Source organism: Nocardia sp. bgisy118, assembly GCF_057708605.1.
Genome location: NZ_JBYISM010000001.1, coordinates 1 through 230,686, shown reverse-complemented (window position 1 = coordinate 230,686; position 230,686 = coordinate 1). Strand labels below are relative to the sequence as shown.

The 230,686-nt window shown below is 69.1% G+C and carries 179 protein-coding genes and 4 pseudogenes (1 of these 183 cut by a window edge); 61 read left to right on the top strand and 122 right to left on the bottom strand.

Annotated elements, in window-relative coordinates; genetic code table 11:
- The 13 genes and pseudogenes from AC3EO7_RS00915 to pyrR all read right to left on the bottom strand — a co-directional run.
- On the bottom strand, nucleotides 1-2,439 hold the 5' portion of the coding sequence (locus tag AC3EO7_RS00915) for a primosomal protein N' (protein ID WP_435590187.1). 177 nt of this gene lie to the left of the window's left edge; the window shows 2,439 of its 2,616 coding nt (coding positions 1-2,439); its start codon is at nucleotides 2,437-2,439; its stop codon lies beyond the left edge, outside the window.
- Between the two features lie 66 nt (nucleotides 2,440-2,505).
- Nucleotides 2,506-3,717, bottom strand: a complete 1,212-nt coding sequence (gene metK, locus AC3EO7_RS00910) for a methionine adenosyltransferase (protein WP_431971671.1) — start codon at nucleotides 3,715-3,717, stop codon at nucleotides 2,506-2,508.
- Between the two features lie 278 nt (nucleotides 3,718-3,995).
- Nucleotides 3,996-5,225, bottom strand: coding sequence for a bifunctional phosphopantothenoylcysteine decarboxylase/phosphopantothenate--cysteine ligase CoaBC (gene coaBC / locus AC3EO7_RS00905; RefSeq protein ID WP_435590186.1), 1,230 nt, complete (start codon nucleotides 5,223-5,225; stop codon nucleotides 3,996-3,998).
- Nucleotides 5,226-5,299: 74 nt separating this feature from the next.
- Nucleotides 5,300-5,575, bottom strand: coding sequence for a DNA-directed RNA polymerase subunit omega (gene rpoZ, locus AC3EO7_RS00900; RefSeq protein ID WP_068066473.1), 276 nt, complete (start codon nucleotides 5,573-5,575; stop codon nucleotides 5,300-5,302).
- A gap of 104 nt (nucleotides 5,576-5,679) precedes the next feature.
- Nucleotides 5,680-6,261 carry a guanylate kinase gene (gmk, locus tag AC3EO7_RS00895; protein WP_435590185.1) on the bottom strand — a complete coding sequence of 194 codons (582 nt, stop codon included), beginning with the start codon at nucleotides 6,259-6,261 and terminating at the stop codon, nucleotides 5,680-5,682.
- An 8-nt stretch (nucleotides 6,262-6,269) separates the two neighbouring features.
- The gene (gene mihF, locus AC3EO7_RS00890; protein WP_040708330.1) at nucleotides 6,270-6,590 is read right to left on the bottom strand and encodes an integration host factor, actinobacterial type; all 321 of its coding nucleotides are present in this window, start codon (nucleotides 6,588-6,590) and stop codon (nucleotides 6,270-6,272) included.
- A 626-nt stretch (nucleotides 6,591-7,216) separates the two neighbouring features.
- Nucleotides 7,217-8,041, bottom strand: a complete 825-nt coding sequence (gene pyrF, locus AC3EO7_RS00885) for an orotidine-5'-phosphate decarboxylase (RefSeq protein WP_431971674.1) — start codon at nucleotides 8,039-8,041, stop codon at nucleotides 7,217-7,219.
- An 11-nt stretch (nucleotides 8,042-8,052) separates the two neighbouring features.
- Nucleotides 8,053-11,385: a carbamoyl-phosphate synthase large subunit gene (carB, locus tag AC3EO7_RS00880; RefSeq protein WP_435590184.1), complete on the bottom strand. Its 3,333-nt coding sequence runs from the start codon at nucleotides 11,383-11,385 to the stop codon at nucleotides 8,053-8,055.
- Entirely contained in the window at nucleotides 11,385-12,497 is a 1,113-nt protein-coding gene (carA, locus tag AC3EO7_RS00875) for a glutamine-hydrolyzing carbamoyl-phosphate synthase small subunit (RefSeq protein WP_431971676.1), read from the bottom strand. Before carA ends, carB begins: the two co-directional genes overlap by 1 nt.
- Nucleotides 12,494-12,991: a PH-like domain-containing protein gene (locus tag AC3EO7_RS00870; protein ID WP_431971677.1), complete on the bottom strand. Its 498-nt coding sequence runs from the start codon at nucleotides 12,989-12,991 to the stop codon at nucleotides 12,494-12,496. The genes carA and AC3EO7_RS00870 overlap by 4 nt, the downstream gene beginning before the upstream one ends.
- Before the next feature lie 104 nt (nucleotides 12,992-13,095).
- Nucleotides 13,096-14,379: pseudogene (locus AC3EO7_RS00865) on the bottom strand (dihydroorotase); the annotation flags it as partial.
- A 106-nt stretch (nucleotides 14,380-14,485) separates the two neighbouring features.
- Complete coding sequence (locus AC3EO7_RS00860) at nucleotides 14,486-15,445, bottom strand: aspartate carbamoyltransferase catalytic subunit (protein WP_431971678.1); 960 nt, start codon at nucleotides 15,443-15,445, stop codon at nucleotides 14,486-14,488.
- A 77-nt stretch (nucleotides 15,446-15,522) separates the two neighbouring features.
- Complete coding sequence (gene pyrR / locus AC3EO7_RS00855) at nucleotides 15,523-16,161, bottom strand: bifunctional pyr operon transcriptional regulator/uracil phosphoribosyltransferase PyrR (RefSeq protein WP_431971679.1); 639 nt, start codon at nucleotides 16,159-16,161, stop codon at nucleotides 15,523-15,525.
- Between the two features lie 320 nt (nucleotides 16,162-16,481).
- On the opposite strand from pyrR, the gene AC3EO7_RS00850 reads away from it, so the two are divergent.
- The gene (locus AC3EO7_RS00850; RefSeq protein ID WP_435590183.1) at nucleotides 16,482-16,949 is read left to right on the top strand and encodes an NUDIX hydrolase; all 468 of its coding nucleotides are present in this window, start codon (nucleotides 16,482-16,484) and stop codon (nucleotides 16,947-16,949) included.
- Between the two features lie 38 nt (nucleotides 16,950-16,987).
- Here AC3EO7_RS00850 and AC3EO7_RS00845 read toward each other — a convergent pair whose 3' ends face one another.
- On the bottom strand, nucleotides 16,988-17,122 hold the full coding sequence (locus AC3EO7_RS00845) for a hypothetical protein (RefSeq protein ID WP_431971681.1): 135 nt from the start codon (nucleotides 17,120-17,122) through the stop codon (nucleotides 16,988-16,990).
- A gap of 62 nt (nucleotides 17,123-17,184) precedes the next feature.
- Here AC3EO7_RS00845 and AC3EO7_RS00840 point away from each other — a divergent pair, with 62 nt between their 5' ends.
- Together AC3EO7_RS00840 and AC3EO7_RS00835 are read left to right on the top strand one after the other, a co-directional pair.
- Nucleotides 17,185-17,811, top strand: a complete 627-nt coding sequence (locus AC3EO7_RS00840; protein ID WP_435590182.1) for an alpha-ketoglutarate-dependent dioxygenase AlkB — start codon at nucleotides 17,185-17,187, stop codon at nucleotides 17,809-17,811.
- Nucleotides 17,812-17,977: 166 nt separating this feature from the next.
- The gene (locus tag AC3EO7_RS00835; RefSeq protein WP_431971683.1) at nucleotides 17,978-18,691 is read left to right on the top strand and encodes an HD domain-containing protein; all 714 of its coding nucleotides are present in this window, start codon (nucleotides 17,978-17,980) and stop codon (nucleotides 18,689-18,691) included.
- A 12-nt stretch (nucleotides 18,692-18,703) separates the two neighbouring features.
- Here AC3EO7_RS00835 and AC3EO7_RS00830 read toward each other — a convergent pair whose 3' ends face one another.
- Nucleotides 18,704-19,288: a TetR/AcrR family transcriptional regulator gene (locus tag AC3EO7_RS00830; RefSeq protein WP_431971684.1), complete on the bottom strand. Its 585-nt coding sequence runs from the start codon at nucleotides 19,286-19,288 to the stop codon at nucleotides 18,704-18,706.
- 93 nt (nucleotides 19,289-19,381) lie between these two features.
- On the opposite strand from AC3EO7_RS00830, the gene AC3EO7_RS00825 reads away from it, so the two are divergent.
- The 4 genes from AC3EO7_RS00825 (at nucleotide 19,382) to AC3EO7_RS00810 (ending at nucleotide 22,294) form a co-directional block, all read left to right on the top strand.
- Nucleotides 19,382-20,356 carry a quinone oxidoreductase family protein gene (locus AC3EO7_RS00825; protein WP_435590181.1) on the top strand — a complete coding sequence of 325 codons (975 nt, stop codon included), beginning with the start codon at nucleotides 19,382-19,384 and terminating at the stop codon, nucleotides 20,354-20,356.
- A gap of 136 nt (nucleotides 20,357-20,492) precedes the next feature.
- Entirely contained in the window at nucleotides 20,493-20,777 is a 285-nt protein-coding gene (locus tag AC3EO7_RS00820; RefSeq protein WP_431971686.1) for a hypothetical protein, read from the top strand.
- Nucleotides 20,774-21,082 (top strand): ribbon-helix-helix domain-containing protein, encoded by a 309-nt coding sequence (locus AC3EO7_RS00815; RefSeq protein ID WP_431971687.1) that lies wholly within the window; start codon nucleotides 20,774-20,776, stop codon nucleotides 21,080-21,082. The genes AC3EO7_RS00820 and AC3EO7_RS00815 overlap by 4 nt, the downstream gene beginning before the upstream one ends.
- Before the next feature lie 30 nt (nucleotides 21,083-21,112).
- Nucleotides 21,113-22,294 (top strand): serpin family protein, encoded by a 1,182-nt coding sequence (locus AC3EO7_RS00810; RefSeq protein ID WP_435590180.1) that lies wholly within the window; start codon nucleotides 21,113-21,115, stop codon nucleotides 22,292-22,294.
- A 3-nt stretch (nucleotides 22,295-22,297) separates the two neighbouring features.
- On the opposite strand, the gene AC3EO7_RS00805 is transcribed toward AC3EO7_RS00810, so the two are convergent.
- Both AC3EO7_RS00805 and AC3EO7_RS00800 read right to left on the bottom strand, forming a co-directional pair.
- Nucleotides 22,298-23,530: an FAD-dependent oxidoreductase gene (locus tag AC3EO7_RS00805; protein ID WP_431971689.1), complete on the bottom strand. Its 1,233-nt coding sequence runs from the start codon at nucleotides 23,528-23,530 to the stop codon at nucleotides 22,298-22,300.
- Nucleotides 23,531-23,627: 97 nt separating this feature from the next.
- A complete protein-coding gene (locus AC3EO7_RS00800; RefSeq protein ID WP_435590179.1) occupies nucleotides 23,628-29,357 on the bottom strand; it encodes a WD40 domain-containing protein in 5,730 nt (1,909 codons plus the stop codon).
- Nucleotides 29,358-29,496: 139 nt separating this feature from the next.
- Here AC3EO7_RS00800 and AC3EO7_RS00795 point away from each other — a divergent pair, with 139 nt between their 5' ends.
- A complete protein-coding gene (locus AC3EO7_RS00795; protein ID WP_435590178.1) occupies nucleotides 29,497-30,792 on the top strand; it encodes an ArsB/NhaD family transporter in 1,296 nt (431 codons plus the stop codon).
- Nucleotides 30,793-30,875: 83 nt separating this feature from the next.
- Here the strand turns inward: AC3EO7_RS00795 and AC3EO7_RS00790 are convergent, their stop codons facing one another.
- Nucleotides 30,876-31,403, bottom strand: coding sequence for an EF-hand domain-containing protein (locus AC3EO7_RS00790; RefSeq protein WP_431971692.1), 528 nt, complete (start codon nucleotides 31,401-31,403; stop codon nucleotides 30,876-30,878).
- A gap of 299 nt (nucleotides 31,404-31,702) precedes the next feature.
- Here AC3EO7_RS00790 and AC3EO7_RS00785 point away from each other — a divergent pair, with 299 nt between their 5' ends.
- Complete coding sequence (locus AC3EO7_RS00785; protein ID WP_431971693.1) at nucleotides 31,703-33,205, top strand: hypothetical protein; 1,503 nt, start codon at nucleotides 31,703-31,705, stop codon at nucleotides 33,203-33,205.
- 49 nt (nucleotides 33,206-33,254) lie between these two features.
- Here AC3EO7_RS00785 and AC3EO7_RS00780 read toward each other — a convergent pair whose 3' ends face one another.
- The 7 genes from AC3EO7_RS00780 to AC3EO7_RS00750 form a co-directional block, all read right to left on the bottom strand.
- A complete protein-coding gene (locus AC3EO7_RS00780) occupies nucleotides 33,255-34,130 on the bottom strand; it encodes an inositol monophosphatase family protein (protein ID WP_435590177.1) in 876 nt (291 codons plus the stop codon).
- On the bottom strand, nucleotides 34,109-34,795 hold the full coding sequence (locus tag AC3EO7_RS00775; protein ID WP_435590176.1) for a hypothetical protein: 687 nt from the start codon (nucleotides 34,793-34,795) through the stop codon (nucleotides 34,109-34,111). Before AC3EO7_RS00775 ends, AC3EO7_RS00780 begins: the two co-directional genes overlap by 22 nt.
- The gene (locus tag AC3EO7_RS00770) at nucleotides 34,795-35,685 is read right to left on the bottom strand and encodes a hypothetical protein (RefSeq protein WP_431971696.1); all 891 of its coding nucleotides are present in this window, start codon (nucleotides 35,683-35,685) and stop codon (nucleotides 34,795-34,797) included. The genes AC3EO7_RS00775 and AC3EO7_RS00770 overlap by 1 nt, the downstream gene beginning before the upstream one ends.
- 312 nt (nucleotides 35,686-35,997) lie before the next feature.
- The gene (locus AC3EO7_RS00765; protein ID WP_435590175.1) at nucleotides 35,998-36,261 is read right to left on the bottom strand and encodes a YciI family protein; all 264 of its coding nucleotides are present in this window, start codon (nucleotides 36,259-36,261) and stop codon (nucleotides 35,998-36,000) included.
- Nucleotides 36,258-36,767, bottom strand: coding sequence for a transcription antitermination factor NusB (nusB, locus tag AC3EO7_RS00760; RefSeq protein ID WP_431971698.1), 510 nt, complete (start codon nucleotides 36,765-36,767; stop codon nucleotides 36,258-36,260). The genes AC3EO7_RS00765 and nusB overlap by 4 nt, the downstream gene beginning before the upstream one ends.
- A gap of 99 nt (nucleotides 36,768-36,866) precedes the next feature.
- On the bottom strand, nucleotides 36,867-37,430 hold the full coding sequence (efp, locus tag AC3EO7_RS00755) for an elongation factor P (protein WP_431971699.1): 564 nt from the start codon (nucleotides 37,428-37,430) through the stop codon (nucleotides 36,867-36,869).
- A 34-nt stretch (nucleotides 37,431-37,464) separates the two neighbouring features.
- The gene (locus tag AC3EO7_RS00750) at nucleotides 37,465-38,592 is read right to left on the bottom strand and encodes a M24 family metallopeptidase (protein ID WP_431971700.1); all 1,128 of its coding nucleotides are present in this window, start codon (nucleotides 38,590-38,592) and stop codon (nucleotides 37,465-37,467) included.
- 298 nt (nucleotides 38,593-38,890) lie between these two features.
- On the opposite strand from AC3EO7_RS00750, the gene AC3EO7_RS00745 reads away from it, so the two are divergent.
- The 4 genes and pseudogenes from AC3EO7_RS00745 to aroB all read left to right on the top strand — a co-directional run bounded on the left by AC3EO7_RS00745 (nucleotide 38,891) and on the right by aroB (nucleotide 43,321).
- Nucleotides 38,891-39,343 (top strand): prepilin peptidase, encoded by a 453-nt coding sequence (locus AC3EO7_RS00745; RefSeq protein WP_435590174.1) that lies wholly within the window; start codon nucleotides 38,891-38,893, stop codon nucleotides 39,341-39,343.
- A 362-nt stretch (nucleotides 39,344-39,705) separates the two neighbouring features.
- A complete protein-coding gene (gene aroC / locus AC3EO7_RS00740) occupies nucleotides 39,706-40,923 on the top strand; it encodes a chorismate synthase (RefSeq protein WP_431971702.1) in 1,218 nt (405 codons plus the stop codon).
- Nucleotides 40,920-41,438 (top strand): annotated as a pseudogene (locus AC3EO7_RS00735) (shikimate kinase); the annotation flags it as partial. The gene aroC and the pseudogene AC3EO7_RS00735, both read left to right, overlap by 4 nt.
- 761 nt (nucleotides 41,439-42,199) lie before the next feature.
- Nucleotides 42,200-43,321: a 3-dehydroquinate synthase gene (gene aroB / locus AC3EO7_RS00730; protein ID WP_431971703.1), complete on the top strand. Its 1,122-nt coding sequence runs from the start codon at nucleotides 42,200-42,202 to the stop codon at nucleotides 43,319-43,321.
- Between the two features lie 72 nt (nucleotides 43,322-43,393).
- Here the strand turns inward: aroB and AC3EO7_RS00725 are convergent, their stop codons facing one another.
- From AC3EO7_RS00725 to alaS, 5 genes are all read right to left on the bottom strand, one after another.
- Complete coding sequence (locus AC3EO7_RS00725) at nucleotides 43,394-43,867, bottom strand: B-4DMT family transporter (protein ID WP_431971704.1); 474 nt, start codon at nucleotides 43,865-43,867, stop codon at nucleotides 43,394-43,396.
- 66 nt (nucleotides 43,868-43,933) lie between these two features.
- Nucleotides 43,934-44,743, bottom strand: coding sequence for a shikimate dehydrogenase (locus tag AC3EO7_RS00720; protein WP_435590315.1), 810 nt, complete (start codon nucleotides 44,741-44,743; stop codon nucleotides 43,934-43,936).
- 13 nt (nucleotides 44,744-44,756) lie between these two features.
- The gene (locus AC3EO7_RS00715; protein WP_435590173.1) at nucleotides 44,757-46,292 is read right to left on the bottom strand and encodes an endolytic transglycosylase MltG; all 1,536 of its coding nucleotides are present in this window, start codon (nucleotides 46,290-46,292) and stop codon (nucleotides 44,757-44,759) included.
- Nucleotides 46,289-46,861, bottom strand: a complete 573-nt coding sequence (gene ruvX / locus AC3EO7_RS00710; protein WP_431971706.1) for a Holliday junction resolvase RuvX — start codon at nucleotides 46,859-46,861, stop codon at nucleotides 46,289-46,291. The genes AC3EO7_RS00715 and ruvX overlap by 4 nt, the downstream gene beginning before the upstream one ends.
- Entirely contained in the window at nucleotides 46,861-49,527 is a 2,667-nt protein-coding gene (gene alaS / locus AC3EO7_RS00705) for an alanine--tRNA ligase (RefSeq protein ID WP_435590172.1), read from the bottom strand. The genes ruvX and alaS overlap by 1 nt, the downstream gene beginning before the upstream one ends.
- Before the next feature lie 126 nt (nucleotides 49,528-49,653).
- On the opposite strand from alaS, the gene AC3EO7_RS00700 reads away from it, so the two are divergent.
- Both AC3EO7_RS00700 and AC3EO7_RS00695 read left to right on the top strand, forming a co-directional pair.
- Nucleotides 49,654-50,373: a helix-turn-helix transcriptional regulator gene (locus AC3EO7_RS00700; RefSeq protein WP_431971708.1), complete on the top strand. Its 720-nt coding sequence runs from the start codon at nucleotides 49,654-49,656 to the stop codon at nucleotides 50,371-50,373.
- Between the two features lie 57 nt (nucleotides 50,374-50,430).
- Nucleotides 50,431-50,829, top strand: coding sequence for a hypothetical protein (locus AC3EO7_RS00695; protein ID WP_431971709.1), 399 nt, complete (start codon nucleotides 50,431-50,433; stop codon nucleotides 50,827-50,829).
- A gap of 13 nt (nucleotides 50,830-50,842) precedes the next feature.
- On the opposite strand, the gene AC3EO7_RS00690 is transcribed toward AC3EO7_RS00695, so the two are convergent.
- On the bottom strand, nucleotides 50,843-52,201 hold the full coding sequence (locus AC3EO7_RS00690) for a replication-associated recombination protein A (RefSeq protein WP_431971710.1): 1,359 nt from the start codon (nucleotides 52,199-52,201) through the stop codon (nucleotides 50,843-50,845).
- Between the two features lie 199 nt (nucleotides 52,202-52,400).
- On the opposite strand from AC3EO7_RS00690, the gene AC3EO7_RS00685 reads away from it, so the two are divergent.
- Nucleotides 52,401-54,059 carry an alkaline phosphatase D family protein gene (locus AC3EO7_RS00685; protein ID WP_435590171.1) on the top strand — a complete coding sequence of 553 codons (1,659 nt, stop codon included), beginning with the start codon at nucleotides 52,401-52,403 and terminating at the stop codon, nucleotides 54,057-54,059.
- Nucleotides 54,060-54,160: 101 nt separating this feature from the next.
- Here AC3EO7_RS00685 and AC3EO7_RS00680 read toward each other — a convergent pair whose 3' ends face one another.
- Nucleotides 54,161-55,330 carry a phosphotransferase family protein gene (locus AC3EO7_RS00680; RefSeq protein WP_431971712.1) on the bottom strand — a complete coding sequence of 390 codons (1,170 nt, stop codon included), beginning with the start codon at nucleotides 55,328-55,330 and terminating at the stop codon, nucleotides 54,161-54,163.
- Between the two features lie 193 nt (nucleotides 55,331-55,523).
- Between AC3EO7_RS00680 and AC3EO7_RS00675 the strand changes: the two genes are divergently transcribed.
- Nucleotides 55,524-56,558, top strand: a complete 1,035-nt coding sequence (locus AC3EO7_RS00675; RefSeq protein ID WP_435590170.1) for a hypothetical protein — start codon at nucleotides 55,524-55,526, stop codon at nucleotides 56,556-56,558.
- Nucleotides 56,559-56,657: 99 nt separating this feature from the next.
- Here the strand turns inward: AC3EO7_RS00675 and aspS are convergent, their stop codons facing one another.
- Nucleotides 56,658-58,442: an aspartate--tRNA ligase gene (aspS, locus tag AC3EO7_RS00670; RefSeq protein ID WP_431971714.1), complete on the bottom strand. Its 1,785-nt coding sequence runs from the start codon at nucleotides 58,440-58,442 to the stop codon at nucleotides 56,658-56,660.
- A gap of 162 nt (nucleotides 58,443-58,604) precedes the next feature.
- Between aspS and ypfJ the strand changes: the two genes are divergently transcribed.
- Nucleotides 58,605-59,531, top strand: a complete 927-nt coding sequence (gene ypfJ, locus AC3EO7_RS00665) for a KPN_02809 family neutral zinc metallopeptidase (protein WP_435590169.1) — start codon at nucleotides 58,605-58,607, stop codon at nucleotides 59,529-59,531.
- A 474-nt stretch (nucleotides 59,532-60,005) separates the two neighbouring features.
- Entirely contained in the window at nucleotides 60,006-60,773 is a 768-nt protein-coding gene (gene mddA, locus AC3EO7_RS00660; RefSeq protein ID WP_435590314.1) for a methanethiol S-methyltransferase, read from the top strand.
- 185 nt (nucleotides 60,774-60,958) lie between these two features.
- Here the strand turns inward: mddA and AC3EO7_RS00655 are convergent, their stop codons facing one another.
- Entirely contained in the window at nucleotides 60,959-61,387 is a 429-nt protein-coding gene (locus AC3EO7_RS00655) for a DUF4189 domain-containing protein (RefSeq protein WP_435590168.1), read from the bottom strand.
- 188 nt (nucleotides 61,388-61,575) lie between these two features.
- Here AC3EO7_RS00655 and AC3EO7_RS00650 point away from each other — a divergent pair, with 188 nt between their 5' ends.
- Nucleotides 61,576-62,190: a hypothetical protein gene (locus tag AC3EO7_RS00650; RefSeq protein WP_435590167.1), complete on the top strand. Its 615-nt coding sequence runs from the start codon at nucleotides 61,576-61,578 to the stop codon at nucleotides 62,188-62,190.
- 41 nt (nucleotides 62,191-62,231) lie between these two features.
- Here the strand turns inward: AC3EO7_RS00650 and AC3EO7_RS00645 are convergent, their stop codons facing one another.
- The 6 genes from AC3EO7_RS00645 to AC3EO7_RS00620 are packed head-to-tail and all read right to left on the bottom strand — an operon-like array spanning nucleotide 62,232 to nucleotide 69,879.
- Nucleotides 62,232-63,710 carry a flavin-containing monooxygenase gene (locus AC3EO7_RS00645; protein ID WP_435590166.1) on the bottom strand — a complete coding sequence of 493 codons (1,479 nt, stop codon included), beginning with the start codon at nucleotides 63,708-63,710 and terminating at the stop codon, nucleotides 62,232-62,234.
- Nucleotides 63,711-63,751: 41 nt separating this feature from the next.
- Nucleotides 63,752-65,158 (bottom strand): cytochrome P450, encoded by a 1,407-nt coding sequence (locus AC3EO7_RS00640; protein ID WP_435590165.1) that lies wholly within the window; start codon nucleotides 65,156-65,158, stop codon nucleotides 63,752-63,754.
- Between the two features lie 29 nt (nucleotides 65,159-65,187).
- On the bottom strand, nucleotides 65,188-66,216 hold the full coding sequence (locus AC3EO7_RS00635) for an NAD-dependent epimerase/dehydratase family protein (protein WP_431972113.1): 1,029 nt from the start codon (nucleotides 66,214-66,216) through the stop codon (nucleotides 65,188-65,190).
- Complete coding sequence (locus AC3EO7_RS00630; RefSeq protein WP_435590164.1) at nucleotides 66,213-67,931, bottom strand: fatty acid CoA ligase family protein; 1,719 nt, start codon at nucleotides 67,929-67,931, stop codon at nucleotides 66,213-66,215. The genes AC3EO7_RS00635 and AC3EO7_RS00630 overlap by 4 nt, the downstream gene beginning before the upstream one ends.
- Complete coding sequence (locus tag AC3EO7_RS00625; RefSeq protein ID WP_431972115.1) at nucleotides 67,928-68,836, bottom strand: hypothetical protein; 909 nt, start codon at nucleotides 68,834-68,836, stop codon at nucleotides 67,928-67,930. Before AC3EO7_RS00625 ends, AC3EO7_RS00630 begins: the two co-directional genes overlap by 4 nt.
- A gap of 5 nt (nucleotides 68,837-68,841) precedes the next feature.
- On the bottom strand, nucleotides 68,842-69,879 hold the full coding sequence (locus tag AC3EO7_RS00620) for a 3-oxoacyl-ACP synthase III family protein (RefSeq protein ID WP_435590163.1): 1,038 nt from the start codon (nucleotides 69,877-69,879) through the stop codon (nucleotides 68,842-68,844).
- 281 nt (nucleotides 69,880-70,160) lie between these two features.
- On the opposite strand from AC3EO7_RS00620, the gene AC3EO7_RS00615 reads away from it, so the two are divergent.
- From AC3EO7_RS00615 to AC3EO7_RS00600, 4 genes are read left to right on the top strand one after another with little or no spacing between them, the layout of a single operon-like run.
- Nucleotides 70,161-71,540: a cytochrome P450 gene (locus tag AC3EO7_RS00615; RefSeq protein WP_435590162.1), complete on the top strand. Its 1,380-nt coding sequence runs from the start codon at nucleotides 70,161-70,163 to the stop codon at nucleotides 71,538-71,540.
- 8 nt (nucleotides 71,541-71,548) lie between these two features.
- A complete protein-coding gene (locus tag AC3EO7_RS00610; protein ID WP_431972118.1) occupies nucleotides 71,549-72,937 on the top strand; it encodes a wax ester/triacylglycerol synthase family O-acyltransferase in 1,389 nt (462 codons plus the stop codon).
- A gap of 1 nt (nucleotide 72,938) precedes the next feature.
- Entirely contained in the window at nucleotides 72,939-74,864 is a 1,926-nt protein-coding gene (gene asnB / locus AC3EO7_RS00605) for an asparagine synthase (glutamine-hydrolyzing) (protein WP_435590161.1), read from the top strand.
- Entirely contained in the window at nucleotides 74,861-76,048 is a 1,188-nt protein-coding gene (locus AC3EO7_RS00600; protein ID WP_435590160.1) for a cytochrome P450, read from the top strand. The genes asnB and AC3EO7_RS00600 overlap by 4 nt, the downstream gene beginning before the upstream one ends.
- On the opposite strand, the gene AC3EO7_RS00595 is transcribed toward AC3EO7_RS00600, so the two are convergent.
- The gene (locus AC3EO7_RS00595; protein WP_435590159.1) at nucleotides 76,018-78,189 is read right to left on the bottom strand and encodes an MMPL family transporter; all 2,172 of its coding nucleotides are present in this window, start codon (nucleotides 78,187-78,189) and stop codon (nucleotides 76,018-76,020) included. The genes AC3EO7_RS00600 and AC3EO7_RS00595 overlap by 31 nt on opposite strands.
- A 505-nt stretch (nucleotides 78,190-78,694) precedes the next feature.
- Between AC3EO7_RS00595 and AC3EO7_RS00590 the strand changes: the two genes are divergently transcribed.
- The 3 genes from AC3EO7_RS00590 to AC3EO7_RS00580 all read left to right on the top strand — a co-directional run bounded on the left by AC3EO7_RS00590 (nucleotide 78,695) and on the right by AC3EO7_RS00580 (nucleotide 82,262).
- Complete coding sequence (locus AC3EO7_RS00590; protein ID WP_435590158.1) at nucleotides 78,695-80,734, top strand: CocE/NonD family hydrolase; 2,040 nt, start codon at nucleotides 78,695-78,697, stop codon at nucleotides 80,732-80,734.
- A 79-nt stretch (nucleotides 80,735-80,813) separates the two neighbouring features.
- A complete protein-coding gene (locus AC3EO7_RS00585) occupies nucleotides 80,814-81,458 on the top strand; it encodes a TetR/AcrR family transcriptional regulator (protein WP_435590157.1) in 645 nt (214 codons plus the stop codon).
- A gap of 132 nt (nucleotides 81,459-81,590) precedes the next feature.
- Nucleotides 81,591-82,262 (top strand): hypothetical protein, encoded by a 672-nt coding sequence (locus AC3EO7_RS00580; RefSeq protein ID WP_431972125.1) that lies wholly within the window; start codon nucleotides 81,591-81,593, stop codon nucleotides 82,260-82,262.
- Between the two features lie 261 nt (nucleotides 82,263-82,523).
- On the opposite strand, the gene AC3EO7_RS00575 is transcribed toward AC3EO7_RS00580, so the two are convergent.
- The 6 genes from AC3EO7_RS00575 to AC3EO7_RS00550 all read right to left on the bottom strand — a co-directional run bounded on the left by AC3EO7_RS00575 (nucleotide 82,524) and on the right by AC3EO7_RS00550 (nucleotide 87,162).
- Nucleotides 82,524-83,288, bottom strand: a complete 765-nt coding sequence (locus tag AC3EO7_RS00575) for an ESX secretion-associated protein EspG (protein WP_435590156.1) — start codon at nucleotides 83,286-83,288, stop codon at nucleotides 82,524-82,526.
- 257 nt (nucleotides 83,289-83,545) lie between these two features.
- Nucleotides 83,546-84,700 (bottom strand): WXG100 family type VII secretion target, encoded by a 1,155-nt coding sequence (locus AC3EO7_RS00570; protein ID WP_435590155.1) that lies wholly within the window; start codon nucleotides 84,698-84,700, stop codon nucleotides 83,546-83,548.
- On the bottom strand, nucleotides 84,697-85,170 hold the full coding sequence (locus tag AC3EO7_RS00565) for a hypothetical protein (RefSeq protein WP_435590154.1): 474 nt from the start codon (nucleotides 85,168-85,170) through the stop codon (nucleotides 84,697-84,699). The genes AC3EO7_RS00570 and AC3EO7_RS00565 overlap by 4 nt, the downstream gene beginning before the upstream one ends.
- Nucleotides 85,171-85,213: 43 nt before the next feature.
- Entirely contained in the window at nucleotides 85,214-85,792 is a 579-nt protein-coding gene (locus AC3EO7_RS00560; protein ID WP_488186250.1) for a DUF3558 domain-containing protein, read from the bottom strand.
- A gap of 280 nt (nucleotides 85,793-86,072) precedes the next feature.
- A complete protein-coding gene (locus AC3EO7_RS00555) occupies nucleotides 86,073-86,228 on the bottom strand; it encodes a DUF397 domain-containing protein (RefSeq protein ID WP_435590152.1) in 156 nt (51 codons plus the stop codon).
- Between the two features lie 52 nt (nucleotides 86,229-86,280).
- Entirely contained in the window at nucleotides 86,281-87,162 is an 882-nt protein-coding gene (locus AC3EO7_RS00550) for a helix-turn-helix domain-containing protein (RefSeq protein WP_435590151.1), read from the bottom strand.
- A gap of 243 nt (nucleotides 87,163-87,405) precedes the next feature.
- Between AC3EO7_RS00550 and AC3EO7_RS00545 the strand changes: the two genes are divergently transcribed.
- Both AC3EO7_RS00545 and AC3EO7_RS00540 read left to right on the top strand, forming a co-directional pair.
- Nucleotides 87,406-87,876, top strand: a complete 471-nt coding sequence (locus AC3EO7_RS00545) for a DNA-directed RNA polymerase subunit beta (protein ID WP_435590150.1) — start codon at nucleotides 87,406-87,408, stop codon at nucleotides 87,874-87,876.
- Entirely contained in the window at nucleotides 87,873-88,298 is a 426-nt protein-coding gene (locus AC3EO7_RS00540; RefSeq protein WP_435590149.1) for a DUF4254 domain-containing protein, read from the top strand. Before AC3EO7_RS00545 ends, AC3EO7_RS00540 begins: the two co-directional genes overlap by 4 nt.
- 312 nt (nucleotides 88,299-88,610) lie before the next feature.
- On the opposite strand, the gene AC3EO7_RS00535 is transcribed toward AC3EO7_RS00540, so the two are convergent.
- Together AC3EO7_RS00535 and AC3EO7_RS00530 are read right to left on the bottom strand one after the other, a co-directional pair.
- Nucleotides 88,611-90,251, bottom strand: coding sequence for a WXG100 family type VII secretion target (locus AC3EO7_RS00535; protein ID WP_435590148.1), 1,641 nt, complete (start codon nucleotides 90,249-90,251; stop codon nucleotides 88,611-88,613).
- Nucleotides 90,248-90,574: a type VII secretion target gene (locus tag AC3EO7_RS00530; protein ID WP_431972133.1), complete on the bottom strand. Its 327-nt coding sequence runs from the start codon at nucleotides 90,572-90,574 to the stop codon at nucleotides 90,248-90,250. The genes AC3EO7_RS00535 and AC3EO7_RS00530 overlap by 4 nt, the downstream gene beginning before the upstream one ends.
- Nucleotides 90,575-90,830: 256 nt before the next feature.
- On the opposite strand from AC3EO7_RS00530, the gene AC3EO7_RS00525 reads away from it, so the two are divergent.
- From AC3EO7_RS00525 to AC3EO7_RS00505, 5 genes are all read left to right on the top strand, one after another.
- Nucleotides 90,831-91,835, top strand: a complete 1,005-nt coding sequence (locus tag AC3EO7_RS00525; protein WP_431972134.1) for an NAD-dependent epimerase/dehydratase family protein — start codon at nucleotides 90,831-90,833, stop codon at nucleotides 91,833-91,835.
- Between the two features lie 31 nt (nucleotides 91,836-91,866).
- Nucleotides 91,867-92,889, top strand: a complete 1,023-nt coding sequence (locus AC3EO7_RS00520) for an Rv2578c family radical SAM protein (protein ID WP_435590147.1) — start codon at nucleotides 91,867-91,869, stop codon at nucleotides 92,887-92,889.
- A 127-nt stretch (nucleotides 92,890-93,016) separates the two neighbouring features.
- Nucleotides 93,017-94,981: a 2-oxoacid:acceptor oxidoreductase subunit alpha gene (locus AC3EO7_RS00515; protein ID WP_431972136.1), complete on the top strand. Its 1,965-nt coding sequence runs from the start codon at nucleotides 93,017-93,019 to the stop codon at nucleotides 94,979-94,981.
- Nucleotides 94,978-96,057, top strand: coding sequence for a 2-oxoacid:ferredoxin oxidoreductase subunit beta (locus AC3EO7_RS00510; RefSeq protein WP_431972137.1), 1,080 nt, complete (start codon nucleotides 94,978-94,980; stop codon nucleotides 96,055-96,057). Before AC3EO7_RS00515 ends, AC3EO7_RS00510 begins: the two co-directional genes overlap by 4 nt.
- A gap of 90 nt (nucleotides 96,058-96,147) precedes the next feature.
- Nucleotides 96,148-97,299, top strand: coding sequence for an FIST signal transduction protein (locus AC3EO7_RS00505; RefSeq protein ID WP_431972138.1), 1,152 nt, complete (start codon nucleotides 96,148-96,150; stop codon nucleotides 97,297-97,299).
- Between the two features lie 39 nt (nucleotides 97,300-97,338).
- Here the strand turns inward: AC3EO7_RS00505 and AC3EO7_RS00500 are convergent, their stop codons facing one another.
- The 3 genes from AC3EO7_RS00500 to hisS form a co-directional block, all read right to left on the bottom strand.
- The gene (locus AC3EO7_RS00500) at nucleotides 97,339-98,346 is read right to left on the bottom strand and encodes a malate dehydrogenase (RefSeq protein WP_431972139.1); all 1,008 of its coding nucleotides are present in this window, start codon (nucleotides 98,344-98,346) and stop codon (nucleotides 97,339-97,341) included.
- 162 nt (nucleotides 98,347-98,508) lie between these two features.
- A complete protein-coding gene (locus AC3EO7_RS00495) occupies nucleotides 98,509-99,156 on the bottom strand; it encodes a hypothetical protein (protein ID WP_435590146.1) in 648 nt (215 codons plus the stop codon).
- Nucleotides 99,157-99,278: 122 nt separating this feature from the next.
- Entirely contained in the window at nucleotides 99,279-100,559 is a 1,281-nt protein-coding gene (gene hisS, locus AC3EO7_RS00490; protein ID WP_431972141.1) for a histidine--tRNA ligase, read from the bottom strand.
- A gap of 139 nt (nucleotides 100,560-100,698) precedes the next feature.
- Here hisS and AC3EO7_RS00485 point away from each other — a divergent pair, with 139 nt between their 5' ends.
- Both AC3EO7_RS00485 and AC3EO7_RS00480 read left to right on the top strand, forming a co-directional pair.
- Nucleotides 100,699-101,565: a peptidylprolyl isomerase gene (locus tag AC3EO7_RS00485; protein ID WP_431972142.1), complete on the top strand. Its 867-nt coding sequence runs from the start codon at nucleotides 100,699-100,701 to the stop codon at nucleotides 101,563-101,565.
- A 411-nt stretch (nucleotides 101,566-101,976) separates the two neighbouring features.
- Entirely contained in the window at nucleotides 101,977-102,531 is a 555-nt protein-coding gene (locus AC3EO7_RS00480; protein ID WP_431972143.1) for a hypothetical protein, read from the top strand.
- 62 nt (nucleotides 102,532-102,593) lie between these two features.
- Here the strand turns inward: AC3EO7_RS00480 and AC3EO7_RS00475 are convergent, their stop codons facing one another.
- The 19 genes from AC3EO7_RS00475 to AC3EO7_RS00385 form a co-directional block, all read right to left on the bottom strand.
- Entirely contained in the window at nucleotides 102,594-102,977 is a 384-nt protein-coding gene (locus tag AC3EO7_RS00475; RefSeq protein WP_245668691.1) for a DUF4913 domain-containing protein, read from the bottom strand.
- A gap of 295 nt (nucleotides 102,978-103,272) precedes the next feature.
- Complete coding sequence (locus AC3EO7_RS00470) at nucleotides 103,273-105,114, bottom strand: type IV secretory system conjugative DNA transfer family protein (protein ID WP_431972144.1); 1,842 nt, start codon at nucleotides 105,112-105,114, stop codon at nucleotides 103,273-103,275.
- A gap of 40 nt (nucleotides 105,115-105,154) precedes the next feature.
- Entirely contained in the window at nucleotides 105,155-105,682 is a 528-nt protein-coding gene (locus AC3EO7_RS00465) for a hypothetical protein (RefSeq protein WP_435590145.1), read from the bottom strand.
- A gap of 101 nt (nucleotides 105,683-105,783) precedes the next feature.
- The gene (locus AC3EO7_RS00460) at nucleotides 105,784-107,454 is read right to left on the bottom strand and encodes a peptidoglycan DD-metalloendopeptidase family protein (protein ID WP_435590144.1); all 1,671 of its coding nucleotides are present in this window, start codon (nucleotides 107,452-107,454) and stop codon (nucleotides 105,784-105,786) included.
- 61 nt (nucleotides 107,455-107,515) lie between these two features.
- Nucleotides 107,516-107,785 (bottom strand): transposase, encoded by a 270-nt coding sequence (locus AC3EO7_RS00455; RefSeq protein WP_488186249.1) that lies wholly within the window; start codon nucleotides 107,783-107,785, stop codon nucleotides 107,516-107,518.
- A gap of 118 nt (nucleotides 107,786-107,903) precedes the next feature.
- Nucleotides 107,904-110,228, bottom strand: a complete 2,325-nt coding sequence (locus AC3EO7_RS00450; RefSeq protein ID WP_431972148.1) for a hypothetical protein — start codon at nucleotides 110,226-110,228, stop codon at nucleotides 107,904-107,906.
- 7 nt (nucleotides 110,229-110,235) lie between these two features.
- Nucleotides 110,236-111,726: an SCO6880 family protein gene (locus tag AC3EO7_RS00445; protein ID WP_431972149.1), complete on the bottom strand. Its 1,491-nt coding sequence runs from the start codon at nucleotides 111,724-111,726 to the stop codon at nucleotides 110,236-110,238.
- The gene (locus tag AC3EO7_RS00440) at nucleotides 111,723-113,204 is read right to left on the bottom strand and encodes a hypothetical protein (protein ID WP_431972150.1); all 1,482 of its coding nucleotides are present in this window, start codon (nucleotides 113,202-113,204) and stop codon (nucleotides 111,723-111,725) included. Before AC3EO7_RS00440 ends, AC3EO7_RS00445 begins: the two co-directional genes overlap by 4 nt.
- A complete protein-coding gene (locus AC3EO7_RS00435; protein WP_435590143.1) occupies nucleotides 113,198-114,049 on the bottom strand; it encodes a DUF8175 domain-containg protein in 852 nt (283 codons plus the stop codon). The genes AC3EO7_RS00440 and AC3EO7_RS00435 overlap by 7 nt, the downstream gene beginning before the upstream one ends.
- Nucleotides 114,043-114,855 (bottom strand): DUF8175 domain-containg protein, encoded by an 813-nt coding sequence (locus AC3EO7_RS00430; RefSeq protein ID WP_431972152.1) that lies wholly within the window; start codon nucleotides 114,853-114,855, stop codon nucleotides 114,043-114,045. Before AC3EO7_RS00430 ends, AC3EO7_RS00435 begins: the two co-directional genes overlap by 7 nt.
- A complete protein-coding gene (locus tag AC3EO7_RS00425) occupies nucleotides 114,852-115,514 on the bottom strand; it encodes a DUF8175 domain-containg protein (RefSeq protein WP_431972153.1) in 663 nt (220 codons plus the stop codon). Before AC3EO7_RS00425 ends, AC3EO7_RS00430 begins: the two co-directional genes overlap by 4 nt.
- A gap of 31 nt (nucleotides 115,515-115,545) precedes the next feature.
- Nucleotides 115,546-115,818 (bottom strand): hypothetical protein, encoded by a 273-nt coding sequence (locus tag AC3EO7_RS00420; protein ID WP_068067780.1) that lies wholly within the window; start codon nucleotides 115,816-115,818, stop codon nucleotides 115,546-115,548.
- Between the two features lie 7 nt (nucleotides 115,819-115,825).
- On the bottom strand, nucleotides 115,826-116,122 hold the full coding sequence (locus tag AC3EO7_RS00415; protein WP_431972154.1) for a hypothetical protein: 297 nt from the start codon (nucleotides 116,120-116,122) through the stop codon (nucleotides 115,826-115,828).
- Nucleotides 116,123-116,162: 40 nt separating this feature from the next.
- Nucleotides 116,163-116,807 (bottom strand): hypothetical protein, encoded by a 645-nt coding sequence (locus AC3EO7_RS00410; protein WP_435590142.1) that lies wholly within the window; start codon nucleotides 116,805-116,807, stop codon nucleotides 116,163-116,165.
- Nucleotides 116,804-117,685, bottom strand: a complete 882-nt coding sequence (locus AC3EO7_RS00405) for a MinD/ParA family ATP-binding protein (protein WP_435590141.1) — start codon at nucleotides 117,683-117,685, stop codon at nucleotides 116,804-116,806. Before AC3EO7_RS00405 ends, AC3EO7_RS00410 begins: the two co-directional genes overlap by 4 nt.
- A 16-nt stretch (nucleotides 117,686-117,701) precedes the next feature.
- Nucleotides 117,702-118,607 carry a DUF8176 domain-containing protein gene (locus AC3EO7_RS00400; protein ID WP_431972157.1) on the bottom strand — a complete coding sequence of 302 codons (906 nt, stop codon included), beginning with the start codon at nucleotides 118,605-118,607 and terminating at the stop codon, nucleotides 117,702-117,704.
- Nucleotides 118,608-118,684: 77 nt separating this feature from the next.
- Nucleotides 118,685-120,322, bottom strand: a complete 1,638-nt coding sequence (locus AC3EO7_RS00395) for a cutinase family protein (protein WP_435590140.1) — start codon at nucleotides 120,320-120,322, stop codon at nucleotides 118,685-118,687.
- Nucleotides 120,323-120,646: 324 nt separating this feature from the next.
- A complete protein-coding gene (locus AC3EO7_RS00390; RefSeq protein WP_431972159.1) occupies nucleotides 120,647-123,076 on the bottom strand; it encodes a RelA/SpoT family protein in 2,430 nt (809 codons plus the stop codon).
- A gap of 182 nt (nucleotides 123,077-123,258) precedes the next feature.
- Complete coding sequence (locus tag AC3EO7_RS00385) at nucleotides 123,259-124,347, bottom strand: alkaline phosphatase family protein (protein ID WP_435590139.1); 1,089 nt, start codon at nucleotides 124,345-124,347, stop codon at nucleotides 123,259-123,261.
- A 137-nt stretch (nucleotides 124,348-124,484) separates the two neighbouring features.
- Here AC3EO7_RS00385 and AC3EO7_RS00380 point away from each other — a divergent pair, with 137 nt between their 5' ends.
- Nucleotides 124,485-124,817: a YnfA family protein gene (locus tag AC3EO7_RS00380; protein WP_435590138.1), complete on the top strand. Its 333-nt coding sequence runs from the start codon at nucleotides 124,485-124,487 to the stop codon at nucleotides 124,815-124,817.
- A 144-nt stretch (nucleotides 124,818-124,961) separates the two neighbouring features.
- On the opposite strand, the gene AC3EO7_RS00375 is transcribed toward AC3EO7_RS00380, so the two are convergent.
- From AC3EO7_RS00375 to AC3EO7_RS00365, 3 genes are all read right to left on the bottom strand, one after another.
- The gene (locus AC3EO7_RS00375) at nucleotides 124,962-125,603 is read right to left on the bottom strand and encodes an NUDIX hydrolase (protein ID WP_431972162.1); all 642 of its coding nucleotides are present in this window, start codon (nucleotides 125,601-125,603) and stop codon (nucleotides 124,962-124,964) included.
- A 17-nt stretch (nucleotides 125,604-125,620) separates the two neighbouring features.
- The gene (locus tag AC3EO7_RS00370; RefSeq protein WP_431972163.1) at nucleotides 125,621-126,874 is read right to left on the bottom strand and encodes an adenylosuccinate synthetase; all 1,254 of its coding nucleotides are present in this window, start codon (nucleotides 126,872-126,874) and stop codon (nucleotides 125,621-125,623) included.
- A 91-nt stretch (nucleotides 126,875-126,965) separates the two neighbouring features.
- Nucleotides 126,966-127,916, bottom strand: a complete 951-nt coding sequence (locus AC3EO7_RS00365) for a hypothetical protein (protein WP_435590137.1) — start codon at nucleotides 127,914-127,916, stop codon at nucleotides 126,966-126,968.
- 386 nt (nucleotides 127,917-128,302) lie between these two features.
- Here AC3EO7_RS00365 and AC3EO7_RS00360 point away from each other — a divergent pair, with 386 nt between their 5' ends.
- The 4 genes from AC3EO7_RS00360 (at nucleotide 128,303) to AC3EO7_RS00345 (ending at nucleotide 132,753) form a co-directional block, all read left to right on the top strand.
- Nucleotides 128,303-129,685 (top strand): helix-turn-helix domain-containing protein, encoded by a 1,383-nt coding sequence (locus tag AC3EO7_RS00360; RefSeq protein WP_435590136.1) that lies wholly within the window; start codon nucleotides 128,303-128,305, stop codon nucleotides 129,683-129,685.
- 130 nt (nucleotides 129,686-129,815) lie between these two features.
- Nucleotides 129,816-130,646, top strand: a complete 831-nt coding sequence (locus AC3EO7_RS00355; RefSeq protein WP_435590135.1) for an isocitrate lyase/PEP mutase family protein — start codon at nucleotides 129,816-129,818, stop codon at nucleotides 130,644-130,646.
- Nucleotides 130,647-130,712: 66 nt separating this feature from the next.
- Nucleotides 130,713-132,083 carry an MFS transporter gene (locus AC3EO7_RS00350; protein ID WP_431972167.1) on the top strand — a complete coding sequence of 457 codons (1,371 nt, stop codon included), beginning with the start codon at nucleotides 130,713-130,715 and terminating at the stop codon, nucleotides 132,081-132,083.
- Nucleotides 132,084-132,303: 220 nt separating this feature from the next.
- Nucleotides 132,304-132,753, top strand: a complete 450-nt coding sequence (locus AC3EO7_RS00345) for a TIGR03667 family PPOX class F420-dependent oxidoreductase (RefSeq protein WP_431972168.1) — start codon at nucleotides 132,304-132,306, stop codon at nucleotides 132,751-132,753.
- 74 nt (nucleotides 132,754-132,827) lie between these two features.
- On the opposite strand, the gene AC3EO7_RS00340 is transcribed toward AC3EO7_RS00345, so the two are convergent.
- Entirely contained in the window at nucleotides 132,828-134,432 is a 1,605-nt protein-coding gene (locus tag AC3EO7_RS00340; RefSeq protein ID WP_431972169.1) for a peptide ABC transporter substrate-binding protein, read from the bottom strand.
- A gap of 202 nt (nucleotides 134,433-134,634) precedes the next feature.
- Here AC3EO7_RS00340 and AC3EO7_RS00335 point away from each other — a divergent pair, with 202 nt between their 5' ends.
- The 8 genes from AC3EO7_RS00335 (at nucleotide 134,635) to AC3EO7_RS00300 (ending at nucleotide 143,432) form a co-directional block, all read left to right on the top strand.
- A complete protein-coding gene (locus AC3EO7_RS00335; protein ID WP_431972170.1) occupies nucleotides 134,635-135,930 on the top strand; it encodes a lysine N(6)-hydroxylase/L-ornithine N(5)-oxygenase family protein in 1,296 nt (431 codons plus the stop codon).
- Nucleotides 135,927-136,343 carry a cupin domain-containing protein gene (locus AC3EO7_RS00330; protein WP_431972171.1) on the top strand — a complete coding sequence of 139 codons (417 nt, stop codon included), beginning with the start codon at nucleotides 135,927-135,929 and terminating at the stop codon, nucleotides 136,341-136,343. The genes AC3EO7_RS00335 and AC3EO7_RS00330 overlap by 4 nt, the downstream gene beginning before the upstream one ends.
- Nucleotides 136,340-137,884: a class I tRNA ligase family protein gene (locus AC3EO7_RS00325; protein ID WP_431972172.1), complete on the top strand. Its 1,545-nt coding sequence runs from the start codon at nucleotides 136,340-136,342 to the stop codon at nucleotides 137,882-137,884. The genes AC3EO7_RS00330 and AC3EO7_RS00325 overlap by 4 nt, the downstream gene beginning before the upstream one ends.
- Before the next feature lies 1 nt (nucleotide 137,885).
- Nucleotides 137,886-138,929 carry an NAD(P)/FAD-dependent oxidoreductase gene (locus AC3EO7_RS00320; protein WP_431972173.1) on the top strand — a complete coding sequence of 348 codons (1,044 nt, stop codon included), beginning with the start codon at nucleotides 137,886-137,888 and terminating at the stop codon, nucleotides 138,927-138,929.
- A gap of 16 nt (nucleotides 138,930-138,945) precedes the next feature.
- Complete coding sequence (locus AC3EO7_RS00315) at nucleotides 138,946-140,244, top strand: ATP-grasp domain-containing protein (protein ID WP_431972174.1); 1,299 nt, start codon at nucleotides 138,946-138,948, stop codon at nucleotides 140,242-140,244.
- Complete coding sequence (locus AC3EO7_RS00310) at nucleotides 140,241-140,564, top strand: avidin-fold protein (protein ID WP_431972175.1); 324 nt, start codon at nucleotides 140,241-140,243, stop codon at nucleotides 140,562-140,564. Before AC3EO7_RS00315 ends, AC3EO7_RS00310 begins: the two co-directional genes overlap by 4 nt.
- 313 nt (nucleotides 140,565-140,877) lie before the next feature.
- Nucleotides 140,878-142,257, top strand: coding sequence for an FAD-binding oxidoreductase (locus tag AC3EO7_RS00305; RefSeq protein ID WP_431970984.1), 1,380 nt, complete (start codon nucleotides 140,878-140,880; stop codon nucleotides 142,255-142,257).
- A complete protein-coding gene (locus tag AC3EO7_RS00300; RefSeq protein ID WP_431970983.1) occupies nucleotides 142,254-143,432 on the top strand; it encodes an acyl-CoA dehydrogenase family protein in 1,179 nt (392 codons plus the stop codon). Before AC3EO7_RS00305 ends, AC3EO7_RS00300 begins: the two co-directional genes overlap by 4 nt.
- Nucleotides 143,433-143,457: 25 nt before the next feature.
- On the opposite strand, the gene AC3EO7_RS00295 is transcribed toward AC3EO7_RS00300, so the two are convergent.
- The 4 genes from AC3EO7_RS00295 to AC3EO7_RS00280 all read right to left on the bottom strand — a co-directional run bounded on the left by AC3EO7_RS00295 (nucleotide 143,458) and on the right by AC3EO7_RS00280 (nucleotide 147,021).
- Nucleotides 143,458-144,249, bottom strand: coding sequence for a class I SAM-dependent methyltransferase (locus AC3EO7_RS00295; RefSeq protein WP_435590134.1), 792 nt, complete (start codon nucleotides 144,247-144,249; stop codon nucleotides 143,458-143,460).
- Nucleotides 144,250-144,357: 108 nt separating this feature from the next.
- Nucleotides 144,358-144,576: an excalibur calcium-binding domain-containing protein gene (locus tag AC3EO7_RS00290; RefSeq protein ID WP_431970981.1), complete on the bottom strand. Its 219-nt coding sequence runs from the start codon at nucleotides 144,574-144,576 to the stop codon at nucleotides 144,358-144,360.
- 123 nt (nucleotides 144,577-144,699) lie between these two features.
- Nucleotides 144,700-146,319 carry an ABC-F family ATP-binding cassette domain-containing protein gene (locus tag AC3EO7_RS00285; protein ID WP_431970980.1) on the bottom strand — a complete coding sequence of 540 codons (1,620 nt, stop codon included), beginning with the start codon at nucleotides 146,317-146,319 and terminating at the stop codon, nucleotides 144,700-144,702.
- Between the two features lie 201 nt (nucleotides 146,320-146,520).
- A complete protein-coding gene (locus AC3EO7_RS00280; protein ID WP_431970979.1) occupies nucleotides 146,521-147,021 on the bottom strand; it encodes a winged helix-turn-helix transcriptional regulator in 501 nt (166 codons plus the stop codon).
- A gap of 81 nt (nucleotides 147,022-147,102) precedes the next feature.
- Between AC3EO7_RS00280 and AC3EO7_RS00275 the strand changes: the two genes are divergently transcribed.
- Entirely contained in the window at nucleotides 147,103-147,543 is a 441-nt protein-coding gene (locus AC3EO7_RS00275) for a nuclear transport factor 2 family protein (RefSeq protein WP_435590133.1), read from the top strand.
- A 170-nt stretch (nucleotides 147,544-147,713) separates the two neighbouring features.
- Here the strand turns inward: AC3EO7_RS00275 and AC3EO7_RS00270 are convergent, their stop codons facing one another.
- The 7 genes from AC3EO7_RS00270 to AC3EO7_RS00240 form a co-directional block, all read right to left on the bottom strand.
- Complete coding sequence (locus AC3EO7_RS00270) at nucleotides 147,714-149,678, bottom strand: CocE/NonD family hydrolase (protein WP_435590312.1); 1,965 nt, start codon at nucleotides 149,676-149,678, stop codon at nucleotides 147,714-147,716.
- Between the two features lie 233 nt (nucleotides 149,679-149,911).
- Nucleotides 149,912-150,484 carry an adenine phosphoribosyltransferase gene (locus tag AC3EO7_RS00265; RefSeq protein ID WP_431970977.1) on the bottom strand — a complete coding sequence of 191 codons (573 nt, stop codon included), beginning with the start codon at nucleotides 150,482-150,484 and terminating at the stop codon, nucleotides 149,912-149,914.
- A 37-nt stretch (nucleotides 150,485-150,521) separates the two neighbouring features.
- Entirely contained in the window at nucleotides 150,522-152,210 is a 1,689-nt protein-coding gene (locus AC3EO7_RS00260) for an ABC transporter substrate-binding protein (protein WP_435590132.1), read from the bottom strand.
- Nucleotides 152,211-152,269: 59 nt separating this feature from the next.
- On the bottom strand, nucleotides 152,270-153,502 hold the full coding sequence (secF, locus tag AC3EO7_RS00255; protein ID WP_431970975.1) for a protein translocase subunit SecF: 1,233 nt from the start codon (nucleotides 153,500-153,502) through the stop codon (nucleotides 152,270-152,272).
- Nucleotides 153,499-155,220 carry a protein translocase subunit SecD gene (secD, locus tag AC3EO7_RS00250; RefSeq protein WP_431970974.1) on the bottom strand — a complete coding sequence of 574 codons (1,722 nt, stop codon included), beginning with the start codon at nucleotides 155,218-155,220 and terminating at the stop codon, nucleotides 153,499-153,501. The genes secF and secD overlap by 4 nt, the downstream gene beginning before the upstream one ends.
- A gap of 103 nt (nucleotides 155,221-155,323) precedes the next feature.
- Nucleotides 155,324-155,674, bottom strand: coding sequence for a preprotein translocase subunit YajC (gene yajC / locus AC3EO7_RS00245; RefSeq protein ID WP_431970973.1), 351 nt, complete (start codon nucleotides 155,672-155,674; stop codon nucleotides 155,324-155,326).
- A 241-nt stretch (nucleotides 155,675-155,915) separates the two neighbouring features.
- Nucleotides 155,916-157,406 (bottom strand): flavin-containing monooxygenase, encoded by a 1,491-nt coding sequence (locus AC3EO7_RS00240; RefSeq protein ID WP_431970972.1) that lies wholly within the window; start codon nucleotides 157,404-157,406, stop codon nucleotides 155,916-155,918.
- A 77-nt stretch (nucleotides 157,407-157,483) separates the two neighbouring features.
- Here AC3EO7_RS00240 and AC3EO7_RS00235 point away from each other — a divergent pair, with 77 nt between their 5' ends.
- Nucleotides 157,484-158,134, top strand: a complete 651-nt coding sequence (locus tag AC3EO7_RS00235) for a TetR/AcrR family transcriptional regulator (RefSeq protein ID WP_431970971.1) — start codon at nucleotides 157,484-157,486, stop codon at nucleotides 158,132-158,134.
- Nucleotides 158,135-158,303: 169 nt separating this feature from the next.
- Nucleotides 158,304-158,870: a DivIVA domain-containing protein gene (locus AC3EO7_RS00230; protein ID WP_431970970.1), complete on the top strand. Its 567-nt coding sequence runs from the start codon at nucleotides 158,304-158,306 to the stop codon at nucleotides 158,868-158,870.
- Nucleotides 158,871-158,888: 18 nt separating this feature from the next.
- Here AC3EO7_RS00230 and AC3EO7_RS00225 read toward each other — a convergent pair whose 3' ends face one another.
- The 5 genes from AC3EO7_RS00225 to AC3EO7_RS00205 form a co-directional block, all read right to left on the bottom strand.
- A complete protein-coding gene (locus AC3EO7_RS00225; RefSeq protein ID WP_431970969.1) occupies nucleotides 158,889-159,404 on the bottom strand; it encodes a GtrA family protein in 516 nt (171 codons plus the stop codon).
- A gap of 94 nt (nucleotides 159,405-159,498) precedes the next feature.
- On the bottom strand, nucleotides 159,499-160,584 hold the full coding sequence (gene ruvB, locus AC3EO7_RS00220) for a Holliday junction branch migration DNA helicase RuvB (protein WP_435590131.1): 1,086 nt from the start codon (nucleotides 160,582-160,584) through the stop codon (nucleotides 159,499-159,501).
- A 6-nt stretch (nucleotides 160,585-160,590) separates the two neighbouring features.
- Complete coding sequence (gene ruvA / locus AC3EO7_RS00215) at nucleotides 160,591-161,196, bottom strand: Holliday junction branch migration protein RuvA (protein WP_431970967.1); 606 nt, start codon at nucleotides 161,194-161,196, stop codon at nucleotides 160,591-160,593.
- Nucleotides 161,193-161,762, bottom strand: a complete 570-nt coding sequence (ruvC, locus tag AC3EO7_RS00210; protein WP_431970993.1) for a crossover junction endodeoxyribonuclease RuvC — start codon at nucleotides 161,760-161,762, stop codon at nucleotides 161,193-161,195. The genes ruvA and ruvC overlap by 4 nt, the downstream gene beginning before the upstream one ends.
- Before the next feature lie 278 nt (nucleotides 161,763-162,040).
- A complete protein-coding gene (locus AC3EO7_RS00205; RefSeq protein WP_435590130.1) occupies nucleotides 162,041-162,547 on the bottom strand; it encodes an O-acetyl-ADP-ribose deacetylase in 507 nt (168 codons plus the stop codon).
- 74 nt (nucleotides 162,548-162,621) lie between these two features.
- Between AC3EO7_RS00205 and AC3EO7_RS00200 the strand changes: the two genes are divergently transcribed.
- Complete coding sequence (locus AC3EO7_RS00200) at nucleotides 162,622-162,828, top strand: DUF5988 family protein (RefSeq protein WP_068066866.1); 207 nt, start codon at nucleotides 162,622-162,624, stop codon at nucleotides 162,826-162,828.
- Nucleotides 162,829-163,052: 224 nt separating this feature from the next.
- Here AC3EO7_RS00200 and AC3EO7_RS00195 read toward each other — a convergent pair whose 3' ends face one another.
- The 4 genes from AC3EO7_RS00195 to AC3EO7_RS00180 all read right to left on the bottom strand — a co-directional run bounded on the left by AC3EO7_RS00195 (nucleotide 163,053) and on the right by AC3EO7_RS00180 (nucleotide 166,438).
- Nucleotides 163,053-163,805, bottom strand: a complete 753-nt coding sequence (locus AC3EO7_RS00195; protein WP_431970965.1) for a YebC/PmpR family DNA-binding transcriptional regulator — start codon at nucleotides 163,803-163,805, stop codon at nucleotides 163,053-163,055.
- A 130-nt stretch (nucleotides 163,806-163,935) separates the two neighbouring features.
- A complete protein-coding gene (locus AC3EO7_RS00190) occupies nucleotides 163,936-164,769 on the bottom strand; it encodes a C1 family peptidase (protein ID WP_431970964.1) in 834 nt (277 codons plus the stop codon).
- 140 nt (nucleotides 164,770-164,909) lie between these two features.
- Nucleotides 164,910-165,560 carry a pyridoxal 5'-phosphate synthase glutaminase subunit PdxT gene (gene pdxT / locus AC3EO7_RS00185; RefSeq protein ID WP_431970963.1) on the bottom strand — a complete coding sequence of 217 codons (651 nt, stop codon included), beginning with the start codon at nucleotides 165,558-165,560 and terminating at the stop codon, nucleotides 164,910-164,912.
- A gap of 59 nt (nucleotides 165,561-165,619) precedes the next feature.
- The gene (locus AC3EO7_RS00180) at nucleotides 165,620-166,438 is read right to left on the bottom strand and encodes an acyl-CoA thioesterase (protein ID WP_431970962.1); all 819 of its coding nucleotides are present in this window, start codon (nucleotides 166,436-166,438) and stop codon (nucleotides 165,620-165,622) included.
- Between the two features lie 229 nt (nucleotides 166,439-166,667).
- Between AC3EO7_RS00180 and AC3EO7_RS00175 the strand changes: the two genes are divergently transcribed.
- Nucleotides 166,668-167,279, top strand: coding sequence for a nucleoside/nucleotide kinase family protein (locus tag AC3EO7_RS00175; protein WP_431970961.1), 612 nt, complete (start codon nucleotides 166,668-166,670; stop codon nucleotides 167,277-167,279).
- 246 nt (nucleotides 167,280-167,525) lie between these two features.
- Here AC3EO7_RS00175 and AC3EO7_RS00170 read toward each other — a convergent pair whose 3' ends face one another.
- The 18 genes from AC3EO7_RS00170 to AC3EO7_RS00085 all read right to left on the bottom strand — a co-directional run bounded on the left by AC3EO7_RS00170 (nucleotide 167,526) and on the right by AC3EO7_RS00085 (nucleotide 214,158).
- Nucleotides 167,526-168,023 carry a WKL family lipoprotein gene (locus tag AC3EO7_RS00170; protein ID WP_431970960.1) on the bottom strand — a complete coding sequence of 166 codons (498 nt, stop codon included), beginning with the start codon at nucleotides 168,021-168,023 and terminating at the stop codon, nucleotides 167,526-167,528.
- 280 nt (nucleotides 168,024-168,303) lie between these two features.
- Complete coding sequence (gene pdxS / locus AC3EO7_RS00165; protein ID WP_431970959.1) at nucleotides 168,304-169,224, bottom strand: pyridoxal 5'-phosphate synthase lyase subunit PdxS; 921 nt, start codon at nucleotides 169,222-169,224, stop codon at nucleotides 168,304-168,306.
- Between the two features lie 458 nt (nucleotides 169,225-169,682).
- Nucleotides 169,683-170,726: an NUDIX hydrolase gene (locus AC3EO7_RS00160; RefSeq protein WP_431970992.1), complete on the bottom strand. Its 1,044-nt coding sequence runs from the start codon at nucleotides 170,724-170,726 to the stop codon at nucleotides 169,683-169,685.
- On the bottom strand, nucleotides 170,726-171,850 hold the full coding sequence (locus AC3EO7_RS00155) for a glycosyltransferase family 4 protein (RefSeq protein WP_431970958.1): 1,125 nt from the start codon (nucleotides 171,848-171,850) through the stop codon (nucleotides 170,726-170,728). Before AC3EO7_RS00155 ends, AC3EO7_RS00160 begins: the two co-directional genes overlap by 1 nt.
- Complete coding sequence (locus AC3EO7_RS00150) at nucleotides 171,847-172,806, bottom strand: phosphatidylinositol mannoside acyltransferase (RefSeq protein ID WP_435590129.1); 960 nt, start codon at nucleotides 172,804-172,806, stop codon at nucleotides 171,847-171,849. Before AC3EO7_RS00150 ends, AC3EO7_RS00155 begins: the two co-directional genes overlap by 4 nt.
- A gap of 70 nt (nucleotides 172,807-172,876) precedes the next feature.
- On the bottom strand, nucleotides 172,877-173,539 hold the full coding sequence (gene pgsA / locus AC3EO7_RS00145; RefSeq protein WP_431970956.1) for a phosphatidylinositol phosphate synthase: 663 nt from the start codon (nucleotides 173,537-173,539) through the stop codon (nucleotides 172,877-172,879).
- A 53-nt stretch (nucleotides 173,540-173,592) separates the two neighbouring features.
- The gene (locus AC3EO7_RS00140; protein WP_431970955.1) at nucleotides 173,593-174,174 is read right to left on the bottom strand and encodes an ATP adenylyltransferase; all 582 of its coding nucleotides are present in this window, start codon (nucleotides 174,172-174,174) and stop codon (nucleotides 173,593-173,595) included.
- Nucleotides 174,171-176,231 carry a threonine--tRNA ligase gene (thrS, locus tag AC3EO7_RS00135; RefSeq protein ID WP_435590128.1) on the bottom strand — a complete coding sequence of 687 codons (2,061 nt, stop codon included), beginning with the start codon at nucleotides 176,229-176,231 and terminating at the stop codon, nucleotides 174,171-174,173. Before thrS ends, AC3EO7_RS00140 begins: the two co-directional genes overlap by 4 nt.
- Before the next feature lie 314 nt (nucleotides 176,232-176,545).
- The gene (locus AC3EO7_RS00130; RefSeq protein ID WP_435590127.1) at nucleotides 176,546-177,163 is read right to left on the bottom strand and encodes a (2Fe-2S)-binding protein; all 618 of its coding nucleotides are present in this window, start codon (nucleotides 177,161-177,163) and stop codon (nucleotides 176,546-176,548) included.
- The gene (locus AC3EO7_RS00125; protein ID WP_431970952.1) at nucleotides 177,160-177,591 is read right to left on the bottom strand and encodes a TIGR02611 family protein; all 432 of its coding nucleotides are present in this window, start codon (nucleotides 177,589-177,591) and stop codon (nucleotides 177,160-177,162) included. The genes AC3EO7_RS00130 and AC3EO7_RS00125 overlap by 4 nt, the downstream gene beginning before the upstream one ends.
- A gap of 112 nt (nucleotides 177,592-177,703) precedes the next feature.
- On the bottom strand, nucleotides 177,704-179,938 hold the full coding sequence (locus AC3EO7_RS00120) for a SulP family inorganic anion transporter (protein WP_435590126.1): 2,235 nt from the start codon (nucleotides 179,936-179,938) through the stop codon (nucleotides 177,704-177,706).
- Nucleotides 179,939-180,225: 287 nt separating this feature from the next.
- Entirely contained in the window at nucleotides 180,226-182,433 is a 2,208-nt protein-coding gene (locus AC3EO7_RS00115; protein ID WP_435590125.1) for a SulP family inorganic anion transporter, read from the bottom strand.
- A 490-nt stretch (nucleotides 182,434-182,923) separates the two neighbouring features.
- A complete protein-coding gene (locus tag AC3EO7_RS00110; protein ID WP_431970949.1) occupies nucleotides 182,924-184,396 on the bottom strand; it encodes a glyceraldehyde-3-phosphate dehydrogenase in 1,473 nt (490 codons plus the stop codon).
- A gap of 405 nt (nucleotides 184,397-184,801) precedes the next feature.
- Nucleotides 184,802-209,269, bottom strand: a complete 24,468-nt coding sequence (locus AC3EO7_RS00105) for a non-ribosomal peptide synthetase (protein WP_435590124.1) — start codon at nucleotides 209,267-209,269, stop codon at nucleotides 184,802-184,804.
- 810 nt (nucleotides 209,270-210,079) lie between these two features.
- The gene (locus tag AC3EO7_RS00100; RefSeq protein ID WP_435590123.1) at nucleotides 210,080-210,817 is read right to left on the bottom strand and encodes an IPT/TIG domain-containing protein; all 738 of its coding nucleotides are present in this window, start codon (nucleotides 210,815-210,817) and stop codon (nucleotides 210,080-210,082) included.
- Between the two features lie 630 nt (nucleotides 210,818-211,447).
- Complete coding sequence (istB, locus tag AC3EO7_RS00095; RefSeq protein WP_488186253.1) at nucleotides 211,448-212,209, bottom strand: IS21-like element helper ATPase IstB; 762 nt, start codon at nucleotides 212,207-212,209, stop codon at nucleotides 211,448-211,450.
- Between the two features lie 358 nt (nucleotides 212,210-212,567).
- A complete protein-coding gene (locus AC3EO7_RS00090; protein WP_431970946.1) occupies nucleotides 212,568-212,921 on the bottom strand; it encodes a hypothetical protein in 354 nt (117 codons plus the stop codon).
- Nucleotides 212,914-214,158, bottom strand: a complete 1,245-nt coding sequence (locus AC3EO7_RS00085; RefSeq protein ID WP_431970945.1) for a saccharopine dehydrogenase family protein — start codon at nucleotides 214,156-214,158, stop codon at nucleotides 212,914-212,916. Before AC3EO7_RS00085 ends, AC3EO7_RS00090 begins: the two co-directional genes overlap by 8 nt.
- 52 nt (nucleotides 214,159-214,210) lie before the next feature.
- On the opposite strand from AC3EO7_RS00085, the gene AC3EO7_RS00080 reads away from it, so the two are divergent.
- Nucleotides 214,211-214,756: a hypothetical protein gene (locus tag AC3EO7_RS00080; protein WP_435590121.1), complete on the top strand. Its 546-nt coding sequence runs from the start codon at nucleotides 214,211-214,213 to the stop codon at nucleotides 214,754-214,756.
- On the opposite strand, the gene AC3EO7_RS00075 is transcribed toward AC3EO7_RS00080, so the two are convergent.
- Complete coding sequence (locus tag AC3EO7_RS00075; RefSeq protein ID WP_435590120.1) at nucleotides 214,701-215,597, bottom strand: PaaX family transcriptional regulator C-terminal domain-containing protein; 897 nt, start codon at nucleotides 215,595-215,597, stop codon at nucleotides 214,701-214,703. The two genes, AC3EO7_RS00080 and AC3EO7_RS00075, sit on opposite strands and share 56 nt — an antisense overlap.
- Before the next feature lie 114 nt (nucleotides 215,598-215,711).
- On the opposite strand from AC3EO7_RS00075, the pseudogene AC3EO7_RS00070 reads away from it, so the two are divergent.
- Nucleotides 215,712-216,670: pseudogene (locus AC3EO7_RS00070) on the top strand (alpha/beta hydrolase family protein); the annotation flags it as partial.
- 708 nt (nucleotides 216,671-217,378) lie between these two features.
- Here AC3EO7_RS00070 and AC3EO7_RS00065 read toward each other — a convergent pair.
- The 7 genes from AC3EO7_RS00065 to AC3EO7_RS00035 all read right to left on the bottom strand — a co-directional run bounded on the left by AC3EO7_RS00065 (nucleotide 217,379) and on the right by AC3EO7_RS00035 (nucleotide 225,987).
- Entirely contained in the window at nucleotides 217,379-218,581 is a 1,203-nt protein-coding gene (locus tag AC3EO7_RS00065) for a hypothetical protein (RefSeq protein WP_435590321.1), read from the bottom strand.
- Nucleotides 218,582-218,952: 371 nt separating this feature from the next.
- A complete protein-coding gene (locus AC3EO7_RS00060; RefSeq protein WP_435590119.1) occupies nucleotides 218,953-219,294 on the bottom strand; it encodes a hypothetical protein in 342 nt (113 codons plus the stop codon).
- 491 nt (nucleotides 219,295-219,785) lie between these two features.
- Nucleotides 219,786-220,487: a DUF8020 domain-containing protein gene (locus AC3EO7_RS00055; RefSeq protein WP_435590118.1), complete on the bottom strand. Its 702-nt coding sequence runs from the start codon at nucleotides 220,485-220,487 to the stop codon at nucleotides 219,786-219,788.
- A gap of 73 nt (nucleotides 220,488-220,560) precedes the next feature.
- Nucleotides 220,561-221,271: a DUF8020 domain-containing protein gene (locus AC3EO7_RS00050; protein WP_435590117.1), complete on the bottom strand. Its 711-nt coding sequence runs from the start codon at nucleotides 221,269-221,271 to the stop codon at nucleotides 220,561-220,563.
- Between the two features lie 528 nt (nucleotides 221,272-221,799).
- Nucleotides 221,800-223,326, bottom strand: coding sequence for an NHL repeat-containing protein (locus AC3EO7_RS00045; RefSeq protein ID WP_435590116.1), 1,527 nt, complete (start codon nucleotides 223,324-223,326; stop codon nucleotides 221,800-221,802).
- 912 nt (nucleotides 223,327-224,238) lie between these two features.
- Nucleotides 224,239-224,775: a TetR/AcrR family transcriptional regulator gene (locus tag AC3EO7_RS00040; protein ID WP_435590115.1), complete on the bottom strand. Its 537-nt coding sequence runs from the start codon at nucleotides 224,773-224,775 to the stop codon at nucleotides 224,239-224,241.
- A gap of 549 nt (nucleotides 224,776-225,324) precedes the next feature.
- Nucleotides 225,325-225,987, bottom strand: a complete 663-nt coding sequence (locus tag AC3EO7_RS00035) for a TetR/AcrR family transcriptional regulator (protein ID WP_435590114.1) — start codon at nucleotides 225,985-225,987, stop codon at nucleotides 225,325-225,327.
- A gap of 95 nt (nucleotides 225,988-226,082) precedes the next feature.
- Between AC3EO7_RS00035 and AC3EO7_RS00030 the strand changes: the two genes are divergently transcribed.
- Nucleotides 226,083-227,350, top strand: a protein-coding gene (locus tag AC3EO7_RS00030) for an IS3 family transposase (protein ID WP_435590113.1) whose coding sequence is annotated in 2 segments (ribosomal slippage) — nucleotides 226,083-226,356 and nucleotides 226,356-227,350 — 1,269 coding nt in all. Because the reading frame shifts where the segments join, the coding sequence is not laid out codon by codon here.
- 53 nt (nucleotides 227,351-227,403) lie between these two features.
- Here the strand turns inward: AC3EO7_RS00030 and AC3EO7_RS00025 are convergent.
- Nucleotides 227,404-228,078 carry a histidine phosphatase family protein gene (locus AC3EO7_RS00025; protein ID WP_435590112.1) on the bottom strand — a complete coding sequence of 225 codons (675 nt, stop codon included), beginning with the start codon at nucleotides 228,076-228,078 and terminating at the stop codon, nucleotides 227,404-227,406.
- Between the two features lie 292 nt (nucleotides 228,079-228,370).
- Here AC3EO7_RS00025 and AC3EO7_RS00020 point away from each other — a divergent pair.
- From AC3EO7_RS00020 to AC3EO7_RS00005, 4 genes and pseudogenes are all read left to right on the top strand, one after another.
- Nucleotides 228,371-228,505: pseudogene (locus AC3EO7_RS00020) on the top strand (DNA-processing protein DprA); the annotation flags it as partial.
- Complete coding sequence (locus AC3EO7_RS00015) at nucleotides 228,483-228,674, top strand: hypothetical protein (RefSeq protein WP_435590111.1); 192 nt, start codon at nucleotides 228,483-228,485, stop codon at nucleotides 228,672-228,674. The pseudogene AC3EO7_RS00020 and the gene AC3EO7_RS00015, both read left to right, overlap by 23 nt.
- A 78-nt stretch (nucleotides 228,675-228,752) precedes the next feature.
- A complete protein-coding gene (locus AC3EO7_RS00010) occupies nucleotides 228,753-228,911 on the top strand; it encodes a hypothetical protein (RefSeq protein WP_435590110.1) in 159 nt (52 codons plus the stop codon).
- A 452-nt stretch (nucleotides 228,912-229,363) separates the two neighbouring features.
- Nucleotides 229,364-230,539, top strand: a complete 1,176-nt coding sequence (locus AC3EO7_RS00005) for a DUF4192 domain-containing protein (protein ID WP_435590109.1) — start codon at nucleotides 229,364-229,366, stop codon at nucleotides 230,537-230,539.
- Nucleotides 230,540-230,686: the final 147 nt, after the last annotated feature.

The window sequence follows — 230,686 nt, the reverse complement described above, 5'->3', positions numbered from 1 at the left end:
GATGGCGGGCAGCGGGACCGGACCGAGCACTTCCACGTCGGCGGGGAGGTCGGCGGCGGAGAGCAGTTCGTCGATGGCATCGGAGGCGCCGTCCACCGCGGCGAGGCGGACCGCGGGCGGGAAACCGACCTCGGCGCGGGCGTCGACTTCGGCGCGGGCGTGGCCGAGCGGGTCCCAGCGCACCAGCGCCTGCACCGTCGGCAGGGACGGTTCGGCCATCACCACGACCTGCCCGTGCGGGCGCACCAACGCGGCGGCCGACATCCAGCGCCGTAGCGCGTCCTCGGCGGCGCGCAGATCGGCGCGACTCAGCAGCGCCCAGCCGTCCAGCAGCAGGGCGACGCCGTATCCGCCGCGCACCACCGGTTCCGCGCCGACGGTGGAGACGATCACCTGCGGTCCCGGTTCGACGGTGTCCAGCACCGCGCCGCCGCCGGAACCGCGGATCGGCACCCCGGGGAAGGCGCGGCCCAGTTCCTCGGCGGTGCGGACGGCGCCGATCACCACGGCACGAAGGGCGCGAGAGGCGCAGGCCGGGCAGCGGAAGGCGGTCTCGGTGATTCCGCACCAGCGACAGCTCGGGCTGTGGGCTTCGTCGCGGCCGCGGGTGTTCTCCGGGAGCGCGAGCGGGCCGTTGCAATGCCTGCACCGCGCGGGCGTGCGGCACTTCGCGCAGGCCAGCGCGGGGACATAGCCGCGGCGCGGCACCTGCACCAGCACCGCGGCGCCCTCCTTCAGCGCCGCGCGCGCGGCCGCGAACGCGACGCCGGGGATGCGGACGGCCCGCGCCACCGGATCGCGCTCCATCGCCAGATCGCTGTCGCCGGGAGCGCTGATCCGCGGCGCGGCCTTGCGCAGTACCGAGCGATCGGCGACGAGGTCGTGCGCCCACCCGGAATCGACCACCGCCTGGATCTCGGCGGTGCGGGCGAAACCGGCCGCGACGAACGCCGCCCCGGTCTCGTGCACCCGCAACATCGAGATCTCCCTGGCATGCGGGTAAGGGGCGCGGGGTTCGGCGTAGGTGTCGTCGCCGTCGTCCCAGATCGCGACGAGACCCAGATCCGCGGCGGGCGCGAACACGGCGCTGCGCGTGCCGACCACGATCCGCGCGCTCCCCCGCAACACCGCGAGCCAGCGCCGGTACCGCGCGGCGGGCCCCAGCCCTGATGTCAATCCGACGGCCGAATCCCCCACCAGCCGAACGCATTCCGCCAGCACTTGAGCCAGATCTCGCTGGTCGGGCACCATCAGGATCGCGCTGCGCCCCGCCGCGACCACGGTCGCGGCCAGCTCGGCGAGCCGCCGCGCCCAGTCTTCCCCCGGCATCGCCTGCCACGCGGCCCGCACGCCTTTGCCTTGGCCCAGCGCCGCGAGGAACGCGCCACCGTGGACGTAACGCTCCCAGGGCGCGGTGTCGAAGGACTGTTCCGAGCGCCCCGCCGCCTCGGATGTCTTCTCGGGCAGAGCATTCGGGACGGAGTCGCCACCCTCGGTAGCCAGGCTCGCGGCGGCGACGTCCTCGGTCGCACCAACCTTCGCGGCGGCGACGTCCTCGGCCGCACCAACCTTCGCGGCGGCGACGTCCTCGGCCGCACCAACCTTCGCGGCGCCGTACTCGGCCGTGCCTTTCATCGCGGCACGGACCGCAGCCACGCCGACTACACCGGCATCCCTCGGTGTCAGGTCGCCGTCCAAGAGTTCGGTCGACATCAGCGCCGGTTCGGTCGATGCGCTGCGCTCGCTACCGATCCCGGGCGCAACGCCGGGGGGTGTCCGAGACTCGTTCTCGCCGAGGGCATCCGGCAGCTCTCCCGCGGCGGCACCGGGTGCGGTCACCTGCTCCGAGTCGGTGGTATCAACGACCGCGTCCGGATGGTAGATCGAATCGTCTGGTACAGATCCGTTTTCGGCGATGCGTACCGGTGTGCCGTCCGCATCGAATCCAGGCATGTTCTGCCGCACGGGTTTTGGATCGGAGGCGGGAGCCGCGGGCGAATCGTTCGTCGCCTCGGCTGTGGACGACTCGTCCGGTGAGGGATCGGCGGCAGCCGTCTTCTTGGTCCCCCCATTCTCCGTCCGCGCATGCCGCGGAGGGATGGCCAGGCGCAGGACGTCAGCGCGGGTGCCCGCGTAGCGGGCGGCGATGGCGGTCGCCAGGTGCAGGATCTCGGGGGTGAGGACGCGTTCCGCGGAGACGACGCGCTCGAGTTTGACGAGTTTGCCGCCGTGCTCGCTGTGGGTGAGGCGAGCGAGGAGGTAGCCGTCGACGAGACGGCCCGCGAAGCGCACGCGCACCCGCACGCCGGGCTGGGCGATCTCGTCGAGTTCGGGGGGCACCAGGTAGTCGAAATCGCGGTCCAGGTGCGCGGGCGTCAACAGCGGAAGCACCCGCGCGATAGGTCGCGCGGGTGCTTCCGCTGTTGTCGACGGTCCCACGGACACATCATCCGCGGGGAGGGCGGATGCGTCCGCCGGGGGTCGGTTCACTCCAGCCCGGTCGGCCTACAGACCGGCGGCCGCGCGCAGCTTGTCCGCGCGGTCGGTGTGCTCCCAGGGCAGGTCGACGTCGGTGCGGCCGAAGTGACCGTAGGCCGCAGTCGGCGCGTAGATCGGGCGCAGCAGGTCCAGGTCGCGGATGATGGCGCCGGGGCGCAGGTCGAACACCTCGGTGATGGCGCTCGAGATGCGCTGCGGGTCGACCTTCTCGGTGCCGAAGGTCTCGACGAACAGACCGACCGGCGCCGCCTTACCGATGGCGTAGGCGACCTGCACCTCGACCCGGTCAGCGAGGCCCGCGGCCACCACATTCTTGGCGACCCAGCGCATGGCGTACGCGGCCGAGCGGTCGACCTTCGACGGGTCCTTGCCGGAGAACGCGCCGCCGCCGTGCCGCGCCATGCCGCCGTAGGTGTCGACGATGATCTTGCGGCCGGTCAGGCCCGCGTCGCCCATCGGGCCGCCGAGCACGAACTTGCCGGTCGGGTTGACCAGCAGCCGGACGTCGGCGATGTCCAGGGTGGGCAGGTTCAGGTCGGCGAGCACCGAGTCGAGGACCTTCTCGCGGATATCGGGCGCGAGCAGGTTGTCCAGGTCGATGTCGGCGGCGTGCTGGGTCGAGATGACCACGGTGTCGAGCCGGACCGGCCGGTGGCCGTCGTATTCGATGGTGACCTGGGTCTTGCCGTCGGGACGCAGGTAGGGCAGCACGCCCGTCTTGCGGACCTCGGTCAGGCGGCGCGAGAGCCGGTGCGCGAGCGCGATCGGCAGCGGCATCAGCTCGGGGGTGTCGGTGTTGGCGTAGCCGAACATCAGGCCCTGGTCGCCCGCGCCCTGCTTGGCGATCTCGTCGTCTTCACCGCCGATACGCGCCTCGTGCGAGGTGTCGACGCCCTGCGCGATGTCCGGCGACTGGGCGCCGATGGCGATGTTGACGCCGCACGAGTTGCCGTCGAAACCCTTTGCGGACGAGTCGTATCCGATCTCGAGGACCTTCTCGCGGACGATGCGCGGGATATCGGCGTAGGCGGAGGTGGTGACCTCACCCGCGACGTGCACCTGACCGGTGGTGACGAGCGTCTCCACGGCGACCCGGCTGCGCGGGTCTTCCGCCAGCAACGCGTCGAGGATGGAATCGCTGATGGCGTCACAGATCTTGTCCGGATGACCCTCGGTCACGGACTCACTGGTGAATAGGCGGCTGCCAGACGTGCGCACAGTTGTTCCCTCTCCCTCAACGGGTTTCTCGTATCGGATGGCCACAGCGACAGTAATGCGATACCGCCGCCGCGCAACCCTTCATCTCAGACTATTCCAAACCTCGACGCGCCGAATCCGCCGCTTATCGCCGTCTCAGACTATCCGGAACCGCGGCGGACGCGGCACACATTCGCGCACCGCGCCGACCGCCGAGGTCCGATCCGATCGATCGGCGCGGCAACGTAATTCGATCGCGTCCAACTTACCTGGTGTGCAACAGCGGACCCAGCGCGTCCTTACCTGGTGTGCAACAGCGGACCCAGCGCGTCCAGCACCCGGCTGGCGAGCAGCGCCTTCGACCCGTGGTCGAGGGCCTGTTCGGTGCCGTCGGCGCCGAGCAGCCAGCCGTCGTTGGTGTCGACCTCGAAGGCCTTGCCCTCGCCGACCGCGTTGACCACGAGCAGGTCGCACCCCTTGCGGGCCAGCTTGGCGCGCGCGTGGGTGAGCACGTCACCGTGTTCGTCGCCGGTCTCGGCCGCGAAACCGACGATGGCGGTATCCGGCAGCTGACCGTCGCGCCGCGACTGCACCAGCCCGGCGAGGATGTCGTCGGTCTTGGTCAACGGGATGACGTCCGGTTCGCCCGCGCCCTTCTTGATCTTGGCCGCGGCCACGTTGGTCGGCCGGAAATCGGCCACCGCCGCCGCCATGATCACCGCGTCCGCGCCGACCGCGTGCTTCTCCACGGCGGTCTTGAGCTGTTCGGCGGTGGTGATGTGCAGCAGGTCGACGGCCGCGGGCGCGGCCATCTCGATCGTGTTGCCCGCGATGAGCGTGACGTGCGCGCCGCGCTGCGCGGCGACCCTGGCCAGCGCGTAGCCCTGCTTGCCCGAGCTGCGGTTGCCGAGGAAACGCACCGGATCCAGCGGTTCCCTGGTTCCGCCCGCGGTGATCACCACGCGGCGGCCGACCAGATCGCGCGGGATGGCGTCGGCGCGCTCCAGGAGCAGCGAGGCCAGCCCGAAGATCTCCTCGGGCTCGGGCAGCCTGCCCGGACCGGTGTCGGTGCCGGTGAGGCGGCCCGACGCGGGCTCCATGACCGTCGCGCCGTGCCTGCGCAGCGTCTCCACATTGGCCACGGTGGCCGGATGCTCCCACATCTCGGTGTGCATCGCGGGCGCGAAGAGCACCGGACATCGCGCCGTCAGCAGCGTGGCGGTGAGCAGATCGTCGGCGCGGCCGTGCGCGGCGCGCGCGATCAGGTCGGCGGTGGCGGGGGCGATGACCACGAGTTCGGCCTCCTGCCCCAGCCGAACGTGCGGGACCTCGGGCACGTCCGTGAACACGTCGGTGTGCACCGGGTTCCCGGACAGGGCCTCGAAGGTCGCCTTGCCGACGAATTGCAGCGCCGACTCGGTGGGGATCACCCTGACCTCGTGCCCGGTCTCGGTGAAACGCCGGACGAGCGCGCAGGCCTTGTAGGCGGCGATGCCTCCGCTGACACCGACGACGATGCGTGTGGTCACTGCGCCTCCGTGGGCTCGTCCCCGGCGACGCGGGGGGTTCGATACTGCGGCATCACGCGCGGACGCGGGAGGGGTTACTCGCCCTCGGAGTGCTCGAGCAGGTCGGAGTGGATCTCGCGCATGGCCACCGACAGCGGCTTCTCCTGCAGGCCCGGCTCCACCAGCGGTCCGACGTACTCGAGGATGCCGTCGCCGAGCTGGTTGTAGTAGTCGTTGATCTGGCGGGCCCGCTTGGCGGCGTAGATGACCAGCGCGTACTTGGACGACGTGCGCTCGAGCAGTTCGTCGATCGGCGGGTTGGTCAGGCCGATCGGGGTGTCGTACGCGGGCGCGGTCTTGGTGTCGCTCACTGGTGAGGCTCCTGCGGGTTGTCGTGGGAAAAATCAGCGGGTAATCGAGCGTGCCATGTCAGCGCCCTTGCCCCGGCCGAGGCCGGGACACGGGTGTTCGGCAACTACCTCGAATTTGTGCTAACGAACAACGATACCAACTGCTCACAGGCGCTGGTCACCTCGTCGTTCACGATGACGATGTCGAACTCGTCACAGGCCGCCAATTCGGTCCTCGCGGTCTGCAGCCTGCGCTCGATCACTTCCGGCGATTCGGTGCCGCGCGAGGTGAGCCGGGAGACCAGTTCGTCCCAGCTCGGCGGGGCGAGGAAGACCAGAAGAGCGTCCGGCATCGCACGGCGCACCGAGCGCGCGCCTTCGAGATCCACCTCGACGAGCACGGGTATGCCCGCCTCGAGCGCTTCGCGCACCGGCCCGGCCGGGGTACCCGACCGCTGCAGGCCGCCGTGGATGTCCGCCCATTCCAGGAGTTCGCCCGCCTCGATCATGGCGTCGAACTGCTCACGGGAGACGAACTGGTAGTCGAGGCCGTCGACCTCCCCGGGCCGCGGGGCCCGGGTCGTCGCCGACACACTGAAGACCAGTTCGGGCAGGCGTTCCCGCACGCACCGCACGACCGTGGACTTGCCTACGGCCGAGGGGCCGACCAGTACTACCAGCCGACCCTTCCGCGTGTGTTCGACCACCCTCGTCGTCAGGCGTCGAAGTCGAAGCGGGCGAGCAGCGCCTTGCGCTGCCGATCGCCGAGTCCGCGCAGACGGCGGGTGGGGGCGATCTCCAGCTCGGTCATGATCTCTGCCGCCTTGACCTTGCCGACCTTGGGCAGGGCCTCCAGCAGCGCCGACACCTTCATCTTGCCGAGGATCTCGTCGGTCTCGGCATCCTTGAGGACGCTCTTCAGGTCGGTGCCGCCACGCTTCAAGCGCTCCTTGAGCTCCGCCCGAGCGCGGCGAGCGGCAGCCGCCTTCTCCAAAGCAGCGGCGCGCTGCTCGTCAGTCAGCTGGGGAAGGGCCACGGTTCCTCCGTCTCATCGTTCATTGCTTGATCTACCGCCGGTAACCCGCGCGGTCTCAGCGACCGTACCCACGACGTCCGCCGATTGCGAACCCACCCCCCAGGTCAGCGCATGATTCTGCATGCCCTAGGGGCGAGCCGCACCGGATGCGCGTCGCGCTCCGGGCGCTGCGGTGATCGTACCGCCGAATCCCGGAAACGCCCTGCTACCAGCGTTTTTTCGAAGCATTCCAGAGTTAGCGGAGCGGTTGCGGTGACACGTCACAAGGTGTCAGCAACTGTGCAGGCTTCCGACCAGGAAGTTTCTGGAAATTTCCCGCGTGTCGCGCTGTTCGTCCGCGTGTCGGATCGAACATTTGTCTCATCGGATGGGATCGATCGCACCCGCGGACGACGAAAAGCCCCGGCGCATGGCGTCCGGGGCCGGCGATGAGAGCAGGCGGGCACGGCGTGCCGCTGAATCGCCGCCTGCGCGATTCACCACACGCCACCCAGGTTTCCCCGCGCGGAACACGTGTAAACCCCGCAGAATGGCGGCCAGACACCGCAAAGCGGCCCGCGGGTTCGGTCGGTACCGAGCCCGCGGGCCGCGAACGTGATCGATCGAAGAATCCGCCGTCGCGGGATTCAGCGCCCCAGGAAGGCGAAATCCTCCTGAAGTGCGGCGACCCTGGCACGCAGTGCCGACACCGAGGGACCTTCGCGCAACACCTCGCGTGACACATTCGGCACCACCGCGCCGAGCATCGACTCGGGCACCAGATCGCGCACCGACTCGGGGCCACCGCCCTGTGCTCCGACGCCCGGCATCAGGATCGGGCCGTTCAGCGCGGACAGGTCGGGCGCCTCGGTGAGGGTGGCGCCCACGACGACGCCGATCGACCCGAAGCCTGCGCCCGCGTTGCGCGCGGCGGCCTCGTCCACCATCGTCTGCGCGATGCTGCGCCCGTCCCCGGCGCGCGCCAGCTGCACCTGCGCCCCTTCGGGATTCGAGGTGGCGGCGAGCACGAAGACGCCGCGGTGGTTGGCCTCGGCCAGCGACAACGCGGGCGCGAGCGAACCGAAACCCAGGTACGGCGAGACGGTTACCGCGTCCGAACCGAGCGGCCCGTCGCCGAGCCAGGTACGGGCGTAGGCGTCCATGGTGGAGCCGATGTCGCCGCGTTTGGCGTCGGCGAGCACCAGCGTCCCCGACGCGCGCAGCACCTCGACGGTCCTTTCCAGCACCGCGATCCCGGCCGAACCGTGGGCCTCGAAGAACGCCACCTGCGGTTTGACGAGCGCGACGGTGCCGTCGAACGCCTCCACGCAGATCTCGGCGAACTTCTCCAGGCCCTCGGCACTCTCGGGCAGGCCCCAGGCCGACAGCAGCTGCGGGTGCGGATCGATGCCGACGCACAGCGGGCCGAAGTGATGCATCGCGTGCCGCAGCCGCGCACCGAACGTTTTCATCGACCGCCGCCTCAGCCGCGCAGCGACGAGTGCAGTTCCTGGAGGGACCGCACGCCGATGCCGCCGTTGATGCAGGCCTCGATGCCCTGCACGGCCGCGGCCGCGCCCTGCACCGTGGTGATGCACGGAATGTTCACACCCACCGCGGCGGTGCGGATCTCGTAGCCGTCCACGCGCGGGCCCGAGTTGCCGTAGGGGGTGTTGAACACCATGTCGACTTCGCCGTCGCGGATCTGCTCCACGATGGTCGGCTCGTCGGCCGGGCCCTCCTCGGAGTGCTTGCGCACCTGCTCGCACGGAATACCGTTGCGGCGCAACATTTCCGCGGTGCCCTCGGTGGCCAGGATGCGGAAGCCCAGATCGTGCAGCCGCTTCACCGGGAACACCATGGCCCGCTTGTCGCGGTTGGCGATCGAGACGAAGACCGTGCCCTCGGTGGGCAGCGAGCCGTAGGCCGCGGACTGGCTCTTGGCGAAGGCGGTGCCGAAATCGGCGTCGATGCCCATCACCTCGCCGGTCGACTTCATCTCCGGGGAGAGCAGCGAATCCACACCGCTGCCGTCGGCGCGACGGAACCGGTGGAACGGCAGCACCGCTTCCTTCACCGCGACCGGGGCGTCCAGTGCGACATGGCCGCCGTCGCCCTCGCTGGGCAGCATGCCCTCCTTGCGGAGCTCGGCGATGGTGGCGCCCAGCATGACTCGCGCGCAGGCCTTGGCCAGCGGCACCGCGGTGGCCTTGGAGACGAACGGAACCGTGCGGCTGGCCCTCGGGTTGGCCTCGAGCACGTAGAGCACGTCGTCCTTGAGCGCGTACTGCACGTTGAGCAGGCCCTTGACGCCGATGCCCTTGGCCAGCGCGATCGTCGAGCGGCGCACCGCCTCGATGTCGCTGCGGCCCAAGGTGATCGGGGGCAGCGCGCAAGCCGAGTCGCCGGAGTGGATGCCCGCTTCCTCGATGTGCTCCATCACGCCGCCGAGGTAGACCTCCTCGCCGTCGCAGAGCGCGTCGACGTCGATCTCGATGGCGTCCTCGAGGAAACGGTCGACCAGCACCGGGTGCTCGGGGTTCAGTTCGGTGGCGCGGGAGATGTAGCCCTCGAGGGACTTCTCGTCGTAGACGATCTCCATGCCGCGCCCGCCGAGCACGTAGGACGGGCGAACCAGCACCGGGTAGCCGATGCCCGCGGCGATCTTCTTGGCCTGCTCGACCGTGGTGGCGGTGCCGTACTTCGGCGCGGGCAGCCCGGCCGCGACCAGCACTTCACCGAACTCGCCGCGATCCTCGGCCAGGTCGATGGCCGCCGCGCTGGTGCCGACCACCGGGACACCGGCGTCGGTGAGCCGCTGCGCCAGACTCAGCGGGGTCTGTCCGCCCAGCTGCACGATGACGCCCGCGACCGTGCCGGACTCGCTTTCGGCGTGGTAGACCTCGAGCACGTCCTCGAAGGTGAGCGGCTCGAAGTAGAGCCGGTCGGCGGTGTCGTAGTCGGTGGAGACGGTCTCCGGGTTGCAGTTGACCATCACCGTCTCGTAGCCGGCCTGCGACAGCGTCTGCGCCGCGTGCACGCACGAGTAGTCGAACTCGATGCCCTGGCCGATGCGGTTCGGGCCGGAGCCGAGGATGATCACCTTCTCGCGCTCGCGCTGCGGCGCCACCTCGGACTCCGCGGCGGGATCGAGCTCGTAGGCCGAGTAGTGGTACGGGGTCTTGGCCTCGAACTCGGCGGCGCAGGTGTCGACGGTCTTGAACACCGGGCGCACGCCGAGCCGGTGGCGCAGCGCGCGCACGCCGGTCTCGCCCGCCAGCTCCGGCCGCAGCGCGGCGAGCTGACAGTCGGACAGGCCGTAGTGCTTGGCGCGGCGCAGCAGCGGCTCGTCCAGCACGGGGGCGTCGATGATCTCCTGGCGCAGCTCGACCAGACCGGCGACCTCGGCGACGAACCACGGGTCGATACCGGAGGCCGCGGCCACGTCCTCGATGCTCGCGCCGTAGCGCAGCGCCCGCTCGACCTGGTAGATGCGGCCCTCGATAGGCGTGCGCAGGTCGTCCAGGATCTTGTCGACAGCGGCCTGCACGTCATCGCCTGACGGGGCCCACGGGCCGTCGTCCAGGGTCCAGAAGCCGGTGGCCTTGGTCTCCAGCGAGCGCAGCACCTTGCCGAGCGCCTCGGAGAAGTTGCGGCCCAGCGACATCGCCTCGCCCACCGACTTCATGGTGGTGGTCAGCGTCGGGTCGGCGCCGGGGAACTTCTCGAACGCGAACCGCGGCGCCTTGACGACGACATAGTCCAGGGTCGGCTCGAAGCAGGCCGGGGTTTCCTTGGTGATGTCGTTGACGATCTCGTCCAGCGTGTAACCGATGGCCAGCTTGGCGGCGATCTTGGCGATCGGGAAGCCGGTGGCCTTGGAAGCCAGCGCCGAGGAGCGCGAGACGCGCGGGTTCATCTCGATGACGATCAGACGGCCGTCGCGCGGGTTCACCGCGAACTGGATGTTGCAACCGCCGGTATCGACGCCGACCTCGCGCAAGATGGCGATGCCCAGGTCGCGCAGCTTCTGGTACTCGCGATCGGTGAGCGTCATGGCCGGTGCGACGGTCATCGAGTCGCCGGTGTGCACGCCCATCGGGTCCACGTTCTCGATCGAACAGACCACCACGACGTTGTCGCGGCCGTCGCGCATGAGCTCGAGCTCGTATTCCTTCCAGCCGAGGATGGACTCCTCGATCAGGACGTTGGCGGTCGGCGACGCGGCCAGACCGCCGCCCGCGATGCGGTCGAGGTCCTGGTCGTTGTAGGCCATGCCGGAGCCGAGGCCGCCCATAGTGAACGAGGGCCGCACGACGACGGGGAAGCCCAGCTCGGCGACCGTCTCGCGCACCTCGTCCATGGTGAAGCAGACCCGCGACCGTGCGCTCTCGCCGCCGACCTTGGCGACGATGTCCTTGAACTTCTGCCGGTCCTCGCCGCGCTGGATGGCCTCGAAGTCGGCTCCGATCAGCTCGACGTTGTACTTCTCCAGCACGCCGCGCTCGTGCAGCGCGACGGCGGTGTTCAGCGCGGTCTGCCCGCCGAGGGTGGCGAGGATGGCGTCGGGACGCTCCTTCGCGATGACCTTCTCGACGAACTCCGGCGTGATCGGCTCGACGTAGGTCGAGTCGGCGAACTCGGGGTCGGTCATGATCGTCGCCGGGTTGGAGTTCACCAGCGATACGCGCAGGCCCTCGGACCTGAGCACCCGGCACGCCTGGGTGCCGGAATAGTCGAACTCACAGGCCTGGCCGATGACGATCGGGCCCGAGCCGATCACCAGGATGTGGTGGAGATCCTCGCGGCGAGGCATCAGGCTCCTTCCATGAGACCGGCGAAACGGTCGAACAGATATGCGGCGTCGTGGGGACCGGCGGCGGCCTCCGGGTGGTACTGCACGGAGAACGCGCGGCCGTCGAGCAGGCGCACGCCCTCGACGGTGCCGTCGTTCGCGCAGACGTGGCTGACCTCGGCGCGGCCGAACGGGGTGTCGAACTGCTCGCCCTGCTCGCCCTCCAGGGCGAAGCCGTGGTTCTGCGCGGTGATCGAGATCCGCCCGGTCTCGTGCTCGACGACCGGGACGTTGATGCCGCGGTGGCCGAACTTCATCTTGTAGGTCTTGCGGCCGAGCGCCCGGCCCAGGATCTGGTTGCCGAAGCAGATGCCGAACAGCGGCAGCCCTTGCTCCAGCACGCCCTGGGTGATCGCGACCGCGCCGTCCTGGGTGGCCGGGTCGCCCGGGCCGTTGGACAGGAAGACGCCGTCGGGCTTCAGCTCGCGGATCTGGTCCAGGGTGACGGTCGAGGGCACCACGTGCACGCGCATGCCGCGCTGGGCGAACATGCGCGGGGTGTTGGTCTTGATGCCCAGGTCGACGGCGACGACGGTGAAGCGGCGCTCGCCGGTCGGCTCGATGGTGTAGACCGAGTCGGTGCTGACCTCACCGGCCAGGTCCGCGCCGAGCATGGACGGCTGGCCGTTGACCCTGGCCAGCAGCGCGTCGGCGTCGGCGAGGGCGGGACCGGAGAAGATGCCCGCCTTCATCGAGCCGCGGGTGCGCAGGTGGCGCACCAGCGCGCGGGTGTCGACGCCCGCGATGCCGACGATGTCCTGGCGCTGCATCGCGTCGGGCAGCGTGGTGGTCGCGCGCCAATTCGACGCCCGCCGCGCGGGGTCACGCACCACGTAGCCGGCCACCCAGATCTTCGAGGACTCGTCGTCCTCGTCGTTCCATCCGGTGTTGCCGATCTGCGGTGCCGCCGCCACCACGATCTGGCGGTGGTAGCTGGGGTCGGTCAGGGTCTCCTGATACCCGGTCATCGCGGTGCAGAACACCGCCTCGCCGAGCGTCTCGCCCATGGCGCCGTAGGCGGTGCCGCGGAACACCCGGCCGTCCTCGAGCACCAGCGCAGCCGCTTCGTTCACGTTCTGTCATCTCCCGTCATCGTCGTGGCCCACGCCGGGTACACCGTCTTGTCGTCACCTCGGAAACCGGTGTCTATCTCGGTTCCGGTCGGCAGCTTCCAGCGAATTACCAGCACACCATCTTCCGTCATCACTTTGCCCGCGTGTCCGCGCTCGGTGCGCACCGCCGTGATGGATTCCTGCGGAATCCAGATCACCGTCGCGCCGTCACGCTCGAGCAGAATTCCCCCTTCGAACCGCGTGAGCTCCGCCGTAGCGCGGAAGCCCAGATCACCCACCGCGATCCGGTCCTGCCAGCTGGGCGCGATGGTGCTGCCGAGATACATCCCGGTGGTCGGTTCCAGCACCTGCGCGCCGAGTTCGGCGGGCACCGGCGGCAGTTCGCCGATCCGCTCCCGCTGACGTGCCTCGCGATTGGTCCAGCCTCGATACATCAGCCAGAGAGCGAGGACGAACAGCGCGAACAGCCCGACCACCCACAGCGTTCTTTCCACTACGGACCTCCTGTATCGGATCGGCGGCGCTCCCGGTGCCCTGCGTGGTCACGCTCCGCTACCGCCTCCGGGCCCGTCGCTCGCGCCGCGGAACCCAAGCCGACCGCCTTACCCTCCCGGGCGGTCACCCGGCCGCGCAGCACCGTCGCCGTCACTTTGGCCGGGAAGGTCATCGCCTCGAACGGCGTGTTGTTCGAGATGCTGGCCAGCTCGGCGGCGCGCACCGTCCAGGTGGCGTCCGGGTCGACCAGGGTGAGGTTCGCGGGCTCGCCCACCTCGAGGGGGCGGCCGTGGTCGTCGAGTCCGACGATCTGCGCGGGACGCTCGCTCATCACGCGGGCCACGCCGCGCCAGTCCAGCAGCCCCGGTCGCACCATCGTCTGCACGATGATCGACAGCGCGGTCTCCAGCCCGAGCATGCCCGGACGTGCTACGGCGAATTCGCAGCATTTGTCCTGTTCGGCGTGCGGGGCGTGGTCGGTGGCCACGCAGTCGATGATGCCCTCGGCCAGCGCCCGGCGCAGCGCCGCGGCGTCGGAGGCCTCGCGTAGCGGCGGGTTGACCTTGTTGACCGCGTCGTAGGTCTCCAGCCGCGAGTCGTCGAGCAGCAGGTGGTGCGGCGTCACCTCGGCGGTGATCGAAATGCCCTGGGACTTGGCCCATTTCACCAGTTCCACGGTGCCCGCGGTGGAGGCGTGGCAGATGTGCACGCGCGCGGCCGCGTCCCTGGCGAGCAGCGCGTCGCGGGCCACGATCGACTCCTCGGCGGCGCGCGGCCAACCTGCCAGGCCGAGCCTGGCGGCGGTCGGGCCTTCGTGCGCGACCGCGCCCTTGGTGAGCCGCGGCTCCTCCGCGTGCTGGGCGATGAGCACGCCGAGGGAGTTCGAGTACTCCAGCGCACGGCGCATGATCAGCGGGTCGTAGACGCAGTGGCCGTCGTCGGAGAACATGCGCACCGCGCCGACTCCGGCGGCCATGGTGCCCATCTCGGCGAGCTGCTTGCCCTCCAAGCCGACCGTCACCGCGCCCACCGGGAACACGTCGACGAGGCCGACCTCCTGACCGCGCCGCCAGACGTGATCGGTGACGACCACCGAGTCGGCGACCGGGTTGGTGTTGGCCATGGCGAACACGGCGGTGTAGCCGCCCAGCGCGGCGGCGGCGGAGCCGGTCTCGATGGTCTCGGTGTCCTCGCGGCCCGGTTCGCGCAGGTGGGTGTGCAGATCGACGAAGCCGGGCAACAAGATCTGGCCCTGCGCGTCGATGATCTCGGCGTCCACGATGCCGAGATCGGTGCCGATCTGCCGGATCTCGCCGTCGGCGACGAACACGTCGACCGGCTCGCCCTCGCCGTAGATCAAGGCCCCCTTGATCAACAGCCCACTCATGCTGTCTCCTTTCGGCCCGAGCGGGGGCTCTCCGTGGTTACGCGAGCTGCCTCCTCCGAGCCCTGACCGCTCATGCCGGGCGTCACCTTCCGCTCGTCGTTGCCGTTCATGCCACCGCCTCCTGCGCGCCGACCAGCAGGCGGAACAGCACCGCCATCCGCAGGTGCACGCCGTTGGTGACCTGCTGCAGGATCGCAGCCTTCGGCGAGTCCGCCACGGCGGAGGCGATTTCCATGCCGCGCAGCATCGGGCCGGGGTGCATGACCACCGCGTGCTCCGCGAGCAGCGCGAGCCTGCGCTCGGACAGCCCGTAGCGCACCGAGTACTCGCGCGCCGACGGGAAGAAACCGCCGTTCATGCGCTCGGCCTGCACGCGGAGCATGAGGACCGCGTCGGCGCCGGGCAGTTCGGCGTCCAGGTGGTGCGCGACCCTGGCGGGCCAGGCTTCGACGCCGATCGGCAGCAGCGTACGCGGCGCGACCAGCACCACCTCGGCGCCGAGGGTGTGCAGCAGGAAGACGTTCGAGCGCGCCACCCGGCTGTGCAGGATGTCGCCGACGATCACGACCCGCTTGCCCTCGATGTCGCCGAGCCGCTGACGCAGCGTCAGCGCGTCGAGCAGTGCCTGGGTCGGGTGTTCATGCATGCCGTCGCCCGCGTTGATGATCGCCGGACCGGAGGCCCGGCCCTCGGCGCGCGCCCATCCGTCCATCCAGTGCGCGATCTGGTGCGCGGCGCCGGAGGCGGGGTGGCGCACGATCAGCGCGTCCGCGCCCGCGGCGTGCAGGGTCAGCGCGGTGTCCCGCAGCGATTCGCCCTTGGACACCGACGAGCTGCTCGCGCTGACGTTGATCACGTCGGCGCTCATCCACTTCCCGGCGACCTCGAAGGACACCCGGGTGCGGGTGGAGTTCTCGTAGAACACGGTCATGACGGTGCGGCCGCGCAGGGTCGGCAGCTTGTGCACTTCGCGGCCGAGCAGCGCCTGCTCGAAGCGCTCGGCCTCGTCGAGCAGCTCGGTCGCGGCGGCGCGGTCCAGATCTGTGACGCTCAGCAGATGTCTCACGCCTCGGCCTCCTGGGTCATGCGGGACACCCGCACCCGGTCGGCTCCGATGAGCAGGGCTGCGCAAATGTGGCTCATCTACGCCTCCTCCTGGTGCAAATAAACCCCGTCTCGGCCGTCGTGTTCGGTCAGCAGCACGGAGATGTCCTCCGACCGCGAGGTGGGCACGTTCTTGCCGACGAAGTCGGCGCGGATCGGTAGTTCACGGTGGCCGCGGTCGATCAGCACGGCCAGCTGCACGGCGCGCGGCCTGCCGAGGTCGCGCAGCCCGTCCAGGGCCGAGCGCACGGTGCGGCCGGAGAACAGCACGTCGTCGACGAGCACCACGAGCGCGTCCTCGATGCCGCCGTCGGGCACCGACGTGCGCTCCAGCGGGCGGTGCGGACGGCTGCGCAGGTCGTCGCGGTAGAGGGTGATGTCGAGCGAGCCGAGGGCCGGGCGGACGCCGGAGAATTCCTCGATCTTGTCGGTCAGCCGCGCGGCCAGGGTGGTGCCGCGAGTCGGGATGCCGATCAGCACCACGCGCGGCGACACGGCCTCGTCGGAATCCAGCGCGGTCTTCTCGATGATCTGGTGCGCGATGCGCGCGATGGTCCGGCCGACGTCGGAAGCCGACAACAGCTCCCGCCCCGCCGACACCCATTCGGGTGTGTGCCGCTGAGAGTGCGTCGTCTCGGCAGCGCCGGACTTGGCGGCCCGATCTCCGGGCACGGCCATGCCGACCTCCTTCCCCGCCTCACCGGACGGTCCGTTAAAGGATGTCTTTACGGCTAGCAGCGTAACAGCGCCTCCGACCGGGCTTTCACCAGGCATATCGGCCTGTGAGCTGCCCCACGAACCGGCTGTGAGCGGTGCCACCTGCCGCGGGTTGTGAGGCGACGGCGTGCGTTCATGTCGCGCCCGCCGAAGGGTGCTTGCCGTTTCGGAGTACTGCGGACGCCGGTTGTTTCGTCGGTCGAAGACGGGAAGTGAACGGCGGCAATAAGAGATCGCGGGTGTCGCCGAGGCGGGATAGGGTCCGGCGGGAGGTTGCGGGGATGAGTTTCAGGCTGGCGGCGTATGCCGTATGCGTCGAGGACGGGCGGGTGTTGCTCGCCCATCACGTCGCACCGAGCGGCGAAACCACCTGGACTCTTCCAGGCGGTGGAGTCGAGCACGCGGAGGATCCATTCGACACGGTGATCCGTGAGCTCGCCGAGGAGACCGGCTGCCACGAGGTCGTCGAACGCCTGCTCGGCGTGGACTCGCGGGTGATCCCCGCGGCCGCCGCGCGCGCCGGAGCCGAGCACCAGAACGTCGGTGTCTTCTACGGCGTCCGGATCACCGGCGGCAGGCTCCGGCCGGAACCCAACGGAGCGACCGCCGAGTCGGTCTGGACTCCGATCCCCGACGTCGCCCGCCTACGCCGGTCATCACTGGTCGACATCGGCCTCGCGCTGGCTCGATCCCTTCCGGCGACCGGCCACGTCGCTCCCGTCCCGGTCAGCGGCTTGATCCAGCACTGACGCGCCACCTGTGGTCCACGGTCGCCGCGGGGCGAGCGCTACCGGCGAATCGCCGTGACGATCCCGGTGGTCGGGTCGCCTGTATCGGCGGGGCGGCCCAGCGCGGCGGTGGCGATCTGGAGATCGACGACGCGGAGTCGCGCGCCCGCCGCGACGGCGATCGCGCGGGACATCCTCGGCCGCATGTGAGCGCGGGTATGTGCACATATGTTCGAATGGAGGTAGGGTCGGGCGGGTGACGGCATGGCTGCAGGGTTCGCTGTTCGACGGGTTCGGGGACGCGCGCCTCGGCTCGCTCGACGGCACGCAGCGCACGGCACTGTCCGACGGCGCGTGGGTCGACGTGCGCCCCGGATGGCTCAGCGGAGCCGACGCGCTGTTCGACCGGCTGGCGCGGGAGGTCCCGTGGCAAGCCGAGCGCAGGCCGATGTACGACCGGGTGGTCGACGTCCCCCGGCTCCTGCATTTCTATGACGAACAGGCGGATCTGCCGGACCCGATCCTCGGCGAGGCGCGCGACGCGCTCGGCCGCTACTACGCCGCCGAACTCGGCGAACCGTTCCGCACGGCGGGCCTGTGTTACTACCGCGACGGGCGCGACAGCGTGGCCTGGCACGGTGACACCTTGGGTCGCGGGGCGACGCACGACACCATGGTCGCGATCCTGTCCCTCGGCGCACCGCGCGCCCTGCTGTTGCGGCCGCGCCGGGGCGGCGCGAGCATCCGCTACCAGGTGGGACACGGCGATCTGCTCGTGATGGGCGGCTCCTGCCAGCGCACCTGGGAGCACGCGGTGCCCAAGACGCGCAAACCGGTCGGCCCTCGGATCAGCATTCAGTTCCGTCCGCGCGACGTGCGCTGAGCCCAGCCCTGCCGCACCTCGCGGAATCCGAACCGAAAATGGTTGGCGGCGAAGCGCATTCGCCGCCAGCCGAGTACATCCACGCGCGAGAATCACTCCGGTCCATCAGGTGAACAAAGTGTCGCAGGGCACTGCGCGCGGCCGGTCGGCCCGATAGATTGGCGGTATGAGCAATCCTGGGGCGGGAGTCTTGGCCGTGATGCCGCTGCACACGATCAGCGAGGTCTATGGCGAGGCGGGACTGCGCGAACGACTGCTGCTCGAGATCGCGGAACTGCCGGACGAGGATCGCCTCACCGAGGCGCTCGACCTGGCCTCCGAGTTGCACCGCGACGATCGCTACGGCCGCGAACCCTATCTGAATCACCTACTGCGCGTGGCGATCCGGATCGTCAGCCACTACGAGGTGCGCGACGCCGACGTGGTGGCGGCGGGATTGCTGCACGATTCCGTGGAAGACCACCCGGCCGAGCTGGCGGGAACGCGCGCGGGCTCCCCTACCGACGCCGCGCTCACCGAACTGTCCGAGCGCTTCGGCGGCCGGGTCGCCGAGCTCGTCGCCGCCGTCACCGTCCCCGAGCCCGACCCCGAGCGCGACAGCCACGAGCAGTACCGCGATCACGTCGCGTCGACCCTGGATCGCGCACCGTGGGCGCGCGTCGTCAAGCTCTCCGATTTCACCGACAACGGCGTGGGCATCCTCTACGCCGACGGGCCGATCATGCGCAAGCTGGCCGTGAAGTACCGCCCGCTCACCGACGTCTACCGCGATCTGGTGAGCAGGCCGGACACACCCCTGGCCGACCACGTCAAGCAGCACATCCTCGGCCAGCTCGATCGCGCCGACGAACGCTTCGAAGCCATCCTCGCGCGCGACTGACCGGCCGGCGTCTCAAGCGGACTCGGGGGCGCGCAGCACCGACGCCACGAGTTCGCGCATCGCGGCGCGCAAGCGATCCGCCTCCCCCGCGCGCACCATCCCGGAAGCGAGCTCACCACCCAACGGCGCGAGCAGCAGTGCGCCGACCGCTTCGGCGTCCAGATCCGGGCGCGCCTCGCCGAGCATCGCTGTGATGTGCGCGGCCCAGAACGCGTGGAACTCCTCGCGCCTCGGGTGCGGCGGCACCGCGTTGTAGGCCACGACGAGTTCGACGTTGTCGATCACGAGGTCGGTCATCGCCGCGAAGTAGGCCGACAGGCGTTCGGCGGCGGGTGCGCCGGGCCCGAGCGGCGGCGGGCCGCTGGAGACGGCCTCCATCAGGGCCACCGCGGGTTCGGCGACCAACTCGTGCAGCAGGCCCGCCCTGCTGCCGAAGCGGTGGAAGATGGTGCCTTTGCCCACCCCCGCCATGGCCGCGACCCGGTCCATGGTGACGCCCTCGGCCCCGCGCTCGGCGAGCAGCGTCCTGGTCGCGTCCAGGATCGCGCGCCGGTTGCGGGCGGCGTCGGCCCGTTCTCGGGTCCGCCCCTCGGACATGTCATCCGCCTTCGTCGTTGACAAACTTGACCAACGGTCCATATCGTCGTGCGAGAAATATCTGGACCGTCAGTCAACTTATGGGAGTTCTCGATGCGAGCAATCGTAATGACAGGGGTGGGCGGGCCCGAGGTGCTGGTTCCGCGCGAAGTGCCACAGCCGCGGCCAGGCGCGGGCGAGCTGGTCGTCCGGGCGGAGGCGATCCCGGTGCTGTACCCGGAAGTCGCGATCCGCGCGGGCAGTTTCCCGACGCCCGCCGAGCCGCCGCTGGTGTTCGGCTTCCAGGCCGCCGGTGTCGTCACCGAGACCGGGGCGGGCGTCGATCCCGGCCTGATCGGGCGTCGAGTGGTGGTGGCCACCAACGGTTCCGGCGCCTATGCCGACTTCGTCGTCGCGGCTGCCGCGCAGGCGACGCCCATCCCGGACGGCATGGACGCCGCCGTCGCCGCCGCGGTGCTGATGGGCGGTTCGGTCGCCACCGCCCTGATCGACACGGCCGCGCCCACCGCGGGCGAGACCGTGCTGATCGAAGCGGCCGCGACCGGCGTCGGCGCGTACCTCACCCAGTACGCGGTCCGCCGGGGTGCGCGCGTCATCGCGACGGCGGGCGGACCCGACAAGGCCGCGCGAGCGCGTGAACTCGGGGCCGCCGACGTCGTCGACCACAACGATCCGGAGTGGACCGACCGCCTCCGCAGCGTGCTCGGCGGCACGACACTGGACGTCGTGTTCGACGCGATCGGCGGACCGGCGACACCGGCGTTGCTCGACCTCATGACGCCGTTGCGCGGGCGCATGCTCGGCTACGGCTTCCTCTCCGGCGGTCCCGCGCCGATCACCGCGATCGACCTCGTCACCCGCGGGCTGACCTTGATCGGTTGCGCGGGCCCCGCATGGCTCGGCAAGGTGGCGGGCTACCGCGCGGCGGTCCTCGCCGAGGTCGGAGCCGGAACGCTCCAGCCGCTCCTCGACGCGACGCTGCCCCTCGACCAAGCGGCCCGCGCCCACGAACTGCTCGAACAGCGCGCCGCGTTCGGCACGATCATCCTGCGCCCGGACCAGGCCTAGCGACCGACCGTGCCCGCGCGCCGAGAAGCGCGCAGGCACGATCATCCGGCCGTCCCCCGCCCTTCGACGCAGCTGGGCACCTGAGTATCCGAAGTCAGGTACCACGCGGGTGGTACCCGGCCGGTACGATCGGGATGTGGCCTACGAATGGTGGTACGGCATCTCGACGGTTCTGGCCCTGGCCGGGATCGAGCGCCACGAGGTGATCGAGGTGCTCTATGCCGACCGTCGGTGGCCGCGCCGTGGCGTCGACCCGGTGACCGGGGTTACGGCGCTGACGATCTGGGGTCGCACCGATGACGGGCGACCGTTGATCGTCACCCTGCGAATGCTGGACGGCTCCGATCATCAGGTCGTGGCAGCCCAGCCGATGACGACGGATCAACTCCAGGAATTCAGCACGTGGGAGAAGATGCGATGAGCAACACCGAATGGCCCGACACTCCCGAGGAGGTGGCCGCTCTCGCCGCCCGTCTGGAATACAGCGACGAACCGGTCGAGCTGCCCCCGACCCCCGGCCCCGAAGGCATCATGGTGTCGCGGTCGCTGAAGATGCCGATCGAGCTGGACGCGCGGATCAAGACCGCGGCCGCCGATCGCGGTATCACCCAGTCCATGCTGATGCGCCAGCTGCTCGAGACCGGGCTCGCCGCGATCGAGCACGACCACCCGATCTCGCTGACCGATGCCATCCGCGCGCTCTCCGGTCTGGCCAAGCCCGCCTGACCCCCTGCCTGTCGCGACTATCGTGACGGCGTGGGGAGCACAGTGGACACACGGGTAGCCGCCGTCAACGACCTGACCGCGCGGTGGGTCGCCGCGGCGGGAGAGGACGATTTCGTCGTCTCGGGCGCCGGGCTCTGGCCGCTGCTCGCCCTGCTCGCCGGGGCCGCGTCGGGACCCGCCCGCACCGAGCTGGAAGCCGCCATCGGGCTGCCCGCCGAGGCGGCGCACGATGCCGCGCTGGAGCTGACGCGGATCATGACCGAGTCCGATGACGTGTCCGCGGTGCTCGGCGCGTGGTTCGCCGAGACGCTTCCGCTGCGCCGCGAGTGGACCGACACCATGCCGCCGGACACCATCGGGCGGCTGACCGGGCAGGACGCGCTCGACGCCTGGGCCGCGCGCGGGACCGGCGGGTTGATCGAACGGTTCCCGCTGTGCCTCACACCCGACACTCTCGTGGTCTTGGCGACCGCGCTGGTCGCCAAGACCCAATGGCGCGAGTCGTTCGACGAGACCGTGCTGTGCCCCGAATCCGGGCCGTGGCGCGGGATCAGGAGTCGCGGCCTCGCGCGATCCACCGGCGACCTCACCGCGGTCGCCCTCCTGGACGGCCAGGACCCGGTGACGCGCGTGGTGGTCACCGGGACCGCCGACCTGGACGTGCACCTGCTGCTCGGCTCGTCCGCACCGGACGCCGTGCTCGCCACCGGCCTCGCGGCCCTCACCGGACCGACGCCCGGCCACGCCGAGCTGTCGCCGGGAACCCCCGGACCCGGGCTGCGGGTCTCGCACTATCGTTCGCCGCTGCCCGGCGACCGGCTCGATATCCGGATGCCGCCCTTCGAGATCCGCTCCTCGCACGATCTGTGCGCCACACCCGAACTGTTCGGCCTGTCCGCTGCCATGACGACCGACCACGGCCACTTTCCGGCGATCTCGCCGCAGGAACTCGCGATCGCCCAGGGCGCGCAGGACGTGCTGGCGCGCTTCACCCGCGACGGTTTCGAAGCCGCGGCCGTCACCGCCGTGGCCGCCAGGGCGGTGAGCATGCCGCTGCCGGGCGACCATCTCGTCACCCGCGTCGACGTCGTCTTCGATCGGCCGTTCGGCTTCCTCGCCGTGCATCGCGAAACCGGGCTCGCCGTGGTCGCGGGCTGGGTCTCGCGGCTACCGAGGCACCCTGACGACGGGGCGGAGCCCTTGTTCGTCTAGTCCTCAGTGCGCCCGGCGTGCGAAATCCGGTGCGTGCTCGGGCAATATCCCGCGGGCGATCAGCAAGGCCGGAACGCCGCGCAACACCGGGACGCGCCGCAGGATCCGCAGCGGCAACGGCGCGTTGCCCGCGCGCGAGAGGTCCACTCGACCCGACAGGGCGGGCCCGATGGCCCAGGTGTGCAGCGACCGCTGCATGCCCTGCGTGACGACGGTCGGCAACCAGCGGCGGCGCTGCACCCTGGCCAGCTCCCGGACCCGCACCCGTCCGGAAAGGAGGGGCGCGGCAAGGATTCTCGCCGCCGCGACCGCGTCCTGTACCGCGAGGTTGATGCCGACGCCGCCCGCCGGGGACATGGCGTGCGCGGCGTCGCCGAGGCACAGCAGGCCGTCGATGTACCAGCGTTCCAGGCGGTCGAGCTGGACGTTGAGGAGCTTGACCTCGTCCCAGCTGTGCAGCGCGTCGACTCGGTCGGTCAGCCACGGTACGGCCTCGGCCATTTCGCGCAGAATCGCCCCGACGGGCCCGCGCCGCGCCTCTGCGTCGCTGCCTTTGGCGATGAGGGTGGCGCACTGCCAGTAGTCGCCACGATCGAGCATGACGGCGGCGCGGCGCGGGGTGACGAGCGGAATCGCGCCCGCGGGATCGATCCCGGTGCGCGGCAGGCGAAACCACCACACGTCCATCGGCGTGGGCCAGCGGCGTGGACGCAGCCCGGCGGCGGCCCTGAGCACCGAATCGCGTCCATCGCAGGCCACCGTGAGCACGGCCTCGATCGAACCGGTGCCGCCCTCGGTAGTCCGGTACCGCACACCCGTGACCCGGCCGTCGGCGTGGATCAGGCCGGTGGCCTCGGTGTTCCTCCGCAGCCGGAAGCCGGGTTCGCGATCGGCGGCGCGGGCGAGCAGGTCGAGCAGATCCCACTGCGGCACCATGGCGATGTATTTGTGTTTGCCGGGCAGGGTGTTCAGCGTCGCCAGGGTCTGCAACGAGCCGCCGACCGGCAGCTGCACCGATTCCAGCCGCCGCGCGGGCAGTTTCGCGAACTCCTCGCCGAGGCCGAGTTCGTCGAGCAGGTCGAGGGTGGTGGGGTGCACGGTGTCACCGCGGAAGTCGCGCAGGAAGTCGCCGTGTTTCTCCAGCACGGTGACCTCGACGCCGGCGCGGGCGAGCAGCAGGCCGAGCACCATGCCCGCGGGCCCGCCACCGACCACCAAACAGGTCGTTCGTTCCATCGACGATCTCCCCTCGCACGGCGATCAACCTCTCGGGCGAGTCCGATGGTATGTCGTGCGCGCGGTCTCTCGGCGCAGGACGACGAAGTACGACCCCCTACAGCGGCGCGTCCACCGGAACCTGCTCGACCTCCGGCAGGTAGGAGTCCAGCTCGCCGGACTCGAAGCGGGTCATGCCGATGACGTGCCAGAACTGTCCGGCGATATCGCCCTCGAACTTGTAGCGCCCGTCGGGGGTGAGCGCGGCCCAGCCCTCGGGCAGGCCGAGCAGCACCGCGCGCACGGCGGGCGCGACGTCGCGGCCGTTCGGGAGGGTCCACAGGATCGCGCTGCCGTCGTCTCCGCCGCTGGCCAGCCGCCTGCCCGCCGGGTCGAAAGCCAGCGACCAGACTCGCCGCTTGTGGCCCTCCATGGTGTGCAGATGTCGTCCGGTCGCCATGTCCCACAGGCGAATCACCAGGTCGTCGCCCGCCGTGGCCAGCGTGCCGGTGTGCGGGTCGATGGCCGAGGTCCACAGCCTGCCGGTGTGCCTGGTCAGCTCGTGCAGGCAGTCCCCCGACTCGACGTCCCAGATGCGCGCCGTGGCGTCCCACGACGCGCTGGCGAGCCGGTCGCCGTGGAAGGCCACCGAGTAGACCCGGTCGCCGTGGCCGCGCAGCGCCCGCAGGAATCGCCCGGACGACACCTCCCAGAGCCGCACCACCGAATCGTCGCAGCCGGTGGCCATCAGGGTGCCATCGGCGTTGAACGCGATGGAGCGCACCCGGCCGCGGTGTTCGGCGCAGACGGCGTGCAGCGCGCCGGTGGAGCGGACCCAGACGATCACGGTGTCGTCGTCGTTGGCGGTGGCGAGGAAATCGCCGGTCGGGTCGAAGGCGATCGTCCAGATCGGCGCCGACTCCACGGTGATGTGTCGTTCGAAGCCGTCGGCGTCGAGATTGAACAGGCTCAGCCGCCCGTCGTTGCCGACGGTGGCGAGCTGGCGTGGCTGCGCCGAGCTGAACACCGCCGCTTCGAAGGTGAGCAACCGGTCGTCGCTGCCGATCAGACGGCGAATCAGCCTGCCCGACACCGGATCCCACAGTCGCACCACGCCGTCGTTGCCGCAGGCGGCGAGCAGGTCGCCGCCGCAGTTGAAACTCACCGAGGTGACCTGGCGGCCGTGCCCGGTGAGAATGTGGCGGCACACGCCGGTCGCCGGATCCCAGAGCCGGGTGGTGAACTGGTCGTCGGTGATGGCCAGCTGGGCGCCGTCGGGCCGGAACGCGAAGGGCCAGATCGACCCGGTGTGCGCGGTGAGCCGGTGCCGCAGCTGCGCCGATTCGCTCTCGCGCAGGCAGACCAGTCCCGCGCTGTCCCCGGAGGCGAGCACCGCGCCGCTCGGATCGAAGGCCAGCCAGTAGATGGCGGCGGTGTGTTCGGTGGGCGCGTGCCGCGCCGCGCCCGTTTTGACGTCCCAGGTGCGCAGTCCGCCATCGGTGTCTCCGCTGGCAAGCAGCGGGAGGGTGGGATGGAAGGCCAGGGTGTAGACGCGCCCGGTGTGCCCGGCCAGTGTGCGGACCGGACGGCGGGTGGCCGGGTCCCACAGCGTCAGCGCGCCGTCCACGCCGCCGACCGCGAGCACCGAACCGGACGGATCGAACGCGATGCGGAACACCGAGCCGCCCGCCCCCGCGAATTCGCCCTGCTGGCTCCCGGTTTCGATATCCCAGAGCCGGACGACGCCGTCACGGTACGCCGCGGCCAGCATCGTGCCGTGCATGGCCAGGCTGTAGATCAGCTCCCGCCCGCCCGACGCGGGCACGCATTCGTGGCGCAACTCGCCGCCGGGCAGCGACCACAGTCGCAGCACGCCCTCGGCGTCGCCGGTCACCAGCAGATCACCCGCCGGGCTCAGCAGCACCGGCCACGGCCAGTTCTGGTGGCCGGGCAGAATACGGCGCAGTTCGCCGGTCATCGCGTCCCAGATGCCGACGGTGCGGTCGTGCGAGCCGGTGATGAGCACCGAGTCGGTGAACGCCACCGCGAAGGTGCGCGCGCGATGGGTCTGCAACGTGCGCAGCGGGCGGCCGGTCTCGGTGTCGCAGATCAGGACACCGCCGTCGTCGCTGCCGATCGCCAGGGTGCCGCCGTCCGGGCTGTAGGCGACCGGCTGCGGCAGCCTGCCGTGCCTGGCGTGGAAACCGTGCCGGACGCCGATGGCCGCCGGGGCGAATTCGGTCTGCGCGGCGGTACCCGGCACCCACGCGGCGCCGCGCATATCGGTGCCGATCGGTGCGCCGATCACGTCCAGCAGCGCGGCCCTCGGCCAGCGGCTGCCCGTTCCCCGCGCGCCGGTCAGGTCGGTGCGGGCCAGCCGCGCCCTGGTCAGGTCGGCGTCGGTCAGATCGGCCCCGACCAGCACGGCCTCGTCGAGCCGGGCGCCGACCAGCCGCGCGCCGCGCAACACCGCCTGCGTGAGATTCGCGCCTACCAGCCGCGCGCCGGTCAGGTCGGCGCCGCTGAGGTCCACCCCTTGCAGGTCGCGGTAGGACAGGTCCTCGCCCGCCAGCGCCGCGCCGCGCAGGTCGGCGGTCGGCGCGGTGCGCAGCCGGGTGGTCACCCGCAACGCGTTGGTGCGCGAGTTGTCGTCGCAGGCGGAGTCGGCCAGCACCGCCTCGGCCCAGCCGCGCAATGCCTGGGTGTCGGCCAGATCGCACAGGAAGTCGATGGACAGCTGTGACAGCTGCGCCTGACCGAGCTGCGACGGCGTGGCCGCCCCGGTCGCGAACTGCTCGGCGACGTGGTTCGCCACGAGCCATTCGGTCACCGAGGCGTGGATGAAGCCGAAGAGGTTGTCCTCGGTGCGCACCAGCAGACTGCCCGAGCCGATGGCGTGCGTCGACTGCTGCACCGACATCCGGTGCGGGCCGCTCAGCTCGACGAGATCCCTTGCCACCTCGGTCAACTCGGCCAACCGCAGGTACGGCTCGCCCTTGTCCCAGATGCGCAGCGCGAACGCGGTGACCGCCAGCCACAGCTCGTCCAGGCGCAGGCCAGGCGGCGATCCCGCGACGGTCGCGGTGCGGTCGACCTCGTACGTCAGCCACGAGTCCAGGATCTCCCGGTACAGCCCGGCCGGACCGACCGCCTGCTTCGCGCCCGCGGCGGCGCGCAGGCGGCGCTCGTCCAGATCGGCGATGAAGCTGAGCATGCGCGGATTCTGCGCCAGGCCGAGCAGGTCTTCGATGCCGGTGATCAAGCGCATCCTGGCGTCGGCGCGGCGCGCGTCGCCGCCGTACCGGTTGACGAGGAAGGCGCGGATCTGCGCGGGAGCGAAGTCCTCGATGCTCACGATGCGCCGGTCGTGGAGCAGACCCACCCGCTCGCCGAGGGCGGTCAGCACTTGGGCGCGCGACTCGAAATGCTGGGTGCGGCTGGCCACGATGATCTTCGCCTTGCCGACCGCCGCTTGCAGCAGCGTCTCCAGGTGGTCGGCGGCGAATTCGTAGCTGATACGGGTGACGAGCTCGTCGAAGCCGTCGAACAGCAGCACCACCCGGCCCTCGCGCAACATGTACCGCAGCGCCTTCAAATCGATGCGGTCCTCGCCGTGGTTCGCCAGGTGGGCCGCGACCAGCCCGTCCACCGAATGGGTTTTGTCGAGGGTGCGCAGTTCGATGAGGATCGGCACCAGCGCGGGCTTGGTCTCGGTGATGCGGCGGGCCAGCTCCCGCAGCGCGAAGGTCTTGCCGCGCCCGAAATCGCCGAGCAGCAGCACGAATCGGCCGTGGTCGGCGCTGACCATACCGAGCAGTTCGCCGACCAGGTCGTCGCGGATCAGCTGATCGCCGTGCTCTAGCACCCGAAAGCGTTGCGGCACGTACAGTTCCGGCGGATACCTGCGGTCCGAACGCAGCCCGGCGGCCTGCGCGGCGAGATAGCCGTCCAGGTCGAGCAGGCCCTGGAACTCGGTGAAACTGCGCACCCGCAGGCCGTGGCTCGCGGCTTCCTCACGCAGCGACCGCGGCGGCGGCGCCCCGCGGTAGACCAGCTCCGAACCGTATTCCGGGTCGTGGCCGAGGAAGTCCTCGATCACCTGCCTGGTCATATCGCCCACGTGCACGCCGACCCGCCACTGCGCCACCACCTCGTCGCGCTGGTGGGTGATGAACAGGTGCGGCGGGTCCACCTCGACACGGCGGATCCGCGCGCCCGGGTACCGCGTGTCGCACACTTCGGCGACGCGGTCGAGCAGCCTGCGGTGCGGGTCGACGATCGCGGGCGCGTCGGCGGCGGGCGCCAGCGCCTCCGGTTCCTCGGCGGCCAGTTCCGCCACCGCGGCCGTGGTCAGCGCAGCGGTGGAGTGAATCCACGTGTGTTCCAGCCGCGCTCCCGGCTCGCCGGGCGTCGCGTCCTGAGCGCTGTAGCGCGCCAGACCCTGGGCGGTGATGTGCACGATCTCGTCGCGGCCCGGCGCGGCGGCGGGCAGTACCGGCAGCACGCCGCCGAGCCGATCCAGGTGCCGTCCGCCGGGTCCCGGTCCGTGCAGCACCAGGTGCAACCGACCGCCGAGCAGCCGGGACAGCGTCTCGGCGTCGCGCAGCAGCGCCGGGTCGTGCGCGGCCGCCGCGGAGCCGGGCACCGGATCGTGCCGCAGCACGCCGACGCGCAGCCAGCCGAGTTCCTCGAAGGCGCGTAGTCGTTCGGCGAACCAGGCGGCCTGGGGTTCGCCGATGCTGCCGTAGTCGTCCTCGGCGCGGTGGGTCGCGGCCATCGTCGAGTTCAGACCCGCGATCACCACCCGCAGTTCGGGGATCGGGAACAGGGTCCACGGCTGCCCGACGTCGAACACCAGGTGGTCCAGCCCCTGGTACAGCTCGCCGAACAGGCGCGCGAACTGCTCGAGCTTGGGGAAGTACGGCGGCTGCGGGGTTCGTTCGCGCGCTTCGCAATTCAGGAAGTAGGCGTGACAGGCCACCTTCGACACGTCGTGGTTGCCCGGCACGACGATCAGGCGGTCGGGTTCCAGGCCGAGCAGCACCCGCAGCCCCGTGAGGAACGACAGCGCCTCGTCCACTTCTCGCGGCCGCCCGGATTCGGTCAGATCGCCGCTCACCACGATCAGGTCCGGTCGGGGCGCGCCGCGGTCGACGAGGTGCGTGACGTTCGCCCAGATCCTGGACTGGAGTTCGCGCGCGGTGGCCGGTTCGTCGCGTCCGAACAGCCCGCGTCCGAAGCGCGGCCCCGCCACGTGCAGCACGCTCACGCCCTCGCGGTGCTCTTCCCGCGCACCGCCGGGAAAGGGCGGGGCCGCGACGGGCGTCCGGCGGCCGAGCGCGGATTCCACCGTGCCGTCCTGCTCCTCGCCGGCGAGCGACGGCAGCGCCGCGTGACCGTCGTGCGGGAAGCCGGGCTCGATCCGCGGCTTGGCCCGGCCCGCGAGCATTTCCGCCACCCGGTCGAGCAGCGTCCGCCGCGCCTCCTCGGCCGTCGTGACGTTCAGCAGGTCCAGGTAGGTGAGGGTCGCGAGCAGTCCCTCCAGCGCGCAGTCGGCGATGCGCACCGGCAGCAGCTTGCCGGGATCGGTGCGGAAGGCGGCCTGCCACTCCATGGTTCCGTAGCGCGAATTCAGGTAGTTGTCCGAGAGCACGGCGATGACCACCGTCGACTCGCGCACCCCGCGATCCATGAAGTCGATGAAGTTGGTTCCCGGTACGAAATCCCATGCCTGGATCAGGGTTCGATACCCGGCGGCCTCCAACTGCCAGGCCAGCCAGGTCGCCCACCGCCCGTCCGCCGGGGAGTAGCTGATGAAGAAGTCCCGCGCCCGCCCCTGCTCTGTCACGCCCCCAGTATGCCAAGCCGCTCCCCGCACGGGGTGCCGAAAACAACTGGCACGGTATGTATCACGTCGTGAGCGGCGGGGCCTCGGTCGGGGCGGAGCACGGCGCGGATGCGGGTGCCGCGGCGCGCCGGATGCCATGATGAGTTACGTGCCCGATCACGTCGACTCCGCGCCGTGCCCTACGTCGTCGCCCGATGTGGCGGCGGCGGACCGCCCGCGCAAGGGGCTCGGCGTCCGATCCGCGCTTCGAAGCCTCAGCGTCCTGGATTGGGTGCGGCTCGGTCTGCTGGCGGCGGGGCTGCTGTGCGTGCTCACCGGCCTGCTGCCGGGCGACGAGGCGGCCGAGAACATGCGCCGCATCGGTCCGCTGCTCCTCTTCCTCGGCAGCGTCATCGTGCTGGCCGAATTGACGAGGCAGGCGAAGGTTTTCGATGTCATCGCGCACCGCGTGGCGATCCTCGGGGGTGGGAACTACGCGGCGCTGTTCGCGTTGTGCGTGCTGTTCGCCTCGGCGACGACCATCCTGCTCAATCTGGACACCACCGCGGTGCTGCTGACACCGGTCGTGCTGGCGCTGGCCGGGCCTGCCCGCATCCCGCCGCTGCCGCTGGCGATGACCACGTTGTGGCTGGCCAACACCGCGAGCCTGCTGCTTCCGGTGTCGAACCTGACCAATCTGCTGGCCGCCGACCGGGTGGCGCTGCACGCCACCGAGTTCGCGGCGAGAATGTGGGCGCCGCAGCTCGTTTCGATCGCCGCCACCATGCTGTGCCTGTGGATCTGGTTCTGGCGGCGCGACCGCCGCGGCAGCGACCGCTACATTCCGCCGGAACCGGTCCGCCCGCGCGACGCGAAGGAACGCACGCTGCTGTACGCGACGGCGGGGGCGTGCCTGCTGTTCATCGTCGCCATACCGATCCTCGGCGAGAGCATCGAGATCGCGGCGGTGCTCGCCGCGGCGATCGCGGTCGTCGCCTTCGCGCTGTTCGACCGGTCGGCGCTGCGCTTCTCGCTGATTCCGTGGCGGCTGCTGGTCTTCGTGGTGGGACTCTTCCTGGTGGTGCCGACGCTGAGCCGCCTCGGCCTCTCCGACGTGATGCACACGCTGATCGGCGACGACGTGGGCGCTGCAGGCGCCTTCCGCGCCGCGGCCGCGGGCGCGGCGCTGTCCAATGTCGCGAACAATCTGCCCGCCTACACCGCGGGCGAGGCGGTGGTGCCGCCGGAGAACGGCGATCAACTGCTCGCCCTGCTGATCGGCACCAACGTCGGCCCGGTCGTCACGCCGTGGGCGTCGCTGGCGACGCTGCTCTGCCTCGAGTTCTGCCGCACGCACGGCGTGCGCGTCCCGATGAAGCGATTCGTCCTGACCGGGCTAGGACTCGCGCTGCTCGCCACTACGAGCGCGGTCGCCGCGCTGCTCGTCACCGGTTGAGCGGCAGCACACAGCAGTCGGACCAAGTGCTCCCAGCGCATGGTGCGCCGCTCGAAGCACTTGGTCCGAGACGAGACAGACGATCAGACGCCCAGCAGCGGAGCGTCGAGCTTACCCTCGGCGTACGCCCTTACCGCAGCGCACAATTCGTCGATCGAGAGGTACCCGTCGCCGTCCACGTCGATCTGGTGGAAGGCGTCCATGGCATCCGCGTCGCCACCGATCGCCTGCAACCACCTGGCGAACTCCGGCGGGCTGATCTGCCCGTCGCCGTCGGCGTCGCAGAGCTGAACCATCGCCATGATGTGGGGTCGTACCGTAGCGGCCCATTCCGCGGCGCCGCCGCCGATGATCCCCGCCCCGATACTTTCGAACTGTTCGCGCGACATCGATTCGGTCGAGCCGGCCTTTTTCGAGAGGTAGTTCCAGAGGTCGTTGTATCCATTCATGACGGCGCGGCCTCGGGGTGAGTTTTCGGATTCCCCGAACGCCGCGAGGATCCGGCGTCCCTCGGATTCGAAGTCTTCACGCTCGAGTCGGCCGTTGCCGTCGCGGTCCCAAAGGTCGAACCTGGCCGAAAGTCGTTCCTGAACGGGTTGTGCTGTCGTCATGTCACCACTCCCATATGTCAGGTGTCGCGAGTCGCTTGTGCGGTCGCTGACGAAGATCGATTGAACCCTCGGGGTGTTGCTTGGTCAAGGGAAAGACCATGGATGCGCCGGGCGCGGCCGACCCGGCTCGTGACGGCGAGTTATCCCGAAAGTGCCTGCTCAGGTGCATACACTGGCGCCGGCATTGCCCAGCTGGTCCGCCGGCATCGTTGTCCGGCAACGCGGCGACGACAAGCTCGTTTCACGCGCCGAGCGCCCAGGAGAGCCGAAGCGAAATCCCCTACCGAAGGGACTGGCCCATGCAAGAGGTAATGGCCCTGCGTGACAGCCGGCAGGCCAGGATCCGGAAGCACGAGTTCTTCGAGTGGCTGCACAGCGATTCCGTGGCGATCGAGGACCGGCTGAAATTTGCGCCGATGGCGGCATTTTTCGTGATGCAATTCCGGGATATGAACCGGTGGGTGTTGCGCTTCCCGACGGTGCGCGACGAATTCGAATGGGTCATCAATCTCGGAACCCAGGAGGACGAGCGGCACTCCCGAATGTTCCTCGAGGACTGGCGCGAACTGAAACTCGACGAGCATCTGCGCTGGACCGCGAGCGACGCACTGTGGTGGCTGTTCCTCTCCCCCGATCAGGAAGTCTTCCGACGCAGTGGGGTCGAGTTCGTGTCTCTCGCGGTCGAAGACGGCGACGATGCGTTGATTCGGTTCGGGCACTCCGAGGCCGGTGAGGCGACCGGACACGTCATGCTCGGCAACACCGCCACGATCGCCGCGATGCTCGCCGACAAAACCGGTCTGAACTACCGCTACTTCGGTCCCTACCACCTCGGCCTGGAGTCCGGGCATGTCGCCAACACCGAAGGCGTGTTCGAAGGAGCCGTGCTCGATCCGGACCGGCGCGGGCAGGCAAAAGACCTCTGCAACCGCATGTTCGACATTTTCGAGCGCATCTTCGACGGATTCCTGTACTACGGCCGCACCTATGTCGACACTCGAACGGTCCCGCGTCGCACTCGGGAGAGGACCCGCGCGCAGGCCGAGTGGACCGCACCGCCGCTGACGATCACCGCGGGCAACCGACGAGAGGCCGAGGTCGCTCGCCTGCTGTCGCAGCGCAAGGCGCAGGTCGCCGCCCATCCCTTCTACAGCTGGCTGCGCGAGGACAACGGCCTGTCGCCTGCGCAGAAACTCAGGCGCTTCATTCCGATGTGGGTGATGGACATCCTAGGCTACCGCGACTTGAACCGATACGCCATGTCGTACGCGGACCCACAGAACGCGGCGCAGGAGGCTGTGAACGCCTGGGCCATGCGGCTATCCGCACACAGTGACCTGTTCCTGTCCGACTGGGACGCACTGGATCTCGATACGCTGCTGGGGCATACCGCCAGTGACACGCTGGAGTTCCTCTTCCTCGACCAGGACATGGACCTGCACCGGGAGAACATGATCGAGTTCGTCAAGCTCGCCCAGCGCTATCGTGACCCGGCGGTTCGCTGGTGGATGATGGCCGCGCTGGAATCGACCGGCGAGCAGTTCTTCCTGCACACCCGGCACCTGGCCGCCACCGTCGAGAAGGAAACGGGACTGCGTCTCGATTACCTCAGCGGCCGACACGATGCGCCGGACGTCGGCGCCAACACCGGCGGTGACGTGGACGGCGTTCCGCCCGCACGGCTTTCCGCCGAGGGACTACGCATCGCCCTCGAGGTGGTGGACCACGTGTTCGATTCGATGGAGGCGCAGCTCTGGCGGTCGCTGGCGGTGGCACGCGCCAACAAATTCGACGTCGCGTGAGCTCGTGGCGGGACTCGGCCGTCAGCTCCGGCTAGGGCCGGGTCCCGGCCTAGCCGCCGAGACCGGTCACGGTGACGTCGGCCGCCGACTTCACCAGAAGCGTCAGGTCGGAGAGCACGTCCGGCCGCGCGGCGAGGAAACTGACCTCCTGGCCGGACGGATCGATCCGGTCGTCGAGCGGCTCGCCGTCGAAGCCCGTGACGGCGATGCCGGATTCCCGCGCGATGAGACTGCCCGCGGGCAGATCGACCACACCGGCGCGATAGCCGACGAAACCGTCGATATCGCCGCGGCTCAACATGATCCAGCACAGCAGCGGCGACCACAGCTGGATGAGCCGCCGTGCACCGGATTCCAGGGTGAGGCGCAGCGCGCGAGCCGTCGGGTCGGTGCGGGCGACCGGATAACCCTGGAGCCAGGCCAAGGTCGGCCCGGCGGTCGGCGGGGGTGTCTGCCGCTGGTGCAGCGGACCCTTCGGACCGGTGGCGCCGTACCCGCGCCTGGCCGACCAGGTGCGCCCGGTGGTCGGCTCGTGCACGACGCCGAACACCGGAACACCGTAGTGACACAGGGCGATTCCGATGGAGTACACCGGCAGGCCGACGGCGATGTTGTTGGTGCCGTCGAGCGGGTCGACCACCCAGCACCACGCCTCGTCCGCGCCGTCCAGCAGGCCGGACTCCTCGGCCAGGATGCGGTGGTCGGGGAACGCGGCGCGCAGCCGGTCCACGATGACGGCCTCCGACCGCAGGTCGAGGACGGTGACCAGGTCGCCGGAGCCGCCTTTGGGGCGCACGTCCAGCGCGCCGCCCAATCCGGCCCGGATCGCGCGCCCCGCCTCGGCGGCCGCGGCGATCGCGACGGCGGCGGCGAGGTCGACGACGGCGGCGTTCGGCGCCGCGTTCACGGTGTTGCCGGGTCGCATCGCTCCTCCAGGTCTTCGGGCAGGGACTGGTCGGTCAATCGATTCAGGACGGCCCGGGCCAGCGCACCGGTCTCCGCCTCCGTGCACGTGACGCGGTGCACCCAGTGATCGTCGCCGCCGAGCGGGCCGAGCGACAGATCGGGTTCCCCGGGCCGGTACTCGCCCAGCACCAGGGTGGCCGCGGCGCCCGGCACATCGGACACGTGAAACACGCCGTGGCGCAACGTGTACACGTCGCCGTCGCGGAAGAACTCCCTGGACCGCACGCGGTAGCCCGCCAGCCGCTGCGTCGCGCGCACCAGATCGCCCTCGGCGCCACTGTGCACCTCGAAGATCCGGTGGGTCGGCCGAGCGTCCGCGGTGATGTCGATGATCTCGTTGATCACCGTGCCGTACAGCACGCTGCTCACCAGGTCCCAGCTGTGCGCGTGCATCGTCGAGGTGGTCGGGTGCGGCCGCGCGTCCGCACTCCAGACGTGCAGGCACACCCCGAGCGTTCCCCCGCGCCAGATGGGAAAACACGCGAACCCCAACGGATGTCGCACCGCGGCCACCGCCGTGCGCCCCGCGAGCAGACCCGCGAGATAGTCGCGCGCCCAGCCGCGCACCGCGGTCCCCGCCCGGTCGGCGGTGATCAGGGAGCGAAGCTCGGCGTGGGCGTCCATCAGTACGGATTCCTCGGCTGCAGCGCCCGGCGCACGACATCGGCCACGTCGCGGTCGGTGTAGGAGGTGGGCAGGCTCAGCCCGAGCGCGTCGAACAGGGCGCGCGCCTGATCGACGGAAGGCTCGTCGGCCAGCGGCAATTCCTCGCTGCGGCTCAGCGGGACCTGACGGGTCTGTTTGAAACTGGCCACCAATTCGCGGCTGAAATCGCGGTAATAGGGCTTGTCACGCTCGAACATGAGCGCGGGGGTGTTCGGGTTGTCCTGGGTGACGATGACGCAGCTCGAGGACAGATCCCAGCGGAAGGTGGTCATCACCGAGGAGAGCCCGACGTCGATGGTCAGGAACGTGAACCGCTGCCGGTACCAGCAGGCGGCCAGCACCGTCGCGAACGCCTCCTTGCGGGTGCGCTCGGTGGTCCACAGCTCGCCGGTGCGGTCGGCCTCCGGCGTGAGCGAGGAGCGGAACTGCGCGTAGGTCTTGCACAATGGCTCGTTGGTCGGGTCGAGGATCTCCAATTGCATACGCAGCGGCCGTTGTTCGCGCCGGGCGTTCTCCACGCAGGCCCGCAATGTGACGGCCCTGATGTAGGTTCCGGTGCCGCCCTTGAAGATCCACTGTTCGGTGTCGCGCCGGGCCAGCGTGTGCGCGTGCCCGATCTCGGGGCCGTAGAGCAACCGCACCGAGGACGCGTCGCGCACCGCCTGCGCCGACAGGTGCCGGTCGCGCAGCAAGGTGGTCGCCAGCAGGCCGAGCACCAGCAGCACAACGGCGTTCACCTGGTCGACGTCGATCAGATCGAGCACCGCGAGAATTCCGACGACCAACGCGAGCAGCAGTGCGACCACGCCGTCGATGTTGTTCCGCAGCCAGCTCAGCAGCCGTGCCATGCACCGCCCTCCCCTGTGGTTTCCCCCAGGATAAGCGCAGGCGCGCCGACGGGGCGAGCGATCGCCGAGACCCGTATCGGCGGATTCGCCAGTCGCACAAGCGCGGTCGCGCACGCGGCGCCCATGACCCGCGCCACACCTTATTGACCTCGAGCGCACTCGAGGTATCAGGATCACAGACGTGCCCGGCGCCGGATCACGGTCGATATCGGCGGCGGGCGCCACCCCCGACCCGGGACTCCGCAGACGTCCCGGTGGGCTCCCGCCGGGCCCAGTACACCCACCGGCGGGAGCCGGATCGGGCGGAGCCGATCAGGCCGAGACGGTGATCTCCCACTCGTACACGGTGAGTTCCGAGGCGCCGGTGGTGTGCACCGGGTCGCCGTAGGCGATCTCGCGGGCCGCCGCGAGGCTGTCGGCGCGGATCACGTAGGCCCCGCCGGTGCCGTCGGTGAAGCGGCCGCTCTCCACGAGTTGCCCGCGTCCCACCAACCCGTCCAGGAACTCCTTGTGCGGTTCGATGACCGCGGGGTCGAAGCGCGGCGTGCGCATGACCATGACCAGGTACTTGTTCACGCCTCGGGCTCCGGGCGCGGGGCACGGGTCGCGGCCGCGGCGGCGCGCACCTGCGGGGCGACCAGCACGACCTGACCGAGCACGCCGTTGACGAACGACGGCGAGTCGTCGGTCGACAGTTCCTTGGCCAGCTCCACCGCCTCGTCGACGGCCACCACCGGCGGAACGTCGTTGGCGTGGAACAACTCCCACACGGCGATGCGCAGAATCGCGCGGTCCACCGCGGGCAACCGGGACAGCGCCCAGTCCTGCAGGTAGGACTCGATGGTGCCGTCCACGCGATCCAGGTCGTCGGCGACGCCCTCGACCAGGGTCCTGGTGTAGGCGTGCACCGGGGCGACGGTCTGGTCCTTCGTGGCCAGGTCGACGCGCTCGTCCAGCAGCTCGGCGGCGTCGATGTCGCGCGCCTCCGCCTCGAACAGCAGGTCGACGGCGCGACGCCGCGCCTTGTGCCGGGCGCCCAGCTTCTTGAACGTGGATTTCTTGTCTGCGGGCTGTTCCGCCACGGTCACATCATCCCCGTCGTTCTGTATCAGGGCGGCACGAGCGCCCGCCACGGTGGTCCCGCCACCGGGCCGCGCACTCCCGCCGCGAGCGACTGGCGATCAGGCGTTGACCCGGCCGAGGTAGCTGCCGTCGCGCGAGTCGATGCGCAGCTTGTCGCCGGTGTTGATGAACAGCGGCACCTGCACCTCGGCGCCGGTCTCCAGGGTGGCGGGCTTGGTGCCGCCGGTGGAGCGGTCGCCCTGCAGGCCGATGTCGGTGTGCTGCACCACGAGCTCGATGGAGACCGGGAGCTCGACGAACAGCGGCGCGCCCTCGTGCATGGCCACCTGGACGGCCATGTTCTCCAGTAGGAAGCGGGCGCCGTCGCCGATGGTGGCCTCGGTGATCGAGATCTGGTCGAAGGTCTCGCCGTCCATGAAGATGTAGTCGGAGCCGTCGTGGTACAGGTAGGTCATGTCGCGACGGTCGACGGTCGCGGTCTCCACCTTGACACCCGCGTTGAAGGTCTTGTCGACGACCTTGCCGGACACGACGTTCTTCAGCTTGGTCCGCACGAAGGCGGGGCCCTTACCCGGCTTGACGTGCTGGAACTCGACGATCTGCTGGAGCTGACCGTCGATCTTCAGCACGAGGCCGTTCTTGAAGTCGCTGGTGTCCGCCACTGTCTTCGGATCTCCTGTTCTCAGGTAACCGGCGTCATTCGACGACGGTCAGGTCTTTGCTGGTGTGGGTGAGCAGCTCCGGGCCCCCTTCGCGCACCACGAGCGTGTCCTCGATTCGGACGCCGCCGCGGCCGGGAAAGTACACACCTGGTTCGACGGTCACCGCCACGCCGGATAGAAGTGTACCGGTTCCGTTTTTCATGATTCCCGGCGCTTCGTGGATGCGCAGGCCGACGCCGTGCCCGAGACCGTGCACGAACAGCTTGCCGTGGCCCGCCGCCTCGATCACCGAGCGCGCCGCCGCGTCCACCTCGCCCGCCTGCGCGCCGGGCCGCAGCGCCTTGCGCCCGGCCCGCTGCGACTCCACCACCAGGGCGTACACCTCGCGCTGCCAATCGGACGGGCGGCCGAGCACGAAGGTGCGGGTCATATCGGAGTGGTAGCCGCCGACCACCGCGCCGAAATCGATCTTCACGAAATCGCCCTCGGCCAGCACGGCATCGGTCGGGCGGTGATGCGGTATCGCGGAATTGGCGCCCGCGGCCACGATGGTCTCGAAGGCGACCGCCTCGGCGCCGTGCTCGTACATGGCCCATTCCAGGTCACGCGCGACCTGGCGCTCCGTGCGCCCCGGGCGCAGTCCGCCGCGCTCCAGCAGCGTGGCCAGTCCGGCGTCGCCCGCGGCGCACGCCGTGCGCAGCTGTTCGACCTCGTACGCGTCCTTGACCATGCGCAACTGCTCGACCAGGCCGGGAGTGGCCACCAGCTCCAGGCCGGTCTTCTGCTCGACGAAACCGCGGTGCTGGTCGACGGTCACCACGTGGCTCTCGAAGCCGATCCGGCCGAGCTGCCACTCCCCCGCCAGCTCCATGATCCGCCGCGCGGTGGCGCGGGCGATCTCGGCGCGCAGATCCGGCGCCTGCTCGGTGACCTGGCTGCGGTAGCGGCCGTCGGTGCCGATCACGGTGCGTTCCTCGGCGTTGCGCATGTCCCAGGAGTGCACGAGCAGCGTGGCGTTGGAGCCGGTGAACCCGGTCAGATACCTGATGTTCACCAGGTCGGTGACCAGCAGCGCATCGACCTCGTTCTCCACAAGCAGACTGCGCAGCGCACCGCGGCGCGCCGCGTAGTCGGGCCCGCGGCCCGCGTGATCAGCTGACATGGATCAAAGCTACCGCCGACACGCGGTGGTGCGGCAGTCCCACACCCGAACCGTCACCTCCGCGGGCCGGACGGAAGACGGGCGCACGGGACGAATCGGGCGCGAACGACGTATCCGTGGACCGGCCGCCGCAGCGCCGGCCAAGCGAATCCAGCGGAGCCACGGCGGCTGTCGAGCCGGGCCCGGCCGCTCGGCTTTCGAGCGAATCCGATCCGATCGATGTTCACATGCCCTGCGGTTATGCACATTTCGCATCGACCGCTGCGAAACGCCCGGCGGATCAACGAGGGTGGATCACATGCCATACACAGCGTTCGCGATGCTCACGGGATGGTGTGCGGTGCTGAGCCTTTTCGATCTTCGGCAACGCAGGCTGCCCAACGCGCTGACCGGATGGGGCGCCCTCGCCGTCTTCGGATACGCCCTGTTCACAACACAATTCACAGCCGCGGCGGCCGGTGCGGCACTCCTCGCCGCGCCCTACCTGGCGGTGCACCTCATCGCGCCCGCTTGCCTCGGCGCGGGCGACGCGAAGCTGGCGGTGGGGCTGGGCGCGGCCGCCGGGATGGGCGGAGCACAGGCGTGGGTGTGGGCGGCGCTCGCAGGGCCGGTGTTCACGGCGGGCGTCGCATCGGTGATCGTGGTTCGCCGGCGGATCGCCTCGGGGGTGCGGGTGCGGCCCGAGACCGTGGCGCACGGCCCGTCCATGTGCCTGGCGACGCTGATCGCCGTGGCGGTGCCCAGCGGGTGAGGCACGGTCGCCGACGGTGCGCAATTCTCGTCGGGTTGCCGGGCCATTCCTGCCGGTGCGGCGATTCGCCCGGTGGCCCGCGGGCACATCCGCCGAAACAGGTGTCGCCCAGGTGGCGCGCAGTGCGGGCCCTTCGAGTGGACAGGGCTCCGGACCGCCCGCGCCCCCGCGGCCCTCGTGCCGGGCCGCTGCTCGCGTCGCGGCGGCTGTGCGGCGGCGAACGGCGAGCGACACCGAGCGGGCGTGCGTCTCGGGGCCCGGCGGCGATACTCGGGAAGAGGACTCGGGCGCGGGTTCGCGCCGATGACGTGCCAGTGATCACGGCGGACCGGATGCGGGTCCGACCGCGCCGACATGGAAGGATGGAGAACGTGCTGCGCTGGATAACTGCCGGAGAATCCCATGGTCCCGCCCTCGTCGCCATCCTCGACGGGATGGTCGCCGGTGTCGAAGTGACGTCCGAGGAGATCTCCGCTCAGCTGGCGCGCCGCAGGCTCGGGTACGGACGCGGCGCCCGGATGAAGTTCGAGGCCGACAAGGTGACGATGATCGGCGGCGTGCGCCACGGGCGCACCATGGGCGGCCCGGTCGCCATCGAGGTGGCCAACTCCGAGTGGCCCAAGTGGACGACCGTCATGTCCGCGGATCCGGTCGATGCGGCCGAACTGGCCGATCTGGCCCGCAACGCTCCGCTGACCCGGCCCCGGCCCGGTCACGCCGACTACTCGGGCATGCTCAAGTACGGCTTCGACGACGCGCGCAACGTGCTCGAGCGCGCGAGCGCCCGGGAGACGGCCGCCCGCGTCGCGGCGGGCACCGTGGCGCGGAACTTCCTGCGCCAGGCCTTCGGCGTCGAGGTGGTCTCGCACGTGGTCTCGATCGGCGGCGCCGCCAACACCACCGGCGTGACGCCGACCGCCGCGGATCTGGACGCCGTCGACGCCAGCCCGGTGCGCGCGTTCGACGCCGAGGCCGAGGCGGCGATGATCGCCGAGATCGAGGCGGCCAAGAAGGACGGCGACACCCTCGGCGGCGTCGTCGAGGTGATCGTGGAGGGTCTTCCCGTCGGCCTCGGCTCGTTCGTGAGCGGCGAGAACCGCCTCGATTCCCGGCTTGCGGCCGCGCTCATGGGCATCCAGGCCATCAAGGGCGTCGAGGTCGGCGACGGTTTCGAGACCGCGCGCAGGCGCGGCAGCCTGGCCCACGACGAGATGCGCCCCGGCCCGGACGGCGTGCTGCGCTCCACCAACCGCGCGGGCGGCCTCGAGGGCGGCATGACCAACGGCGAACCGTTGCGGGTGCGCGCGGCCATGAAGCCGATCTCCACGGTTCCCCGTGCGCTGTCCACCGTCGACATGAGCACCGGCGAGGAGGCCGTGGCCATCCACCAGCGCTCGGATGTGTGCGCCGTGCCCGCCGCGGGCGTGGTGGCCGAGGCGATGGTGGCCCTGGTGGTCGCGCAGGCCGCGCTGGAGAAGTTCGGCGGCGACTCGCTGAACGAGACGGTCGAGAACATCACCAGCTACGTCAAGCGGATCGGCATCCGCCCGCACGTTCCGGCGGACAGTCGGCCGCAATGATCGTGCAGACCGACCCGCGCGCACCGCGCGTGGTGCTGGTCGGACCGCCGGGGGCGGGGAAATCGACGATCGGCCGCAAGCTCGCCAAGGAACTCGGCGTCGACCTGTACGACACCGACGCGGGCATCGAGCGCGAAACCGGTCGCACCATCCCCGAGATCTTCGCCGCCGACGGTGAGCCGGAATTCCGGCGGATCGAGGAACGGGTGGTGCGCCGCGCCATCCTCGCCGAGCGCGGCGTGGTCTCGCTCGGCGGCGGCGCGGTGTTGTCCAAGGACACCAGGGCGCTGCTGCGCAACCGGACGGTGGTGTACCTGGAGATCAGCGTGGCCGAGGGGCTGCGGCGCACCGGCGCGAGCAATCAGCGCCCGCTGCTCAACGGCGACGACCCCGGTGCGAAGTACCGGGAGCTGATGCGCAAGCGCCGCCCGCTGTACCGCGAGGTGGCCACGGTGCGGGTGCGCACCGACGGGCGCAGCCCCGGCCGCGTGGTGCGGATGATCCTGGACAAACTGGGCATCGAACCCGTCACGCCCAGCGCGGACCCCGAACCGGATGCCGCCACCGCGGCGGATCGCGGCGCCGATCGGACGCCGGAAGGCCAGGGCAGCAGCCGATCCCGAGCCCGCCGCAGGGCCAGGGCTCGCGCGGCCGCCCGGCGCGCGGCGGCCAAGGAAAACGGCGCGGCCGACAAGGAAACCGGGGAGACCACACCGGCGGCGACTGGCGCACGGTCCGATGCTTCGAGCACGACAACCGTCGCCGCCGAGGGCACGGCTTCCGGTGGACGCCGCCGCCCACGCCGCAGGCGGTCCGCTGCCCGCACACCATCGGCCGAACCGGGCCGCACCGTGACCACCGCACCCGCCGCGGAGACCAGGTCGTGGCTCCCCCGGCTCGTCACCTCCGGCGTGCGACCCGACGAAACCGGCGCGACCCCCGGCTCGGGTCGAGCCCGCCGCCCCAGGGCGTGCCGCCCCGCCGGAGCACCGAACCCCGGCGGCGGACCCGGGGCCGCCGTTCCCCTTGCGGGACAAGCTGATTCGACAACTCCGGCGCAGAAGAACGCGGAGCGGGCGACCGGCGACGCCGCCACCGGGCACGACCGGCCCGGCCGCTGCGCCGCGTCCCTCGCCCCCACCGAGCCGAGCGCGCACCCGGCGGCGGCAGAATCAGCATCGAAGACCACTTCCAGCGGCCGCGCCCGGCGCGCCCGCGCTCGCCGCGGCCGCGCGCGAGCACTCGAGCAACCGGCACGAACAGAATCGGAGCAGTAGTGACAGAGCCGAGTCGTATCCAGGTCCGCACCGCCGAGCCGTACCCGGTGATCATCGGTCGCGGCTTGCTCGGCGAGCTCGTCGAGTCGGTCACGGGTGCGACCAAGGGCGTGCGCACGGTCGCGATCTTCCATCAGCCGCCGCTGGCCGAGACCGCCGAGGCCGTGCGCAAGGCGCTGGCCGAGACCGGCCTGGACGCGCACCGCGTCGAGATTCCGGACGCCGAGGCGGGCAAGGACCTCGCCGTCGCCGGGTTCTGCTGGGAGGTGCTGGGCCGCATCGGGTTGACCCGCAACGACGTCGTGGTGAGCCTGGGCGGCGGCGCGGCCACCGACCTGGCCGGTTTCGTCGCGGCCACCTGGATGCGCGGCGTGCAGGTGGTGCACGTGCCGACCACCCTGCTGGCCATGGTCGACGCGGCGGTCGGCGGCAAGACCGGCATCAACACCGAGGCGGGCAAGAATCTGGTCGGCTCCTTCCACGAGCCGTCGGCCGTGCTGGTCGACCTGGCGACGCTGGAGACCGTGCCGCGCAACGAGATCGTCGCGGGCATGGCCGAGATCATCAAGGCCGGTTTCATCGCCGACCCGGTGATCCTCGACCTGGTGGAGCGCGATCCGGAGGCGGCGATCGATCCCACCGGCGACGTGCTGCCCGAACTCGTGCGCCGCGCCATCCAGGTCAAGGCCGACGTGGTCGCCGAAGACCTGAAGGAATCCAGCCTGCGCGAGATCCTCAACTACGGCCACACGCTGGGCCACGCGATCGAGCGCAGGGAGCGCTACCGCTGGCGCCACGGCGCCGCGGTCTCCGTCGGCCTGGTCTTCGCCGCCGAACTCGGCCGCCTTGCCGGGCGCCTCGACGACGCCACCGCCGATCGCCACCGCACCATCCTGGCCAGCGTCGGCCTGCCGACCAGCTACGACGCCGACGCGCTTCCGCAACTGCTGGACGCCATGCAGACCGACAAGAAGACCCGCTCCGGCGTGCTCCGTTTCGTCGTTCTCGACGGACTGGCCAAGCCGGGTCGCCTGGAGGGCCCCGATCCGACCCTGCTCGCCGCGGCCTACTCGGCTGTCGCCCGCGAGGAGAGCCCGAGCGGCGGCGCGATCCTGCTCTAGCGAGCCATAGAACGCGATACAGAAACAGCGCCCCCGCCGATCTCGGCGGGGGCGCTGTTTCGCGTTCCGGGGTCAGGCGCCCGCGGGGGCGGGGTTCTTGGTGAGCGAGGGCGTGGAATTGCCGTCGCGCCGTCCCGCGAGCATCCGGCCGATGCCCACACCGATCAGCCCGGGGATGAAGATCAGCAGGACGATGAACGACGCGCCCGCCGTGAGTTCGAACAGCAGGCCGTTGTCGCCGAGGTCGAAGCGAGGCAGGAAATCCAGCGCCCAGGAGACCGCGCCGCTGCCGAGCCCGCCCGCCACGGCCGCCTTCAGCCACAGGATGGTCAGGTCCGAGCCGCGTTCCGGGTCGGGATGCTTCACGCGGTCCCTGCGGCCGTCCAGCACACCCCAGCCGACGATGACGACCAGCAGCGCGAGCAGGCACAGCATCCGCATCCACGCGCCCTGCGTCGGCCACTGCACCATCGCGAATCCGAGCACGGTGCGCAGCGCCACGACCAGCGCACCGAGCAGGACGGCCCGCACTACCCAAGCATTCATGGGGAACACCTTAACGCGAGGCCCCACGGAACCGAACTAGAACCCGTATCAGAAATTTCGCCGCCGTCAGGCGTCCAGCGCGGCCGCCATGGCGGCGCGCGGCGCCGGGCGCCCGGTGAACTGCTCGACCTGCCCGTAGGCCTGATTCAGCAGCATCTGCAGCCCGCTCACCACCGTGTGCCCCGCCCGTTCGACGGCCGCGGCCAGCGGGGTCGGCCACGGGTTGTAGATCGCGTCCAGCACGACGGGCGCGACCGCGACGGCCTCGGCGATCGCCGCGCCCGCGTCGGCCGGGATCGTGCTGACCACGGCACCCACGCTCGCGCTCGCGTCGCGCACGGCCTCGCGGTCGAAGCCGATCACCCGCGCCGCCATCCCGAGCTCGTCGGCCAGTTCCAGCGCGCCGCGGGCGCGTCCGGCGTCCCTGGCGATCACGGTGACCGACCGCGCGCCGAGTTCGGAGAGGGCGAGCAGCGCCGGACGGGCCGTGCCGCCCGCACCGAGCACGACCGCCTCCGCGATCTCCGTGACGCCTCCGCCGCGCAGCGCGCCGAGCACGCCGTCCACGTCGGTGCAGTCCGCGCGCCAGCCCTCGGCCGTGCGCACCAGGGTGTTCGCGGAACCGACCAGCACGGCGCGCTCGGTGCGCACGTCGGCGTAGGCGAGCGCCGCCTCCTTGCCGGGCATGGTGACCGAGAGACCGATCCATTCCGGTCCGAGTCCGTCCACCAGCCCGGGCAGCTCTTCGGCCGCGCACTCGATGCGCTCATAGGTCCAGTCCAGGCCCAGCGCACGGTAGGCGGCCAGGTGCAGCTGGGGCGACCGCGAATGCGCGATCGGCTTGCCGAGCACCGCTGCCTTGCGTTGCGCCGTCACGGCGCTGGTCGATTCACCGTCCACTGTCGAGAATTCCGCTCTGCCTTGCCTTTTCGATATTGCGCAGGTGCTCGGAGTAGCTCTCGGTGAACAGCGTGGTGCCCTTCTGGTCGATCGTCACGAAGTACAGCCAGTTGCCGGGTTCCGGATTCTCCATGGCGCGCAACGCGTTCAGCGAGGGCGCGGAGATCGGATTGGCGGGCAGGCCGGACATCGCGTAGGTGTTCCACGGGGTGCGGGTTTCCCGGTCGTCGTCGGTGGTGGCGACTTCGGTGCGGTCCAGCGAATAGTTCACCGTGGAGTCGAACTGCAGCGGCTGTTCGACCTCGAGCCGGTTCACGATCACCCGCGCGACCTTCGGCATGTCCTGCGGCAGCGCCTCGCGCTCCACCAGGGAGGCCGCGATCAGCGTCTCGTAAGGGCTGAGCTCGGTCTCCACGCCGGACTTCAGCAGCCCGGTCGATTCGTAACTCGCCGCGCTCGCGGTGATCAGCTGACGCAGAATCTGCTGCGGCGTGCCGCTGGGGTCGAAATCCAAAGTGCCCGCGGCGATCAGACCTTCGATCTGCCGCTTGCGGTCCGGCGCTCCGCGCACCGACTGCTCGGCCCAGGACGGCACGCCGAGCGCGGCGAGGTCGCCGCTGGAGCCCGCGGCGTCGAGCTGCTCGTAGGTCACGCACTTCTGCTGCGCGCCGGTGCCGATGCAGCTGGCGGCGGCGATCTTGGTGTAGATCCCTTCCTTGCGCGCACCGGTGTTGACGTCGTGCTGGTCGTGCAGCTGACGTCCCTCCGAGATGACCAGGTTGCCGACCCGTGCGTTCTTGCCGAGCAATGCGGAGACCGCCTCGGCGGCGGGGCTCTGGCTGGGGATCTGGTAGTACCCGGGCTGCACCGAGCTCATGTTCGAATTGCGCACCGCCGCTTGGAAAAACGCGCCGGTGCTCGCCACGACGCCCTTGTCGACCATGGTCTGGGCGATCTGCGACGAGGTGTCGCCGGGGTGCACCTGCACCACGACCAGCGGCCCGGCGGGGCCTGCGAAATCCTCCGGCGCGCCGAATTCCCCGGCCAGCTTCTTGACCGCGAAACCCACCGCGCCCACCAGCAGCACCACGAGCACGCCGCCGATCAGCCACATGTTGCGGCGTTTGCGCTTCCGCTCGGCCGCCTTGCGGGAGGCCGCCCGGGAGCGCTTGCGCGAACCGCGCGCCTGCCGCGCCTCCTTTGCCTTGGCGGGCTTGCGAGCCGACGACCGCTGCGCGCGCGGGGGCGGCGCCTGCGGCTCGGGCTCCTCCTCGTAGTCCAGCTCGTCGTCGTAGCCGTCGTCCTCGTACGGCGCGCCGTCGTACTCGAGCTCGTCGTCGTCGGTGTAGCGGGGGATGACGTTGGTGTCGTCGTCGTAGTAGTCGTCCCAGTCGTCCTGCGACCCGGCCGCGCGTCCGCCCGCGTCTCTGCCGTCTCTGTCCCAGGCCCGGTCGTCCCGTCGGTAGCGCCGGTCAGCCTCGCGCTGTCGGTACCTCTCCTCGGCCCGTGCCCACCGATCAGTCATGCATCGTCTCCGGACGACGCGTCCCGCGCCGCTTCCTCGGCCGACTTCAACACCGCACTCCGTTCGTCCAACCATCCTTGCAGGATCGACACGGCCGCCGCCTGATCGATCACCTGCCGCTGGCCACGCGCGCGAACTCCACTGTCCCGCAATGCACGTGCAGCTGACACCGTAGTCAAACGTTCGTCGGAAAGCCTGATCGGCACGGGAGCAATTTCTGATCGCAAACTTTCGGCGAACGCGATGGCCAACCCCGCCGCGGTTCCCTTTTCCCCGCGCAATGTGCGCGGCAAGCCGACAATAACCTCGACGGCTTCGTATTCCCGCACAATTTCGGCAATTCTTGCGATATCGGTTACCGCGCCCGCACCGCGCGCGTTTTTCTTCGCACGCGGAACGGTTTCCACCGGGGTCGCGAGAATGCCGTCCGGGTCGCTGGACGCCACGCCGACGCGGACGCTACCGACGTCGATGCCGATGCGTCTGCCACGGCCGGGGTCGGTGGCCGGATCGGGCCGGTCCGCTGCGTGCGGCCGGCCCGTCGAACGCGAACTCTCCGAGTCGCGCATCACCCGGCGATTTCGGCCACCCGGGCACGGACCGCGGCCACACCCGCCGCGATTCCGGAGGGATCGGACCCGGCGCCCTGCGCCATCTCCGGCTTGCCGCCGCCGCGACCGGCGATGCTCGGGCCGAAGCTGCCGACGAGGTCGCCCGCCTTGATGCCGAGCTCCTGCGCGCCCTTGTTCACGGTCACCACGAACGGCACCTTGCCGTCGACGTTGCCGAGCAGCACCACCACCGCGGGCTCGCTGCCGAAGCGGCCGCGGATATCGGTGGCCAGGGTGCGCAGATCGCCCGCGGCGACGCCCTCCGGCGCGGCCGCGGCGACCAGCAGCACGCCGCCGACGCGCTCGGCGTCGTCCACGAACTTCCCAGCCGAGGAGAGCACCGCGGCGACCTTGGTGCGCTCGAGCTCCTTCTCGGCCACCTTGAGCCGCTCCACCAACTGCTCCACGCGCCCGGGCACCTCGTCCGAGGGCACCTTCAGCGAGGCGGCGACACCGGCGAGCAGCGCGCGCTCCTTGGCCAGGTACCTGTAGGAGTCGAGGCCGACGAACGCCTCGACGCGCCGCACGCCCGAACCGATCGACGACTCGCCGAGCAGCGTGATCGGGCCGATCTGCGAGGAGTGCTGCACGTGCGTACCGCCGCACAGCTCCATCGAGAACGGGCCGCCGATCTCGACCACGCGGACCTCGTCGCCGTAGTTCTCGCCGAACAGCGCGAGCGCGCCCATCTGCTTGGCCTTGGGCAGGTCGGTGACGAACGTGTTGACCGGGAAGTCGGCGCCCACCGCGTCGTTGGACACCGCTTCGATGTCGGCCTTCTGCTGCTCGGTCAGCTGGCCCTGCCAGTTGAAGTCGAAGCGCAGGTAGCCGGGCTTGTTCAGCGAACCGGCCTGCACCGCGTTCGGGCCGAGCACCTGCCGCAGCGCGGCGTGCACCATGTGGGTGCCGGAGTGACCCTGCGTCGCGCCGCTGCGCCAGGCCGGATCGGCCTGGGCGAGGACGACGTCGCCCTCGGTGATCTGGCCCTGTTCGACCGTGGTCTTGTGTACCCACAGCTTCTTGGCGATCTTCTGCACGTCGTTGACGCGCAGCTTCAGGCCTGCGGCGGTGATGCTGCCGCGGTCGGCGATCTGGCCGCCGGACTCCGCGTACAGCGGACTGCGATCCAGGATGACCTCGACGTCCCGGCCCACGGTGGCGGTCGGCACCCGGACGCCGTCCGCGATCAGGGCGAGCACGTGCGCCTCGGAGGTCAGCTCGTCGAAGCCGGTGAACTCGGTGGCGCCGCGGTCGACCAGTTCCTTGTAGATGCTCAGGTCGGCGTGCGCGTGCTTGCGGGCGGCGGCGTCCTCCTTGGCCCGCTGGCGCTGCTCGGCCATGAGCGTGCGGAAGCCTTCTTCGTCGACCGAGAGCCCGGCCTCGGCGGCCATCTCCAGGGTGAGGTCGATCGGGAAGCCGTAGGTGTCGTGCAGGGTGAAGGCGTCCGATCCGGCGATCTTGGTGCCGCCCTTGGACTTCACCGCGGCGGCGGTGTTGTCGAACAGCGTCGAGCCGGTGTTGAGCGTCTTGAGGAACGCCGTCTCCTCGCCGACCGCCACGGTCTCGATGCGGCCGAAGTCGGTGGCCAGCTCCGGGTAGGACGGCGACATGAGGTCGCTGACCACCTTCATGAACTCGGCCATCACCGGCTTCTCGGCGCCGAGCAGGCGGGCCGAGCGCACGATGCGGCGCAGCAGCCTGCGCAGCACGTAGCCGCGGCCGTCGTTGCCGGGGTTGACGCCGTCTGAGATGAGCATCGCGGCGGTGCGGGCGTGATCGGCGATCACCCGGAAGCGCACGTCGTCGGCGTGCTCGACACCGTAGGAGCGACCGGTCAGCTCCTCGGCCTTGTCGATGATCGGGCGCAGCAGGTCGGTCTCGTAGACGTTCTCCACGCCCTGCAACAGCATGGCGACGCGCTCGACGCCCATGCCGGTGTCGATGTTCTTCTTGGGCAGCGAGCCGACCGGCGGGTGGCCGAGCTTCGGGCTCAGCTCACCGCGGATGTCCTGCATGAAGACGAGGTTCCAGATCTCGAGGTAGCGGTCCTCGTCGGCGACCGGGCCGCCTTCCTTGCCGTAGGCGGGGCCGCGGTCGTAGTAGATCTCCGAGCACGGACCGCCGGGGCCGGGCACGCCCATGTCCCAGTAGTTGTCCTTGCCGTCGCGGAACTGGATCCGCTCCTTCGGGATGCCCGCGACCCGCTCCCAGATCTCGGCGGCCTCAGGATCGTCCTCGTAGGCGGTGACCCAGATGCGCTCGGTGTCGAAGCCGAAGCCGCCCTCTTCCTGCGACTTGCTGATCAGCTCCCAGGCGAGGGTGATAGCCCCCTCCTTGAAGTAGTCGCCGAAGGAGAAGTTGCCCGCCATCTGGAAGAAGGTGTTGTGCCGGGTGGTGACGCCGACCTCTTCGATGTCGCCGGTGCGCACGCACTTCTGGACGCTGGTCGCCCGCGGGTAGGGCGGCGCCTCCTGGCCCAGGAAGTACGGCTTGAACTGGACCATGCCTGCGTTGACGAACAGCAGGTTGGGGTCGGCCAGGATCAGCGAGGCACTCGGCACCTCGGTGTGTCCGGCACGGACGAAATGGTCCAGGAAACGCCGTCTAATCTCGTGGGTCTGCACAAATATCCAGCCTACCGGTCGCTGTCCACGCGTTTTGCGCCGAGTCCGCACCCCGCGCGGCCGTCGGCGACAATCGGGCGCACCCGCCACATCCGGCGAATCCGCGCCGACAAACCAGGACGTCCCGTGACGAAAACCGAGCGACTGTACGCGCTCGCCGAAGAGTTGCGCGCGTACGCACCGCGCCCCCGCACCGCCCGCCAACTCGCGGCCCGGTTCGAAGTATCCACCCGCACGATCGAGCGTGACCTCGCGGCTCTCATGCAGGCGGGCCTGCCGATCGTCACGGTGCCCGGCCGTGCCGGAGGATACGCGCTCGACCGGCATCGCACCCTCGCGCCCGTGAGCCTCACCCCGGCGGAGGCGACCGCCCTCGCGGTGGCCCTTCCGCGCCTGGCCGGAACACCGTTCGCCGAGGCGGCGGGCTCAGCGGTGCGCAAGATCGCGGCGGTCCTGCCGGAGAGTGATCGGGCACGAGCCACCGCGCTGGTCGAACGCATCCGGCTGTTGCCCGCGGATTCGGTGTCGGCCGTCCCCCCGGCGATCCTCGAAGCGGTGGTCCGCGGACGCGTGCTGCGCTTGGACTACACCGACCGCGACGGAGCGGTCACCGTACGCGAGGTCGAACCGCTGGCCTTCCTCGCGGCCGAGCACTGGTTCCTGTACGCGTGGTGTCGGCTGCGCGGGGGCTTGCGCGGCTTCCGGCTGGACCGAGTCCGCGCGGCGAGCGTGCTGGACGAGCCCGTCGCGGCCCGCGATATCGACCTGTCGGTGATCCCCACGGGCGACGGCAAACTCATCGATGTGACCGCGATCACCGACACACCGTTGTCGCGCGAGGGCTGAATCGTGGACGGCGCCGGTCGCGGCAGCCCGCCGCGGCCCTTCCCCGAGGAGCGACTCATGCAGACCATCGACCGCGTCACTGCCGACCAGCTGGCGCAGCGTTGGACCGAATTCTGGAACGGCGCAAGGGAACTCGCGCCGAACCTGCTTTCCCCGGACTTCCGGATCCGGTTCGCCTCCCCCACCCGCGAGCTCACCGACGCCCTGCGCGGACCGGTCGAGGTGGCCGCGTTCATCGGTGAGTTCCGGGCGGCCCGCCCCGGCTTGCGATTCACCATGGACGGAGGCGCGGCGGGCGACGTGGACGCCGCGGGTTCGGGAACCTTCGCGCTCCGCTGGCGCTCCCACCAACCGGGTCAGCCCGACCACAGCGGTATCGACATGTTCGAAGCCACGGCGGGGAAGCTCACGCGGGTCTGGTCGGTCACTGGCACGTCCATGTTCGCAGTCGACTGAGGCGGGCCGCGCGCTACTTCCCGCGCACGATGCGGCGCAGCCGGTCGACGCGAGGCCCGACCTCGCGCTCGTAGCCGTGGTCGGTCGGGCGGTAGTAGTCGGCGCCGACGAGCTCGTCGGGCGGATACTGCTGGGCGAGCACACCGTCGGGGTCGTCGTGGGGGTACTTGTAGCCCTGGGCGTGACCGAGCAACGCCGCGCCCGCGTAGTGCCCGTCGCGCAGGTGCGGCGGCACGGTGCCCGCCTTGCCCGCGGAGATGTCGGCCATGGCGGCGCCGAGCGCGGCGGGGACCGCGCCGGACTTCGGGGCGGTGGCCAGGTGGATGGTCGCGTGGGTCAGGGTGAGCTGGGCCTCGGGCATGCCGATCAGCTGGACGACGTGCGCGGCCGCCACCGCGGTCTGCAAGGCCATCGGGTCGGCCATGCCGATGTCCTCGCTGGCGGAGATGACCAGCCGCCGCGCGATGAAGCGCGGGTCCTCTCCCGCGCTCATCATGCGCGCCAGATAGTGCAGCGCCGCGTCGACGTCGGAGCCGCGGATCGACTTGATGAAGGCGCTGATCACGTCGTAGTGCTGGTCGCCCGCGCGGTCGTAGCGCACGGCGGCCTTGTCCACGCTCGCCTCGACGAGGGCCAGGTCCACCGTGCCGTCGAGCGAGGACTCGGCCGAGGCCTCCAGCGCGGTCAGCGCCCGGCGCGCGTCTCCGCCCGCGACCCGCACGATGTGGTCGAGCGCCTCGTCGGTGACGGCGTAGGCGCCGCCGAATCCGCGCGGGTCGCTGAGCGCGCGTTCGAGCACGACGCGAATATCGGAGTCGGTCAGCGACCGCAGTTGCAGCACCAGCGAGCGCGACAGCAGCGGCGAGACGACGGAGAACGAGGGATTCTCCGTGGTCGCGCCGACCAGCAGCACGATCCGGTTCTCCACGGCGGCGAGCAGCGCGTCCTGCTGGGTCTTGGAGAAGCGGTGCACCTCGTCGATGAACAGCACGGTGCGCTCGCCGGCCGTGAGCCGCCTGCGCGCCAGGTCGATGACCGCGCGCACCTCCTTGACTCCGGCCGAGAGCGCCGAGAGCGCCTCGAAACGGCGGCCGGTCGCCTGCGAGATGAGCGAGGCCAACGTGGTCTTGCCGGTGCCTGGCGGACCGAACAGCAGCACCGACGCCGCTCCCGAGCCCTCGATCAACCGCCGCAGCGGCGAACCGGGGCCGAGTAGATGTTGCTGCCCGACCACCTCGTCCAAGGTGGCGGGCCGCATGCGCACGGCCAGTGGCGCGGCGCTGCCAGGACCGCGGAAGTCCACGCCCGCGCTGCCGAGCGCATCCGACTCCGCCGCGGTCTGGCCCGGCATGTCGAACAGCGCATCGCTCATGCCCGCGCCTCGCTGACGCTCGGCTCCGGCATGCGCCAAGCGCACCGGCACACGATTCGCTCGCTCATGTTTTCGACCGTACCGCCCGTCCCCGACAACACCGGCGCGGCCCGGGATTCGCCGGACGGAAGTGATCCGCGCGGTGCCGATTTGCGAGTCCGGCCCGCATCGGCTGTGATCAACAGCCGTGGCTGAAAACGTGGTCGTTTCAGATATTGTCCAGACCGGTCCGTTCGCCCGGCGGACCCTGTTGAAAGGCGGTGCGGCCGCCGCGGCCACCGCAGGCGCGCTGCTCGCACCGACCCAGGCGCTCGCCTCGGGACCCGTGTTCCGGCACGGCATCGCCTCCGGCGATCCGCTGCCCACCGGCGTCGTCCTCTGGACTCGGGTGACCGTCTCCGACGACGCCACGCCCGGCTCCGGCCTCGGCGCGGAGGCCGCGGTCCGCTGGGAGATCGCCGCCGACGCGGGCTTCGCCTCCCTCGCCGCGTCCGGAACCGCAACGGCCACAGCCGATTCCGACCACACCGTCAAGATCGACGCGACCGGCCTCACTCCCGGCCGCGAGTACTGGTACCGATTCACCGCACTCGGCGAGACGTCGCCGGTCGGGCGCACTCGCACCGCGCCCGCGCCCTCCGACGCGCCCGACCGGCTGCGCTTCGGCGTGGTCTCCTGCTCGAACTGGGAGGCGGGCTGGTTCGGCGCCTACCGGCACCTGGCCGCCCGCTCCGACCTCGACGCGATCATCCACCTCGGCGACTACCTGTACGAGTACGGTCGCGGCGAGTACGGCGGCCGCCACGGCGCGGTGCGGCCGCACGATCCGGCGCACGAGATCGTCACGCTGACCGACTACCGCATCCGCCACGCCCAGTACAAGACCGATCCCGACCTGGCCGCGCTGCACGCGCTGCTGCCGTTCATCTGCACCTGGGACGACCACGAGTCCGCGGACAACTCCTGGTCGGGCGGCGCCAACCACCACGATCCTGCCGTGCAGGGCAGCTGGCAGGACCGCCGCGCCGCCTCGGCGCGCGCCTATCTGGAATGGATGCCGGTGCGCGCCAACGGTTCCGGTGCGAGCGTGCAGATCTACCGGCGGCTTCGCTTCGGCACCCTCGCCGAACTGTCCATGCTCGATCTGCGCAGCTACCGCGATCGGCAGCCCGCCCCCGGCGCGGGCTGGCGCGAGGTCGACAACCCCGCGCGCACCCTCACCGGCAAGGCCCAGATGGACTGGCTCACGGCGGGTTTGGTCTCGGCGCCGGTGCGCTGGAAGCTGGTCGGCAACTCGGTGATGATCACGCCGCTGGTCTTCCCGCCGCTCGAGCCCGCCACCACCGCGGCGTTCACCGGCGCGCTCGGCGTGCCGCAGTCCGGCGTGCCCGCCAATGCCGACCAGTGGGACGGCTACGCCGCCGACCGGCGGAGCCTGTTCCGCGCGATCACCGAGCAGCAGGTCGGTGACGTCGTCTTCCTGACCGGCGACATCCACTCGTCCTGGGCCTCCGACCTGCCGATCGATGCCGCGAACTATCCGGGCGGATCGACCGCGGGCGCGGAGTTCGTCGTCCCGTCGGTCACCTCGTCGAGCATCGGCGAGGTGCTGAAGGCGGCCCCGCGCACCGTGGCGGTGCCGATCGAGGATTCGATCAAGAGCGTCAATCACCACATGCGCTACGTCGAGCTGGAGTCGCACGGGTACGGCGTCCTCGACGTGACGGAAGAGCGCGCGCAGATGGACTGGTTCTACCTGGCCGACGTCACCGACCCGGCGACGGGTGTGCGGCACGGGGCGAGCTTCGCCGTGCCCAGCGGCGGCCGCATCGAGCCGCGTGCCACGCCCGTGCTCTGACCGCGCGATCGAGCCGCCGGATCACCGGGTGCCGGACATCGACCGGCTTCCGGTGATCAGCAGCTCGCGAGTGGCGACGTGATACCGGTCCCGCCCGACCGCTACTCCGACCAGCGCTCTTCCAGCATCGCGGACACCTCGTCCGCGAAATCGCCGATCACGTCGTCGCCGGTGCAGCGCGCGTCCTCGGCGAGCGCGGCCCAGCGGTTGATCAGCGCCGCCGAGCGCGGTACCGAGAGCCCGTGCTCGCGCGCGGACGCGATGCGGGCGTGGTCGGCGGGCAGGAACCAGTTGGTGGTGAGCCACACCCAGATGAGCCGGGCTTCCAGGATGCGTTCGGCGAGCGCCTCGTCGTCGGCGAGCGCCGGGAACACCCCGACGACCTCCGAACGCCACGCCTCCACCATCTGCCTGGCGCGTTCCCTGGACAGTTCGAAATCGCACAGGCAGCCGGGGAAGGAGACCAGCGCGTAGGCGATGTCGAGAGTGGCGTCGCGGAAGCCGCCCCACTCGTAGTCGAGGAACCTGGCGCCCTCCTGGTTGAGGATGACGTTGTCCGGGCACAGGTCCGACGGGCTGAACGCCCGGAACCGCCCGGCCGAGAACAATCGGTTGCCGCGCACGATGCGCTCGGCGATCTCACCGGGCACCTCGATGCCCAGCTCGCGCTGCAACAGGCCAGGCACCTCGGAGATCGCGGCCTCGGCCTGCTGGGCGATGCCGTCGACTCGATGGACCACCTCGACGCGGCGCAGCAGCGCGACGAAATCGGCCTCGCGTCCCACGGTGGCCGCGTGCATCCGGCCGAGCGCCTGGGCGAAGGCCATCAGCGCGTTGCGGGTGGCGGGCTCGGCGCCGGACCGCAGCACCGCGGTCATCCTGTCGTTCTCGCCGAGATCGGACAGGATCAGCAGACGGTCCGGCAGGCTGTGCGCGATCAGATACGCGCCGGGCCGCTGCTCGCGGCTGAGTGCGGTGGTGAACTGGTAGGAGACGGCTTCCCGGAGGAATGCCGAATCGATGCTGGCGACGCCGGGTGCCAAGCCTCCGGTGCGGCGGTCGCGGGCGGCACCGCGCACCTGCTTGACGATCAGCGTCCTGGGCAGCGAGAACGAATTCTCGGCAACACGCACACGTAGGACTGTCGTCCTACCACTACCGCTGAGTTCCATCGGATCGCTCAGCTTCACCGGAGCACCCATTCGCTTTGTGAGCAACTGTTGTGCTGCGGACACGACTTCGGCGGCGCGTTCGGCCAATAGTGCGGTCATCGCCTCTCAAGCTACTCGCATGGGGTCACTTCTAGCGAGCGGTTACGCAACCTTTCCGCTTCGCCCGGCGTGTCTCGTGTCGTGGCTACCGGCCGCGCCGCGCTCGCTTGACACCATGGCACGCGTCCGGTTTTCTCATCGTGAACTGCTGTGCGCCACATCGCAAACCAGTTGCGTCGAAAGGTCTCCGACATTGACCGACACACCGTCCTCCGCACCGAAGGACCCCGCAGGCGGTACACCCCGGCAGGGCGGTGAAAGCGAGCAGTTCGCGGCCCAGCCGGGGCAACACGAGAGCGGTGACCCCTACGCGCCACTGCCCGCCGCGGGACACGCCCGCCACGAAATGCCTGGTGGAGCCGGCTACCCACAGTTCGAGGGCCCGGGTGCGGCCCAGTACGGCGCCGAGCCGGTGGAGCCGCCGCCCGCGGTGGCCACCCAGCAGCCGTCGTACGGACCCACGGGCAGCGGGCCTGGAATACCACAGCAGTACGGCGCGCCGCAAGAATACGGCGCGCCCGAATATGGTGTGCCACAGCAACCGGGAACGATACCGCCCGGCGCCGCGCCGGGACAACCGATCTACGGCTATCAAGCAGGGACGCCCGCCGGTCTCGACGTCGGGCATGCGCTCAGTTACGGCCTGGAAAAATTCCGGACGAATCTTGCTCCGTGGCTAGGAATTACGGCGCTGGGCGTCGTCATCTATTTGGTCTTCGTGTTGGTCGTGCAGATATTCGAACCGAACTCGCTTTTGCCGCTGGTATTGCTCTTCCTCGCGGTAATGGCGGCGCTGTGGTTGTTGCAGGCCGCGATGGTGCGCGGGGCGCTATACGAAACCGACGGCGCCAAACCGGTTTTCGGTTCGTACTTCAAGTTCGTGAACGCGGGGAATGTCTTGCTGACCGCCCTGCTCGCGTTCCTCGGCACCTGGATCGGGCTGGCGCTGTGCGTGATTCCCGGACTCGTCGTCGGCATGCTGTGTATGTTCGCGCTGCACTTCGTCGTCGATCAGGATCTCGGCCCGTTCGACGCGATCAGGTCGAGCGCCATCCTGGTGATCAACAACATCTGGCCGGTACTGCTGCTGGCGCTGTCCGTCGCGGTGATCACGTTCCTCGGCCTGCTGCTGTGCGGCATCGGACTGCTCGCCGCCGGCCCGGTCTCGATCCTCGCGGTGACCTACGCCTACCGCACCTTGACCGGCGGGCGCATCGCCGCGGTCTGATCGACGCGCGGTCGCTCGACACACCCAGAAACGCGACGCGCCGTCCACCACGGAGGCGACTCCGTCACGGACGGCGCGTCGAGCGACCGGTAGCCGGTTCTACTCGGTGATCGCGACCTTTTCCTGCTCCGGCTTGACGTCCAGGCCCGCCTCCTTGCGCTGCTGCGCGGTGATCGGCGCGGGCGCGTCGGTCAGCGGGTCGACGCCGCCGCCGGTCTTCGGGAAGGCGATGACCTCGCGGATGGAGTCCAGGCCCGCCAGCAGCGCGGTGATCCGGTCCCAGCCGAAGGCGATGCCGCCGTGCGGCGGGGCGCCGTAGGCGAAGGCGTCGAGCAGGAAGCCGAACTTCTCCTGGGCCTCGTCGTGGCTGATGCCCATCACCTTGAAGACGCGTTCCTGAACGTCGCGGCGGTGGATACGGATCGAACCGCCGCCGATCTCGTTGCCGTTGCAGACGATGTCGTAGGCGTAGGCCAGCGCCGAGTCCGGGTCGGTGTCGAAGGTGTCCAGCGACTCGGGCTTCGGCGAGGTGAACGCGTGGTGCACCGCGGTCCATGCCGAATGACCAAGCGCCACATCGCCGCTCGCGGTCGCGTCGGCGGTGGACTCGAACAGCGGCGCGTCCACGATCCACACGAACGACCAGGCGTTCTCGTCGATCAACCCGACCTTGCGGGCGATCTCGCCGCGCGCCGCGCCGAGCAGCGCGCGCTGGGCCTTGGCCGCGCCCGCGGCGAAGAAGACACAGTCGCCGGGCACCGCGCCGACGTGCTTGGCCAGCCCTTCGCGTTCGGCCTCGCTGAGGTTCTTGGCGACCGGACCGCCGAGCGTGCCGTCCTCGTTCACCAGGATGTACGCCAGCCCCTTGGCCCCGCGCTGCTTGGCCCACTCCTGCCAGGCGTCGAGCTGACGTCGCGGCTGGCTCGCGCCGCCCGGCATCACGACCGCGCCGACATAGGGCGCCTGGAACACCCGGAACGGGGTGTCCGTGAAGTACTCGGTGCACTCGGTGATCTCGACGCCGAAACGCAGGTCGGGCTTGTCGGAGCCGAACCGGCGCATGGCCTCGGCGTAGGTCATGTGCGGGATCGGCGTCGGGATCTCGTGGCCGATCAGCTTCCACAGCGCGACCAGGATCTCCTCGGACAGCAGGATCACGTCCTCCTGGCGCACGAAGCTCATCTCGATGTCGAGCTGAGTGAACTCGGGCTGCCGGTCGGCGCGGAAGTCCTCGTCGCGGTAGCAGCGCGCGATCTGGTAGTAGCGCTCGATGCCGCCGACCATGAGCAGCTGCTTGAACAGCTGCGGGCTCTGCGGCAGCGCGTAGAAGTTGCCCGGCTGCAACCGCGCGGGCACCAGGAAGTCGCGGGCGCCCTCCGGGGTGGAGCGGGTCATCGTCGGGGTCTCGACCTCGATGAACTCGTGGTGCGCCAGCACCGCGCGCGCCGTGGCGTTGACCTTCGAGCGCAGCCGGATGGCGTGCCCGGGGCCCTCGCGGCGCAGGTCCAGGTACCGGTACTTCAGCCGGGCCTCGTCACCGGGCTGCTCGTCGAGCTGGAACGGCAGGGGAGCGCTCTCGTTGAGTACCTCCAGCTTGCCGACGTTCACCTCGATCTGACCGGTCGGCAGCTCAGGGTTCTCGTTGCCGTCCGGGCGCAGCTCGACCACGCCGGTGATCAGCACGCAGTACTCGGCGCGCAGCCGGTGCGCCTGCTCGGCGGCCTCGCCTTCGCGGAAGACCACCTGCGCCACACCCGACGCATCGCGCAGATCGATGAAGATCACGCCACCGTGGTCGCGCCGCCGGGCCACCCAGCCGGTGAGGGTGACGGTCTGACCGGCATGTTCGCTTCGCAGCGAACCAGCCAAGTGGGTGCGCAGCACGGGATTCCTTTCGACGACTCCGGCACCGGCGGGGTCCACCAGGTGCGGTTGCCATCGTAGTTAGACACATTCGTCAAGTGGAAACCGATATCTGCGCGGCCGTGTCAAGCTGTAGCCAGACGGTCGCCCGACCACTGCGCAAAACGCCACCGAAGGACGAGGATGACGTTCAACGAAGGGCTCCAGATCGACCCGAACCGGGCCTCTTCCGGCGGCGGGCCAGGCATGGGCGGCAAGCTGGCGCTCGGCGGCGGTGCGGGCGGTCTGATCCTGCTGGTGATCACATTGCTGCTCGGCGGCGACCCCGGTTCGGTCCTCGGCCAGTTCACCGGCGCCCAGGACACTCAGCAGACGCAGCCGGGCACGGCGGGCACCCCGGAACACTGCAAGACCAGCGCGGACGCCAACAAGTACGTCGACTGCCGGGTCGTGCTCACCGCGCAGAGCCTGGACGCGGTGTGGTCGAACGAACTGCCCGCGCAGACCGGCAAGCGCTACGTGCAGCCCGAGCTGGTGCTGTTCTCCGGCGCGGTCGCCACCGGCTGCGGCAACGCCACCAGCGCGGTCGGCCCCTTCTACTGCCCGGCCGACCGGACCGCCTACTTCGACGTCAGCTTTTTCCAGGAGCTGACCGACCGCTTCGGCTCCAGCGGCGGTCCGCTCGCCCAGGAGTACGTGGTCGCGCACGAGATCGGCCATCACATCCAGAACCAGCTCGGCGACATCGGCCGCGCCCAGCGCGATCCGCGCGGACCGGAGTCCGGCGCGGTGCGCACCGAACTGCAGGCCGACTGCTACGCGGGCATCTGGGCCCACTACGCGGACAAGACGCCCGCACCCGGCGGCAACAAGCCGTTCCTGCTGCGGCTGTCCGACACCGACATCAACGACGCCCTCTCGGCGGCCTCCGCGGTCGGCGACGACCGGATCCAGCGCGCCGCGCAAGGCCGGGTCAACCCCGAGGCGTGGACGCACGGCTCGTCCGAGCAGCGCCAGAAATGGTTCCTCACCGGCTATCGCACCGGGCAGGTCAGGGCGTGCGACACCTATTCCGCGCAGGACCTGAACAACCCGGCCGCGTTGCGCTGACCCGCGCGCAGCACCGGCCGATCAGGTCGAACGCCCGACGCGAGCCTTGTTCACCCGCCCGTCGACGCCTAGCGTGAACGAGGTGATCAGCTGCGGCAACCGGCAGCGTGACGTCACGCACCGCCGGTACGGCGAGCCCGCCCGAAGGCGATCGCCATACCCGATCGGACGGCGATTCCACCATCGCCTGCCCGGGGGTAACGCAGGGTCGATTCCAGCGCATTCCAGAACGGTCACCCGGTCGCGAACGGGTCTCCCCGCCCACGGCGACAGCGCCGAGTCCGGCTCGGCGAGTTCGCGGGCGACCAGGAATACGCCAGGTATCACGGGCGCCGCGACGACGCCCACGCAGACGAAACCGTCGCCGCGTCGCGCACGCACGGCCTCCGGGACACGCCGCCGTTCGGCAGGCGGTCCCGAGTGGTGGCCTGCCCGCCTGCGCGCGGTGAAGGAAGAACCACCTCGAAGGGCATGATGATGCGTTATCTCGCAATCGGTTACGGTGCCGTGGCCTATCTGGCGTTCGTCGCCGCTTTCCTCTACGCGATCGGCTTCGTCGGCAATTTCTGGGTTCCCCGCAGCGTCGACGCGGGCGTGGAGGCTTCGATCGGTGAGGCCATCGTGGTCAACGCGCTGCTGCTCGGCGTGTTCGCCGTCCAGCACAGCGTGATGGCCCGTCCGGCGTTCAAACGCTGGTGGACGCGGGCGGTGCCCGAGTCCATCGAGCGCAGCACCTATGTGCTGCTGGCCAGCCTGGCGCTGTTCCTGCTGTATTGGCAGTGGCGGACGATGCCCGCCGTCGTCTGGGACGTCGAGGCCACCGCGGGCCGGATCGTCCTGTGGGCACTGTTCTGGATCGGCTGGGTGACCGTGCTGCTCTCGACGTTCATGATCAACCACTTCGACCTGTTCGGGCTCCGTCAGGTCTCTTTCGCCTGGCGTGGCGAGCCCTACCGCGACCTCCCGTTTCGCACCAACCTCTTCTATCGCGTGATCCGGCATCCGCTGATGCTCGGCTTCCTCATCGCGTTCTGGGCGACGCCGACCATGACGGCCGGTCATCTGTTCTTCGCCGCCGCGACGACGGGCTACATCCTGATCGCGCTGCACATCGAGGAGCACGATCTGGTGGCCTTGTTCGGCGACCAATACCGCGACTACCAACATCGCGTGCCGATGCTGGTGCCGTGGCCGCGGCACCACGATACCTCTGCGCCGACCGTCCAGCATCGCCCGGCCTAGGGCCCGCCCGACAGACATCCGCGGGCCCGCGCGGAGGCACTGGGCGGCGGCCGGAAACGGTCGGATTCCGAGACCACCGCCCTTGTGAATGTGTCAGGGCGCCAGCCCGACAACGGCCACTACAGCCGATCGGACCGACGCCCCACCCTTGGAACCGCTGACGCCGAGGCGCTGGTTCCGGTGCGTCACTCCACGCTCGGAGTGCAAGCGACGTAACTGATCGCCGCGGGCAGCGGAACGATACTGGCGCCGACCGCGTTGGACAACGCCAGCGCGTTCTGAATGGCCGCTTCACGATTCGGCCCCTCGGCCCACTGGTAGTCCACACCGCGCGTTGCGGCCGCCACGCACGCGTTGCTCCAGGTGACCAGATCGCAGACCGCGTCCGGGTTGCCCGACTCCGAGCCGCATCTGGCCGCCGCGGCCTGCCTGGCGACCTCGGGCGTCGCGGCGTGGGATCCGTAGAAGTACGTCACACCCAACGGATTCGGAGCCTTCTCGACAACGATCGCCCCGAATTGATCTCCCGCGGCATGCGCCGTCCCCGCACCGACGACGGTGAGCGACGCGGCCCCGGCGACCAGGGCGATGGTGAGGTTTCGAGCCAGAGACATGACAGTATCCCCCTCCCCAATGGGTGTCCGACCTCGGTAGATCGACACACCGAACTCCCCGCCAGGGAAAGTAGGCGAACCCAATGGGAATGTCAAAGGTACGCTCTACGGCACCCTGAGCCGCTGCGCCGGAAAGAGCTCACTTCCCGGACGAGGCGGACGGTCGACGCTATCGAGATGGGAATTCCATGCGACGAACGATATCGGCTCTGCTTGTCCTCGCGATGACGTTCACCGCCGGATGGGGCGTTGCCGCCGCCGATCCGGCCGAGCAGGCGCCGCAGCCCCCGGCAGCCGAAACCCACACTCCCGCAACGGAAAACCCGCCCGCGCTCGCCGCTCATCCGCCCCTTCCGCTGCCCGCACCCACGCCCGCGAGGGCGGACGTCGCGCTTCTCACGCTCACGACGATGCCCGCGGGCTGGCAGGACCGGATGGATCTGCGGCCCGTCCTCGAGGTCTACGCAGACGGCCACGCCGTCCGCAAACCGGATGCCGTCGCGCCCGAACGGGATCGGAACACCCCGCCGCGCGAGGTGAGCGGCGCGGTCCGCAGGGAGGTCATCGATACCGCCCTCGCCGAGCTCACCGCGCTGTCCACCCTCGACCTCGGCGTGCCCGGCTCCGGCGACGGCGGCAGTCAGATCGTCGACGTGATGCCCGAACCGCCGGGCCAGAACCTGCACGTGATCGTGTACGCGCCCGACGCGACCGACGGCCTGTCCACCGAACAGCAGAACGCGCGCAAGCGCTTCGCCGACGTCTACCGCAGCCTGCTCGACGCCTTCGTCGCCGACCGCTGACGGGCCCGTCGCCGTGCGCCGTCGGATTCGTTTCCGGACGATCAGCCGGCGGCGGCCGAGCGGCGGTCCCAATCCTCGGGGTGGATGTGGCGGCGGTCGCGGCGAACGCTGCGGGTGCCGCCCGGCCAGGTGAGGGTATTGGTGCCGGTGGCGGTGACGAAGTAGCTGGTGCAGCCACCGGTGGTCCAGACGCGGTCGGCGAGAACCCGGCGACAGCGGGCGACGAAGCGGCGCTGGGCGGTGTCCGAGGGTGTGTAGCGGGTGACGGCGCGATCACGCATGTGGGCGATGGTCCGGGCGATGAGGCGAGTGGTGGGTTCGATGGCCTGGAACTGGGAGGTGTGCGGGAGCGCGGTATTGGGACCGGTGACGCAGAACAGGTTCGGCAGGCCCGCGAAGGCGATGCCGCGATAGGCGGTGAAACCGTTGCGCTCGTAACTGTCCCGTAGCGAGAAGGCGGGCGTGCGGAAATCGGGGAAGCGCGGGATCGAGTCCTGGACGTGGTAACCGGTCGCCCACACGATCGCGTCGACCTCGTGGACGACACCGTCGGCGGTGCGCACACCGGCCGGGGTGAGGTCGACGATCTTCTCCGTCACCAGGTCGACGTTGTCCCGGGCGAAGGCCGCGTAGTACTCGTCGGACACCATCGGCCGCTTGCACCCGAAGCGGTAGTCCGGTCGCAGCGCCTCGCGCGTGCGCGGATCGGGAACCTGGTTGCGCAGCGCACGCAAGCAGATCTGCTCGTAGACCGGCAGCAACCGAGGATGGAACTCGGCCAGATGCACCAACTCCAGCAGCGAGAACACGGTGCCGCGTAGGGCGAGTCGCGCGGGCGGGAACTTGCGCAGCACCGTCCGCACCGGTCCGGGGATCGCCCGGTCCCCGCGCGGCAGCACCCACGCCGGACTGCGCTGGAACGACACCACGTGCGCGCCTTGGCGCGCCAGCGCGGGCACGATCTGCACGGCGCTCGCGCCCGATCCGACGACGGCGATCCGCTTCCCTTCCGGCTGGAAGCCGATATCCCATGAGCCGGAGTGCATCTGGACGCCGGGGAACACGTCTCGGCCGGGGATGTCCGGGACGAACGGCACGTGCAACGAGAAGTACCCCATGACGACGGCACGCGCGCTGACGATGCGTCCGTCGGCCAGTCGCACGGACCACCGGTACGTGGTCTCGTCGAACTCGGCCTCGACGACCTCACTGTTCAGCCGCACGTGGCTCCGCAGCTCGAACGCGTCGACCACGGATTCGGTGTAGGCGCGCAGCTCCGGTTGGGTGGCGAACAGTCGCGACCAGTCACCGGGGAAGAACGAGTACGAGTACAGCACCGACGGCACGTCGACGGCGCATCCCGGATACACGTTGTCACGCCACGTGCCGCCGACCGCGTCCGCGCGTTCGAGAACGACGAAATCGTCTATGCCGGAACGCTTCAGGTTGATCGCCACGCCGAGCCCGCTGAACCCGGAGCCGATCACCGCGACTTCACACCGTTCGGTGATCAGGGACATCGCCTCTCCTCGCACGGAACTGTGATCGGTACTGGCATCGGTCATCTCGCGATACCCGCGTCGGTCTCGCCGGATGTCCTCGCTTCGACACGCATGGGCAGGCTTTCGGGATGCACCAGCGCGCCTATGACGGTCTCGCGCGCCGTGAACCCCGGCTCCAGCCGGAGCCGCCAGCGCCCGCACAAGGTGGCGATCTGCAACGCCACCTGGGTCAGCGCGAACACGTTGCCGGGGCACTGCCGCGCGCCCATGCCGAACGGGATGTGCGCGCCGCGCGACATCCCCTCCGTCGCCTCGGGCAGCCAGCGATCGGGGTCGAACCGGTCGGGGTCGGCGTGCACCTGCGGGTCGCGATGCACCGCGATCGGGCAGACGAACAGCATTGCTCCCTCGGGCAGCGCGTGCCCGCCCAACTGGTAGTCCGCGGGCACGTGCCGCACGGTGAGCCACGGCGAGTAGCGACGCAGCGTCTCCAGCACGAGCCGCTTGGTCAGGTCCAGCCGCGGCAGGTCGGTGAATTCGGCGGGCCGCCCGCCGAGCACCTCGTCCAGTTCGGCGTGCAGGGCGTGCTCCACCTCCGGGTTGCGCGCCAGCTCGTAGAGCAGCCAGGTGGCGGTCATGCCGATGGCCTCGGTGCCGCCGACCAGGAAGTTGACCAGTTCGTCGTGCACGTGCTTGTCGGTCAGCGGCGCGCCGTCCTCGTCGCGGGCCCGGATCAACGTGTCGAGCAGGTCGCCGTGGTCGAGTGCCGGGTCGGCGGCCAGGTCGGCGCGGTAGGCCGCGATGATGTCGGCGGTGGCGTCCTTGAGCTGATCGACCAGTGCGAGGAAGCGGCGATTGCCCGGTGTCGGCAGCCGGTCCAGCCAGGCGGGCCGGGTGACGCGGCGCGCGAGCAGCGTCATCACCTCGGGCAACAGCCGGTGGACGCGCCGCGCGGTGACCTCGCCGAGTTCGCCGGAGAACAGCGCGCCCGCGACGGTGCGCAGCGCCAGGTCGTGCATCTCCTCGTTGACGGCGAGCGTCGCGCCATCACGCCACTGATCGGCCCGCGCCTGCCCCATCGCCGTCATCACGGTGGCGTACTGGGCGATGCGCGCCTTCGCGAACGCGGGGGCGATGAGCCTGCGCGAACGACGATGTGTCGCGCCGGAGACGACGGTGACGCCCGCGCCGAGCAGCAATTCGGCGCGCTCGATCATCGAGCCCTGATCCGACAGCCCGGTGAAGGCCTCCCTGATCAGCTCCGGTTCGGTGACGACATACGTTTCGTAGCCGGGGATTCCGATGCGCACCACGGGTCCGTGCACCGACAGGGTGGACAGGAACCGGTGCGGTGTGCGACCGAACCGGTGCCAGTGCCCGAGGAACGGCAGCGCGCCTGGCGCGGTGGGAACCGTGGACGGGACGCCGGTGCGGCGGCCACGGACGGTGGCCAGCAGTGATGTCACGAGACAACCTCCGATTCGGCGCGATTCGTTCAGCCGCGGGCCAGGACGGCGTCGACGCCGCCTACCGAGCGCACCCACTCGACGTAGCGCGCCAGGCCCTCCGCGCGGGAGACGGTCGGGTTGTAGTCGAAATCCTTACGGGCGGCGGAGGTGTCGTAGGTGCTGGAGACGGTCAACGCCGCCGTCGTCCAACTCGACAGCGGGGGCGCCCACCGTTCCTTGACGGCGGGAATACGCCAGATGGTGTCGAAGACGGCGATCGCCGCGTCCAGCACGGGTGCGGGCACGGTGCGGGTCGGCGGGGTCAGGTCGAGCGCGACAGCCAGATCGCGGACGAACTCCCACAGGTCGATGTCCTCGGGATCGGCCAGGAAATACGCGTTTCCGGCGACCTCGGGGGAACGGGCGGCCTGCAGACACGCGGCGGCCGCGTGCTCGCAGTAGGTGATCGACGCCATGACCCGGCGTCCGCCCGAAAGGTCCGGCAGCCGACCGCTTTTCAGCTTGCGCAGCAGCAGGCTCATCCACCCGGCCGAGCGCGGGCCCCAGATCATCCTCGGACGCAGCGCGCACGTGGTGAAGCCGGGCGAGTCGGCCGCGAGGACGTACTGTTCGGCCACCACCTTCGTCGCGACATAGAGGCTCTTGGGCGCGTCGACATAGGGCTCCGACTCGTCGATGCCGAAGCGGTCCGTCTCGTAGGAGGTGGCGACCGAGGGGCTGCTGACGTACACGAACCGCGATACTCCCGCGTCGCGAGCGGCCGCGATCAGGTTCCGGGTGCCCTCCACGTTCGCTTGCCAGAACTGTTCCCGCGCACCGACTTCCGACACCAGGCCCGCGCTGTGATAGACGACGTCCACGCCGTGGCAGGCCGCCCGCAGCGAGTCCACGTCGCCGAGATCGCCCACGGCGGTCTCGAGTCCGGGCACGCCGGACACATAGCCGAGGTCGCTGCCCACGCGGACCAGCGCCCGCACCTCGTCGCCCGCGCCGGTGGCGGCATCGACGAGGTGGCTGCCGAGGAATCCGGTCGCGCCGGTGACGAGAACCTTCATCGGTCCGTTCCTTCCTTCGTTCGCGGGAATCCGAGCTGATCCGAGGCCCATCGCGCCAGCCGCTCCCGCCCGATCTTCGCGTTGTGCCGGATGTCGACGGGAAAGTCGCTGTGCGGCAGGAAGGTCCGGATGCGCTCGGTCGCCTGATTGCTCTGTGCGATGGCCCACAGTTCACGCCGCACACGGGTGAGTTCGGCGGGCGTGAGATCCGCGGCGGGCTCGAAGCACAGCACCGGGATCTGCTCGGCCGGGGCGCCGACGCCGACCAGTGCGCTCCTGGCGACGTCCGGATGGGTGTTGAAGATCTGCTCGCACCGCACCGTGTACATGTCACCGCCCGCAGCCCGGACACGCTGGGAGAGCCTCCCGCAGAACCACAGTCGGCCCGATTCGTCCACGCGCGCCAGGTCGCCCGTGCGGTGCCAGCGCCGGACGCCGCCGTCGGGCAGCCGCTCGTCGATCTTGTGCCGCTTGTCGGCGGCGGCATTGCGGTGATAGGCGCTGCTGACCTGCGGTCCGCTCGCGACGATCTCGCCGATCTGCCCGGCGGGCAGCACCAGGTTCTCCTCCCAGTCGGCGATGGGCTCGTCGGTGGCGCCGATGATCCGGATCAGGGTCGCGCCGCCGCTCTCCGGCAGCGGGCGGCCGACGCACACGCCCGCGCCCTCGGCGGTCGCGGCGCGCGTCTCGACCAGCTCGGACCATTCCAAGGTGGTCAGCGGCAGCGCCTCGGTGGCGCCGTAGGTGGTGAACACCCTGGCTTCGACGCCGAGGGCGGCCCGGATACGTTCCAACGCGACCAGATTCGCCGGTGCGCCCATGGAGATGACCCGGGCGATGTCGGGCAACGACTCGCCGGTTTCGGCGAAATGCTCACCGAGCCGGGTCAGCAGGGCGGGCGAGGCGGTGAGGTCGGTGGCGCCGAAGGACCGCGCCACCTCGGTGAGCAGCGCGGGATTCGCCTTCGACACCCGTACCGGGTCGACCGGGCCGAGCACCACATGCGCGCCCTGCAGCAGATCGAAGAGCCCGAACAGGGGCACCGAGGTGAGCGAAACGAATCCCGTTGGGCGATCGTGCAGTTCGGCGACGACGTCGAGAGCGGCGGCGAAGCCCGACCTGGTGAACTCGACACCCTTGGCCGGTCCGGTGCTGCCGGTGGTGAAGGCGATCATGAACAGGTCGTCCGGATCGTGTTCGGCCGCAGGGATTTCCGGCTCGTCGCACAGATCGGGCAGGCTGTGACCGCCCCAGTACGACCGCCCCGCCGTCACATGCACGCGGATCGAGCCGAAGGTGCGCCGCGCGGCCAGTCGCACCAGGTGCGCTTCGGGGATCCCGATGAACGCCTCCGCGCCGACGCTGTGGAAGCAGTGCAGCATGCGGCGCACACCCATGCCGGGATCCACCACGACCGGCACCGCGCCGACCCGGAACAGCGCGAACAACACCGCGAACAGGTCCGGATCGGGCCGCACGAGCACGATGGTCTTGACGCCCTCGGTGATACCGATCCTGGCGAAGCCCGCCGCGTACGAGCGGACGCGGCGGCCGAGCTCGGCGTAGGTCATGTCCGCGAACCGCAGGTCGGCGCCGCGCTCGGCCTTCGCCGCGTCCGAGCGGGTCGGGTAGCTGAGGGCGGGCCTGTCGGCCCCTTCCGCGATCCGGCGCTCGAGCAGGGCGTTCGGGTCCTCGTATCCGACGGCGCGCGTCACTCGGCACCGCCGGCGGGCACCCGGTAACCGACACAGCCCGCGGTCGGCCCCGACCCTCCCGCGACGAGCAGCAGCCGGTCACCCTGGCCGACGACGCCGGAGCGGATCAGCTGGTGGTAGGCGATGATGAGACCGGAGCTCCCGGCGTTCTTCGCTCCGGCGTCGGCCTGGTGGTGACGCGCGAAGCCGAAATCGGCGGCCAGCGTCGCCGCGAAGTCCGGCGCGGGATCGTTGGTGACGAGGACCGTCGAATCCGGTTCCAGATCAGGATGATTCGCGAGATAGTTCCGCACCGCCGTGCGCGCGACACCGGTGACCTGCTCGGCGAAATCGCCGGCGACGTCGACGGTGATCGTGCGCGCGCCGTCGTGGCCCATCGCCTTCAGATCGAGGTACCCCGCCACGCCGGGGTGTGCGCCGTCCGGACGCGGCGCGGGCTGCAAGTGCACCGCGCCGAAGCCGCTCGCGTCGTCGATGCCGTTCGTCACCAGGAACGCACCGCCCACGGTGGCATAGGGGAAGTCGGCGGCGTCCGCCCGGCCGCCGGGGTGGGCGTCGCTGCCGACGATGAGGACGTGCTCGGCGGTGCCGTTGGCCAGCAACGCATTCGCGGCCTGGAGTGCGTTCAGCACGCCGCAGGAGCTGTTGCGCAGGTCGAGGGAGAACCCGGGCCGGGACGAGCCGGATTCGTAGTCGAGATGCATGCCGAGCTCGCGTTGGATCAGCGCGGCGTTGGACGGCTCCACGATGTTGGCGTCGCGGTACACGCCCACGTTCACCAGCACGTCCACGTCCGCCGCCGACAGGCCCGCCCCGGCCAGGCACTCCCGCGCCGCCGCGACCGCGTGGCCGATCGAGCCGAGCGCCGGATCGTCGCTCACCGCCGAATTCCGCAGAATGGTCACCACGTTCACTTCACCAACTCACCGATGGTCGCCGACAGGACGCCGAAAACCATTCCCGACGCCGTCGGCACGAAACAGATCTTCGAACCCGGTTCGATCAGGCCGCGGGACAGATAGTCGTGCAGCACCAGGAAATGTGTACTCGCGCCGGTATTTCCGTACTTTTCGACGCACGCGAGCCGAGGCGGCATCGGTACGTCGTGGATCTTGCTGCCCGACTCCGCCAGTTTCTCGGTGAACCCGACGCCGAGCTGATGGAAAATGATGTAGTCGAAGCCTTCGGCGGCGAAGGTCGTGCCTTTCTTGGCCAATACGTCACGATGGAATTTCGCCCATGTTTCGCGCCGCGGCGCCGCCTGCATGGTGAGGTTGTCGGTCAACATGATCATGTTCTCGGTGGTGCCGCTGGGTTTCGCGATACACAGGCCGGAGTATTCCGCGCAGGTGATCATGTCGATGTAGTGGACGGCATCGTCGTCGTCGACGGCGCGGTCGAGCACCACCGCGACGGCCGCGTCGGCCAGGGTCAGCGCCGCGAACTGGGGATCGCGGGCGTCCACCGCCTCGGCCAGCGCGCCCTCGGTGACCGGCGAGATGACCTCGGGAGTCACCACCATGCCGGTCCGGACGACCCCGGCCCGAATCAGGTTGTCCAGCAGGTAGACACCGGTCATGGTGCCGCCGCACGCGTTGGCGACGTCATAGCCGGTGGCGTTGACCGCGCCGATGCGGCGGGCGATCTCCCCCGCGGCGGACGGCTCGAACACCATGCGGAACCCGTCGTGCACGGTGGTGCCGCCGCAGATGATCACATCCAGATCGGCGGGGTCGTACCCGGAGCCGGCCAGGCAGTCGAGTGCCGCGGCGACACCCAATGTCAGGGTGTCTTCCTCGGTGCGGTCGACCATATGCCGGTGTGCGATACCGGTAATGCGTTCGACGTCGAACTCGCCGCCGCTCGACATGCGGTCGAGCACTTCGTTCGTGGTGAATTCTCCGGAAGGGAGAGCGGCCCCGAGCGCGCGTATTCGAGAGCGATTCATACGAGATTTCCTCCGAGGGCCGCGACTACCACAGAAATGGAGCGACACGGCGCCGATACAGCAGGGGGGCAACGGAAAACCCGGACTCGACCGGATGATTGTGACACTACGACCAGACCGCGACAGCGGTCCACTTCGGCCGCCGATCGGTGAGGGGGATCACCAATCGATGTGTGCGCGTTGCTACTTCGCGACAAATATTCGGCACGAAGCTGGTTTCCCGCGATGAATTGCCGTCGCCGATTGCGCCGGGCCCTCGATTCGTGATTAGGCTCGGCCCGGTGTCCGCCCCGCTCCGCGCACCGATGTCGCTCCTCGATCTCCCCGGCCCGGACGGCTGGCCGGTGCTGGGCAACCTCCCGCAGCTCACCCCGACCCGGCTGCACCGGCAAGTGGACAGCTGGTGCGCGGAATACGGCCCCGTCTACCGGCTGAGCATGCCGGGCAGGCGACTGGTCGTGGTCGGCGATCCCGAACTGAGCAAGGAGATCCTGCGGCAGCGGCCGGGGACCTACCGGCGGCAGTCCTCGATCGAGTCGATCATGAGCGAGATGGGCTCCAACGGGCTGTTCTCCTCCGAGGGCGACGCGTGGCGGCGGCGCAGGCGGCTGGCCATGCCCGGTTTCAACGCCGCCCATCTCACGCGGTTCCACACCACGCTCGAGCAGATCACCGAGCGGCTCCGGCGGCGCTGGCTCGCGTCGGCACCCGAGGACGTGCGCGCCGACCTGACCCGCTACACCGTGGACGTGACCGCCAAGCTCACCTTCGATTACGACATCAACACCCTCGAGCAGTCCGGCGACGTCATCCAGCAGCACCTCGAGCACGTCTTCCCGATGCTCAACCGCCGCTTGAACATTCCGCTTCCCTACTGGCGCTGGGTCAAGCTGCCCGCCGATCACGCGCTGGACCGGGCGCTGGAAGCGTTGCGCACCGAGGTGAACGCGGTCATCGCCCGTGCGCGCACGACCGCGCCGGAACAGCCGACGAACTTCATCGAGGCATTCCTGCTCGCCCACGACGGCGGCGAATCGTTCACCGACGACGAACTCTTCGCCGAGGCGCTGACGATCCTGATCGCCGGGCAGGACACCACGAGCAATGCCGCGGCGTGGCTGCTCTACCACCTGGCCTCCGAACCCGAAGCGCAGGAACGCATCCGAGAGGAAGTCGCGCGGATCCCGTCGGCGCTGGAGCGTCAGCCCTATCTGGAAGCCGTTGTCGCCGAGTCGATGCGGCTGCAACCCACCACTCCCCTGCTGCTCATGGAGGCCGTGCACGACACCGTGCTGCGCGATGTCGCGCTGCCCGCGGGCACGTGGGTGCTGGTCAACGTGCGGTATCCGGGTCTCCAGGAGGAATATTTCGCCGATCCGCAGCGATTCGACCCCGAACGGTGGCTGCGCGACGCCGACAGCAGGGCGCACCGCCCCGACGTCGCGATCCCCTTCGGGTCGGGGCCGCGGTTCTGCCCGGGGCGCGGCCTGGCGATGCTGGAGGTCAAGAGCGTGGCCGCGATGGCCTGCCGCACTTTCGATTTCCGGCTCCCGGACGGTGTGCCGCCGCCCGACGACCGTTTCCATTTCGCCGTGATCCCGGTCGGCCTGCGGCTCGACCTCGCGCCACGACCGGCGGCCGACCGCGAATTCGAAGGATAGGAGCCGATATGGCGGTGAAGCGCTTGTCGGCGACCGACGCGACCTGGTTGTCGCTGGAGTCGCCGGAGATGCCGATGCATGTGGCGTTCCTGATGGAATTCCACTGTCCCGAAGGCGATGCCGAGAGTTTCGTCCGCCGCTGGCACGCGCGGCACGCCGCCCCTTTCACCGCTCCGGCGCCGTGGAATCTGCGGCCGGTGCGCGGCCGCCTCGGCCAATCCCTCGCCCTGGTGCGGGAAGTCGATGAGATAGACCCGGCCGACCACATCAGGACGTGGCGGCTGCCCGCGGGCACCGGCCGCGACGAACTGGTCGACCTTGTGACGCGCATCCACCGCGAGCAGTTGGACCTGGGCAAGCCGCCGTGGGAGCTGCATTTCGTGACGGGACAGTCCGAGGACCGGTTCGCCGTGGTGTTGAAGACGCATCACAGTCTGCTGGACGGCGTTTCGCTGGTGCGCGTCATCACCGGCGGTCTGTCCCCCGACGCGCGGGCGCGCGATCTGCCGCCCTTCTTCACGATCGGTCCCGAGACCGACCTCGCTCCGGCGCGAACGAGCCGGATCCGCGCGCTGCGCACGGCGGTGTACGGATTCTTCGCGATACTGTCCGGGATCGGCGGGGCGGCGCGAGATGCGCTGCGGCGCAAGAAGGGACAGTCGACCGCGCAGCAGACCTACCGGCAGCCGCCCTCCGTCCTCGACGGTCCGATCACCGGCGCGCGCGACCTCTCGCTGCGCCGCTATCGGCTCGACGAGATCAAACGACTGGCGCGCGCGGCGGACTGCACCGTCAACGATCTGGTGCTGTATCTGGTCGCCACGGCGTTGCGCGGCTACCTCGCCGATCACGCCGAACTGCCCGACCGTCCGCTCACCGCCGGTGTGCCGACCGATCTGCGCGACGGCGACCAGCGGGTGGGCACCCGCGCGGGGCTGATGTTCACGGCGCTGGCGACCGACGTCGAGGACCCGGTGCGGCGTCTCGCCGCCGTCAAGGACGCGATCGACGCCGCCAAGCGGCACATGGGCGCGATGTCGCCCGGCGCGGTCATCGGCTACGGCTTGGCGACCACCTTCCCGTGGGTCTTCGCGCTGCTGCTCGGCATCCGGTCGGCTCCGTCCTCGCACCCCATGGGGATCTCCAATATTCCGGGGCCACGGGAAACGCTGTTCTGGGAGGGCGCTCGCCTGGACGCGATGTATCCGATATCCCTTCTGATGCACGGCAATGCGCTGAACTTCACCTGCTTCGGCTACCGCGACGAGCTGTTCATCGGCGTGCTCGGCGCCGCCGGCAAACTGCCGCCGATCGAGCATCTGACGGCCGCGCTGGACGCCGCCGTCGCCGAACTGGACGGGTTGCTCGCGCCGCCTGCCGCGGTCGGCCAGGACTGACATGTGCGCCATCTGCGGCATCGTCGACGTTGAAGCGCCGGTCGACCCCGGCCCGCTCGCCGCGATGTGCGCCGTGCTGCGCCACCGCGGCCCCGACGACCACGCCACCTGGAACGACCGGCATGCCGCGCTGGGGTTCCAGCGCCTGTCCATCGTGGACGTGCGGCACGGCGCGCAGCCGACCGCCGACGAGAGCGGTTCGGTCCGTGCGCTGCTCAACGGCGAGATCTACAACCACAAGGCGTTGCGCCGCGACCTGGCGGCGCGTGGGCACCGGTTCCGCAGCGACAGCGACGCCGAAGTCGTCCCGCACCTGTACGAGGAGTACGGGGACGGGTTCGTCGAACACCTGGACGGCGATTTCGGCATCGCGATCTGGGATGCCACCCGGCGCCGTCTGACGCTGGCCCGCGACCGCGTCGGGGTCAAACCGCTCTTCTACCACGTGCGCGGCACTCGCCTGACGTTCGCGTCGGAGATCAAGGGCATCTTCGCCTCCCGCGCCTGCACACCCGAGATCGACCGGCAGGGGCTGAGCGACTGCCTGTTCTACGGGCACACGATCGCGCCGGGCACGTTCTGGCGGGACGTGCGCGACCTGGAACCCGGCACCGTCCTCACCGCGGACGCCGACGGCCTCCGGAGCCGACGGTATTTCCGCGTCTTCCAGCGCGCGGACCCGGACGCGCCGCTGCTCACCGGGCGCGCGGCGATCGAGGCGTTCGGCGAGCGGTTCACCGCCGCGGTCGCCAAGCGCGTCCCCGACGAGGTGGACGCGGGCGTCGCGCTCAGCGGCGGGCTCGACTCGTCCGCCATCGCCGCCATCGCCGCCCAGCGCTGCGACGCGCCGCTGACCACGCTCAGTGTGCGGCTGTCCGGCGCGATCCACGACGAGACCGAGATGTCGCGGCTGGTCGCCCGGTCGTTGCGGGTGCCGAACGTGGAAGCCGAGATCACCGGAGCCCGTGTCTGCGAGCTGCTGCCGAAGAGCATGTGGCACTTCGAGTCTCCGTTCTGGTACGGCGGCGTCGCCTCCCCCTTCCTCGACCTGACCGCGCTCGCCCGAGACCGAGGACTCAAGGTGGCGATGAGCGGCGACGGCTCGGACGAACTGCTCGCCGGTTACGACTTCTATCGGTTGATGCGGCTGAGTTCGCGGTTGGAGGCCCTGCGGCTGGACGCGCTGCGACCGCTGGTGTGGCGGCAGGCGACGAAGTGGATCGGCGCACCGAGCGGCATCGACCGCCACATCGTCGAGATCTCCACGCAGCGTGGGCAATACACCGAACGGTACGGGCAGATGCCGCCGTGGATGTATCTGTGGAGCGCGCTGTCCGGTACGGCGCGGCCCGCCGTGCTCGCCGAGCTGCCCGAGCCATCGGCGCTGCCCCGCCCGCCGGAACACAGCGCGCTGCACCGGCAGATGCATTTCGAATTCCACACCCGCCTGCCGCACTGGGTGCTACCGATCTCCGACCGGCTCGGCATGGCGCACGGCATCGAGGTGCGGGTGCCGTTCCTCGACCGCGATGTCCTGGACGTCTGCGCCGAGCTCGACCCGCGCATGCTCATGCGCCTCGGCACCGAGAAGTATGTGCTCAAGCGGGCGGTGGCCGACGTGCTGCCCAAGCGGATCGTGCGGCGGCGCAAGAAACCCTTCATGACACCGGTCGGCCCGTGGTACCTCAGCGGGCCGGGCGCGGAGCTGGCCGCCGACCATCTCTCCCGTGCCGCCGCGCGACGCTACGGGCTGTTCGATCCCGAAGCGACGGAACGGATCTGGCGCACGGCCGTGGACCGGCCAGGCACCTGGGACGGCGTCACCGCCGAATGGGCGGCGATGGCGATCCTGTGCACCCACCTCGTGGTCGACCAGTTCAGCGCCGATCGCTTCACCGCCGACGCGATCGCGGGAGCCCGGACATGACCGTGACACGGCCGCGTGCCGCCGAATGGCACGAACTCGCACTGCACGCCGCCGCCCAGCCGGGCCTGGCGCTGCTCGCGCCGCTCGGGGCCGTCACCCGCCCCCTCCGCAGGGTGCCGAAATTCGGCTGGGTGGTGTCGGATCCGGAACTCGCGCGCCGCGTTCACCGCGACAGCGAGCATTTCAGCATCGCGACGGACGGCGCGTCGGGGCACTGGTGGTCACAGATGCTGGGCGACTTCGGCGCCGAACGATTCGAGGGTCCCGAGCATCAGCGGTTGCGCGTGGGGCTCGGGGATCTGTTCAGCAGGCCCGCGTCCGAACACCTGGTCGAGGAGTCGACGGGCGCGCAGCTCGAGCGGCTGCGCACCGATCTGGCCGCGGGGCGGACGGTCGACATCGCCGAGTTCGGCCGGGTGTTCACGGCGCGCACGATGGTCGACGTGGCCGGTCTGCCGCGCGAAACCGGTACCGACACACCGTATCTGGACCTCTTCGCGGCCATGGAACGGCTGGCCGATCTGGGCAAGGGCAACTGGGCGACGACCGTCGTCCCCTCGCGCAATCGACGCAAGGGCAACGAGCTGGCCGCACTGATCGGCGAGAACGTCGAGCACGTCTACGACACGGCCGACGCAGGCACCGTCATCGGACGCTGCCGCGCCACAGGGTTGACGCTCGAGCAGACCCGGGGATTCACCGTGCTGCTCGTGGTGGCCGGGACCGTCACCCTCGCGAGCACCATCGGGCGGCTGGTCGCGTTGCTGCACGACACCGGCGACCAGCATCGGCTGCTGGCCGACGCGGGCCGGATCCCCGACGCGATCCGGGAGGGGCTGCGGGTGACGAGCTCGATGCCGGTCGTCGGGCGGGGCGTCGTCGGCGACGTCGAACTCGGCGGCAGGCAGTTGCGCGCAGGCGACCGCGTCAAGGTGATGACCTGGTACATCGACAATTCCGTCGGCCGGTTCGACCTCGATCTGGGTTATGTGCCGCAGACGCGGCAGCTGTGGTTCGGCGGCGGCAAGCACTTCTGCCTCGGCGCGGCGCTCACTCACGTGCAGCTGACGCGCTTCCTGGAGACGCTGCTCGCGGCGGGCCGCCCGTGGGAGATCACCCGCCGCCGCTACCGGTTCAATGCGTTCGTCCCGCTCTACCGCAGGCTCGACATCCGCTTGCGCTGACGCGGGGCGGGCAACCACCAGTTCCAGCGGCCGAGCAGCCGCAGGGTCGCCGGTACCAGCACCAGTCGCACGACGACCACATCGAGCAGGACCGCGACGGCCAGCGCGAAGCCGAGCTGCTTCAGCTCCAGGGTGCTCGCGGTGAGGAAGCAGGCGAACACCACCACCATGATCGCGGCGGCGACCGCGACGGGTTTGGCGGTGGCGCCGATCCCGTCGACGACCGCGTCCTGGTTGGCGGCGGCCGGGTCGGTCGCGGCGCGCGGCGCAGTCGAGTCCCAGTTCTCCCTGATCCGGCGGATGACGAACACCTCGTAGTCCATCGAGAGGCCGAACAGGATCACGAACACGATCAGCGGCATCACGACCTGGAGGAATCCCGGACTCTCGAAGCCGAAAAGCGCTTCGCCCCAGCCCCATTGGAACACCGCGACCGTGATGCCGAGCGCGGCCGCCGTAGCGAGCAGGTTGACCGCGACCGCCTTGACCGGCACGGCGACGCTGCGGAAGACCGCCACCAGCAGAGCGAGCGCGCACAGCACCGTGATCGCCACGACGAGCAGGTAGGCGCCGCGAACCGCGTCGCTGATCTCGAGCAGACCGGCGGGCGCGCCACCCGCGGTGATCCGCAGGTTCGGGGCCGACGCGGCCAGCGTGCGCGCCCGCGCGTCGAGTTCGGCGACCAGATCCGAGCCCGCGGCCGAGTCGATCTGCGTGCGGGTCACGACGGTCAGGTGGACGCGGCCGTCCGACTGCCGCGCCAGCACGGCGGCGACGCGGGGATCGGCGCGCAGCTCGTCGGCGAAGCCTTGCACGGTGCTCGCCGCCTCGGGGTCCAGCGGACCGCGGTCGGGCCCCGTGGCGACGAACTCCATCGGCGAGAGCATGCCGGGCGGGAACTTCTCCGCGACGGTGTGCGCCGCGACACCGGAGGGGTACTCGGTCAGCGATGAGATGCCGAGGTCGAATCCGGTGCGCAGGCCGGTCAGCGGCAGCGAAGCCACGACCAGCAAGCCCGCGGCGGCCAGGCCGAATACGACGGGCCTGCGCATCACCCGGCGCGCCCACCGGCGGGCGGCGTCGCTGTCGTCGGAGTCGACGCTCCGGCCGCGCACGCGCCAGCGATTCACGGCCGGGCCGAGCTCGGTGAGGACGGCGGGCAGCAGGGTCACGGCGGCCAGCATCGCCGCCGCCACGGATACGCCGACGCCGAGCACGATGCCGCGAAAAACCCCGGCGGGCACCACGAGCAGCGACGCCAGCGACACGATCACGACCGAGCCGGAGGCCAGGACCATGCCGCCCGTGGTGGCCATGGTCGCGGTGACGGTGGCGCGGATCGCGTCGGTGTCGGCGCGCGAGGTCACTGCGCGCGCCGAGAGCTGCTCGCGGAACCTGCTCACCACGAACAGGGCGTAGTCGATGCCCACGCCGAGACCGATCATGCTTGCGATGGACAGCATCAGGGGGTCGACGGAGGTCACGGTGCTGGCGAGCAGCAGCACGCCGGTGCACGTCAGCAGCCCGGCTACGGCCATGAGGATCGGTAGCAACGCCGCGGACACCGCGCCGAGCGCCAGGGTCAGCAGCACGAAAGCCACCGGAACGCCGAGGGATTCGGCGCGGCGCGCATCGGCCTGTTCGGCGATGATCACATCGTTCTGGATCGCGGTGTAGCCGGTGAGGTCGACGCGGACCACGTCGCGGCCGGGCAGCGCGGACAGCGCGTCCTGCACGTCGCCGGAGACGTCGACACGGTGCGACTGGTCGCCCTCGATGGCGACGACGGCAAGGGCGGTGCGGTGGTCGTCCGAGACCAGTTGTCGCGCACCGAGATCGCCGGGTGCCGCGAGCACCGTCACGCCCCCGACCGATTCGACGGCGTGCCGGGCCCGCTCGATCTGGACGCGGTATTCGGGGGCGTCCACGACCGCGGTGCCGGAATCGAACACCAGCAGCGCCTGTTCGGCCCGCAGGCCGGGAAAATGCGCGGCGATCAGACGTTGCACCGCCACCGATTCGGCGCGGTCCACGGTGAGATCCGGTGCCTGCAGGCGTAATTCGAGCAGTGGGTAGCCCGCGGCACACAAAATGAGCACGATCGACCAGACCGCGATCACCACGCGCGGACGGGTCGTCACGCGACGTGTCCAGTGCGACAGTGGATCGCGTCGCACGGGCTCCGAATCGGAAGCGGCGGGCAACTCTTCGGCAGCGCCGAGGCTCATCGGCGGGCACACCCCTCGAGCCTGATCGTGCCCGCCGCGAGACACCCCAGGTCCGAAACGCCTACCACCGCACCGCGTCCTTCCCCGGCCCACGAGATCACCCCCGGAGCGGGGGCCGGTGAATCACCGTACGCAGCGCGGCGGCGGGGTGTCACTGCATAGTCGGGAGAACATTCGCGCCAGATCTTGTTCGGGAAGACGAAGTCGCAGCAAACCGACGGCGATCGCGCACCAGCATCGATGATGTTGCCGCGCTGCATGTTTCACCCAGCGATTCCAGAACCGGGGCGGCCCTGCGTCCCGGAATGCGCGGCGCGATGTGAGCCCGGTCATGGTGGCGCGGAATCGTGGCGTGCGTTACCTTTACCTCACTTATGGGAACGAAGTAGTTCCTCTTTGCGGGAGGGTTTGGCAAGGCATGATCAGACGTCGGGGTCCGATCGCTGTGGCAGCCGCAGCGCTGTCCGCGTTTCTCGTGATAACAGGTGGAGTGGTGTCCGCGCCCTCGGCCGAGTCGACGCCGGCGAGCGCCGGGCTCGACGCCGAGTTCATCGCCACACACAATGCGCCGCCGCAATATCCGCACGTCTTCATCGAATGGGATGTGCCGATCACCATGAGCGACGGCACGGTGTTGAAGGCGAACGTCTACCGTCCCGCCGATGCGACGGGTCAGCCGATCCAGGAGCCGACACCGACCGTCGTCAACCTGACGCCCTACACGAAACTCGTTGCGAACCTGGCGGATTCCGCGCTGGCGATTCCCGGGCTCGCGGACCCGTTGATGCATGTGCTGCGCAATCTGGATTTCTCGGCGTTCGGGATGAGCGGGCTCAGCGATCTGATGCGGGCGCTGCCCGGCGGCGCGGCGCGGACCTTCGGCGTGGATCGCAAGCTGATCCAGAGCGGATACACGCAGGTCGTCGTCGACGTGCGCGGAACCGGTTTCTCCCAAGGCCTTTGGCAGGTCTTCGGCGATCGCGAACAGCAGGACGGCGCCGAGGTCGTGGACTGGGCGGCGAACCAGCCGTGGTCCAACGGACGGATCGGCATGAGCGGAATCTCCTATTCCGCCGTCAACCAACTGCAGACCGCCGAGCGCAGACCCGCCGCACTGCAGGCGATCTTCCCGATCGTCCCCGGCAGCGACCTCATTCGCGACGTCGCGGCGCCCGGCGGCGCGCTCGGCATCGGTTTCATCCCCGAGTGGCTGCTTGCGGTCAATGCCACGAAGTTGCTTCCCGACGTGGTCTCGGTGCTGACCGGCAGATTCGACTGGACCTGGCTGGCCGACCGCATCCGCGACCCGTTCACCTTCTTCAACACCGTCATCGCGGCGCTGGTCACGCCGAACATCGACCAGATCCCACCGGACATGATGGCGGTGCTCGACGACGAGAGCCCGCTGCGGACCGCGTGGGTCGGGCATCCGGAGCGGATCCAGACGCCGACCTTCATCTACGGCGGCTGGCACGACATCTTCACCTATTCCTCGCCCCGGGTGTACAACGCCATCGATGTCGCGGACAGCCAGAAGAAGCTGGTGATGGGCGACACCTACCACGTCACCACCGGCGCGGGCATGGGCGACCCCGGCGCGCCGCCGTCCCTGGACGTCCTGCAGCGCGCGTGGTTCGACAAGTGGCTCAAGGGAATCGACAACGGCATCGACGGCTACGACCAGGTGACGTCGTGGCAGCAGGGCGGCGGATGGAGCGACAGCCCGTCCTTCCCGCGCCCCGGGATGGAGTACCGGCGGCTGTACCTGAACGCGGTCCCGTCGGGCACCGCGCCGACCGCCGCGGGCGACGGCTCGCTGAGCATGGCGCCGGGCGGACCCGCACGGCTGACGATCGCACCCGGCCTGTCCAGCTTGTGCTCGCGCGATGCCGCGCAGGGGACGGCGGGCATCGTCTCGGCACTGGACATCTGCGCCGAAGACGCGCGGATCAGCGAGATGAACGCGCTGACCTTCACGACGGCGCCGGTGAACCAGCCGACCCAGATCTCCGGCCCGCTCGCCGTCCACCTGAACACCGTCCTCGACGCCACGGACGGCTACTGGACGGTGACCGTGAATGACGTAGCGCCGGACGGGCGTTCCACCGTGTGGACGACCGGCCAGCGCACCGCCTCGCTGCGCGCGGTGAACGAGGCCGCCTCCACCCGCTCCCCCAACGGCGACTACACCGATCCCTACCCGATCTTGACCCTGGCGAGCCGCGAACCCGTCGTCCCCGGCCAGCCGACCGTGCTCGATATCGGGCTCTTCGCCACCGACGGCGTGCTACAGCCAGGGCATCGGCTCCGCATCGACGTCTTCGCGAGCAACTTCCCCAGCAGCATCCCGCTGCGCCCGCTGCTGAACGAAAGCGGACTCATGCCACAGCATCTCGTACTGGACCCAGACCAGCCCAGCTGGGTGAACATCCCGGTCGAGGGCGATCCCGGCTGGTGAGCGGAGTGTGACCGCCCTCCGGCGAGCACTCCGATCGGCGTGGTTTGTCTCGCACGGAAGGCGATGCCACCATGGTGGCGTGACCGTTTCCGGCCTCGGCGCCCCGGGCCGCAAATACCGGGGCGCCGGGCCCGAACAGCGTCAGCAGCAGCGTCGTGCCAGGCTCGTCGACGCGGCGATCGAGGAATTCGGCACGCGGGGCTATCGCAACACCACCATCGACGCCGTCTGTGCGCGCGCCGGCGTCGGCAAACGCTACTTCTATGAATCATTCGACGGCAGCGAGAGTTTGCTGCTCGCCGCGTACTCCGTCGCCACCGACCGGCTGCGCCGGTCCATCGTCGACGGAGCCGCCGCGTGCCCCGGCACCGTCGACACCGCCGTGCGCGGCGCGATGACCGGCTTCTTCCGCGGCATCGCCGAAGACCCGAGGATCGCGCGGATCGAGTTCTTCGAAATACTCGGCGTCAGCTCGGCCGTCGACGCGGACTACCGCGAGGTGACCGGATCTTTCGTCGACACCTTGCTGGAGCTGGTCACCCCGCTGACCGACATCGAATCCGTGCCGCGCCCGCGCCTGCGTACCATCGCCACCGGCCTGGTCGGCGCCGTGCTCATGATCGCCCAGCAATGGGTCCTCGGCGACTGTCGCCAACCCCTCGACGATGTCGTCGACAGCGCCCACACGGTGGTGACCTCGGTGCTGGAGGGATTGGGCCGGTAGTCGGACCGGCTGTGCGAGCATGGCCGCCGCTGCCCTCGGTTTCGAACTCCACGCCCCAGCCCGCCACCCCGGCCCGGCTGCGAACACGTCCGATGAACCGTCCCGCGACGGGACTTCTGGAATGATCTGTCCATGGCCGAAGCACGCGGTGAGGTCGAGTCCATCCCACTGCGGACGCCGCGCTCCGCGGCGGTCGCCGGCATCGCCTTTGCCGCACTTTTCGCGACTGTCATCGTGCTGGTGGGGACCGCCCTGCCGCCTACACCGTCCACCGCATCTCCCCGGGTCGTAGACGACGGGAGGATCGGTGCGGCATTCTTCCTCGCACCTTTCGCGAGCATCGCGTTCCTGTGGTTCATCGGCGTTGTTCGAGACCGTCTCGGCAGGTTCGAGGACCGGTTCTTCTCGACGGTGCTGCTGGGCAGCGGGATCCTGTTTCTCGCCTTCACGTCCGTTTCGACGGCGATCGCCGGAGGCCTTCTGGCGGTCTCGCAACGCTCGGATCTCGACGTGAACGGAATCCTCTTCTTCGGACGTGAGGTGGTCCTGGGCATCAACCACGTCTACGCGGTGCGGATGGCGGCGGTCTTCATGATCACCCTCGCCACCATTTTCCTGCGTACCCGGATCATGCCGCGCTGGCTGCCCCTCCTCACCTATCCGCTGGCGCTGCTCTTGCTGATCGTCTTCAGTCTCAATCTCTGGGTGGCGCTGGTCTTTCCCTCGTGGGTGCTGGTGGTCAGCGTGACGATCCTGATCGGCAATCGACCGAAATCACGCCCCGCACTCGACGAGCTGCCGTGACACCGTGGATATTCTTCGGATGGATTGTCGCGGCTTGACCTAGCGGCGTGGGCGCGGTGGCAGGACGCCGACGACGCGCATCGTGGGCACTGGACCGGCTGCGCGTTGCCGGGCTGCCGCTGCGCACACCATTGCCGCGCACTGTCACGGACCGACGCACACCTCTCCGCCGGTCCGGAACACACGGCGGACAGGCGGTCACGGCAAGCGCGGGGTGCGCGAAGAACACCGTCGCACCGAACGATCGCCGGTAACGCGGTATCAGTCGTCGTCGCGGAGGTGGTCAAGCGCTCGGCTGATCCAGGTGGCGAACTGGGTGGTCAGTTCGGCGGGGACGGTGGGGCGGACGGTGATGTGGGCGCCGCGGAGCTCGGTGTAGCGGCCGTCGCCGGAGATGTCGTGCCATTGCAGGACATTGCGGGGTTTGGCGGGGGTGTGCAGGGAGCCGGTGAGCAGGACGGCGGAGCCGCCGCCGTCGGCGGGGCGGCCCAGGAGGCGCTGGTAGCGCTCGCGCGGGGTGTTGCGGGCGTTGTCCTGGAGGTAGCCGTCGCGGCGGGGACTGAGTTCATCCGGGTGGAAGGTAGCGGGTTTCTCGGCGCCGGGTGCGCAGCCGGGAATCGACTTCGCCAAACGGGCGGGCAGCTGGTCGGCGTCGAAGGCGCGCAGGCGGATCGGGCCGTGCTCGCTGTCGGTGCCGTACTGGGTCAACGTGACGGCGCGATGACCGGCGCGTGCGCCGAGGATCCGGTACTCGCGCAGGTCATCGCGGCCGGTGCTGGCGCGATGTTTGCAACTGCCGCCGAGGATTTCGATGCGGAACTCGGAATCACCCAGCGTGTGCAGGGCGGCGCGGATCTCGTCGAGTTCGTCGGCGGAGTAGCGCCGCCGGACCGCGTCGCGGTGCGCGGCGAACTCGTCGCGGAAGGCGAACTGGCTAAGGTGGCGCAGCGGGCTTGGGATCCGATCATGCGCGTCACCCAGCCAGAGCGCCGCGAAATCGTCTGTTTCCCAGGTCCATTCAGCCATTTACTATCCTCATCTCCCGATCCGGCACCCAAAGCCCCGCACGCCTGCTGGTCACGCGAAGCTCAGCACCGAGCCCAGCAAGCGGAGCTTGCCACGGCGCGCCTGGCACGTGCCGCCCAGCGAACGGGGGCTCGGCACGTAGCGTGCTGACACGTGCGGCTCAGCATTGAACATCGTGCAATACCGTTCCACCCGATGCACCGCCCGTCTCGGCCCGCACGCCCCCTATGGCGAAGCATGCGGACCGCCGGTCGGTATCAGTCGTTTTCACCACCGATGACGCCGCCCGGGATCGTCCTCGGGACCTCGCCGAGCAATTCGTCGGTGTTCTCCTGCGTGACAAGATATTCCGGCAGCTTGTGCTCCTCGTCGTCCTTGCTGCCGCCGCGCGCGCCCGGCGCGGCCATGCCCGGCATACCGGCCATGCCGCGCGTGGACGGGTTGCCCGCCGCCGCCAAACCGCCCACCGGGCTTTGCGTGCCGGGCGCCGTCGGCACGCCCTGGACACTGCGGCCCATGCCCGGTGGTGTCGGGACGCCCGGGGTGCCGGGTCCCGGGCCGCCGGGCGAGCCTGGGCCGGAGGGGACGCCGCTCGGTACCGTGCGGTTCGGGTCGGTCGGGTTGACTCCGGCCGGGGTTGTCGACGTCGGAGTCTGGGTGGCGGGTGTGGTCGTCGTGCTGGTCGGGTTCGTCGAGGTGTCGTCGGTGGTCGTGTCCTCGGGGGTCTCCCCTTCCGCCGGCTCCGCGCCCGGAGTGTCGGGTATACCGTCGCCGTCGGTGTCGCCCGGCACGCCGGAACCAGGGCCGGGGCCGGGGCCGCCAGGGCCTGGTCCGGGGCCGTTCGGGTAGCCACCAGGTGGTGGGGCCGAAATGTCCAGCGAGGAGGTGGGACTCACGGGCGTGGGCAGCACCGGAATCTTGCCGTCGATGTCGGCGAACGGTTTGACGTAGTGCGTCTCCATCGCCACTTGCGCAGCCTGTTCCTCCTGCGACTGTTCTCGCTGGAGCTCCCACCGATTCGGAGGCCACAGCCAAGATGTCCAGGTGACCACGACGGGGTCGGGAAGGGCCTTCTTGGTGTTGACGATCGCATCGGCGGCATCACGCACCCGGGTGTACATCTCCGCGAGTACGGGCGTCAGCTCGTCCGCTTTCTTCGTGTATTCCTGGATCCGCGTCTTCGCCATCTCGGCTGTCGGGCCGGACCAAGCCTGCGACATCGAAGTTCGAATCGAGCGTTCGAAAGTCCGTAGACCCTGATCCCACAGATTGCGCACTTGCCAGTACTGCTGGGCCTGGTTCACCGCATTGGTCACGTCCAGCGGGCTGAAGGCGTCGTTGATCTCGGGATGCTTCCAGCCCTGCGGATGTTCACCACCGATGGGGATGCGTGTGCCCTCGTAGCCGCTCATTTGGCCGTCCCATCCGGCAGAATGAACGGACCGAGCACTTGCCCCTCCGGAGGACGCTCCGGCAAGGTCTCGTTCAATCGATTGAACTCTGCGGCAAAGTCACTGTCCGCCTGCATCATCCGCTCGCGGGCGATCCGGTGCACTTCCTGGATGTCCTCCACGACGCGGTAATGCTGTTCCATGATTTCCCAAACCGCGTTGCCGTCGTCAGCCGCTTTGGCCTTCGTCCTGAAGCGGTTGACAACCGTCTGTGCCGACACCAATTTGTTGTTGCCTTCACCCAGGCCCCATGGCTCTTGGTTCGACACGCCATCCATGACGGTCTGAATGCGCCGGATTACGCGTTTGAAATACTCGCAGTCGCGATCGATATAGATGAAGTCCTCCGGCTTCATCTCGACAGTCGCATACCCCTCGCGCGCCGCGCTGAGCAGGTTCGCCATAGGCCGCGGCCCTTGATCGTCGCTCATGAATCGAACTCCACCCCCGTGTTTCGAGTACCCATGACCGTCTTCATGCGCCCGCAGGTATGGTCGGCACGACCTTCTCCGCGAGCGAACGAGTCAGCTCGCAAGTGTCGAGGTGACCCGTCTTTTTTGCCGAAGGCGGATTGGTCAGATAGATCTCGAGACTGCCACCTTGCATCTCGATGTTCAGGTTGCATGCCGTTTCTGGCCGGGTCTCGTTCTGCCGGGTCGAGATCGCACGTCGTCCGTCAATGGTGAACTCGCGGGTGTCTGGAAAGTTCTTTGCCCGAACCATTTCCACGGTGAGGTTCGTGGTTCGGATGCTTGCACCGTAACCATCGTTCTGGACCCAGATACATCCGCGCCACTTGATACCGCCTGAGACGTTCGAATCGTTCGCAGTCCTGTCCAGCAACTTCTCCGAATCCAGCACGCTCTGGGGAATATCCTTACAGGCGTTGTAACCCGTCGGTACATCCGCCGCAACTCCCGTCCCGGCGTTGGTGGCAGTGGAACTCCCAGACGGCGTCGCATCCCCGCCCACCGACGACCCACACCCCACCAGCACGAACGCGGCTCCGAGAGCGAGAACGCCCACCCGCCACGCATTCGACTTGCTCGTCATCGGCACCTTCACCGCCGGACCCTCGGCATCACGGGGTAGACCGGCTTCTCCGCCCCCAGCCAACTGCGGGTGAGACTACCATCGGCGCGCGAACACTCGCGAGATGCGGAAGCGCCTTTCCTGCCCAGCCCGCATGGCTCGCGCCCGATCGCAACGCGGCGAAAACTGTTCCGCCGAGCTGGCCGAATGCGGACGAAAGAGCGGTCTCGCACGACTCGACCTCGCTCGTGCGCCATTCGGCTAGGTTCGCCGTCAGGTCCCGAACACGGAACCGGTCCGATCAGGAGATCGGTTGCTGGAACCCGCCACCCGCGATGGCTCTGGCGAACGCCGCCCACTCGCTCCGCGAGCAGGCCAGCAATCCGCCGACTGGATCCTTCGAATCACGCAGACCACCAGTCCATCTGGGAGGAGTGCGACCTCGATGCAGTCCCATTCTGACTTGCTGCGGCTGCCGTTGCAGCAGCCGTCAGCTGAGATGTCAGCCGTCATATCGCGTACTTCTTCGCGATCTCGCAGATGAGGTACCGGCTGTCGGCCTCATCCAACGCGGAACGCTGCAGATCGACATGGATCTGCCGGTACTGCTGTACCTCTTCGACCTTCTCGAGGAACAACGCTCCGGTGAACCCCTGCAGGTAGACCACCGGAGGCTCGGTGAGATGCACCGTTGGATGCCTGGGGAATTCGAGTATCACGAATGGCCCGACACTCAATCCGACGTATGCCTGCGCGGAACGCGGTACGACACGCAGGGAAACGTTCGGCAAGTCACTCAGACTGGCGAGATGTTCGAGCTGGTCGGCCATGACGGCCGGGCCGCCGATCGCCCGATGCAACAGACATTCGTCCAGGATCGCGTCCACTGCGATCGGATTGTAGATGTCGGTCAAGCGCATCTTCCGCCGAGCGAACACCCCGATCCGCCGCTCGACCTCCGCTGTGGGCATCTGCGGAGCATCGATCCATGTGATAGCTCGCCGATAGTCCACAGTCTGGAAGATCCCGGGCAGCAGCGCGATCTGATACGACACAATCCTTTTCGCGGCCGCCTCCAGCCCCACGAACAGATCCATGTGCTTGGGGATCGCATCCCCGTACGCATGCCACCATCCCGCGCGTCCCGCCTCCTCGGTCAGCGCGAGCAGCATACTGGTGACGTTGTCACCCGCGCCGTACACCTGGCACAGCCTTTCGATGAACAGCGGATTCAGACGGACAGGCTGCCCCGTCTCCATACGCCAGAGGGTTTGTTTGCCGACGCCGATCGCCAGGCGGGCAGTCTCGGCGCTGACGCCCGATGTTTCGCGAAGCGTTCGCAGCTGTCGGGCCAGCACGCGCTGCGGCAAGGTCGATCCGGTTGGGGTCACTACAGATTCCCTTTCGTAGCCTCACTAGTAGCCAGGTATCCAACTGGAACCAATCGACGGGAATCCTTGGAACCTCGGCGAATTCCGCCGGTTCCACCACCTCGAACATTCCCGCCGCGCAATACCCGGTGCTTCACTGAACGCGCCCCGGTCCGAATCAGAAAGTCCTGAAACTCTATCCACCGCAAGGGTTCCAGGTCCAGGACGGCGCGCATGTCAAGACTTCCGGCGAATCGAGGACCCATGAACGACACGGCGTTCGCGGACACCCCGGTGTCCAGATGCACCTACTATCGGCGCACCTGCGGCCTACCGGCGGGCATCGAACCGAAGGCCGGTCGCATCGTCATGACGGCGGGCTTCGTCGGCGGTGTCACCATGCCCGCGACGCTCGGAAGGCAGGTCCGCGACGAAATATTGTTCCAGGGCGGCGCGATCGGCCCGATCATCGACCATGTTCGTTCGCGCAGATGGACTTTTCTGTGCCGCCCGGATTGCACCGAGGACGCAGACCTGCGCCTGCGTTTGCTCCGACTGGACGTTTCGGTCGTCGCGCAGGGCGGCGAGATCGCGCTACCCGCTCCAGCGGACACCGCATTCCGCCGCTGGGTGAACCCGCCCCGCGATACTTTCCGCCCCTCGGGAGCGACGATCGTCGCGCTCGCGCTCGCCTGCGCGGGGGCGAGCCGAGTGCCACGGCGGGTCGCCCGATGACCGAGCCATTGCCGACGAGAAGCCAACTCCTGCAAGCGTGTCGGGGCCGCCCGCCGGTCGACCACTTTCTCGCGCCGCACGCGCGGGAACTCACGGTCCTGCACCACCGCAGGCTGGGCGAGGAGCGCGACGCCGTCCCCACCCTCGATGAGCGCCGCGCCCAACTGGTGCGCGGCATCGACCGCTGGGCGCGTGCGAACCTCCCCGTCGCGCCCGGCGGGGCTTACCTGCACACCGAGGGACTCGGCGCGATCACTGATCGCCTCGCCCAGCTCACCGCCCATGCCCACAGCGCTCTCGCCGAGAGCTCCGACTGGGACCTGTGGTTCGCCTGGGAGCGCCTCGCGGAACTCGCCGTCGCCTACGAGGATCTCGCCACGGAACTTGTCGCGGGCCGCCGCAGGCTTCCCGACATCACCTGACGGCGCACACATCCCGGAGCTCGGATAATCGCGTGCCGGAGGCGCCGGGCTGGGGGCAGACCGATCCACGGGGCTGTGGCAACCGATGGCGGGCCGGTTCACGGAAGCACCGCGCCGACCGCCGCGGGCGCGTTACTGCTGCCGCACGACCACCGAAGTCCGGATCGATCACCCCCACGGCACCCCGCTTCGGTGTCGACGACGACTTCTTCGACCTCGGCGGCAACTCGCTCGTCGCCACCGGCACGAACACGAACAACGGCGCCCTCCTCCGAACTCGAAGAAGGGCGCCGTGAAACCCCTTGCGAATCCCTAGAACTGATCCTGCTCGTAATCCGAGCTGAGCAGTTCGTCGGTGTGCGTCGCACCGATGACATCCGGCGTCGACTCACCGAGCGGTCCGGTCAGATCGTCGTTGCCCGTGCGGCTCTGGTACGGCTGCACATTGCGCGAGTGCTCGTCGTCGTCGGACTGCCGGGCACCCGCCGCACCCGGCGCGCCGCCCATGAACGAACTGCCGGTGCCCGCGGGCGTGGTCGCCGCGCCGAGACCGGTCGGCAGCGTCGCGCCGGGCATGCCGATGGGGCGGACAGCGGGCACCGCCGAGCCGGGCAGGCCCGGGATGCTCGGTAGTCCGGAAGAACCGGGCCCGGGGCCGCCGGGGCCGGGGCCGCCAGGTCGACCCAGCGGACCCAGCAGACTGCTCGGCGAGCCGGGCGTGCCCGCGGGCGAGGTGCTGTTGAGCGAGGACGGGACCGTCGAGGTCGACGTGTTGAGACCACTGCTCGGGCTGCTGCTCGCCGCCTGCGTCGCGGCCTCCTGCGCCTGCGTCAACAACGGCTCGCCGATGTTCTGCGCGGCCGCCTGCGCCACCTCTTGCGCCGAGGGCAACCCGCTCTGGCCGAGCAGCTGACCGACGACGCCGTTCAGCTCGGCGGTCTTTCCCGCCAGATCGCCGCGGGTCAAGTTGACCACCGAGACGGCCTGCCCCAGATGCTCGGTCGCGCTGGCGATCAGCGCGGCCTGCCCCGGCGGGGTGAGAATTACCGGCGCCATCGCGGTCGCCTGAGTCGCGAACGAGCCCGCGATGCCGAGCAATTGGGCGTTGCCCTGCTGCACGACGGCCGCCGCCCGCTGGGTGAGCTCGGAGATGTCGAAGCCGCGCTGGCTGGTCTCCTGCCCCTGCTGGTTGGCTTCCTGCCCGGCGGCCTGCGCCTGGCGCGACGCCTGTCCCTCCCAGAGCTGCTCGACGGTGGCCAGGCTGCCCTTGCCGATCTGCATCGCCGTCTCGATGATCTGGGACGACTGGCTCAGGATCGCGGTCGGGTCGAGTGCGCCGAGCACCCCGGTGCCGAAGCTGCCGAGCAGATCCAGGATCGGCTTGAACAACAGATCGACGCCGGGCAGCGCCGGGATCTGCAGTCCGTTCATCAGCGCGCCGATCGGATCGGCGGGCAGTTCCGGCAGCGTGGGCAGCTGCGGGGTCGCCGCCGCGGCGGGCGTCGCGGCGCCGGACGGGCCTCCGCCCAGCGCGCCACCGAGCAGTCCGCCCGCCTGACCGATGAGGTTGGTCGCCGCGTCGTGCACCTGTTCGGCGGCGTGGCTGATCGCGGTGTTCGCGCCGCCGAGCAGGCTTTCCACATCGGTGGGCATCCCGCCGAGGATGTCCTGCGCCTCCGGCGCGGGCGTGCCGCCGAGGCCGGGCATTCCGGCGGGCACGGTACCGAGCGCGGGCGCGTCCTCACTCACCTTGTGCGACAACACGAATTCGGGCGGTTCGATGGCCGGGATGTCCTCGGGCAGCTGCGGCAGCGCCAGATCGATGATGGCTTGATCGGTCGGGATCGCCGCGGGGACTGCCTGATTCGCACCGGCCGCGGCGTGGTCGAGCGAGTCGGCGGCGGGCTCGGACGGGGCGATGAGGCCCGTGGACGAGGAGTCGAGCGGCTTCACGCCCCGCCTCCGATCTCGCCCGCCTGGACGTTCATCGCGGCCGCGTTGCCGGTGTCGGTGCCCTCGTAGAGCGAGGCGGCGTTGAACGCCTTGAACGACAGGTCGGCGTACTTGGCCGACAGATCGTTGATGTCTTTGGCCTGCAGAACTTGCGCGGCCGCGAAGCTCAGCAGATAGTCGGCGCCGATCAGTCCGAACACCGGCGTGAGCGCGGCCACCTGAGCCGGCCCGTCGAAACCGGCCGAGGAAATCTGTGCGGCGATCCCGGCGTTCTCCGTGGCGAAAGCCTGGACCGCTTCGGTCTCCACCGAGAGATTACTCATCGAGTTGCCCCCCAATTCGTCGTGAACATCTGTGTCGTGCACATAGCGTTGTCGAAACGTCTCCCTGCCCGAAACGACTGTGCCCCCGGACAGCTCGGGCCGTCCGAACCGCGAAGCCGCTGCGGTTGGGCTCAATATAGCCGACGCCACCGGCAACTTTCGAGACCGCGGCCGCCCGAAGCGGAACGGATCGCGCCACGACAAGAGGGAACTACAACGTGTTGCAAATTAGAACAAGTTCTATATTCTAACGGCCATGAAGGTCGCAGTGACCGGCGCAGCCGGCTACCTTGGCACGAATCTGCTCCGCCTGCTCGTCGATCAGGGACACGAGGTCACCGCCATCGACAGGGCGGTCCCCGGGCAGTCCGCGCACACGAACGTCACCTGGGTCGCGGGGAACGTCCTCGACCCGGCGTCGATGCGCGAAACACTGGCGGGCGCGGAGGTCGTGTACCACTTGGTCGCCGTGATCACCCTGGCCGAGAAGAACGATCTGGCCTGGAAGGTCAACACCGAGGGTGTGCGCGTGGTCGCCGAGGCCGCGCTCGAGGTCGGCGCGCGCCGGATGGTGCACGCCAGCTCCATCCACGCGTTCAACCAGTACAGCTGCGGCGGCCGCATCGACGAGAGGTCGGGGCGTTCCACCGACCCGGCGCTGCCGGTGTACGACCGCTCCAAATGGGCGGGCGAGGTCGAACTGCGCAAGGTCGCCGACAAGGGACTCGACGCCGTGCTCTGCAACCCCACGGGCGTGTTCGGCCCCGTCGACCACAGCACCCCGCTGTCCCGGATCAACCGCACACTGCGCGACGCCGCCCAGGGCCGGGTGCCCGCGATGATCGGCGGCGGCTTCGACCTGGTCGACGTGCGCGACGTGGCACAGGGCCTGATCCTGGCGGGCGAGAAGGGCCGGACCGGCGAGAACTACCTGCTCGGCGGGTCGATGATCTCGATGCTCGACCTGTGCCGGATGGCGGCGGCGCACGGCGGCAAGAAGGGACCGAAGTTCACCATCCCGCCCAAGCTGGTCGGCGGCCTGATCCCCGTGCTCGAGCCGGTCGGCAAGATGCTCGGCACCGACATCCTGTCCAGGGCCGCGCTAGGCGCGCTGATCTCGGCGCCGGTGGTCGACCACGGCAAGGCGGAACATGAGCTCGGCTATCGGCCGCGCCCGATCGACGACACCGTGCGCGATCTGGTCGCGTTCTTCGCCGACGCGACCGCGTTCGACGCGACCGACGTGCGACGGATCGCTTGACACACCCTAGAACACATGTTCGACTGAGTGGGTGCGGTGGCAGAACCAGACCCTGGACGCCGACGACGGCGCACTGCCCGGCTTGAGCCGGGCGGGGTTCGTTCGCACCGTGCAGACCCCGGAATTCGAGGGCATCACATTCCACGAAGTGCTCTGCAAGAGCGCGTTGAACAAGATGCCCGAGAGTTCGACACTGCCGTTCCAGTGGACGATCAACCCGATGCGCGGGTGCTCGCACGCCTGCCGCTACTGCTTCGCCCGCCCCACCCACGAATATCTGGACCTGGACGCGGGCCGCGATTTCGACGCGCAGATCGTGGTGAAGACCAATATCGCCGCCGTGCTGCGCAAAGAGCTCGGCAGGCGGTCCTGGCAGCGGGACCCGGTCGCGCTCGGCACCAACACCGACCCGTATCAGCGCGCCGAGGGCCGATACCGGTTGATGCCGGGCATCATTCGCGCGCTGACCGATTCCGGCACCCCGTTCTCCATCCTCACCAAAGGCACGTTGCTGCGCCGGGATCTGCCGCTGCTGACGCTGGCCGCCCGCGAGGTGCCGGTGAGCCTGGCCGTCTCCATCGCCATCCTGGACCCGGAACTGCACCGCGGCCTGGAATCCGGAACGCCGTCGCCGCGCGCCCGGCTCGACATGGTCCGCGCGCTGACCGACGCGGGCTTCCCGGTGCACGTCCTGGTGGCGCCGGTGATCCCCTACCTGACCGACGGCCGCGCGCACCTCGACGAGTTGTTCGGCGCGATCGCGGCGGCGGGCGCGACCTCGGCCGTCGCCTTCCCGATGCATCTGCGCGGCAGCACCCGCGGCTGGTTCCTCGAGTGGCTGGCCGAAACGCACCCAGCCCTGCTGCGCCGCTACCGCCAGCTGTACGGCCGCGGCGCCTACGTCGCGCCGGAGTACGCGGCGTGGCTGCGCGAGCGGATCACGCCGCTGCTGGAGCGGCACGGCCTGACCAGGGACGGAGAGACCACCGCCGCACCCGCGCGGGAGCCGGAGCCGGAGGGCGCCGTGGACACCCAACTCGCGCTGTTCGCCTGACCGGGCGCCACCCGACCTCCGGAAACCAATCGGGAGCGGACTGCGCGCTTCGGCGGCGATACCCGGTCCAGGCGGAGTAGGTTGGCCACTGGCACCTCTCACCTCGACGAGGAAGTGAAGCAGGCACATGGTTTCGCACCAAAACGATGTCGGCACAGCCAAATTGGAAAAGGTCGTCATTCGGTTCGCCGGGGACTCCGGCGACGGAATGCAGCTGACCGGCGACCGCTTCACCCACGAAGCGGCCGCGTTCGGCAACGACCTGGCGACCCAGCCCAATTTTCCCGCCGAGATCCGCGCGCCGCAGGGCACGCTCCCTGGCGTCTCGTCCTTCCAGATCCAGATCGCCGACTACGACATCCTCACCGCGGGCGACCAGCCCGACGTGCTGGTGGCGATGAATCCGGCGGCGCTCAAGGCGAACCTCGAGGATCTCCCGCGCGGGGCAACCCTCATCGTGAACACCGACGAGTTCACCAAGCGCGCCATGGCCAAGGTCGGCTACGCCACCGATCCGCTGCAGGACGGCTCGCTCACCGACTTCGTGGTGCACGAGGTGCCGATGACCTCGCTGACGCTCGCCGCCACCGAACCCGCCGAGGTCGGCAAGAAGGACGGCCAGCGCGCGAAGAACATGTTCGCGCTCGGCCTGCTGTCCTGGATGTACGGCAGGCCGATCGGCGGCACCGAACGCTTCCTCCGCGAGAAGTTCGCCGGTAAACCGGACATCGCCGAGGCCAACGTGCTCGCCTTCCGCGCGGGCTGGAACTACGGCGAGACCACCGAGGCCTTCGCCACCACCTACGAGATCGCGCCCGCCACGCTGGCGCCGGGCACCTACCGCCAGATCACCGGCAACACCGCGCTGGCCTACGGGCTCGTCACGGCGGGACATCTGGCCGGGCTGCCGGTCTTCCTCGGCACCTACCCGATCACGCCGGCCTCCGACATCCTGCACGAGCTGAGCAAGCACAAGCACTTCGGCGTCACCACCTTCCAGGCCGAGGACGAGATCGCGGGCATCGGCGCGGCGCTCGGCGCCTCGCTGGGCGGCGCGCTCGGCGTCACCAGCACCTCGGGCCCGGGCCTCGCGCTGAAGAGCGAGACGATCGGGTTGGCGGTGATGACCGAACTGCCGCTGGTGATCGTCGACGTGCAGCGCGGCGGTCCCTCCACCGGCCTGCCCACCAAGACCGAGCAGGCGGATCTGTTGCAGGCGCTGCACGGCCGCAACGGCGAGTCCCCGGTGGCGGTGCTCGCGCCCCGCTCCCCCGCCGACTGCTTCGCCACCGCCGTGGAGGCGGCCAGGATCGCGCTCACCTATCGCACGCCCGTGCTGTTGCTGTCCGACGGCGCCATCGCGAACGGCTCGGAGCCGTGGTCGATTCCGAACGTCGCCGACCTGGCGCCCATCGACCCCGCGTTCGAGCCGGACGCCGACGACGAGGCCGGATTCCAGCCCTACGCCCGCGATCCGGAAACCCTGGCCCGCCCGTTGGCGGTGCCGGGCACCAAGGGCCGCGCGCACCGGATCGGCGGCCTGGAGAAGGCCGACGGCAGCGGCAACATCTCCTACGACCCCGCCAATCACGAGCTGATGGTCCGGCTGCGGCAGGCCAAGATCGACGGCATCGCCGTCCCCCGGCTCGAGGTCGACGACCCCGACGAGCGCGCCGAGCTGCTGCTGATCGGCTGGGGCAGTTCCTTCGGGCCGATCGGCGAGGCCTGCCGCCGCGCCCGCCGCCGCGGCGTCCCCGTCGCCCAGGCGCACCTGCGGCACCTGAATCCGTTGCCGCCCAACCTCGGTGCGGTGCTGCGCCGCTATCGGACGGTGGTCGCGCCGGAGATGAACGGCGGTCAGCTGGCCATGCTGCTGCGCGCGAAGTACCTGGTGGACGTGCAGCCGTGGACGAAGATCGCGGGCACCGCCTTCTCGGCGCAGGAACTCGTCGGCGTCATCGACGCCGCGCTGGACGGCTCCCTGGAGGACATGGAGCAGGACAAGTCGTTCGCCGCCCGCGCGCGGGCCACCTATCGAACGCAGGACACACGGCGCCCGGCCGCGGCCGAGCGGATCGGGGGCAACCGATGACCATCGTCGAAACCTCACTCGTCGGAACCGATCTCGGGCTCACCGGCGTATCCGGGGTGCCCGCCGCGGACGGACCGCAGAAGGTCAAGGACTTCACCTCCGATCAGGAGGTGCGCTGGTGCCCCGGCTGCGGCGACTACGTCATCCTGGCCACCGTGCGCGGGTTCCTGGCCGAACTCGGATTGCGCAGGGAGAACCTGATGTTCGTGTCCGGGATCGGCTGCTCCAGCCGGTTCCCGTACTACCTGGAGGCCTACGGCATCCACTCCATCCACGGCCGCGCGCCCGCCATCGCCACCGGCTTGGCGGTGACGCGTCCCGATCTGTCGGTCTGGGTGGTCACCGGCGACGGTGACGCGCTGTCCATCGGCGGCAACCATCTGATCCACGCGTTGCGCCGCAACGTGAACATGACCATCCTGCTGTTCAACAACCGCATCTACGGGCTGACCAAGGGCCAGTACTCACCGACCTCGGAGCAGGGCAAGATCACCAAGTCCACCCCCATGGGCTCGGTCGACCACCCGTTCAACACGCTCTCGCTGGCGCTGGGCGCCGAGGCCAGCTTCGCCGCCCGCGCCATCGACTCCGACCGAGCCGGGCTCACCGAGGTGCTGCGCGCCGCCGCCGAACACCGCGGCACGTCCTTCGTCGAGATCCTGCAGGACTGCCCGATCTTCAACGACGGCTCCTTCGACGTGCTGCGCCGCGGCGACGCCGAATCGCGGCTCATCCCGCTGCACCACGGACAGCCGCTGCGCTTCGGCGCCGACGGTGAATACGCCGTCGTGCAAAGCGGTTTCGGCCTGCGCGTGGCCCGCACCGCCGAGGTCGCGGAGGCCGACATCGTCGTCCACGACGCCTACTCCGACGACCCTGAATACGCCTACGCCCTCTCGCGTCTGTCCGACCAGGACTTGGGCCACGTGGTGACCGGCATCTTCCGCAGCGTCACCCGTCCCACCTACGACGACGCCGTCCGCGCCCAGCACAGCGCCGCCGCGGACCGCAACCCCCTCGCCCCCGACTCCCTCCAAACTCTCCTCACCGGCCCCGAGACCTGGACCGTCGGCTGACCGCGCAGCGTCTCCGTACGCGTCGCAGCGCCGGTATCCTCTGCGAGGCGTGCGGCAGCCGTGTGACGTGTCGCGCCCTACGATGGATGTGTGCGGATCGCGGTCGGACTCTCCACCGCGCCTGACGCGCGGGACGCCGGCGCGGAAGCGGCCCTGCATGCGCGCGATCAGCTCGCGGGTGCGTCACCCTCGATCGCGGTGCTCCTCGCATCGCGAGCACACTCGGATGCGGCTCCGGCCGTGCTGGAGGGTGTCCATCGGTCGGTCCGGGTGCCCGCGCTCGTCGGATGCGTGGCGAACGCGGTCGTGGCCGGACGGCGCGAACTCGAGGACGAACCCGCGACGGCGGTGTGGCTGGCCACCGGTGCACCCGCCGAGACGTTCCACTTGGACTTCGTCCGCACGGCCTCCGGCGGGCTGCTCGCCGGTCACCGCTTCGACCGGGCCGAGCACGACTTCCATCTGTTGCTGACCGACCCGTACACGTTCCCGACCGAAGCGCTGCTCGAGCACCTGAACACCGACCTGCCAGGCATCATCGTGATGGGCGGGCTGGCGAGCGGCGCCGCGGGGCCCGGCGAGAGCCGGCTGTTCCGCGACCACGAGGTACTGGCCTCGGGCGCGGTCGGCGTGCGGCTCCCCGGACTGCGCAGTGTGCCGGTCGTGTCGCAAGGCTGCCGCCCGATCGGACAGCCGTACATCGTCACCGCCGCGCGTGGCGCGTTGATCACCGAGCTCGGCGGGCGGTCGCCGATCGATCGGTTGCGCGAGATCGTCGAAGCGCTGCCACCCGATCAGCAGGAGTTGGTGGCGCACGGCGTGCAGATCGGCATCGTCGTCGACGAGCACCTGGCCACCCCTGGACAGGGTGATTTCCTGATCCGCGGGCTGCTCGGCGCCGATCCGGCGAGCGGCGCGATCGAAATCGGCGAAGAAGTCGAGATCGGCACGACCGTGCAGTTCCAGGTCCGCGATGCGATCGAGGCCGACAAAGATCTGCGCGCCGCACTCGCACAGGCGCGCGCGGAGCTCCCCGGCCGCCCCGCGGGGGCGCTGCTGTTCACCTGCAACGGACGCGGTAGGCGGATGTTCAAGATCGCGGATCACGACACCGCCGCCATCAGCGACGTGCTCGGCGACATCCCGCTCGCGGGCTTCTTCGCCGCGGGCGAGATCGGCCCCATCGCGGGCCGCAACGCGCTGCACGGATTCACCGCATCGCTGGCGCTGTTCGGCGAATGAGCGTCGGCGTCCGCACCCGGAGCCGTCAGACGATTCTGCTCAGACTCGCTTGGCGAAGCCCAGGTCGACGACGGCGTCACGTTCCTGTTCGAGTTCGCCGACGCTCGCGGTGACGCGGGTGCGGGAGAAGTCGTCCAGGGCGAGGTCGGGGACGATCGTGTAGGCGCCGTCGGCGCAGGTGACCGGGAACGAGCTGATGAGCCCCTCCGGGACGCCGTAGGAGCCGTCGGACGGGACCGCCATGGAGGTCCAGTCGCCCGCGGGGGTGCCGAGCACCCAGTCGTGGATGTGATCGATGGCGGCGCTGGCCGCGCTGGCGGCCGAGGACGCGCCGCGGGCCTGGATGATCGCGGTGCCGCGCTGCTGCACGGTGGGGACGAAGTTCTCGCGCAGCCAGGCGTCGTCGACGAGGTCGAGGGCGGGGCGGCCCGCGACGGTGGCGTGCGTGATATCGGGGTACTGGGTGGCCGAGTGGTTGCCCCAGATCGTGACGCGGGCGATGTCGGCGGCGGGCGCGCCGGTCTTCTTGGCCAGCTGGGCGATGGCGCGGTTGTGGTCGAGGCGGGTCATCGCGGTGAAGCGCTCAGCGGGCACGTCGGGGGCGTTGCTCATGGCGATGAAGGCGTTGGTGTTGGCCGGGTTGCCCACCACGAGCACCTTCACGTCGTCGGCGGCGCTGGCGTTGATGGCCTGGCCCTGTTCGGTGAAGATCGGGCCGTTGGCGGCGAGCAGATCGGACCGCTCCATGCCCGCCGTGCGCGGGCGCGCGCCGACCAGCAGCGCGACGTTGGCGCCGTCGAAACCGACCCACGGATCGTCGCTGATGTCGATGGACTCCAGCAGCGGGAACGCGCCGTCCTCGAGCTCCATCGCCACGCCTTCCAGCGAGGCGACCGCGGCGGGAATCTCGAGCAGCCGCAGCCGCACCGGCGTCTCCGGTCCGAGCATCGCGCCGGACGCGATACGGAACAGCAGGCCGTAGGCGATCTGCCCGGCTCCACCGGTCACGGCAACGGTCACGGGCGCGTTCCGAGCGGCGGTGCTCACGGGAACTCCTTGCGTTGGACGGACACTCAGGCCCAACCCTACTCAGGCTCACCACGGCCCGAACCCACCCGTGAGCAACGCCTCACGTCCCCACACGCCGCATGTACGCCCCACACAGACGAGGCCTGTGTGGGGCGTGTGCGGGAGGTGTGGGAACGCGGGTCAGCCGAGTTCGGCGACTTCGCGGTCGGTGAGGACGACAGGGGACACGTAGTCCTTGGCGCGGGCCAGCTGGACGGCGCGATAGAGGGGGCGTTCCTCCAAGCCCGCGTCGCGGGCCTCCGCGCGGAGCTGGTGCACCAAGAGCGCCGAGACCGCGACCGCCGCGGCCAGGTGGCTCGCCGCGAGGGCGTCGGCGAGCTTGCGCAGCCCGAGCAGGTGCAGCTCACGCCCGCTGCCCACGTCGGTGTACATGGCGAGCGGGATGAGCTGGACGTCCGGGCCCGCGGTGACGCGCAGCACGATGCGGCTCAGCCGCGCCGGGAAGACCAGGAGCTCCACGCCGGTGGCCGCCGCGACCTCGAGCCTGCGTTCGCCGAATACCCGGCGGGCGTGGATCGTGGTACCCGTCACCCACATGCGGCGCCGCCGCAGCGCCACGGCGTAGCCGACGGTGGGCAGCCCGACGACGAGACCGATGGCGATCGCGATCGGCCAATCGACGACGGTCGCCGAGAGCAGCGCCGCGCCGATCCCGACGCCGGCCGCCGCCAGCGCCAGCCGCCGCAGCATCGGCGCGTACATCTCGGGGGCGACGAGATCGAGTCCGACCGGCGGAACCGATTCCGGCTGACCAGGATTCGCGTCCACTCTCCACCTCTCCGCAGGGTCACCGCAGCGGCGGTGCGCAGTCACGGTACCGCGCGCGACCCCGAGGGGCGCGGCGTCGGGTGGGCACGGAATGTCGCCCCGCACCCCACCCCGCCGGTGGGTCAGCGCCCGGCGATCAGCGCCTCACGCAGGACGCCGACGACCTCGCTGAGCGGCACGTGCCGCTGGTCGCCGGTCGCCATGTCCTTCACGGCGATGCTGTTCTCGGCCAGGTCGCGGTCGCCGAGCACCACGGTGAACTTCGCGCCCGAGCGGTCGGCCGCTTTCATCGCGCCCTTCACGCCGCGCCCGCCGTAGGCGAGGTCGACGCGGATGCCCGCGCCGCGCAGCTGCGCCGCCAGCACGACGAGGCGCTGCTTGGCCGCGTCGCCCAGCGGCACCCCGAACACGTCGCAGCGGGACGGCACGGCGGCCGTCTTGCCCTCGGCCTGCAGCGCGAGCACGGTGCGGTCGACACCGAGACCGAACCCGATACCGGACAGCGGCTGACCGCCCAGCTCGGCCATCAGGCCGTCGTAGCGGCCACCGCCGCCGATGCCGGACTGCGCGCCCAGCTGGTCGTGCACGAACTCGAAGGTGGTCTTGGTGTAGTAGTCCAGACCGCGCACCATCCGCGGGTTCAGCACGTACGGCACCCCGAGCGCGTCGAGGTGACCGAGCACCTGCTCGAAGTGCGTCTTCGCGGACTCGGAGAGGTGGTCGATCATCAGCGGGGCTTCGGCGGTCAGCTCACGCACCTCGGGACGCTTGTCGTCGAGCACGCGCAGCGGATTGATCTGCGCCCTGCGCTTGGTCTCCTCGTCCAGCGGCAGGCCGAACAGGAAGTCCTGCAACAGCTCCCGATACTGCGGACGGCAGGTCTCGTCGCCGAGCGAGGTGATCTCCAGCCGGAAACCGTCCAGCCCGAGGCTGCGGTAGCCCGCGTCGGCGATGGCGATGACCTCGGCGTCCAGCGCCGGATCGTCCACGCCGATGGCCTCGACGCCGACCTGCTGCAACTGCCGGTAGCGACCGGCCTGCGGGCGCTCGTAGCGGAAGAACGGCCCCGCGTAGCACAGCTTCAGCGGCAGCTGGCCGCTCTTGTCCAGGCCGTGCTGGATGACGGCGCGCATCACGCCCGCCGTGCCCTCGGGGCGCAGGGTGAAGCTCTCGCCGTTGCGGTCGGCGAAGGTCCACATCTCCTTGCTGACCACGTCGGTGGACTCGCCGACGCCGCGCGCGAACAGCAGGGTCTGCTCGAACACCGGCAGCTCGATGTGCCCGTACCCGGCCAGTCGGGCCGCATGGACGAGGCCGTCGCGCACGGCGACGAACTCGGCGGAGCCGGGTGGCACGTAGTCCGGTACCCCCCTCGGGGCGGAGAAGCTGCTGGTCTTGGTCACGATGGTCCAGTTTCCACCACTACCGGCCGTCAAGTCCAACCGGTTAGCCTTCGACCCGTCCGAGGAACTGCGGGGCGGTCTCAGGAAGAGATGGCACACTCTTACCTCGGAAGCAAGCCGACACGGGAGGAACGTGGTAGTGCCGAGCAACGAACAGCGACGAGCAGCGGCCAAACGCAAGCTCGAGCGCCAATTGGCCAACCGGGCCGAACGCGCGCGCCGACGCAAGCAACTGACCATCGCGGGATCCGTGCTCGGTGTGGTCGTCGCGATCGCGGCTGTGACCGGCGTCTACTTCCTGACCAAGGGCGAGGACAACCAGAACACAGCCTCGGAGACCAAGGACGCGTCGCTCTCCGCCGCGCCGCCCGCCGCGAAGGCGAAGCCCGAGCTGGTCAACTGCACCTACCGGGACGGGGCCAAGCCCGCGGACAAGCCGGTGCAGAAGCCGTCCAAGACCGACGGCATTCCGACCACCGGCGGCGACGCCCAGGTCAGCATGAGCGTGGACACCAACCAGGGTCCGATCGGCCTGACGCTGAACAACGCCGAATCGCCCTGCACCGTCAACAGCTTCGTGAGCCTGGCCAGCCAGGGCTACTTCGACGGCACCGACTGCCACCGCATGACCGCGGACGAGACGCTGAAGGTGCTCCAGTGCGGTGACCCGACCGCCACCGGAATGGGCGGTCCCGGTTACGAATTCGACAACGAGTACCCGACCGATCAGTACGCGCAGGGCGACCCCGCCTCGCAGATGCCGATCGACTACAAGCGCGGCACGCTCGCCATGGCCAACGCAGGCCCGGGCACCAACGGCAGCCAGTTCTTCGTCGTCTACGGCGACTCGCAACTGCCGCCGCAGTACACCATTTTCGGCACGGTGGACGAGAACAGCATGGCCACCCTGGACAAGATCGCGCAGGCCGGACAGGACAATTCCAACGGCCCCGGCGACGGCAAGCCGACCTCGCCGGTGACCATCCAGTCGGTTCGCCTGGACTGAATCCCCGGCAACTTCTTCGGGCCCGGCGCCGCGATCGGCGACCGGGCCCGAAGTCTATGGACTACGGCAACTCAGGGTAGGCGAGCCTAAATATCCGACGCCGCAGCGCATGTGCCGAAGATCGTCCGGCGCTTCTCGGTGCGTGTCGTAATTGTGCGATATATGCTGTTACCGGCACGTCCGTACGGTTGTGCCACGCGTTTCTCGGGTAATCTCGAAACATGGAGTTCGCGTAGCGTAGCCATCCCTAACGGGCGATCCCCAGCCACGAGGGAACGCGACGAAACGAGACCTCCTGGTGTGCACGTTTGCAGGCGGGGCGCCGGCCGACGAACTACAGTTCGCGTGGCGGTGTCCGTGACGAAGCACCACAATCATCCATAGTGATCACTGCAGCATCGGGGAGCAGCCATGTCCGAGGAACTGGACGACATCGGCCGGGAAACCGCGGCCATGATAAAGAGTATGTTGCAGCTGGCGACCCTGGTCGCACTGCGCACCCGTGAGCGTGGTCAGAAGGAAGCCGAGGCGCGCGCCAAGATCACCGAGGCCCGCATGAAAGAGGCTCGCGAGCTCCAGATTCGGGAGGCTCGCGACTCCAAGGCCAAGGATCCGCGCAACCTCGAGCTCGCGCGCATGGTGGAGAAAGCGGCTCCGGCCAAAGGCATTTCACTGGAGAAGGATCGTTTCTCCGCGCAAGCCGAAGCCACCCGCATGGCGGCCACCGCGTCCGCCGCGAAACAACCGGTCGTTCGGTACGATTCGGCCGAACGGCGGATGGCGATCGCGGCCCATCTCTCGCGGATCGGCGTCGCACCGGAATTGGCGGCGGTCCGCATGCTCATCGAAGTAGGCCAGGGGCAGCCGCCGGAAGAGGCCGTCCGAGCCCGCCTCGAAGAGAACCGCTCCGTCGCGTCCCGCGGCAGGGAGCCCGAGGCCCGCGGCCTCGAACGCGCCAGGCAGTGACCGCGCGGAAAACCTGAAACACCAAGAGCGCCCGCTGAATTCAGCGGGCGTTCTGATGTCCGCTACACCCGGAAATCGCCGACCGTCGGATCGCCGAACATCCCCTGCGCGGGAGACTTCAACGGCAGCGGGCTCAGCATGTCCTTGTGCCCGTTGCGCACACTGCAGTACTTGAACGGCCCGCGCGGGTCGAACAGCTTGGTCATGTGCGGATCGGCGTGGTCGAGGAACCAGATGCTCAGCCCGGTGCTCGGTTCCAGCCGGTAGTGCTCCCAGGCACGCCACAGCGCGTCGAGTCGCGCGACCGCCTCGGCGTGCTTCCACCACTCGGGGCACCACACCGTCTCACTGATGTCGGTCACCTGCCGCCGATACACCAGACTCAAGTAGTTCTCGACGAATTCGACGACATTGGTGTAGATCATCTGCTGCTGCTGTTCGGTCACGACTCCACCTCGCTGGCGCTCGGCTCCGTCGTGCCGAGCGGTGCTGTGCTCATGGTTCGCTCGCTCCGCTCACTCACGCCTCCACCTCGCTGGCGCTCGGCTCCGTCGTGCCGAGCGGTACTGTGCTCATGGTTCGCTCGCTCCGCTCACTCACGCCTCCACCTCGCTGGCGCTCGGCTCCGTCGCGCCGAGCGGTACTGTGCTCATGGTTCGCTCGCTCCGCTCACTCACGCCTCCACCTCGCTGGCGCTCGGCTCCGTCGCGCCGAGCGGTACTGTGCTCATGGTTCGCTCGCTCACAGAGGCCGAACCTCCTCGACTTGCCCGGACTCGGGTGGCGGAGTGACCTTGGTCAGCGAGGGCGAGCCGATCAGGTCGGTGATCTGGGTCTTGCGTTGCGGATCGTGCTGCGCGATCGACTTCTTCACGTCCGAAGCGTACTCGCCCTCCCACCAGGGGACCGTGCGGATCAGCACCGCGGGCTGACCCGAGGTGAACACGATCGCGCGGCCGCGCGGCAGCGTGGCGAGCGCGTTGACGTTGAACGTCCTCGACGAACCCAGCGATCGCGAATAACTCTTGCTGCCTTTGGATTCCGAGACCGAACCCGAGATCGAATCGTAATCGCCGATCGCCTCGGAGCGGTCGCGCAGGAAGTTCATGTCATCCACGCCGCTGCCGAGTACCTTGATGTTGGCCGCCGACCACAGCGCGAGCATGCCCGCGTCGCCCCAGCAGCGCGCGCCTTGGGCCCAGGACTGCAGCACCGTCATCACGACGATGCCGCGCGAACCGAAGTGGCTGTACTGCTTGGGCAGATCCTTCCAGCGCACCACGTTGGCTGCCTCGTCGAGGACGGCGAGCAGCGGGATGGGCAGGCGGCCGCCGCGCGAACGGGACGCCTTGCGCATGGCCACGTCGATGACGGCCTCGGTCAGCGCACTCACCAGCGGTGCGGCCGAGCCGCGGCCCTCGAGCGACAGGCAGTACAGCGTGCCGTTGCGCTCGATGAACTCGAGTTCGTCGAACTGCCTGCGTGGCTGGCCGCTGCCCGGGTCGGCGCCGGGCAGGATCCAGTCGTGCACGTTCGACAGCTGCAGGCAGCGCACCATCTTCTTGGCGGTGCCGAAGATGCCGCTTCGGGTGCGGGGGTCGGCGTTGTACTGCATCGCGAGGCCCGATGCCATGTAGTGGTGGCGAGCGTTGCGCAGCAGCTCGATCGGCTCGGTGTCGACCGGGTTGGTGACCCAGTCCCAGACCTGCACGATCGGCCGCTGGCCGACCGCCGCGGCGAGGAACAGCGCGGCGAGCAGATCCTCGGCCTCGGGGTCGAAGAACTCGTCGGACTTGGACTCGGTGCCGTTGTCGGCGTCGGCGAAGTGCCCGGCCAGCCGCTGCGCGCGCATCTCGCAGCCCTCGTGCCCGGCGTCGACCCAATCCAGCGGATTCCAGTACCAGCTCGGGCTCTCGTCGGCCACGCCCTGCGGATCGAACACGAACGTGGGGCTGCCCTTGGACTCTCGCACGTCGCGGGTCGCGTCGACGACGTCGCGCTTGTTCGAGGTGGAGAGCACCGGGCCGATCGCGGACAGGATCGCCGGGATCACCCGTGAGGTCGACTTGCCCTGGCGCGGACCCCAGATGTCCAGGTGCAGATCCTCGTAGGAGCCGTACAGCATGGCGCCGTCGGCGACGCCGACGCCGATCGGCACGCCCGGCGCGTCGTCGTAGCCGAGGTTCATCCCGAGCTGTTCGGCCTTCTCCCGCACGCCTGCCTCGGTGAGCGCGCGGATCGCGCCGCCCGATCCCATGTGCTGGGCCTTCTCGTCCACCGGCAGCGCGCCTTTGGACTTGCGCTTGGTCGTCTGCTGGCGCACCACCAGGTAGGCGACGGCGCACAGCACCACGAGCAGCAGGATCACCGTGGCGCCCGTCGGCCAGGTGTACTTGCCGCGCGCTATCCCGGCGACGATCTCGATCGGATTCACCGGCAGGTCCTGCGGCTCGGCCGCCATCTGATTACCGAGATGCAGAGCCACCAAGAGCGTTCCGATCACCACGGCACCGGCGTAGACCGATATCAGGCCGAGATCGGGTCCGGGTATCGCCGGATCCGTCACCTTCTTCTTTTTTGCCATGTCTGCCTCCTCGAATCGCCGTGCGGTGGAAAGCGTGCGGTCAGCGGAACGCGTCGAGCCGCCAGCCGTCGGGCGTGCGCACCACGGTGGCGATCACCGTCGCGGGCGGCAGCGGTTCCTTGCGCCCGTTCGGGTAGACGACGGTCTGTTCGATACCGATCTTGAATTGTGTGACGTCCGGATCCGGACCGGGTGGCGGCCGGTCGCCCGAGGCGAAGGTGAACGCCTCGACGGTGGCGTTCGCCTTGGCCCAGTCCGCCCACTGCAATGAGGGCTTGGGCGTCTCGGTGATCGACGGCGAGCCTTCCAGCATCCGGATCAGGCTGGGGCCGAGCCACTTCCGGGCCCGGACCAGGGAGTCGCCCGGTCCCTCGCCCGCGGGTCGCCAGGTGTAGATCTCCCGCAGCGCCGTCACCGCGACGCCGTCCGGCGTCACCGGATCGGGGGCGGGGACCTGTTCGAGCAGCCTGGTGGTCGACGTGGCGGGCTGCGGCGCACCGGAACCCGATTCGCCGGTATCGTCGCGCCCGCAGGCCGCGATCGTCATCGCCACGCTCATCACCAGCATCACCACCAGTTTCGCGCGTGCAGTTGCTCTGTCTTTCAAGGCTAACCGCCCGGACCGACACGGTCGTGGTCCGATCAGAACTCGCGCCTGCGCGTGTTCGCTCACAGTACCCTCCGCAGCCGTGCGTCGCCGGGCACCGCGACCTCGCTGACGCCGCCGCCCGACCGCGTGTCCGAACCGGGCACGGACTGGATCATGCGTCCATCACCGGCATAGATTCCCACCTCCGCGGGCCCGCGCGGGCCGAAGGAACTGAACACCAGGTCGCCCGGCTGCGCCTTGCTCATCGGCACCTCGAAGCCTGCCTCCCACTGCTGTTCGGCCGTGCGCGGCAACGTCACCGCTCCCGAGGAGGCCGCGAACACCGCGGCCGCGGTCAGGCCGGGGCCGTCCATGCCGCCGCCGCTGGGGCCCTGCGGCCCGCCGCCGCCCCAGATGTACGGGGTGCCGAGCCAGTCGTGCGCGGCCTCCAGGATCTGTGCGCCGCCGCTGCCCTCCTGCGGGCTGAAGCGACCCGTCGAGCCCGGGGCGCGATATTGCGGTTCCATCGCGAGGATGTTGGCCACGTACGGCCGGGTCTCGGAGTAGTGCGCCGCATACTGATTCGGCATGCCGCCGGAGGCGAGCACCGCGCCCTCGCCCGCGTTGTAGGCGGCCAGCGTCAGCGCGGTGACATCCCCTTGGACGCGCCCCTCGGACACCCACTGGGTGACCTTGCGGGCGATGGCGCACATGTAGCGGCCCTGCCCGATGATCGCGTCGCCGTCGTCCCACACGCTCGCCACACCGTTGCCGTCGGCGTCGATGACGTATGGCCTGCCGTCGTCGGGATTGGTGGCGGCCGCGGTGCCCGGAAGGAACTGCGCCAAGCCCTGCGCGCCCGCGGGCGACGTGGCGCCCCTGCGGAATCCGGACTCCTGCCTGCCCTGCGCGGCCAGCAGGGACGAGGTGATCTGCGGGCACAGCGAACCCGCGCGGCGGTACCAGATCTCGAGTTCCGGCGGCACCTTGCCCGCGGCCAGCGCGCCGCCCGCGCTGCCGAAACCGCGCTGACAACGCGGATCGGACGAGTACCACTGCGCCCCACCGAGATCCGGGGTCGGCGCGCCGTCCAGCCAGGGCAGCGGATCGATCTGACGGCCGCCGGTGAAGCGCCCGCCGGGGACGATCTCGAGATGCAGGTGCGGGCCGCTGGATTCGCCCGCCGAACCGACGGCGCCGATCTGCTGGCCCGCGCGCACCGTCTCCCCCACCCGCACCAGCACGCCGTGGTCCCACATGTGCCCGTAGACAGCCGAATACGACCGGCCGTTGACGTCGACCGAGTCGACGACGATCCAATTGCCGAAGCCCGAGGCCGGTCCGGCCGCCACCACCCGGCCGTCGGCCACCGAGAAGATCGGGGTGCCGTCGCTCGCCGCCATGTCGACGCCTCGGTGCCCGCCGTTGCGTGAGCCGAAGACGTCCGAGATCGTGAAGGTGCCGACCGCCATCGGCAGGGTGCGGCGGATGGGCCCGATGCCCGCGGCCAGCGAGGGGGTGCCCGTGACGCTCGGATTCGCTTGGGAGGCAGTGGGTTCGCCCGAGACCGCGGCAGCGGGCCGGTCGCCAGGGGCGTAGCCGCCGAGCGGCGGCAGCGCGGTCTGCGAAGGACCGAGCACCGTGGCGTCCTCGCACGGATCCTCGACGGCGGGCAGGACCACGACGAGTACCAGGGCGATCAGTCCGACCACCGCGCCGAGAGCGGTCCACAAGACGCCGCGGGCGCTCACCACGCCCTCACACGGGGCGGCGGCGGGGCGCCGATGGTCGAATGCGGCTCGGGGGAAATCGTCACGTGTGGCGTCTGGCTTCGTTGAGTGTGTCGGCTAGGGTGCGGTTCATTTCGGCGGCGGCCGCCAATTGTTGTTGCAGCAGCGCCACTTTGCGGCGCAGCGCGATCGCGTCCATGCGTTCCAGGCCGGAGCCTTCCGCGGCGCGCACCCAATTGCGCACCGAATTGGTATGCACGCCTATCTGTTCGGCGACCACCCGGCACGCCTCGGATTCACTGCGTAGTCTGCCGGTCAGCGCGACGACCTGCTCGACGGCGGCCTTGCGCACTTCCGGCGACACTCTGCGATACGCACGATGCGGCATCATGCGGCACTCCTTCCGCCGAACAACACCGCCCGTCCAGGCGCTCGGCCGATCCTTGTTGCTCCGCGTCCTGGACGGTATCTCATGCCGCGCTCCCGTTCGGGGATTCACCACCGCGCGCGGTGGATTCGTTGTCCGGGCCGCCGGTGAATTCACTGAACCGCTGGTTCGTGTCGTGGATCCCGCTTTCCTTCTCCGACAACGTGAATTCCATGTGGAATGGAATACCGGGACGCCGGTCCTCACCGATCTTCAGCAGGAATTTACCCGTGCCCGGCGGGGACGGACGCTGCTGCCCCGGTTTCAGCGCCTCGCCGGTGAGCGCTTGCGGCGCCGACCATCCGGTCACCATGTCCTCCTCGGCGGAGGTGAACGGAACCGTGCTGTCGAGCCGCTTGACCTCCTCGGCGGGCAGCGCACCGAAGATCTTGGCGCGCGCGCGTTCCAGGAAGCCGAGCGCCTTGGCGATCGCGGCTTCGGAGCCGAGCGCCTGCAGGTCCTTGATGGTGTGGCTGATCATGATCAGCGCGGTGGCCAGGCCGCGCTGCAGACGGGTCAGCTCGTCGACGCGGTCGACCATGAAGTCGCCGAGCCCGAGCACCTGCCACAGCTCGTCCATCACCACCTGGAAGTACCGCTGCGGGCCGAGGCCCGCGTCGGCCAGCACGTGCGCGGCCTCCACCGAGGCGAAGCCGTCGGCCCAGCAGGCAAGCATCACAGCGGCTTTCAACTTCTTGTCGCCGGTAGGGATGTGCGAGACATCGATGCAGACGGCGACCGCCTCGGTGTCGATCGGCACCGAGGTCTGGCCGTTGAAGACCGCGCCGAACGGGCCCTGCGTGAGCGCGCGCAGCGAACGGCGCAGGCCCTTGATCGCGACCTGGTATTCGGCGGGATCGTCGGCGCCCGCGTCGAGCTGGAGCTCCTCGCCGCCCGCCTGGATCACCTCCAGTAGGTTCTCCATGATCGGCGGCTGGTCCGGGGTGTAGCCGCTGCCCGGCTGGAAGAGGATGCGCAGCGCGGTCGAGATGAGCGTCTCCTCGTAGTCGCGCACCCGCGCGCCACGCACCAGCTCGACCAGACCCGCGATCAGCGTGACCTGCCTGGCCCGCATGTCCTGCAGCACTTGGACTTGCAGCGCGGGGAACTCCTCCAGCTGTGGAACCACCGAACCGAGCACGCCTGCCGCCAAGGGGTTCAGCTTGCCGTGGCCGTAGCCGAGGTCGATGACCTGGCCGCCGACCAGTTCCACCAGCTTGCGGTAGTCGGGCTTCACATCGGCCAGCACCAGCGGCGTGATGCCCTGCGCGATGCCGCCGAGCACGATCCGGCGCACCAGCGAGGACTTGCCGAAACCGTTGAGGCCGAGCACGAACAGGCTCGGCGCGGTGATGAAGCTGCCACGCATGAACCAGTTCATCGGGTCGAAGCAGACCGGTGCGCCGGTGTGCAGGTGCGAGCCGAGCGGCGTGCCGATCAGCGGCGCGCCCGCCCCGACCGACCACGGCCACAGGCCGGCCACCTGGGCCGTCGTCGCGCGGTATTCGACGGGACGACCCACCACGTTCATCCGGCCGCCGCCAGGTCCCGCGTAGCCGCGGTCGGTGAGTTGGGCTGTGCTGCGGTCGAATCCGTCCTCGATGGTCTGCTCGGCGCGCGCGGCGTAGTTACGGCGGCGGATGTCGTCGGTACGGATGCGGAAGGTCGCCCACGCCGCGCGCAGGCCGGAGCCCTCCCGGCTGATCGCCTCCAGCCGCGCCCGCGTCGAGTCGTCGAGCAGCGGCGGGCCGGACTGTTTGCGCCTGTCCGCCTTGGCCTTCGCGCGCTGGGCGGCCTTGTCCATGCGCGGGGCGCCCATGGCGCGGTCCGCGGTGTAGTCGATCTTCGCGGGGCGCGGCGGGACGCGCCCGCCGCGGCCGTTGTCGGAGCGGACCGGCCGGTCGCCGCGCATCGGACGTTCGGCGGGCCGCTGCGGCCGTGCGCCGTTGCCGCGGCCGCGTTCGGCGGCGGCTCGCTCGGCCCGTGCCTGTTCGGCGCGCGCCCGGTCGACCGGCGGCCGGTCGGCGTGTGCCCGATCGGCACGGACACCGTCGGCGCGACCGGGACGCCCGCGCCGCTCGGCCGCGTCCCGGGACGCCCTCCGCTCCCGATCGGACAACTCCCCGTGCATGGTCCGCTCGTCGCCGCTCGCCCGCCCCGAATCCCGGACCGGACGCCGCCCGCGCTCGGGCATCTCCTCGACGCCGCCGCGCTGCCCGCCACGGGGACGCGCGCCCTCGGCGGGCGGGCGATGCGTCCTGCCCTCGCCCGCCGGACGACCCCATTCCTCGCGTTCGACGTCCTCGCGCCTCACGCGCCGCGCCGCCTCGTCTCGCTCCCGTACGGGTGGCTCGTGGTCACCTGCCATGGATCGCTCACCCCGCCAATGCCTTCGGAATCGTCGCGTGCTCCGGCAGGATCACCCCGCACCCGAGCGACGCCGCGAAGGCCGCCGCCTGGTAGCGGTAGCACCGCCGGATCTTCAAGCGCGCCTGGGTGGACAGGTCGCGCGTAATGGCTTCGATGCGCGGCAGATCGCCGCGCAGTGGCTCGGTGATGGTCACCAGCGCCCCGAAGCGGGTCACACCGTGACCCCTTGCCTGTTCCTCACGGGCCTGCTGGGTGGCGCCCACCCGCAGGGTCGCGGCGGCCGAGACGACGCCGCGTTCGCTCTGCTGGGCCACCAGCGCGTTCTTGAAGTCGTCGTCGACGATCTCGGCGGCGTCGGCGGCCGAGTGCGGCCGGTACACGATGGCGATACGCTTGCGCGGCACTTCGGGATTGGGCGCGAGCAGGCGCTGCAGCACCCGCTCGTCCACCGCGCCCTCGGGGGCGGCGTCCATCTCCCAGGTCACCGAGCGGCCGCCGTCGTGCATGAAATGGTCCCACTTCTCGTCGTACGAGACCGGTCCCGCGTCGGCCCAATCCAGCCCGTGCCCTTCGGGTTCGGAGGCGGCGACCTCGAGATCGGCCTGCGAGGCCGGGTCGTAGCTGCGCCGGATGAAGGCGATCACCTCGTCGGCCGACATCGGCTGGGCGCGCACGCCCGCCTCGGCCAGCGCCGCGCAGATGCCGGGCAGCCGCCGACCGATCTCGACGGCCTCCTCGGCCGGGTTCTTGCGGCGCTCCGCGGTGGTGGCCTTGAACGTGATGGCGACGCGCGGCAGCAGCTGCACCCGCTCCTGCGGCAGCTCGGTGGCCAGCTCGTACATCACTTGCTGGGCCAGTTCCGGCGCTTCGGGGCGGGTGATGGTGGAAACCTCGGTGAGCAAACGGTTTCCGGTCTCCGGGACGGTGTCGATCACCGGAACCACGGCCACGATGTCGCTGGTCTGACCCACCGAGGCCAAGAAGGTGCCCCACGCCGAGACCCACCGATCGATGACCGGCTGGTCCACCGCCTCGTGGCCCTGCGGCCAGGCCCGCAGCACCACGGTGTACTGCGCGAACTGCGGGAGGTGGATCATGCCGAAGCTGTAGCCGCCCGCGTCGATGCCCTCGTACAGCTTCGAGGGCGCCAGCAGGCCCGGCAGCCGGGTGACGCCGCCGGGGATGCGGGAGAACCGTCCGCCCCGGTACACGTGTTCGCCGTTGTTCCGCGAGCGCATCCAGTTGAACATCATCAATCCCGTCTCATAGCCGGAGCGGCCCCCCGTCCGCCACACCAGTGGAACCATCACCGCCACGCCGGCGCCGCCGACGATGAGACCCCATTGGAAGCCGCCGACCATCGCGCAGATCAGCGCCGTGATCACGACCACGAAGCCGATCACGGTCTCTTCCCAGCGCAGGCCGAAAAGACCTGCGCTGCGCGGCTTCTGCCACAGGCCGTAGGAACGGCGCTCGTAGGGTTCGGTCATCGTCATCGCGGAATGGTGCTCCTCCCGAGGTCGGGCGAGCGGTTCGCCCAACGATCGCCTGCGACATCACCCATGGAATCGTCGGCGTTGCGCATACTGCCCGCCGCGGCTCTCGCCGCGCCGATACGGCCTGCCGCCCGCGCTGCCCCGGACGGTACTCCGGCCGAGCCCTGCGGTCCGGAGGCGCGCGGTGGTTGTCCCGCCGCTCCGCCGCCGCCTCCGCCGCCGCGCGGGGGCGTCGGACGTGGAGCGCCGCCGCCGCGTCCGCCGCCCGCGCCGCCCGGCGGGCGCGGTCCCGATCCGCTGCCGCTGACGTAGCCCGCCGAGCCGGGGGACGCCGCGGCCTTGACGCCGACCGCCTTGGTGCCCATCGCGCCCAGCGCCAGCGCGCCGACCACGGCGCCGCCGGTCCAGGCCAGACCCGAGCCGCCGGAGCCGACGATCGCGACGGCCGGGGTGACCAGGCGCATGAGCGCGGGCAGCACGAACGCCACGCTGCACAGCAGCACGATCGCGACCAGCATGCGCTGTGCCTCTTCACCTTCCGGCAGACCGCCGGTCGAGGTGAGCCCGTCGACGTGGCCCGCGGTGGTGAACGCGATCATGTAGACGATCGCCGCCACCGGTTTGAACAGCATGAAGGCGATGATCCAGCCGATCAGCTTCTGATACGACGACTTGCCGATGTTCATGCCCGACGCGGCGGCCGCCAGCGGCAGCACGCCTGCCGCGATGATCAGCAGACCTTGCCTGACGATGGCGAACACGATCTGCGCGAGCGCGCCGAGCAGGCCGACGATCGCGATGATCAGCACCAGACCCGGTGAGAAGGCTTGCAGCTTACTGGTTTTCACCATCAACTCGGCCAGGTCCTTGGCATTGCCGTTGGTCGAGTCGTTGATGATCCACTCGGCGAAGCGATCCGAGGCCTGGGTGCCCGCCACGATGATGGCGCCGAGCATCCAGGAGCTGAACACCACCCTGGCGAACATGCGGAACGATTCGGCCGCCTCGCTGACCGCCGCGCCGCGCCTGGCTTCGGCCAGTCTCGCGCCCGACAGGATGACCGAGGCGATGAGCAGCAATATCTGGATCTGATAGGTGTAGTCGTTGATTCTGGTGAACAGTGACCCGTTGTCGCTCGCGGCTTCGTTCGGCACCTTCATCCAGAACGTGAGCGCCAGGATGATGGCCTCACCGAGGCCGTTCATGAGCGAATCGACCACCTTGCCGAAGGTGGAGTCCCACGCCTTGTCCTTGACGGCCGTCGCGGCGTCGCCGGGATGCGAGGCGGCGTTGCCCGCCTTGCACACCGCGGACGCGGCGTCGCCGAGCGAGATGCCGGGCAGGCCGACACCGTCGAGGGTGTCGTGGATCTCGTTACAGGTCTCGTCGAAGCCGTAGGTCTGGCCGTAGGCCACCGTCGGCGTCGCGATCATCACGGTGAAGATGACCGCGAGGATCGTCACTAGTTTTTTCACCATCGTGTCCACCCCTCGATGTTCCGCAGGGACTCGATCTGGACTTGCTGCTCGCCGGTCACCGGTCTGAGCTTCCAATCGCCGTCGCGCCAGACGACCGCAAGGCGCATGCCCACCCATGTTGGTTGGCCATCAATTGTTTCCCGGGCCTTTCTCGCGAACTGGACGATCGCGGAATCGTCTGCGTAGCTTTCGATCCGGAACGCGTCCGACGCGAACAGCAGGGGTCTGAGCTTCTCCGGAATCCGCTCGGAGACCTTGCCGCTCGCGACCAGCCGGTCGTACTCCGCCAGGTAGTGCGGAGTCACTTCGACCAGCCGTAGCACCAGGTCCCGATCGCGCGGATTGGCGTTGGTGCGCCAGTAGATCTGTTCGGCCGCCAGTGCCGCGCCCCGCGGGGTGTGCGCGAAACCGACGGCGGCGTTGCCCTCGATGCGCGCCGGGCCGTCCGAGCCGGAGAAGCGCACGACCGGACCGCCGAACAGCTTCTGCCAGATGCCTTCGCCCTCGGCGGGCGCGGGAGCGGCGGTGAGCCAGTCCGGCTGGCCGGGCCGCGTCGGCAGGCTCGCAACCTGTTCCAGTGCAACGCCCGCCGGGTTCGCTGGGATGTCCACCGGCCTGCCGAAGAGGTCGGTCTCCCGTCCCGCGAAGCCGACGAGGCCTGCCGCACCGGCGCCGGGGGCGTGCTGAGAGGCGGAGCCCGTCACTGTCGAGTCGGCGGCCGTGCCGCCGTCCCTGGTCGCCGTCACCGTCACGCCGACGGCGATCGCCACCGCCAGCCCCGCGCCGACGCCGAGCAGCGCGAGCGGCGGGCGCTCACGGACGGATCCCGGGCCGCCGGTCACCATTTCGTCCACCCCTCGAGCGATTCGATGTACTCGGTCTGCGCGCCGTTGCTGGTCGCGGGCTTGAGCCGCCAGTCGCCCGCGTCCCACACCATGACCAGGCGCAGCGCCGCCCACAGCTGCTTGCCGTCGACGACGGGCCCGCGCGAGGCGAACCGGACGATAGCCAGGTCGTCGGCATAGTTCTCCACCTTGAACGCGTCGGGGGCGACGAAGTAGCGAGTCACCTTCTCCGGCTGCTGTTTCGGCAGCCGGTTCTCGTCGAGCGCTCGGTCGTAGGCGGCGATCTGCTGTGCCGAGACGCGCACCTGCCGCACGTAGAGGTCACGGTCGGCGGGGCGGGCGTTGATCCGGTAGGTGATCTGCGCGGCCGCCAGCGCCGCGCCCTGCGGGGTGTGCGCGTAGCCGACGGCGAGCCCGTCCTCGATGCGGGTCGGCCCGTCGGAGGTGGAGAACGGCACGGACGCGCCGTACACCCGCTGCCAGCCGCGCGGGGCGACGGTGCCCTCGGGCGATGCGGTCAGCCAGTCCGGGTCGGACGGCTTGCGCTGGTGCGTCGGATCCTGCGGAAGCGGTTGCCCCGCAGGGTTGTTCGGAATATCCACGCGCCTGCCGAACAGGTCGACCTCCGGGCTCGCGAAACCCTCTCCGGTCGTCGCGGCGAACTCGGCCTCGTTGCTGCCGGTGGCCTCGTCGTCGCGCGTGAGATACACCACGGTGCCGACGATCACGATGAGCGCAAGCAGCGCCGCGGACGCGATCGCGCCGAAGGAGACGCGATCGCGCGCGTAAGAATCCCGCTCGCTCACTTCTGCGCCTCCAATGTCACGATGTCGGTGGGTAATACGTCGATCGCCTCGACAGGGCGTGCGGTCGATTCGGGCTCGGGCAGTCGTAATCTCCAGTCTTCGGCGAACCACTCGACGACGGTGTGGTTCACGGCTTTCGAGCCGTCCGAGTACTCGGTGTACACATCGACGGCGCTGCGCTGCTCGGTGTAGTCGGTGATCTTGTACCCGAGCAGGCGCGGGGCGTACTCGGGATCGGCGGGACCGGTGATGGACAACTGCACCCGGCTCACCGCCCACTCGTCCCGAGCGACTCCCGGCACCACCTCGGCGGCGATCACCTTCGACCACTGGTTGTCGGCGGCCACCGAAAGGCGCACGGTGTGGGTGATGGCCGCGACCGCGGCGCCGGGCGGCGATTGCTCGAAACCCGTTGCGGCGCCGTCGGCGACGGACGCGGGTCCCTGGTCGGTGCGCGGCAGCGCCACGCCCTGATAGGGCTCCCATCGCAACCCACTCGGCCGCGCGGCGAGATCCGGGCCCGCGGCTTCGTCCGCGCCGCCGCAGCCGACGGCCGCCGCCAGCAACACCGCGCCGACCATTCCGGCCGCGCGACCCCGACGCCCCGCGCCGTGCTGCGAGTGCGCCACCGAATGCGACCGCGTCGCTGTGCAGTTCATGTCCGAACCGTCTCCATCAGGGTCCCGCGGCTCACGTCGGCAGGAACGCCAACGCGATCCCCGAGGCCGTACTGGCGACCGTCGCGCCGATCAGGCTCATCACCACGCCGTGGGTGGCGTCGTTGACGGCCAGATCGCTGCGGAAGGCGATCCACAGCCTCCCCGCGGACAGGATCATCCAGGCCAGGCACACCAGCAGCACGAACCAGAGCAGCCAGTTCAGCAGCTGCATCAGCGGTTCGAGCACCTCGGAGGGCATCTGCTTGTAGGCGAGCAGCTCCGCCGACATACGCGCGGTGGACATGCTCGTCCTAGGTCCCGATGACGGCGTTCATGATGGTGCCCGCACTGGTGGCGACCACGCCGCCGATCATCGCGCCCGCCACCATCTTCGGAGACTCGAGCCCACCGCCGGTCCACTTCTCCCAGGCGAATCTGCCACCGGCGTAGATGATTCCGCAGACACCGGACAGCAGCACGAACCAGGTCAGGTAGCGCACCATCTGCAAGATCTTCTCCGATCCCGGCGGCGCCTCCGGCGTCGGATTGCCCACCTGGGCCAGCACGGTGCCGTACGTGTCCTGCACGGCGAGGAGGAACATGCTCATCGGATGCCTTTCTCGAAATTGCTGCGCGCGCCGGTCTCCGTCACGATTCCTCCCCCTCGTCGAAACCCGCAGTGCTGTCAAGCTTCTCACGCACCACGGAGACGATGTCGACGCCCAGCTCGCGCACCTCGAGCGGGACCTCGGCCAGCGGATCGATCTTGCGTTTCTTCTCCGGCATCGGATCGCCCGGCGTCCACACCGGCAACTGCTCCGGCTCGACCAGGGTCCACTCCTCGTACCACGGCACCTGCCACAGCGGACCGGCCAGCGAGCCGACCACGTCGCGGTAGCGCCGGATCTCGGCGGGCATCCTGCCCGGGCGCGCGGCCACGGTGATCAGGCCGAGCACCTCGGAAGGGCCGCCGAAGCCGAAGTGGTGCTGGCGCAGCAGATCGTGCGCGCGGGTCAACCCGGCGATCGTCTCTCTGGCCACCAACACGACAAAGGGGGATTCACGCTCGAAGACGCCGGGCCAGCGGCGGCTCGAATCCGCCGTCGGCGCAAGCACATGCGCGAGGGTAGTGGCTCCGGCTCCGCCGTGCACACCCAGCAGCCAGACCAGCGGCGCGCGTCCGACACCGGGTACCGGACGGTCCCAGACCGGGGCGCGACGGGACTCGGGCGGCGCGACGACGCCAGCGGGCTGCGGATCGAGTTTCCGGCGAAGTTTCATGGCGGCGGTCATGATGCCACCCCCGACAACAGCACCCCGTACGCACGCCGCGTCTCGGCGGCCAGCGCGCTGTGCCGGACGAGTTCGCCGCGGGCGAGGTGCGGGTCGTAGGGAATCTCCCTGATGTCGCGAACCCAACCGGCCAGGTGTTCACGCAAATGGTCGGCAACCCGCGAATCGCCGCCGGGCTGCTGGTGCGAGACCACGATGGTGGTGTCGCCGACGATGCCGTCGCCCTGTCCCTCGGCCGAATCGCCGAACTGGTCGTCGAGCCATTCCAGGGCGACGCGCAGCCGGTTCGCGGCGTCCGGGCGCGCCGGAATGGCAAGCACCAGAGCGACATCCGCGTCGTCCAGCAGTGGACGCAGCTGGCGTCCTGCGATCGCGCTGCCCCCGTCGTAGACCGCGGTGAAGCCCGCGTCCTCCACCGCGCGGGCGACCGTCAGATAGGTCGCACGGCGGCGCAGCGGGGCGTCGTCGCGCCACAGCAGGCCGATGCCGGAGGTGGCACGGGACAGACATTCCTTCAACGGGGCCGGTTCGTCGTCACCGCGCCCGTACAGCCACGATTGCAGACTGATCGGGTGCAGGTGTTCGTCGGCGCCGCGCAGCGCGAGATCGCTGCCCGCTGCGGTGGCGTCCACCGCGACGATCGACGTTCCGGCCGAACCCAATTCGCCCGCGATGCCCAGTGCGGTCGTGGTGGTTCCCGCGCCACCGCACCCGCCGACCACCAGAATCGGCCGCTGTGTGGAGCCGGTGTCCTCCTCGCCGTCACCCCGCTTGCCGCGCCGCAACCGCACCACCGGAGCCTTCGCACGCGCCTGACGACCCTGCGTGGCGCCCTCCTCGGGCGCCTCGTCGAGCCAGCGGCTCCAGTCCTCTCCCATCGTTCTCAGCTCTCCTTCATCCGGCCGCGATACCCATGATCAGGGTGCGGCCGCCGATCACCGCGGTGGTGACCGTCTGCTTGTTGTACGTGGCCGGCGCTCCGCCCGGCCGATACTCGGTGACCTCTACCGAATACATGTTGTCGGCCACCGTGACGATGCGCACGCAATGCGTGGTGCCCTCGGGCACGCTGTCGATCCCGCGCTGGATCGTCGGGGCGGCGGAGATGTTCGCGTCCGGCGCGACGAATGCCCGCGCCCGCTCGCCGGATCGCTCCACGTAGTAGGCGTACTGGAAGGCCAGCACCACGTCCGGGCCGCTGGCCGTGCTGCCCGGCGCCGCGCTGCGGATCAGCCGGTCGGCGCGCTCGGTCGGGCAGCCCGAGGTGATGCCCGCCTGAGCGCTGCCCGCGGTGAACTGCATCGGCGGGGTCGTCGGCGCGATGGCGGCGCGGTTGCCCGAGGACCGCAACAGGTAGAGCGCGCCCGCGGCTACGAAAACCAGCAACAACACCGCAACGATCAACACCACGACCACGCGACCCCGGCGCGAGGCGGGGTGGTCGCGCAGCGCGCGCGGCAACTGACGGACCGGCGGCGAGGGCTCGTCGTCGTAGTCGTCGTCCTCGGGCCAGGGGAAGCGAACGAGATCGCCGTCGCGCGGGGCGTAGTCGTCGTCGGGCCCCGGTGCGCGGTCGGCGACCCAATCCGACCAGCCGCCGGTGAACTCGGCGCGCCGCGACGCCAGGTCCGCGGGAACCTCGTTTCGGGCGCGCGCCTCCTCCGGGTCCTCTTCCTCGCGAATGTAGTGCGGATACCGGGCCGGTCCGTCGTCCTCGGTCGCGTCGAGGCTCGCGTCGTCCTGCTGTGCCGGGGCGGGTGACCCATTGTCGGGCTCGAGCGCGTCGTACCATCGGGACAAGTTTTTGTACGACTTCAACATTCCCCCAATCCCGCAGAGCCAGGCACGTGGTATCGCATCGTCGGACCTCTCGGCGATCAGTTCGTGGAGAACGGGTAGCTGTTGGTGGCGGCACCGGGTCGCTCGGTGGGCGGAATCGAGGTCGCGCCGCCGGATGAGGCGCCATCGGCTCCTGTCCCGAACGGAAATTGTCCCGTACCGGACGAATTCGGCGTAGCCGACGCGCCGGTGCCGTGGCCGAAGAATCCGGCGGGCGGCTTGTCGGCCCCACCCAGCGGCTCGGCGCCCGCGCCGAAGCGATCGGCCAGGTCACGGGCCAGTGCGGCGAACCAGTCGGCCACGAAGCGCGTGGGCGCGTCGCCGTTGGCGGCCACCGCCGCGGTGCTGTACGCGCCGTGTCGCTGCACGGTGTCCCAATACCGTACCCAGGTGGTGACGTTCAGCAGTTCGCTGTTGTCGGTGATGTTCTGCACGACCGCGTCGAACGACTGGGTGACCAATCGCGAGACGGTCGTCGGCGGGATCAATTGTGGAATGGCGCCGAGCAACTTGGCGCCGAGCAGCAGCAGACCGGCCGCCGGATTGGACAGTCCCGCGGTCGCCAGCTCGGAGATCGCGGCCGGACCGATCACCGCTCTCGCGACGGTGGCGACCGCGTTGAGTCCGATCGAGCCGACCTTCAGCACGGCGCGCAGCGCGCCGTTCAGATCCAGCGGCGTGCGCGGATCGGAGGCGTCGGCGATCCGCTGCGAGATCGACTTCTTCGGGGAGAGTGACAGATTCGCCAGCGAGGTGCCCTGCACATCCTCGTCGACGACCTTGGTCGCGGTCTTGATGGAGGTGAAGGCGAGCGCTTGGGCGATGGAGACCAGCGAGGCGATGGGGTCGCCGCCGCTCAGCTTCGCCTGGCCCGCCACCGAGGCCACCGCCTTCAGGATCGGCGCCCCCTGCGGCGCGTCGCAGGCGAGATCGCCTGCGGCACAGAAGCTCGCCACCCGGCCGGTGAGCGCCGCGAAGTCGGCCGCCTGGTCCCGTTGCGGGCCGATACCGCCGCCGCCCGCGGGCGTCTGCGGCAGCGCGGCGATGGCCGCGATCTCGGCGCCCGCCGTGCCCGGTGCGGGATCCGGCGTCTGTTTGCCCGGCGAGCCGGGGAACAGCGGCGCGCCGGGATTGCGGGTCGGGTCGGCGAACAGCGCGACGGCGGCGATCCGGTCGGCGGCGACCACCCCGCGCCCCTGCCCGACCTCCTGCGCGAAAACCGAGGCGACGTGCGCACCCTGGGAGTAGCCGACGATCGCGAGCCGCGTGTCGGCGCACCGCTGGGCCACCTGCGCGGCCATGTCCCGTAGTCGCGTCAAGCCTCCTTGCACCGACTCGAGATAGGGGGCCGGGCCGCCGTTGACGAAGCCGCCGAAGCCGGATTCGTATGGCACGTAAGCACGATCGACCAGCCCGGGTTGCGGCGCATTGGCCAGCAACGGCAGGAAGACCGTCGAGAGCATGCCGGTGTCGGTGGTGGGCGCGGCGTCCGGAGAGGACTCCCCCGTGCCCTGAACGCCCAACGCGTACAGCGCAGGACAGTCGTCGAGGGCCAGATCGGTCGAGGGCGCTGCGGCATTCGGCGGATCGGCGAGCGCGGGGCTCGCCGTCGCGACGGCGACGGCAACGGTGGTCGCGACCACCAGCCCCGAGAGTCTTGCCGTGTAATCAGTCATAGCGATCCGCAATCAATCCCGTGTTGCCGCAGTTACCCTCAACGCCATGAAACGCAATAGACCGTAACAGATTCCGGCTATTACTGCCGCAACAGCGAAAATTTTTCGCAAAACGCCGAAGCATACATCATTCACACCGGCGCGGCGCGGAACTTCGCGTGGCAAGTTTCCGACGACCTCCGCGAGACCGCTACCGGCGGGCGACAATTGGGCTCGACACGGTCGGCCGAACCGCCCCGTGGCCGAGCAAACATTTCGAGACAGCCAGCAAACCTGCTGGGAGACAAGGTGATTCGCCCGGCGTCCCGGCGGCGGGCGAATCGATCAGGCGGCCGAGGTCACGCGGTAGACGTCGTAGACGCCCTCCACGTTGCGAACCACGTTCAGCAAGTGGCCCAGATGCTTCGGATCGCCCATCTCGAAGGTGAACTTGCTGATCGCCACCCGGTCGCCGTGCGTGGCCACCGAGGCGGACAGGATGTTGACCTTCTCGTCCGCGAGCACCTTGGTGACATCCGAGAGCAACCGGGTGCGATCCAGCGCCTCGATCTGGATGGCGACCAGGAACACCGAGGAGGGCGAGGGCGCCCACTGCACGTCGATGATCCGCTCGGCCTGATCGCGCAGCGAACCGGCGTTGGTGCAGTCCGTCCGGTGCACGCTCACCGCGCCGCCGCGGGTCACGAAGCCCATGATCTCGTCGCCCGGCACCGGGGTGCAGCACTTGGCCAGCTTGGCCACGGTGCCCGGCGCGCCGGGAATCAGCACGCCCGCATCGCCGGTGACGCGCTGGCGGCTCGGCGTGGTGGACGGCGTCGAGCGCTCGGCGAGTTCGTTCTCCACGTCGCCGATGCCGCCGAGCTGGGCCATGAGCCGCTGCACGACATGGTGCGCGGAGACCTGGTGCTCGCCGACCGCGGTGTAGAGGGTGGAGATGTCGGTGTAGTGCAGTTCGTGCGCGACGGCTGTCATCGCGTCCACGCTCATCAGCCGCTGCAGCGGCAGCCCGACGCGGCGGACCTCCTTGGAGATCTGCTCCTTGCCGCTCTCCAGGGCCTCCTCGCGGCGTTCCTTGGCGAACCACTGCCGGATCTTGGCCTTGGCGCGCGGGGAGACCACGAAGTTCTGCCAGTCCCTGCTGGGTCCGGCGTTCTGCGCCTTGGAGGTGAAAACCTCGACCACTTCACCGTTTTCGAGCTGACGCTCCAGTGCGACAAGGCGTCCGTTGACGCGCGCGCCGATGCAGCGGTGGCCGACCTCGGTGTGCACCGCGTACGCGAAGTCGACCGGAGTCGACTTCTGCGGCAACGTGATCACGTCGCCCTTCGGGGTGAACACGAAGATCTCCGGCGACTTCAGGTCGAAGCGCAGCGACTCCAGGAACTCCGCGGGGTCCGCGGCCTCGCGCTGCCAGTCGAGCAGCTGGCGCATCCAGGCCATGTCGTCGACCTCGGCGGCGTCACCGGAGTGCTTGCCCCTGGTCTCCTTGTAGCGCCAGTGCGCGGCGATGCCGAACTCGGCGGTGCGGTGCATGTCCTGGGTGCGGATCTGCACCTCCAGCGGCTTGCCGTCCGGGCCGACCACGGTGGTGTGCAGCGACTGGTAGACGCCGTAGCGCGGCTGGGCGATGTAGTCCTTGAACCGGCCCGCCATCGGCTGCCACAGCGAGTGCACCACGCCGACCGCCGCGTAGCAGTCACGGACCTCGTCGCACAGGATGCGGATGCCGACCAGGTCGTGGATGTCGTCGAAGTCCTTACCCTTGACGATCATCTTCTGGTAGATCGACCAGTAGTGCTTGGGTCTGCCCTCGACGATCGCGTTGATCCGCGAGGCGGCCAGGGTGTTGACGATCTCCGCGCGCACCTTCGCCAGGTAGGTGTCGCGCGAGGGCGCGCGATCGGCGACGAGGCGCACGATCTCGTCGTACTTCTTGGGGTGCAGGATCGCGAAGGCGAGGTCCTCCAGCTCCCATTTCACGGTGGCCATGCCGAGGCGGTGCGCCAGCGGGGCGATCACCTCGAGCGTTTCCTTGGCCTTCTTCGCCTGCTTCTCCGGCGGCAGGAAACGCATGGTGCGCATGTTGTGCAGGCGGTCGGCCACCTTGATCACCAGCACGCGCGGGTCGCGCGCCATGGCGATGATCATCTTGCGGATCGTCTCGGCCTCGGCGGCCGCGCCGAGGTTGACCTTGTCCAGTTTGGTGACGCCGTCCACCAGGTGCGCGACCTCGGAGCCGAAATCGGCGGTCAACTGCTCGAGCGAGTAGCCGGTGTCCTCGACGGTGTCGTGCAGCAGGGCCGCGACCAGCGTGGTGGTGTCCATGCCGAGTTCGGCCAGGATGTTGGCGACGGCAAGCGGGTGGGTGATGTACGGATCGCCCGACTTGCGGAACTGGTGCGCGTGGCGCTCGTCGGCGACGTCGAAGGCCCGCTGGAGCAGGGTGAGGTTCGCCTTCGGGTACAGCTCGCGGTGCACCGTGGCGAGTGGCTCGAGCACCGGCTTGACGGCGGCGATGCCACGCTGACCGGTCATCCGGCGGGCCAGCCGCGCCCGCACCCGCCGCGAGGCGGAGGTGGGAACGGCGGCGGTGGTGCCCGGTTGCCGCTGCGGCGCGCTGGGCTGCCGCTGGGGCACATCGTTGGGGGTCGGCCGGGCGGGCGACGGGCTTGCGGGGGCCGGCCCCGCACCATTCGACTGCGGGGCAGATGCCGCCGATTGCTCGACATTCGCCTCGCCCAGATGCTGAGTCATGCCACCACCTCTCCACGCCGCGGTCGGACCACCCTATCCGACCGCTGCAACCGCCCAGACCACAACTTTAGTCCCCGGCCCGGCGCATCGTCCGATCCGCAGACGCCGCGTCCGGAAGCTGCCCGGTTTCGAACGCTGTGATCGGACTTTCCGAACCGATCGCGGCCCCCTGGGCGGCCGAATCATCCGAACCCAACCTGCCCGGGGGAGAACGGATTTGCCCACCGTCCCCGGGGCGCGAAGCGGACCATCCCCGGGGCGCGGGAGCAGACCATCCCCGGGGCGCGGGAGCGGACCGCCACCGGGGCGCGGGAGCGGACCGCCACCACCACCGGGGCGCGGCAGCGGACCGTCACCACTCGCGGGCGGTGGCGGGACGGGCTCGCATCGAACCGCCGTCGAGACCGCGCGGTATCGGTACGCCGAGGAGATCGAGGGCGGTCGGGGTGATGTCGACGAGGGCGTAGTGGGCGTCGGTCACGCCGGGGTCGAAATCGGGGCCGCGGGCGATGACGAAGGTGGCGGGTCTCGTCACGGGTCTGGCCGCCGTGACCGCCCCTGGGGAGGTGGCCGTGGTCGGTGGTGACGAGCACGGTCCAGCCTTCGCCCGCGCGCGCGTCCACGGCCGCGACGATGCGACCGACCTCTCGGTCCACCCTGGTGGTGGCGTCCAGGTAGGCCCGCGAGGCCGCGCCGTGCCGGTGACCGGCGAAATCCACCTGGTCGAGGTGGACGAACAGGAAGTCGGGGGCGTCGCCGGTGAGGGCGGCGATCGCCGCGTCGGCAGTGGCGGCGTCGGTCTTCGCCTCGTCCGGATCGTCCGGCACGGGGGCGGTGACGGCGATCCGGCCGGCGTGCGGCGCGCCGCTGCCCGCGATGGTGGCGATCTTCGACCAGGTCGCGACCGCGGCGGTGCGGCGGCCCGCGCGCTCGAGCAGGGTGAACACCGTGGGGTAGCGGTCGAACGGTGCGGGATCGAAGTCGTTGTGGGTGACGCCGTGCTTGCGGTCCCAGACGCCGGTCAGCGCAGTCGCCCACGAGGGGCCGGACAGGCTGATGTGCGGCACGAGCGAGGTCTGCGACAGTGTGCCCGCCGCGGCCAAGCGCAGTAGGTTCGGCGCGCCGACCTGGTGGATCTTGGCGTACATCGCGCCGTCGATCCCTATCACCAGGACCTTGGCCGAAGCGGTGGCGGCGGTGGCGGTGACCGCGCCAGGGATCGAGGAGGCCGCCACGAGAGCCGTGGCACGCAACAGCGTCCGTCTCCGCATACCGTGACGATGACGGCCGCGGCACGGGACCTGCCAGCCCTTTCCCGGTCTGTTCATCGAGCTTTCATCGCTCGCCCCGGCGCAAGTCGTCTCGCTGAACTGCGGCCGAACGCCGCGCGACCGGTAGGTTCCCGGGCATGACGGTCGCTCGCTCCCTGCTGCTTTTCGCCCTGGCCGCGCTCGCCGAGATCGGCGGCGCCTGGCTGGTGTGGCAAGGCTGGCGCGAGCACCGCGGCGTGCTGTGGATCGCGGCGGGCGTGCTCGCCCTCGGCGCCTACGGATTCGTGGCCACCGTCCAGCCCGATCCGCATTTCGGCCGCATCCTGGCCGCCTACGGCGGAATCTTCGTCGCGGGCTCGCTGGCCTGGGGCATGGTCGTCGACAAGTTCCGCCCCGACCGCTGGGACTACCTCGGCGCGGCCATCTGCCTGGTCGGCGTCGCGGTGATCATGTACGCCCCGCGCACCTGACCACCGCTCACACGGCCGCGAAATGCGTGGCCGGCCGCGCGCAGAGCACGGCGACCCCGGCCTCGTCGAGCGTGGGAGCTCCCGCCCATTCCCGCGCGCCGAACCAGGGCACTTCGTCCGCAGGTAACCCGTTCGGACGCAGCGCTATTCGGCGGTGGCGTGGTCCGGTGCGGTGAACGCCCATACGGTGGCGGGGCGGCCGGTGGACTTGGTGCGGCGGCGTTCGGTGGTGCGTTCCAGGCCGGGGAGGGCGGCGAGAGTTCGGTTGAGGTTGGCCGGGTCGGGGCGGGCGCCGAGCAGGGAGGCGCTGAGCTCGACAGCTCGGGTGGCGGGAAATTCGGCGCCGAGCAGGGCGCGGGTGAAGATCCCGTCTTTCCAGAGCAGCCTGGCCAGGACCGCGCGGGACGCTTCGACGATGCGGTTGTGGTCGAACGCCAGGGCGGGTGCGCCGTCGAAGGGCACCCACCGAGCGTGGCCTTCGTGCGGGCCGACCACTGCCCACATGGCGATGGACAGAGTGGGTCCGCGCGGGTCGCGATGCGGTTCGTCGAAGGTGACGAGCTGTCCGACGGCCCCGATCGCGGCCTCGGGGACGCCGAGCTTGGTGTGCACCGCTCGGCGGGCGGCCGCGACGAGACGCTCGCCGCGGCCGAGCAGCACGCCGGGCAGCGCGAGTTCACCGGTGAACGGTTCGTGGCCGCGCGGCGCGATTCCGATCGTGACCCCGGCGTCCTCGGGCCAGAACCGGAGCGTCACCACATCGACCGACACAACGGATTGCTCCACGCCGAACCATCCTGCCCTCAGGCGGCGGCCGCCATCGAGCGCGGGGTTCGGTCGGCGCGGGCGGGTCCGTCCGCGCCGAGGACGACGGGTGCGCCGAGCGTCCGCTCGAGCCAGGACAGCCGGTCGTCGGGGAGTTCTTCGAGCAGCGGCTCGGCGGTGGCCAGCAACTCGGTGAGCCTGCTCTGATGGTCGAGATCGCGCCACGGCCCGAGCGGGAGCTCCCGGACGACACCGGCCCGCGTGCGGTAACCCGTTGCGGCCCGGCCGGTTCCCGCCGCGTCGAGGTGGTTCACCACCAGACCGTCGATCCCGCCGCACGCCGCGACGGCGTAACGCAGCAGCACCGCGTCGAGGTGGCCCAGGCGGAACGCGCCCTGGTACTCGCCGAAGGTGTTGTGCGGCTCGGGAATATCGAGTCCGTGGTCCTGGGTCGGCAGCGGGCCCGCGCCGTGCCTGGTCTGATAGGTCCGTGTGACGCCGAGGGTGTGACCGGAGTGACCGATGCCCGCCAGCATTTCCCGCGCGTTGCGCGGCTCGACGGTGGACCAGGTGGTGTGCGGGTGGAATCCGCGCCACTCGTCGAGCAGCACGCCCTGCGCGCCCTCGAAGACGAGTCGGCCGCGCCGGGCCGCCCGCGCCAGATAGGTCCCGTCCACGACGCGCACCGCGGCCGCGAACTCCCGGTACATGTCGACCATGTCGTCGATCGGCTCGTAACGGTGCGCGCTCGGCGCGATCAGCGGAGCGTAGTGGGCGGCCAGCGCGTGCAGCTTGGCGCGCAGGACCGCGGGGGCGCGGCAGTCGGCGACCGTCGGTGCGTCGTATTCGAGTGCGTACCTGGCGGTTTCGCCGATGCCACGGCCACACGACCCGTGCCGCGCCGCGCCGCGCGCGTCCTCGCGGGCGCGGTTGGCCGCGATGTGGATCGGCGTGGTCAGCAGCGCGCCACCCTCGATCCGCAACAGCGACAGTGGCTCCCGGACGCCGAGCGCGTCCAGCCGCCGTGCCTCCCCCGCCAGCGCGATCGGTTCCACCAGCATGTGCCGCGACAGCAAGGTCGGCACCCCGGAGAACGTGCCGGACCCGAACTGCGCGAATGTGTGGTGCCGCCCGTCGGCGATCACGTTGTGCGCGGCTTGCGCACCGCCGTTGAAGCGGACGACGGCCGACACGTCCAGGCCCGCCTCCGGTGCGCACAACCAGTCCACCGTCGCGCCCTTCCCCGCGTCGCCGAAGCCGAGGTCGACCACGATCAGATGCGAGCCGGTCATCCCGTCCTGCCTTTCCTTTCAGTGCCACCACCGGGAAGCGCACCGCACCGACCCCGCGACGGTGCGACGCGCCCCACTCGGCGCGGCCGACTCAGCGCGACCCGCCCGGCAGCGCACGCATGGCGGAACGGGCGTGCGCGCCCAGCGCCTTGCCGACCGAATCCACTTCCGCGCCCGACCCGACGTCGCGCAGGTCCGCCAGACCCGTGTCGATGTCGACCCGCCCCTCCGCGAGCCCGATGGTGAGCGCGATGAGTTCACACACCGCGGCGGGATCGTCGAGCTTCAGGAAGTTCTGCCCGAGCAGCCCGCGCCAGTGCTCGGCGATCTCAGGATCGTCGTAGTAGCTGGACTGGTTCGGCAGGATGTAGTGCACGTGCCACTTCTCGGCCAGCTCGCGGTAGATCGAGTCGACCGCGATATCGCTGCGCACGTGGTCGCCGATGACCGCGCGGATGTGCCGCGAGGCCAGTCGCGGCTTGTTCAGCTCGTCGCCGATGAAGAACAGGTACCCGCGCTTGCGCCGCTTCTCCCACGCGTCGGTGACGACGTGGGTGGCCAGGAAATAGGCCGCCAGCTCGTAGCTTTCGGACTTCTGACCGCCACCGCCGCCCTCGAGCAGGATGTTGCGCAACTGCTCGTCCATCCGGTTGTCGGATTCGAACTGCCCGACCTGCAGCGGCACCCGATCGGTGTCGGCGTCGCCGACCGCGCCGAACAGAATCTGCGGGTCGTCCGCGTACTTCTTGCGCTGCAGCAGTCCGTGCAGCTTGCCGAGCTTGTCCTGCATGATGATCGGCACCTGCCCCATCGAGCCGGTCACATCGAACAACACCGCGATGGGCAGCGAGTTCCCGTGCTCGTCGGAGTCCCGGCATTCCCGCGTGTCGACCCCCAGCGGGTCGAGCGCGGGGTGCGCGCGCCAGCTCGTGTAAGGCTGCGCGCGCATCTCGGCGGTGTAGCCGAAGTCGTCGATCCCCCGGCTGGCGCGATAGGTCTTGGCCGCCCGGTAGGCGGTGTCGTCCCAGTGTCCGTATCCCATGTCGCCGCTCCTCTCGTGAAGTAGTTTTAGTGTATTCGACTAAAACTTGAGCGGTCAAGGGCACTGATCCAATCGATGCCGGTCCACGTGTTAATACCCAAGGCACACAGCACGATTCAGGCTTAGGCGGCACGTCGCCTATTGCATGCCATAGAGACGCTGGCCGTTCACACTTCGGATGGACCATCGCGGAACGGGAAATTCGGACTCGCCGGACGCGCGGTGCGGAGCTCCCCGGAAGTGCGGTCGTAATCAGGGGTAAAACCGCCGAGGCCGGTGCTCGCTAGGCGGTGCGCGTCATGGGGGGAGCCGACGAAGTTGTCGGCTGCTAAGGCTGCGGTACAGGGGCAAGTGTGCCGCAACGCATTTCAGGGAGTGGAGCACCGATGGGGAGACGAGAGAAACCGATCGATGTCCGGTCGGGGCCGGTCGCCGCGTTCGCCGGAGATCTGCGCAAACTGCGGGCCGCGGCGGGCAATCCGTCCTATCGGCAGCTGGCGAGCGCGGCCCTCTACTCCCCCTCGGTGCTGTCGGACGCCGCGGGCGGCCATCGGCTGCCGACGCTGCCGGTGGCGCTGGCGTTCGTGCGCGCCTGCGGTGGCGACCCCGCGGAGTGGGAGCGCCGCTGGCGCGAGGCGCGCGGGGACGGCGCGCCCACCGAGCCGCTGCCGATCGTGGTGGACGAGGCGGCCGACTCCGGACCGCCCCGCCCGGTCCAGCTCCCCATCGGCCCGCACGATTTCGTGGGCAGAGTAGCCGAATTCGACGACACACGGGCGGCCACAGCCGGCATCGCGGACTCGCGGGTCCCGGTGGTCGTGCGCGGGCCGGTCGGCGTCGGCAAGACCGCGTTCGCGCTCCGGTTCGCGCACCGGCTCGCCGAACAGTTCCCCGACGGGCAGCTGTTCGCCGACATGGCCGCCCGCCGCGGCGACGAAGCCGCTCCGCTGGAGGTCATGGCCGGTTTCCTGCGCGCGCTCGGCGTACCGCCCGAGCAGGTGCCCGCCGACGACATGCACCGCATCGGGCTGTATCGCTCGATGCTCGCCGAACGGCGGGTCATCGTGCTGCTCGACAACGTTCGCGACGAACCGCAGGTCCGTCCGCTGCTCGCGCGCTCGCTGAACAGCCAGATCGTGGTGACCAGCCGCTCGCGGCTGCTCGGTCTGGACGGGGTGCGCCGCGTCGCGCTCGGCCCGCTCGCGCAGGCCGAGTCGGTCGATCTGCTGCGCCTGCTCATCGGCGGCGAGCGGGTCGGCGCGGAGCCCGCGTCGGCGCTGCGCATCGCCGAGTTCTGCGGGCGACTGCCGCTGGCGCTCACCATCGCGGGCCGCAAGATCGCCGCGCAGCCGGGGCGGCGGCTGACCGAGATCGCGGCGCGTCTCGCCGAAGGGGTGACCGTGTCGAACTGGCTGCGGATCGGCGACGTGAGCCTGGCCGACGCGGTGCTGCCCGCCTATCTGTCGCGTCCGCCGCTGGCCAAGCACGTGCTGCACATGCTGGCAGGCGGCGCCGACGAGGTGGCGCCCGCGACCTTGGCTCGCTCGCTGCACATCTCGATCGAGTCGGCCGAGTACGCGATGGACAGCCTCATCGACGGCGGTCTGCTGCACCGGGTTCCGGATCCGGAGCGGTACGTGATGTCGCCGTTGTTCGGCCAGCTCGTCGCCCAGGAGGCCGACCGGTTCGCGCTGCGACGCCAAGCCGACGAGCTGGACACCGACCCACTACGCGCGGCCATCGGTTTCGAGGGAGGTCTCGCGCGCTGAACCGATCACGTTGTCCGGCTTTGGCGTTCGTTTGTCCGCGGTAGCCGTGAGCAGGGCGAATACGGCCGGTTCCGGGGTTAGGTTCGTCGAGTTCGAACAGATCAGGATCAACGACTCAGGAGGAGCCGACGTGGCCGACGACAACCAGCAGAGCCGGGCCGACGCGTTTCGAAACCTGCACGCGACGGGCACTTTCGTGCTGCCCAACGCCTGGGACCCGATCAGCGCGGCGGTGATCGCGCAGGCAGGCGCCGAGGCGATCGCCACCACCAGTGCGGCCGTGTCCTGGGCGCTCGGCCGCACCGACGGCCAGCGGCTGACCAGGGAAGAGGCCGTCGCCCAGGTGGCGCGCATCGTCGCGGCCGTCGACGTGCCGGTCACCGCCGACGTGGAGGGCGGCTACGGCCCCGCGCCGGAGGACGTCGCGGCCACCGTCGCCGCCGTGATCGGCGCAGGCGCGGTCGGCGTCAATCTGGAGGATTCCACCGCGCCCGGCGGACCGCTGTTCGACCGCGCGGCGCAGCGCGGTCGGCTGCGCGCCGCCCGCGCCGCGGCCGCCGAGGCGGACCTGCCGGAACTGGTGATCAACGCGCGCACCGACGTCTACCTGTTCGGTGTCGGCGCACCCGAGGACCGTTTCGACGACGTGCTGGCCAGGGCCGTCGACTACGCCGAGGCGGGCGCGGACAGCCTGTTCGTCCCTGGCCTGCTCGACCTGCCGACGCTCACCGATCTGGCGGGCAAGTCGCCGCTTCCGGTGAACGTGATGACCGGTCCCGGCGCGCCCAGCGTGCCGGAACTGGCCGCCGCCGGTGTGCGCCGGGTCAGCCTCGGCCCCGCGCTGGCCCAGGCCGCCTACGGCCGGGCCGCGGCCGCCGCCCGCGAGCTGCTCGACACCGGCACCTACGACGCGCTCGCGGGCGCGCTGGACTTCGGCGCCGCCGAAGCGCTGCTGCGCTGAGCTTTCCGGCGCTGCTGCGCTGAGCTTTCCGCAATCCCCTGCCGCCCCGGCGACCAAGGACTCACGATGAACGCAATCAGAACCGACTCCCGCACCGGCGTTTTCGCCGCGCTGCGCCAGACCCCGCGCCCGGTCGTCTATCTGCTCATCGGCGTGCTGGTGAACCAGCTCGGCGCCTTCGTGCAGACCTTCCTGGTGCTCTACCTGACACATCGCGAATTCAGCATCGGCCAAGCCGGTCTCGCGCTCACCGCCTACAGCGCGGGGGCGGTCTTCGGGACCATGCTCGGCGGCGAGCTCACCCACCGGCTCGGCCCGCGCTCGACCATCATCGCCGCGATGACCGGATCGGCCGCGCTGCTCACGGTGATCCCGCTGCTCGCCACGCCGGGCCTGTTCGCGGCGCTGCTCGTCGCGGTGGCCGCGGCGGGCCTCGTCACCCAGTCCTATCGGCCTGCCGCTGCGCTGCTGCTCGGCGACCTGATGCCGGAAGAGCATCGGGTGATGGGCTTTTCGATGATGCGCATCGCACTCAACGCGGGCGCGGCGTTGGCGCCGCTCATCGCGGCGGCGGTGATCCTGATCGACTGGAATCTGCTGCTCTGGCTGGACGCCGCGTCCGCCCTCACCTACGCGGTGCTGGCGCTGCTGCTCCTGCCGAACGTGGCCACGGTGCAGGACGCGCCGGAGCCGACGCCGGGCGAGCGCACCGGCTACGGCGTGATCCTGCGTGACCGGCGCTACCACCTGTTCCTGGCGTCGGTGCTGGTCGGCTCGATCATCTACGTGCAGTACACCGTCGCGCTGCCGCTGAACATCACCGCGGACGGCCGGTCCACCGGCCTGTACAGCGCGGTGCTGGTCACGGCGTCGGTGGTGCTGATCCTGTGCGAGCTGAAGATCACCTCGTACGTCAAGCACCTGCGGGCGCCGCTGGTCGGCGCGGTGGGTACCGCGATCATGGGCCTCGGCGTGGCCGGGTACTCCTTCGCCGGAGAGGGCGCGGCTCCGATCCTGCTGGCGACGGTGGTGTTCGTGCTCGGCGTGATGATCAACGGCCCCACCATGTTCGCGTATCCCTCCACCTTCCCGGCTCCGGTGAAAGCCCGCTACATCGGCACCCATCAGGCCACCTTCGGCTTGGGCATGGCGCTCGGCCCCACGCTGGGCGTCCTCGCGTGGGATCGCCTCGGCACCGGGATCTGGCCGCTGTGCGGCGCGCTCGGGCTCTTCGCGGCCTGGTGCGCGTACGCGGGGATTCGCGAGAACCACACGGCGGATACGAGCGGGCCTGAGGTGAGCGAAAAGCCGGATGTCACAACGGACAGGGAAATGTCCGATGCGGAACCCGGCACCGACGCGGCGACCGGCAGCGCGGTGTCCACCGTCGAGTCCGGCACGGCGGTGTCCACCGTCAAGTCCGGCACCGGAGCGTGAGCGCCGCACTTCGGCGCCACGAGGCGCGTACCGCGCACCGCTGAGGCGTCCGCCGATCGAGAACACGATCGGCGGATGCTTCGCGTTCACAGTGAATTCCCCTACGCCCGGCGGATCTCGTGCCACCGCGCCGTCGCGCCGCCGCTCGGTTAGCCTCGTACCCGCAGATCGCACGACATCCCCTGCCGAACAGGCACTTTCGTACGAGATGAAGGCACCCATGAACCTGACATCCCATCTTCCCGCCGGCCGCCGCACGTACGTCGAAGACAGGCTGCGCGGCAATCTCATCGCGTGGCTGACGACTGTCCGCCCCGACGGCAGGCCCGACAGCGTGCCGGTCTGGTTCCTGCTGCGCGAGGACGAGACGATCCTGATCTACAGCCAGCCGAGCAAGCAGAAGCTGCGCAACGTGGCGTCCAACCCGCACGTGAGCCTCGGCCTCGACGTCACCGACATCGGCCGCGACATCGTGCGCCTGGAAGGCACCGCCGAACTCGCCCCCGACCTGCCGCCCGCCGACCGGGAGCCGCGCTACGCGGCGAAATACGCCGAACGCATCGGCGCGATGTTCGGCACCCCGGCGGAGTTCGCCGCGATGTTCTCCGCGGCCCTGGTCATCACGCCGCGTCGCCTGTACAGCAGCGGCCCCGTCTCCGCGCTCGACTAGCGCGAACCCCGTTCCGGTACAGAAAAAGGCGGCGGCGTTGGAAACGCCGCCGCCTTTCGTTGTGTCCGGCGTGGTCAGTCGACCTCGACCGCGAACAAGTCCAGTTGCAGCAACTGCGAGACGGCCACGTCCCTGGTCCGGTTCGACCAGCCGGACTGCACCTTCTGGAACCACAGCGGAATCGCAGGCATGTCCTGCAGGATCCGGCGCTCGGCTTGCTGGTACAGCACCCATCCCTCGCGCTCGGTCGGCGCGGCGTCCGCGGCCGCCAGCAGCGCGTCGACCTCCGGGTTGGTGTACGTCGTGCCGTTCACCGCGGCGCCGGTGCGGAAGATCGGGTTGAGGAAGTTCTCGATGGACGGGTAGTCGGCGACCCAGCCGGAGCGGAAGATCGTCGACATGCGGCGGTCGTTGATCAGCGTCCGGAATTCGCCGAACGTCGGCACCGGCGCGTACCGGCATTCCCGGCCGAGCGCTTTGCTGATCGTCGCGCAGGCCGCGTCCATCCACACCTGATTGGCCGAATCGTCGTTGGAGGTCAATTCGATCTGGCCCGTGAAGCCGGTCGATTCGAACAACGCGCGCGCTCGCTCGGGGTGGTACTCGCACAGCTCTCCGCACTGTCCGCCCGCGTGGCCGGGCACGGTGGACGGCACCAGCCCGTCGGCCAGGATCTTGTCGCCGTCGAAGGCCGTGTCGACCACGTACTTCCGGTCGACGGCCATCGAAATGGCCTGCCGCAAGCGCGGATCGGCGTATCGCTTGTCGTAGAGCGGGAACGAGATCGACTGCACGCCCAAGTAGGTGTGCGACAGATTCCGTCCGGACAGTTCGGTTTTGTACCGGCCGCCCGCGAGCGCGTCGGCGGGCACGAAATCGAGGTAGTCCAATTCATTGGCGACCACGTCGGCGTAGGCGTCCTCGAGCGCCTTGTAGAACCGGAATTCGACGCCCTCGATGTGCGGCTTGCGCGCGCCGCCGTAGGCGTCGTACCGGTGCACGACGATGTTCTCGCCCGGGGTGTGCGAGACGAACCGGAAGGGCCCGTTGCCGACGGGATGCGCCTCGAACGCGGCACGGTCGGCGAAGAAGCTGCGCGGCAGCGGGAAGAATGCGGCGTAGCCGAGCTGGGTCGCGAAGGCGGAGAACGGGGCCGTCAGGGTGACCTCGAACCTGCGGTCGTCGATGATTCGCACACCCGACAACTGCTGCGCCGAGCCGTTCTGCAGCGCCTCGTAGCCCTGGATGTGCGACAGGTACGTGGCGCCCTGGAGTTTGTTCGGCCCGTAGGCGGTGTAGTTCCAGGCGTCCACGAAACTCTGTGCGGTGACGGGTGTTCCGTCGTGGAAGGTCCAGCCCGGCGCGAGGGTGACCAGATAGACGCGCGAGTCGGCGGTGGCGATCGATTCGGCCACCGCATTGCGGGGCACCGCGGTGGCCGTGTCGTACTCGACGAGCCCGGTGAACAGCGCGTTCACGATCTTGACGCTGTCGCGTTCGGTGGCGTCGCCGGGAATCAGCGGGTTCTCCGGTTCGGTTCCGTTGTAGCTGATGACGCCACGGCCGGGAGCGTCGGCGCTCGGCGAGCTGTCGCAGGAGACGGTGAGCAGCGCGGCGGACGCGACGGCGACGATCCCCGCGGCGACGCGGAGCGCTGGTGATCTGGTCGAGATGCTCATCTGGCCAGCTCAGCAGAGCTGGGAATTGATCGGCAGTGCTGCGCGACAGAAACATTCAATCGACTGTCAGGCGGCGCCAATCGGCGAAACAGCCGCCGTGTCGACAGGTTGTCGTGCGGATCGGCGCGCGGGTTTCGGTCAACTCGCGCAGCGCATTCACTGGATCGGAGCAAGTGGTAACCATCGAGACTCAGGTGGAAATGTGAGCGATCACGAAGTCGACGTCCTGGCCATCGGGGCCGGTCCCGCCAACCTCGCGCTGGCTGTCGCGCTCGAGGAATCCGACGCGCCGCGGCTGGCCCAGCGGACCCTGCTGCTCGAGCAGCATCCCGACGTGAAATGGCAGCGCAACCTGTTGCTTCCCTGGGCCCGCAGTCAGGTGTCGTTCCTCAAAGACCTGGTGACCCTGCGCAATCCGCGCAGCCGGTTCTCCTTCCTGAACTTCCTGTACGAGCGCAGGCGCCTGGACGAGTTCGTCAACCTGGCGACCTTCAACCCCTACCGGTGGGAGCTGTCCGACTATCAGCAGTGGGTGGCGCATTCGCTGGAGCAGGTCTCGGTGCGCTACGACGCCGAGGTCACCTCGGTCGAGCCGCGCCGCACCGCCGACGGCAGGCTCGTCGGCTGGACCGTCGCGCTCGCCGACGGCGACACCGTCGACTGCCGGGATCTGGTCATCGGCACCGGCCGTGACGCGCACATTCCCGAGGTCTTCCGGAACCTGCGCGCCGACAAGGTGATTCACAGCACCCAGTACTGCACCCGGGTCGCCGAGCTGCCTGCCGACCGCCCGCTGCGTCCGGTCGTGATCGGCGGCGCGCAGAGCGCCGCGGAGATGTTCATGGCGCTGCACACCGATCTGCCGCAGAGCGCGCCGACCATCGTCATGCGCTCCATCGGCCTGCAGAACTACCAGACCAGCAAGTTCGTCAACGAGCTGTTCTTCCCGTCCTTCGTCGACGAGTTCTACCACTCCGAGGCCGACGTGCGCGGCCGCATCCTCGACGAGGTGCACCTCACCAACTACGCGGGCCTGGCCCCGCCGTTCCTCGACGAGCTCTACGCCATGCTCTACCAGCAGCGCATGCTCGGCCAGGAGCGCTCCACCGTCCGCTCGATGACCGAGGTGGCCGGCGCGCGCATGGACGGCGACGAGGTGGTGCTCGAGCTGCGCGACCTCAAGAGCGGCAAGATCGAGCCGCTGCGCTGCGACGTGGTGCTGCTCGGCACCGGCTACGAGCAGCAGATGCCCGCGCTGGTACGCGATCTCACCGACCGCCTCGGCCTCGACGAGATCTCCGTGAGCCGCCGCTACCGCCTCGATCTCGGCGAATCCGCCTGGGGCGCGGTGTATCTGCAGGGCGTCAACGAACAGACGCACGGCATCTCCGACACCCTGATCAGCGTGCTCGCGCACCGCTCGCAGGACATCGTCGACGACATCCTCGACCGCCGCCACGTCACCGCGGGCGCCTTCCCGGAAAGCCGAACGGCATGATCGAGATCCGCAGCCTCGACCGAGACGGCCTGACCGAGGCCTACGGCGTCGCCTCCGAGCGTCTGCTGCCGTGGCCCGCGCTCAACGCGCCGTTCGAGGGCGCGTGGTGCGTGCTGCGCCCCGGCGACGTCTCCACCGCGCACGCCCATCACGAGTACGAGCTGTTCATCGCCATGACGGGCCGCGCGGTCCTCGACGTGGACGGCGAGCGGCGCGACTTCGTGGCGGGCGATCTGGTCCACCTCGTCCCCGGCACGACCCATCACGTGCGCAACGCCGGGACCACCGATTTCGAGTGGTACGCCATCTGGTGGGACACCGACATGTCGGCCGCGTTCGTGCGCAGACACGAGACCGGATCGTCGCAGGAGACGAATCCGGCCGGGCGGCAGGAAGATTCGGTGACATCGTGAACGGTCCCACCCTGGTCATCTCGCCCGCGCCGACCGCCAACGGCGACCTGCACCTCGGGCACGTCGCGGGCCCCTTCCTCGCCGCCGACGTCTACACCCGCTACGCCCGGGCCACCGGGCGGGAGGTGCTGTTCGGCACCGGCGTGCAGGACACCTCCACCTACGTCACCACCACCGCGCACCGGCTCGGCCTCGAACCGCAGGCGCTGGTCGAACGTTCCGCCAAGGAGGTCGAGGCGACGCTGACGGCGCTCGGCATCGCCGTCGACGCCTTCACCGGATGGGAGCGGCGCTTCACCTCGTACGTCGCGAGGGTCGTGACGGAACTGCGCGCCAAAGGCGCACTGCGCATGCGGCCGATGCCGTTCCCGTACGCGCCGAGCACCGGCGAGTACCTGGTGGACGGGCACGTCGCGGGCACCTGCCCGGTCTGCCTGGCCGACAGCTGCGCGGGACTGTGCGAGAGCTGCGGGCACGCGGTGACCGCGGGCGAGTTGCTCGACCCGCGTTCCACGCGGAACCCGGAGGAGCCGCTGGAGATCCGCGAGGTCGAGGTGCTCGTCCTCCCCCTGGAGGAGTACCGGGAGCGGCTGCGCGCCCACTTCGCCGCGTCCGCCGGGCTGCTGCGTCCGCACGCGGCGCAGGTGGTGGCCGAACTGCTGGACCGGCCGCTGCCGGACTTCCCGGTCACCTACCCGATCTCGTGGGGCATCCCGGCGCCGGATCTGCCGGGGCAGGTGGTGAATCCGAACGCCGAGCCGGTCGCGTGGACGATGTACTGCACCATGCTGGCCGCCGAGAACCGCGGCATGGAACCGGATTCGGAGGACGCGCTGTGGCGTCCCGAGGCCGCGGCCCGCATCGTCTACTTCCTCGGCATCGACAACATTCATCCGTTCGGGATCTCCGGGCTGGCCATGCTGCTGGCGCTGGGGGATTACCCGCTGCCGAAACTGTTCCTCACCAACGAGTTCTACGAGTTGCGTCACGAGAAATTCTCCACCAGCCGGGGACACCTGGTGTGGGGCCGCGATCTGGCGGCGCGGGTGCCGCGCGACCTGATCCGCTTCCACCTCGCGGGCAACAGCCCGGAGTTCCAGCGCACCAGCTTCAGTCACGACGAACTGGCGGCGCTCACCGAGACCCGGCTCGTCGCGCCGTGGAACCGGGTGGCTGCCAAGGCCGACGACTGGGTGTGGCGCGGCGCCTTGCCGATCTCGGAGCGAGGCAGGTCCGACGTGCTGCGCATGGTCGAACGGTTCCGCGCCGCCTACGAGCTGCCCGGATTCAGCCTGAACCGGGTCGCCGAAACGCTCACCCAGCAGCTGGCCCGGCTGGACCGCACGCCGGTCACCGACGGCGGGGACTTCTGCCACCAGGTGGACGTGCTGGTGCGCTGCGCCGCGCCGCTGCTCGTCGACCTGGCCGAGGCGGCGCTGGCGGGCTCGGACATGCTGCCGGAGACCGATCTGCGAGAAGCGGCCCTGCGCACCGTGATCGAACCGGTCCGGCTGCCGCGACTGTCCGCGGTCGGAGCGTGACATGACCGACGTCGTCATCGCGGGCGCCGGTGTCACCGGCCTGATCGCGGCCGTGCGCTGCGCGCGGGCCGGGCACCGGGTCACGGTGGTGGATCGGGGCCCGATCCCGAACCCGGCGTCGAGTTCGTTCGATCACCACCGGGCCGTGCGGGCGCTGAGTCCCGGCGACCCGGCCGCCACCGCCGCCGCCGCGGCGCTGCACCGGCGCTGGCTGCGGCTGCAAGCGCTGCTCGGCGGCCACTTCTACCGGCGCATCGGCGTGGTCACCGGCTGGCCCGCCGCATCGATCGACGCCGTAGTGGACGTGGCCGATCGCAGCGGATTGCCGGTGACGGTGGTGGAGCCGAAGGCGCTGCCGCACTTCGTGTTTCCCGAGGGGCACTGGGGTCTGCTGGAGGCCGACGCGGGCGTGCTGCTCGCCGAACGAGTGCTGCACGCCGCCGCCCGCTGGCTGCGGGCACAGCCGACCGTCACGCTGCTGCCCTGGCGGCAGGTGATCGAGGTGGACACCGACGCCGCCCGGCTGCGGTTGCGCGACGGTACCAGGCTCACCGGCGATCTGGTGCTGCTGGCGACCGGGGCGTGGACGGGCGAACTCGTCGACGCGCCGACCGTGCTGCACCGGCAGACCACCGTGTACCTGCGACCGCCCGCGGACCTGGCGGCGTGGTGGGAGCAGGCGCCGAGCGCCGGGCGGATCGGCGCGGACGGCACCGGCTGGCTCATGCCGCCCGGGGCGGGCACCCTGCTCAAGGTCAGCTCCTCGCGGCTGTGCCGGACGGTCGACGACCTCGGCGAGGACACCGAAAGCGTCGGCGCGGCAACACGATACATAGACCTAGTGCTCGCCGACGCGGACCGGTACCGGATCGCCGCGGTCAAGCAGTGCCACTACACCGTCGACGCCGCGACCGGCGGCGCCACCCTCGCCAGGCCGGGACCAGCGGTCGTGGCCCGCGCCGCCACCGGCGGCGACGGGTTCCGCACCGCCCCGCTGGTCGCCGACCACCTCGTCGAGCTCGCGGCCGCCCGACCGGCCGCCTGATGCGGAAGGACCAATCATGAACCCCACCAACGACGTGCTGCTGGTGATCGGCAGCGGACTGCGCCTGTACCGGGAATACCTGGTGCGCTCGGTCACGGCGCGCGCCCGGTCCCGCGACCTGGACCTGGTGCTGCTCAACAACATCGAACCCACCTGGCAACACACCTATTTCGACGAGATCGTGGTCGCCAACGTCTTCGATCACGCCGTCCTTGCCGCCGAGGCGCGCAAGATCGCCGCCCGCAGGCGGGTGGTCGGCGTCCTGTGCTGGGACGAGCCGCTCGTCCAGCCCGCCGCCGACATGGCCGACGAGTTCGGCGTGCCCGGGCTCACCACCACCGGCGTGCGCGGCTGCCGCGACAAGAACCGGACGCGCTCGGTGCTCACCAACGCCGGCCTCGTCCAGCCCCGGTTCGAGCTCACCGGCACGCTCGAGCAAGCGCGGGCGGCCGCGGACCGCATCGGCTACCCGGTGGTGGTGAAGCCGCAGGCGCTCGGCGCGAGCATGGGCGTGGTACTTGCCGCCGACCGCGTCGAACTCGACGCCGCCTTCGCCACCGCCACCGGCGCCAGCACCATCGGCGACGAGCCGTTCCGCGGCACCGCCATCGTGGAGGAGTTCGCGGTGGGACCGGAGATCAGCATCGACGCCGCCGTCTACAAGGGCGAGTACCTGCCGATGTTCCTGGCGCGCAAGCGAACCGGATTGGAACCGTACTTCGAGGAGCTCGGCCACCTGGTCGACGCGGCCGACCCGCTGCTGGAGGACGAGACCCTGATCGGCACCCTGGCCGCCGCACACCGCGAGCTCGGGGTGGAGAACGGCATCACGCACACCGAGGTGCGGCTGACCTCGCGCGGACCGCTCATCATCGAGGTCAACGGCCGCCTCGGCGGCGACCTCATCCCGTTCCTCGGCAAGATCGCCACCGGCATCGACCCCGGCGAGGTGCTGGTCGACGTCGCCACCGGCCACCGGCCTGCGACCAAGCCCACCCGCAAAGCCGCGGCGGGCATCCGATTCGGCTACCCCGAACGCGACACACTCGTGCGCTCGGTGACGGTGCCCGAGCACGCGCCCGGTCTCGTCACCGCGGCCGCGATGGTCGAGCCCGGCGCGGAGCTGCGGCTGCCGCCCGGCGGCTACATCGCCCGGCACTCGTTCGTCGTGTGCGAGGCGGCCGACGCGCCGCGCTGCTCCGAATTGCTCAAGGCGGCGACCGCTTCGGTCGAACTGGTCGGCGATCCGCTGGAACCGCTCGCGCCCGGCTCCGGATTCACCCTGCCCGCCGGACTGCTGGACGCCGACAAATGATCGACTACGACGGCCGCCGGTTCCGCAACCCGGACAGCGACGACGGTGTGGTGGCGCGGTACCACCAGCAAGGCGATCTGGTGTGGGCGTTCTTCGCGGGCGGCAAGGTGCGCCGCGGTGCGCTCAACGGACTGTGCGACGCCGACGGTGTGCTGCGCCTGGCCTACACGATGGTGCTGCACGGCGGCGAGATCGTCTCAGGCATCACGCGGTCGGAGCCGGAGGTGACCGACGGCGAACCGCTGCGGCTGCGCGAGGAGTGGGAACGCTACGGGCCCAATGGAAGCAGCGGAATCTCCTACTTGGAGGAGATCCGGTGAACCGGCTGTTGCGCCGGTTCGGCGTGCGATCGTGGGACGCGGCCGTGTTCGCCCGCTCCGACACGGATCTGGCATCGGCATTGTCCGGCGCTGAGACCGGCCCGGTCCCGATCGCCCGATTCACGCCCGATTCGGCAGAAGGCACACCGTCCGGTGGGGATCGACGAAGTGCGCTGTCCCGCAGCGGAACCGATAGCGCACGGCGTCAGCCTTCGGGCGCGGCCGATCGTCGCTGGGCGGCGATCGGCCGCGGTACGGCGGACTTCGTCTCCGGGGACGGCTACGGCCGCACAACCTCGTCGGAGGCGAGCCGATGACCGACTTCACGAGTCTCGACCGCTTGGACGCGGGAACGGTGCGCTACCCCGGCGACGACGGCTTCGCGGCGGCGAGCGTCCCGTTCAACAAGCGGTACGCCGACATTCGGCCGCGCGCGGTGCTGTCGGTGCGCGACGCCGCCGACGTCGCGCGGGCCATCCGGTGGGCGCGCGACGCCGAGGTGCCGCTGGTGGCCCGCGGCGGCGGGCACAGCTACGCCGGGCATTCGGTCGGCACCGGGCTGGTGCTCGACCTGCGCGGCCTCGGCGGTGTGCGGGTCGACGCGGCGAACGGGCTGGTGACCGTCGGCGGCGGCGCCACCAACGGCGCGGTGTACGCCGCGCTACAGGAGCACGATCTAGCTGTGCCGCTGGGCAATTCGAATCAGGTCGGGATCGGCGGGCTGGTGCTCGGCGGCGGCGTGGCCGCGGTGTCGCGCGCGTTCGGGCTCACCGCGGACGCGCTGGTGCAGACCGAGATCGTGCTGGCCGACGGCAGCACGCTGCGCTGCGACGCGCGCGAGAACGCCGACCTGTTCTGGGCCTGCCGCGGTGGCGGCGGCGGAAACCTCGGGGTGAACACGTCGTTCACATTCCAGGCTCGGCCCACCGTGTCCAGCTCGACCTGCCTGCTGCTGTGGGAATGGCGCGACGCGCGGCGCGTGCTGGCGGTCATGCAGGAGATCATGGCGGCCGCGCCCGACGAGTTCGCGGCGCGTATCGGCGCGAGCCGTTCGGGCGACAACCCGGGCGTGGTCTCGGTGATCGGCCAACACCTCGGTCCCGCGTCGGAATTGCGCGAACTGCTGGAACCGGCGCTCGCTGCCGCCACGCCGCGGCGAGTCGACATCGCCGATCGCGACTACTGGCAGGCCAAGGATTTCCTGCACCACGAGACCTCGGGCGACCCCTTCGCGGTGCGCACCCGGTGCACGCCGAAACCGCTGACCGAGGCGGGGATCGACGTCGTGATCGACGCCATCGATCGCTGGCCCGGCAGCGCCAACCCGGACGGCGCGGGCGTCGCGCTGTTCACCTGGGGCGGCGCGATCAACCGAATCCCCGTCGGCGACACCGCCTTCCCGCACCGCGACACGCTGTTCCTGGTCTCCATGGACACCTCGTGGAGCGAGACCGACTCGGCGCAGACGGTGTGGTGCAACCTCGAATGGCTCGACGGGCTCTACGAGGAGATGGGCGGCTACGCCACCGACGCCGCCTACGTGAACTTCACCGACCCCGCCCTCACCGACTTGTCCGCCTACTACGGACCCAACCACCACCGCCTGGCGCGGCTCGAGCACCGGTACGACCCGGACGGCTTCTTCCGTTTCCCCCAGGCGATCACCCCGCTCAGCAAGGAGATCCGCGGATGACACTCGTCGATGAACCCCGCACCACCCCGCTCGGCTCCGGCGCCGAGATCCTGGCCCGCGCCCAGGCGCTGGCGCCGCAGCTGCGCGAGCGCGCCGAGGAGATCGAGGCCGCGCGCAGGCTGCCCGCCGACATCGTCGAGCTGCTGCGCGACGCGGGCGTCTTCCGCATGGCGTTCGCGCGCGGCTGGGGCGGCCCCGAACTGACCTCGATCGAGCAGACCGAGGTGGTCGAGGCGCTGGCCTACGGCGACGCCTCGGTCGGCTGGTGCGCCATGATCGGCTCCGACACCGGCCTGTACGCCCGGTTCCTCGATGAGCCGGTCGCCAAAGAGATGTTCCCGAGCCTGGACATGGTGACCGCGGGCCTGCTGTTCCCGACCGGCCGCGCCGAGCGCGTCCCCGGCGGCTTCCGGCTCAGCGGCCGCTGGCAGTTCGGCAGCGGCATCACCCACGCCGACTGGGTGGTGTCGGGCGCGTTCGTCGTTCGCGACGGCGAGCCCGAACGCGACGCCTCGGGCGCACCGGATTCGCGACTGTTCATGGTGCCGCGCGCGCAGGTGGAGGTCATCGACACCTGGCACACCACGGGCCTGGCGGGCAGCGGCAGCTGCGATTACCGCATCGCCGAGGTGTTCGTCCCGGAGGAGCACACGCTCGAGTTCGCTTCCGTGCGACACGGTTTCGGCCCGCTCGGCCAGCCCGAGGTGCACATGCGCAACATGCCCGCGGTCCCGTTGGGCGTCGCGCGCGCCGCGCTGGACTACGCGCGCGCCGAATCCGCCGCCAAGGCAGACGATTACCGCGTCCAGGTGACCATCGCCGAATGCGAGGCCGACCTGCACGCCGCCCGCTCCGGCGTCTACACGGCGCTGCGGCGCCAGTGGGAAATCCTCGGCGCGGGAGGCACGCTCGACGAGCTGACTCCGACCGAGCGCGCCGCGCTGCCCCTCTCCCGACTGCACGCCTTCCGCACCGCCCGCACCATCGTCGGCCGCCTCTACGACCTGCGCCAGACGGCCGCCATTTACCGGCCCTCGCCGCTGGACCGCTGGCTGCGCGACACCAACACCATGTGCCAGCACATCGTCGCTCAGGACCGCATTCTCCAGTCCGCGGGCGCGTACCTGATGGGCGGCACGCCGTCGTTCAAGCTCTGCCTCGGGCTGGTCGGCTGAACGCCGTCCGCCCCGGGTGCGAGCGTCAGTCCGTCGGGCGTCGCACGAGGATGTCGAGACGAACGAAGGTCTGGTCGTAGGTGCCATCCGGGCGGAGGAGCTCGTCGGTGGCCCCGACAAGCTCCTCGACCAGCCGGTGGGCGTCGGACGGATCGGCCTGCCGGGTGAGCACGGCGGACGCCGTCGTGCGCAGCATGTCGGCGAGCTGGGCGCGGGTGAACGGGCGCAGCTGGGCGACCGTGCGCACGCCGTCGCCGGGGATGTCGAATCCGGTGGCTCGCAGCATGTCGAACACGGTGCCCGCGTCCGGGTACGGCTCGGGCGGGCGCAGTCCGTTGGCGGCGGCGATCCGCTCGAACACCGCCGCCAGACCCGCCAGGTTCCCGGCGCCGCCGGATTCCGAGTGATACCAGCCGCCGGGACGCAGCGTGCGATATACCGCGCCGAACACCGCCGGATAGTCGGCGACCGGGAGCCAGTGCAGCATCGATCGACTGACCACCAGATCGGCCACGCCCGCCTCCAGGCACCGATCGAACTCGGTGGCCGGGGCACGCACGAACTCCAGATTCGGCGCCGAGTACCGGTCCGCGGCCGAGAGCATGGACGGATCCTGATCGACCCCGATCACCCGGCCGCGCGGCGCCAGCTCCGCGAGCGCGGCCGTGAACTCACCGCTGCCGCAGCCGAGGTCGACCACGGTGTCCGCGTCCTCGGGCCGGACCCGCGCCAGGAACCAGTCGTCCACCGCGCGATGGTGCGCGGCGGCCTCCGCGTACTCCAGGCCGGGGAAGCGCGGCCGTCGATCGTCCGCCATCCACCGATCCTACGACCGGAGGCTCGGCGAGACCCCTCCCTCGCGGCCGTTCGCGCGGTCCGCGAGCCCGCGGTGACCTCGAGCTCCCGGCCCGCCGGGGCGCGGAGATCAACGCTGCGGTTCGCAGGCGATGCCGTCGCCGTCGCGGTCCAGGTGCTCGGCGTAACCCGGGTCGCCCTTGTGGAGAGGAGCCTTGCCCGCCGCGCGGACCTCGGTGCAGTTCTTGTAGTACGGCTCCGATTGGGCCGTTCCCGCGGCGGCGGAGCCCAGCGCGACCAGAGCGGCGGCGGCGAAGATCGTGGTGGCGAGGCGTCGGGCGAACTGCACCGGGTCGACCCCCTTCATCCCAGGGCGGACCGCGGAAGCGTCTGCCCGACAGTACTTTTCGTCTCCAATCGGACGACCCGCACATTTTGCCAGCCGAAAGCCGGCGCGCGCAAGACGCCCACGTCAGACCGCCGGGCCGACGTCCGGCGCGTCCTCGTCGGCGATCCGGTCGGCGTCGGCCAACCCGTCCTCGGTGAGTTCGAGCCGCCGGGTCACCCCGATGTCGTCGAGGAAACGCGGGTCGTGGCTCACCACGATCAGCGCGCCCTCGAATCCGGCCAGCGCCTGGGTCAGATGGTGCAGGCTGGGCAGATCGAGGTTGTTGGTCGGCTCGTCGAGGAGCAACAGTCTCGGCGCGGGATCGGCCAGCAGCAGCATGGCGAGCGCGGCGCGCAATCGCTCACCACCCGACAGCGCCCCCGCCGCGACGTCGGCGTCGCCGCCGCGAAACAGGAAGCGCGCCAAGCGGGAACGGACCTGCAACGGCGTCGCGTGCGGCGCGGCGGCGGACACGTTCTCGAACACCGAGCGACTCTCGTCGAACAGGTCGAGCCGTTGCGGCAGCATCCGCCACGTCACCGAAGGCGGTGCCGCCGCGATCCGGCGCAGCAGCGTCGATTTCCCGATCCCGTTGCGTCCGGTCAGCGCGATCCGCTCCGGCCCCGAGATTCGCAGCGTCACCGTCGGCCCGCAGGCCAGCGTCACCTCGTCCAGCGCGAGCACCTCCTGCCCCGGGTAGAGCCGGGTGCCGGGCAGGTCGATGCGGATCTCCTTGTCGTCGCGGACGAGTTCCGCCGCCTGCTGGAGCTGTTCCTTGGCGGTGTCCAACCGTTCGATGTGGGTGTTGCGCAGCTTGCCCGCCGACACCTGCGCCGCGCGCTTGCGCGCTCCGGCCAGGATCTTCGGCATGTTGTCGGCCTGTTTCTTGCCGTAGCGCTGCCTGCGGTCGAGTTTGATCCGCGTCTCGGCCAGTTCCTGTGTCTGCCTTCGCACGTCGTTGCGCGCCTCCCGCACCGCCGACCGCGCCGCCTGTTGTTCGGCCTCGACGATGCGCTCGTACTCGCCGAAGTTCCCGCCGAAAAGCCGCAGCTCGCCCGCGCGCAGCTCCGCGATCGCAGTCATCCGTTCGAGCAGTTCACGATCATGGCTGACCGTGATCACCGTCCCGGAGAACTGCCCGATCACCTCGTAGAGGCGTTCGCGCGCCACGTGATCCAGGTTGTTGGTCGGCTCGTCGAGCAACAGCACGTCGGGTTCGGCGAGCAACTCGGCCACCAGCCCGAGCAGCACGGTCTCGCCGCCGGACAGGGTGTCCAGACGACGGTCGAGCCCCTCGACCGAATCCGCGACGTAGTGCAGACCCAGCCGGCCGAGCAGTGCGACGGCTCGCTCCTCGACATCCCAAGCGGCGCCGACGGTCTCGAAGTCGCGCTCGTCGCCGTCACCGGATTCGATGCGGTGCAGGGCCTTTCGCACTCGGTCGATGCCGAGCACGGCGTCGACCCGCTGACCGTCCGCCAGCCCGAGATCCTGGCGGAGGTAGCCGAGATGTCCGGTCACCGCCACCGATCCGCGGGCGGGCGCGAGCTCCCCCGCGATCAGGCGCAGCAGGGTGGATTTCCCGGCGCCGTTGACGCCGACCACGCCGATGTGCGCGGCCGGGAACACCGCGCCGAGTCCTTCGAACACCGGAGTGCCGTCCGGCCAGGAGAACGTGAGATCGGAAAGAGAAAGAAAGGTCATGCGGAACCCCTGAGGTTGCGACGGAACGCGGCGCGCGTAAGCGGGCCGCCCGGAAGCGAAACCTCAAGAAATCAACACATGCTCCGATCGACGGGGACAAGACCGTTCCAGGTTAGACACAGACCGGGCGATCGTGCCAGTGCAATTTCGCTCACACCCGCGACGCCGGGCGCCCCGCGGGCCACCCGCCCGATCGGCGAATCACTCGGCGGCCCCGATGAAATCACCCACCAGCATCGTCCCCTGGCCCCGCCGCGCACCGGGGCCCGGCTGCCAGCTCACCGTCTCGGCCGTGAGCGGTTCGCCGCATTCCTCGCACACCACCACACCCGAGGCATGCTGCCCGCACGGGCGGTGAACGGAGATCACCGGCGGCCCTTCCGGTCCCGCGCTCCACTTGTCCCCCCAGGCGATCAGCGTGGCCAGCACGGGATAGAGATCGCGCCCCTTGTCGGTGAGCAGATACTCCCGCCGCACCGGATTCGTCTGGTAGACCCGCGATTCGACGATGCCGTGCGCCCGCAGCGTCTCCAGGCGGGCGGCGAGCACGTTCGAGGCGATGCCGAGATCGCGCCGGAGGTCCTCGAAGCGCGTCATCCCGACGAACAGGTCGCGCAGGATCAGCGGGGTCCACCGCTCCCCCACCGCGTCGAGCGTGCGGGCGATCGAGCAGACGATCTCGGATAGGTCAGCCTTGGCCACCCCGTCATTCTAGTCCGTTGCAAAAAACAAGTGACTTGATTACGTTGGCTATCGGACAACCGAACGGAAGGGTGCGTGGACATGCCGGATGTGGTGGATCAGTTCTGTGCGGCGACCGAGACCGCCGATATCGACGCGCTGATGGAGACGCTCGCCCCGGACGCCGAGCTGCACTCGCCGATCTCGGGCGCCCTAGTCTTCCGCGGACACGACGACCTGCGCGTCCTGCTCACGGTGGTCTACCGCGGCATATCCGGACTGCGCTGGACCGCGCGGCTCGGCGACGGCGCGCACCGGGTGCTGCTGGCCGAGGCGAAGGTCGGACCGTTCCGGATGACCGAGGCCATGGTCCTCGAACTCGCCGAGGACGGCCGCATCCGCAGGCTCGATCCGCACCTGCGCCCCTGGCTCGCACTGAGCTTCCTGGCAGCGAAGCTCGGCCCCGGCCTGCTTCGCCACCCCGGATTGATGCGCCGGGCGCGGACCGCCCAGCCGCCCGCCGCGGTCGGCGCGACAGCCTGAGGCGCGCCGCCGGAGCGCGGGCAGGAGGTTCGCCGAACAGGCGCGGCCGGACACAGTCCGTCCTCAGCCCGCGCATAGCCGGAGCGACGGCCGAAGGTACGCACGATCGACACCGCCGGACGGAATCCGTCGACAGACCGCGCATGGCCGGAGCGAAGGCGGAGGTACGCCTAGAGCGGCCGATCGGTGGGCAGGTTGACGAAGCTGGGCGCGTTCGGATCGATGCTCAGATACTGGGGCTTGAGCTCGGTGTTGTTGAGCATCGGCCGGAACGGGAGTCCTTTCGGCGAGTTGCCCGCGAAGACGGCGACCCGCAGCCGGTGGCCCGGCTGCAGGACCGCCTGGGTGGGAATGACGGCGATATCGAGCGCGACCGGTTCACCGGGCACCACCTGGAGCATGCTGTCCAGGGTGATCGGGTTGAACGGCGCGGTGTAGTCGCCGGAGGGCGAGCGGGTGCTCTTGGCCTCGTCGACGGCCCGCATCGAGGCGGTCAACTGGCCGGTGGACAGGACCACCGAGGTACCGTCGGGCGCGACGTCGTTGACGGTGACGCTCCAGTAGCCGTCGGTGGCGTCGTGCACCGTGTTGAGGTGCACGTTGATCGGCCCAGAGATCACGGTCGGCTCGGCGACGGCCGCGCTGGTGAAGGTGAGGGCGTTGCGTTCGGCGATCCTGGCGTCCTTGGTGCACATGTCCAGGAACGACGTGAGGCCCGCCGAGGCCTGGGCGGTGTCGCGAGAGCAGATCGTGGTGAGACCCGGCGCGACGGTGAGCACGTCCGCCCCGGCGGGGCTGGTCGACGTCAGTGAGCCGTCGTGCACCACGTCCTCGGCGGCGCCGCTGGCCTGCGCCGACAGGTAGACGCGGCGATGCACGATACCCGGCTGCGGAAAGCCTCCCAAGGTGATCCAGCCGCCGCCCTGCTCCCACATCACGATCGGGCCGTATCCGTCGATGCCGTTGTCGATGTCCTTGAGCCACTTGTCGAACCACGCGCGCTGCAAGACGTCCAGCCGGGCCGGGGCGCCGGGCACACCGGTTCCCGCGCCGGGATTGGCGTGATAAGTGTTGCCGACGACGAGCTTCTTCTGGTTGTCGGGCAGTGGCATCGCGTTGAACAGGTTGGTGGCGCTGTTGGCGAAGATGTCGTGCCAGCCGCCGTAGACGAAGGCCGGGACGTTCACCCGCTCCGGATGGCCGAGGATGCCCTGCCGGAACGGGCTGTCGGCGTCGAGCGCGTCGGCCAGCGCCGGTGGGACGCGATCCAGCGACGGCGTCAGCAGTGCCTGGGCGAGCAGATCGAAGTTGGTGGTCGGGTCCGACATTCGCTCGTGGAACCACGCCCAGTCGAACGTGCCCTCGAGCATCGAGGACACGTCGGGGATCAGCTTGAGCTGATTGACGTTGCTGAGCCACAGCGGCAGGAAGGTGGTGCCGATGCCGCCGCCCGGCGCGACCACGTCGCGCATCAGATCGCTGCCCGGTTCCACCGGGAAGATCGCCTTCAGCGGCGCGGGCGCGTCCTCGGCGGCCCGCAACTGGTTGATGCCCGCGTAGGACCCGCCGCTCATCGCGACCTTGCCGTCGGACCAGGGTTGGGTGGCGGCCCAGTCGATCACCTCGCGGGTGTCGAGCTGTTCGCGGGCGCCGAGGGTGTCCCAGGCGCCCTGCGAGAAACCGGTGCCGCGGACGTCGACCACGACGAGGTTGTAGCCGCTGCGGATGAGATTGCGATCGATGCCGAGCACGGTCTGCACCGTCCCGCCGTCGAACGCGTGCAGCAGATCGGCGAATCCGGTGATCGGTGTGCCCGAGACGTTGACCCGCCGCGCCAGGTCCACCGTGAGCTGCTGCATGCGAGGCACTGCCAGCGCCGAATCGATCAGGTTCGTCATGAGCTTGGTGTAGGGGGTCAGGTTCACGATCGTCGGCAGTGGCCGCGTCTCCACCGGGCCGCCGGTCTGCGCGGGACGGTAGACGTTGGCCTTGAGGACGACGCCGTCGCTCATCTGAATGGGAACGTCCCACTGGATGTTCACGTCGGAGTACGGCTGCGGGCCGTCGTGCAGTGCGGTCCACTGCTCGGTGAGAGCGGTCAGATCCGGCGGCTGCTCGCGGGACGGGTGGTACATCCCGATGACGGTCACCACTAGCACGACCGCGACCGCGCCCACCAAAGACCTGATCATCGAACCCGACAGCGCACTCGGCTGCAGTGTCCTGGCCACCCTGCCCTCTCCATCGTCACCGGTCACTCGACAACGACCGAGACGATAGCAATTCGCTACCGGAGAATGTGGGACCTACGGGCCGCTCGGCACGTCGAAACATGCCACGTCAACGACCGGAAGCGGCCGCCGGACAATCAGATACGGACGATGGAGGCCAGCGGGTACTCCCCCTGACGGCTCCGGCCTTCCAGGAAGCTCAGCTCGAGCACGACCGCGGCCGAGACGATCTCCGCGCCCGCCGACAGGAAGAGGTCCGCGGCAGCGGCCAGCGTGCCGCCGGTGGCGAGTACGTCGTCGAGCAGCAGCACCCGGCGACCCCTCAGGTCGACGCCGTCGGCCGGGATTTCCAAGGCGGCGGTGCCGTACTCGAGGCTGTACTCGCGCTTCAGCACGGGCGGCGGCAGCTTGCCCGCCTTGCGGACGGCGAGCACGCCGGTGCCGAGGGTGGCGGCGACGCCCGCGCCGAGCAGGAAGCCCCTGGCGTCCACCCCGGCGACCAGGTCGGCGTCCGGCGCGCAGGCGGCGAGGCAGTCGATCACCGCGCGGAAGCCCTCGGGATCGGCGAAGACAGGCGTGAGGTCGGCGAAGCGGACACCGGGGGTCGGGAAATCGTCGCGCCAGCGGGTCAGGCGTTCGACCAGCTCGGCCGCCATGGCGGTCCGCTCGGCGACAATCTCGTCGGACTCGATCGCCGCGTGCTTACTCATCGACACCTCTCCATGATCACTCACCCACATACACCTGTCACCGCCGCAACACCCAGCGGTCCATGTTCCAGCCGGTACCGCCCTGGGTGGGACCGGCCACACCGTTGTGCAGACCGTTGCCGAAGGCGATCGTGCGCGGAGTGGCGAACAATGGAATGCTCGGCATCTCCGACCACAACAGGTTCTCGGCCTCGGTCAGCAGACCCAGCTGCGCGGCCGAGTTGTCGTCGGCCGCAAGCTGATCGGTGATCGCATCGTAGCGGCCGTTTCCGAATCGCCCGAAATCGAGACCGTTGCCGGTGCGCAATGCGCTGGTCGCCGCCACTCCGGTCAGCGAACCGGACGGGCCGGGCGCCGCCGCCGTGCTCGCCAGGACGGCGTCGACGCGCCCCTCGCCGAGCTGGGTGGGGCGGAAGTCGGGCGCGCCCGCGTCCACCACGGTGATGCCGGCCGACCGGCACGCCTCGGCGATCATCTGCACGGTCTTCGCGCGCCGCTCGTCGGGCGCGAGGTAACCGATACGGATCGTCGGATTCGCCGCGCGCGCGCCGGCGAGCGTGGCGGTGGCCGCGGGAATGTCGGTGCCGCGATACCGTTCGGCAGCGCCGGTCGTCGCGGCGTAGTACAGCGAATCCTGCTGCGTGATACGGGAGTTCAGCGGCCCGGCGCCGAGGCCGGTGCCCGGCACGTCGGCGGCCTTGCCCAGCGTGTCGAACAGCGCCTGGCGCGGCACGCACAGCGCGAAGGCGCGGCGCGCGTCCACCGAACCGAACACGCCCCCGGTGGCGAGCACCAGTTGCTCGGCGCCGCGGCCTGGCACCGTCTTCGACGAGAAGCCGCCCAGATCGAGGTCTTTCACCGAGTTCGCGCCGACGTCGACCACGCTCACGGCGTTGTCGGAGACCTTGGCCTTCAGATCGGCGGTCTTGTCGAACACCACGATGCGTCCGGTCTCGGCCTTGTTGCCCCACCAGCGTTCGTTGGCGATCAACACCAGACCGTCCTTCTGGCTGAAGGATTCGATCCGGTACGGGCCCGAGGACGGGAACCGCGAGAGGTCGAGGCTGTCGGAACCGATGGTCCAGCCGGTGTTCCAGAAATCGGCCAGCCGCTGCACGGCGCCGGGATCACCGGATTGCAAGGCCGACACCACATTCGGCACGTTGGCCGCCCGCGCGGCGACGTGCGCGGGCATCACCTCGCCCGCGGTGAACAGGTCGCGCCACGAGAGGAACCGCCGGTCCGGACGGAACACCACGGTGGCGTCCTTGGATCCCGGCTGGCAGTCGACCCGCTCGATATCCGAATAGCCCGCGGTGTCGGCGGCGTCGAAGAGCGGAACGACGCCGCCCGGACCGGGTTTGGTGAATCGCCCGCTGTGCGCGGCCCAGGTCAGCACCAGATCGTCGCAGGAGGTGGGCACCCCGTCGGAGTACACGCCGTCGGGGTTCAGCCGGTACTGGATGGTCTGGGACTCGCCCGGCACCTCCTTGGCGGTGCCGAAATCGGTGTCGGCGACCTGCTGCCCGTCGGGTCCGGTGTAGAAGAACCCGGTGAGCACCCGCTGGAACACCGCCGCCGAGCCGCTGCTCGCGCCGAGCGTGCTGCCGCCGTTGTAGCTGGCGATCACGGCATCGACGGCGTAGCCGATGGAGGGCACCTGGTTCTGCCCGGAGCACCCGGCCACCGATCCGGCGGCCAGGGCGCCCACGGCGACCGCTCCCATCAGACGCACCGCAACGCTGCGTGGCTGTCGCATGGAACGAAACCCCCTACCGTCGGTTGTCAGTGCCTCTTCTTGTTCCGCTTTCCGGACGGCCGGGCTCCCGGCCGCGGGGACTGGTCGCTCTCCCGGTAGCGCCGCGCCGGGGCGTCGGCCAGTTCCTGCCGACCGCTCGCGGCGACCGCGCGCTGCTCGGCCGCCGCGCCTGCCCGCGCCGCGGCGATGCCGGAGCGCTTGGACTGCACCTTCTTGGTGTGCGCCGCCACCGGGCCCCAGCGCTCCTTGATCGAGACCAGCAGCGGGGTGGCGAAGAAGATCGACGAGTAGGTGCCGACCAGCAGGCCGACCAGCTGCACCAGCGCCAGGTCCTTCAGCGTGCCGACGCCGAGCATCCACACCGCGATCACCATCAGGCCCACGATGGGCAGGATGCCGATGAGCGCGGTGTTGATCGACCGCATCAGCGTCTGGTTGATCGCGAGGTTGGCCTGTTCGCCGTAGGTGCGGCGGCTCAGATGCAGGATGCCCCTGGTGTTCTCCTCGACCTTGTCGAACACCACGACCGAGTCGTAGAGCGAGAAGCCCAGAATCGTCAGGATGCCGATGACGGTCGCCGGGGTGACCTCGAAACCGATCAGCGAGTACACGCCCGCGGTGACCAGGACGTCGAAGACCAGCGCGGCCAGCGCGGCGATCGCCATGTCGCGTTCGAAGCGGACGGCGATGTAGATCGAGACGATCACCAGGAACACCGCGAGCGCCCGCAGAGCCTTCTCGGTGATCTGGCTGCCCCAGGTCTCGCTGACGTCCGAGGTGCTGATCGCGGCGCGGCTCGGGTTGCCGTCCTTGTCCTTGGGCTTGAACTCGGCGAACAAGGCGGAGTTGAGCGTGTCGATCTGCCGGGCGTCCAGCGCCTCGGAGCGGATCAGCATCGTCGCGCTCGCCCCGGTGCCGACGGTCTGCACGGAGACCGGGTCCGTGCCGATCGCGTCGCGGTACACCTGCTCCACCTGGGAGGTGCTGGCGTCGCCCGCCGGGAACTGGACGCGCGAGCCGCCCTCGAAGTCGATGCCGAAGTTGAACCCGCGGAACAGGATGCTGGCCAGCGCGATCAGCACGATGACGGCGGTGATGCCGTACCACATCCGCCTGCGGCCGATGACGTCGATCGCGCCGGTTCCGGTGTAGAGCCGGTTGAAGAAGCCGTGCTTGGGCACGTTCGGTCCGGGGACGAAAGAGTCGAACGGCCGCTCGGCGTCCTTGCGCAGCGAGGGGCTGGTCTGGCTGTTGGTCATCGCGTCCTCACGCCTTCTGCGACTGCGGCTTCAGCGGCCCGGCGCTCGCGCGCGACCTCTTGGATCGCGCCGAGCCCGTTGACCGACGGTTTCGACCAGAACGCGCTCCGCGAGGCCAGCAGCACCAGCGGCGCGGTGACCAGGAACACGACCACCACGTCGAGGACGGTGGTCAGGCCGAGCGTGAACGCGAAGCCCTTGACCTGTCCGGCCGCGAGCCAGTAGAGCACCGCGGCGGCGATGAAGCTCACCGCGTTACCGGACAGAATCGTGCGGCGGGCCCGCTGCCAGCCGCGCGGCACGGCCGAACGGAAGCTGCGGCCCTCGCGTATCTCGTCCTTGATGCGTTCGAAGAACACGACGAACGAGTCGGCGGTCATGCCGATACCGATGATCAGACCGGCGATGCCCGCCAAGTCGAGGGTGAAGCCGATCCACCGCCCGAGCAGCACCATGATCCCGTACACGGCGAAACCGGACGCGATCAGCGACAGACCCGTCAGGAAGCCGAGCATGCGGTAGTAGGCGAGGCAGTACAGCAGCACCACGACCAGGCCCACCGCGCCCGCGAGCAGGCCCGCGCGCAGCGAGGAGAGGCCGAGGGTCGCCGAGACGGTCTCGGCCTCGGAGGTCTGGAACGACAGCGGCAGCGAACCGTACTTCAGCGTGTTCGCCAGTTCCTTGGCGGACTTGGCGGTGAAGGAGCCGGAGATCTGGGTGGTGCCGCCGAGCTGCGGACCCGCCTGCACCTGCGGCGCGCTGAACACCTTGGAGTCGAGGGTGAACGCGACGCGCTTGTACAGGTACTCGCGGGTCAGGTCGGCCCACGCGTCGCTACCGGTCGACTTGAACTTCAGGTCGACCACCCAGCGCGACTGCTGCTGATCGAGATTGGCGATCGCGTTGTCGATCTCCTGGCCGTCGATGCGGCTCTTGTCCAGCAGGAAGACCTCGGTGCCGTCCTGCGAGCAGGCGACCAGCGGCAGGCTCGGGTCGTCGTTGCCCGCGAGCGGGTCCGGCTTGGTGCAGTCCAGCGCGAGCATCGCGGCCTGCTGAGTGGCCGGGTCGGTGCTCTGCCTGGTCGCCTTGGCCGCCGCGATCTCGCCCTGCGCCTCTTCCTGCGGAGTCTGATTCGGGTCCGCGGGCTGGGTCGGCGCCTGCGCGGGGAAGACCCGCTGCTGCGGCGCGGGCGCCTCTTCGACGGGCGCTTCCAGTGCGGGAGCTGCCGGTGCGGGCGCTTCCGGCACGGGAGCCTCGGCCGGAGCAGGCGCGGGGGCGGGCTGTCCGGCATCCGGCGCGGGCAGCTGCGCGGGCGGCGCCTGCGGCGTGGTCGCGCCCTTGGGCACGGCCTGCAGGACCGGACGGATGTAGAGCTTGGCGGTGGTGGCGAGCGCACGCGCCTGCTGGCCGTCGTCGCCCGGCACCGTGATCACGATGTTGTCGCCCTCGATGGCCACCTCGGAGCCGGAGACGCCGAGACCGTTGACGCGGTTCTCGATGATCTCCTGCGCCTTGTGCAGGCTGTCCTGGCTCGGCTTGCTGCCGTCCGGCGTGCGAGCGGTCAGCGTGACCCGTGTGCCGCCCTGCAGATCGATGCCGAGCTTGGGGGTCGGGGCCTTGTCACCGGTGAAGAACACCAACGCATAGATCACGGCAAGCAGCGCGGCGTATACGCCGAGCAACCTGAGCGGATGCGCCGATCCCTGGGAAGGTGGCACAGTTCGTATCTCCTAGGCGGGAAGTCGAGGGTGGATCAGGCGCGCACACGCGTGTGCTGCCGAACGCACGGGCGTCCGGCGCGCGGGCGTGGCGCAGCCGACGTCAGTCCTTGGTCAGCCGGGTCTCGGTCTGCTCGGGCGATTCCTCGGCGGGTACCGCCGGGGTCTCGTCGGTACCGGTCTCGTCGGCGGTCGCCTCGTCGACGGTACGGACCTCACGAATCGCCTGCCGCAACCAGGTGGTCACGACATCCTCCGCGATCTCGAGGTCGACGGTGTCGTCGTCGAGGTCGACAACGGTGCCCCACAGACCCGACGTGGTGACTACCGCGTCGCCGATCTTCAGGTCCTCCTGCATGGCCGTGACCTTCTCGGCCTCCCGCTTCTGGCGGCGGATACCGAGGAACATCGGCACGAGCAGGGCTACCAGTAGCAGCGGAAACAGAAAATCCATCGTCGAAGTCAGTCCCTGTCTTGTGGGTGGGATGGACAAGTACCACCACAGTCTGCCAGCTGTTGTCGGCACTGCCACACCCGCACACCCTTGACGTGCGCCACTCGCGCCGACTCGTGCGGCGTACGGCACGTCCGCGGGCGTCCCGAACCGCGGTTCGCGCGGCGGGCCGAGGGCGCCATCCGGCCGAAAAAAGGCCCCGCGACCAGGTTGTTCCCGGTCACGGGGCGGTGGGATCGGATCAGGCGGACGCGCCGTAGACGTAGTCGTCGAGCGGGAAGCTCACCGCCTTGCGATGCGTGCTGACGGTGCTGTTCGGACGCAGCAGCGCGGCCTCGCCGTGCTGATTGAAGTAGTAGCTGCGGGCCGTCGAGCAATCACCGCCGTAGAACACCGAGGCCCCGAGCTTGTCGGTGACGGTGTCGAGGAAGCGGGCGTTGGCCGCCTCGGTCACCTCGAAGGTGGTCTCACCACGGCGGAACAGCTCGCCGAACAGCCTGCCCATGTGCTTCATCTGCGCCTCGATGGTGGTGAAGTAGGACAGACCGCTGTAGGAGTACGGGCTGTTGAGGCTCACGAAGTTCGGGAACTTCGGCACCGTGATGCCCTCGTAGGCCTGGAAACGGTTGTCCCGCCAGAACTTTCCGAGGTTTACCCCGTCACGGCCGATGATCTCCACGGCCGGGAAGTTCACGTCCCACAGGTTGAAGCCGGTGGCGAGGATCAGCGTGTCGATCTCGGTCTTGTGCCCGTCGGCGGTGACGATGCCGTCGGCCTCGACGTGGTCGATCGAGTTCGTCTCGAGCCGCACGTGCGGCTGGTTGAAGGTCTTGAAGTAGTGGTTGGAGAAGGTGGGGCGCTTGCAGCCGAAGTCGTAGTGCGGGGTGAGCTGCTCGCGGGTCCGCTTGTCGCGCACCTGTGCGCGCAGGTGTGCCTTGGCGAGCAGTCCCGCGCCCTTGTTCATCGCCTTGGCCTGCTTGAAGTGCAGCACGCCGACCACCATCAGCGCCTCCAGCATCGAGGTGTTGACCAGGCGCGCGGCCTTCTGGGTAGCGGGCACCCTGGCGAACAGTTTCTGCACCGGCGCCGGGATCGGCGCGTCGATTTTGGGCACGACCCAGATCGGGGTGCGCTGGAAGACGGTGAGCGCGGCGGCCTTCTCGGCCACCTCGGGCACCAGCTGCACGGCGGTGGCGCCCGTTCCGATGATCGCGGCGCGGCGACCGGTCAGATCGAAGTCGTCGTCCCACGCGGTGGTGTGGATGATCTTGCCCGCGAAGGATTCGATGCCGGGGAACGGCGGGGTGTAGGGCTGGGAGAGGAATCCCGTGGCGGTGAGCAGGTAGCGGCTGGTGACGGTTTCGCCGCCCGCGATCGAGACCACCCAGTGCTGCCGCTCCTCGTCCCAGCGCGCGCCGTCCACCACGACGCCGAAGCGCATCCTGCGACGCAGGCCGTACTTGTCGGCGATGTGCTCGGCGTACTTCTTCAGCTCCTTGCCTGGGGCGAACAACCGCGACCAGTAGGGGTTGGGCTCGAAGGAATACGAGTAGGTCACCGAGGCGATGTCGACCGCGAGGCCGGGGTAGCGGTTGACGTGCCAGGTGCCGCCGAGATCGTTCTCGCGCTCCAGGATCACGTAATTGCTCAGGCCGAGCCGGTCGAGCTCGATACTCGCCCCCATGCCACCGAATCCCGCACCGACCACCACGGCGTCGTATTGAGGCGCCACGTCGAACCTCCAAGATGTGAATCAGTTGTCACGGAATGACACATCATTCCGTTTGTGACGACAGTATCATTGCCAGGGTGACGAAGCCATCCACCCGTGCGCCCCGGTCGGCGGCCGGAAACGCGCTGCAGCGACGCAAGGCCGAATTGCGGCAGGAGATCATCGACACGGCGTTCGTCTGCTTCGCCGAGAAGGGCTATCACGCCACCGGCATCGCCGACATCGCCAGCGAGCTCGGTATCGGCCACGGCACCTTCTACCGATACTTCGCCAACAAGCGCGACATCATCGATCACGTCATCGACGACCTGTCCGCCCGCATCATCGACGCGCTGGGCACCCAGAACGCACCGGACGCGGCGGGCTCACTGGACGAGTACCGCGCCCAGCTCGAGCGCATCGGCACGGCGCTGTCGCGCATCCTGCTCGAGGAGCGGCGCATCCCGCAGCTGCTGCTGTTCCACGCCACCGGGATCGACGACGAGCTCACCGCCCGGCTCTACGGCCTGCTCGACACGGCGGACGCGCTCACCGCGGGCTACCTGGAACACGGCGTCGAGCGGGGTTACCTGCGCGCCGACCTGGACACCGCCAACACCGCGCGCGCGGTGACGGGCATGCTGCTCGCCGGCGTCATCCACGGCATGCGCGACCCGGACGAAGCGGCCATCCGCGGCCTGAACCAGGCGGTCCGGCGGCTGCTCATCGACGGCGTGCGCAAGGACTGACGACCACCCGTGCGAAACGCTCCCGGCGACTACAGTGTGGGTGCACAAGCAGGCAGTGGTTCGCATGGGGGCGTTCGTGTTTGGAAGAGACGGGTTCGGACGAGACCGTACAGTTCGAAATACCGGCATTCGGCCGGATCCGGTCGGTGACCCTGACACAATGTCGCGGATGATGACCCCCGAGGACGTGAGCCGAATCCATTTCGCCATGCCGTCGGTCGGCCATCGCGGCTATCACGCCGACGAGGTCGACGCGTTCATGGAATTGGTCGCCGCCACCCTCGACGGTCAGGGCGCACTCACCGCCGACGACATCCGCCACGTCGTCTTCGGCACGCCCCGTTTCGGCGGGCGCGGCTACCAGGCCGATCAGGTGGACGAATTCCTGGACCGGGTGCGCGCCGAGCTCGAACACCGCCAGAACGGCACGCGGCCGGTGCCCGCGGGCGGCACCGGACCCGGTCCCGCTCCCCTGCTCACTCCCGACGACGTGCACCGCATGCGGTTCACTCAGTCTCCCGTCGGCCGCCGCGGCTACCACGAGGAGGAGGTGGACGCCTTCCTCGACCTGGTGGCGGCCTCCCTCGCGCACGGCGGGCCCGGCTGTCTCACGGTCGGCGACGTGCGCGCGGTCCGCTTCACCGAGGCGCGCCTCGGCAGCCGCGGATACCAGCGCGACGAGGTCGACGCGTTCCTCGATCTGGTGGTCACCGCGCTCGAGAAAGCGCGCCACTGACGGACGCCGACGGTCGAATCAGCCCTGGATGCTGTGCAATTCGGCCTCGCGCAGGTCGTCGGGGAAGACGAAGCGGCGCAGCGCCCAGAAGCGGAAGGCCATGGCGAGCAGCACGCCGAGGATCTGACCGGTGATGAAGTTGGCCACCGCCTGGGTCACCGGTCCCACGTGCGGCACCCGCAGATCCAGCACGTACAGCGAGATCGCCTGCGGGATCATCGTGACGCCGATGCCGAGCGCGCTCACCGCGAAGAACAGCGCGGCCTCGTGGTGGCGCTGACGCCCGCCCCTGGTGCGAAACGACCACTCGCGGTTGAGGATGTAGGACGCGATGGTGGCGATCAGCACGCCGAGCAGGCGGGCGGTGAGCGGCTTCTCGCCGAGCACCGTCAGTTTGGTGGCGTAGACGACGCCCGTGTCGATGAACCACGTGATGGCGCCGACCGTCGCGAACTTGAGCAGTTCCCGGTGCTCGATCGCCTTGCTGCGATACGGCTCGGGGATGTGGTCGAGCACGGATTGAACCACCGTCATGTCCCGACTCTATCGGTGCGGGTCCGAGCCCGCCGATCGCGCGGATCCCGGCATCGGCGAGACAAGGCGTTCACCTGATGTTCGCCCCCGCCGATCAGTCGAAAAGGTCCAGGGTCGGATGCGGTTCTCTGCCACGGACTTCGATCGAGCCGAACACCAGGTCGGGCGGCGGCACCAGGCCCAGGTGCTCCCAGGCCGCGGCCGTCGCCACGCGCCCGCGCGGCGTCCGCGCCACCATGCCCGCGCGCACCAGGAACGGTTCGCAGACCTCCTCGACGGTGGCGGCCTCCTCCCCCACCGCGACCGCGAGGGTCGAGACGCCCACCGGGCCGCCGTTGAAGCTGCGGACCAGTGCGCCGAGGACCGCGCGGTCCAGGCGGTCGAGACCGAGGGAGTCCACGTCGTAGACCTCGAGCGCGGCCTGCGCGATGGGACGGGTGATCAGTCCGTCGGCGCGCACTTCGGCGTAGTCGCGGACCCGGCGCAGCAACCGGTTCGCGATGCGCGGCGTGCCGCGCGACCGGCCCGCGATCTCGGCGGCCGCGTCGGTCTCGATGCCGACGCCGAGGATGTGCGCCGAGCGCTGAAGGATCAGCAGCAGCTCGTCGGGCTCGTAGAAGTCCATGTGACCGGTGAAGCCGAAGCGGTCGCGCAGCGGGCCGGTCAGCGCGCCGGAGCGGGTGGTGGCCCCGACCAGGGTGAAGGGGGCGATGTCGAGCGGGATGGAGGTCGCGCCCGGCCCCTTGCCGACCACCACGTCGACGCGGTAGTCCTCCATGGCCAGATAGAGCATCTCCTCCGCGGGGCGGGCGATGCGGTGGATCTCGTCGATGAACAGCACGTCGCCCTCGACCAGGTTGCTGAGCATGGCGGCCAGATCGCCCGCCCGCTCCAGCGCCGGACCGGAGGTGATGCGCAGCGCGGTGCCGAGTTCACCGGCGATGATCATCGCCATGCTGGTCTTGCCGAGCCCCGGTGGGCCCGAAAGCAGCACATGATCGGGGGTACCGCCGCGCTGCTTGGCGCCGCGCAGCACCAGGGCGAGCTGTTCGCGGACCCGGGGCTGGCCGATGAAGTCGTCGAGCGACTTCGGGCGCAGGCTCGCCTCGATCTCACCGTCGGACTTCAGATAGCTTGCGCTGACCGGGGATTCGGCCGCGCCGGTGTCGTCGTGGTCCATCGTGGCCTATCGGTTCTTGCCGAGCAGCGAGAGCGCGGCGCGCAGTGCGGTGGAGGTGCCCGCGGCGGGCTGGTCGGCCAGCACGGTGTCGACCGCCTGTTCGGCCTGTTTGGCCGGGAAACCCAGCCCGGTCAGCGCCTCGACGACCTGCTCGCGCACGGGGGTGAGCACCGGAGCGGGAGCGCTGCCCGGCGGGCCCGCCTGCACCGGGACGAGGTTCACCTTGTCGCGCAGTTCCACCACCATGCGCTCGGCGCCGCGCTTGCCGATGCCGGGTACCCTGGTCAGCGCCGCGACATTGCTCTCGGCCAGCGCCTTGCGCAGCGCCTCCGGCTCGAGCACTGCGAGCACGGCCATGGCCAGGCGCGGCCCGACGCCGGAGACCGTCTGCAGCAGGCCGAACAGGTCGCGCGCCTCGGTGTCGGCGAAGCCGTACAGCGTCATCGAGTCCTCGCGCACGATCATCGCCGTGTAGAGGCGCGTTTCCTCGCCGCGGGTCAGCGCGGCCAGCGTCGAGGGGGTCGCGTTGAGCCGGTAGCCGACGCCCGCCGCCTCGACCACCGTGTGATCGAGTGCGATCTCCAGCACCTCGCCGCGTACCGACGCGATCACCCGCGCACCGCCTTCCGTTGTTCCGCCAGCCGTTCGGTGTAGCGCCGCCGTGCCTCGGCCGCCTTGGCCTCGGCCTCGGCCATCCGCTCCAGCAGCGGCGCCCGCCAACAATGACAGATCGCCAATGCCAGCGCATCAGCCGCGTCCGCCGGTTTGGGCGCCACCCGCAGCCCGAGGATGCGGGTGACCATCGCGGTCACCTGCGCCTTGTCGGCGGTGCCGTTGCCGGTGACCGCGGCCTTCACCTCGCTCGGCGTGTGGAAGGCCACCGGGATTCCGCGCCGCGCCGCGGCCAGCGCGATCACGCCGCCCGCCTGGGCGGTGCCCATGGCGGTGCGCACGTTGTGCTGGGCGAACACCCGCTCGATCGCGACTGCGGCGGGCCGGTGGGTGTCCATCCAGTGCTCGGCAGCGTCGGCGACGCGCATCAGCCGCTGCGCCAGATCCATGTCCGCGGGGGTGCGCACCACATCGACGTCGAGCGCGGTGACTTTGCGGCCGAGCCCACCCTCCACGATGCTGAGGCCGCACCGGGTGAGCCCGGGGTCGACGCCCATCACCCGCACGAATTCCCCTCTCCCAGACACGAACAACTGTTCGAGAGTCTAACGGAGCGCGGCGCTCCCGGTCACCAGCGACACGATTCGTGACCCCGTGGACGACGCTGCGGGCGCCGTCTGCCCAGCAGCCCGGGCACAGCGGGAGCCAGTGCCAGGGACACACCGCGGGCGCTGCCGACCCGTCCGCCGAGAGCCCCGACAGCCGGAGCGAGGCGGCTGACAAGCGCTGCTGGGCGCAGCCCGTCTCCAGCCCGCGCACGGCCGGAGCGAAGGTGGAGAACCGCCTAGGCCTGCGCGGCGAACGCCGTGTAGGCGCGTTCGTCGAAGAGCACGAAGCGCACGGTCCACACCGCGGTCTCGGCCGCGCGCACGGTCTCGACCGCGATGCGGGCGCCGTCCTCGATCGGCCAGCCGTAGATGCCCGTGGAGATGGCGGGGAAGGCGACGGTGCGGGCCCCGAGTTCATCGGCGACGCGCAGGGATTCGCGGTAGCAGGAGGCCAGCAGCTCGGAACGATCCTCACCCGCCGACCAGACCGGGCCGACCGTGTGCACGACCCACCGGGCGGGCAACCGGCCCGCGGTCGTGGCCACCGCCTTGCCGGTGGGCAGGCCCCTGCCGTAGCGCGACGCGCGCAGGTCGCGACACGCGGCCAGGATCTCGGGACCGCCCTTGCGATGAATGGCGCCGTCGACGCCGCCACCGCCGAGCAACGAGGAGTTGGCCGCGTTCACCACCGCGTCGACCGTCTGCTCGGTGATGTCGCCGCGCACGAACTCGAGGGAGACCATGCGATGATTCTCCCGCGCCGTGCGGTCCCGCGAAAATACCGAGGCCGCGGCGTTCCCGGAACTACCATCGGTTGATGAGCAACGGTGCGAAAGCCATCCTCGAAGGCGGGCCCGCGGACTTGCCGGAGCGGATCGTTCCCATCACCCCGCCGGGGATCGAGCTCAAAATCCCCTTCAAGGGCGGTTACGAACACTTCAAGGTCACCCAGCGGCAGGCCGACACCGAGTCGGGTCCCCTGACCGTCTACGAATGGTGTGACCGCACGAAAGTGGCCGAATAGCCCCGGGGTGCCCCGCGTGGCGATCCCGATCGGTCGCCCGTGGGTACCGCGCGGTCGCATCCGGCGCGCCGGTGTGGACGACCCGACGCGCCCGATCGAGTGATGCGCCGATACCGTCTGCCGAATTCCGTCGATGGCCGAGTACAACCGCGAGCAGGTCGGCCGACCCCGGAAACGGGCGAGCCCCGGCCGCGTTCCCGGCCGGGGCTCGTCGTCGTGACGGATCAGTCGTCCAGCTGCGCGAGGACCTCGTCGGAGATGTCCACGTTGGTGTAGACGTTCTGCACGTCGTCGCTGTCTTCGAGCGCGTCGACCAGCTTGAACACCTTGCGCGCCCCGTCGGCGTCGACCGCGACCGACACCGAGGGCTGGAAGCCGGACTCGGCGGAGTCGTAGTCGATCCCGGCCGCCTGCAGCGCCTTGCGCACGTCGATCAGATCGCTCGGATCGCTGATGACCTCGAACGACTCGCCGAGGTCGTTGACCTCCTCGGCGCCCGCGTCCAGCACGGCCATCAGCACGTCGTCCTCGGACAGACCGTTCTTCTCCAGGGTGATGACGCCCTTGCGATGGAACAGGTAGGCCACCGAGCCCGGATCGGCCATGTTGCCGCCGTTGCGGGTCATCGCGACGCGCACCTCGCCCGCGGCGCGGTTGCGGTTGTCGGTGAGGCACTCGACGAGCACCGCGACGCCGTTGGGACCGTAGCCCTCGTACATGATGGTCTGCCAGTCGGCGCCGCCGGCCTCTTCGCCGCCGCCGCGCTTGCGGGCACGCTCGATGTTGTCGTTGGGGACCGACGACTTCTTGGCCTTCTGAATGGCGTCGTACAGCGTCGGGTTGCCGTCCGGATCACCGCCACCCGTGCGGGCCGCCACCTCGATGTTCTTGATCAGCTTCGCGAAGAGCTTGCCCCGCTTCGCGTCGATCGCGGCCTTCTTGTGCTTGGTGGTGGCCCATTTGGAGTGGCCGCTCATTCCCTACTTCCTTCGGGTCGGTTTACGGACAACTCCACCAGCCTAGTAGACGCCGTCGGCACGGCTTCGGCCCCCATTCCCTCGTGCGACCGGGGCAGGACTCGCCCGTCCCGCCCGGCGCGCCCAGAACTCAGAGCGAGACCACGTACGCCTCGGGGAAGAAGGCGCCCTCGATGTATTTCGGCGACGCGTAGGCGAAGCCCTTGTCGCCCCAGGCGGTGCCCCAGCTGTTGCGGACGATGAAGTGCCCGCTGGGCAGGTAGCCCACAATGGCCACGGCGTGCCCGCCGCGTTCGGTGCCCGGCGCGAATTCCTCCAGGAAGCCGCCGTTGTCGGTGGCGCTGTCCCAGGTGTCGTCGACCATGAACCCGGCGAGGATCGGGCGACCGTCGGCCAGCACAGTCCGCCATTGCTTGAGGTTCTTGCCGACGTTGAAATACGAGGCGATGCGCAGCGTGGCCGCATGCGCCCAGAAGGTGTTCTCCTGGCCGCGGTACATCTTGGTCTGGATGTGGAACGGCAGCCACGACTCCTCGACCGCGCCGTACTTCTTGCAGACCTCGACGGCCGCCTTCAGCTCGGTGCCCGCGCCCTCGATGAAGGTCTCCGGCCGCTGGAAGAAGGCGTCGGTCTCCTTGGAGGCCATCCACACGAACCGCGGCGAGACGCGGCGGTCGCTGCTCAGTTTGGTCGCGGTCACCATGTGGTAGCGCATCAGTCCGTCGCCGGTTGCCCAGCCGACGCAGGACCCGGTGTCCTCCTGATCGCCGATGGTCCACCAGTCGCGGCGCAGGTCCACCGAGGACGGCAGCGCGCCGACGGCGCCCAGCGCGCCGACGGCCACGGCGTCGGCGAACGTCCAATCCCGCTCGGTGTCGCGGGACGGGACCAGATTGCAGATCCGGGCCTCTGCGGGCACCGGTTGTTGCTTGCCCGCACTGGGTGCGGGGATGACTTCGGTCATGTTCGCGCTTCGTTCGTCGGGTGGTGTCGCCACCACGTCCGGGTCGGTCGGGATCGCCCGGATGGAAGCGATGATTCACCGCCCGTCGCGCCGAAACGCGAGTACTCGGTTACCCGTTTCGCCCGCGCTGCCCGCGCGAACTACGCAGCGCGGACCAACTCGACGAACATGCGGTGCACCCGCAGGTCACCGGTCACCTCGGGGTGGAAGGAGGTGGCGAGCACCTTGCCCTGGCGCACCGCGACGATGCGACCGGCGAACGGACCGGAGGGCACCGTCGCCAGCACCTCGACGCCCTCACCCGCCCGCTCGACCCACGGCGCGCGAATGAACACCGCGCGCACCGGGCCGTCGTCCAGGCCCGCGAAGTCCAGGTCGGTCTCGAAGGAGTCGACCTGGCGTCCGAAGGCGTTGCGGCGCACCGTCATATCGATGCCGGACAGATGCTGCGCGTCCGGACGGGTGTCGAGCACCTCCGAGGCGAGCAGGATCATGCCCGCGCAGGAACCGAAGGCGGGCATGCCTTCGCGCAGCCGCGCGCGCAGCGGTTCGAGCAGCTCGAAGGCCTCCAGCAGCTTGCTGATCGCGGTCGACTCGCCGCCGGGCAGCACCAGCCCGTCCACGGCGGCCAGCTCGGAGGCCCGCCGCACCAGCACCGGTTGCGCGCCGCAGTGCTCGAGCGCCGAGACGTGTTCGCGCACATCGCCTTGCAGAGCAAGAACGCCGATGGTGGGCCGAGACGACGTCTGCCGCGCCTCCGTTGCGGGTGCGGCGACCGATGATGCGTTCACGTCGCCGAGCTTACGAGCCCGGCCGCTGTGGGCGCGCTCACGGTCGCCGTCGCCTGCCCTCACGTCCGCGGGGTACGGATCAGTCCCTCCTGGACGACCGCGGCGACCAGTGTGCCCTCGCGGTTGAAGATCCTGCCTCCGGTGAGCGCGCGACCGAAACCGGCCGAGGGCGAGGCCTGGTCGTAGAGCAGCCAGTCGTCGGCGCGGAACGGGCGCAGGAACCACATCGCGTGATCCAGCGACGCGTCCTGGGTCGGCTCGTCGGGGTGGGTGACCTTGGAGGAGCCGAGCAGCGTCATATCGCTCATGTAGGCGAGCGTGCACACGTGGAACAGCGGGTCGTCGGGCAGCGGGTGCCGGTAGCGGAACCACACCTGCTGCTGGGAGACCACGCCGTCGCGGCGCGACACCGACTCCGGCGGCACGGTGCGGATGTCCCAGTGCTCCCATTCGCGCATCGCCCACAGCCGTTCCGGGCTCATCGAGGTCTGCGCGTCGGGCAGGTTCTCCGGCCCCGCCACCTCGGGCATCACGTCCTGGTGCTCCGGGCCCTCGTCGCCGACGTGGAACGAAGCCGACATGGTGAAGATCGCCGCGCCGTCCTGCACGCCGGTGACCCGGCGGGTGCAGAAGGACCGGCCGTCGCGGATCCGCTCCACCAGGTACACGGTGGGTTCCTGCGGATTGCCCGGACGCAGGAAGTACCCGTGCAGCGAATGCACCTGGAACCGCGGCTCCACCGTGCGCACGGCCGATACCAGGGCCTGCCCGGCGACCTGACCGCCGAAGGTGCGTGCCAGCTGGGTCTTCGTGGACGCGCCACGGAAGATGTCCCGCTCCAGGCGTTCGATCTCCAATGCCTCTTCGATTGTCGCCATGCGCTGAGGTTAACCCGGGGCGTCCGATTCCCCCCGTTCGGCCACCGGTCCAGTCGCGCGAGCGGACGCCCGGAATTCGCGAGCGGACGCCCGGAATTCGCGGGCGGCGCCGGGGATGTCGCGCCGGTCACACCACCGAGCGCCTTCGCCGCGGCGACCTCCGCGCGGGCGATCGTGGCCGCGCGGAGGGCGCGGAGCATCCCCGCGGCGGGTCTGCTGTGATGGAGCGGTGCCGCAGTTCGTGCCGATCACCCAGGACGGCCTCGCCGACCTGCTCGTCGACCGGGTCGGGGCGCTGCCCGGCCGCCGTCTGATCGCCGTCGACGCGGCCGACGCCGCACAGCCCGTCGCGTTCGCGCGGCGCGCCGCCGAACGACTGCGCGGAACGGGCCGGTCCGCCGAGGTGGTCTCCCTGCACGACTACGTGCGTCCCGCCTCGCTGCGCATGGAGTTCGGACGCGAGGACGAATACTCCTACCGCACAGCGTGGTTCGACTACGACGCGGTCCGCCGCGAGGTCGTCGGCGCGTTGCGCGAGCACGGCCGCTGGCTGCCCGCGCTGTGGGACGAGGCCGCCGACCGGTCGGCCCGCACCGCCGTCCGCGCCGCCCCCGCCGATCTGGTGCTGTTCCTCGCCGGACCCATGCTCCTCGGCCGCGATCTCGCCTTCGACCTGACGGTGCGCCTCGACCTCAGCGAAGCGGCGCTGCGCCGCCGGACGCCGCCGGACGAGCACTGGACCATCCCGGCCCTGCTGCGCTACGACCGCGAGAATCCCGAGATCCCCACGTTTTCGGCGCGCTGGGACCATCCCGACCGCCCCGCACTGAGCCGCACCTGACCTGGGTGGTCCGCAGAACTCGTTGCGCCGCATGGCGAGACGGCTGGATTCCCGCGCCGCGCCGGGACGGAAAGCGAACACCCGGCCGCGAGACGCGACCGGGTGTCGTTGGCGGACTGGGGATTCGGCGATGTTCGACGAGTGGCACACACAGCGGTAGCGGAGCTTCCGCCACCCCCGACCTTGTGTGCCACTCGTCCGCCGAGACGTGTGCGGCACGATCCGCGCTCGGGCGGATCAGCGCTGTCAGGCGCAGGCGGCCGACTGCTGACCGAGGTTGGTCAGCATTCCGCAAGCCCACGCCTTCTGGACCTTCCAGGTGCCGTTCTCGGCGACGAACGGCACGTCCGCGATGTTCTCCTGACCGTTGAGCACGATCTTGGCCTTGGCGTTGATGGTGTCGCCGAAGGCGGTCACCTCGGTCACCACGACACTCGCACCGGTCTGCCCGTAGGCCTCCGCGAGCCGGCCCGGCAGCTCGGGATCGGCCTCGGCGCCCTGAATCATCGCCAGCTTCTCTTGGTTCGGCACCGCCGGATCGAGCGCCCGCTGCAGTTGCGTGTTCAACTGCTCCACGCTCGGCACCGGCGGCACGTTCGCCGCGGCACTGGCCTTGGCGCTGGTGGTGGTGCGGACCGGCTTGGCATCCTCGCTCTTGTCGTCGCTGCCGCACGCCGTCATGCTCAGCGCGGCCGCGACGGCCAGGCCTGCGATCGCGACTCTTCCGGTCTTGCGAAGCTTCAACTCAGGTCCTTTGCGTTCGAATCGGACGACGTCACCGGCGACCCGTGCAGTTCGCCGTGCATCGAAACCTACTCAGCGGCTCTGTGGGAACTCTGAGATCGCGTTGTGGCGGGCCGAAGAGTCCAAAGACGCGCGAACCAAAACGCCCGGTCCCAGGCTGCAGCCTGGGACCGGGCGTGACGAAAAGGCAAGTGCGGCAGGTGCCGCGGCCCCGATCAGCGCTACCGGACGGAGTCCGTCGAATGTCCGCGCACGACCGGAGCGGAGGCGGAGGTACGCCTCACCAGCCGCGTTCGGCGAGCCGGTGCGGCTGCGCGATCTCCTCGACGTTGATGCCGACCATGGCCTCGCCGAGACCACGCGAGACCTTCGCCAGCACGTCGGGGTCGTCGTAGAAGGTGGTGGCCTTGACGATGGCGGCGGCGCGCTGCGCCGGGTTGCCGGACTTGAAGATGCCCGAGCCGACGAACACGCCCTCGGCGCCGAGTTGCATCATCATGGCGGCGTCGGCCGGGGTGGCGATGCCGCCCGCGGTGAACAGCACGACGGGCAGCTTGCCGGTCTCGGCGACCTCGCGGACCAGCTCGTAGGGGGCCTGCAGCTCCTTGGCCGCGACGTAGAGCTCGTCGGCGGGCAGCGCGGCGAGCTTGCGGAGCTCCTGGCGGATCTGGCGCATGTGGGTGGTCGCGTTCGACACGTCGCCGGTGCCCGCCTCGCCCTTCGAGCGGATCATGGCCGCGCCCTCGGTGATGCGGCGCAGCGCCTCGCCCAGGTTGGTGGCGCCACAGACGAACGGAACGGTGAAGTTCCACTTGTCGATGTGGTTGGTGTAGTCGGCGGGGGTGAGCACCTCGGACTCGTCGATGTAGTCGACGCCGAGGCTCTGCAGGATCTGCGCCTCCACGAAGTGGCCGATGCGGGCCTTCGCCATGACCGGGATGGAGACGGCGCTGATGATGCCCTCGATCATGTCGGGGTCGCTCATCCGGGACACGCCGCCCTGGGCGCGGATGTCGGCGGGCACCCGCTCCAGCGCCATGACCGCCACCGCGCCCGCGTCCTCGGCGATCTTGGCCTGCTCGGGGGTGACGACGTCCATGATCACCCCGCCCTTGAGCATCTCGGCCATGCCGCGCTTGACGCGGGCGGTGCCGACGGTGTTGGTGGTCTCGGGCGTGGTCACGGCAAACTCCTGAGTCATGTGCGCCTATCAAGTCGCGCGGAACGAAACGACCTCATTCTAAGTGGGTCGAGAAAGCCACTTGATAGCCAGTCGAGGGCCACTGGACTGGTGCCGAGATCGGCTCGGGGTCCAGCTGGGCGCGACGTGACGCACGCCATGTTCCGCCGGGGATCACCCGCCGGATCCCGGCGAACCCTCCGCTGCCGAGCGAGCCGGCGTCCTCACGGAATCGCCGGGTCCACCGGACTCAGATCGGGTTCACCACCAGCAGCTGTGCCCAGTACTCGGCGGCCGCCGGACCGACGATCGGCAAAAGGAAATCGAACAGCAGATATGACATGAACTAGCTACCTCCAACACCAGACAGGAAACGCTCCGCACCGTCGAGGAGCACCGAATCCGGATACCCGCCGGGGCGCGATCCAGTCACGAAGCTATCACGATCGTGAAGCAGATCACAGGCGCGTCAAGTGGGCTCAGCGGATGGAACGGACCTCGGGATCGTCGGATCCGGCCGCGATCGTGGCGGCCTCCGGGAGCAGTTCGTCGAGGTGGTAGGGGTAGACGGTCTCGCCGGACCGGTCGATGGCGGCGATGTCGGCGGGTGCGCACCACCGGTGCCCGGTGATGGATCGACGCTCGATCACGGTGGGGCTGCCCGGGTCGGGCGTGAAACCGCGCACCCGCAGCGCGAAGAACAGCTCCTCGGCGCGGATCAGCTGCCCGTCGAACGGGAACACCGCGACGCGCCGCCAGATCGGACCGCGCAGGCTCTCCGTATCGGCGCGGTGCCCGGTCTCCTCCCACAGTTCGCGCACGGCGGCGGCGCGCAGCGTCTCCCCCGGCTCCACCCCGCCGCCGATGGTGAACCAGAACGAGACCTGCGGGGTCTTCGGATCGTTACCGCGCATCAGCAGCACCCGGTTCTGCTCGTCGAGCAGCACGATCCGCGCCGACGTCCGGATGGTGTCCACCGAGAGACCGGTCGACGCGGCGGGAGTCGCGCGCTCGGTGATCTCGAAATACGTGGGCAGCGGCGCGGTGCCGCCCAGGTGCAGCAGGCGCACCGGACGGCGGGTGCGCAGCGCGAGCGTGTCGCGGACCGCGTCGTTGTGGAAGCGCCGGGCGATCAGCACCCTGGCCTCCGCGTCGGCGAGCTCGGCGACCAGCTGCGGGCGCAGTTGCGCGATATCGACGGCCGACAGCGCCGAGGAAAGCTGGTTCTCCACCGTCTCGCGCTCCGCGCGTCCGGCGCGTTCGGCCCGATCGGCCAGGCCGGACAGGCGTTTGGCCTGGTCGGCGAGCGCCGGATCGGAGACCGGGCCCGCGATCGCCATCGCCACCGCGCGGGCGACCACCGCCCGCCGCGCCAGCGCCGAGTCCAGCGCCTGCCAGGACTGGTCGGAGCGCACGTGCAGCCGGTCCAGCCGGTTCGCCGTGGAGTAGGCCCACAGGCCGATCGCGACGACGATGGCCGCGACGAGTGCGAGAACGAGGACCGTTGTGGCCGAGAAGGTGATCATCCGGCGGCACGCACCCGGATGTCGCCGATGGTGACGGTCTCGTACACGCGCAGGATCTGCTCGGCCACCACGGGCCAGTCGTATTCGCCGACCACCTGATTCGCGGTGTGCACCAGCGATTCCCTGCGCACCTCGTCGGTCAGCACGGAGTTCAGCGCGGCCGCGAGCCGAGCCGAATCGCCGACGGGGACGAGCACGCCCGCGGTTCCGTCGCGCAGTACCCGGCGGAACGCGTCGAGTTCGCTGGCCACCACGGCGGTGCCCGCGGCCATGGCTTCGATCAGGATGATGCCGAAGCTCTCGCCGCCGAGGTTCGGCGCCACGTAGACGTCGGCGCTGCGCATGGCCGAGGCCTTCTCCTCGTCGGAGACCTGGCCGAGGAAGCGCAGGTGCCCGGCGTTCGGCCCGGCCTCGCGGCGCAGTCGCTCCTCGTCACCGCGCCCGACGATCAGGATCTCCACGTCGGGGTGGCGGCGCACCAGCTCCGGCAGCGCGCCGAGCAGCACGTCCATGCCCTTGCGCGGTTCGTCGTACCGGCCGAGGAACAGCACCGTACCGCCCGCCCGCGGGTAACCGGGCAGCATCGGCGCACGCGCGAAGGCGGTGACGTCGACGCCGTTGGGAATCTCCACCGCGTCGGAGCCGAGCGCCTCCACCTGCCAGCGCCTGGCCAGCTCCGAGACCGCGATCCGGCCGCTGATCTTCTCGTGGTACGGCCGCAGCACGCCCTGAAAAGTGCTGAGCACCAAGGATTTCGTGGTCGAGGTGTGGAACGTCGCGACGATCGGGCCCTCGGCGATCTTGAGCGCGAGCATGGACAGGCTCGGCGCGTTGGGCTCGTGGATGTGCAGCACGTCGAAATCGTTGCCGTCGATCCAGCGGCGGATCCTGGTGTAGGCCATGGGCCCGAAAGAGAGCCGGGCCACCGAGCCGTTGTAGGGAATCGCCACCGCGCGTCCGGCCGAGACCACGAACTCCGGCAGCGCGGTGCCCTCCGAGGCGGGCGCGAGCACGCTCACCCGGTGCCCGCGCTCGATGAGCACCCTGGCCAGGTCCACCACATGCGCCTGCACACCGCCGGGCACGTCGAACGAGTACGGGCAGACCATGCCGATCTTCACGAGGCCTCGTCTCTGCCGTTCTGTGCCGCCAGCTCGGTCTGCGCTGCGGCGATCCTGGCCCGGCGTTCCTCGGACAGATCGCTCTCCCACAGCGGTTGCAGCATGTGCCAGTCGGCCGGGTGCGCGGCGATGTTGGCGGCGAAACGGTCCGCAAGCAGCTGCGTCGCCGCCGCCACGCCACCCGAGACATCCACCGGCTCTTCGCATTTCAGGCCCCAGGCCTCCACGCCGTCGTCGGCGACGGTGAACCAGGCGTGCACCGGCACGAGCGCGGCGCCGGTCTCGATGGCCAGCTTGGCCGCCCCCGCGGGCAGCCAGGTGCGCTCACCGAAGAAGGTGACCGGCACTCCGCGACCGGTGAGATCGCGCTCGCCCATCAGGCAGACGATCTTGTTCTCGCGCAGGCGATCCGCCAGCACGCCGAACGGCGGCTGCTCGCCCCCGGTCAGCGGGAACACCTCGAAACCGAGGCTCTCCCGGTAGGCGACGAAGCGCTCGAACAGCGACTCCGGCTTCAGGCGCTCGGCGATCGTGGTCAGACCGCCGTAGTTCTGGACACACCACATCCCGGCCATGTCCCAGTTCCCCGAATGCGGCAGCACCAAGATCACGCCGCGCCCCTCGGCCAGCGCCGCGTCCAGGTGCTCCAGTCCGTCCACCGGCAGCCGCGCCGACTTGCCCAGCGCCGCATGATCCATCGTCGGCAGCCGGAACGCCTCGCGCCAGTACCGCGCGTAGGAGCGCATGCTCGCCCGGATCAGGTCGTCGGGCACCTGCTCCGGCGGCACGCCGAGCACGCGGGCCAGATTGCGCCGCAACTGGATCGGGCCGCCGTCGCGCGCCGCGCGTTCGCCGCCCCAGTCGAACAGCCTGCGCGCCGCGCCCTCCGGAAGCGCACGGACCAGTCGCCAGCCCGTCGCGTATCCGGCGTCGCTCAACCGTTCCGCGATACTCACCGCTCCCCCGATCCCACATCACCGACGATACGACCGAAAACCTGGAACAGTGCGCGGACTTCCGGCGCGCTCACCGCGCCTCCTGCGGCGCGGCGGGCGGGATCACCTCGCGCGCGCCGGGCGAATTGCGCACCGCGAGCACCCGCTGGAACACCGTCACGATGCTGAGCACCGCGAGGATCCACATGGCCACGTGCACCGCCCAGGTGAGCCACTCGATTCCCCAGTGACCGCCGAGCCCGGTGAGGCCCGCGCCGACGAGCACGATGATCAGCCGGTCGGGGCGCTCGATGATGCCGCCGTCGGCGGACAGGCCGCTCGCCTCGGCGCGCGCCTTGGCGTAGGAGATCACCTGCGAGGTCACCAGTACAACCAGGGTGGCGAAGAACAGCCACTTGCTGTGCTCGTGGTACACCGCCCACCAGGCCAGGCCGCCGAAGATCGCGCCGTCGGCGACCCGGTCGCAGGTGGCGTCCAGCACCGCACCGTATTTCGTGCCGCCGCCGCGGGCGCGCGCCATGGCGCCGTCGAGCATGTCGAACATGACGAACAACCAGATCACCATCGTTCCCCAGAACAGGTGACCGGTCGGGAAGAGCGTGACCGCGGCGGTGATCGAGGCGGCCGTGCCGATCAGGGTGACGGCGTCCGGCGTCAGGCCGGTGCGCACCAGCGCCTTGCCCAGCGGAGCGGTGGCCTTGGCGAACGTCTCGCGGCCGAAGAAGCTCAGCACCGGCTACACCCGCGCCCGGTCGGTTCGGACGAACGACGCAGCGCGACGGTGGTTCACTCCGTCTCCTTCCACGCGGCGGCGAGCAGGGCTCTGGTCTCGCGCAGCAACTGCGGCATCACCTTGACCCCGCCGACCACGGTGATGAAGTTTGCGTCGCCGCCCCAGCGCGGCACGATGTGCTGGTGCAGGTGGTCGGCCAGCGAGCCGCCCGCGATGCCGCCGAGATTGAGCCCGACGTTGAAGCCGTGCGGGCGCGAGACGCTCTTCATCACCCGGATGGCCCGCTGCGTGAACGCCATCAGCTCGGCGCTCTCGGCCTCGGTGAGGTCCTCCAGGTTGGCCACCCTGCGGTACGGCACCACCATCATGTGCCCGGGGTTGTACGGGTACAGGTTGAGCACCGCGTACACCAGCTCACCGCGGGCGACGATCAGGCCGTCCTCGTCGGACATCTTGGGAATGTCGGTGAACGGGTGTCCGGTGGCGTCCGTCGGACGGGATCCCGCGGCCTCGGTGATGTACGACATCCGGTACGGGGTCCAGATTCGTTGCAGCCGATCGGGGTCGCCCGCGCCGATGTCCACGATGTTCCCCTGCTCCGTGTCGTCCAAGCCGTACAGCCCGTCCGCGGTCATGCCCGGCCCGCCGACACGATCTCGAACCCCTCGGCAGTGGGCGAGGTGTTCTCGCGGCGCGCGATCCACGCCACGACGGTGGCCACCGCGTCGGCGACCGGCACCCCGTTGACCTGGGTGCCGTCCCGGAAGCGGAAGCTCACCGCGCCCGCGTTCACGTCGCGCTCGCCTGCGAGCAGCATGAACGGCACCTTCTGCGCGGTGTTGTTGAAGATCTTCTTCTGCATCCGGTCGTCACTGCGGTCCACCTGGGCGCGGATGCCCTGGTCGTGCAGCAGCTCGATCACCCGATCCAGGTGCGGCGCAAAGGCTTCCGCGACCGGGATGCCGACGACCTGCACCGGCGAGAGCCAGGCGGGGAAGGCGCCCGCGTAGTGCTCGGTGAGCACGCCGAAGAAGCGTTCGATGGAGCCGAACAGCGCGCGGTGGATCATCACCGGCCGCTGCTTGGTGCCGTCGGAGGCGGTGTATTCCAGGTTGAAGCGCTCGGGCAGGTTGAAGTCGAGCTGAATGGTCGACATCTGCCAGGTGCGGCCGAGCGCGTCCTTGGCCTGCACCGAGATCTTCGGACCGTAGAACGCCGCGCCGCCCGGATCGGGCACCAGGTCCAGGCCGGAGGCCGAGGCGACCTTGGAGAGGGTCTCGGTGGCCTCCTCCCAGATCTCGTCGGAGCCGACGGACTTCTCCGGGTCCTTGGTGGACAGTTCCAGGTAGAAGTCGTCCAGGCCGTAGTCCTTGAGCAGATCGAGCACGAAGCGCAGCGTGTCGGTCAGCTCCGCGTGCATCTGCTCCTTGGTGCAGTAGATGTGCGCGTCGTCCTGGGTCATGCCGCGCACCCGGGTCAGGCCGTGCACCACGCCCGACTTCTCGTAGCGGTAGACCGAGCCGAACTCGAACAGCCGCAGCGGCAGCTCCCGATACGACCGGCCGCGGGCGCGGAAGATCAGGTTGTGCATCGGGCAGTTCATCGGCTTGACGTAGTAGTCCTGGCCGGGCTTGCGGACGGTGCCGTCCTCGTTGAGCTCCGCGTCCAGGTGCATGGCCGGGAACATGCCGTCCTTGTACCAGTCCAGGTGGCCGGAGACCTCGAACAAATGACCCTTGGTGATGTGCGGGGTGTTCACGAACTCGTAGCCCGCGGCCACGTGGCGGCGGCGCGAGTACTCCTCGAGCTCCTTGCGGATGATGCCGCCCTTGGGGTGGAACACCGGGAGGCCGGAGCCGAGTTCGTCGGGGAAGCTGAACAGGTCCAGTTCCAGGCCGAGCTTGCGGTGATCGCGGCGCTCGGCCTCGGCGAGCAGGTGCAGGTGCTCGTCCATGGCCTCCGGGGATTCCCAGGCGGTGCCGTAGATGCGCTGCAGGTCCTCGCGGTTCTGGTCGCCGCGCCAGTAGGCGGCCGAGCTGCGGGTCAGCTTGAAGGCCGGGATGAACTTGGTGGTGGGGATGTGCGGGCCGCGGCACAGGTCGCCCCAGATCTTCTCGCCGGTGCGCGGATCCAGGTTGTCGTAGACGGTCAGCTCTTTGCCGCCGACCTCCATGACCTCGGGGTCGTCGATGCCGGACTTGTCGCTGATCAGCTCGAGCTTGAACGGCTCCGCTGCCAGCTCGACGCTGGCCTCGTCGATCTCCACCACGCGACGCGAAAAGCGCTGCGCGCCTTTGACGATCTTCTTCATCCGGGATTCCAGCTTGGCCAGATCCTCGGGAGTGAACGGGCGGTCGACCCGGAAGTCGTAGTAGAAGCCGTCCTTGATGGGCGGGCCGATGCCGAGCTTGGCTTCGGGGAACTCCTGCTGCACGGCCTGGGCGAGCACGTGCGCGGCGGAGTGCCTGATCACGCTACGGCCGTCCTCGGTGTTCGCGGCGACCGCCTCGACCTCGACGTCGGTGTCCGGAATCCAGGACAGGTCCTTGAGCGCGCCCTCGGCGTCGCGCACCACGACGACGGTATCGGGTCCCTTGGTCGGCAGACCCGCCTCGCGCACCGCGGCGCCCGCCGTAGTCCCGGCCTGCACCCGGACGAGGGTGGCTGGGCTTATCGGGGCTGAGGTGGTCACGGCTGCGCTCTCCTTGGCGTTTACGTGGGCGGGCCTGTTCCCGCGCGGCGGCACCGGGCGGCAATCGCTCCGGCGCGACCAATGCTAGCGGTCCCGCCGACGCGCGATTCGCGCCGGTCGCGAGCGCCTCGGGCCTGGCCGCACGAGCCGGTGGCCGTGTTCCCCGCCGGGTTCTGGGCGTATCCGGTGCGGGGTCGGTGTGCTCGCGAAACCTGGTGTCGCCGTGGGGTAGCTCGTTGTCGGCGTGTCGGCACCCATCTTGCAGCACATCCGTGCGCGCGCAACTCGAATATCGCCGCCGCGAGCGGACCGGATCAGGACTCCGCGGCGAGCTTCGCGAGCAGCGCCTCGCGTTCGGCGACGGGGCGTTTGGGGCAGCTCGTGCACATCTCGCAGCCCGGGATCTCGAAGACGAGGCAGCAGGAGATCCGGCGGACGAAGGTGCGGCCGCCGATCGTCACGAAGCGCGGCGCGGGCAGCTTCCCGCCCACCAGCGCGGCCAGCTCGGCTCCCGCTTCGCCGTCGCCCGCGTCCAGGGCGCGGTTGCCCATCGCGTCGGCGACGATCGCCCACAGCGCGGGCACGCCTGCCCCGGACACGGCGGCCACGGCCGGGATCACCACGGCCAGGGTCTCCCGCAGGACAGCCGCGGACCGCGCGGCGTCGGGTGCGTCACAGGCGGCGATCCGGACGCGCTCGACGCCGCCGTCGGGGCGGATCTCGCAGTCGATGCGATCGAGCGCCGGTTCCCGCGGCGGCTGCCCCGTCGCCGCGGCGCGCGCCAGCGGCTCCACCAGCGCGGAGGCGACCATGCACCACCACAGCGTGCCCGCGATACGCGGCGAGGAGGTACCCCAGGACCGGCCCATCTCCGCGATCCGCGCGGTCAGCCAGTCCGGCCGCGCGAGCGTCGTGCCGGGGACCGTGCTCACCACGCCAGGGGACTGCGCAACCATTCCGATTCGACTCCGATCCAGCCGCCGACCAATCCGAACGTGCCGAGAACCCAGAGCGTCGCGACCACCAGCAACACAGTGGCTATTGCCGCGGTCGCCCGCATGGCCACGCCCAGCGAGGCATACCAGGCCATACCCTGCCGGTACCTGTCCCGCAGCCAGGCCAGCGCCCGGCGCGCCCAGGCGAATTCGGTGGCGAGGATGCCGAGTCCGGCGAACACGATCGCCCAGCCGGGACCGGGGTACGGGATCGCCAGGATGCCGAGTGTCAGCACCAGAACGCCGATCACCGCCACACCGATCCGGTAGGCGAGGTTCAGCGTAGGCCGGTTGGCGACTCCGGTGCGGAAGGCGCGCCACCCGGTCGGCTCGTCGGTCGGTCTCTGGTCCAGCTCGGCACTCACATCAGCCAGCGTACGAGAACGCCGGCACCTGGCATCGCGATCGCACGCTGGCAAACACGGAGAAAACCCGCGGGAACCGAGGCGGCTCCCACGGGTCGTCCCTGCGTATCGATCAGACCAGCGCGGGCACGGCCGCGTCATCGATGTGGGCCAGCCCGTCGACCGTCACCTCGATGACCCGCGCGTTGGCGATGTCGAAGAACAGACCCGAGACACGGACGCCGCGCGCGAGCACCGCCCTGTGCACCGCCGGGTGCCGGTGCAGCGTCTCCAGCTGCAGCGCGACATTCACCATGCTCAGCTGGTCCACCTCGCCGTAACCCGCGGCGCGGGCGGCCTCGGCCACCGGATGACCGGCACGGAACCTGTCCAGGCTCGGATGCGCGTGCGCCAGCCACGGCCCGATGCCGGGACCGGTGTCCGCGCCCGAGTACAGCGCCTTCATGGCGCCGCAGGACGAGTGACCGCAGACGACCACCGAACGCACGTCGAGCTCCTCGAGCGCGAACACCAGCGCCGCCTCCACCGAGGCGTCACCCGCCTCCGGCACCAGGTTGCCGACGTTGCGGACGGTGAACAGATCACCGGGGCCGCTGTTGGTGATGACATTGGGCACGATGCGGGAGTCGGAGCAGGTCAGGAAGAACGAGTCCGGATCCTGCCGGTCGGCGAGCCCGTCCAGGTGCGGCCGCACCACGTGCGCGTGGCTGCGGTGGAAGGCCGCGACGCCCGCGGCGAGCGGGTTGGGGTGTTCGTCCTCGTGCCGCCACGGCCCGAGAATCTCGTCCCATACCGCGCGACCGAAACCGCGCGCGGGCGGTCCGGACAGCGCGTCGGCCATCCGCACGCTGCCGATCTCCACGAACTCGACGCTGCCGCCGCCGTGTTCCTGGTGACGCACCCACTCCTCGATGGCCTCGAACGCGGCGTGGTCGAGGAAGTCGACGGTCATCTCGACCGTCACATCGGCGCCCGCGGGCACCTTGGCCAGCTCGGCGGACAGCTTCGGCAGCGCGAGGAAGGTGCAGGAACCGTCGATGGTGACCAGCCAGCGCTGCGACTGCGGGATCTGCTTGGCGGTGATCGCCACCCGCACCACTCGCCACAGCAGCAGGCCGAAGGCCAGCGCGAGACCGATCATCACGCCCTCGAGCAGGTTCAGGAAGACCACGCCGAGGATCGTCGCCGCGTAGACCAGCAGGTCGCCGGTGCGGCGGGCCAGCTTGATGTGGGCGAGCTTGACCAGCTGGATGCCGATCACGATCAGCAGGCCCGCCAGCGCGGCCTTCGGAATCTGCTGCACGACAGCGGCCAGCGCCACCGAGAACAGCAGGACCCAGACGCCGTGCATGATCGCCGAGGCACGGCCGCGGGCGCCGGCGTGGACATTGGTGGCGCTGCGCACGATGACACCGGTGACCGGCAGGCCGCCGAGCAGGCCGGACAACACATTGGCCGAACCCTGCCCGATCAGCTCACGGTCGAAGTTGGTGCGACGTCCGGTGTGCATCTTGTCGACGGCGACGGCGGAGAGCAGGCTCTCCACGCTGGCGATCAGCGCGATGGTGAGCACCATGATCGCCACCGCGGACCAGCCGCCGTCCGGGATCTGCGGCAATCCGACGGCGTCGAACAGCGAGCCGTCGAGCACGATGCGTTCGACCTCGGTCGGCAGCACCATCGACAGCAGCGTGCCGAGGAACACCGCTACCAGCGGGCCGGGCACGACCCGGATCTTCTCCGGCGCGAACCGCCAGCCGAGCATCACCGCGATCACCACGGCGCCGACCAGCGCGTCGCCGCCGTGCAGCGAGATCAGCTGACCGGGCAGCTCGACGAGGTTGTTCCAGGCCGAGCTGTGCGACGCCCCGCCGAGCAGCACGTGGATCTGCTGCAGCGCGATGGTGATACCGATGCCCGCGAGCATCGCGTGCACCACGACGGGCGCGACCGCGAGTGCTGCGCGCGCGATGCGGCTGAGCCCGAAGATGATCTGCAGCACACCCGCGGCGACCACGATGAAACAGGTGACCCGCCAGCCGAACTTGTCGATGGACTCGGCGACCACGACGGTCAGGCCCGCGGCCGGACCGCTGACCTGCAGGACCGAGCCGCCGAGGGTACCCGCGACGATGCCGCCGATCACGGCGGCGATGAGGCCCGCGGCGACGGGCGCGCCGGAGGCGAGGGCGATGCCGAGCGACAGCGGCAGCGCGACCAGGAAGACCACGATCGACGCAGGTAGATCGTGGCGCAAGACGGATCTCAGACGATCGGACAGAGCGCCAGGGCCTCGGCCCTGCGCGGGTGGGGACAGCGGTGGAGCGAGATCGCTCTCGACAGCCATGACTTCTCCTTCGCCGACTCGACGCCGAGGCGCCGAGGTCGGTTGACGATCAACATGTCCAGCAGGGCAATAGACCGCGAACCGGCATCTCGCGGTGAAGCAGTTCCCGACACGGCACCGGGCCGAGATGTAAACCTGGTCAAGGGTATTGGTAAAGACTTAGCAAAGCCTGAGAACTGCGATGAAAGTGTCACTTTCTATATCGCGATTTCGGTGTGAAATCGTTCACAACTTCATCCAAATACGCCGTCGCACAGCCCCTTCCGTTCGTAATCCGCTCCGCTGACTCAGACCGGCTCGGCCGCGGGATGGCTGCCCGCATCGTCGAACTCCGCGATTCCGTCCACCCGCACCTCGATGACCCGTGCGGTCGCGATATCGAAGAACAGGCCGGACACCACCACCCCGCGCTCCTCGATCCCGCGGCGCACGGCGGGATAGGCGCGCAGCGTCTCCAACTGCACCGCCACGTTCACCATGCCCAGCTGATCGACCTCGCCGAACCCGGCCAGCGCCGCGGCCTCGCCGACCGGATGCCCGAGCCGGAATCGCTCCAGCGTCGGCCTGGCATGCGCCAGCCAGTCCCCCAGCCCCGGCCCGGCCTGCACCTCCCGGTGCAGCGCCTCCATCGCGCCGCAGCCGGAGTGCCCGCACACCACCACCGCGCGCACGTCCAGCTGTTCGAGCGCGTAGACCAGCGCGGCTTCGACCGAGACGTCGGTGCCGCCGACCGGCGCAAGATTGCCCACGTTGCGCACGGTGAACAGGTCGCCGGGGCCGCTGTTGGTGATGACGTTGGGCACGATCCTGGCGTCGGCGCAGGTCAGGAAGAACGAGTCCGCGTCGTGGCGGTTGCGCAGGCCGTCCAGGTGCGGGCGCATGAGGTGCGCGTGGCCGCGGTGATAGGCCACGATGCCGGCGGCGATCCGGTCCACCCGGCTGCCGGTGCGCCGCCACGGACCGATCACCTCCTCGAGCACCTTGCGCGCGTGGCCGCGCTCGGGCGGGCCGTGCACCACCGCCGCCATCCGCGCGGCGCCGATCTCAGCGAAATCGACTGCGGCGCCGTGCTCTTCGCGCTGCCGCGCCCAGTCGGTGATCAGCTCGTAGGAGGCGTGGTCGAGGAAGTCGACCGTCATCTCGACCGTCACCGGGACGCCGGGGGGCACCTTGGCCAGCTCCGCGGTGAGCTTCGGGAGCGCGAGGAAAGTGCAGGTGCCGTCGATGGTGACCACCCAGCGCCGCGCGTGCGCCACCGGCTCGGCCACGATCGTCACCCTGACCACCCGCCACAGCAGCAGCGCGACCGACAGCGCGAGCCCGATCGCCATGCCCTGCAACAGATTCAGGAACACCACCCCGAGCACCGTCGCCAGGTAGACGGCCAGGTCGCCGTTGCGCACGGCCAACCGGATGTGCGCCAGCTTGATCAGTTGCACGCCGATCAGGATGAGCAGACCGGCCAGCGCCGCCTTGGGAATCTGCTGCACGAGCCCGGCCAGCGCCACCGCGAAGACCAGCACCCAGAGTCCGTGCAGAACGGTCGCGGCCCTGGTCTGGGCACCCGCATGGGCATTGGTGATGCTGCGCACGATCACCGCGGCGATCGGCAGGCCGCCGAGCAGGCCGGAGGTCACGTTCGCCGCGCCCTGCCCGATCAGTTCGCGGTCGAGGTCGGTCCGGTTGCCCAGCCGCACCTTGTCCACCGCCATCGCCGAGAGCAGCGTCTCGACGCTGGCGATGAGCGCGATCGTGATCATCGTGACGGCCACCGCGAACCAGCCGCTCGCGGGGATCGCGGGCAGACCGATGGCGTCGAACATCGAGCCGCTCAACACGATTCGATCCACGTGGCTGTGCAGCAGCAGCGAAAGCACCGTCGCCGCCACCACCGCCACCAGCGGGCCGGGCACCGTGCGCACCCGGCGCGGCAGGAAGCGCCACACGATCAGGATCGCGATCACCACCAGACCCGCGCACAGGTCGCCTTGGTGCACCGACATCAGCTGGTGCGGTAGCTGGATCAGGCTCTGGAACGGCGAACTCAGCGACGCGCCGCCTAGCAGCACGTGCACCTGCTGCAGCGCGATGATCACGCCGATGCCCGCCAGCATCCCGTGCACCACCACCGGGGCGATAGCCAGTGCTCCGCGCGCGATCCGGCTGAGCCCGAACAAGATCTGCAACACACCCGCCCCTACGGTGATGAAACAGGTTGCCGCCCAGCCGAAATGGTGGACGCTCTCGGCGACCACCACGGTGAGGCTCGCGGTCGGCCCGCTGACCTGGACTGCCGAGCCGCCGAGCAGCCCGGCCACCACGCCCCCGACCACCGCCGCGATCAGACCCGCCGCGACGGGCGCGCCGGACGCGACCGCGATGCCTAGCGAAAGAGGAAGGGCGACAAGGAAAACCACGACGGAGGCGGGGACATCGTGGTGTAGAACGCGGGCGAGCTGCGACGTCCGTGGTGCGGGATCGGTGTCGGTCGACATAGTTCTCCTTCGCCGTCTCGGCGGCAGCCGATCCGGTTCATCGGGGCAACATGCACTGGCATCGAAAGCGAGCGGCGGGCGAAGCTTGGTGGAGCGACTCGGTGAAGCGCGGAGCGAGCGGGTTCAGCGACGCTGTGGATCCAGCGGGTGAAGCGGCGACCTCAGGCGCACAGGTCACCCTAAGAGTAAAGACTTCGCAAAGCGCGTGGAAAGTTATACGGTGCAGATGGGGCAACTGCTATCAAAACGTGATGCAAGTCACAGTTGCGGCGGGCGTCGGAACCCGCGAAACGGCACGGGCGGACCGGGGTGACCGCCGGTCTGCGGAATTGGTCCTCGCGCAGCAGGTCCTGCCGGATGGTCCGCACGATTCGCCGCGGACAGAACCCGTGCGGTGACGTTGCGAACTCGATTCGCCAAGGGGCGCAGGCGCGCCGAGCCGCAACGCTCGGCCGACGGACGCGTCGGCCGAGCGTTGCGGCTGGGCGAGTTACCGGGCGTCGGCCGCGGCCAGCGCAGGAGCGTTGTCGACGGCGGCCTGCGGGTAGGTCGGGTACTCGATGCCCGAGATGTACTGCACCGTCCGCACCACCTGGCACGAGTAGCCGAATTCGTTGTCGTACCAGACGTACAGGATCGCGGTGTCGCCCTCGACGATCGTGGCATTGGCGTCGATGATCGCCGCGGCGCGCGATCCGATGAAATCGCTGGAGACCACGTCGGTGGCGGCGGTGTAGTCGAGGTTGCGGCTCAACGGCCCGGAGAGCGAAACCTGACGCAGGTACTCGAGCACGTCGCTCTTCGTCGTCTCCCGCTCGAGCTGCAGGTTCAGAATCGCGACCGACACGTCGGGGGTGGGAACGCGGATCGAGTTGCCGGTGATCTTCGCCTTGAAGTCCGGCATCGCCTTCGCGACCGCGGACGCGGCGCCGGTTTCGGTGAGCACGAGGTTGAACGGCGCGGACCGACCGCGGCGGTCGGCCTTGTGGTAGTTGTCCAGCAGGTTCTGGTCGTTGGTGAACGAGTGGACCGTCTCCACGTGACCGCGGACGATGCCGTACTCGTCGTCCATGGCCTTGAGCGGCGGAACGATCGCGTTGGTCGTGCACGAGGCGCACGAGAAGATCTGCTGCGACAGGTCCTGGTCGCGGTGGTTGACGCCGTGCACGATGTTCGGCACGTCGCCCTTGCCGGGCGCGGTGAGGACGACCTTCGCGATGCCGGGGCGCAGGTGCTGTGACAGGCCGTCGCGATCGCGCCACTTACCGGTGTTGTCGATCAGGATCGCGTCGTCGATACCGTACTCGGTGTAGTCGATCGTCGTCGGATCATCGCTGTAGATGAACTTGATCACGTTCCCGTTCGCGATGATCGTGTTGTTGTCGGCGTCGACCTTGATGGTGCCGTTGAACTGGCCGTGCACCGAATCCCTGCGCAGCAGCGACGCGCGCTTGACCAGGTCGCCCTCGCCTCCCTTGCGCACCACCACGGCGCGCAGGTTCAGCCCGTTGCCGGAGCCGACCTTCTCGATGAGCAGGCGAGCGACCAGACGACCGATGCGGCCGAAGCCATAGAGGACGACATCCCTCGGGCCCTGCGACTCCTTGTTGCCGTTGGTCACGTCGACCAGGACCGTTTCGGCGAACTCGCGGATCGACAGTCCGCGATCGTCGGCGCGATACGCCATGACCAGCTGACCGATGTCGATCTTGCACGGCCCCAGATCCAGCTCGCTGAGCACTCGCAGGAAGGGAAGGGTCTCGTCCACCGACAACTCTTCGCCCTCGATCTGCCGCGCGAAGCGGTGCGTCCGCAGGATGCTGATCACCGACTTGTTCACCAGCGAACGGCTGTGCAGCAGGATCGTCACACCCTTCGCCCGATACAACGTGCCGATGATGGGAATCATCGCCTCCGCAGCGGCTTCCTGAGCATTCCAGCGGTCAAGTTGTTCGGTAGTCAACACACGTCCTCGGATTTCTCGGTCTCTTCGCCGCAACGATGCTAATGAGGGCCTGGAAATCACAGAGGGCGGATCCCCACTCGTGAGGTCGCCGGGTGGTTGCGCCGCTCGGTCACACGTCTGGTTCGAGCTCTGCTCGCCGGCGCGTCGCGTGGACAGGGACGCGCCAATCGAGTCCTGCCCAAAGCAATTCCGAGCGGAACGACATCGACGGGCTGGCGGTAGTTCCGTCGGTCACCGCCGCACGTGCGAGTTCGAGCCTTCATCGCGCGGCATGACAGAGTAGCGATTGTCACAGCGATGCGGACCACCAGTGCATTGTCTCGCCCATCGCATCCGGGCCACGGCCCAGCTCGGCGAGACGACCGTCACGCCGACGTCGAGCCGGATCCCGCTGGACAGTGATCAGTATTCGTTCATGAACCTTTCCAGGACCGGGCCGACGACGACCATGGCATGCGGGTGGCTCAGCTCGAGGTGGCGTGCGTCGACGATCGTGTTGTGCATGTTGCCGGTGACGTACGGGCGCCATGTCCGCACGAGAGCGCCGTCGTCCATGCGGTCTTTGCCTGCGGTGAAGAACACCACCTCTCCGTCGAAAACTTCTGGCCGGTGATCGGCCGCGATCTTGCTCGCGGTCTCGAAACTCTCCATCACGCGGTCCGCCTGTTCGGCGGTGAACAGCCCGGTGCCGACCACCTGGTCCCGGATGACCGCCCACGCCTGTTCGTGCGTGTCCGCCTGCACCCCGTCACCGAGGTCGAACAGTTCTCGCCAACCGCCGAGTAGGTCCGCCATCAACTCTCCCGGCGCGGGCTCGTCCCCGGTGGTGATCGTCGCAGCTGCCGTCGGATCCGAGGCGTCGGCGGAGGAATCCAGCAGGGCCAGCGTTCCGACGAGCTCACCATCGCGCTGAAGCTGCACTGCCATCTCGTGCGCGATCTGCCCGCCCAGCGACCAGCCGAGCAAGTGGTACGGCCCGCTCGGCTGTATCCGGCGAATCTCGGCCACATACCGCTCGGCCAATTCGTTCACGGAATCCGCACGTGGTTCGCCCGCCACGACATGCGGATCCTGCAAGCCGTATACCGGTCGATCCTTGTCCACATGTTCGACCACGCCGCCGTAGAACCACGCCAATCCCCCGGCGGGGTGCACAGCGAAGAGGGCGGGCTTCGATCCGCCGGCACGCAGCGGAAGCAGTACCTCCAGACCGGAGCCGCCCTCGGCCTCATCGACCCTGCGCGCCAGCGCCTTCGGTGTCGCATCGTCGAACATCCATGGCAACGCGATCGTCACACCGCGAGCACGCAGTTCGGTCACCACCATCGTGGCCAGCAGCGAATTGCCGCCCAGGTCGAAGAACCCCTCCGAGATCCCGACCCGCGTGACGCCCAAGACCCGCGCGTATACGTCGCTGATCGCTTTCTCGGTATGCGTCCGCGGCGCGACGAACTCGTCCACCGATACCTCGAAATCGGGAGCAGGCAAGGCGTTTCGATCGAGCTTGCCGTTGACGGTCAACGGCAGATCGGGCAACACCATCACTGTCGACGGCACCATGTAGCTAGTCAGCATCTCGGCAGCGGCCTCCCGGACCTGGCCCGGATCGATCTCCCGGCCGTCGACGCCCACGACGTAACCGATCAACTGATCGACGCCGCTGGCGTGCCGGTGCACCGCCGCGGCGGCCCGCGTCACCTGCCGGTGCCGGAGCAGCGCCGACTCCACCTCGCCCAGCTCGATGCGGTAACCACGCAACTGCACCTGCGCGTCAGCCCGGCCGACGTAGTTCAACTCGAGCCCAGTGGCGGTCTTTCGCCACCGGCCCACATCCCCGGACCGATACAACCGGGCACCGTGCGGGTCGAAGGGATTCGCCACGAATCGTCCCGCCGTCACAGCAGGGGCTCCCAGGTAGCCCCGCGACAATTGCCCACCGGCCACATAGATCTCTCCGGCGGCGCCGATCGGCGCCGGGCGCAGCCGGTCGTCGAGCACGTATACGCGCAACCCCGGAAGCGGTGTCCCGATCCCGGCCGCGTCCGTCCGATCGATCTCGGTGAACGTGACATGCACTGTCGTCTCGGTGATCCCGTACATGTTGATCAATCGCGGCGATCCGGGCTCGTGCGCCGCAAACCATCCGGTCAACCGGGACGCATCCAGTGCCTCGCCGCCGAATACGACGTAACGCAGCGTGAGTTCGCCAGCGGTGCAGCCGGATTCGCGATACTCGCGCTCTGCCGCGGCGAACCCGTAGAACGCCGACGGTGTCTGGCTCAACACCGTCACGCGCTCTCGCGCCACGAGATCCACGAACGCCTCCGGCGACCGGGATGTGTGGTAGTCGACGACGACCAGCCTGCCGCCGGACAGCAGCGCGCCCCACATTTCCCACACCGCGAAATCGAAGGCGTAGGAATGGAACATCGTCCACACGTCGTCCGGGCCGAAGTCGAAGCGTTCGGCCGTGTTGGCGAACAACGTGACCGCGTCGCGATGGCTGACCGTCACCCCTTTGGGGCGGCCCGTCGATCCCGAGGTGTAGATCACATAGGCCACGTTGTCCGGCCGCGGGTTCGGCGCCACCGGATCGCAGCCGCCCGCTGCTGTCGCGTCCGAACCATCCTCGACGAGCAACACCGGCGCGGCGTACTCCGGCACCGCCGATGCCAACTCGACCGATGTCAGCACGGCGGCCGGGCGTGCGTCGTCGAGCACGAACCGCAATCGGTCCGGCGGATATGCCACGTCCAGTGGCAGATACCCGGCGCCCGCTCGCATCACCGCGAGCAGGCCAACGACCAATTCGATCGAGCGCGGTAACGCCACTGCCACCAGTGATTCCGGCCCCACGCCCTGCTCGCTCAGCCGCGCGGCGAGATGGGTGGCCTGCCGATCCAGCTCCGCATAGGTCAACTGTGACGCACCGTCGGAGACCGCGACCGCGTTCGGCTGGGCCAGGACTCGGGCAGCGAACAGGTCGACGAGCGTCACGTCCGCGACCACGACGCCGTCTTCGCCCGCCGAGTCGAGCAATTCGCGGCGCTGTATCGGATCGACGATCTCGATATCGCCGACCGCGCCCGCCGGATTCGCGGTCACCTCCTCCAGAATTCGTACGTAAGCGTCCGCGAACCGAGTCATCGTCTCTTCGACGAAGAGATCGGTGGCGAAGGTGAGCCGACCCGCCATGCCATCCGGACGGCCTCGGTCACCGAACCGCTCGACCAATTTCATGCTCAAGTCGGCCTGTGCCTGCTCGAAACCGTCTTCCATCGGCTCGATGCCGATCCCCGGCAGTTCCAACGCGGCCTTGCTCAGGTTCTGGACGTCGAGCGTCACCTGGTACAGCGGAAGATGCGCAGTCGACCGGGGCGGATTCATCGCTTCCACGACTTGCTCGAAGGGAACATCCGCATGCTCGAACGCCGCCAGGTCCGTGTCACGGGTCGCGGCGAGCAATTCGGCGAACGGCTGTCCGGGCCGCACCCGCGACCGCAAGACCAGCGTGTTGACGAACATGCCGATCAGATCATCGAGCTGACGCTCGCCACGGCCGGCCACCGGGGTGCCGATCGCGATGTCGTCGACGCAGGCCGACCTGGACAGCAGGACGGTCAACGCGGCGTGCAGGACCATGAAGACCGTCGCGTTCGCGGCGCGCGCGACAGCGACAATCCGTTCGTGCAGTTCGGCGGGAAGCTCGAAATCGACGGCGCGGCCGCGCATGGACGCGACGAGTGGCCGGGGCAGGTCGGTCGGCAATTCGAGCAGCTCGGGCAATCCGTCGAGGGTGTCTTTCCAGAATCGCAACTGCCGGGACATGACCGAGTCCGGATCGTCCGCCGAGCCGAGCATCTCTCGTTGCCACAGCGCGTAATCCGCGTACTGGACCGGAAGGACCGGCCACATCGGTGCTGTCCCTTGTCTACTCGCCTCGTACGCCAGTGCCACATCCCGCGCGAGCGGCATCATCGACTGGCCGTCGGCGCAGATGTGGTGCACGCAGATGACCAGAACGTGGTCCCGGTCATCGACAGCGAACAATTCGATACGCAACGGGGGCGCCTGTCGCACATCGAAACCCGTCGAGACCACGGCGATCGCTCGTTCCCTCACATGCTTCTCGTCGACCCGGACGGGCGTCGGTACCGAGGCGACCTCGTCGACGCCGACGGCAACCTGACACGGCTGTCCGTCGGCCATCGGGAACTTGGTCCGCAGCGACTCGTGCCGGTCGATGACCAGTGAACACGCGTGCCGCAGCGCGGCTATGTCGAGTTCTCCGCGCAGCCGGATCACCAGCGGGATGTTGTACGCACCGACCGTGGTGTCGAACTGATTGAGGAACCACATCCGCTGCTGCGCCGGTGACAGCGGCACGAGCGGCGGCCGGAGTCGCGGCGTCAGCGGCAGTCGGGAGTCTCGGTCGAAAGTATCCAGGCAGGAGGCGAGTTCGGCGACCACAGGTTTCTCGAACAGGTCTCGGACCCCGATACGCACTCCCAGTGCCGTGCTCGATTGCGCGGCCGCCCGTGTCGCCGACAGCGAGTCGCCTCCGAGGTCGAAGAAGCTGTCCGTCGCCCCTACGCTGTCGATGCCCAGGACGCTTCCGAACACCTCCGCGATGCGCCGCTCGGCGTCGGTGCTCGGAGCGACCCATTCCCGACGGTCCGCGAATTCCGGGGCGGGAAGCGCCAGGCGGTCGAGTTTGCCGGTCGTTGTGAGGGGCAGCTCGGCGAGCATCGTGAACACGTCGGGCACCATGTGCGCGGGCAGTCGCAACCGCGCGGCGGCCCGAACCTCGTTCGGATCCACGTCCTCGTCGGTGACGAGGTAGCCGACGAGTCGATCCGGGCCGCGCTGGTCCTTCCGCAGCATGACGACCGCGTGCTCGATCCCGGGATACTCGGCCAGAACAGCTTCGATCTCACCGAGTTCGATGCGCTGACCGCGGATCTTCACCTGGAAATCGCGCCGTCCGAGGTGTTCCAGGGTGTGCTCCGGTGTCCAGCGGGCGAGGTCGCCGGTGCGGTACATGCGCGAACCCGCCGCACCGAACGGATTCGCCACGAACGAGCCTGCCGTCGCCGATGCCCAGTTCACATATCCTCGCGCCAGCTGCACACCCGCGAGGTACAACTCCCCCACCACCCCGACCGGCACCGGCCGCAACCACGCATCCAGGACGACAGCCTCGACTCCACGGCTCGGCCCGCCGATGGTCACCGCACCATCCGGTCGCAGCGCGGCACTGATACACGCGAGAACCGTGGTTTCGGTCGGGCCGTACCCGTTCAACAAGGTCCGGCCCGGCGCCCACATCGCGACCGTTTCCGGTGTCACCGCCTCCCCACCGGCCATCAGCACCCGCAGCGAATCCATACCGGTCGGCGACATCGTCGCCAGCACACTGGGCGTGACGAACGCATGCGAAATCCGCTGTGCGCGAATCAGTTCTGCCAGCTCGTCGCCGCCGAACACCGCTGGCGGCGGCACCAGGAGCACAGCGCCTGCGGTGTGGGCCAGCAGCACATCGATGAGCATCGCATCGAAGCCGGGAGCGGCGGCCTGCAGCACTCGCGAACCAGTGTCCACACCGAACCGGTCTCGCTGCACGGCCGCGAAACTCGCCAGCCCCTCGTGGGTGACCGCGACCCCCTTCGGCATTCCGGTCGAGCCGGAGGTGTAGATCACGTAGGCCACGTCCCGGACGTCCGGTGTGCGCACGCGCTCGGCGTCGGTCACGGCGGCCGCCGATCGCGAGGCGATCGACGTCGCGGTGTCCGGATCATCGAGGACCATCGGGCGCACCGTGCCGGGCAGCAGATCCCGCAGTGCCTCGACCGTGACCGCAACCCGCACCTCGGCATCCGCCACCATGAGCGCGACGCGCTCGGCCGGATTCCGCGAATCGACGGGCACGAACGCCGCGCCCGTCTTGGTCACCGCCCACAGGCCGACCACGAATTCCGCCGACCGCGGCATCGCCAGCGCGACCTGATCCCCCGGGCCTACGCCCCACGCGATCAACTGCCGCGCCACTCGGTTGGACCAGGCATCCAATTCCGCGTAGGACACGGTACGCCCACCGGAAACAACGGCCGCCGCCTCGGGATCGACCGCAACGCCCGAGGACAGCAGGTCCGCTACGAGGCACGGCGCCATGGCGCTGCCACCTGAGCGGGGCACGAGCGCGCACCGCTCGCCCGCGGACAACAGATCGATCGCACCGAGCCGCCTGCTCGGATCGGTCGTCACCGCACGCAGCACGGTGTCGAAACGGGCCGCGAGACCAGCCGCTGTCACGTCGTCGACGCGGGCCCGCTGGTAGCGGAGCCGGACTTGCAACTCGTCGGTGTGGTGCGCCTGCACGGTGATCGGGTAATGCGCCGCGTCGCGGCCATCCGCCGAGACCACCCGCATACCGTCGACATCGGCCTCGCCGAGGCCACTGCTGTCGACCGGATACGACTCGAAGACGACCAGAGTGTCGAACAGCTGGCTGCTGCCCGCGGCCAGCATGATCTGTGACAGTTCGAGGTAGTGGTGGTCGAGCAGACGGGTGTTGTCCGCCTGCAGTCGACGCAGCGCGTCCTCGATGGTCAGATCCCGCCGGACATCGGCGGCGACCGGAATCGTATTGATGAACAGACCGATCGTCGACTCGACGCCCGGCAGTTCAGCGGGACGGCCGGATACCGTGCTGCCGAAGGTCACCCGTTCGACACCGAGCAGATTGCCCAGCACCACGGACCAGGCGAACTGCACGATCGTCGCCATCGTCACCGCTCGCGCCCGCGCGAACGTCACCAACTCTGCCGTCGCGGCACGATCGAGGACGATCGGCAGATCGATCGGGATGTCCGCGGTCGTCGCCGTCTGTGGATCGGCGACCAGCGAGGGCTCGCTGATATCTCGCAGCGCGTCCCGCCACACCTCGGCGCTGGTAGCGCGATCACGCCGGCCCAGCCATTCCAAGTAGTCGCGGTACGAGGTCGCCGGGGGAAGCAGTTCCGGCTGTGCGGCCACGGCGTACAAACCGATCAACTCACGCCACAGCAGCGGCAACGACCAGCCGTCCAGCAGAAGATGGTGCGCGGTCAACACCAGCCGGAAGTCGTGCGGCCCCACGGCGACGAGCAGGAACCGCAACAGCGGCGGGTCGGCGGGATCGAAGACGACCGCCCGCTCGGCGTCGATCAGCTCATCCAATTCCCTTGTGCTGCCGCAGTGTTCGACGCCGCGCCAGCACACCGTTGTGGCGGCGGGAACAACCTGCACGGGAACGCCGTCGGCCGTTCGCGTGAACGCGGCCCGCAGGTTGGGATGCCGCACGAGCAAGGCTTTCGCGGCACGCTCGAGCCGATTCTCGTCGACCACGCCGGTGAGACCGAGGACCGATTGCGCCGTGTAGACGTCGAGTTCGCCCGCCGCGAATTCGACGTGGAACAGCAGACCCGCCTGCAGCGGCGCCAGCGACCAGACCTCGCCGAGTCGACCGTACCGGTCGGCGAAGGTGTCCAGATCGCGCTGTGTGAGGTCGACCAGTGGAACATCTGCCCGCGACAATCCCCATTCGTCGTCCGCACGAGCCATGGCGGCGATCTCGGTGACGGCGTCGACCCATCCGCCGACGAGTTCGGCCACCTCTTCGTGTTCGAGCAACCGCGAGGCGTAGCCGACATGTGCCGACAGCTCGGGTCCGGCCTCGGTGTCCACGATGTTCACGTCGATCGTGATCACCGCTGCGGCAGGCATATCCGGATCGAAGGCGGCCCGCCGATCGAACTGCTCGTCGGTCGGGACCCACGCGATATCCGACAGCGAGGTGAGGTCGACGCCGGCGCGGCCGAGATTGTTGAAACTGATCTGCGGCTGGGGCGCCGACGCGAGCCGGTCGGCCGTGTCGGTGTTCAGATAGCGCAGCAGGCCGTAACCGATGCCCTTGTCGGGGATCTCGCGCAGCTGGTCTTTGACGGACTTCACTGCCGCGCGGAGGTCCGTGTCATCGATTCCACTGAGGTCGAGCGCGACCGGGTACGTGCTGGTGAACCAGCCCACGGTGCGCGAGACATCTGCTCCTGCGGCGATCTCCTCTTCGCGGCCGTGTCCTTCCAGGAGGACTTTCGCGCCCGGGTGCGTGATGCCGCGGCGCCTGCGCCAACCGACCAGCGCGACCGCCAGAGCGGCCAGCAGCGCATCGTCGACGCTGCCGCGCACGGCTCGCGGCACCGCGTCCAGCAACGCCGAGGTCACTTCGGCCGGGATGGACACCGTCAGATGCCGCACCGTCGCCTGGGTGTCGACGGCGGGATCCCATTCCGCGCTCCCGAGTTGCGGATCGGCTGCCGCACTCATCCGCTGCCACAGCTCGAACTCGTCACCCCGGCCTGCCGCCGCGGCGATCGACGCGTGTGCCCACCGCCGCATGGATGTGCCCTGGGCAGGCAACTCGACCGCCCGCCCCTGGCTGATCTGCTGCCAGGCGGTGACGAAGTCGGGCAGCAGGATCCGCCACGACACCCCGTCGACAGCCAGGTGATGAATCACGATGAGGGCACGGGCATCGGCCTCGACACCCGATTCCGGAAGCAGGCACGCGACCTGCAGCATCCGGCCCTCGGCGGGATCGAGTCGGTCGGACGCGTCGGTCAGCGCCGCTTCCACCACGGCGGTGAAACCGGCGCTGCCCGGCGCCTCGTGCGCCCCGAAGGTTCGCACGAACACCGAGCCCGCGGCATCGGCAGTGCCGACGGGAAGCACCTCCATGCATCGTTCGCGCAGCCGCGAGCGCAGCATGTCGTGCTGTTCCAGCACCGCACGCACGGTCGCGATCACGTCATCGACTCGTGCGTCCCGCGGCAAGCGCGTCAGCATCGACTGCGCGAACCGATCGGCTGCCCCGAGCCGCTCGACGAACCAGGACACGATCGGCGTGAAGGGGATTTCGCCCACGCCACCGCCCGGCAGCTCCGCGAGCGACACTCGTTCCGCGGCCTCGGCCACCTGTGCGAGCCCCCGAACGGTCTTGCGCTCGAAAATGTCCCGAGCCGTCACGATGACACCCGATGTCTTCAGCCGCGATGCCAACTGGATCGACATGATCGAGTCACCGCCGAGCGCGAAGAACGAGGTCGTCACGCCCACCGACCCGATGCCGAGCACGTCCGCGAAGGCGGCGGCGATGGTGCGTTCCAGGTCGGTCGCCGCGGCGACGGCGTCGTCGCCATCGACCTCGAAGACGGGTTCCGGCAACGCTTTTCGGTCCACCTTGCCAGTCGAGGCGAGGGGCATGTGGTCGAGCACGGTGATCGTCGACGGCACCATGTAGGCAGGCAAGACGGCGGCGACGTGCTCCGACACGGCGCTCGACTCGACGACTTCCGCGGCTTCCGCCACGATGTATGCGGCGAGCATCGGTTGCCCGCCGGGCCTCGTTCTGCTCACGGTGACAGCAGCGGCCACCTTCGGATGGGAGAGCAGCGCGGCGTCGATCTCGCCGAGTTCGATGCGCTGGCCACGAATCTTGACCTGGAAGTCGATGCGGCCGACGTATTCCAGCGCGCCCTGCGCGGTCCAGCGAACGGTATCGCCGGTGCGATACATCCGCGACCCCGGCGCACCGTACGGATCCGCGACGAACGCACCCGCTGTCGCGGCAGGGCGATTCAGGTAGCCGCGCGCCAATGCGGCACCGGAAAGGTACAGCTCCCCGGTCACCCCCACGGGCACAGGACGCAACCGCGCGTCCAGCACCACAGCCTCGACACCACGGATCGGACCGCCGATGGTGATCACATCGGACGGCTGTACCGGATCGCTGATCGTGACCACGATCGTCGTCTCCGTCGGGCCGTAGATGTTGTGCAATTGCCGTCCCGGCGCCCAGGCGGCGATCAGGTCAGCCGACACCATCTCGCCGCCGACCGCCAGCACCCGCACCGAGGCGAAGTCCGCGAGTGACACCGTCGCCAGCACGCTGGGTGTCAGGAACGCGTGGGTCACCCCATGCGCGCCGACCAGTGCGGCCAGATCCGGGCCGCCGAACACCTCCGGCGGCGACACGACCAGGCAAGCGCCTGCCGCACACGCCATCAATGCTTCGAGCAGCACCGCGTCGAAGGCGGGCGCCGCCACTTGCAGTACACGCGACGTGGCGTCCACGCGATAGCGCGCCCGCTGCTCGGCCGCGAATCCGGCCAAGCCCTCGTGCGTCACCACGACACCTTTCGGTGTTCCGGTCGAACCGGACGTGTAGACCAGATACGCCGCGTCCCGAATCTGTAGTGCCCGTGCGCGCTCCGCATCCGTGACAGCGTGGCCCGGCTGTGCGGCGATCTCGGCGGCCGCATCGGGATCGTCGAGCACGACCCATCCGACATCTCCCGGCAGCGACTCTTGTACGGCCGCAATGGTGATCCCCACGGTGACACCGGAATCGTTCACCATGTGCGCGATCCGCTCCACGGGATATCGCAGATCCACGGGGACGAAGGTGGCGCCGGTCTTCGCTATCGCCCACATGGCGACGTGGTAGTCGACCGACCTCGGCACGGCCAGCGCGGTGAACACCCCCGGTCCGACCCCTCGGGCGAGCAGGTGCCCGGCGAGCTGGCTCGACCGGCGATCGAGCTCGGCGTAGGTGAGGGTCTCGGTCTCCCCGATCAGGGCGACCGCCGCCGGATCCGCTGCCACGGCCGCGGCCAGCAGTTCGGGCAGCAGGCACGGCGACGTGGTCTCCCCACCATGTGCCGGGACCAGCCGTTCGGCCTCCCTCGCACTGAGCAGATCGATGTCGCCCACCGCGCGCGCCGGGTCGGCGGCGACCGCTTCGAGGACCCGCACGAACCGCTCGGCGAGCGATTCCGCGGTCGATGCGACGAACAGGTCTGTCGCATAGGTGATCTCGCCATCGATTCCGGCAGGCCGCCGGCCGTCGACGCGTTCGGTCATCAGCACGGTGAGGTCGGTTTTGGCCTGCGCCAGTCCGGGGTCGAGCAGTTCGACATCGATACCGGGCAGCTCGAACCGGGCCGCACGCATGTTCTGCAACCCGAACATCACCTGATACAGCGGCGTATACGCCGTCGATCGGGGGCGGTCGAGGACATCGACCAGCCGTTCGTAGGACACATCGGCGTGCGCGAGGGCCTCGAGGTCCACGTCGCGGACCTCCACCAGAAGTTCCCGGAACGACCGGTTCTCGCGGACACGCGTGCGCAACACCACGGTGTTGACGAACATGCCGACCAGATCGTCCAGCGCCTGGTCGCCTCGACCGGCGACCGGGGTGCCGACCGCGATGTCCTCGCTGTGCGCGGTGCGCGCCAACAGGATCGCCAACGCCGTGTGCAGCACGACGAACACGGTGACGCCCTCACGGTGTGCCAGCCGCACGATGTCGTCGTGCAGCCCCGCCGAGATCGCGAAGGGAACGCTGCCACCGGCCATCGACATGGCGGCAGGCCGTGGCCGATCGGTCGGCAGTTCGAGCAGCTCCGGGGCCTCGTCGAGAACCTCGGTCCAGTAGGCGATCTGCCGCGCGATCAGCGACGCCGGATCGTCCTCGGCGCCGAGCATCTCGCGCTGCCACAGCGCGTAGTCGGCGTACTGGACGTCCAGTGGTTCCCATTGCGGCGCTTCGCCGTTCACCCGCGCTTCGTAGGCGGCGAAGACATCGCGGGCCAGCGGCGCCATCGATGAGCCGTCGGCGGCGATGTGATGGACCACGAGCACGATCACATGCTCGTCGGCGCCGGTGCGGTACAGCCGTGTCCGCACGGGCGCCGATTCCGCGACATCGAAACCCGTCCCGACGGCCTGCCGGATCCGGTCGGCCAGCTCCGCCTCGTCGGCGACCGGCTCCGGATCCGGCACCAGGTCCCTGGCCACCGCCGCAACGTCCTGCACGACCTGGCACGGCTCGCCGTCGACAGCGGGATACACCGTGCGCAGCGGCTCGTGCCGGGACACCACATCGAGCAATGCCGCCCGCAACGCGGCTACCTTCAGCCGGCCCGTCAACCGGGCCGCGAGGCAGATGTTGTACGCCGCCGAAGCGGTGTCGAACTGGTTGAGGAACCACATCCGTCGTTGCGCCGCCGCCAACGGGACCGCCGCCGGACGTGGCCGGGCGGCGAGCGGAACCACCGCCGAACCGGTTCGCTCGCCGAGGCATTCGGCCAATCCGGCGATCGTCGGCTCGTCGAAGATGTCGCGGATGCCGACCTCGATACCGAGCGCCGCGGCGGCCCTCGCCGCGATGCGGGCGGCGGTCAGCGAGTTGACCCCGATCTCGAAAACGTTCGCCGTCACGCTCACTCGGTCGATATCCGTGATCTCGGCGACGATTTCGGCAAGGGCCGCTTCGTATTCGGTGCGCGGCGGCACGAATTCCTCGCCGTCGTCGAAGACCGGCTGCGGCAAGGCGGCTCGATCGAGCTTGCCGTTCGGTGTCAGCGGCATCGCATCGAGCACCTGTACGGCGGCCGGAACCAGGTACGACGGCAGTGCACGGGTGAGCTGGTCGCGAATCGCGCGCCCATCGGTCACCGCACCGGGTACGAGCGTCGCGTATCCGACGATGTGTTCCGCCGTGGCGACCGCGACGGCGCGTGCGACATCCGGGAGCGCGGACAGCGCCGCTTCGACATCACCCGGTTCGACCCGCTGACCGCGGACCTTGACCTGGAAATCACTGCGGCCCAGGTACTCCAGCTCGCCGGCTTTCGTCCACCGGACGAGATCACCGGTGCGGTAGAGCCGCTCGCCCGCCGCGCCGAACGGGTGCGCCACGAAGACACCGCAGGTGAGATCGGCACGAGCGTGATAACCGCGGGCCAGCTGGACACCCGAGATGTACAGGTCGCCGACCACACCCACCGGCACCGGCCGCAGCCGCGAGTCCAGAACGTAGACCCGCATGCCGGACACCGGTGTGCCGATCGGGACCATCGCGCGGGTCGTCACATCCGGCACACAGTGTGCAGCCGTGACGACTTCCGCCTCGGCCGGACCGTACCAGTTCACCACCTCGGCCTTCGCGAACACGCGCGCCGCCGCGTCGACGGTGCGCTGCGCCAGCGCCTCACCGGCAACGAGTACTCGCCGGATCGACGACAGCTCCGTGCCGGCGGTGGTTTCGAGGAGAACGTCCAGCATCGAGGGGACGAAGTGCACGGTACTGATCCGGTGTCGCGCGATGACGCCCGCGAGGTACGCCGGGTCGCGGTGCCCGTCGTGTTCGGCGACCACGATCTGCGCACCGGTCTGCAACGGCCAGAACAACTCCCATACCGCGATGTCGAACGTGATCGGAGTCTTGTACAGGACCGTGTCGGACGCGTCGTGTGGCCACTCCCGCTGTGCCCACGCCAATTGGCTCACGGTCGCGGCATGGGTCAGCGCGACGCCTTTGGGAACGCCGGTGGAGCCGGAGGTGAACAGGACGTAGGCCACATTGGTCGGCCGCAGCGGCGCGCGGCGCTCCGAATCGGTGATCGGGGCATCGGCAAGACCTGCCAGGTCCACTCGATCGATCCGCGCGGTCTCGAACCCCTCCGGAAGTTCGTCGCCGTCCGCGGATGTGGTGAGCACCATCAACGGCCGCGCCGCGTTCAGCACGCCGGCGATTCGCGCGCTTGGAGTATCCGGATCTATCGGAAGGAACGCCGCCCCCGCCTTCACCACCGCATACAGCGCCGTGATTTGCTCGACCGATCGCCGAATGCAGACCGCCACAACAGTTTCCGGGCCAGCCCCGCGCGCGATGAGCCATCGGGCGACACGGTTGACGCGGGTGTCGAAATCCCGATAGGTCGACACGGTGCCGTCCGAGACGCGAATCGCCGGAGCATCCGGGGTGCGGGTGACCTGTTCGTCGAAGGCGTCGACCAGTGTCCGGACTGCCACGGCGGGAACGGCGGTGTCGTTCCATTGCTCCAGCACCAAGTGCCGCTCCGCGGCATCGAGCAACTCCATCCCGCCGACCGCCGCATCGGCGTCGGTCGCGGCAGCGTCGAGTACGCGCACGAATTGTTCGGCGAAACGCCGGACGGAGTCCTGATCGAAAAGGTCCGCGGCATACGTCAGGCGCAGCGTCATGCCGGTCGGCTCGTTGTGGGTGCCGTGCCCCTCCGTCATCATCAGCAGCAGGTCGTAGATCGCGGCACTGTCGCCCGGATCCACGTTCTCGACGGTGAGACCCGGAAGTTCGACACGCGCCTGCGCGATGTTCTGGTAGGCGAGCATGACCTGGAACAACGGCGTATGGGCCGTCGACCGGGCGGGATTCACGGCCTCCACCACCTGCTCGAAGGGGACGGTGGCATGGTCGAAGGCCTCGATGTCCGTGCGCCGCACCTGGTTCAGCAAGCTGGAGAACGATTGATCCACCGTGACCCGGGTGCGCATCACCAAGGTATTGACGAACATCCCGACAAGGTTGTCGAGCGATCGGTGACCGCGGCCCGCATAGGGCACACCGATGGTGATGTCGCCGCTGCCCGAAAGCCTCGACAGCAGCACCGCCAGCGCCGTGTGCACGACCATGAACGTCGTCGCGCCCGCTCGCCGCGCCAGCGCCTCGACCCTGCCCTGCAACTCACCGGGGATCGTGACATGTTCGACCGCGCCACGTTGTGTCTGCACGATCGGTCGCGGCCGATCGGTCGGCAATTCGATCACATCGGGGACGCCCGCGAGCTGAGTGCGCCAATAGCCGATGTCGCGGGCCAGGTACGAGTCCGGGTCGTCCGCCGAGCCGAGCACCTCGCGCTGCCAGAGGGCGTAATCGGCGAACTGGACGGCCAGCGGAGCCCAGTCGGGCGGGTTACCGCTGGACCGCGCACGATAGGCCGTCACGATATCGGCGGCCAGCGGCGCCACCGAAAAGCCGTCGCAACTGATGTGATGGACGGCCAACGCGACCACCCACGCCTGGTCCGACAGCTGATACAGCGCAATGCGCAGTGGCACGCCCTTCGACACGTCGAATCCGGCACCCGAGAACTCGGCCAACCGGTCCGACAGCTCGCGCTCGCCGACCGGCTGCGGCGTGAGGTCCCAGGTCGCGACAACGTCGGCCGCGTCGAGCACAACCTGTGTGGGCGTGCCGTCGACCGCCGGATACATGGTGCGCAGGCTCTCGTGCCGCTCGACGACATCGCCGACAGCCGCAGCGAGCGCATCGATGTCGAGCACACCGTCGAGCCGGATCGCCAGCGGTACAACGTATCCGGGTGAATCCGGATCGAACTGGTTGAGGAACCACATCCGCGCCTGTGCCTGCGACAGCGGAACGCGGTCCGGGCGCTGCTTCGGAGCGGGCTCGGGCAGATTCGGTACCGCACGCAGCCGCGAGATACGTTCGGCAAGGTCGGCAACGGTGGGCGCCTCGAATATCACCTGCACCGGTACGGCCACGCCGACGACCTCGCCGATCCGGCTCAGCGCGCGCGTCGCGACGAGCGAATTTCCGCCCAGGTCGAAGAAGTTGTCGTCCGCGCCGATCTCCGGGCGATCGAGCAGTTCGGCGAAGATCCCGGCGACTGTCTGCTCGACGAGTCCCTGCGGCGCGCGGTACTCGGATTCCTGGTTTCCCGGGTCTGGCGCCGGCAACGCTCGGTAGTCGACCTTGCCGTTGGCCGTGACCGGGATCGCGTCGATCCGGATCAGCGAAGACGGCACCATATACGCCGGCAGCCGTTCGAGCAGAAAGCCCCTGACTCCCTTGACATCCAACGCCTCGGTGGCCACCACGTAGGCCACCAAGCGTTGCTCGCCGCGATCGGTGCGCACCTGCACGACGGTCGCGTTCACCTGCTCGTGGGCGACCAACGCGGCTTCGATGTCACCGAGTTCGATCCGCAGACCGCGAATCTTCACCTGGGTGTCGGCGCGGCCGACATAGCGCAGGCTGCCATCCGCGCCCCAGCGGACCAGGTCGCCGGTGCGGTACAGCCGAGAACCGCTCGCACCGGACAAAGGATCGGCGACGAACGTCGCCGCCGTCAGACCGGGCCGTTCGTGGTAGCCGCGAGCCAGCTGGACGCCGCCGAGGTACAGCTCACCGGTCACCCCGACGGGAACGGGACGCAGTCGCGAATCCAGAACGCGCACCACCACATTCGCCTCGGGAATGCCAATCGGCACTGCGCCGCCGTCGAGCGCGTCGATGCGGTGCGAGGTGACGCTGACCGCGGCCTCCGTCGGCCCGTACAGATTGTCGATGCGCGCCGCGCCGAGATCCCGGAAGCGACGGACGGTGTCGGCAGGCAGCGCCTCGCCGATGCACAGCACCCGCCGCAGGTCCGGGAATTCGTGTTCGGCAGCCTGCTCGAGGAATGCGGAGAGCAACGACGGCACGAAATCCACGGTCGTGACGCGATATTCGGCCATCAGCCGGGCCACGGCGGCGGGATCGACATGCGCGTCGAAACCCGCGACAACCAACGCCGCGCCGCAGGTCAATGCGGAAAACAGCTCCCAGACGGACAGGTCGAAGGTGAACGGCGTGCGCAACAGCATGACATCGTCGCCGCCGAACCCGTAGTGGTCGCGCAGCCACCGCAGTTGATTCACCACCGCCGCATGCGTTACCGCCACGCCCTTCGGCACACCCGTCGAGCCGGAGGTGTAGATGACATACGCCAGATCGTCCGGGCGCAAAGCCCGGATCCGGTCGGCGTCTGTCACCTCCGACGTATCCGCGTGCTCGGTACCGAGCTGCTCGAACGTCCACACCGGAACGCCATCGGGCACATTCGCCCTGTCGACCGCTCGGGTGAGGACGGCAGTCGGCATCGCGTCGGTGAGGACCGCGCGCACCCGATCGACCGGGTGATCCGGATCCAGCGGCAGATAGGCCGCGCCCGCCGCGTGGATCGCGTACAGCGTGGTCAGCAGGTCAACGGATCGACGCATCGCAACGGCAACAACGGTTCCCGGACCGATCCCCCGTCCGATCAGCACGCGCGCCAGCGAATTCACCCTCGCCGCGAATTCTCGGTAACCGATCCGGTCGCCACCCTCGGCATCGATCACGGCGGTGTTCCCCGGGGTCGCCGCTGCCTGCGCGGTGAACAGGTGGGCGATCGTCGCGGACGAAGGACGGGTCGTCTCCCCGGTCGACCGCGCCATCAGCTCGCGCGCCTCGTTCGCGGTCAGTAGATCGATATCACCGACAGCGCGGGCGGGATCAGCGACGATCGCTTGCAGCAGCTGCAAGTAACGGTCGAAGATCGAGGTGATCGTCGCTTCGTCGAACAGATCTGTCGCATAAGCGAATTCGACTTCCATGTCGCCCGGTTCACCGTCCGGCTCCAGCGCGTCGACGAGATTCAGATGCAGGTCGTACTTGGCGACGCTCGAATCAGCCATCCGGGCCGAAACCGTCAGGCCCTCGAACGCCACGGTCGGGATCTCGATGTTCTGGAACGAGAATCCGACTTGCGTCAACGGCGCATGCGCTGTCGTACGTGGCGGATTCAGCACCTCGACGAGCCGCTCGAACGGGATGTCGGCGTTCTCGAAGGCGGCCAGATCGGTGGCCCGGACCTGATCGAGTATCCGGAGGAAGGACGCGGCGGGCTCGATGCGTGTCCGCAATACCAGCGTATTGACGAACATTCCGACCAGGGCATCGAGTCCGGGCTCGCCGCGACCGGCGATCGGTGTGCCGACCGCGATATCACCGCTTCCCGAAAGCCGCGCCAGCAGCGCAGCGTACGCCGCGTGCATCACCATGAAGACCGTCGCATCGTGGCGGCGGGCCAACGCGACCACCTCACGATGGAGTTCCGCGGGCACCTTCGTCGACACCGTCGCACCACGGAACGACTGTTTCGCCGGCCGCGGGCGATCGGTGGGCAGGTCGTGCACCTCGGGCACATCGGCGAGAGCCGCACGCCAGTAGTCGATTTGGGCGACGGTCTGGCTGTGCGGATCGCTCTCGGTGCCGAGCATTGTGTGTTGCCACAGAGCGTAATCCGCGTATTGCACAGGCAACGGCGCCCACGGCGGTTCCTGTTGCCGGACGCGGGCTTTGTACGCGGTCATCAGGTCTGCGGCGAGCGGCGCGAGCGACGACCCGTCGAAGCTGATGTGATGGACTACGAGGACCAGGGTGTGGTCGTCGGGTGCGCTGCGCAGCAAGGTGATCCGGAACGGAACCTCGGCCGTGACATCGAACCCGGCGGCCACCTCCGCGGCAATGTGTGCCTCGACGTCGCTCGCCGCGACCGGCAACGGCTCCAGCCGGGGCAGTGCCGTCTCCACCGACACGACCACCTGGTGCGGTCCGCTGTCGCTGTCCGGGTAGACGGTTCGCAGGGATTCGTGCCGGTCGAGCACATCCGCGATCGTCGCGCGCATGGCGGCGACGTCGAGTTCTCCCGACATGTGGACGACCATCGGAATGTTGTACAGCGCCGAGCTCGTATCGAACTGATTGAGGAACCACATGCGCGCCTGCGCGGGCGACAGCGGGATTCGGACCGGGCGCTCTTGCGGCGCAAGAGGTTCCCGTCCCGCCGTGTCGCTGGTCCGGAGATTCTCCGCCAAGGCGGCGATGGTCGGCGCATCGAAGACCGCGCGCAACGAGACATCGACACCGAACGCGACGCTCAGTTGCGCCGCCACCCGAGTGGCCGACAACGAGTTGCCGCCCAGATCGAAGAAGCTGTCGAGGACGCCGACGTGCTCGAGCCCCAGCACCGCGGCACACACGTCGACGACGATCTGCTCGGCAGCGTCTCGCGGTGCGACGAATTCGACGATGCCAGCGGCGAATACCGGTTCGGGCAAGGCCGCACGGTCGATCTTGCCCACCGACGACAGCGGCAGCGTGTCGAGCAGCATCACCGTGTCCGGGACCATGTGCGAGGGCAGGCGTTGCGCGGCGTACCTCAGCAGCTCCGCGGTATCGACGGTCTCGATCGCAGGCACGACGTAGGCGGCCAGTCTCGATCCACCGTCGGTCTCGACGCCCACCGTCACCGCCACCGCCACGGCGGGGTGCGCGGCGAGGACGGCCTCGATTTCGCCGAGTTCGATGCGCTGACCCCGGATCTTGACCTGGAAGTCGGTGCGACCGAGGTATTCGAGCGTTTCCTCCGGTGTCCAGCGGGCCAAGTCGCCGGTCCGGTACATACGGGTACCGGGGGGACCGTACGGATTGGCGACGAACGCGGTGGCCGTGGCGACCGGCCGGTCGAGGTATCCGCGGGCCAGCTGCACTCCGGACACATACAGCTGTCCGGTCACTCCGACCGGCACGGGCTGCAGGCCGGTATCCAGGACCACGGCCTCGACACCACGAATCGGGCCACCGAGGGTGACTCGCTCCCCGACACACAGCGGGTCGCTGATCGCGACCATGATCGTGGTCTCGGTCGGCCCGTACCCATTGAACAGCTGCCGACCGGGTCCCCAGACGGAGACCGTCTCCGCCGACACCGCCTCCCCACCGGCCACCAGCACCCGCAGTGAATCCAAACCGTCCGGCGACATGGTCGCCAGCACGCTCGGCGTCACGAACGCGTGGGACACCCGCTGCGCCCGAACCAATTCCGCCAAGTCGCGCCCTGCGAAGACTTCCGGCGGCGACACCACCAACGCCGCGCCGTTCGCATGAGCCATCAGCAACTCCAGCACCACCGCGTCGAAGCCCGGCGCCGCCAGCTGCAACACCCGCGAGGAACCGTCGACCCGATAGCGCTCCCGCTGCTCGGCCGCGAAATTCGCCAACCCCTGGTGGGTGACTGCGACACCCTTCGGCGTCCCCGTCGACCCCGAGGTGTACAGCACGTACGCCGTGTCCGAGATACGGCAGGGCCGCACCCGGTCCGCATCCGTCACCGTCGCCGAGGACCGTGACGCGATGCAGACCGTGGTGTCGGGCTCGTCGAGCACCAACCGCCGGACCGAGTCCGGAAGCAGGTGCTGCGAAGCCTCGACGGTGATCCCCACCCGCGCGTCGGCATCGGCCACCATGAGCGCGACCCGATCGGCCGGATTTCGCGGATCCACCGGCACGAACGCCGCGCCCGCCTTGGTCACCGCCCATATCGCCACCACGAACTCCACCGACCGCGCCATCGCCAACGCGACCTGATCACCCGGGCCTACACCCCACCCGATCAATTGCCGGGCAAGACGGTTCGACCAAGCATCCAACTCCGCGTACGACACCGTGCGATCACCCGAGACCACCGCCGCCGCGCCCAGATCCCGTACCGACAACAACTCCGCCAACACCCGCGGCGCCTCGGCACGGCCACCCGACGCGGGCAGCAACCCTGCCCGCTCGACCCCCGACAGCACATTCACACCACCCACCCGGACCTGCGGATCGGACACGACCGCCTCGAGGACCCGATTCAGCCGCGCGGCCAGCTCCTCGACCGTCGCCCGATCGAACAGATCCGTGGCGTAGTCGATCCGCAGTGCGACATCGCCTCCCGCGGCGGTGTTTTCGGCGACGGTGACGATGATGTCCACCTTCGCCGGTTGCGGCCCGGGATCCAGGATCTCGACGGTGAGGTCGGGGAGCTCCAGGCTCGGGCGGTCCATGTTCTCGAAGGCGAGGTACACCTGGCACAGCGGTTCGTACGCGGTCGACCGCTGGGGATCGATTTCCTCCACCACGCGTTCGTAGGGCAGGTCGCTGTTGGCAAAGGCATCGAGATCGACATCTTTCACCCGCGCCAGAAAGGCGGTGAACGATTCGCCGGAACGCACCTCGGTGCGCAGCGGCACGGTATTCACGAACATGCCGATGAGCGGTTCCAGCGCACGCTCGCCGCGGCCCGCGACCGGCGTCCCGATGGTGATGTCCTTCGAGCCCGACAGCCGGGCCAGCAGAACCGCCAGGGCGGCATGGACGACCATGAAAGTAGTGACGTTGGCCGTGCGAGCCAACCGCTCGATCCCGGCGAAGGTCTCGGCCGGTATCACGGTGTCGGCGACGTCGCCGCGCATGGACTGGTGCGCAGGGCGCGGACGGTCGGCGGGCAGCTCCAGCAACGGCGGCATCCCCGCCAACTGCTTTGCCCAGAAACGCAACTGGCGTGCCGCCACGGACTCCGGATCGTTCTCGTCACCGAGCAAGTTGCGGTGCCAGATGCTGTAGTCGGCATATTGCACCGTCAGGGGCTGCCAGGCCGGCTTCTTTCCTTCCGACCTCGCTTCGTAGGCCGTCACGACATCGGCCGCGAGCGGTCCGAGGGACGATCCGTCGCAGCAGATATGGTGCAAGACGATGACCAGGACATGCCGATGCCGGTCCGCGGACGCGAGCAGCGTGACCCGGATCGGCGGACTCGTACGCACGTCGGATCCGATCGACGCCAGGTCACGGAGCCGCTGCGCGAGGTCGGCGGAGTCGATCGGTTCGGGTGACAGATCGAGACCGGCGACAACGTCCTCGGCAGGCAGAACGACCTGTGTCCCTTCTCCGTTCACGACGGGATAGACGGTCCGCAGGGACTCGTGCCGATCGATCACATCCGTCAGGGCCGTGCGCAGCGCAGCGACGTCGAGACGGCCGGTCAGCTGCACCACCAGTGGAATGTTGTACGCCGCCGAGGCCGGATCGACCTGATTGATCAGCCACATTCGGTTCTGCGCCGGCGACAGCGGGATCGGCTCGACGCGTGGCTGCGCGCGCAACGCGAGGCGGCCGGGGCGGTGCTCGGCGTCGATGAGCGCGGCGAGTTCGACGACGGTCGGCTTGCCGAACAGATCCCGGACCGACAGATCGGATCGGGTCAGCTCGGCGATCCGTACGGCGGCGCTGGTCGCGGTGAGCGAATTACCACCCGCTTCGAAGAAGTTGTCCAGCACACCTACCCGCTCCAAGCCCAGCACCTCGGCGAAGACGTCCGCGATCGTCTCCTCCATCACCGTGCTCGGCGCGACGTACGCCGCGGCCGAATCGAAGACAGGCTCGGGCAGCGCCCGATGGTCGACCTTGCCGTTGACGGTCAGCGGCAACTCGGGCAACACCACGACGACGGCGGGGACCATGTATTCCGGCAGGATCGTCGCGACATGCGCGCGCAGGGTGTCGGCCCCACCGGCGATTTCGCCGATGGGCACGACATAGGCGACGAGCCGCGCCGCCTCCGTGCCGGGCAGATGCACGACGACGACTGCCGCTGAGACTGCGCTGTGGGTCAGCAGCGCGTTACGTATCTCGTCCAGCTCGATGCGGAACCCGCGCAGCTGCACTTGCTGATCGCCACGGCCACGGTATTCCAGCTCGCCCGTGTGGTTCCAGCGCGCGACATCGCCGCTGCGATAGAGTCGCTCGCCCGGCTTGCCGAAGGGGTTGGCCACGAAACGTCCGGCGGTGAGTGAAGGCCGGTGGAGATAGCCGCGGGCGAGTTGCGTTCCGGCGACATAGATCTCACCCCAGGCGCCCAGTGGCGCCGGACGTAATCGTTCGTCCAGGACATACGCGCGCAGCCCCGGCAGCGCCGGGCCGATCGTGCTCGGCGCGCCCGGCATCGCGATCTGCGGTGTCAGGCCGAGATAGGTGACGAAGACAGTGGTTTCGGTGATGCCGTAGCTGTTGGCCAACACAGGCAGCTTCGGGTTGTGTTCGTACCAGTCCGCCAGCGCCGCCGGGTCGAGACGTTCGCCCGAGAGAACGACCAGTCGCATCGACAGCTCACCGTCGGGCTCACCGGCGTCCGCGTAACGCTGTCGTGCCGCGGCGAATTGGTGGAACGCGGAGGGCGTCTGGTTGAAGACGGTCACCTTCTCCAGTGCCACCAAGCGCACGACATCGTCCGGCGAGCGAGTGGTGAGGCTGTCCACGACGACCACCCGGCCGCCGCTGACCAATGCGCCGAAGATCTCCCACACCGAGTAGTCGAACGCGAACGAATGGAACAACGTCCACACGTCTCCGGTCCGGACGCCGATCTCGGCGCACGCGTTCACCAGGTAGGTCGCGACGGCGCGATGGGTGATCGCCACGCCTTTCGGCCTGCCTGTCGATCCGGAGGTGTAGATGACGTAGGCGACGTTGTCGGGGCACAGTGGGCTCGGCCGATCGGCGTCCGTGATCGGCGCCGCCGATTCGTCGCAGGCCGCGCCGTCGAACAGCACCACACGGCCGGGATCGCGCGGCACGTGCTCGCGCATACCGCGGGTCGTCACGACGGCGATCGGATCGGCGTCGTTCAGCACATATTCCAGCCGATCGGCCGGATGCGCGACGTCCAAGGGCAAATACCCCGCACCCGACTTCAGGACGGCCAGCGCAACGACGATGAGATCGGCGTCCCGTGGCATCGCGATGGCTATCAGTGATTCCGGACCCGCTCCGAGGGCGATGAGCGTACGGGCGAACCGGTTGGATCGCTCGTCGAGCTCGCGATAGGTCAGGGCGGTCTCACCCGATCCGACGGCCACCGCGGAGGGTGTGGCGGCGGCCTGCCGCGTCAGCAAATCTACGAGCGTCGCTGTGCTCGTTGCGCCGTCACGACCGGCGAGCTGCCCGACGATGCGCGCCTCTTCGGCGGGGTCCACGAGCGGGATCTCGACCAGAGGGGTTTCGATGGGCGAATCCATCAAACGATGCAGGAAGGCGATGAACCGACCTGCGTGCGCATCGAGTTCGTCCTGGCTGTACAAATTCGCATTCCCGTGCAGTTCGATCAGCAGCGGCGCGTCGGCCCCGGAACGGTACAGATTCAGCTGCAGATCATCCAATGCACCCGACGTCAGTGCGCGGTAACGGCCGACGGCCGACCCGAGGCGGATCTCCGAGTCGAAGAAGAGGATATTGACAATCGGTCCGAACGAGGTCGCGGACGCGTCCAACGCATTCGAATCGCGACGCAGATCCTCGAACCTGTAGAGCTGATGCCGCATCCCGGAGACGAGTTCGGACACCGACGCGCGGATCACTTGCTCCACAGTGGTCGTCGCGTCCACGGTGAACCGAATCGGCACCATATTCGCCAGCATCGCGGCAGAATTGCGCAGGGCTTTCGTCACACGAGCGCTGACCGGCATCGACAACACCACGTCGTCGGTACCGGTCATTCTGGCGAGGAACGCGGCGAAGGCCGCGATGACCACTTGCGCGGGCGATGCGTGCAGGTCGTCGGAGAAACGGTCGAGCATGGTGGACAATTGCGACGGAAGCTGCTGGCCCGCGACATGATCGACCTTGCTCCACCGGGCTGTGCGACCGGACAGGCTCGGCGGCGTCGGAAGATCGGCAACCTTGTCGAGCCAGTACGCCTTGTCGGTCTCGAACCGCGAGCTGACGCGATAGGCGCGCTCCGCCTCGACGATGTCGCGCAATCCGGCCGCCTCCGACGGCACGGGCGGCCTGCCTTCGAGCAAGGCGTTGTAGTGCTCGGCCATCCGGGTGATGACGTTGAACGCGGCGTAGCCATCGACGATGAGGTGATGGGCACGCCCGTACCACAGGTACCGATCTTCGGCGAGCCGGATCAGCCGCGTCGCGGTGAGCCGGTCACGGCTCAAATCGACAGCCTTGGTGTTGTAATCGCGCCGCATCCATTCCATTGCCGCGGCGAACGGGTCGTCCTCGCCGCTGACGTCGAGAATGGACTCGTTGTAGGTGATGCTGCGGTCGACGAATTGATAGGGGACGCCATTCGACTCGACCACCCGGACGACGAGAGATTCGGTTTCGCGGCTGGCGTCGTTCACCGCCTTGGTGAATACGTCGTGGTCGATCGGCCCCGCGATTTCGATGTAATGTGCGATGTTCACCGTCGGCCCCCCCGACAGGTTGTCCGCGAGCCACATGCCGTACTGCGCCCTCGAGAGCGGAATCAGATCCAGCTGGTCGGCAGTTTCGGCTGACTTTGGGTTCATCTAAACCTCTCGCTCGGACTCGGAGGCATAGAACACGGCGGACCCCGCCCCTGCCCGTGCTCGAAATCGCCTGTATATGCACTTCGTCTACGTCGAAGCAGCGCCCAAATCTCTGGTCTGGAACGCGCCGATCAGCACAGCGTGCGGCTCACCTCGTCCGCACCCGGAATCACTCGGACGCCGACGGTCGTGCGACGAATCCCCAAGCTCCCACTCATTGACGTCTCCCAGCATCTCGAAATCTGAAATCGGACATCTCGAACATCTGGTGAAGCAACGCGGGCTCACATGCAAACAGCAATCTCGCGCAGTCTAGCGACTTCGCAGCACTTACTTCCGATCTTTCGCCGGGCCTTCGGCAGTGCGTGGTCGGGTTCGGATCGGTTTCCGGCGGCTGATCGGCGACCGGCGGGCAACACAGGGTGGCCCGCTCCGCAGGTGTCTGCCGGGTTCCACGGGCGCGGGGGTACGTCCTTTCGCGGGTTGCAGGAGAGTCGTGCGAGTCGGCCCTGCGGCAGGCGGTCGGGTGCGGTGATCAGCAGGCTGGTGCGGGGAACATGCCGGGACAGGCGCAGGTGGGTGCCGCGGGCGTGCCATGCGAGTTCGGCCGGTGACAAGAATGGTTGCAGGCGTAGGGTTTTCGACTCCCAGCGGCGGGTTGATCGGTCGCGCAGGGCGATCGTCGCAGCCAGGCGTGCAGTGCCAGGGCGAAGCGCTGCCGAACCATCGTCCCGGGCAGGGAACGCGTGCCTGCCCGGGACGCGATTCGGCGTCAGCCGGTGCGCGGGCGCCGGTCACCCGGACGCCCGATCAGACGTAGGTGTAGGACACCCCATTGCTGGTTCCACCCGAGCCGGTGACGGTGACCTGCACCGTGCCCGTCCCCGGAGGCGCGATCGCGGTGAGTTGCGTGCTGGAATCCACGGTGAAGGTAGTGGCGGTGGAGCCGAACCGCACCGTGAGGGGGCCGGTGAACCCGGTGCCGGTGATCGTGACGCTGTTGCCGCCCGAGGCGGGCCCCGTAGCCGGAGAGAGGGACGTGATGGTGGGCACGACGACATAGGTGTAGGTCACCCCGTTGCTGGTTCCGCCCGGGGCGGTGACCGTGATCTGCACGATGCCGGTTCCGGCGGGCGCGACAGCAGTGATCTGCGTGTCCGAGTCGACCGTGAATGAGGTTGCGGCCGTGCCACCGAAGCTGACTGCGGTGACGCCTGTCAGATTGGTGCCGGTGAGGGTGACCGTGTTCCCGCCGGTGGTCGGCCCCTGTGTGGGACTCACACTGGTCAGGGAAGGAACCGGAAGATAGGTGTAGGACACGCCGTTACTGGTTCCCCCCGAGGATGTGGTGACGGTGACCTGCACCGTACCCGACCCGGGAGGGGCGATAGCCGTGATCTGCGTGGAGGAGTCCACCGTGAAGCTGGTCGCCACCGTACCGAACTTCACGCTGGTGACGATAGGGACGAACCCGGTGCCGGTAATCGTGACACTGGTATTCCCCGACGCAGGCCCGGAGGTCGGAGAGAGGGAAGTGATGGTGGGCATGAGTATCTTTCCTTCGAGAGTCGATCAGAGCCCGGTCCGACCCTGAGGCAGTGGGCCGGGGCAGAGTGTGACGCTGCCGGGAGCCGGTCCCGGGCAGTGGCACGAGAGCCCGACCGCTGCCATAGCGGTACTGCCGATGACGTTGCCAGCGGTCGGTAATGCGGCTCACCGGTACGGTGACGCAGTTGCATTTCGAGCAGGAGGCGTCGCCAGGTTCACGCCGCCACTCTCGCCATTGTTTTGGAATTGGCTACATTTCCCCTCGCAGAAATTCGACTTGGAATAAAACCATCCCCAACATACGCCTGAGAAAATCGGAGCGCAAGAATACGTCCCGAATGCGAGCCGCGAGTACGAGCAGGTCAGCGATGGTTTCCGGGTAGTTTTCACGATTTCCAACGTCAATTTATCGTGAATTCCAACGGCGTTTTATCACCAATTTCGACAGCACTTCGGCTCGAGTTATCGACAACCTGCGACAACATGGGCGATGCACACCATTTCCGAATCCGGAACGTTTGTTTCTCACATACGGTCCGGGCCCTCCGATGGGTCCGAAGCGGGGCGCCGGCGAGCCATTTGCCGAGCAGCGCAGCGGCAGGTGCGGTGCGAGTCGGGGGGATCGGTCGGTCAGCGGGGGTCGGTGGGTTCGGTTGCCTTGGCACGGGCACCGCGATAGCTGTGAGTGCCGGTCTCGATGATGTTGCCGCCGAAGGTAAGTCGGTCGATGATGGCGGCGCAGAGCCCCGCGTCGGTGAATGTTGCCGACCAGTCGGCGAAGGTGCGGTTGGAGACGATCGCGACCGACTTCCCCTCCTCACGTTCGGTCAATACCTGAAACAGCAATTCGGCGCCGCGTCGGTCCAGCTCTGTGTAGCCGAGTTCGTCGATGCAGAGGAGGTCGACGCCGCTGTAGCGGGCGATGGTGTTGGTGAGCCGTTTGTTGTCGACGGCCTCGATCAGTTTGTTGACCAGCCTGGCAGCCAGGGTGTACCTGACGCGGTATCCGGCCTTCGCCGCCTCGGTGCCCAACGCGATGAGCAGATGGGACTTCCCGGTGCCGGAGTCACCGATCAGGCACAACGGCTGCCCGTCCTTGACCCATTCGCAGGTAGCGAGAGTACGGATCACGGCGGGGTCGACACTCGGGTTGGCACCGAAATCGAAGTCACGCAACGTTTTGGAGCGAGGGAACCCCGCGGCCTTGACGAGCCGTTCGGAGCGGCGGCGGGCTGTCAGTTGTTCCGTCTGTAGCTGTGGTCTGCGTTCGCGGACATAGGCACTGACTCGCTGATACGACACGTCCCTCATGCCGTGCTCCTCGAGCAAACGGTGATAGATCCGGGTCGCCGTGTGTTGTTGCCTACGAGGCACATCCAGATCGGCGCGCAGCACATCGTCGATGAACGGCTTGTAGGGATCCAGCTTCTGCGGTCGCGGCGGATACTCCTTACGCGGCTCAGGCCACACCGACTCCGTCGCGTTGGCCACCGTACGCCACCCGACCCTGTGCTTGCGCTCGATCGCACGCATGGACATTCCGGCGCGAAGATCCTGGCGGATCGCCGCGTACAGTTCAACTTTCGACATGTCAGACACCGGCAGGCTCCCCTCACCCCGCGACCCGTAATTCCACTATAACCGCAGGTTCTGCCGCGAATCCGTGACTCCGCAACGCCCCCGTCGAGATTCGTGAGCAAACGCTGTCACGGTTGATGAACAGGCCGTACTACTGCTCGTGCGCGTGGATTCAGCACCACTTGGCTCTGGCGGGACAGACGGTCCATCCTCTGCCGTCGGGGCGCGGTACTCGATGCCACTTCGACTGCCCGGAGTTGCCGCCGGGTTTCGTGGACGGTTCGGAACGCGGCACCTGCCGACGGACACCAGCGCCCGGCATTGTCGCCCAGGCCGAGTCGTCGACGGCACCATGATGGGCTGCGATGTCGACATAGTCGTCGGTTGTGGCGCTGTGAACTCCGAAACCGATCACGACGGCCACGGCCGCGGCGACCGCGATACCGGCGCCACGAGTGAAGCATTGCGTGTTGTTCGAGCGCATGTGGTGAATCTCCTGGGCGTCGAAGTCGATCGCATCATCCATGGCGAGCTCTTCGGTCAGGCTTGCCGCTGTCCGCGAGGGCGGCGCTGGGCGCCTGTTCGACGCTGACCACATTCGCGGTTGAGCCGATGCGGGCGCCGAGGTCGGCGAAGAAGCGGTTGGGGTCGATGACCGCTTCCGGTGGATGGACTCCAGGCGCTTGTGCGGTGCCGTCGAGGAGCTGGGCGAGGCCCAGTGCCAGGGGGATTCCGGTGAATCGGGCCATATCGGCGGTGAATCGGGCGATTTCGGCGGTATGGGTGAGATGGGCTAGGACCGTGCGGTGTTCGCCTCCCGCGCTACCGGTGACCGCGGCGAAGAACGGCGGCAGGGTGCCGTGCGAGCCGAACGTGGTGGCGCGGGGTATGGCTCGAAGCGTCCGCCGCAAGCTGGGCTCGGCCAGCTCCCTCGCCGCGGATTCGTTGGTGAGTCTGCCTTTGTCGATGTCGGTGCGCAGCACATCCAGGTAGGCCGCGGTGCCCGGCGTGACGACCATGAGGTTTGCGGCGTCCCCGGAGGGCGCGAGGGATCGGTGCAGGGTGACCGGTTCGGGGTGTCCCACGGTGTAGGCGGTGCCGCGGCGCCGGCCGGGTAGGGCCAAGGTGACCGCGCGTAAGGGCGCTTCCTCGGTCAGGAGGCCGCCGCGGACGACGGTGATGGCGCCGCTGATCTGCTGCATCCAGTGCACCGCGGCAGCCGATGGTTCGCCTCCCGCGCCCAGCGTTTCGGCGGTGTTTAGCGCCTCGGGAACGTCGACGGGCCATGCGGTGTAAGCGTTTTCGACGCGATCGAGGTCTCGGGCGGCTCGGGCCGCGAGCAGGTTGCTCACCCCGGGGCTGGCTCCCATGCCGATGATCGCGCACACCCCGGCGCCGCGGGCCGCGGCGTCGAGTTCGAGCATCCGCAACGTCGGCTCCCAGTCGTCGCAGATGTCGAGATAGTGCGTCCGCGTCCGGATCGCCGCCGCCAGTATCGACAAGCCGAAGCGGTAATACGGCCCGACCGTATTGAGCACCACGTCGGCGTCGCCCAGCGCGCCGTGCAGATCGTCGGACTCGGTCACATCCACCCGGCGCGCGCGGACGACAGCACCGTGTCCGGCCAACGCCTGGGCCAGCGCTTGCGCCGCGGCGAGGTCGCGATCGGCCACAACGACTTCGGTCACGGCGGGCAGAGTGATGGCAGCTCGGACGGCCGCCGCTCCCATTGCCCCGGACCCGCCCAGTGCGAGAACTCGCATGGCATCTCCCATCAAAATACAAACGATCGTTTTTGATACGAACGAATGTATCATGATCACATTCGGTATCACACCCCCGGAGGAACACATGGGCGCCCGCCTCGCGGTCGGTCGGTTCGAAGATCACTGCGGCGCACACGATCACGACCCGTCGTGGCCGATCCGCAGGCTTGTCGCACGAGAGGCGTGGTGCGGCATCGTCATCGGTTCGGTGACGCTGCCCTTCATGCCCCCGGCCGCCGCCGCGGTACCGGACTGGGCGCAGTTGCTCGGGCTGGCCATGCTGGTGCGCGCGCTGATGCTGAGGTTGCGCTGCTGGCGTGAGCTGATCGCACAGGGGCTGAGACGGTCGGGAATGCCCGCTTCGGCCCGGCTGCGCGAGCAGGTGCGAGGCGAACGCCGTATTCGCCTGGGCGCTTTCGCGGTCGGGGGTGCGACTGTGGCACTACTGCCGATTCCACCGACCTGGGTCGGATTCTGGTTCGCGCTGGGCGTCGCGACCATTGCCCTGGCAGCGATGACGCTGGTCGCCCAGCAGACGGCTACCGTTGCGCGCCGCCGGCCTCTCGGCCCGCGTCCTCGACCACGTCTCCGATGACCTCGGCGTAGAGCCGGAAGAGGCGCAGCCGATCCTGCGATGATTGCCGGCGCAGCAGCTGTGCCCAGCATTCGGCTACCACCGCGCGGGCGTGCACGCCGGGCCACGGTTGCGGCACCAACTCCGGCGGCAGCAGCGGGTCGGGGTCGGTGGCCCTGGTGAACTCGGCGGCGAGTTCGATGGCTACGGTGAGGATCTCCGATGAGGACAGCTCCCGCGGACCGGTGAGTCGATCGAGCCGGGCCCGGGCGACACCGAGCAGCCGGTCATGGCGCGCGGCGATCTCCTCCAGCGGCCACAGCCGGGCGACGATCTCCCGCGGCGAATCGAGCTCGCCCATGCGGAGATTCGTGGTGGTGAGGCGGGTCGTGTAGCCGCCGACACCGAGTTCGTCGACCAATGCCTCGATGTAGGGTTCCCACGGATTCGGCGAGACATAGAGCCCGCCTTGAATGGCCGCGCCGCCGAGGTGGACGATGCCATCGCGCATTGCATCCCGCGCCTGCCGCTCGACCTCGGGAATGGCGAACGCGACCAGATGCCAGTTCCCATCCCAGGGCGCGGCGCCACGGTCCTGGTCGTACATGAAGCGGATGAACTCGACGTTCGGTTCGACCGCGCCGCGGATCTCCGCATCGACCCGCAGCGACGCGCGACGGCCGCGCCCCTCCTGCACGAGTTGCCCCTCGGCGACGAGTCGCCGAATGTGCAGGCGCACCTGCTGATCGGTCATGCCGAGGGCGTTCGCCACCGCATAGAGCTCGGCCGCGTCGATGGTCGCATCCTCCCGGATCATGCTTTCGACAAGCACCCTGGTCGGTATATCGACCTCGACGTCCACGTTCTCTCCCTCTCGCAGCAGCAACCCCGGCTATTCGTTCAACTCTACAACGATAGTTTCTGATTTGAACGCTACGGTGGGGTGATGCAGTCGCACCGACGGAAGTCCATCCGCATCCTGATGTCGATCCTGGCCGTCGTCGCGGCGTGCGCGACGGCAGGCAGGGGGGTGGTGTATCAGCACACCTACGACCTGCGAGAGGAGCGCGTCACCATCCCGGGTGCGCGGCAACCACTACAAGGCGTACTCGCTCTCCCCGGGCACGGCGAGGGCCCCTTCGGTCTGGTGGTGTTCGTGCACGGCGACGGGCCCAGGGGTGCCACCGGCGAGACGTTCTATCGGCCGATATGGGAGTCGTTCGCCGCCGCCGGATACGCCTCGTTGTCCTGGGGCAAGCCGGGAATCAATGGGGCGCAGGGCAATTGGCTCGACCAGAGCATGGCCGACCGGGCCGCGGAAACGCTCGCGGCCATCGAATGGGCACGCATGCGAACGCGGATCGATCCAGACCGGATCGGACTGCGGGGCGCCAGCCAAGCCGGCTGGGTACTGCCCGAGGTCGCCGCACAGGATTCCCGGTTGCGGTTCATGATCGCGGTCTCCCCCGCGGTCAACTGGCTACAGCAGGGCCGGTACAACACGCTTGCCGAACTCCGCGAGCGTGGCGCCACCCGAGCAGAGGTCGACGACGCACTCACCCGGCGGGAGCACACGCTGACCTTGCTCGAGCGGGCCGCGACTTTCCCGGAAGCCGAAGCCGCGGAAGCGCAGGCACCGGGCTCACAGCCAACCGCTGGCGGTTCATCCAGAAGAACTACACCGCCGACGCCACCGCCGACCTGGCGCAAGTACGGATCCCGGTACTGCTGATACTGGCCGAGCACGACCTCAACGTCGACATCGCCGACACCGAACGCACCTATCGGGCGCAACTCGCCCGGCCGGACCAGCTTCAGGTGCGACGCTACAGCGACGCACGACACTCGCTGGTACGCAAAAGCATCGAGGACAGTGCGGTGAAGCCCTACCTCATCGCGCTCGCCGCACCACGCAAACTGTTCGCGGAGGGTTTCTGGCCGACCAACGCCGCTTCATCCAAGACACACATGCCTGCGCGTGAACTGGCGAGCATCCATCAATCCCGAGGGCACCCCTCGGTGACATGTCCTCCGAATCCGAGGGGCTCGAAGCCAGTGGGCCTCCGTGGAGCTGGGCCAGGCGTACCACGAGTCGTGAAGGCCGCCGTGTCGCGAGGGTCGGCGAACCTCCATCGAGATCCCATGGGGTGCATGGCTACTTCGTGGCGTACTGTCGAGCGCGCGAACCAGATCCCTTGCGGCGACGCGGTTTCCGTTTCCGCCAACCGTGCCCGAGGGACCGACGGGAGGCGACTCTGCGCACCGCCGGATGAGGGTGCACCAGCGCAGGCGAAACACATCACCACACACGGGCTTCGCCACACCATCCCCACCTGGGTCGAGCGCAACTTCGGATACGCCGTCGCATACGCCCACGCCGCACGCGGCGGCGGCCCGCTCCCAGCGGGCAAAACACATCTGGCCGATGTCGAGGAATGGGACGCGGCCGGCGAGCGTGATCATCTGTCGGTCCGTCGGTGTGCCGATGAACTTGCCCCAGATCGCGGAGTGCCACTGCGTCCGCGGACGAGTGAGTCGGCGTGCTGGTCGCGGGTCACCCGCAGAAGTTCCACCGGGTTGGGCGCACGGCCAGTGATCGGCAGACGATTACGCCCGCCGATCACCAGGGCCGGTCGGTCTGTCCTAGGCGCAGGTTCCCGCTGTCACGGCGGGAAGGTCGCATTGGGCGGCGTGAGGGTAGTACTCACCCATCTGCGCGGCGGTGTCGGCCGGGCTGGTGCCAGGGGCGACGCGCTGGATGGCCGAGTCGAAACTGTCCGCGGGCAGCATGTTGCGCAGCATGAGGATATGAACGCTGTCCGGGTGCTCTTCAGACCACGGGACGAAGGTGGCGCCGGGGATGGATTCGACTGCGGCACGCTGGGATTCGTCGGCCACGATGTAAGTGTAGTAGCCCGCGGCATCGAGCCGGGTCTCGGAGTCGGCGCGGCAGCCGGTATCCATCGCGCCGCCGGGTCGCGGGTTGTAAACAACCGGACCGAGAACAGAGGACAGGTTGTTACACAACGAGAAGTAGCGCACCTGCGTGCCGGGCTGCGGCCATACGTTCGGCTCCGAGCCCGCCGGGACGGTGGGAGCTTTGCCACGGACGACGACCACCTTGTCATCGGCCGGGCGAGTGGCAGCGGCCACAAGGTAGGCGTTGTCGCCATTGGGGAAGGCGCCCGCGCCCGTGACGCGGACGAAGTCGGTTCTGTCGGCAGTTTTGCCCGGAACGAAACCCGCCAGTGTCTGGACGCCCTGGAACGCTTGCGCCACCATTCCATCACCGGAGGTCGCGACGCATGAGTCGTAGGTGTGCGCCACGCCGTTGGTGGTGACGGTGACCTGCGGCAGGCTCGACGGATCCGGCGATTGGGCGGGCATGTACATGCGGTAGATCAGGTATCCGCGACCGCTGGTGACTCCGGCGGGCGCCAGTGGCAGCACGTTGGGGTCGCCCGCATGCGCGTCCGGGCGCACGGTGATGGTGTACTCGCCGCCCGGCGCGCTGGACTGCTGCCACGGATTGGCCGAACCCGCGTCGGGTGCGATGCCGTAGTCCGCCAGCGCGGAGGCTGCATCGTTGGTAAAGCTGGCGCGGTTGCTGTCGTAGGTGTTGAACGACATGTAGCGGGCGTCGGGGAACCGGCCCTTGATGGTGAGCGTGGTGTCGGGACCGACAGTGTAGGGCATGGCCCAATACCAGGCGTAGGTATCCGGGTACGCGACATTGACTCGGTCGAGGGTGCGTGGCGACAGTTCTATCGCCCATGCGCAGGATCCGCCGCCCGAGCTACCGGTATCGGCCTGCGCCGCGATCGGAATAACGAAGGTGGCCGTCATTGCTGCGATTGTGATGACTGAACGCAAGAGAACTCTCATGATCGATGATATTAGCAACTGATGATAGTTGTTCTAACGCAACGTGGCGTATCCACAGAATTTCCACAGACGAATTCAGGGCCGGGAAAGAAAAGAGTGACACACTGGCCGCAGTGTGTGCCATGGTGATTACGAGGTCGAATATGGGATGTACACGGATGAACGCAACGAAGACTTGCAGGTAACGTCAAAACTGCTGTGTAGCTGGATATCTCGGACGGACCGCATCGCAGGCGAGCGATTCGGTCATCGCTGAATTTGGAATGAGAAGACGCCTGCGGTTCTAATGCAGGAACATAGGCGATCGCATATTTGACGGAGCATGACGTGAGTCAAATTCCGAACAGATCCCGGCATCCTATTCGTGCTGGCGTTGGCAGTATTCGACGTGTCGCGCTTAGGCGATCGAAACGGTTCGGCTCGGTCACCGCGGATATGACGGGATCGGCGATGGCAATCGGTGGCGCGCCAGTCGGATTCGAGAAAGCGGAGTGCTTCCCGGCGATTTTCTGGCGCAGTTCCGACTCGAGTATGTCCTGCAGGTTCGTGACGGACCGCAAGTACGGCCCGAAAATTCGCCAGCCGAAGCGGAAGGCCGCCACGTGAGCGGCCGCCAATGCCGCGGTCTGCTCGTCGCCGTGACGGCCGCGGGAGAGGTCGAGCAGTTTCTCCATGATCGGGAACCGGTCCTGCAGTTCCCCAACCTCGTAGCCGTCGAGCAGACACCGGGACCCGTGTCGGGTTGCATGTCCGTCGCCTTCACTGTAGTCACATGACTACTACCTCCAATCCGGTGTAACCCGTCGACCGAGACCGCTGACCTAACGGAAGATTCGCCGGCGGCATGCGGGCGGCGCTGCCGCATCGCCGCCGACATCTCCCGCGAGGCCGACCATCGGCCGCTTCCCTCGTGACCCGAGAGCCACCATCCGCAGACAACGGCGGCATCCGCTCGAAGAAGCGTGTCCGCCAGACATGTCATGGGATGCTCCGTCGTCGTCGCGGTGCGGGAGTGTCCCGCGCCGACCTCACTCTTCCATAAACTGTCATCTATGACAAATGTCGCTTATGACAGTTTTTGCGAACGGGGTGACCGGGGACCACTCCTCGGGCGCTCCGAGCACGCGGATCGTCGAAACGATTTCGGTGACAATGCCTTTCGCGATCAGCGCGACGAACCACCCGATGAGCCCGCTCTGATCCCGCTGGCCGATCCGGTCGGCAGCTGGGGGCGAGCGTCGGGCACGCCGGTTCCGTCGAGGTCGAGCAGCCCGTCATCGTGAGCGTAGGGGCTTTGCCCGGGCGGGGCGTTGCGAGTGGTGATGTACTTCCACAGCCCGCTCGCCAGCGCGGCGCCACCGGCCACCAAAGTGCCGGCCACTCCGCCGCCCGCGGCGAACGCAGCCATGGCCACGGGGACCGTCGCGATGCAGCCGGGTCCCACCACCGCACACGAGGCCAGACCGACGGCGCCGCCCACCAGCGCGCCGATCACGCTGCCGACCACTGTGCCGATCACGGTGTTCCGTGTCAGGTTGGAGGCGAGCTCGTCGAGGGCGAGCTGTTCTTCCATCGGTGAGGCGATGGCCTCGGTCGCCGGTGGCCGAAGGGTCCGCAGGTCGGGTGTGAGCCGGACGGTGTGGGCATCGTCGGAGATGACGTAGCGGATATCGCCCTGCTGCCCATCGAGCACGAATCCGAGCGGCAATGCCGTCAGCATCGCGCCGGTGCGGTCGCTGATCTGCAGGCTCCGATCGTCGGAGACGCCGATCGTTGCCTGGTCGACGGTCATCACGACCGACCCATCGACGATCGTGGCGTTGTAGGTCGGTTCGGCCGGTTGAGCGCGCGCGACCGAACTTGCCATCACCAGCGAGGTTAGGAGGGGCCCCGCCAGGCAGAGGGAGCCGATTTTCATGAGTTTCTCCTGCACGGTCGTCCTACCGCGGCGTCTCGGGGGACACTGGTGCCGTCTCGACTTGCCGACCTCGGTAGTACTCGCCGTATTTCGACTGCCCCGGAGGTGCCTGAAGCGTGCGGACATACTCGTAAAGCGCGTACGCGGTAGTGGGTGCGCCACCAAGGGCGAAGCCGACGAGGCCGCCCACACCACCTGTCAGGGCCATGATCGGCAGGACGGCGACGACGCAGACCAGACTGAGAGCCACACATGATGCCCCGGCGAGCGCGAACCCGACGGCGATACCGACCGTTGCACCGATCGCCGTGCCGACAAGGCTGCCGATGGAGGTTCCGATACTGACACCGTTGATCAGGTCGTTCATCGCTAGCTGATTCTCCACCGGCGAGGCGACCGGCTTCAGCGTGCTGACGTCCACGTGCGAAGTATCCGGAGTCAGCCGCAGACTGCGCCTGTCAGCAGAGATCTGGCGAAGGATGGGGTAGCGCGAGCCATCAAGGGAGTAGAACAACGGGAGGGCGTCGAGCGCGACATCGGCGGCATTGCGGACCAGGACCGCTTGTCCGTCGCCGGAGTCGGCGAAGTTGCCGTTGTCGAGGGTGGCGACGATATCGCCACCGTCGACCACTGCGCGGTAACTGACTGGCGCGGCCGCGACATCAGGCTCAGCATGGACCACCGCGGCCGTCGCGAGCTCGAGGGTCGCGGCGGCGAGCAGCGCTATCATCATGGTTCGAGTGCTTCTTCTCATTGATTCCTCATCTGCCGTCCAACTGGGCCCGACGCGGCTGGTTGAGCCAGGACGCGTATGCCGGATCCCGATAGTCGTGAAGGACGCACATATGGCTCGTTCCTTGACGACATCCGGCACCTGTCGAGCCGAGTAATGACCTGAGTCGCAATCACTGTTGATCGTGATCTATATCTCAGGCTTTCGTCAGCCTTGCATAAAATGTCATACATGACAATTGTCATTTCTGACAATTTGTGAGGACCTGTGCTTGCGTCACCGTGGTGCTCACTGGATCGACGCTCAGCGACGTCCCACCAACGGAGAAAGCCGATCCACGATGCCTGAGGCCGGGCGGATCGGCTGGTTCGATACCAAGACACCACCGCGCACGTGCTATGGCTGGCGGCGGGTGCAGGGGTCGAGGCGGGCGCTCCCACGTCCGCCTCGACCATGAGTGATGCCATTACTGAGCGTTCAACACTCCGCGCGCATCATCTTCGAGATCGATGAATTTCCCGACTGCGGTCAGCGGCCGTCACGTAGTGAGATGAGGCCGCCGAGCACGCCGAGATAGGCGGCCCCGTCGGGCCCGAGGGCGATGCCCGCGTAGTTGTTGTTGAACTGCGGGCCAGCCCCGGATTTCTGCTTCCACACCAGGTTTCCGGTGCGGAAGTCCAGAGCGGTCCAATACCAGGGGTCGGTGACTTCGGCGCCCTTGGTGTAGGTGTAGATCAGCCCGGTGGCCAGCGACAATTTCGATACCACGCTCGGGGCGGCCACGGTGTCGTTGGTCCACACCGTATGGCAGCCGCCGCCGTCGGGGTCGATGTCAATGCGAGCGAAGCCGGCCGTGGTGGTGCGGCCCCCCAGGGTGGCATCGGGTCCGGTGTACCCGTAGTTGTTCTCCACGATCAGCGAGTTGCCCGCACCGATGAGCGAATTCTCTGTACTGCTCGCGCCTTTCGTGAAGACCGGGATCGAGCACACCTCACGCTGCGCGGCAGCCGGGTCGGTGCGGTAGACAACCACGTTCATGGGGTCGGCATTGTCGGTGATTGCCACGTACCCGCCCGGCAGCACGGTCGGTGTGGTGCCGCTACCGTCGTCTACCTGGCCGGGCTTGTGCTGTCCACTGTTGGCGTAGGTGACTCGCCAGCTCACCTCGGGCGCGCCGCTGGGTCCGGCATGCAAGCGCAGCAGCTCCCGGTTGGTGTTGATGTAGACGTCGCCCACAGCGCCGACAGCGAAGGAGTTCTCGATCTCGCCATCGGCGCCGTCACCGAGCCGGATCACCTGTACCGCACCGGTTTCCGGGTTGATGGTGCCGACGACACCGTTGGTCTTGGCCACGAACCACAGCAGCCCGTTGGAGTCGGGCAGTACCGAATTCAAGGTCTCCCCCGGGCGCAGCACGCCGGTCAGGTCGTAGTCATGCTCCAGGGTGAACCCGACGGCGCCCGGATTCTCGGCCAGCACCAGCACGTGTCCGCTGTTCGACCCGATCACCGCGCGATCCTCATTGTCGAGAAAGAAGTACGCTCCCCCACCGAAATTGGAGAAGACGCCGGGTTTCAGCAGATCGGTCGGCGCCAGGCCAGGCAGCGCGTATTTTCCGAGCACTTCCATGGTCGCCGGGTCGATCAGGTACAGACCGGAATTCAGACCTATGCAGGTGGTTACGATGCGCCCAGCCCGGTCGAAGGCGATGGAAGCACATTCACTGCCCAGCACTAGGGAGTTCACCTGAGCGGCGTGCCCGAGAGGCCCAGGGCGGGTGTAGGTGTCGCTCATCCAGCCGTCACCGTGCAAGTTCCCGTCACCGTTGGGGGCAAGGCCGGGATGCTGCGGGATCGGCGGCACGCCCTGAACCGGCTGTGCGACAGCGGGTGCGCCGAGAAATCCCGACGACAGATCGGGAACCGACACGATCGGCCTAGCGGCGGCGATGCCGCCACCGGTCGCGACGGCGCCGGCGAGTACACCCGCGCCGAGTAGCTGCGCCAGGGTGCGCCGTCGGCCAGGCCGCGGTACGAGCGGGGACGTCGAGCCCATGAAAATCTCCTGTATTCGCTTGCGACTCAACTAGCATTCGCTAGTCGACTTAGTTGAAACTGACTCGTGCACAACAGATTCCATGCGGCATGACATGGTGCGAGTTGACAGATCGTGCGCCGCGATCACACACACTCGGCCGTGGACGCCCTCTTCACCTACGCGGCGGCCCGCTCGGCGCTGCGAGCCATGAAACCGTCAGGGATGAAGGTTTTGGGGCTCCCGAGTGGCAGCTGCAGGTGACCTACGCTGCGCACAGCTGAGGCTTTCGAAATCTGCGGGTGTTCCGTCGTAGGCGCCGGTTGAGAGGTGGTCGCGCATTGCTTCGCGTCCGTGGTCGACGGTGACGGTCTGGATCGCCTCGCGGAAACCGGGGTCAGCGAACATGTTGCGCAGCGGCACCTGCTTGTCCGGGGCCTGAAACGACGTTGGCGTAGCGCCCCTCGGTGTCGACGGGAGAGCGCAGGAGTTGCGGCACCGAAATCCAGTACGTGACGAACCGATCTGGCAACTCCACGTTGATCTTGTCCGAGTTCACCTGCACCGGCCGTGCGCACTGATCGGCAACCGGACTCGCAGTCGCGAATCGTACAACCTCTCGTTGTGATGGGACGAATGTCGATGTGCCCGACGCGCGACAGACATCGGGGATGTGAAGTGCGCGAATACACGCAGACCGATTGCGTCCTGCCGTTGTTCGACGCAGCGTCGATGGGCCAACAGCTAGGAGTAGCGCGACATCAGTTTCGTTCGGGCACGGCCCCGACGTCGGCGTCGGCGATGCCCCAGACTTGTGGGGCCACCGCAAACGCCTGCCGAACCAATTCCGCCAGCGACGGTCGAGGATCGGCACCGACACTGCGCAACTGCAAGTCAAGAATCAGTACAGCTCGCAGAACGGCAACTGCCGTCCTACCGCATACCGCAGCGCGGAAGTCGACGTCGATCGGCACCAGAGTGATGCGAGTCAAACGGTTCCGGATGGCGGTCGAAAACACCTCTTTCGAACCTCACCATCAGCGAAGTCACCGACCGGCCCAGCCCGAGACCGGGCGGCGATCCAGATACAACGACAGGGCATTCGGCCGACTCTGGTCCTGAAATCTCGCGATCAGCTGGATGATCGCGCGCGCGACTGCCCATCAAGGGCGGCTCGTCATCAGGCCGGACCTCGATCGATTCGACGATGACCGGCATCTGAGCCAGCAAGTCCTCGACCAGCAATTCCTCCTTGCCGACGAACGGTCGCGGGCCGCACCGGAAGAAAGTGCGCTCGGTCACTCCGGCCCAATCCGCGATCTCACGAACGGTCGTCGCGGCGTAGCCCCGCTGGGCGAACAGGCATGTGACGGCATCCAGCAACGCCTGTCGCGTCGCCGGCTTGTTCAACTCACGCCTGCCAACTCTGGGCCACGTCGACAACCGTAGCGCGCCACGCATGTCAGTCATGATTGATATTCTCACCCCAATTCTGTCAGTTCTGTCATTTGTCATTACTGACACTACAACGGCACGCCCGTGCCGGGCAACACAGGGACAATTCAGCCCGGTTGAGCCGCGTTCTACCGGGCCCGACGACGGCCCGGGAAGCCGGAACACCTACATCGGATCGGGTGAGTCGCCGACGTCGCGCGGGCGGCTCACCCTGGGCAGTGCCGTCGGGTCGGGCAGTGCCGTGGGTCCTGCTAATGTCGATAGTGATGCGCGTCTCAGACGGGACTCAGCCTCGCGAAAAATGCCAGTCATACGTGGTGCCCGCATGACGCCGCGCAACAGATTCACACACAATCCGCCGTCGACGCGAGACATTGTTGCGTGCCGCGGGAGACCTCTGCCGCGCACGGATGAATCGACCGGTTCCGAGAACCACCGGCAATGCAACCCCCATGCGCGTCGGCGGCGGTGATCGGTGCACGGCGAGTGTCGAAACCGGTGTGCGCGCAACCCTTTCCACTCGGATATCGGCGTGCGTCGTTGCCGGTCTGCGCGGATCGAGCGTTACTGCACGGATGGTGTCGAGACCACGCCCGGATCCCAGGCCTCGGATGCGACCGCGAAGGCTTCGTGGATCAGCCCCGCCAGCGGCGGGCGGGGTTCAGTACCGATACTGCGCAGCTGCAGGTCGTGGATCAGTGCGCTCCGCAAGACGGCAACTGCCGTCCTGCCGTATACGGCCGCGCGGAACTCGATGTCGACCGGCGCCGGATCGAGACGAGCCAGACGATCGCCGAGTGCGCTCGCCATCGCCTCTTCGAACTTCAACGTCAGCGACGCCGCCGACCGTCCCAGACCCGAAACCGGGCGCCGATCCAGAAACAACGACACGGCATTCGGCTCATGGCGGTCCAGAGCCAGCTCGATCAGCTTCACGATCGCGCGCTCCACCGCAACCAGGGGCGGCTCCTCGTCGGGTCGCGCTTTGATCGATTCGATGATCACCGGCATCTGAGCCACCAGATCTTCGACCAGCAATTCCTCCTTGCCGGCGAAGTACCGGAAGAAAGTGCGCTCGGTGACTCCGGCCCGATCCGCGATCTCGCGAACCGTCGTTGCGGCGTAGCCCCGCACGGAGAACAGGCTGTTGGCGGCATCGAGCAACGCCTGACGCGTCGCCAGTTTGTTCAACTCACGCCTGCCAACCACCTCTGCCACATCAACCACCGTAGCGCGCCAAACGCGTCAGTCATGACTGACACGGGACCCTGAATCGCCCCGTGTTTCGTGCCCACCTCTTTCCTTGAGAGGATGGGCAGATCATGCCAGCGAAGTACGATGCAGCGACCCGCGCGAAGGCCGTGTGGTTGGTTCTCGATCACCGTGAGGACTACCCCACCGAATGGGCGGCGATCAAGGCCGTCTCGTCGCGGCTGGGGATGACCGCGGAGACGCTGCGCAAGTGGATTCGCCAAACCGAGATCGACTCCGGTGCGGCCGAGGGGACCACGACCGAGGCGGCCCGGATCATCCGGGAGCAGAAACGCAAGATCGCCGAGCTTGAGCAGACGATCGAAATCCTTTCGGCGGCAACGAGTTTCTTCGCGCGGGCGAGCGACCCGCGACAGAATTAGTCTGCGCGTTCATCGCCGAGCATCGGGCTCGGTTCGGGGTCGCTCCGATCTGCCGTGCGCTCACCGCGCACGGCTGCAAGATCGCCTCGAGAACCTTCTACGCCTGGCTGTCGCGGCCGGCATCGAAACGGGCGCTGTGGGACACCGCGATCACCGAGATCCTGGCCGGCTACTGCGAACCCGACGAGACCGGCCGCCGCAAACCCGAATCGCTGTACGGCGCGGAGAAAATGTGGGGCCATCTGCGACGCGAGGGCATTCCGGTCGCCCGCTGCACGGTGGAACGGCTGATGCGCGCCAACGGATGGAAAGGTGTGGTGCGGCGCAAGGCGATTCGCACCACCGAGGCCGATCCGGCCGCGTCGCGGGCAGCGGATCTGGTCGACCGGAATTTCCGGGTTCCGGCCCCGAATCTGCTGGTCGTCGCCGATTTCACCTACGTGCGCCTGGCCGGTGGCGGGTTCGCCTACATCGCGTTCGTCATCGATGCCTACGCCGGGCGGATCGTGGGCTGGGAATGCTCGACCAGCAAACAGACCGCGTTCGTGGAATCGGCGATCCGGCAGGCGGCGGCGCTGCGGGCGCGTCAGGGGCGGCCGTGGACCGGGTCCACGATTCATCATTCGGACGCGGGCCCGCAATATACATCGGTGAAATTCGGTGAGACACTGATGATTTCGGGCCTTCGTCCGTCGATTGGTTCGGTCGGGGACGCCTTCGACAATGCGTTGGCGGAGACCACGATCGGGCTCTATAAGACCGAGGCGGTTCGCGATGATTCTCCATTCCGGCGTGGTCCTCTGCAAGGGCTGGCTGATGTCGAGCTACTCACCCACGAGTGGGTCAGCTGGTTCAACAACTCCCGGCTGATGCACCGGCTCGGCCGCCGACCACCGGTCGAGTACGAAGCCGACTACTATTCGACCTGCTCCGAACAACCGGCCGGAGACAGATAACCCGGTGCGCACGGAACCCGGGGAGATTCAACACGATTTATCATGCGGGCCAGTTATGTGGGCCAGGAACGGCAATGCCAGGATTTGCCGTCCCACTCAACGAGAAACGGCACGGCATGCGGCAGAGGGGTTCCCCACACCCGAGCGCCGAGACCGCATAGCTGCGCCAACGTCACACTGAGGCTGGCCACATGACCGACGAGCACGACGGACTCGCCGTAATGCGCCAGTGTGATCTGCGTTAAGGCGACGGTCATCCGGGCCACCACCTGCGAACCGGATTCACCGTCGGCTACTCGTCGCCGGAGCTGCCGGTCGACTATCCAGCTCCGCAATACCGCTGCGGTCTGCCGCCGGACACCAGGATCGGTGGTTCCCTCTGCTGCGCCGATCCCGACCTCGGCCAGATCGGGCAACGCCACGATATCGATGTTCCGACCCGCTACGACAGCGGCGGCGGTCTGCCGGGCACGCAGCGCCGTGCTGCAATAGACGCGGGCAATCTGCTCATCGGCCAGCACGCGGGCGGCATCAGCGGCTTGACGGAGACCATGAGATGTCAACGGTGACTTCGGCACAGCGCCGGCCACACCGGCAGTGACGTTCTCCGACTCACCGTGACGCAGGCACCACACCCGAACACGACCATGCACGAACCCATCTTGCTCCACCCGGTTGAAGCCATCACCAACAGCCACCGCGGCGACCGTGGCAATATTGCCGTGCACACCCTGAATTGCCGCGAACGGTCATCCTGGTGGTCGAAAGCCGCTGGGCGGTGACAACAAAGCTGCCGAATCTGTGACAGAAACGCGGCCTCGCCAACAGGATCTGCCACCTCAACAGCGCCCACCAGTGACAGTTATGGAGCTTCGTCACAGCTGGCGGCTGACCCACGGTGCCCACTCAGGGTTTCTGTCACTAGATCGGCAGTGACAGCTGCTGATCAGGCCGGCAGGTCTGCCCTCGCCAACCCACCGCTCACACCGTCGTCTGCTCGAACAGATCACCGCCGAAGGATTGATGGTCTCGGAGTATCCGCCGCAAGCCCCGGCGACCAGAGATCAGTTCGTGCAACGCAATCGGATCACCGTCGCCCTGTCGCGTGCGGTGGTGATCGTCAAAGGCGGCCGTGTCCGCGGCAGCACCGTCAACACCGCCCGGTGGGCGCGCGAGCTCGCCCGACCGGTGTTCGCCGTGCCGGGCCCGATCACCCTCGGCGGCCTCGGCAGGCCCGCACGCCCTGATCCGCGACGGGCACGCCCGCCTGATCACCCACGCCACCCAGGTCATCGACGACCTGCACACCACGCCCGGCATCTGAACCACCCCCGGAGTATTCGCCCTGCCATTCCTCGGGCACATGCCTCATCCTCCCGTCCGATTCCCAGGAGGTTCGATCATGCCCGCAACCACGACCGCTCCGGCGTTGCCGACGCTGCCGCGCGCGGACTACGCGCGTCTCGAGCAGCGCGGCCTTGCCGGGGCGGTCCCGGCGATCCCGGACTCGGCGGTGGCCGAGCGCTGGCGCACCGACTACCCGGGGTGGCGCGGCCGCTAGTGGGCCTGGACCGGCGGCGACGACGATGTACTGCGCCTGCGCCCGACCAACGTCGCCCGCCAGTCCACCGCGCGCGCCGCCTGACCACAGCCAGGCACTCGCCACTGCGTGAACGCGCAGCCGTTTCCCTTTCTGCGATAACCGTTTCCGGCGCGGCGGCTTTACCAGCGAGGTGGGGTCGCCGCGCCCTTGTCTTTGTGAGGAGCTGTCTTGCGTCCGACCACGCTCACCGTTGTCACCGACTCCACCACCGAATCCGACTCCGTCGAGGCAGAGGTGTCGCTGCAACCTGAGGGATCGACCCGCCGCTACATGCGCTTCCTCGGCCAAATCGGCGCTACCCGGGATTTCGCACTGCGACGTCGAACAGGCCGCCGCCGACGAGATCGACTACCACGCCATCGACATCGACTTCCCACCGCACCAAGCAGCCTCGAAGGAGACGAAATCCCGTGGCTGACAACACCGACGATGCCCAACCGCCAGCCGCCGACGAGTCGATCGCGAGTGTTGTTCACGGCTACTGGGACCCGGGCCCCGAGCCGCGGCTACGGGTGGACGATCCCGGTGAGTTGATCGCGGCGCTGCCGGCGTTGATCGAATTCGTGCCCGAACGATCGCTGGTGGTCGTCGTATTGCGCAGGCCGGCCGCACCCGGATCCAACTCGACCATCGGTCCAGTCCTGCGATTCGATCTCGGCCAGGACGGCGGCAAGCGGAGATTGGCGGCGGCCATCGCCTCGGCGGTCGCAGGCATCTGTGCCGCCGAGGAGTCGACCGAAGTGCTCGCGGTGATCATCGATGACCGCGTACGCCAACCGCGCCGAACCCGCACACCAGGTGGTGCCAAGGCGTGGGGCGCGCTCATTGCCGCGTTCGCGCAGCACTTGGCAGGTGACGAGGCGACGCTCAAGGATGCGTGGGCCGTCCCAGCGATCCAGGCGCGTCAGCGGTGGTGGAGCCTGCTCGACACCGATCACCAAGGGACACTGCCGGACCCGACCACCTCGATGGTGACCTTCACCTATGTGCTCAACGGTCGCCCGATATACCGCACCCGCTCGCAGCTGACCGACATGGTTGCCCAGGACCAGGATTCGGCGCAGGAAGTGGCCGCACACCTCGAAGACGCGGCGGGGTACGACGGCTACGTTGCTGCCATCCGACGCGCAGATCCCGATGGCTACCGGCGGCGCGCGCTCGAACGGGTGCTGTATCGGGTCGCCGATCTGGACTCCGGGGCAGTGCCCACCGCGCGACAGATGGCGGAACTGGCTGTGGTGCTGCGTGATCGGATGGTGCGCGATGCGTTGCTCGCGCTAGCGGTGGGCGAGCACGCCGCTGTAGCCGAACAGTTGTGGGTGACCCTGGTCCAATCGCTGCCGAGCCGCGACCGTGCCCAGGCCGCGGTACTCCTTGCCTACAGCGCCTACGTCCGCGGCGAAGGCTCACTGGCGGGCATCGCCCTGGGCGCGGCACTGGAGACGGACCCCTCGCACTCGATGGCCATCCTGCTCGAAACCGCCCTGCGCAGCGGAATGCGCCCGCAAGAGCTTCGGCGACTCGCTCACCACGCGCTCCGCATCACCGATGACCTCGGCATCGATCTCGGGCCGATCCAACACTGACCCCCGGGCATCCACGCAACCCCGGCCGGTGAGCGCCGTCTCCCGACGGCGACACCCCGTCGACGCCAACCCGATTCCTATACACGCCAATAACTCTCGCGAAGGAGCATGACCATGGCTGCCGGAGATACGACACTCACCGTGATC

What these genes read in the sequence shown, in the direction of transcription:
- AC3EO7_RS00415 (WP_431972154.1), bottom strand. Translation starts at nt 116,122, where the DNA reads ATGAGCATGTTCCTCCTCGCCGTGCAGGACACGTACGGCACCGTGCTG.
- AC3EO7_RS00055 (WP_435590118.1), bottom strand. Translation starts at nt 220,487, where the DNA reads ATGGCAAGTTCGGTCGCGCGCGCTCAACCGGCCGAACCGACCTACAAC.
- AC3EO7_RS00390 (WP_431972159.1), bottom strand. Translation starts at nt 123,076, where the DNA reads ATGACTCAGCATCTGGGCGAGGCGAATGTCGAGCAATCGGCGGCATCT.
- pdxS (WP_431970959.1), bottom strand. Translation starts at nt 169,224, where the DNA reads ATGACTCAGGAGTTTGCCGTGACCACGCCCGAGACCACCAACACCGTC.
- AC3EO7_RS00450 (WP_431972148.1), bottom strand. Translation starts at nt 110,228, where the DNA reads ATGGCAGGTGACCACGAGCCACCCGTACGGGAGCGAGACGAGGCGGCG.
- AC3EO7_RS00420 (WP_068067780.1), bottom strand. Translation starts at nt 115,818, where the DNA reads ATGTCCACCGCGCGTATGTCGGCGGAGCTGCTCGCCTACAAGCAGATG.
- AC3EO7_RS00795 (WP_435590178.1), top strand. Translation starts at nt 29,497, where the DNA reads ATGAGTTACGTGCCCGATCACGTCGACTCCGCGCCGTGCCCTACGTCG.
- AC3EO7_RS00745 (WP_435590174.1), top strand. Translation starts at nt 38,891, where the DNA reads ATGCCATACACAGCGTTCGCGATGCTCACGGGATGGTGTGCGGTGCTG.
- AC3EO7_RS00270 (WP_435590312.1), bottom strand. Translation starts at nt 149,678, where the DNA reads ATGTACCACCCGTCCCGCGAGCAGCCGCCGGATCTGACCGCTCTCACC.
- AC3EO7_RS00300 (WP_431970983.1), top strand. Translation starts at nt 142,254, where the DNA reads ATGACACTCGTCGATGAACCCCGCACCACCCCGCTCGGCTCCGGCGCC.
- AC3EO7_RS00635 (WP_431972113.1), bottom strand. Translation starts at nt 66,216, where the DNA reads ATGAAGGTTCTCGTCACCGGCGCGACCGGATTCCTCGGCAGCCACCTC.
- AC3EO7_RS00570 (WP_435590155.1), bottom strand. Translation starts at nt 84,700, where the DNA reads ATGAGCGGCTACGAGGGCACACGCATCCCCATCGGTGGTGAACATCCG.
- AC3EO7_RS00405 (WP_435590141.1), bottom strand. Translation starts at nt 117,685, where the DNA reads ATGGGAGAGGACTGGAGCCGCTGGCTCGACGAGGCGCCCGAGGAGGGC.
- AC3EO7_RS00540 (WP_435590149.1), top strand. Translation starts at nt 87,873, where the DNA reads ATGACCGAGCCATTGCCGACGAGAAGCCAACTCCTGCAAGCGTGTCGG.
- ruvB (WP_435590131.1), bottom strand. Translation starts at nt 160,584, where the DNA reads ATGGACCACGACGACACCGGCGCGGCCGAATCCCCGGTCAGCGCAAGC.
- AC3EO7_RS00750 (WP_431971700.1), bottom strand. Translation starts at nt 38,592, where the DNA reads ATGTCAGCTGATCACGCGGGCCGCGGGCCCGACTACGCGGCGCGCCGC.
- AC3EO7_RS00370 (WP_431972163.1), bottom strand. Translation starts at nt 126,874, where the DNA reads ATGACCGGCTCGCATCTGATCGTGGTCGACCTCGGCTTCGGCGACGCG.
- AC3EO7_RS00360 (WP_435590136.1), top strand. Translation starts at nt 128,303, where the DNA reads ATGGGGAGACGAGAGAAACCGATCGATGTCCGGTCGGGGCCGGTCGCC.
- AC3EO7_RS00815 (WP_431971687.1), top strand. Translation starts at nt 20,774, where the DNA reads ATGAGCAACACCGAATGGCCCGACACTCCCGAGGAGGTGGCCGCTCTC.
- AC3EO7_RS00805 (WP_431971689.1), bottom strand. Translation starts at nt 23,530, where the DNA reads ATGGAACGAACGACCTGTTTGGTGGTCGGTGGCGGGCCCGCGGGCATG.
- AC3EO7_RS00440 (WP_431972150.1), bottom strand. Translation starts at nt 113,204, where the DNA reads ATGGTGAAAAAACTAGTGACGATCCTCGCGGTCATCTTCACCGTGATG.
- AC3EO7_RS00190 (WP_431970964.1), bottom strand. Translation starts at nt 164,769, where the DNA reads ATGACCGAAGTCATCCCCGCACCCAGTGCGGGCAAGCAACAACCGGTG.
- AC3EO7_RS00780 (WP_435590177.1), bottom strand. Translation starts at nt 34,130, where the DNA reads ATGCGACCCGGCAACACCGTGAACGCGGCGCCGAACGCCGCCGTCGTC.
- AC3EO7_RS00770 (WP_431971696.1), bottom strand. Translation starts at nt 35,685, where the DNA reads ATGGCACGGCTGCTGAGCTGGCTGCGGAACAACATCGACGGCGTGGTC.
- AC3EO7_RS00715 (WP_435590173.1), bottom strand. Translation starts at nt 46,292, where the DNA reads ATGACTGATCGGTGGGCACGGGCCGAGGAGAGGTACCGACAGCGCGAG.
- AC3EO7_RS00690 (WP_431971710.1), bottom strand. Translation starts at nt 52,201, where the DNA reads ATGAGCGATGCGCTGTTCGACATGCCGGGCCAGACCGCGGCGGAGTCG.
- AC3EO7_RS00380 (WP_435590138.1), top strand. Translation starts at nt 124,485, where the DNA reads ATGACGGTCGCTCGCTCCCTGCTGCTTTTCGCCCTGGCCGCGCTCGCC.
- AC3EO7_RS00410 (WP_435590142.1), bottom strand. Translation starts at nt 116,807, where the DNA reads ATGACCGCCGCCATGAAACTTCGCCGGAAACTCGATCCGCAGCCCGCT.
- secF (WP_431970975.1), bottom strand. Translation starts at nt 153,502, where the DNA reads ATGACCAACAGCCAGACCAGCCCCTCGCTGCGCAAGGACGCCGAGCGG.
- AC3EO7_RS00225 (WP_431970969.1), bottom strand. Translation starts at nt 159,404, where the DNA reads ATGACGGTGGTTCAATCCGTGCTCGACCACATCCCCGAGCCGTATCGC.
- AC3EO7_RS00395 (WP_435590140.1), bottom strand. Translation starts at nt 120,322, where the DNA reads ATGACTGATTACACGGCAAGACTCTCGGGGCTGGTGGTCGCGACCACC.
- AC3EO7_RS00725 (WP_431971704.1), bottom strand. Translation starts at nt 43,867, where the DNA reads ATGAATGCTTGGGTAGTGCGGGCCGTCCTGCTCGGTGCGCTGGTCGTG.
- AC3EO7_RS00830 (WP_431971684.1), bottom strand. Translation starts at nt 19,288, where the DNA reads ATGTCCGAGGGGCGGACCCGAGAACGGGCCGACGCCGCCCGCAACCGG.
- AC3EO7_RS00600 (WP_435590160.1), top strand. Translation starts at nt 74,861, where the DNA reads ATGACCGTGACACGGCCGCGTGCCGCCGAATGGCACGAACTCGCACTG.
- AC3EO7_RS00085 (WP_431970945.1), bottom strand. Translation starts at nt 214,158, where the DNA reads ATGCGAGTTCTCGCACTGGGCGGGTCCGGGGCAATGGGAGCGGCGGCC.
- AC3EO7_RS00285 (WP_431970980.1), bottom strand. Translation starts at nt 146,319, where the DNA reads ATGACCTTTCTTTCTCTTTCCGATCTCACGTTCTCCTGGCCGGACGGC.
- AC3EO7_RS00345 (WP_431972168.1), top strand. Translation starts at nt 132,304, where the DNA reads ATGAACCTGACATCCCATCTTCCCGCCGGCCGCCGCACGTACGTCGAA.
- AC3EO7_RS00575 (WP_435590156.1), bottom strand. Translation starts at nt 83,288, where the DNA reads ATGGCTGAATGGACCTGGGAAACAGACGATTTCGCGGCGCTCTGGCTG.
- AC3EO7_RS00650 (WP_435590167.1), top strand. Translation starts at nt 61,576, where the DNA reads ATGCGACGAACGATATCGGCTCTGCTTGTCCTCGCGATGACGTTCACC.
- AC3EO7_RS00065 (WP_435590321.1), bottom strand. Translation starts at nt 218,581, where the DNA reads ATGACGGCCACCTTCGTTATTCCGATCGCGGCGCAGGCCGATACCGGT.
- AC3EO7_RS00340 (WP_431972169.1), bottom strand. Translation starts at nt 134,432, where the DNA reads ATGAGCATCTCGACCAGATCACCAGCGCTCCGCGTCGCCGCGGGGATC.
- AC3EO7_RS00425 (WP_431972153.1), bottom strand. Translation starts at nt 115,514, where the DNA reads ATGAACTGCACAGCGACGCGGTCGCATTCGGTGGCGCACTCGCAGCAC.
- AC3EO7_RS00080 (WP_435590121.1), top strand. Translation starts at nt 214,211, where the DNA reads ATGATCACATTCGGTATCACACCCCCGGAGGAACACATGGGCGCCCGC.
- AC3EO7_RS00260 (WP_435590132.1), bottom strand. Translation starts at nt 152,210, where the DNA reads ATGGGAGCGGTCGCCGTGGGCGCCCTGGCCGCCGGATCGGTGGCCGGG.
- AC3EO7_RS00200 (WP_068066866.1), top strand. Translation starts at nt 162,622, where the DNA reads ATGAGCAACGGTGCGAAAGCCATCCTCGAAGGCGGGCCCGCGGACTTG.
- AC3EO7_RS00115 (WP_435590125.1), bottom strand. Translation starts at nt 182,433, where the DNA reads ATGTCGACCGACACCGATCCCGCACCACGGACGTCGCAGCTCGCCCGC.
- AC3EO7_RS00265 (WP_431970977.1), bottom strand. Translation starts at nt 150,484, where the DNA reads ATGAGTAAGCACGCGGCGATCGAGTCCGACGAGATTGTCGCCGAGCGG.
- AC3EO7_RS00365 (WP_435590137.1), bottom strand. Translation starts at nt 127,916, where the DNA reads ATGGGATACGGACACTGGGACGACACCGCCTACCGGGCGGCCAAGACC.
- AC3EO7_RS00645 (WP_435590166.1), bottom strand. Translation starts at nt 63,710, where the DNA reads ATGTCCCTGATCACCGAACGGTGTGAAGTCGCGGTGATCGGCTCCGGG.
- AC3EO7_RS00790 (WP_431971692.1), bottom strand. Translation starts at nt 31,403, where the DNA reads ATGACGACAGCACAACCCGTTCAGGAACGACTTTCGGCCAGGTTCGAC.
- mddA (WP_435590314.1), top strand. Translation starts at nt 60,006, where the DNA reads ATGATGCGTTATCTCGCAATCGGTTACGGTGCCGTGGCCTATCTGGCG.
- pyrR (WP_431971679.1), bottom strand. Translation starts at nt 16,161, where the DNA reads ATGGCCGTGCCCGGAGATCGGGCCGCCAAGTCCGGCGCTGCCGAGACG.
- AC3EO7_RS00315 (WP_431972174.1), top strand. Translation starts at nt 138,946, where the DNA reads ATGAACCCCACCAACGACGTGCTGCTGGTGATCGGCAGCGGACTGCGC.
- AC3EO7_RS00515 (WP_431972136.1), top strand. Translation starts at nt 93,017, where the DNA reads ATGGTTTCGCACCAAAACGATGTCGGCACAGCCAAATTGGAAAAGGTC.
- carB (WP_435590184.1), bottom strand. Translation starts at nt 11,385, where the DNA reads ATGCCTCGCCGCGAGGATCTCCACCACATCCTGGTGATCGGCTCGGGC.
- AC3EO7_RS00305 (WP_431970984.1), top strand. Translation starts at nt 140,878, where the DNA reads ATGACCGACTTCACGAGTCTCGACCGCTTGGACGCGGGAACGGTGCGC.
- AC3EO7_RS00580 (WP_431972125.1), top strand. Translation starts at nt 81,591, where the DNA reads ATGGCCGAAGCACGCGGTGAGGTCGAGTCCATCCCACTGCGGACGCCG.
- AC3EO7_RS00385 (WP_435590139.1), bottom strand. Translation starts at nt 124,347, where the DNA reads ATGCGGAGACGGACGCTGTTGCGTGCCACGGCTCTCGTGGCGGCCTCC.
- AC3EO7_RS00620 (WP_435590163.1), bottom strand. Translation starts at nt 69,879, where the DNA reads ATGAATCGCTCTCGAATACGCGCGCTCGGGGCCGCTCTCCCTTCCGGA.
- AC3EO7_RS00655 (WP_435590168.1), bottom strand. Translation starts at nt 61,387, where the DNA reads ATGTCTCTGGCTCGAAACCTCACCATCGCCCTGGTCGCCGGGGCCGCG.
- AC3EO7_RS00140 (WP_431970955.1), bottom strand. Translation starts at nt 174,174, where the DNA reads ATGACCGCGGACGGGCTGTACGGCTTGGACGACACGGAGCAGGGGAAC.
- AC3EO7_RS00275 (WP_435590133.1), top strand. Translation starts at nt 147,103, where the DNA reads ATGCCGGATGTGGTGGATCAGTTCTGTGCGGCGACCGAGACCGCCGAT.
- AC3EO7_RS00050 (WP_435590117.1), bottom strand. Translation starts at nt 221,271, where the DNA reads ATGATGATAGCGCTGCTCGCCGCCGCGACCCTCGAGCTCGCGACGGCC.
- AC3EO7_RS00090 (WP_431970946.1), bottom strand. Translation starts at nt 212,921, where the DNA reads ATGGATGATGCGATCGACTTCGACGCCCAGGAGATTCACCACATGCGC.
- ruvX (WP_431971706.1), bottom strand. Translation starts at nt 46,861, where the DNA reads ATGCGCGACTCGGAGAGTTCGCGTTCGACGGGCCGGCCGCACGCAGCG.
- AC3EO7_RS00310 (WP_431972175.1), top strand. Translation starts at nt 140,241, where the DNA reads ATGATCGACTACGACGGCCGCCGGTTCCGCAACCCGGACAGCGACGAC.
- AC3EO7_RS00060 (WP_435590119.1), bottom strand. Translation starts at nt 219,294, where the DNA reads ATGGAGAAACTGCTCGACCTCTCCCGCGGCCGTCACGGCGACGAGCAG.
- AC3EO7_RS00560 (WP_488186250.1), bottom strand. Translation starts at nt 85,792, where the DNA reads ATGACGAGCAAGTCGAATGCGTGGCGGGTGGGCGTTCTCGCTCTCGGA.
- AC3EO7_RS00850 (WP_435590183.1), top strand. Translation starts at nt 16,482, where the DNA reads ATGAGTTTCAGGCTGGCGGCGTATGCCGTATGCGTCGAGGACGGGCGG.
- AC3EO7_RS00100 (WP_435590123.1), bottom strand. Translation starts at nt 210,817, where the DNA reads ATGCCCACCATCACTTCCCTCTCTCCGACCTCCGGGCCTGCGTCGGGG.
- AC3EO7_RS00445 (WP_431972149.1), bottom strand. Translation starts at nt 111,726, where the DNA reads ATGACGATGACCGAACCCTACGAGCGCCGTTCCTACGGCCTGTGGCAG.
- AC3EO7_RS00435 (WP_435590143.1), bottom strand. Translation starts at nt 114,049, where the DNA reads ATGGTGACCGGCGGCCCGGGATCCGTCCGTGAGCGCCCGCCGCTCGCG.
- AC3EO7_RS00470 (WP_431972144.1), bottom strand. Translation starts at nt 105,114, where the DNA reads ATGGCAAAAAAGAAGAAGGTGACGGATCCGGCGATACCCGGACCCGAT.
- AC3EO7_RS00590 (WP_435590158.1), top strand. Translation starts at nt 78,695, where the DNA reads ATGATCAGACGTCGGGGTCCGATCGCTGTGGCAGCCGCAGCGCTGTCC.
- asnB (WP_435590161.1), top strand. Translation starts at nt 72,939, where the DNA reads ATGTGCGCCATCTGCGGCATCGTCGACGTTGAAGCGCCGGTCGACCCC.
- AC3EO7_RS00045 (WP_435590116.1), bottom strand. Translation starts at nt 223,326, where the DNA reads ATGGGCTCGACGTCCCCGCTCGTACCGCGGCCTGGCCGACGGCGCACC.
- AC3EO7_RS00695 (WP_431971709.1), top strand. Translation starts at nt 50,431, where the DNA reads ATGCAGACCATCGACCGCGTCACTGCCGACCAGCTGGCGCAGCGTTGG.
- AC3EO7_RS00825 (WP_435590181.1), top strand. Translation starts at nt 19,382, where the DNA reads ATGCGAGCAATCGTAATGACAGGGGTGGGCGGGCCCGAGGTGCTGGTT.
- AC3EO7_RS00845 (WP_431971681.1), bottom strand. Translation starts at nt 17,122, where the DNA reads ATGTCCCGCGCGATCGCCGTCGCGGCGGGCGCGCGACTCCGCGTCGTC.
- AC3EO7_RS00510 (WP_431972137.1), top strand. Translation starts at nt 94,978, where the DNA reads ATGACCATCGTCGAAACCTCACTCGTCGGAACCGATCTCGGGCTCACC.
- yajC (WP_431970973.1), bottom strand. Translation starts at nt 155,674, where the DNA reads ATGGATTTTCTGTTTCCGCTGCTACTGGTAGCCCTGCTCGTGCCGATG.
- AC3EO7_RS00230 (WP_431970970.1), top strand. Translation starts at nt 158,304, where the DNA reads ATGATGACCCCCGAGGACGTGAGCCGAATCCATTTCGCCATGCCGTCG.
- AC3EO7_RS00680 (WP_431971712.1), bottom strand. Translation starts at nt 55,330, where the DNA reads ATGACCGCACTATTGGCCGAACGCGCCGCCGAAGTCGTGTCCGCAGCA.
- AC3EO7_RS00785 (WP_431971693.1), top strand. Translation starts at nt 31,703, where the DNA reads ATGCAAGAGGTAATGGCCCTGCGTGACAGCCGGCAGGCCAGGATCCGG.
- AC3EO7_RS00195 (WP_431970965.1), bottom strand. Translation starts at nt 163,805, where the DNA reads ATGAGCGGCCACTCCAAATGGGCCACCACCAAGCACAAGAAGGCCGCG.
- AC3EO7_RS00010 (WP_435590110.1), top strand. Translation starts at nt 228,753, where the DNA reads ATGCCCGCAACCACGACCGCTCCGGCGTTGCCGACGCTGCCGCGCGCG.
- AC3EO7_RS00525 (WP_431972134.1), top strand. Translation starts at nt 90,831, where the DNA reads ATGAAGGTCGCAGTGACCGGCGCAGCCGGCTACCTTGGCACGAATCTG.
- AC3EO7_RS00775 (WP_435590176.1), bottom strand. Translation starts at nt 34,795, where the DNA reads ATGGACGCCCACGCCGAGCTTCGCTCCCTGATCACCGCCGACCGGGCG.
- AC3EO7_RS00105 (WP_435590124.1), bottom strand. Translation starts at nt 209,269, where the DNA reads ATGAACCCAAAGTCAGCCGAAACTGCCGACCAGCTGGATCTGATTCCG.
- AC3EO7_RS00480 (WP_431972143.1), top strand. Translation starts at nt 101,977, where the DNA reads ATGTCCGAGGAACTGGACGACATCGGCCGGGAAACCGCGGCCATGATA.
- AC3EO7_RS00320 (WP_431972173.1), top strand. Translation starts at nt 137,886, where the DNA reads ATGACCGACGTCGTCATCGCGGGCGCCGGTGTCACCGGCCTGATCGCG.
- AC3EO7_RS00295 (WP_435590134.1), bottom strand. Translation starts at nt 144,249, where the DNA reads ATGGCGGACGATCGACGGCCGCGCTTCCCCGGCCTGGAGTACGCGGAG.
- pyrF (WP_431971674.1), bottom strand. Translation starts at nt 8,041, where the DNA reads ATGAAAACGTTCGGTGCGCGGCTGCGGCACGCGATGCATCACTTCGGC.
- AC3EO7_RS00330 (WP_431972171.1), top strand. Translation starts at nt 135,927, where the DNA reads ATGATCGAGATCCGCAGCCTCGACCGAGACGGCCTGACCGAGGCCTAC.
- AC3EO7_RS00350 (WP_431972167.1), top strand. Translation starts at nt 130,713, where the DNA reads ATGAACGCAATCAGAACCGACTCCCGCACCGGCGTTTTCGCCGCGCTG.
- AC3EO7_RS00120 (WP_435590126.1), bottom strand. Translation starts at nt 179,938, where the DNA reads ATGGCTGTCGAGAGCGATCTCGCTCCACCGCTGTCCCCACCCGCGCAG.
- AC3EO7_RS00205 (WP_435590130.1), bottom strand. Translation starts at nt 162,547, where the DNA reads ATGGTCTCCCTCGAGTTCGTGCGCGGCGACATCACCGAGCAGACGGTC.
- AC3EO7_RS00040 (WP_435590115.1), bottom strand. Translation starts at nt 224,775, where the DNA reads ATGACTGACATGCGTGGCGCGCTACGGTTGTCGACGTGGCCCAGAGTT.
- AC3EO7_RS00465 (WP_435590145.1), bottom strand. Translation starts at nt 105,682, where the DNA reads ATGCTGGTGATGAGCGTGGCGATGACGATCGCGGCCTGCGGGCGCGAC.
- aroC (WP_431971702.1), top strand. Translation starts at nt 39,706, where the DNA reads ATGGAGAACGTGCTGCGCTGGATAACTGCCGGAGAATCCCATGGTCCC.
- AC3EO7_RS00180 (WP_431970962.1), bottom strand. Translation starts at nt 166,438, where the DNA reads ATGGCGACAATCGAAGAGGCATTGGAGATCGAACGCCTGGAGCGGGAC.
- AC3EO7_RS00835 (WP_431971683.1), top strand. Translation starts at nt 17,978, where the DNA reads ATGAGCAATCCTGGGGCGGGAGTCTTGGCCGTGATGCCGCTGCACACG.
- AC3EO7_RS00530 (WP_431972133.1), bottom strand. Translation starts at nt 90,574, where the DNA reads ATGAGTAATCTCTCGGTGGAGACCGAAGCGGTCCAGGCTTTCGCCACG.
- AC3EO7_RS00610 (WP_431972118.1), top strand. Translation starts at nt 71,549, where the DNA reads ATGGCGGTGAAGCGCTTGTCGGCGACCGACGCGACCTGGTTGTCGCTG.
- ypfJ (WP_435590169.1), top strand. Translation starts at nt 58,605, where the DNA reads ATGACGTTCAACGAAGGGCTCCAGATCGACCCGAACCGGGCCTCTTCC.
- AC3EO7_RS00565 (WP_435590154.1), bottom strand. Translation starts at nt 85,170, where the DNA reads ATGAGCGACGATCAAGGGCCGCGGCCTATGGCGAACCTGCTCAGCGCG.
- AC3EO7_RS00545 (WP_435590150.1), top strand. Translation starts at nt 87,406, where the DNA reads ATGAACGACACGGCGTTCGCGGACACCCCGGTGTCCAGATGCACCTAC.
- AC3EO7_RS00555 (WP_435590152.1), bottom strand. Translation starts at nt 86,228, where the DNA reads ATGGGACTGCATCGAGGTCGCACTCCTCCCAGATGGACTGGTGGTCTG.